Annotated in this window: 214 protein-coding genes and 3 tRNA genes (1 of these 217 only partly in view); 98 read left to right on the top strand and 119 right to left on the bottom strand. The window is 57.0% G+C overall.

The features are described from left to right. Positions 1-58, bottom strand: partial view of a porin gene (locus tag IEX96_RS03770; protein WP_150004309.1) — the 5' end (the start) only. Its footprint begins 851 nt before the window's first position; only the first 58 of its 909 coding nucleotides appear in the window; it begins with the start codon at positions 56-58; the stop codon falls past the left edge of the window. Positions 59-409: 351 nt separating this feature from the next. Here IEX96_RS03770 and IEX96_RS03775 point away from each other — a divergent pair, with 351 nt between their 5' ends. The 6 genes from IEX96_RS03775 to IEX96_RS03800 all read left to right on the top strand — a co-directional run bounded on the left by IEX96_RS03775 (position 410) and on the right by IEX96_RS03800 (position 7622). Beyond that, entirely contained in the window at positions 410-841 is a 432-nt protein-coding gene (locus IEX96_RS03775; protein ID WP_150002574.1) for a DUF3576 domain-containing protein, read from the top strand. Between the two features lie 166 nt (positions 842-1007). Further along, positions 1008-3569, top strand: a complete 2562-nt coding sequence (gene leuS / locus IEX96_RS03780; protein ID WP_150004310.1) for a leucine--tRNA ligase — start codon at positions 1008-1010, stop codon at positions 3567-3569. A 3-nt stretch (positions 3570-3572) separates the two neighbouring features. Next, positions 3573-4124 (top strand): LPS assembly lipoprotein LptE, encoded by a 552-nt coding sequence (lptE, locus tag IEX96_RS03785; RefSeq protein WP_150004311.1) that lies wholly within the window; start codon positions 3573-3575, stop codon positions 4122-4124. 11 nt (positions 4125-4135) lie between these two features. Continuing rightward, positions 4136-5164 carry a DNA polymerase III subunit delta gene (gene holA / locus IEX96_RS03790; protein ID WP_188873495.1) on the top strand — a complete coding sequence of 343 codons (1029 nt, stop codon included), beginning with the start codon at positions 4136-4138 and terminating at the stop codon, positions 5162-5164. Positions 5165-5307: 143 nt separating this feature from the next. After that, positions 5308-7068 (top strand): OPT family oligopeptide transporter, encoded by a 1761-nt coding sequence (locus IEX96_RS03795; protein WP_229773509.1) that lies wholly within the window; start codon positions 5308-5310, stop codon positions 7066-7068. An 11-nt stretch (positions 7069-7079) separates the two neighbouring features. Further along, positions 7080-7622 carry a hypothetical protein gene (locus tag IEX96_RS03800; RefSeq protein ID WP_188873496.1) on the top strand — a complete coding sequence of 181 codons (543 nt, stop codon included), beginning with the start codon at positions 7080-7082 and terminating at the stop codon, positions 7620-7622. A gap of 31 nt (positions 7623-7653) precedes the next feature. On the opposite strand, the gene IEX96_RS03805 is transcribed toward IEX96_RS03800, so the two are convergent. Further along, positions 7654-8724 carry a ferritin-like domain-containing protein gene (locus tag IEX96_RS03805; protein ID WP_150004315.1) on the bottom strand — a complete coding sequence of 357 codons (1071 nt, stop codon included), beginning with the start codon at positions 8722-8724 and terminating at the stop codon, positions 7654-7656. A gap of 129 nt (positions 8725-8853) precedes the next feature. Then, the gene (locus tag IEX96_RS03810; RefSeq protein ID WP_150004316.1) at positions 8854-10005 is read right to left on the bottom strand and encodes a DUF2336 domain-containing protein; all 1152 of its coding nucleotides are present in this window, start codon (positions 10003-10005) and stop codon (positions 8854-8856) included. A gap of 251 nt (positions 10006-10256) precedes the next feature. Here IEX96_RS03810 and IEX96_RS03815 point away from each other — a divergent pair, with 251 nt between their 5' ends. Next, the gene (locus tag IEX96_RS03815; RefSeq protein WP_150004317.1) at positions 10257-10787 is read left to right on the top strand and encodes a GNAT family N-acetyltransferase; all 531 of its coding nucleotides are present in this window, start codon (positions 10257-10259) and stop codon (positions 10785-10787) included. On the opposite strand, the gene truA is transcribed toward IEX96_RS03815, so the two are convergent. The 5 genes from truA to IEX96_RS03840 form a co-directional block, all read right to left on the bottom strand. Further along, complete coding sequence (gene truA / locus IEX96_RS03820) at positions 10742-11518, bottom strand: tRNA pseudouridine(38-40) synthase TruA (RefSeq protein ID WP_188873497.1); 777 nt, start codon at positions 11516-11518, stop codon at positions 10742-10744. The genes IEX96_RS03815 and truA overlap by 46 nt on opposite strands. 5 nt (positions 11519-11523) lie before the next feature. Then, complete coding sequence (gene fmt, locus IEX96_RS03825) at positions 11524-12471, bottom strand: methionyl-tRNA formyltransferase (protein WP_150004318.1); 948 nt, start codon at positions 12469-12471, stop codon at positions 11524-11526. Between the two features lie 39 nt (positions 12472-12510). Next, positions 12511-13029: a peptide deformylase gene (def, locus tag IEX96_RS03830; RefSeq protein WP_150004319.1), complete on the bottom strand. Its 519-nt coding sequence runs from the start codon at positions 13027-13029 to the stop codon at positions 12511-12513. A 104-nt stretch (positions 13030-13133) separates the two neighbouring features. Further along, positions 13134-13547, bottom strand: coding sequence for an MAPEG family protein (locus IEX96_RS03835; protein WP_150004320.1), 414 nt, complete (start codon positions 13545-13547; stop codon positions 13134-13136). 101 nt (positions 13548-13648) lie between these two features. Further along, a complete protein-coding gene (locus IEX96_RS03840) occupies positions 13649-14500 on the bottom strand; it encodes a sterol desaturase family protein (protein ID WP_150004321.1) in 852 nt (283 codons plus the stop codon). Positions 14501-14595: 95 nt separating this feature from the next. Between IEX96_RS03840 and IEX96_RS03845 the strand changes: the two genes are divergently transcribed. Then, entirely contained in the window at positions 14596-15366 is a 771-nt protein-coding gene (locus IEX96_RS03845; RefSeq protein ID WP_229773510.1) for an ABC transporter ATP-binding protein, read from the top strand. Continuing rightward, positions 15366-16859, top strand: coding sequence for an ABC transporter permease/substrate-binding protein (locus IEX96_RS03850; protein ID WP_150004322.1), 1494 nt, complete (start codon positions 15366-15368; stop codon positions 16857-16859). Before IEX96_RS03845 ends, IEX96_RS03850 begins: the two co-directional genes overlap by 1 nt. A gap of 51 nt (positions 16860-16910) precedes the next feature. Here the strand turns inward: IEX96_RS03850 and IEX96_RS03855 are convergent, their stop codons facing one another. Then, on the bottom strand, positions 16911-17699 hold the full coding sequence (locus IEX96_RS03855; protein ID WP_188873498.1) for an SDR family NAD(P)-dependent oxidoreductase: 789 nt from the start codon (positions 17697-17699) through the stop codon (positions 16911-16913). A 179-nt stretch (positions 17700-17878) separates the two neighbouring features. Between IEX96_RS03855 and IEX96_RS03860 the strand changes: the two genes are divergently transcribed. From IEX96_RS03860 to IEX96_RS03895, 8 genes are all read left to right on the top strand, one after another. Then, positions 17879-19531, top strand: a complete 1653-nt coding sequence (locus IEX96_RS03860) for an acyl-CoA dehydrogenase family protein (RefSeq protein ID WP_188873499.1) — start codon at positions 17879-17881, stop codon at positions 19529-19531. A gap of 49 nt (positions 19532-19580) precedes the next feature. Continuing rightward, the gene (locus IEX96_RS03865) at positions 19581-20036 is read left to right on the top strand and encodes a 23S rRNA (pseudouridine(1915)-N(3))-methyltransferase RlmH (protein WP_150004324.1); all 456 of its coding nucleotides are present in this window, start codon (positions 19581-19583) and stop codon (positions 20034-20036) included. Between the two features lie 28 nt (positions 20037-20064). Beyond that, entirely contained in the window at positions 20065-21357 is a 1293-nt protein-coding gene (locus IEX96_RS03870) for a murein hydrolase activator EnvC family protein (protein ID WP_188873500.1), read from the top strand. Between the two features lie 2 nt (positions 21358-21359). After that, the gene (locus IEX96_RS03875; RefSeq protein ID WP_150004514.1) at positions 21360-22787 is read left to right on the top strand and encodes a S41 family peptidase; all 1428 of its coding nucleotides are present in this window, start codon (positions 21360-21362) and stop codon (positions 22785-22787) included. A gap of 44 nt (positions 22788-22831) precedes the next feature. Then, complete coding sequence (locus IEX96_RS03880; RefSeq protein WP_188873501.1) at positions 22832-24007, top strand: divergent polysaccharide deacetylase family protein; 1176 nt, start codon at positions 22832-22834, stop codon at positions 24005-24007. Positions 24008-24030: 23 nt separating this feature from the next. Continuing rightward, positions 24031-24501 carry an RNA pyrophosphohydrolase gene (locus IEX96_RS03885; RefSeq protein WP_150004327.1) on the top strand — a complete coding sequence of 157 codons (471 nt, stop codon included), beginning with the start codon at positions 24031-24033 and terminating at the stop codon, positions 24499-24501. A 74-nt stretch (positions 24502-24575) separates the two neighbouring features. Further along, positions 24576-25484 (top strand): alpha/beta fold hydrolase, encoded by a 909-nt coding sequence (locus IEX96_RS03890; protein ID WP_150004328.1) that lies wholly within the window; start codon positions 24576-24578, stop codon positions 25482-25484. A 19-nt stretch (positions 25485-25503) separates the two neighbouring features. After that, positions 25504-27477, top strand: a complete 1974-nt coding sequence (locus IEX96_RS03895; RefSeq protein WP_150004329.1) for an N-acyl-D-amino-acid deacylase family protein — start codon at positions 25504-25506, stop codon at positions 27475-27477. Here IEX96_RS03895 and gcvA read toward each other — a convergent pair. The 10 genes from gcvA to tsaD all read right to left on the bottom strand — a co-directional run bounded on the left by gcvA (position 27425) and on the right by tsaD (position 36146). Further along, complete coding sequence (gene gcvA, locus IEX96_RS03900; RefSeq protein ID WP_150004330.1) at positions 27425-28381, bottom strand: transcriptional regulator GcvA; 957 nt, start codon at positions 28379-28381, stop codon at positions 27425-27427. The two genes, IEX96_RS03895 and gcvA, sit on opposite strands and share 53 nt — an antisense overlap. A 62-nt stretch (positions 28382-28443) precedes the next feature. Beyond that, a complete protein-coding gene (locus tag IEX96_RS03905) occupies positions 28444-29178 on the bottom strand; it encodes a phosphoadenylyl-sulfate reductase (protein ID WP_150004331.1) in 735 nt (244 codons plus the stop codon). Next, a complete protein-coding gene (locus IEX96_RS03910) occupies positions 29175-29696 on the bottom strand; it encodes a DUF934 domain-containing protein (protein ID WP_188873502.1) in 522 nt (173 codons plus the stop codon). Before IEX96_RS03910 ends, IEX96_RS03905 begins: the two co-directional genes overlap by 4 nt. Beyond that, on the bottom strand, positions 29683-31338 hold the full coding sequence (locus IEX96_RS03915; protein ID WP_150004333.1) for a nitrite/sulfite reductase: 1656 nt from the start codon (positions 31336-31338) through the stop codon (positions 29683-29685). Before IEX96_RS03915 ends, IEX96_RS03910 begins: the two co-directional genes overlap by 14 nt. Before the next feature lie 12 nt (positions 31339-31350). After that, positions 31351-31680 carry a DUF2849 domain-containing protein gene (locus IEX96_RS03920; protein ID WP_150004334.1) on the bottom strand — a complete coding sequence of 110 codons (330 nt, stop codon included), beginning with the start codon at positions 31678-31680 and terminating at the stop codon, positions 31351-31353. 12 nt (positions 31681-31692) lie between these two features. Beyond that, complete coding sequence (gene cysG / locus IEX96_RS03925) at positions 31693-33147, bottom strand: siroheme synthase CysG (protein WP_188873503.1); 1455 nt, start codon at positions 33145-33147, stop codon at positions 31693-31695. Positions 33148-33288: 141 nt separating this feature from the next. Then, positions 33289-33690 carry an EVE domain-containing protein gene (locus tag IEX96_RS03930; RefSeq protein ID WP_150004338.1) on the bottom strand — a complete coding sequence of 134 codons (402 nt, stop codon included), beginning with the start codon at positions 33688-33690 and terminating at the stop codon, positions 33289-33291. 3 nt (positions 33691-33693) lie between these two features. After that, positions 33694-33990, bottom strand: coding sequence for a YciI family protein (locus IEX96_RS03935; protein ID WP_150004339.1), 297 nt, complete (start codon positions 33988-33990; stop codon positions 33694-33696). Between the two features lie 3 nt (positions 33991-33993). Next, positions 33994-35031 carry an NAD(P)H-dependent glycerol-3-phosphate dehydrogenase gene (locus IEX96_RS03940; RefSeq protein ID WP_229773511.1) on the bottom strand — a complete coding sequence of 346 codons (1038 nt, stop codon included), beginning with the start codon at positions 35029-35031 and terminating at the stop codon, positions 33994-33996. A gap of 26 nt (positions 35032-35057) precedes the next feature. Beyond that, positions 35058-36146: a tRNA (adenosine(37)-N6)-threonylcarbamoyltransferase complex transferase subunit TsaD gene (gene tsaD, locus IEX96_RS03945; RefSeq protein ID WP_150004340.1), complete on the bottom strand. Its 1089-nt coding sequence runs from the start codon at positions 36144-36146 to the stop codon at positions 35058-35060. Positions 36147-36197: 51 nt separating this feature from the next. Here tsaD and hemC point away from each other — a divergent pair, with 51 nt between their 5' ends. The 6 genes from hemC to IEX96_RS03975 all read left to right on the top strand — a co-directional run bounded on the left by hemC (position 36198) and on the right by IEX96_RS03975 (position 41769). Further along, positions 36198-37142: a hydroxymethylbilane synthase gene (hemC, locus tag IEX96_RS03950; RefSeq protein ID WP_150004341.1), complete on the top strand. Its 945-nt coding sequence runs from the start codon at positions 36198-36200 to the stop codon at positions 37140-37142. After that, the gene (locus tag IEX96_RS03955; protein ID WP_150004342.1) at positions 37139-37864 is read left to right on the top strand and encodes a uroporphyrinogen-III synthase; all 726 of its coding nucleotides are present in this window, start codon (positions 37139-37141) and stop codon (positions 37862-37864) included. The genes hemC and IEX96_RS03955 overlap by 4 nt, the downstream gene beginning before the upstream one ends. Before the next feature lie 18 nt (positions 37865-37882). Then, on the top strand, positions 37883-39211 hold the full coding sequence (locus tag IEX96_RS03960) for a hypothetical protein (RefSeq protein ID WP_188873504.1): 1329 nt from the start codon (positions 37883-37885) through the stop codon (positions 39209-39211). Continuing rightward, the gene (locus tag IEX96_RS03965) at positions 39208-40602 is read left to right on the top strand and encodes a heme biosynthesis protein HemY (protein ID WP_150004344.1); all 1395 of its coding nucleotides are present in this window, start codon (positions 39208-39210) and stop codon (positions 40600-40602) included. Before IEX96_RS03960 ends, IEX96_RS03965 begins: the two co-directional genes overlap by 4 nt. A 142-nt stretch (positions 40603-40744) precedes the next feature. Beyond that, a tRNA-Thr gene (locus tag IEX96_RS03970) sits at positions 40745-40820 on the top strand. 163 nt (positions 40821-40983) lie between these two features. Continuing rightward, complete coding sequence (locus tag IEX96_RS03975; RefSeq protein WP_188873505.1) at positions 40984-41769, top strand: ABC transporter substrate-binding protein; 786 nt, start codon at positions 40984-40986, stop codon at positions 41767-41769. Between the two features lie 39 nt (positions 41770-41808). Here the strand turns inward: IEX96_RS03975 and IEX96_RS03980 are convergent, their stop codons facing one another. Continuing rightward, the gene (locus IEX96_RS03980) at positions 41809-41961 is read right to left on the bottom strand and encodes a DUF1674 domain-containing protein (protein ID WP_229773512.1); all 153 of its coding nucleotides are present in this window, start codon (positions 41959-41961) and stop codon (positions 41809-41811) included. Between the two features lie 151 nt (positions 41962-42112). Here IEX96_RS03980 and htpX point away from each other — a divergent pair, with 151 nt between their 5' ends. The 5 genes from htpX (at position 42113) to purH (ending at position 48606) form a co-directional block, all read left to right on the top strand. After that, positions 42113-43084, top strand: a complete 972-nt coding sequence (gene htpX / locus IEX96_RS03985) for a zinc metalloprotease HtpX (protein WP_150004347.1) — start codon at positions 42113-42115, stop codon at positions 43082-43084. A 90-nt stretch (positions 43085-43174) separates the two neighbouring features. After that, positions 43175-44476 carry an RsmB/NOP family class I SAM-dependent RNA methyltransferase gene (locus IEX96_RS03990; RefSeq protein ID WP_150004348.1) on the top strand — a complete coding sequence of 434 codons (1302 nt, stop codon included), beginning with the start codon at positions 43175-43177 and terminating at the stop codon, positions 44474-44476. Between the two features lie 54 nt (positions 44477-44530). Beyond that, on the top strand, positions 44531-45196 hold the full coding sequence (rpe, locus tag IEX96_RS03995) for a ribulose-phosphate 3-epimerase (protein WP_150004349.1): 666 nt from the start codon (positions 44531-44533) through the stop codon (positions 45194-45196). 12 nt (positions 45197-45208) lie between these two features. Beyond that, positions 45209-47020: a heparinase II/III family protein gene (locus IEX96_RS04000; RefSeq protein ID WP_150004350.1), complete on the top strand. Its 1812-nt coding sequence runs from the start codon at positions 45209-45211 to the stop codon at positions 47018-47020. After that, the gene (gene purH, locus IEX96_RS04005; RefSeq protein ID WP_150004351.1) at positions 47017-48606 is read left to right on the top strand and encodes a bifunctional phosphoribosylaminoimidazolecarboxamide formyltransferase/IMP cyclohydrolase; all 1590 of its coding nucleotides are present in this window, start codon (positions 47017-47019) and stop codon (positions 48604-48606) included. Before IEX96_RS04000 ends, purH begins: the two co-directional genes overlap by 4 nt. Before the next feature lie 28 nt (positions 48607-48634). On the opposite strand, the gene IEX96_RS04010 is transcribed toward purH, so the two are convergent. Beyond that, on the bottom strand, positions 48635-48973 hold the full coding sequence (locus tag IEX96_RS04010) for a DUF1491 family protein (protein WP_150004352.1): 339 nt from the start codon (positions 48971-48973) through the stop codon (positions 48635-48637). Here IEX96_RS04010 and IEX96_RS04015 point away from each other — a divergent pair. After that, on the top strand, positions 48961-50469 hold the full coding sequence (locus tag IEX96_RS04015) for a cryptochrome/photolyase family protein (protein ID WP_229773513.1): 1509 nt from the start codon (positions 48961-48963) through the stop codon (positions 50467-50469). The two genes, IEX96_RS04010 and IEX96_RS04015, sit on opposite strands and share 13 nt — an antisense overlap. A 73-nt stretch (positions 50470-50542) precedes the next feature. After that, positions 50543-51793 carry an SAM-dependent methyltransferase gene (locus IEX96_RS04020; protein WP_229773514.1) on the top strand — a complete coding sequence of 417 codons (1251 nt, stop codon included), beginning with the start codon at positions 50543-50545 and terminating at the stop codon, positions 51791-51793. Positions 51794-51842: 49 nt separating this feature from the next. Here the strand turns inward: IEX96_RS04020 and IEX96_RS04025 are convergent, their stop codons facing one another. Next, positions 51843-52628 (bottom strand): alpha/beta hydrolase, encoded by a 786-nt coding sequence (locus tag IEX96_RS04025; RefSeq protein ID WP_150004353.1) that lies wholly within the window; start codon positions 52626-52628, stop codon positions 51843-51845. On the opposite strand from IEX96_RS04025, the gene IEX96_RS04030 reads away from it, so the two are divergent. From IEX96_RS04030 to IEX96_RS04060, 7 genes are all read left to right on the top strand, one after another. Then, positions 52629-53828 (top strand): glycosyltransferase, encoded by a 1200-nt coding sequence (locus IEX96_RS04030; protein ID WP_188873507.1) that lies wholly within the window; start codon positions 52629-52631, stop codon positions 53826-53828. 189 nt (positions 53829-54017) lie between these two features. After that, positions 54018-55934: a threonine--tRNA ligase gene (gene thrS / locus IEX96_RS04035; protein ID WP_150004517.1), complete on the top strand. Its 1917-nt coding sequence runs from the start codon at positions 54018-54020 to the stop codon at positions 55932-55934. Positions 55935-56069: 135 nt separating this feature from the next. Beyond that, positions 56070-56609, top strand: coding sequence for a translation initiation factor IF-3 (gene infC / locus IEX96_RS04040; protein WP_150004355.1), 540 nt, complete (start codon positions 56070-56072; stop codon positions 56607-56609). A gap of 101 nt (positions 56610-56710) precedes the next feature. Continuing rightward, positions 56711-57499: a tetratricopeptide repeat protein gene (locus IEX96_RS04045; protein ID WP_150004356.1), complete on the top strand. Its 789-nt coding sequence runs from the start codon at positions 56711-56713 to the stop codon at positions 57497-57499. Between the two features lie 341 nt (positions 57500-57840). After that, positions 57841-58086, top strand: coding sequence for a DUF6460 domain-containing protein (locus tag IEX96_RS04050; RefSeq protein ID WP_150004357.1), 246 nt, complete (start codon positions 57841-57843; stop codon positions 58084-58086). A gap of 417 nt (positions 58087-58503) precedes the next feature. Continuing rightward, on the top strand, positions 58504-58875 hold the full coding sequence (locus tag IEX96_RS04055; RefSeq protein ID WP_150004358.1) for a hypothetical protein: 372 nt from the start codon (positions 58504-58506) through the stop codon (positions 58873-58875). Between the two features lie 144 nt (positions 58876-59019). Next, entirely contained in the window at positions 59020-59679 is a 660-nt protein-coding gene (locus IEX96_RS04060; protein ID WP_229773518.1) for an OmpW/AlkL family protein, read from the top strand. A 62-nt stretch (positions 59680-59741) separates the two neighbouring features. On the opposite strand, the gene wrbA is transcribed toward IEX96_RS04060, so the two are convergent. The 5 genes from wrbA to bioF all read right to left on the bottom strand — a co-directional run bounded on the left by wrbA (position 59742) and on the right by bioF (position 64013). After that, positions 59742-60344, bottom strand: coding sequence for an NAD(P)H:quinone oxidoreductase (wrbA, locus tag IEX96_RS04065; RefSeq protein ID WP_188873508.1), 603 nt, complete (start codon positions 60342-60344; stop codon positions 59742-59744). A 108-nt stretch (positions 60345-60452) separates the two neighbouring features. After that, positions 60453-61727, bottom strand: coding sequence for an adenosylmethionine--8-amino-7-oxononanoate transaminase (locus IEX96_RS04070; protein ID WP_150004359.1), 1275 nt, complete (start codon positions 61725-61727; stop codon positions 60453-60455). A gap of 85 nt (positions 61728-61812) precedes the next feature. Next, positions 61813-62037, bottom strand: coding sequence for a hypothetical protein (locus IEX96_RS04075; protein ID WP_150004360.1), 225 nt, complete (start codon positions 62035-62037; stop codon positions 61813-61815). A 144-nt stretch (positions 62038-62181) separates the two neighbouring features. Next, on the bottom strand, positions 62182-62859 hold the full coding sequence (bioD, locus tag IEX96_RS04080) for a dethiobiotin synthase (RefSeq protein WP_188873509.1): 678 nt from the start codon (positions 62857-62859) through the stop codon (positions 62182-62184). Continuing rightward, positions 62856-64013 carry an 8-amino-7-oxononanoate synthase gene (gene bioF, locus IEX96_RS04085; protein WP_150004519.1) on the bottom strand — a complete coding sequence of 386 codons (1158 nt, stop codon included), beginning with the start codon at positions 64011-64013 and terminating at the stop codon, positions 62856-62858. The genes bioD and bioF overlap by 4 nt, the downstream gene beginning before the upstream one ends. A 165-nt stretch (positions 64014-64178) precedes the next feature. On the opposite strand from bioF, the gene bioB reads away from it, so the two are divergent. Further along, positions 64179-65189 (top strand): biotin synthase BioB, encoded by a 1011-nt coding sequence (gene bioB / locus IEX96_RS04090; RefSeq protein WP_150004363.1) that lies wholly within the window; start codon positions 64179-64181, stop codon positions 65187-65189. A gap of 13 nt (positions 65190-65202) precedes the next feature. Here bioB and IEX96_RS04095 read toward each other — a convergent pair whose 3' ends face one another. The 4 genes from IEX96_RS04095 to IEX96_RS04110 all read right to left on the bottom strand — a co-directional run bounded on the left by IEX96_RS04095 (position 65203) and on the right by IEX96_RS04110 (position 67699). Next, a complete protein-coding gene (locus tag IEX96_RS04095) occupies positions 65203-65391 on the bottom strand; it encodes a helix-turn-helix transcriptional regulator (RefSeq protein ID WP_150004364.1) in 189 nt (62 codons plus the stop codon). Next, a complete protein-coding gene (locus tag IEX96_RS04100; protein ID WP_150004365.1) occupies positions 65388-65774 on the bottom strand; it encodes a hypothetical protein in 387 nt (128 codons plus the stop codon). The genes IEX96_RS04095 and IEX96_RS04100 overlap by 4 nt, the downstream gene beginning before the upstream one ends. Further along, entirely contained in the window at positions 65771-66646 is an 876-nt protein-coding gene (locus IEX96_RS04105; RefSeq protein WP_188873510.1) for an alpha/beta fold hydrolase, read from the bottom strand. Before IEX96_RS04105 ends, IEX96_RS04100 begins: the two co-directional genes overlap by 4 nt. A 66-nt stretch (positions 66647-66712) precedes the next feature. Beyond that, positions 66713-67699, bottom strand: coding sequence for a tyrosine recombinase XerC (locus IEX96_RS04110; protein WP_308424555.1), 987 nt, complete (start codon positions 67697-67699; stop codon positions 66713-66715). A 75-nt stretch (positions 67700-67774) separates the two neighbouring features. Between IEX96_RS04110 and IEX96_RS04115 the strand changes: the two genes are divergently transcribed. After that, positions 67775-68293, top strand: a complete 519-nt coding sequence (locus tag IEX96_RS04115) for a PAS domain-containing protein (RefSeq protein ID WP_229773543.1) — start codon at positions 67775-67777, stop codon at positions 68291-68293. Between the two features lie 102 nt (positions 68294-68395). Here IEX96_RS04115 and fsa read toward each other — a convergent pair whose 3' ends face one another. Further along, entirely contained in the window at positions 68396-69049 is a 654-nt protein-coding gene (gene fsa / locus IEX96_RS04120) for a fructose-6-phosphate aldolase (protein WP_150000056.1), read from the bottom strand. A gap of 125 nt (positions 69050-69174) precedes the next feature. Between fsa and IEX96_RS04125 the strand changes: the two genes are divergently transcribed. Continuing rightward, positions 69175-71385, top strand: a complete 2211-nt coding sequence (locus IEX96_RS04125) for a primosomal protein N' (protein ID WP_150004368.1) — start codon at positions 69175-69177, stop codon at positions 71383-71385. Positions 71386-71391: 6 nt separating this feature from the next. Here the strand turns inward: IEX96_RS04125 and ggt are convergent, their stop codons facing one another. Then, complete coding sequence (gene ggt, locus IEX96_RS04130; RefSeq protein ID WP_188873511.1) at positions 71392-73173, bottom strand: gamma-glutamyltransferase; 1782 nt, start codon at positions 73171-73173, stop codon at positions 71392-71394. Positions 73174-73333: 160 nt separating this feature from the next. Between ggt and IEX96_RS04135 the strand changes: the two genes are divergently transcribed. Further along, positions 73334-74236 (top strand): P1 family peptidase, encoded by a 903-nt coding sequence (locus tag IEX96_RS04135; protein WP_188873512.1) that lies wholly within the window; start codon positions 73334-73336, stop codon positions 74234-74236. Between the two features lie 20 nt (positions 74237-74256). On the opposite strand, the gene IEX96_RS04140 is transcribed toward IEX96_RS04135, so the two are convergent. The 5 genes from IEX96_RS04140 to IEX96_RS04160 form a co-directional block, all read right to left on the bottom strand. Continuing rightward, positions 74257-74484 carry a DUF1150 family protein gene (locus IEX96_RS04140; protein ID WP_150004372.1) on the bottom strand — a complete coding sequence of 76 codons (228 nt, stop codon included), beginning with the start codon at positions 74482-74484 and terminating at the stop codon, positions 74257-74259. A gap of 1 nt (position 74485) precedes the next feature. After that, positions 74486-74965: an Hsp20 family protein gene (locus IEX96_RS04145; RefSeq protein ID WP_150004373.1), complete on the bottom strand. Its 480-nt coding sequence runs from the start codon at positions 74963-74965 to the stop codon at positions 74486-74488. A 179-nt stretch (positions 74966-75144) separates the two neighbouring features. Then, positions 75145-76503, bottom strand: a complete 1359-nt coding sequence (locus IEX96_RS04150; protein ID WP_188873513.1) for an SPOR domain-containing protein — start codon at positions 76501-76503, stop codon at positions 75145-75147. Positions 76504-76547: 44 nt separating this feature from the next. Then, entirely contained in the window at positions 76548-77021 is a 474-nt protein-coding gene (locus IEX96_RS04155; protein ID WP_150004376.1) for a hypothetical protein, read from the bottom strand. 88 nt (positions 77022-77109) lie between these two features. Then, the gene (locus IEX96_RS04160) at positions 77110-77841 is read right to left on the bottom strand and encodes an AAA family ATPase (protein ID WP_150004377.1); all 732 of its coding nucleotides are present in this window, start codon (positions 77839-77841) and stop codon (positions 77110-77112) included. Between the two features lie 280 nt (positions 77842-78121). Here IEX96_RS04160 and IEX96_RS04165 point away from each other — a divergent pair, with 280 nt between their 5' ends. From IEX96_RS04165 to IEX96_RS04195, 7 genes are all read left to right on the top strand, one after another. Then, positions 78122-79270: an SPOR domain-containing protein gene (locus IEX96_RS04165; protein ID WP_150004378.1), complete on the top strand. Its 1149-nt coding sequence runs from the start codon at positions 78122-78124 to the stop codon at positions 79268-79270. Between the two features lie 48 nt (positions 79271-79318). Next, the gene (locus IEX96_RS04170) at positions 79319-80293 is read left to right on the top strand and encodes an HpcH/HpaI aldolase/citrate lyase family protein (protein ID WP_188873514.1); all 975 of its coding nucleotides are present in this window, start codon (positions 79319-79321) and stop codon (positions 80291-80293) included. Between the two features lie 148 nt (positions 80294-80441). Beyond that, positions 80442-81392 (top strand): acetyl-CoA carboxylase carboxyltransferase subunit alpha, encoded by a 951-nt coding sequence (locus IEX96_RS04175; RefSeq protein WP_150004379.1) that lies wholly within the window; start codon positions 80442-80444, stop codon positions 81390-81392. 466 nt (positions 81393-81858) lie between these two features. Next, on the top strand, positions 81859-83748 hold the full coding sequence (locus IEX96_RS04180) for a ribonucleoside-diphosphate reductase subunit alpha (protein ID WP_150004380.1): 1890 nt from the start codon (positions 81859-81861) through the stop codon (positions 83746-83748). After that, the gene (locus IEX96_RS04185; protein ID WP_150004381.1) at positions 83723-85000 is read left to right on the top strand and encodes a serine hydrolase domain-containing protein; all 1278 of its coding nucleotides are present in this window, start codon (positions 83723-83725) and stop codon (positions 84998-85000) included. Before IEX96_RS04180 ends, IEX96_RS04185 begins: the two co-directional genes overlap by 26 nt. Before the next feature lie 32 nt (positions 85001-85032). Continuing rightward, a complete protein-coding gene (locus tag IEX96_RS04190) occupies positions 85033-87888 on the top strand; it encodes a phosphoenolpyruvate carboxylase (protein WP_188873515.1) in 2856 nt (951 codons plus the stop codon). A 14-nt stretch (positions 87889-87902) separates the two neighbouring features. Beyond that, on the top strand, positions 87903-88859 hold the full coding sequence (locus tag IEX96_RS04195) for a ribonucleotide-diphosphate reductase subunit beta (protein WP_150004384.1): 957 nt from the start codon (positions 87903-87905) through the stop codon (positions 88857-88859). A 51-nt stretch (positions 88860-88910) separates the two neighbouring features. Here the strand turns inward: IEX96_RS04195 and IEX96_RS04200 are convergent, their stop codons facing one another. The 5 genes from IEX96_RS04200 to IEX96_RS04220 form a co-directional block, all read right to left on the bottom strand. Continuing rightward, on the bottom strand, positions 88911-89456 hold the full coding sequence (locus tag IEX96_RS04200; RefSeq protein ID WP_188873516.1) for a periplasmic heavy metal sensor: 546 nt from the start codon (positions 89454-89456) through the stop codon (positions 88911-88913). Then, positions 89453-89929, bottom strand: a complete 477-nt coding sequence (locus IEX96_RS04205) for a hypothetical protein (protein WP_150004386.1) — start codon at positions 89927-89929, stop codon at positions 89453-89455. Before IEX96_RS04205 ends, IEX96_RS04200 begins: the two co-directional genes overlap by 4 nt. Position 89930: 1 nt before the next feature. Continuing rightward, entirely contained in the window at positions 89931-90521 is a 591-nt protein-coding gene (locus tag IEX96_RS04210) for an RNA polymerase sigma factor (protein ID WP_150004387.1), read from the bottom strand. A gap of 165 nt (positions 90522-90686) precedes the next feature. Beyond that, entirely contained in the window at positions 90687-91706 is a 1020-nt protein-coding gene (locus tag IEX96_RS04215; protein WP_150004388.1) for a 2-oxoacid:ferredoxin oxidoreductase subunit beta, read from the bottom strand. A gap of 5 nt (positions 91707-91711) precedes the next feature. After that, on the bottom strand, positions 91712-93598 hold the full coding sequence (locus tag IEX96_RS04220; protein ID WP_150002739.1) for a 2-oxoacid:acceptor oxidoreductase subunit alpha: 1887 nt from the start codon (positions 93596-93598) through the stop codon (positions 91712-91714). A gap of 553 nt (positions 93599-94151) precedes the next feature. Between IEX96_RS04220 and IEX96_RS04225 the strand changes: the two genes are divergently transcribed. The 3 genes from IEX96_RS04225 (at position 94152) to galE (ending at position 97598) form a co-directional block, all read left to right on the top strand. Beyond that, entirely contained in the window at positions 94152-95513 is a 1362-nt protein-coding gene (locus tag IEX96_RS04225; protein WP_188873517.1) for an MATE family efflux transporter, read from the top strand. Continuing rightward, positions 95510-96514, top strand: coding sequence for an alpha/beta hydrolase (locus IEX96_RS04230; RefSeq protein WP_150004390.1), 1005 nt, complete (start codon positions 95510-95512; stop codon positions 96512-96514). Before IEX96_RS04225 ends, IEX96_RS04230 begins: the two co-directional genes overlap by 4 nt. A 79-nt stretch (positions 96515-96593) precedes the next feature. Further along, complete coding sequence (gene galE / locus IEX96_RS04235) at positions 96594-97598, top strand: UDP-glucose 4-epimerase GalE (RefSeq protein WP_150004391.1); 1005 nt, start codon at positions 96594-96596, stop codon at positions 97596-97598. Between the two features lie 22 nt (positions 97599-97620). On the opposite strand, the gene IEX96_RS04240 is transcribed toward galE, so the two are convergent. Beyond that, the gene (locus IEX96_RS04240; protein ID WP_188873518.1) at positions 97621-100680 is read right to left on the bottom strand and encodes a hybrid sensor histidine kinase/response regulator; all 3060 of its coding nucleotides are present in this window, start codon (positions 100678-100680) and stop codon (positions 97621-97623) included. A gap of 333 nt (positions 100681-101013) precedes the next feature. Here IEX96_RS04240 and bamJ point away from each other — a divergent pair, with 333 nt between their 5' ends. Next, positions 101014-101628, top strand: coding sequence for a BamJ family beta-barrel-assembly machinery protein (bamJ, locus tag IEX96_RS04245; RefSeq protein WP_150004394.1), 615 nt, complete (start codon positions 101014-101016; stop codon positions 101626-101628). 93 nt (positions 101629-101721) lie between these two features. Here bamJ and IEX96_RS04250 read toward each other — a convergent pair whose 3' ends face one another. Both IEX96_RS04250 and IEX96_RS04255 read right to left on the bottom strand, forming a co-directional pair. Continuing rightward, a complete protein-coding gene (locus IEX96_RS04250) occupies positions 101722-102369 on the bottom strand; it encodes a CoA transferase subunit B (RefSeq protein ID WP_150004395.1) in 648 nt (215 codons plus the stop codon). Between the two features lie 22 nt (positions 102370-102391). Then, positions 102392-103096, bottom strand: coding sequence for a CoA transferase subunit A (locus IEX96_RS04255; RefSeq protein WP_150004396.1), 705 nt, complete (start codon positions 103094-103096; stop codon positions 102392-102394). Between the two features lie 132 nt (positions 103097-103228). Between IEX96_RS04255 and IEX96_RS04260 the strand changes: the two genes are divergently transcribed. The 5 genes from IEX96_RS04260 (at position 103229) to IEX96_RS04280 (ending at position 107453) form a co-directional block, all read left to right on the top strand. Beyond that, a complete protein-coding gene (locus tag IEX96_RS04260) occupies positions 103229-103762 on the top strand; it encodes an RNA methyltransferase (protein WP_150004397.1) in 534 nt (177 codons plus the stop codon). Between the two features lie 109 nt (positions 103763-103871). Next, complete coding sequence (locus IEX96_RS04265) at positions 103872-104411, top strand: invasion associated locus B family protein (RefSeq protein WP_150004398.1); 540 nt, start codon at positions 103872-103874, stop codon at positions 104409-104411. Positions 104412-104488: 77 nt separating this feature from the next. Beyond that, entirely contained in the window at positions 104489-105703 is a 1215-nt protein-coding gene (gene rlmN / locus IEX96_RS04270; protein ID WP_229773522.1) for a dual-specificity RNA methyltransferase RlmN, read from the top strand. Positions 105704-105722: 19 nt separating this feature from the next. Then, entirely contained in the window at positions 105723-106163 is a 441-nt protein-coding gene (locus IEX96_RS04275; RefSeq protein WP_150004521.1) for a VOC family protein, read from the top strand. 78 nt (positions 106164-106241) lie between these two features. After that, complete coding sequence (locus IEX96_RS04280; protein ID WP_188873519.1) at positions 106242-107453, top strand: argininosuccinate synthase; 1212 nt, start codon at positions 106242-106244, stop codon at positions 107451-107453. A 37-nt stretch (positions 107454-107490) separates the two neighbouring features. Here IEX96_RS04280 and IEX96_RS04285 read toward each other — a convergent pair whose 3' ends face one another. The 5 genes from IEX96_RS04285 to IEX96_RS04305 form a co-directional block, all read right to left on the bottom strand. Next, positions 107491-108186 (bottom strand): outer membrane protein, encoded by a 696-nt coding sequence (locus IEX96_RS04285; RefSeq protein ID WP_150004399.1) that lies wholly within the window; start codon positions 108184-108186, stop codon positions 107491-107493. Positions 108187-108303: 117 nt separating this feature from the next. Continuing rightward, the gene (locus IEX96_RS04290) at positions 108304-108927 is read right to left on the bottom strand and encodes a MarC family protein (RefSeq protein WP_150004400.1); all 624 of its coding nucleotides are present in this window, start codon (positions 108925-108927) and stop codon (positions 108304-108306) included. An 89-nt stretch (positions 108928-109016) separates the two neighbouring features. Beyond that, positions 109017-109916 (bottom strand): bifunctional methylenetetrahydrofolate dehydrogenase/methenyltetrahydrofolate cyclohydrolase FolD, encoded by a 900-nt coding sequence (folD, locus tag IEX96_RS04295; protein WP_150004401.1) that lies wholly within the window; start codon positions 109914-109916, stop codon positions 109017-109019. A 28-nt stretch (positions 109917-109944) separates the two neighbouring features. Continuing rightward, positions 109945-110301, bottom strand: coding sequence for a DUF167 family protein (locus tag IEX96_RS04300; RefSeq protein ID WP_150004402.1), 357 nt, complete (start codon positions 110299-110301; stop codon positions 109945-109947). Continuing rightward, positions 110267-110563: a YggT family protein gene (locus tag IEX96_RS04305; RefSeq protein WP_150004403.1), complete on the bottom strand. Its 297-nt coding sequence runs from the start codon at positions 110561-110563 to the stop codon at positions 110267-110269. Before IEX96_RS04305 ends, IEX96_RS04300 begins: the two co-directional genes overlap by 35 nt. A gap of 227 nt (positions 110564-110790) precedes the next feature. Here IEX96_RS04305 and IEX96_RS04310 point away from each other — a divergent pair, with 227 nt between their 5' ends. Together IEX96_RS04310 and IEX96_RS04315 are read left to right on the top strand one after the other, a co-directional pair. Beyond that, a complete protein-coding gene (locus IEX96_RS04310) occupies positions 110791-113613 on the top strand; it encodes an NHL repeat-containing protein (protein WP_150004404.1) in 2823 nt (940 codons plus the stop codon). A 93-nt stretch (positions 113614-113706) separates the two neighbouring features. Continuing rightward, positions 113707-114123 carry a hypothetical protein gene (locus tag IEX96_RS04315; RefSeq protein WP_150004405.1) on the top strand — a complete coding sequence of 139 codons (417 nt, stop codon included), beginning with the start codon at positions 113707-113709 and terminating at the stop codon, positions 114121-114123. Positions 114124-114126: 3 nt separating this feature from the next. On the opposite strand, the gene IEX96_RS04320 is transcribed toward IEX96_RS04315, so the two are convergent. Continuing rightward, complete coding sequence (locus tag IEX96_RS04320; protein WP_188873520.1) at positions 114127-115536, bottom strand: TAXI family TRAP transporter solute-binding subunit; 1410 nt, start codon at positions 115534-115536, stop codon at positions 114127-114129. A gap of 170 nt (positions 115537-115706) precedes the next feature. Between IEX96_RS04320 and dcd the strand changes: the two genes are divergently transcribed. The 12 genes from dcd to IEX96_RS04380 all read left to right on the top strand — a co-directional run bounded on the left by dcd (position 115707) and on the right by IEX96_RS04380 (position 123990). Beyond that, entirely contained in the window at positions 115707-116261 is a 555-nt protein-coding gene (dcd, locus tag IEX96_RS04325; protein ID WP_150000094.1) for a dCTP deaminase, read from the top strand. A 116-nt stretch (positions 116262-116377) separates the two neighbouring features. After that, entirely contained in the window at positions 116378-117664 is a 1287-nt protein-coding gene (gene murA / locus IEX96_RS04330; protein ID WP_150004408.1) for a UDP-N-acetylglucosamine 1-carboxyvinyltransferase, read from the top strand. Positions 117665-117695: 31 nt separating this feature from the next. Next, the gene (locus IEX96_RS04335) at positions 117696-118145 is read left to right on the top strand and encodes a DUF2948 family protein (protein ID WP_150004409.1); all 450 of its coding nucleotides are present in this window, start codon (positions 117696-117698) and stop codon (positions 118143-118145) included. 75 nt (positions 118146-118220) lie between these two features. Next, positions 118221-118934 carry an ATP phosphoribosyltransferase gene (hisG, locus tag IEX96_RS04340; RefSeq protein WP_150004410.1) on the top strand — a complete coding sequence of 238 codons (714 nt, stop codon included), beginning with the start codon at positions 118221-118223 and terminating at the stop codon, positions 118932-118934. Next, the gene (gene hisD, locus IEX96_RS04345; protein ID WP_150004411.1) at positions 118924-120255 is read left to right on the top strand and encodes a histidinol dehydrogenase; all 1332 of its coding nucleotides are present in this window, start codon (positions 118924-118926) and stop codon (positions 120253-120255) included. The genes hisG and hisD overlap by 11 nt, the downstream gene beginning before the upstream one ends. Further along, the gene (locus IEX96_RS04350; protein ID WP_150004412.1) at positions 120252-120752 is read left to right on the top strand and encodes a UPF0262 family protein; all 501 of its coding nucleotides are present in this window, start codon (positions 120252-120254) and stop codon (positions 120750-120752) included. The genes hisD and IEX96_RS04350 overlap by 4 nt, the downstream gene beginning before the upstream one ends. Positions 120753-120755: 3 nt before the next feature. Next, entirely contained in the window at positions 120756-121232 is a 477-nt protein-coding gene (locus IEX96_RS04355; protein ID WP_150004413.1) for an arsenate reductase/protein-tyrosine-phosphatase family protein, read from the top strand. Between the two features lie 104 nt (positions 121233-121336). Further along, positions 121337-121555 carry a translation initiation factor IF-1 gene (infA, locus tag IEX96_RS04360; RefSeq protein WP_150000100.1) on the top strand — a complete coding sequence of 73 codons (219 nt, stop codon included), beginning with the start codon at positions 121337-121339 and terminating at the stop codon, positions 121553-121555. A gap of 67 nt (positions 121556-121622) precedes the next feature. Then, positions 121623-122213 (top strand): Maf family protein, encoded by a 591-nt coding sequence (locus IEX96_RS04365; protein WP_229773524.1) that lies wholly within the window; start codon positions 121623-121625, stop codon positions 122211-122213. Beyond that, a complete protein-coding gene (locus IEX96_RS04370; RefSeq protein WP_188873522.1) occupies positions 122206-123609 on the top strand; it encodes a ribonuclease E/G in 1404 nt (467 codons plus the stop codon). Before IEX96_RS04365 ends, IEX96_RS04370 begins: the two co-directional genes overlap by 8 nt. Before the next feature lie 23 nt (positions 123610-123632). Beyond that, a complete protein-coding gene (locus IEX96_RS04375) occupies positions 123633-123830 on the top strand; it encodes a DNA gyrase inhibitor YacG (RefSeq protein WP_150004415.1) in 198 nt (65 codons plus the stop codon). A gap of 84 nt (positions 123831-123914) precedes the next feature. After that, positions 123915-123990: transfer RNA gene (locus tag IEX96_RS04380), tRNA-Phe, on the top strand. Positions 123991-124048: 58 nt separating this feature from the next. Here IEX96_RS04380 and IEX96_RS04385 read toward each other — a convergent pair. Then, positions 124049-124822 (bottom strand): glucose 1-dehydrogenase, encoded by a 774-nt coding sequence (locus tag IEX96_RS04385; RefSeq protein WP_150004416.1) that lies wholly within the window; start codon positions 124820-124822, stop codon positions 124049-124051. Positions 124823-125075: 253 nt separating this feature from the next. Between IEX96_RS04385 and IEX96_RS04390 the strand changes: the two genes are divergently transcribed. Then, positions 125076-127970 carry a TonB-dependent receptor plug domain-containing protein gene (locus IEX96_RS04390; protein ID WP_150004417.1) on the top strand — a complete coding sequence of 965 codons (2895 nt, stop codon included), beginning with the start codon at positions 125076-125078 and terminating at the stop codon, positions 127968-127970. A gap of 78 nt (positions 127971-128048) precedes the next feature. After that, positions 128049-131354: a TonB-dependent receptor domain-containing protein gene (locus IEX96_RS04395; protein ID WP_150004418.1), complete on the top strand. Its 3306-nt coding sequence runs from the start codon at positions 128049-128051 to the stop codon at positions 131352-131354. A gap of 164 nt (positions 131355-131518) precedes the next feature. Here IEX96_RS04395 and trxA read toward each other — a convergent pair whose 3' ends face one another. The 24 genes from trxA to ccmA form a co-directional block, all read right to left on the bottom strand. Continuing rightward, positions 131519-131839 (bottom strand): thioredoxin, encoded by a 321-nt coding sequence (gene trxA, locus IEX96_RS04400; RefSeq protein ID WP_150000108.1) that lies wholly within the window; start codon positions 131837-131839, stop codon positions 131519-131521. Positions 131840-131976: 137 nt separating this feature from the next. Next, complete coding sequence (addA, locus tag IEX96_RS04405; protein WP_150004419.1) at positions 131977-135426, bottom strand: double-strand break repair helicase AddA; 3450 nt, start codon at positions 135424-135426, stop codon at positions 131977-131979. After that, positions 135423-138449: a double-strand break repair protein AddB gene (gene addB, locus IEX96_RS04410; protein WP_150004420.1), complete on the bottom strand. Its 3027-nt coding sequence runs from the start codon at positions 138447-138449 to the stop codon at positions 135423-135425. Before addB ends, addA begins: the two co-directional genes overlap by 4 nt. A gap of 9 nt (positions 138450-138458) precedes the next feature. After that, on the bottom strand, positions 138459-139229 hold the full coding sequence (locus tag IEX96_RS04415) for a nucleotidyltransferase family protein (protein WP_229773525.1): 771 nt from the start codon (positions 139227-139229) through the stop codon (positions 138459-138461). Further along, positions 139222-140289 (bottom strand): aminoglycoside phosphotransferase family protein, encoded by a 1068-nt coding sequence (locus IEX96_RS04420; protein ID WP_150004421.1) that lies wholly within the window; start codon positions 140287-140289, stop codon positions 139222-139224. Before IEX96_RS04420 ends, IEX96_RS04415 begins: the two co-directional genes overlap by 8 nt. Next, positions 140286-140771 carry a tRNA (adenosine(37)-N6)-threonylcarbamoyltransferase complex ATPase subunit type 1 TsaE gene (tsaE, locus tag IEX96_RS04425; protein ID WP_150004422.1) on the bottom strand — a complete coding sequence of 162 codons (486 nt, stop codon included), beginning with the start codon at positions 140769-140771 and terminating at the stop codon, positions 140286-140288. Before tsaE ends, IEX96_RS04420 begins: the two co-directional genes overlap by 4 nt. Positions 140772-140792: 21 nt before the next feature. Beyond that, complete coding sequence (locus IEX96_RS04430) at positions 140793-143234, bottom strand: PAS domain-containing sensor histidine kinase (RefSeq protein ID WP_150004423.1); 2442 nt, start codon at positions 143232-143234, stop codon at positions 140793-140795. Between the two features lie 130 nt (positions 143235-143364). Next, positions 143365-144660, bottom strand: coding sequence for an adenosylhomocysteinase (gene ahcY, locus IEX96_RS04435; RefSeq protein ID WP_150004424.1), 1296 nt, complete (start codon positions 144658-144660; stop codon positions 143365-143367). Positions 144661-144802: 142 nt separating this feature from the next. Beyond that, positions 144803-145096, bottom strand: a complete 294-nt coding sequence (locus IEX96_RS04440) for an HPr family phosphocarrier protein (RefSeq protein WP_188873523.1) — start codon at positions 145094-145096, stop codon at positions 144803-144805. Continuing rightward, complete coding sequence (locus tag IEX96_RS04445; RefSeq protein ID WP_150000117.1) at positions 145093-145521, bottom strand: PTS sugar transporter subunit IIA; 429 nt, start codon at positions 145519-145521, stop codon at positions 145093-145095. Before IEX96_RS04445 ends, IEX96_RS04440 begins: the two co-directional genes overlap by 4 nt. 21 nt (positions 145522-145542) lie before the next feature. Next, a complete protein-coding gene (gene rapZ, locus IEX96_RS04450) occupies positions 145543-146448 on the bottom strand; it encodes an RNase adapter RapZ (RefSeq protein WP_150004425.1) in 906 nt (301 codons plus the stop codon). Further along, entirely contained in the window at positions 146429-146878 is a 450-nt protein-coding gene (locus IEX96_RS04455; protein ID WP_150004426.1) for an HPr kinase/phosphorylase, read from the bottom strand. Before IEX96_RS04455 ends, rapZ begins: the two co-directional genes overlap by 20 nt. Before the next feature lie 77 nt (positions 146879-146955). Beyond that, a complete protein-coding gene (locus IEX96_RS04460; protein ID WP_229773526.1) occupies positions 146956-148758 on the bottom strand; it encodes a sensor histidine kinase in 1803 nt (600 codons plus the stop codon). Between the two features lie 29 nt (positions 148759-148787). Then, positions 148788-149504, bottom strand: coding sequence for a response regulator transcription factor (locus IEX96_RS04465; RefSeq protein ID WP_150004429.1), 717 nt, complete (start codon positions 149502-149504; stop codon positions 148788-148790). A 162-nt stretch (positions 149505-149666) separates the two neighbouring features. After that, the gene (locus IEX96_RS04470) at positions 149667-149948 is read right to left on the bottom strand and encodes a hypothetical protein (protein WP_150004430.1); all 282 of its coding nucleotides are present in this window, start codon (positions 149946-149948) and stop codon (positions 149667-149669) included. A gap of 103 nt (positions 149949-150051) precedes the next feature. Next, positions 150052-151197: a c-type cytochrome biogenesis protein CcmI gene (gene ccmI / locus IEX96_RS04475; protein WP_150004431.1), complete on the bottom strand. Its 1146-nt coding sequence runs from the start codon at positions 151195-151197 to the stop codon at positions 150052-150054. Continuing rightward, positions 151194-151709, bottom strand: coding sequence for a cytochrome c-type biogenesis protein (locus IEX96_RS04480; protein WP_229773527.1), 516 nt, complete (start codon positions 151707-151709; stop codon positions 151194-151196). Before IEX96_RS04480 ends, ccmI begins: the two co-directional genes overlap by 4 nt. Further along, on the bottom strand, positions 151706-152233 hold the full coding sequence (locus tag IEX96_RS04485) for a DsbE family thiol:disulfide interchange protein (RefSeq protein WP_150004432.1): 528 nt from the start codon (positions 152231-152233) through the stop codon (positions 151706-151708). Before IEX96_RS04485 ends, IEX96_RS04480 begins: the two co-directional genes overlap by 4 nt. Before the next feature lie 16 nt (positions 152234-152249). Then, positions 152250-154244 (bottom strand): heme lyase CcmF/NrfE family subunit, encoded by a 1995-nt coding sequence (locus IEX96_RS04490; protein WP_150004433.1) that lies wholly within the window; start codon positions 154242-154244, stop codon positions 152250-152252. Next, positions 154241-154726 (bottom strand): cytochrome c maturation protein CcmE, encoded by a 486-nt coding sequence (gene ccmE / locus IEX96_RS04495; RefSeq protein WP_150004434.1) that lies wholly within the window; start codon positions 154724-154726, stop codon positions 154241-154243. The genes IEX96_RS04490 and ccmE overlap by 4 nt, the downstream gene beginning before the upstream one ends. Then, on the bottom strand, positions 154723-154926 hold the full coding sequence (gene ccmD / locus IEX96_RS04500; RefSeq protein ID WP_150004435.1) for a heme exporter protein CcmD: 204 nt from the start codon (positions 154924-154926) through the stop codon (positions 154723-154725). Before ccmD ends, ccmE begins: the two co-directional genes overlap by 4 nt. Then, on the bottom strand, positions 154923-155672 hold the full coding sequence (locus tag IEX96_RS04505) for a heme ABC transporter permease (RefSeq protein ID WP_150004436.1): 750 nt from the start codon (positions 155670-155672) through the stop codon (positions 154923-154925). Before IEX96_RS04505 ends, ccmD begins: the two co-directional genes overlap by 4 nt. 165 nt (positions 155673-155837) lie before the next feature. Next, a complete protein-coding gene (ccmB, locus tag IEX96_RS04510) occupies positions 155838-156506 on the bottom strand; it encodes a heme exporter protein CcmB (protein WP_150004437.1) in 669 nt (222 codons plus the stop codon). Between the two features lie 6 nt (positions 156507-156512). Then, the gene (ccmA, locus tag IEX96_RS04515) at positions 156513-157220 is read right to left on the bottom strand and encodes a heme ABC exporter ATP-binding protein CcmA (protein WP_229773528.1); all 708 of its coding nucleotides are present in this window, start codon (positions 157218-157220) and stop codon (positions 156513-156515) included. Between the two features lie 644 nt (positions 157221-157864). On the opposite strand from ccmA, the gene acnA reads away from it, so the two are divergent. Both acnA and IEX96_RS04525 read left to right on the top strand, forming a co-directional pair. Beyond that, positions 157865-160558 carry an aconitate hydratase AcnA gene (acnA, locus tag IEX96_RS04520; RefSeq protein WP_188873524.1) on the top strand — a complete coding sequence of 898 codons (2694 nt, stop codon included), beginning with the start codon at positions 157865-157867 and terminating at the stop codon, positions 160556-160558. 131 nt (positions 160559-160689) lie between these two features. Next, on the top strand, positions 160690-161829 hold the full coding sequence (locus IEX96_RS04525) for a DUF481 domain-containing protein (protein WP_150004438.1): 1140 nt from the start codon (positions 160690-160692) through the stop codon (positions 161827-161829). Between the two features lie 43 nt (positions 161830-161872). Here IEX96_RS04525 and IEX96_RS04530 read toward each other — a convergent pair whose 3' ends face one another. From IEX96_RS04530 to rpmH, 10 genes are all read right to left on the bottom strand, one after another. Further along, positions 161873-165001, bottom strand: coding sequence for an efflux RND transporter permease subunit (locus IEX96_RS04530; RefSeq protein ID WP_188873525.1), 3129 nt, complete (start codon positions 164999-165001; stop codon positions 161873-161875). A gap of 26 nt (positions 165002-165027) precedes the next feature. Continuing rightward, positions 165028-166227: an efflux RND transporter periplasmic adaptor subunit gene (locus tag IEX96_RS04535; protein ID WP_229773529.1), complete on the bottom strand. Its 1200-nt coding sequence runs from the start codon at positions 166225-166227 to the stop codon at positions 165028-165030. A 112-nt stretch (positions 166228-166339) separates the two neighbouring features. Next, the gene (locus tag IEX96_RS04540) at positions 166340-167074 is read right to left on the bottom strand and encodes a ZIP family metal transporter (RefSeq protein ID WP_150004439.1); all 735 of its coding nucleotides are present in this window, start codon (positions 167072-167074) and stop codon (positions 166340-166342) included. 202 nt (positions 167075-167276) lie between these two features. Then, on the bottom strand, positions 167277-168005 hold the full coding sequence (locus IEX96_RS04545; RefSeq protein WP_150004440.1) for a DUF1223 domain-containing protein: 729 nt from the start codon (positions 168003-168005) through the stop codon (positions 167277-167279). Positions 168006-168071: 66 nt separating this feature from the next. Further along, entirely contained in the window at positions 168072-168998 is a 927-nt protein-coding gene (gene argB, locus IEX96_RS04550; protein ID WP_188873526.1) for an acetylglutamate kinase, read from the bottom strand. Positions 168999-169117: 119 nt separating this feature from the next. Next, positions 169118-169798, bottom strand: a complete 681-nt coding sequence (gene yihA / locus IEX96_RS04555) for a ribosome biogenesis GTP-binding protein YihA/YsxC (RefSeq protein ID WP_188873527.1) — start codon at positions 169796-169798, stop codon at positions 169118-169120. After that, positions 169795-171528, bottom strand: coding sequence for a membrane protein insertase YidC (gene yidC, locus IEX96_RS04560; RefSeq protein WP_150004441.1), 1734 nt, complete (start codon positions 171526-171528; stop codon positions 169795-169797). Before yidC ends, yihA begins: the two co-directional genes overlap by 4 nt. After that, positions 171525-171818, bottom strand: a complete 294-nt coding sequence (yidD, locus tag IEX96_RS04565; RefSeq protein ID WP_150004442.1) for a membrane protein insertion efficiency factor YidD — start codon at positions 171816-171818, stop codon at positions 171525-171527. The genes yidC and yidD overlap by 4 nt, the downstream gene beginning before the upstream one ends. Further along, complete coding sequence (gene rnpA, locus IEX96_RS04570; protein ID WP_308424556.1) at positions 171815-172357, bottom strand: ribonuclease P protein component; 543 nt, start codon at positions 172355-172357, stop codon at positions 171815-171817. The genes yidD and rnpA overlap by 4 nt, the downstream gene beginning before the upstream one ends. A 105-nt stretch (positions 172358-172462) precedes the next feature. Next, positions 172463-172597 (bottom strand): 50S ribosomal protein L34, encoded by a 135-nt coding sequence (gene rpmH / locus IEX96_RS04575; protein WP_150000139.1) that lies wholly within the window; start codon positions 172595-172597, stop codon positions 172463-172465. Positions 172598-172987: 390 nt separating this feature from the next. On the opposite strand from rpmH, the gene IEX96_RS04580 reads away from it, so the two are divergent. The 3 genes from IEX96_RS04580 to IEX96_RS04590 all read left to right on the top strand — a co-directional run bounded on the left by IEX96_RS04580 (position 172988) and on the right by IEX96_RS04590 (position 176699). Next, the gene (locus IEX96_RS04580) at positions 172988-173761 is read left to right on the top strand and encodes a TVP38/TMEM64 family protein (RefSeq protein ID WP_150004443.1); all 774 of its coding nucleotides are present in this window, start codon (positions 172988-172990) and stop codon (positions 173759-173761) included. 70 nt (positions 173762-173831) lie between these two features. After that, positions 173832-175259, top strand: coding sequence for a dihydrolipoyl dehydrogenase family protein (locus IEX96_RS04585; RefSeq protein WP_150004444.1), 1428 nt, complete (start codon positions 173832-173834; stop codon positions 175257-175259). Between the two features lie 24 nt (positions 175260-175283). Beyond that, on the top strand, positions 175284-176699 hold the full coding sequence (locus IEX96_RS04590; RefSeq protein ID WP_188873528.1) for a sensor histidine kinase: 1416 nt from the start codon (positions 175284-175286) through the stop codon (positions 176697-176699). Between the two features lie 57 nt (positions 176700-176756). On the opposite strand, the gene IEX96_RS04595 is transcribed toward IEX96_RS04590, so the two are convergent. Then, positions 176757-177974 carry a potassium/proton antiporter gene (locus IEX96_RS04595; RefSeq protein WP_229773530.1) on the bottom strand — a complete coding sequence of 406 codons (1218 nt, stop codon included), beginning with the start codon at positions 177972-177974 and terminating at the stop codon, positions 176757-176759. Positions 177975-178101: 127 nt separating this feature from the next. On the opposite strand from IEX96_RS04595, the gene IEX96_RS04600 reads away from it, so the two are divergent. Further along, complete coding sequence (locus IEX96_RS04600; RefSeq protein WP_150004447.1) at positions 178102-179379, top strand: M24 family metallopeptidase; 1278 nt, start codon at positions 178102-178104, stop codon at positions 179377-179379. A gap of 21 nt (positions 179380-179400) precedes the next feature. Here IEX96_RS04600 and pyrF read toward each other — a convergent pair whose 3' ends face one another. From pyrF to aroA, 6 genes are all read right to left on the bottom strand, one after another. Then, positions 179401-180123 carry an orotidine-5'-phosphate decarboxylase gene (gene pyrF / locus IEX96_RS04605; protein WP_188873529.1) on the bottom strand — a complete coding sequence of 241 codons (723 nt, stop codon included), beginning with the start codon at positions 180121-180123 and terminating at the stop codon, positions 179401-179403. Between the two features lie 50 nt (positions 180124-180173). Continuing rightward, positions 180174-180542, bottom strand: coding sequence for a lipopolysaccharide assembly protein LapA domain-containing protein (locus IEX96_RS04610; RefSeq protein ID WP_150004448.1), 369 nt, complete (start codon positions 180540-180542; stop codon positions 180174-180176). Positions 180543-180593: 51 nt separating this feature from the next. Next, a complete protein-coding gene (ihfB, locus tag IEX96_RS04615) occupies positions 180594-180884 on the bottom strand; it encodes an integration host factor subunit beta (protein WP_188873530.1) in 291 nt (96 codons plus the stop codon). Positions 180885-181107: 223 nt separating this feature from the next. Next, on the bottom strand, positions 181108-182811 hold the full coding sequence (rpsA, locus tag IEX96_RS04620) for a 30S ribosomal protein S1 (protein ID WP_188873531.1): 1704 nt from the start codon (positions 182809-182811) through the stop codon (positions 181108-181110). Between the two features lie 197 nt (positions 182812-183008). Then, the gene (gene cmk, locus IEX96_RS04625) at positions 183009-183647 is read right to left on the bottom strand and encodes a (d)CMP kinase (RefSeq protein ID WP_150004449.1); all 639 of its coding nucleotides are present in this window, start codon (positions 183645-183647) and stop codon (positions 183009-183011) included. Continuing rightward, complete coding sequence (gene aroA, locus IEX96_RS04630) at positions 183644-185032, bottom strand: 3-phosphoshikimate 1-carboxyvinyltransferase (protein WP_188873532.1); 1389 nt, start codon at positions 185030-185032, stop codon at positions 183644-183646. The genes cmk and aroA overlap by 4 nt, the downstream gene beginning before the upstream one ends. A gap of 141 nt (positions 185033-185173) precedes the next feature. Here aroA and IEX96_RS04635 point away from each other — a divergent pair, with 141 nt between their 5' ends. The 4 genes from IEX96_RS04635 (at position 185174) to IEX96_RS04650 (ending at position 188044) form a co-directional block, all read left to right on the top strand. Further along, a complete protein-coding gene (locus IEX96_RS04635; protein WP_150004450.1) occupies positions 185174-185506 on the top strand; it encodes an FYDLN acid domain-containing protein in 333 nt (110 codons plus the stop codon). Between the two features lie 190 nt (positions 185507-185696). Next, a tRNA-Ala gene (locus IEX96_RS04640) sits at positions 185697-185772 on the top strand. Positions 185773-186343: 571 nt separating this feature from the next. After that, positions 186344-186886: a hypothetical protein gene (locus IEX96_RS04645; protein WP_150004451.1), complete on the top strand. Its 543-nt coding sequence runs from the start codon at positions 186344-186346 to the stop codon at positions 186884-186886. A gap of 438 nt (positions 186887-187324) precedes the next feature. Continuing rightward, positions 187325-188044, top strand: coding sequence for a helix-turn-helix transcriptional regulator (locus tag IEX96_RS04650; RefSeq protein WP_188873533.1), 720 nt, complete (start codon positions 187325-187327; stop codon positions 188042-188044). A 15-nt stretch (positions 188045-188059) separates the two neighbouring features. On the opposite strand, the gene IEX96_RS04655 is transcribed toward IEX96_RS04650, so the two are convergent. The 3 genes from IEX96_RS04655 to IEX96_RS04665 are packed head-to-tail and all read right to left on the bottom strand — an operon-like array spanning position 188060 to position 191520. Continuing rightward, positions 188060-188995 carry a site-specific tyrosine recombinase XerD gene (locus tag IEX96_RS04655; protein WP_150004453.1) on the bottom strand — a complete coding sequence of 312 codons (936 nt, stop codon included), beginning with the start codon at positions 188993-188995 and terminating at the stop codon, positions 188060-188062. Between the two features lie 31 nt (positions 188996-189026). After that, the gene (locus tag IEX96_RS04660) at positions 189027-191399 is read right to left on the bottom strand and encodes a hypothetical protein (RefSeq protein WP_188873534.1); all 2373 of its coding nucleotides are present in this window, start codon (positions 191397-191399) and stop codon (positions 189027-189029) included. Further along, a complete protein-coding gene (locus IEX96_RS04665) occupies positions 191380-191520 on the bottom strand; it encodes a hypothetical protein (RefSeq protein WP_210431481.1) in 141 nt (46 codons plus the stop codon). Before IEX96_RS04665 ends, IEX96_RS04660 begins: the two co-directional genes overlap by 20 nt. Positions 191521-191774: 254 nt before the next feature. On the opposite strand from IEX96_RS04665, the gene IEX96_RS04670 reads away from it, so the two are divergent. From IEX96_RS04670 to IEX96_RS04705, 8 genes are all read left to right on the top strand, one after another. Then, positions 191775-192320 (top strand): shikimate kinase, encoded by a 546-nt coding sequence (locus tag IEX96_RS04670; protein WP_150004526.1) that lies wholly within the window; start codon positions 191775-191777, stop codon positions 192318-192320. After that, on the top strand, positions 192317-193444 hold the full coding sequence (gene aroB, locus IEX96_RS04675) for a 3-dehydroquinate synthase (RefSeq protein ID WP_229773532.1): 1128 nt from the start codon (positions 192317-192319) through the stop codon (positions 193442-193444). The genes IEX96_RS04670 and aroB overlap by 4 nt, the downstream gene beginning before the upstream one ends. Before the next feature lie 42 nt (positions 193445-193486). Next, positions 193487-194770 (top strand): HlyC/CorC family transporter, encoded by a 1284-nt coding sequence (locus IEX96_RS04680; protein WP_188873536.1) that lies wholly within the window; start codon positions 193487-193489, stop codon positions 194768-194770. Between the two features lie 57 nt (positions 194771-194827). Beyond that, positions 194828-197986, top strand: coding sequence for a helicase-related protein (locus tag IEX96_RS04685; protein WP_150004456.1), 3159 nt, complete (start codon positions 194828-194830; stop codon positions 197984-197986). Further along, the gene (locus IEX96_RS04690; protein ID WP_188873537.1) at positions 197986-198402 is read left to right on the top strand and encodes an RNA-binding S4 domain-containing protein; all 417 of its coding nucleotides are present in this window, start codon (positions 197986-197988) and stop codon (positions 198400-198402) included. The genes IEX96_RS04685 and IEX96_RS04690 overlap by 1 nt, the downstream gene beginning before the upstream one ends. A 35-nt stretch (positions 198403-198437) precedes the next feature. Further along, positions 198438-198911, top strand: a complete 474-nt coding sequence (locus tag IEX96_RS04695) for a tellurite resistance TerB family protein (protein ID WP_150004457.1) — start codon at positions 198438-198440, stop codon at positions 198909-198911. 118 nt (positions 198912-199029) lie between these two features. After that, positions 199030-199368 (top strand): ferredoxin FdxA, encoded by a 339-nt coding sequence (gene fdxA / locus IEX96_RS04700; protein WP_188873538.1) that lies wholly within the window; start codon positions 199030-199032, stop codon positions 199366-199368. A 402-nt stretch (positions 199369-199770) separates the two neighbouring features. Beyond that, entirely contained in the window at positions 199771-200277 is a 507-nt protein-coding gene (locus IEX96_RS04705) for a CarD family transcriptional regulator (RefSeq protein WP_188873539.1), read from the top strand. Positions 200278-200347: 70 nt separating this feature from the next. Here IEX96_RS04705 and IEX96_RS04710 read toward each other — a convergent pair whose 3' ends face one another. Genes IEX96_RS04710 through IEX96_RS04720 form a run of 3 tightly spaced genes read right to left on the bottom strand, consistent with a single transcriptional unit; the run spans position 200348 to position 202964 of the window. Continuing rightward, positions 200348-201139 (bottom strand): thermonuclease family protein, encoded by a 792-nt coding sequence (locus IEX96_RS04710; RefSeq protein WP_188873540.1) that lies wholly within the window; start codon positions 201137-201139, stop codon positions 200348-200350. A 44-nt stretch (positions 201140-201183) separates the two neighbouring features. After that, on the bottom strand, positions 201184-202104 hold the full coding sequence (locus IEX96_RS04715; protein WP_150004460.1) for an alpha/beta fold hydrolase: 921 nt from the start codon (positions 202102-202104) through the stop codon (positions 201184-201186). Next, positions 202104-202964 carry a universal stress protein gene (locus tag IEX96_RS04720; protein ID WP_150004461.1) on the bottom strand — a complete coding sequence of 287 codons (861 nt, stop codon included), beginning with the start codon at positions 202962-202964 and terminating at the stop codon, positions 202104-202106. Before IEX96_RS04720 ends, IEX96_RS04715 begins: the two co-directional genes overlap by 1 nt. A gap of 123 nt (positions 202965-203087) precedes the next feature. Between IEX96_RS04720 and IEX96_RS04725 the strand changes: the two genes are divergently transcribed. The 4 genes from IEX96_RS04725 to IEX96_RS04740 all read left to right on the top strand — a co-directional run bounded on the left by IEX96_RS04725 (position 203088) and on the right by IEX96_RS04740 (position 206078). Next, positions 203088-203435: a PepSY domain-containing protein gene (locus IEX96_RS04725; RefSeq protein ID WP_188873541.1), complete on the top strand. Its 348-nt coding sequence runs from the start codon at positions 203088-203090 to the stop codon at positions 203433-203435. After that, positions 203435-204112: a response regulator transcription factor gene (locus IEX96_RS04730; protein WP_150004463.1), complete on the top strand. Its 678-nt coding sequence runs from the start codon at positions 203435-203437 to the stop codon at positions 204110-204112. Before IEX96_RS04725 ends, IEX96_RS04730 begins: the two co-directional genes overlap by 1 nt. 12 nt (positions 204113-204124) lie before the next feature. Continuing rightward, entirely contained in the window at positions 204125-205480 is a 1356-nt protein-coding gene (locus tag IEX96_RS04735; protein WP_150004464.1) for a sensor histidine kinase, read from the top strand. A 115-nt stretch (positions 205481-205595) separates the two neighbouring features. Further along, positions 205596-206078, top strand: coding sequence for an RT0821/Lpp0805 family surface protein (locus IEX96_RS04740; protein WP_150004528.1), 483 nt, complete (start codon positions 205596-205598; stop codon positions 206076-206078). Between the two features lie 12 nt (positions 206079-206090). Here IEX96_RS04740 and IEX96_RS04745 read toward each other — a convergent pair whose 3' ends face one another. Together IEX96_RS04745 and IEX96_RS04750 are read right to left on the bottom strand one after the other, a co-directional pair. Continuing rightward, positions 206091-206270 carry a hypothetical protein gene (locus IEX96_RS04745; RefSeq protein ID WP_150004465.1) on the bottom strand — a complete coding sequence of 60 codons (180 nt, stop codon included), beginning with the start codon at positions 206268-206270 and terminating at the stop codon, positions 206091-206093. A 130-nt stretch (positions 206271-206400) separates the two neighbouring features. Beyond that, on the bottom strand, positions 206401-208740 hold the full coding sequence (locus IEX96_RS04750) for a S8 family peptidase (RefSeq protein ID WP_150004466.1): 2340 nt from the start codon (positions 208738-208740) through the stop codon (positions 206401-206403). 139 nt (positions 208741-208879) lie between these two features. Between IEX96_RS04750 and IEX96_RS04755 the strand changes: the two genes are divergently transcribed. Further along, positions 208880-209806, top strand: a complete 927-nt coding sequence (locus IEX96_RS04755) for a carbon-nitrogen hydrolase family protein (RefSeq protein WP_150004467.1) — start codon at positions 208880-208882, stop codon at positions 209804-209806. On the opposite strand, the gene IEX96_RS04760 is transcribed toward IEX96_RS04755, so the two are convergent. After that, positions 209781-210677: a methyltransferase domain-containing protein gene (locus IEX96_RS04760; RefSeq protein WP_150004468.1), complete on the bottom strand. Its 897-nt coding sequence runs from the start codon at positions 210675-210677 to the stop codon at positions 209781-209783. The genes IEX96_RS04755 and IEX96_RS04760 overlap by 26 nt on opposite strands. Positions 210678-210841: 164 nt before the next feature. On the opposite strand from IEX96_RS04760, the gene IEX96_RS04765 reads away from it, so the two are divergent. Beyond that, positions 210842-211897: an esterase-like activity of phytase family protein gene (locus IEX96_RS04765; RefSeq protein WP_188873542.1), complete on the top strand. Its 1056-nt coding sequence runs from the start codon at positions 210842-210844 to the stop codon at positions 211895-211897. Between the two features lie 142 nt (positions 211898-212039). On the opposite strand, the gene IEX96_RS04770 is transcribed toward IEX96_RS04765, so the two are convergent. The 9 genes from IEX96_RS04770 to IEX96_RS04810 form a co-directional block, all read right to left on the bottom strand. Beyond that, positions 212040-212801: a DUF4167 domain-containing protein gene (locus tag IEX96_RS04770; protein WP_150004470.1), complete on the bottom strand. Its 762-nt coding sequence runs from the start codon at positions 212799-212801 to the stop codon at positions 212040-212042. Between the two features lie 208 nt (positions 212802-213009). Then, complete coding sequence (prmC, locus tag IEX96_RS04775) at positions 213010-213873, bottom strand: peptide chain release factor N(5)-glutamine methyltransferase (RefSeq protein WP_188873543.1); 864 nt, start codon at positions 213871-213873, stop codon at positions 213010-213012. Between the two features lie 88 nt (positions 213874-213961). Continuing rightward, positions 213962-215041, bottom strand: coding sequence for a peptide chain release factor 1 (prfA, locus tag IEX96_RS04780; RefSeq protein ID WP_150004472.1), 1080 nt, complete (start codon positions 215039-215041; stop codon positions 213962-213964). Between the two features lie 53 nt (positions 215042-215094). Beyond that, positions 215095-216339 carry a histidine--tRNA ligase gene (gene hisS, locus IEX96_RS04785; protein ID WP_150004473.1) on the bottom strand — a complete coding sequence of 415 codons (1245 nt, stop codon included), beginning with the start codon at positions 216337-216339 and terminating at the stop codon, positions 215095-215097. 59 nt (positions 216340-216398) lie between these two features. Next, complete coding sequence (gene ispG, locus IEX96_RS04790; RefSeq protein ID WP_150004474.1) at positions 216399-217544, bottom strand: flavodoxin-dependent (E)-4-hydroxy-3-methylbut-2-enyl-diphosphate synthase; 1146 nt, start codon at positions 217542-217544, stop codon at positions 216399-216401. A gap of 183 nt (positions 217545-217727) precedes the next feature. Beyond that, positions 217728-218756: a helix-turn-helix domain-containing protein gene (locus tag IEX96_RS04795; RefSeq protein WP_188873544.1), complete on the bottom strand. Its 1029-nt coding sequence runs from the start codon at positions 218754-218756 to the stop codon at positions 217728-217730. Positions 218757-219027: 271 nt separating this feature from the next. After that, the gene (gene ptsP, locus IEX96_RS04800; protein WP_229773535.1) at positions 219028-221283 is read right to left on the bottom strand and encodes a phosphoenolpyruvate--protein phosphotransferase; all 2256 of its coding nucleotides are present in this window, start codon (positions 221281-221283) and stop codon (positions 219028-219030) included. A gap of 74 nt (positions 221284-221357) precedes the next feature. After that, positions 221358-222413 (bottom strand): NAD(P)H-dependent flavin oxidoreductase, encoded by a 1056-nt coding sequence (locus tag IEX96_RS04805; RefSeq protein WP_188873564.1) that lies wholly within the window; start codon positions 222411-222413, stop codon positions 221358-221360. Positions 222414-222451: 38 nt separating this feature from the next. Continuing rightward, positions 222452-223687, bottom strand: coding sequence for an aspartate kinase (locus IEX96_RS04810; RefSeq protein ID WP_150004477.1), 1236 nt, complete (start codon positions 223685-223687; stop codon positions 222452-222454). Positions 223688-223826: 139 nt separating this feature from the next. Here IEX96_RS04810 and ubiG point away from each other — a divergent pair, with 139 nt between their 5' ends. Further along, positions 223827-224585 carry a bifunctional 2-polyprenyl-6-hydroxyphenol methylase/3-demethylubiquinol 3-O-methyltransferase UbiG gene (gene ubiG, locus IEX96_RS04815; RefSeq protein WP_188873545.1) on the top strand — a complete coding sequence of 253 codons (759 nt, stop codon included), beginning with the start codon at positions 223827-223829 and terminating at the stop codon, positions 224583-224585. Between the two features lie 12 nt (positions 224586-224597). Here the strand turns inward: ubiG and IEX96_RS04820 are convergent, their stop codons facing one another. The 7 genes from IEX96_RS04820 to IEX96_RS04850 all read right to left on the bottom strand — a co-directional run bounded on the left by IEX96_RS04820 (position 224598) and on the right by IEX96_RS04850 (position 230644). Continuing rightward, on the bottom strand, positions 224598-225125 hold the full coding sequence (locus IEX96_RS04820; RefSeq protein WP_188873546.1) for a DUF1178 family protein: 528 nt from the start codon (positions 225123-225125) through the stop codon (positions 224598-224600). Between the two features lie 113 nt (positions 225126-225238). Beyond that, complete coding sequence (locus IEX96_RS04825) at positions 225239-226090, bottom strand: carbon-nitrogen hydrolase family protein (RefSeq protein WP_150004478.1); 852 nt, start codon at positions 226088-226090, stop codon at positions 225239-225241. A 2-nt stretch (positions 226091-226092) separates the two neighbouring features. After that, positions 226093-226350, bottom strand: a complete 258-nt coding sequence (grxC, locus tag IEX96_RS04830; protein WP_150004479.1) for a glutaredoxin 3 — start codon at positions 226348-226350, stop codon at positions 226093-226095. 33 nt (positions 226351-226383) lie between these two features. Continuing rightward, on the bottom strand, positions 226384-227127 hold the full coding sequence (locus IEX96_RS04835) for a ComF family protein (RefSeq protein ID WP_150004480.1): 744 nt from the start codon (positions 227125-227127) through the stop codon (positions 226384-226386). 2 nt (positions 227128-227129) lie between these two features. Beyond that, complete coding sequence (cobT, locus tag IEX96_RS04840; RefSeq protein WP_150004481.1) at positions 227130-229010, bottom strand: cobaltochelatase subunit CobT; 1881 nt, start codon at positions 229008-229010, stop codon at positions 227130-227132. 17 nt (positions 229011-229027) lie between these two features. Beyond that, complete coding sequence (cobS, locus tag IEX96_RS04845) at positions 229028-230020, bottom strand: cobaltochelatase subunit CobS (protein ID WP_229773537.1); 993 nt, start codon at positions 230018-230020, stop codon at positions 229028-229030. Positions 230021-230062: 42 nt separating this feature from the next. Continuing rightward, complete coding sequence (locus tag IEX96_RS04850; protein ID WP_188873547.1) at positions 230063-230644, bottom strand: J domain-containing protein; 582 nt, start codon at positions 230642-230644, stop codon at positions 230063-230065. Positions 230645-230686 lie beyond the last annotated feature (42 nt).

The raw sequence follows: 230686 nt of genomic DNA on the forward strand, positions 1-230686 counted from the left end.
CTGTGAATGCAAGACAAAGGGCCGTTGCCGCCAATCCTTTCAAAAACGTTTTCTGCACGGGTCTGTTGCTCTTGGGCTGTTATTGTCTACGCTGTTGGTTACGAATGGAAGGGATGCCCGGAAAATTGATGGTCTGAGATCCCCCCTTGAATGCACATACACATAGTAAGTACCCGATCAGATTACCATTCCCTTATCAAGGAATCCAGTCGGCTTGCGCATTTCCTTTCAACCTGTTGCCTATCTGCACTTGGGCCAAGAGGAAAGCGTCGGGAAGGGGGATATCCGCCATAATCTGGACGGTTCTTCATGTCTCGCCTCTGGTCAAGCGCCGATAAGCTGGGTATATAGCCGAGTTCGGTGGTCTTCCGGCGATGATGGCCGGAGCAATAGAGCGAAAAGGATCTTCATGACATTCACACGTCTTGTGGCGGTAATTGGCCTTGTCGTTTCGGCGCTTAGCCTATCTGCTTGCGGGTCCGGCGATAAGGATCGCGTGCGTATCGAACCCACGGAATCGGGGGTGAACGGTTATTTATGGCGCGCTTCTCTGGATACGCTGTCCTTCATGCCGATGATTGATGTGGACGCTCGTGCCGGAGCCTTGATCAGTGATTGGTATGTGCATCCCGATACCCCGGATGAGCGGATGAAGGTGTCGGTGTTTATTTTGGGCAGCCAATTGCGCGCCGATACGCTGAAAGTGACCGTGGTCCGTCAACTTCGCAATTCTACGGGGATTTGGACCAACCAGCCTTTGCGGGCAGGAACGGAACTGAAGATAGAAGATGCCATTCTGGCGCGTGCCCGGCAGCTTCGTATCGATTCACTGGATCAGTGACCCTTCAACCAAAGATCCCTTAGGCAGACCGAGCCGTTGCCCGCCCTTGTTCGAGGTCGGGCCGATGCAAAGGATGAGAGATCAGGCTGGCCGCCAGAGTCGCCATTAGGTCCATCTCTAAGCCAGTCTTCAGGCCAAGTCTTCAGGTTAGTATTCAGGAACCATCATGTCGCGTTACAATCCCCGGGCAACCGAAATGAAATGGCAGCGTCAATGGGACGAGGCCAGCATTTTCCGTGCAGAAAATACGAGCACAAAGCCGAAATATTATGTGCTTGAGATGTTCCCCTATCCTTCGGGGCGCATCCATATGGGGCATGTGCGCAATTATACCATCGGTGATGTGCTGACCCGCTTTTACATGGCGCGCGGTTTCAATGTGCTGCACCCCATGGGCTGGGACGCCTTCGGCATGCCGGCGGAAAATGCCGCCATGGAAAAAGGCACGCATCCCGCCGACTGGACCTATGACAATATCGCTGCCATGCGCACCCAGCTAAAGCAGGTGGGGCTGGCCATTGACTGGTCGCGCGAGATTGCCACATGCGACCCTGACTATTATGGCCATGAACAGGCGCTGTTCCTTGATTTTCTGGAAGCGGGCCTTGTTTACCGCCGGGAATCCTGGGTGAATTGGGACCCGGTGGACAATACGGTTCTGGCCAATGAGCAAGTGATCGACGGCTGTGGCTGGCGTTCCGGTGCGCCGGTGGAACGGCGGAAATTGTCGCAATGGTTTTTGAAGATCACCGAATTTGCCGATGATTTGCTCGATGGTTTGAAATTGCTGGAACGCTGGCCGGAAAAAGTGCGGCTGATGCAGGAAAACTGGATCGGGCGCTCCGAAGGCTTGCGCTTTACCTTCCTCATTACCGGCCGTGATGAGGGGATCGAGGTCTATACCACCCGCCCCGATACGATTTTCGGGGCCAGCTTCTGTGCCATTGCCGCCGACCATCCTTTGGCGGCCCGTTTGGCAACAGACAATGCCGAACTGACCGCGTTCATCGCGGAGTGCCGCCGCATGGGCACCTCGCAAGAGGCGCTGGAAAAGGCGGAGAAAAAAGGCTTCAATACCGGTCTTACGGTTCGTCATCCTTTTGATGACACACTGGAATTGCCGGTCTATGTGGCCAATTTCGTTTTGATGGATTACGGCACCGGGGCGGTGTTTGGCTGTCCGGCCCATGATCAGAGGGATCTGGATTTCGCGCGCAAATATAATCTGCGGGTGCAGCCTGTTGTGGTGCCGCAAGATGTGCCGGTGGCGGATTTTTCCGTTGAAGAGGAAGCCTATGTGGGGCCGGGCCGTTTGGCACATTCGGATTTTCTCGATGGCTTGAGCGTGGAAGAGGCCAAAACCCGGGTGATCGACCGGGCCGAGGCCGAGGGCTGGGGAAAACGCTCCGTCACCTTCCGCCTGCGCGATTGGGGTGTTTCCCGCCAGCGCTATTGGGGAACACCGATCCCCATCGTTCATTGTGAGTCCTGTGGCACGGTGCCGGTCCCGCGTGAGCACTTGCCGCTGACATTGCCCGAGGATATTTCCTTCGATAAGCCGGGCAATCCTTTGGATCATCATCCAGACTGGAAGCACACATCCTGCCCGTCATGCAAAAAACCGGCGCTGCGTGAAACCGATACGCTGGATACCTTTGTGGACAGCAGCTGGTATTTCATTCGCTTTACCGCCCCCGATAGCAGCCAGCCCATCGATATGGATGCGGCCAATTATTGGTTGCCGGTGGATCAATATACCGGCGGGGTGGAGCACGCGATCCTGCATCTTCTTTATGCGCGTTTTTTCACGCGGGCTTTGCAGCATTGCGGGCATGTGTCCTTGAAAGAGCCGTTCGACGGGCTGTTCACCCAAGGCATGGTCAATCACATGACCTACCGCGATGAAGACGGCAAATGGGTCTTTCCAAGCCTTGTGCGTGAACGGGACAACGGGGCCCTGATGCGATCGGATACCGGCGCTGCGGTGGAAGCGGGCCGTGTCGAGAAAATGAGCAAATCCAAGCGCAATGTGGTCGATCCCGATGATATCATCGATCAATATGGGGCCGATACGGCCCGCTGGTTTGTGCTGTCCGACAGTCCGCCGGAACGGGATCTGGTGTGGACGGAAACCGGCATTGAAGGGGCATGGCGCTTTACGCAGCGCTTGTGGCGGCTGGTTTCGGGCGCGCAGGGGTCGCTGGTGGCACCGGGGACCGCGATTGCCGATCCCGTGTCTGAAGACAGCCTTGCCCTGCGCCGGGTGGTGCACAAGGCCATTGCCGGGGTTACCGCAGATATCGAAGGCTTGCATTTGAACCGGGCGGTTGCGCGGCTTTATGAGCTGGCCAATGCCATTGGCGGATGCGATGTGCCCCAAATCAATCCGGCAGTATACCGCGAGGCATTGGAAAGTCTGGTGCGGCTGGTGTCACCGATGATGCCGCATCTGGCGGAAGAGCTGTGGCAGAGCTTGGGCCATAAAACCCTGCTTGCCGGTGCGGATTGGCCGCAGGCCGATGCCGCAATGCTTGTGGATGATACGGTAACCATGGGCGTGCAGGTGGGCGGTAAATTGCGCGATACCATTGTTGTGGCAAAAGATGCCCCGCGTGAGGATGTGGAAGCGGTGGCCCTTGCATCGGATAAGGTGATGCGGGCCATTGATGGCAAAACCGTGCGTAAAGTGGTGGTTGTTCCCAACCGTATCGTCAATATCGTGGTATAAATCATGCACTGTCCCCCGCTTTTGACCCGTTCTTGTGCCCGGATCACGCTGCTATTGGCCTTTTTGTTGGCTGGCTGCGGGTTTCAGCCGATTTATGGCACAAATGGACCGGCAGCCGGAACCGGTGCGGGGGCCGCGTTCGAGGATTTGACCGAGGCTTTTGCCAGCATCGAAGTGGCCCCCATGCGTGATCGGGTGGGGCAAAATTTGCGCAATAATCTGGTCAGCTCCCTAACGCCGCGCGGGGAAGCGGGCACCCCGCGCTACAGCCTGCAAATGGAATTGAAAGAGCGCTTTGAAGGTTATGCCTTTCGCGAAGACCGGGCGATCACCCGCCAGCGGTTGCAATTGGATGCCCATATGGTGCTGGTGGATCTGGAAAGCGGCGAGATTGCGCTGTCCGATGACCTCAGCGCGTGGATGGCCTATGATGTGGTGCAATCGGATTTCGCCAATCTATCGGCGGAGCGCGATGCCCGCGATCGGGCGGCGGCGCAGATTGTCGATAAAGTGGTGGCGCGTTTGGCCCGTTATTTCAGGCGTGATGCACCTTAGGGAACGGCGCAATGGTCAAGGCCAATAGGGGACAAAGTCTTGAGGCGACCCGGGCACTTCCCGCACATTATCGGGCTGTTTTGTTATATGGCCCCGATGAAGGGCTGATCCGTGAACGCACAGAAGCCATTGGCAAGCAGGTGGTGGCCGATCTCACCGATCCGTTCCGGGTGGTGCGTCTGGGGGGCGATCAGTTAAAGGCCACACCATCCTTGTTGGCCGATGAACTGGCGGCCTTTTCCATGACGGGGGGGCGCAGGCTGGTGCGGCTGGACGGGGCCAGCGACAGCATGGCTCCGTCGATTGCGGAGGCTCTGACCGCCGGTGGCGATAGCCTTTTATTGGTGACGGCGGATGGGTTGGGCGCCGGATCGAAGCTGCGAAAGATGTTCGAGGCCGAAAAGCATCTCTTGGCCATCGCCTGTTATGCCGATGAGGGCCGCGACCTTCTGGATCTTGTGCACCGCACCTTGGAAGAGGCCAATATAAGACCGGCGCCTGATGCGGTGACATGGCTTGCCAGCCATTTGGGCAGCGACCGTATGATCACCCGAAACGAGCTGGACAAGCTGATCTTGTATAAAGGGGCTGATGAAGATCGCACGCTCGGCCTTGCGGATGTGCGGGCCTGTGTTGGCGATGGGGCGGCCATGACCCTGTCGCAGATTGCTGAAGCGGTCACCGGCGGCGAGGTTGGTCGTCTCGATCGCCTGATCGAGAAGGCTTATATCACCGGAGAAAACCCCATCGCCATTTTACGCGTGTTGCAAAGCCGCCTGACGCGTTTGCATCTGGTGCGCGGCCATATGGCGCAAGGGCTGGATGCAGCGCAGGCGACATCCAAATTGGCTCCACCGGTGTTTTTCAAGGAACGTGACGGGTTTTTGCGCGATGTCCGGCGTTGGCCTGAAAATCGTTTGAAAGCGGCTTTGGATCTGGCTTTGGAAACCGAGCTCATGTGTAAAAGCACGGGACAACCGGCGCAAACCCTGACGGCGCGGTTGTGCCTGCGATTGGCGGCTTCGGTGCAAGGTCGATAACCCCTTTGGGTTGTTATTATAAGAAACTTTCTAATTTTATTGATCATAAGATGTGGGCTATGTGCGGCAAGACCACAGATTGGCGCGCTTTTTCTTGCACAGCCTTCACGCGGACGCCATGATCCCCGCTAAGCACGAAATAAGTGCAGATTGCAAAAGCGCTGGGGAAAATTGCTGTGGCATCATCGCATCAGGTAGAGGCGCGTCCGGTTGGCCGGGCGTATCCCGAATTAAGTTGGCACGCCGTTATCGTTGGCTGGTTTTTGGGTGTTATTATCGCGGCATCCATTGGCTATGCGTCTTTGAAGCTGGGCTTTTCCATTGAAGGCTCGGAACTGGCGGCCATTTTGGGTTTTGGTATTTTGCGCGGCCTTTTGGGGCGGCGGTCCATTGTTGAAAACAATGTCACCCAAACGGTGGCCAGTGCGGTGAACGGTGCGTCCTCGGGGATGATGTTCTCTGTTCCGGCGATTTTCATTCTGGGGCAGGGCAGCGAATTCGATCCGGTTTTGCTGACATTCGGCTGTATAGCCGGGGCGTTTCTCGGCATTGCCTTCATCATTCCGCTCAGAAAGCAGATGATCGATTTCGAGCGTCTCACCTATCCCGGCGGGGTGGCGGTGGCGACCATCCTGAAAGCCCCCGGGGCGGGCATCAGGAAAGCGGTTCTGCTGTTGGCGGCGGCGGCCGTTGCGGCCATCTTGCACGGTATTTCTCTTGGGACCGGTGTTGACCATTTCGATCTGGGCGCGTTGATCGGGATGCCCGGCTATATGAGCGGCGTTTGGTATTTGTCGTTGCTGACATTGGGGGTTGGCTTCATTTCCGGGCGTGGCGGTGTGGCGTTCATCATTGGTGGTCTGGTGGTCTATTGGGTCATTGCACCCATGCTGGATCTGACCGATGCTTTCCCCATTGCCGCCGATGGCGCGCGGATCACCGATCCCGAAGCCTTGCGGGTTATGCTGTTCCGTCCTGTGGGCATCGGCATGTTGATTGGCGGCGCCATTGCAGGGGTGTTTTTTGCCTTTCCGCTGATCGCCTCTGCGGTGCGGTCCATGCAGGATGCGGCGAAATCCAAAGCGGGCATTAGCGCCGATGAAATGCCCATCAAGCTTTTATATTATGCCATTGCCGGCGCCACGGTGCTTTTGGTGTTCATGGCCATCACATCGGTAGAAACCGTGGGCATTGGCCGCGGCCTTGTGATGGGGGTTTTGGGCACATTATGGATCTGGATGGCGGGGATCATTCTATCGGAAGCCATTGGACGCACCAATTGGTCGCCGCTTTCAGGCATGACGCTGATCGCCGTTACTTTGTTGATCATTGTAGTTGCGGATCTGGAACGGGGCGACGCCATCGTTGCCGCCATCATGGTGGGGGCGGCCACCTGTGTGGCCATGAGCCAGGCCACGGATCTGATGCTGGATATGAAAACCGGTTATCTGGTGGGTGCCACGCCGCGGATGCAGCAATTGGGTCAGTTCATGGGCGCATGGCTGGGGCCGATTGTGGTGATGGCGCTTATTTTCGTCCTGCATGAAGCCTATGGCATGGGCTCGGCGGAATTACCCGCGCCGCAAGCCACCGCTTTGGCGTCTACGGTGGATGGTATTCTGGGCGGTGATGTGCCGGTGCATAAATATATCGCCGGAGCCCTGATGGGCGCGTTGTTGACCGCCACCCAAGGTGGGCTGGGTATCACGGTGGGTCTGGGCTTTTATCTGCCCTTCGCCATCGTTCTCACCTATGGGGTGGGCACATTGCTGCGGGAAATCACCGATCGTCGCAAAGGCAAAACATGGTCTGAAGAGGTGGGAATCCCCATTGCTGCGGGCTTTATTGTCGGCGAAGCGCTGGTGGGTGTCGGCTTTGCCGCTTATATGATTCTTGGCGCGTGAGGGGACAAACCATGACCATTGATCGCATTGCTCTTCTTATAATCGCCGCCTCATTTTTAACGGGCACCTATCTGGCTTCGCTTGACGAGGTGCTGGTGAAGTGGGTTTTCTTTGTGCCGGTTTTGCTGGTGGGGGCGCTGGGTGTTGTGTTGCTGCGCCGTTCCCGCAAGGCGCAGGCCAGCGCCAGTCATGTGTTGCACGGTAATCGCGATACACTCATTTCCAGTTTGAATGCCATTGTTTCCAGCCTGCAAGACTTTGATGCCATTAAGGAAACATTGCCCACTGATCAATTGCGCCACGAGGTGGACCAGCGGTTCCGCGGCCATCTTCTGGCCTTTGTGGAGGCGCGGGAAAGCCTGTCGCATCTTTACGGGTTGAGCTTTTATGCCCAAATAATGTCGAGCTTTGCTGCCGGTGAGCGTTATCTGAACCGTGTCTGGTCGGCCTCTACCGATGGCTATGGCGAAGAAGCCTGTGCCTATATCAGCCGGGCTTTGACCCAGTTTCGGGAGGCACAGGACGTTTTGGCCAAGGTAACAAAAGCCGCCTAGGCGATATAATCATAGCGATCCGTGTTGCCATTTATTCTCCGGCGGCGCGGATCGTTGTGTTCACATGTTTGCGGCGGGCATCCAGTTCAGCGGCAATGTCCTCGTCGCGTTTTTGCAGCGCGTCGATATCCACATCGGCAAAAGACAGCACGCCCATGTCACGATAGGCGGTCTGTACCTTTTCGCTCCACAAGCCGATATCTTTCACAATGGGCACGATGCGGCTGAATAGAAAGCTGCGGAATTGTTGCATGGTGCCGCTTTCTTGCAGATGCTTCACACATTCTTCCACCGGCAGGTCCATGGTTTCCCAAACCTCGCGGGCTTCAAAGCGGTCGCGCATCAAATAACAGGCTTCGATCAGGAAGTCTTCGCGTTCGCTGCGTTCGGCTGCGCTCAGTTGCGGATAATAATCGCGCAAGGCCAGCCGCCCGAAGGCCACATGGCGGGCTTCATCTTCCATCACATAGGCATTCACCTGCTGGGCCAACGGATTTTGCGCCTGATCGCGCACCATGGCAAAAGCCGCCAGTGCCAGCCCCTCGATCACCACCTGCATGCCCAGATAGGTCATATCCCAGCGGTCATCTTCCAGCACTTGATCCAGCAAGGATTGCAAAGGCTTGCTCATGGGCCATGCAATGCCGAATTTGTGCATCAGGTTTTTATAAGCCTCCACATGGCGGGCTTCATCCATCACCTGTGTTGCCGCATAGAATTTGCTGTCCAGATCGGGGACGCTTTGCACAATTTTGGCCGCGCATAAAAGCGCCCCTTGTTCACCATGCAGGAATTGCGAATTGGTCCAGGCCTGATGGTTTCGGCGGACGTCGATCTGGCGGGCCGGACTTAATTTCAAAAAGCAGGGCGCATCATTGATGGGCAAGACTTGCGGGGGTAGCTGTTGCGGATTTTCCGGGTCCAGTTCCAGACTCCAGTCGATCCGCTCTACCGCATTCCATTGCTTGCGCTTGCCTTTTTCATACAGGCCCAAAAGAGATTGCCGGCCATCATCGAACCGCCAATCAAAGCGCGAGGCAAAGCGGTTCATCACATCATGATGGTCGGGAGTGTCGATGGGATATAGATCCTTGAGGCTCATGGTTTGGCCTTTCTACAGCAAAAGAAACCGGAACAAGCAACAGATCAAATGGCATCAAGGGGGTAGGATACCATGCGCAGTATAAGGCCGAACCAAGCGGTTCTGGTAGCCCGTTGGATGGGCGGCAGATCAATCGGGGAGGCGTAAAAGCTGGGCAATCACCGTTTCCGGCGATCCGGGGGCGATGGTGCGAAAGTTTCCGACGATACGGCTTATGATAACGCCTTGATATTGTTGTGTATCAAGGGGCGCGCCTTCCATGCTTTGCCTTAAGGTGGGAACAGCAAGCACGATCACCTGTTCCAGCATGGCGGAAAAACCACATCGGTCCAGAAATTTGTTCAAGGCATGGGGGCCGCGATGATAAAGCTGCAACCGTGCGGGAATAAGGCCAATTTCTGCCCGCACCGCACAGGCCGCTTCCAACAGATCCCGGTCCCCTAAAATTACCGCGCGCAAGACAAGGCTGTCACGCAGATGACCTTTTAAATTTATGCGCTGCAAAATGGTCAGAAGGGTTTTTTCCGGCAGGGCATCAAGCCGTCCCAGAACCGCTTCATCGCGGGCGCGCATCACAAGATTTTCCAGAAAAGGAGGGGGCAGGTCGATCTGCTTTTTGATGAAGGTTTCCAGACCGATGCTGGCATGTAGAATGATATCGATCGCAAGATTGGGGGGCAGGTCGTGGCGTTTGGCAATGGCAGAAAGAACCTTGGCGCTTTGGCCGAACCGGTTGGCGGCCCGCTGGACATCATCGGGATGAAGCGCCGCCCCTTCATTTTGCAGCACCTGATCCACCACCGGCTCTGTACCCTGTGAAATCAGCATATGGGTCACGGCTTGAGTAAGGGCCGGGCGCTTGGCGATGGCCATTTGCTTGCGATCATCATGCAGCATGATAACGGCGATCAGATCCTCATCGGTTAGCGCCAGTGCACTCATCAGGATGGGTTCGGCAACCGAAGTCACATCTTGTGCCAGTTTTCGGGCCAACGAAGCGGGCAACACCGGCGTATTGGCAAGGCAATGTGCCAAAGCCCGACGCACAGACAGGCTGGTATCATGGGCAAAGCGGTGCAACACATCGATGGCCGCTTTCCGTTCAGCTGCATTAAGACCATTTTGCGCATATATCTGGGCGACAAATTCCGCCAGACTGCGCCGGGCGCGGGCATCGGGCCGGTGGCCGGTATCGAGAATGTTCAGGATGGCATGGGGAGCTGCCCGGCCTTTGTCGGCCTTTTTCGCCTTTGATGGCGTATGTGATCGCTGCTCCGTCATGCGCCCGACCCCTCGTTGCGCTTTTGGATAGTCCTTCAAAAACAATACACAGATAAAAACAGAGAGATAGCGTTATTCTTGTTTTTTGTTAGCGAAAGAGACCAAATGAATAAAAATGTTACAGGCGATATTATAGAAAGCAAAATCCGGCATGAAAGAAGAAATTTTGTCGTGTCTTTGGCAAGTGAATAGAAATATTTAAAAACAAATTTACCATGTTTGATCTGAAGTCTTTTTGAAACGAGGCCCCTATGTTTGACAGAAACCTTGAAACCGGGCGTTTGATCCTGCGCCTTCATCAGCTTGAAGATTTTGAGGATGTATATGCCTTGTGGGCCGATGATCGGGTGGTGCGCCATATTGGGCCGCCTGCTTCACAAGAAGAATGTTGGGGCCGGTTATTGCGCTATAGCGGGCATTGGGCGTTGCTGGGTTTTGGCTTTTGGGCGGTGATTGAAAAACGCACCGGACGTTTTGTGGGGGAGGTGGGGTTTATGGATTTCAAGCGCCAGATCGATCCGCCTTTGGGGGATGTGCCGGAAATGGGATGGGCCTTGATCCCTGAAGCGCAGGGGCAGGGCTATGCCAGCGAGGCGGTGGCGGCGGCGCAAAAGTGGGCGGATGCGCATTTCAGGTCAAGGCGGGCGGTGTGCCTTATCCATCCGGACAATCGCGCGTCTTTGCGGGTTGCTGAAAAGGCGGGGTTCAAGAATCCGGTGGAGCGTTGTTACCGTGATCAGCCGACAGTGGTTTTATCGCGAGGCATGGATGGTGTGTCATAGCGCACGCGGCTCAGATACAATCCGTCGGGTGGGGCATTGAAGCCCAAAGCGCGGCGATCTCTGGCCAAAAGGGCCTCTTGCACCTGTTGCGGGGCCCATTTCCCCGCCCCTACCAGTTCCAATGTGCCCACCATAGAGCGCACCTGATGATGCAGAAAAGACCGGGCCGCCACATGCACGATAATTTCCTCGCCCTGCCGCTCCACCATCAAAAGATCCAGCGTTTTCACCGGTGATTTCGCCTGACAGGCCACATGGCGGAAGGTGGTGAAATCATGGCGTCCCACCAGATATTGGGCCGCTTCATGCATGGCCTGTGCATCCAAGGGCCGCGCCACATGCCAGGCAAGGCCCTTGTCAAAGCTCAAAGGGGCCCGGCGGTTGATGATGCGATAGCGGTAAGCGCGTCCGGTGGCGGAAAAGCGCGCATGAAAGCTGTTTTCCACCGCTTCCACCTTCAGGGCGGAAATGGGGTGCGGTTTCAGATGATGGTTCAGCGCGCCCTGTACTTGATGGGCCGCCATGGGCTTTTCGATTTCCACATGGGCCACTTGTTCGGTGGCATGGACACCGGCATCAGTGCGCCCGGCCCCTTGAACCAGAACCTCTTCATTGGTGAAGGCGGCGATGGCTTCGGTAAGGGCCTGTTGAACGCTGGGGCCGTTTTTTTGCATCTGCCAGCCCACATAGGGCCGGCCATCATATTCGATGGTGATCTTGAACCGTTGCATCACAGTCACGCGCTTTTATGGGGCGTAAGAAGCTGGCCGGCTATTACGGGAAAGCCGCGCAAAAATGTGTCCCGATCCATGGCGGCGCGTCCGGGCCGTTGTATCTGTTCAAGGCGCAAGGCATTGTTACCGCAGGCAATGGTCAACTGATCGTCCAGAACCGTTCCGGGTATGGCGTTTGGGTTTTCTTGCGGGATAAGGCGCGCCGCCAAAAGCTTCACCCGTTCGCCCTTGATCCATGTATAGGCCCCGGGAAAGGGATAAAGCCCCCGCACCTTGCGCGCCAGAATGGCGGCATCTTGCGCCCAATCGATTTCGGCTTCGGCCTTGTCGATTTTATGGGCATAGCTGATGCCGGTTTCCGGCTGGGCGGTGGCATTGATCGTGCCCAGCGCCACTTTTTCGAGCACTTCCACCATCATCGGGCCACCCATAGACGCCAGCCGGTCATGCAAACTCAAGGTGGTGTCGTCATCATTGATGGGGGTGCGTTTCATCAAAAGCACCGGTCCTGTGTCCAGCCCTTCATCCATTTGCATGATGCTGATGCCGGTTTCCGTATCGCCGGCCATGATGGCCCGGTGAATGGGGGCTGCTCCGCGCCAGCGCGGTAAAAGCGACGCATGCACATTGAAACAGCCCAGCCGCGGCGCATCGAGAATATCTTTGGACAGGATTTGGCCATAGGCCACCACCACTGCCGCATCCAGATCGAGGGCACGAAATTGCTCAATTTGGACGGGTTTTTTCAGCCGCTTGGGGGTGAAGACCGGCAGACCGGCGTCTTCGGCATATGCATGGACGGGGCTTTTGCGCAGGCTATGGCCGCGTCCGGCAGGGCGGGGTGGCTGGCTATAAACGGCCCGCACATCATGGCCAGCCTCAAGCAAGGCGGCCAATGTGGGCACCGCAAAATCCGGCGTGCCAAGAAAGGCGAGTTTTAAACCGGTCATGGATGCCTCTTTTTAAAATGGGGCGCGTTTTGGCTCGCCTTATACCATTTCCGTATCGCGGTTGGCCTTGGCCACTTTGCGGATGATCATATCGCGCTTCAGTTTTGACAGATAATCGATGAACAACACGCCATTCAGATGGTCGATTTCATGTTGCAAACAGGTGGCCAGCAGGCCATCGGCATCGATGCTGTCTTCCTTGCCGTCACGGTTGATGAAGGTCACCTTGCACGCGGCGGGGCGTTCCACTTCGGCATAATGTTCGGGGACGGACAGACACCCTTCATTATAGATATTGCGCTCATCGGACGTCCAAACCACCTTCGGATTGATCAGGACATGCGGACTGCGCACCGTGTCATCATCGGAAATATCAGCCACCAGCAATTGCCGGGGAAGACCAATCTGAATCGCTGCCAAGCCAATGCCCGGTGCGTCATACATGGTTTCCAGCATATCTTCGATCAGTTTATCGAGATCGCTGTCCACATGCTCCACCGGTGCGCTTTTCTCGCGCAATATGGGATCAAGGCAGGTTACAATCGGGCGTAAAGACATGGCTATCCGGATTCACTAAGGGGTTTGGCCAGATACCTAGGGGGGCGAAGGCCACACGTCAAGAAAACGTCGTTCTTTTCGGTCGTGCGCCCTCGCCTTTGATCTTATAGGTGCAACAAAATCAGCACCCACATGGCCACCACAATCAGCACCCCGATCAGGAATACCGAAAAGCGGGCCTGCACCTTGTTTCCGCCGAGATGGATGGCGCTGTGCAAAAGCCGTGAAGCCACAAACCCCCAGGCCAGTATCATCATCGCGGTGCTTACCGATTGGGTGAGATAGGCAATGATGCAGGTGAGGTAGAAAAGCGGCGGCACTTCCAGAAGATTGTGGAAATGCCGGCCCATTGCTGCCAGCTTGTCGGGCTCTTCCCCGCCACGATATAGCCGATAAAAGGATAAGGGAACCTGCCCCTTTTTCACGGCCCCCAAACGCGAAAGGCCAACCATAAGCAGAATGGCCAAAGTCCATAAGACAAGAACGGCAACAGGATAGAAAATGGCAGAATTGATCATTGAAATAAGCCCCCGATAGATGGAAAGAGCGGCGTGATGCACCAAAGCATTTCACGAGCGCCAACAGCATAAGCCAAATGTGCCATGCACCGATAGGCGCTTTATGAGTGTTGGCGTTCGTGCGCTGGCGGGGCGCCTTTTTCATTGTCCGGGCTGTTGCTCAAAAAGGGTGTCCATAAAAGCGTTTTAAGGCCAAGCTGGTCTTGGGATCGCCATTGGGGAAGGCCGATCTGCATATTCTTCAGCCCTTTATCGGGGCGCGCTTTATAGGTGCCAAAGGCATAATCCCACCAAGGCAGGTTGAAGCCGTAATTTCTGTCATGGTCGCGGCGCAGAGTGGAATGGTGCACCAGATGAAAGTCTGGCGTTACCAGAATCCGGCGCACCATGCGGTCAAGCCTTTCGGGAAGGCGCAGATTGCCATGATTGAACATGGCGGTGGCATTCAACAGGATCTCGAACACAATTACCGCAACCACATCGGCCCCCAATGCCGTCACCACCCCCACCTTGATCAGCATGGACAGCACAAATTCAAAAGGGTGGAAGCGAATACCCGAAGTGGCATCCAACATCAGATCGGAATGGTGCATGCGGTGAATACGCCACAAAAGGGGGATACGGTGAAAGGCTACATGCTGGGCATAGATGGCCAGATCCAACAGCAAAATGGCGGCCACCAGCTCTACCCACCGGGGCAAATCCACAAGATTGAACAAGCCTATATCGGCATCGGCAGCGCGCAAGGCCGCTTCTACGGCGATCAGCGGGACAATCATCCGAATGGCCAGACTGCCCAGCACCACCATGCCCAGATTGAGCGGCCAGCGTTTGAGGCGATTGGCCCCTTTCCGGCGTGGCGCAATAATCTCGGCCAAGGCCACGATCAGGAAAATAGAGACAAAGGCGGTGGCCCGCACGGCCATTTCATGATTGAGAAGAAAGTCTTGCATAGGCGGACTATAGGGCGTTGTTTTGGATAAATCATCCAGGACGTGTTGCCGCGGTAGGACTGGCAGATTTTTATGGCGCGGGTTAGGCTTCGGGCATGAGCGCCACAACCCATATGCCTTTGTTGTTTTCCTTGCACGGCGTTGGCCAGATTTATGGCGCGCATCGTGCTTTGGGGCCGCTGGATCTAGAAATTCGGGCAGGCGAGCAGCTGGCGCTGATCGGGCCATCGGGCTGCGGCAAATCCACGTTGATCCGCTTATTGGCGGGGCTTGTCACCCCCAGTGAAGGAACGATCCGCTTTCACGGCAAGGCGCTTTCTGATCTGGATATGGGGCCCTATCGCCAGAATTTGGGATATGTCATTCAAAATGGCGGTCTGTTCCCGCATCTGACCGCTGCCCGGAATGTAACGCTGATGGCCCGGCAATTGGGCTGGTCAAAGGCGCGCATCCAAGATCGTCTCGTTGAATTGGCAAGGCTGGTTCATCTGGGGGAGGATCGTCTGGCGCAATATCCCGCAGATTTATCGGGTGGCCAGCGCCAGCGGGTCAGCCTGATGCGGGCTTTGATGCTGGAACCGGAAGTTTTGCTGCTGGACGAGCCATTGGGGGCGCTTGACCCGATGATTCGCTATCAATTGCAGACGGATCTGCGCGATATTTTCCAAACGCTGGGTCTGACGGTGATTTTGGTCACCCATGATCTGGCAGAGGCCGCCTTTTTATCAAAACGCATTGTTTTATTGCGTGAGGGGCAGTTGGTTCAGGATGGCGGTTTCAAGGATTTGGTCGATCACCCTGCCGATCCCTTTGTCAGTGCGTTTGTAAAAGCGCAAAGGGGCGTGCTGGCCGGGGGGGCCTTGTGATGATGGCCCGTTTGATGATTGCCTGCGCATGGCTTTTTTTGACGGCGGCGGCCGCCCCCCCGAAGACAGATGATCGCGCGGTGGTGATTGCGTCCAAAGCCTTCACGGAATCGGTGATTGTGTCCGAACTTGCACGCCTTTCCTTGCGGGAAGCCGGCCAACAGGTGGTGCACCGGCAGGCTTTGGGGGGCACCCGCATTGTGTTTGGGGCATTGAAGCGCGGCGAAATCGATGCCTACCCCGATTATACGGGCACGCTGCGTTTTGAAATTTATGCGGCGGCAAAGGCGACAGACCCGGCCGCTTTGGAGCGCTTGTTGGCGCAAAACGGCATCGCCATGACAAACCCCTTGGGGTTTAACAATAGCTATGGTTTGGCGATGCAGGCGGATGTGGCCAAAGCCAAAAACATCACACGGATTTCCGATCTGGTGGGACGCATGGATTTGCGCTTTGGCCTGTCCAATGAATTTCTTGATCGCGGCGACGGTTGGCCTGCCTTGAAAGCCGCTTATGGCTTGGCGCAAAAGGCTGATGGCTTGCAGCACGATCTGTCTTATCGCGGCCTTGCGGATGGGCGTCTGGAGGTGATCGATGTGTATACCACCGACGCGGAAATCGCTTTTTATGACCTAAAAGTGCTTGAAGATGATCGCGGTTTCTTTCCCGCCTATGAAGCGGTGTTTTTATACCGGGCGGATCTGGCACAGAGCCATCCGCAAGCGGTGGAGGCCCTTCAGTCTTTGGCGGGGCGGATTTTGGCGCAGCATATGCGGCAGATGAACAAAAGGGTGAAAATAGACCGCCAACCGGAAACCGCCGTGGCCGCCGATTTTTTGAGCAAGGAAACCGGCCAGACAGTGGTGGGAGAGGGGAATGCAGGGCTTTTGGGGCGCATTTGGCAGCGCAGTGTGGAGCATATGCGCTTGGTGGCCCTGTCTTTGACCATGGCGCTGGTTTTGGCGGTGCCTTTGGCCATTGTCGCTTTTCGCAAGCCGCATCTGGGGGGAGCGATATTGGGCTTTGTGGGTATTTTGCAAACGGTGCCCGCCTTGGCCCTATTTGTGTTCATGATCCCGCTTTTGGGGATCGGCGCCGCCCCCACCATTGCGGCGCTGTTTTTATATTCGCTGTTGCCCATTGTGCGAAACGGCCATGCAGGGCTTGCGGGTATCCCCGCCGATTTGCAGGAATCGGCGCAGGCCTTGGGCTTGCCGCCGATGGCGCGGCTGTGGCGCATCGAATTGCCTTTGGCGCTGCCCACTTTGCTTGCAGGCATCAAAACGGCGGCAGTGATCAATGTGGGCGCGGCAACCCTTGGGGCGTTGATCGGCGCGGGCGGTTATGGGCAACCAATTCTTACCGGCATAAGGCTGGATGATATGGGGCTTATTTTGGAAGGGGCTGTGCCGGCGGCTTTGCTGGCACTTTTGGTCACCGGGCTGTTTGATTTGGTAGAACGCTGGCTGACACCGCGCGGATTGCGGCTTTAAGATCGCACTTTACCATATTGGATTGTCGCCATTTTTTGCCATTCATCTCGATCAGATCGCTGTGGTGGCTCCATCCACATGCAGATTGGTGCCATTGATATAGGCGGCTTCTAAACTCAATAAAAACAGCACGGCAGCGGCCACATCATGGGGCTTTCCGGGGCCGGCGGGTGGAAATCCCCCGGCATATTTGCTGGTATCCGATCCGATATCGCGCAAGGCTCTGGCTAGCATCGGTGTGTCCACAGGCCCCGGCGACACCGCATTGATGCGCAGGCCGAAGGTGGCATAATCCCGCGCTGCCGATTGGGTGAGCCCGACCACCGCGTGCTTGCTGGCTCCATAAGCGGCAATCCACGGGGCGCCGCGGGTTCCCAAAATCGAAGCGATATTGACGATGGCGCGATTCCTGTCTGGATCTCCATTTTCCAGCATGGCCGGGATTTCATGGCGCATTGCGTAAAAAATACCATCGGCATTGGTGGCCATCACATTGCGCCAATGATCGGGGTCGATATCGGCCAAGCGCTGCGGCGGGTGGCTGATGCCGGCGCAATTTACCGCCATATCAAGGCCGCCAAGGCTTTGAAGGCAGCTGGCAACAAGCTGGCGCATCTGGTCATCCGCCCGCACATCGGCAGCCACAAACCGGGCTTTGTGGCCTTGGGCGCAGAGGGTGTGCTCCAACTGCTCACCGCATCCATCGGGCAATCCGCAAAACATCACCTGCGCCCCTTCGGCCGCAAGGGCGCGGACCACATCGGCACCAATGCCCGAACTGCCGCCGGTCACTAAAACGGATGTGTCTTGAAATCGCTGCGGGCGTGCTGTGTTGGTCATGGGGTCCTTGCCTGTCGCCGATTTGCGCCCTTTCGGGGTGAAGAGAAGGGCCGTGCATAACGCTGCCATCTTCGGCAGGCAAGGCACAGATCATCGTGCTTTATCGCTTCTGTGCTCTTTTTTCGTATAGTGGGCGTTGTATGCTGTAAGGCCGTTCTTGATCCGTGTGAGACTGTCCCATGCCCCATTATCGTCCGATGACCGATCTCGCCACCCATGATGTGACCAATCAGCCGCCGCCGCTGGTTGATTATAATCTGTTTTCAACAGACAAGGCTCTGGTGGATGCAGTACGGCGGGAGGGCAATGAAGAGGCGGTGCAAAAAGCCTCTGCCTATGGGGCCGTTTTGGGGACACCTGAGATTTTGCAAGCCGGTGACGATGCCAATCGTTATCCGCCGGAATTCATGCCCTTTGATCGCTATGGTCAGCGAATCGATGAGGTGCGCTTTCATCCCAGCTATCATCAATTGATGGCCCTTGGCATGGCCCATGGTCAGCAAAGTGTGGCCTGGACAACCCCGTCGGCGGGTCATGTGACCCATGCGGTGCTGGAGTTTTTATTGCATCAGGTGGATGCCGGTGTGTGCTGCCCCCTGAGCATGACCTATGCCGTTGTGCCTGCCTTGCGCCACAATCCGCAATTGGCCGCTTTGTGGGAACCGAAATTATTATCCGGCCACTATGATCCGGCTTTTGTGCCGGTGGAGCGCAAAACCGGCGCCACCATGGGTATGGCCATGACGGAAAAGCAAGGTGGCTCTGATGTGCGGGCCAATAGCACCAGAGCCGAGCTCATTGATGGCAAGGATGGGTGCTATGAACTGGTGGGCCATAAATGGTTCTGTTCCGCCCCCATGTCTGATGCGTTTTTGACGCTGGCTTATGCGCCAAAGGGGCTGACCTGCTTTTTTGTGCCGCGTTGGACCCCCGATGGAGCGCGCAACCGCCTATTCATTCAACGCCTGAAAGACAAGCTGGGCAACAAGGCCAATGCGTCGGCGGAAATCGAATATCAGGGGGCTTGGGCGCAACGGGTGGGCGAAGAGGGGCAGGGTATCCGCACCATTATCGAGATGGTGCATCATACAAGGCTCGATACCACAGTGGGGGCGGCGTCTTTGATGCGCCGTGCTTTGGTTGAAGCGCTGCATCATGCAACGCACCGTCGGGTGTTTCAAAAGTCGCTGATCCACCAGCCTTTGATGCAGAATGTGCTGGCCGATCTGGCCATCGAATCGCAGGCCGCCACCTTGTTGGCCATGCGTCTTGCCCGTGCTTTTGACGAAAGTGCAAGTGATCCAGACGCCGGAGCCTTCGCCCGTTTGGCGGTGGCGGTGGGGAAATACTGGCTTAATAAGCGGGTGTCGCCGCTGATTTTTGAAGCCATGGAAGTGCATGGCGGTGTGGGCTATGTGGAAGAAACGCCCATGCCGCGTTTGTATCGGGAAGCGCCGTTGAATTCCATTTGGGAAGGGTCGGGCAATGTGATTGCCTTGGATGCGCTGCGAACCGCTGTGAAGACGCCCGATTCGCTGGCAGTTCTGATGGATGAACTGGGCCGCGCGCGGGGCGGTGACAAGCGCTTTGATGCGGCTTTGGATCGGTTGGGGAACCGTTTGGCCAAGGGCATGCCCGAAGAATCCCAAGCCCGGCGTTTGGTGGAAGATATGGCGGTGCTCTTGGAAGGGTCTTTGATGGTGCAATTCGCACCATCGGCGGCTGCTGACGGGTTTTGTGCCAGCCGTTTGGGCGGTGATTGGGGCCAGAGCTTTGGCACTTTACCGGGTGGTCTTGATATGGCGGCGATTATCGACCATGCCCATGCTTGAAGAAAAAGCGCTATCGCGTGACCATGCGACAGAGATTTGAGGCAACAAGATGGATGTGAGTATTGTCGCGGTGGGCAAAGCGGGACGACGGCCAGAAGCCGCGCTGGCACAGGGCTATCTGGATCGTTTGTCCTTTCCTGCGCGCATTATCGAAGTGGAAGAGCGTCGCCCTTTAAGCGGCGGGGAACGTAAAAAACGCGAGGGGGAAAAGGTGCTGGCTGCCTTGCCGGCCAATGCGTTTGTAATTGTTCTGGATGAACATGGAAAACAACCGACCAGCATGGCATTGTCGCAAAAATTGCAAGACTGGTTTGGCTTTGGCCGTCCATTGGCCTTTGTGATCGGCGGTGCCGATGGACATGGGGCGGCGGTTTTGGCTCGTGCCGATGCCACGCTGTCCTTGTCAAATCTGACATGGCCCCACATGCTTGTGCGGGTGATGCTGGCGGAACAGATCTACCGCGCGATGTCCATATTTGTGGGGCATCCTTATCATCGGGAATGACCGCACTATGCGCCTTCAAGGGACTGATATGACCATGGCAAAGGCGACCGGACCCATTTTTTGGCTGCGTCTTTTGGGGCTATGGTTTTTGGGGGTGTGGTTTTTGGCGGCGGCCTCGGTGCAGGCGCAGGTTGCGGACCCCGATAGAGCCCGCGACCAGTTGCAAGCCATCGAGCAAGAACTGGCGGATCGGGCGCAGCATCAACGGGATCTGGCCGAACAAGCGCAAAAGGCAGGCCGCGAAACCGAAGCGCTTACCCGGCGGATCATGGCCGCCACCGCCGATGTGCAGGGCCTGGAAGAACGGGTGACGGCGCTTCTTATGAAGATCGAGAGTTTGGGCGACATATTGGTCGAACAGGAACAAAATCTGGACCGGCGACGCGGTCAGATGGCCCATACATTGGCGGCCCTGCAACGTCTGTCGCGCCGGCCCACGGATTTGGCTTTATTGCGTCCCGGAGAGGCGGACGACACCATCAAAAGCGCTATTTTGCTGCGTGAACTGGCTCCGCAGCTTGAACGTCAGGCGCGGGAAATCGGTGAGCAGGTGGCGCGAATTCTGGCCTTGCGGGAAGATTTGATTGCCGAGCGCGAGGCGCTTGAGCAAGAGCATCAGGCTTTGGATGACAGCCGTCGGGAGCTGGAGGTTTTACGCCAAAGCCGGGAGGCAGACCGGAAGCGCTTTTTGCATGAAGCCGATGAAGAATCCCGTGTCGTTCAAAGTCTGGCCAAAAAGGCGCGGACTTTGGAAGATTTGCTTTTCGCCATTGAAGCCGAACAGGAAAAACGCCGGGTTGCGGCGGCCGAGGCGGCCAAACGCCTTGATCAGGCCCCGAAGCGCACCGAGTCTGCGCCACCATTCGCCAAACCGCTCAGCACCGCTCGGGGCAGCCTGCCGCTTCCGGCGCGCGGGCGGCTTTTGCGGGCATTCGGCGCGTTGAATGGTGGCCTACATGAAAAGGGAATCACCATAGAAACCCTTGCAGATGCGCAGGTGGTGGCCCCATATGATGGACGGGTTGTGTATTCTGGGCCGTTCCGTGGCTATGGCAAGCTCTTGATCATTGCCCATGGCGAAGAGTACCATACATTGCTGGCCGGCATGGATCGTGTTTATGCGTCTGTGGGTCAGTGGGTGCTGGCGGGGGAACCTGTCGGGGCAATGGCGGGAGATACTGAAGCGGCTCAGATCGCTGCGATCTCATCGGAGCACGCGCCAAAGCGTCACGCACCAGAGCTCTATGTGGAATTGCGCAAGGGGGGTGAACCTGTGGATCCCTTGCCGTGGTTGGCGGCGGGATTAGGAAAGGTAAGTTGAGAATGCGAGGATATCTTTTAGGCGCGGGCGTGGCGGTTATGGCCTTTGTGGGCAGCGCTACATCATATGCTGAAGGCAATAATGCTGAAACGTACCGGCAGCTCAATCTTCTGATGGAAGTATTCGAGCGGGTGCGGGCTGAATATGTGGAAGAAGTGGAGGACAAAGAGGTTCTCGAAGCGGCCATCAATGGCATGTTGGCCTCGCTTGATCCGCATTCCAGCTATATGGGCCCCGATAGTTTCCGTGCCATGCAGGTGCAAACACGTGGGGAATATGGCGGGCTGGGGCTGGAAGTGACTCAGGAAAACGGCGTTGTCAAAGTGGTTTCCCCCATCGATGACACACCGGCCTCGCGGGCGGGCCTCAAAAGCGGCGATTATATCACCCAGATTGATGGCAAGCCGGTTCTGGGCCTGACCCTCAATGATGCTGTCGAGATGATGCGCGGCCCTGTGGGAGCCCCTTTGACCATCACGGTGGTGCGCCCTATGGAAGGCGAAGATGACGAGATTTTCGATGTGGATCTGGTGCGCGACAATATCACCGTTGCCGCCGTATCGCATCGCATAGAGCGCGATAATGTCGGTTATGTGCGGGTCCGCACGTTCAATGACCAGACCACGCGCGGCGTTAAGGAAGCGGTACGCGATATCGAAGAACAGCTTGGCGAGTCCATGGTTGGTCTTGTTCTGGATCTGCGCAGCAATCCCGGCGGGCTTCTTGATCAGGCCATTGCCGTTTCCGATGCGTTTTTGGAAAAAGGCGAGGTGGTGTCTACCCGAGGTCGCCATGCCCGCGATACCAAGCGCTGGCATGCAACGCCGGGTGATTTGATCAATGGCAAGCCGGTGGTGGTTCTGGTGGATGCCGGATCGGCCTCGGCTTCGGAAATTGTGGCTGGTGCGTTGCAAGATCATCGCCGTGCCACCATTCTGGGCGATGATACCTTTGGCAAGGGAACGGTGCAGACCATCATTCCTTTGGGGGCTGAAAGTGCCCTGCGCCTGACCACGGCCCGTTATTATACCCCGTCTGGCCGGTCTATTCAGGAACGTGGCATCGAGCCGGATATCGAAGTGCATCAGCCGCGCGTTTTGCCCAATGGGCGGGTGTTGAAGCCGCGTCGGGAAAAAGATCTGATTGGTCATTTGCGTAATGAGCAGCTGGTTGACGAGGCGGAAAGCGATGTGAAGAAGGATGAAATCGCTGCCGTTATCGATCCGGATGCTGATGCTGCCAAGGATCAGGCCGCACCGGAACCACAACAGGATGCAAAGGCCACAGCCGACGCTGCGGACAGTGCCGATGCAGAAGCGGAGACGGAAGAAGACCCCGGTGATTACCAGCTTAATTATGCGCTGGATCTGTTGCAGGGCATCCGCACGGTTGAAACCCAGCAACAAGCTGCAGCGGATATCGAAAATTAAGTGGCGGGGCCGTGGGGTTTCAAAAGCTGTTCATGACTGGATTGATGAAGAGGCTCGGCGGTGCCGGGCCTCTTCTTGTGCTGTGGCTGACAACGCTTTTAGGGTTGGCCGGGCTGGGTATTTGGCTACATTTCAGCTATCAGCCGTTAAAGGCTGAGGGGCCGGACCATCATATGGTGGAGGATCGCCCCGCTGTTGCCCAAGCCGAAACGGGGCAGGATAAAGCGCCATCCCAAACCGATATGGCAGATGCCCCGCAAACCGCTGTTTCAGCTGATCCCTCTCCGGCGCAAACACAGCAATCTGCAAATAAGGCCTCGTCATTCCAGCCTTCCTTGGCTGAAAAGGGCGGCGTGGCCTTTTCCGATATGGCCCCGAATCCGGCGGCGCCGGTGATTTCCCTAGGACCGGTGCCAGATCCGGCCTTGGTGGAAACCACCGAAGACGGCACCTTGCCAGTGGTGGGGGCCGATGGTCGCAAGCCATGGCAAGCCTATGCGCGGCCCTATTTGCCCAAAGCCAATGAGCCGGTCATTGCGTTGGTGATCGAAGGCATTGGTTTGTCACAAGCCGCCACCGCGCGCGCCATCAATGATCTTCCCGCCGATATCACCCTTGCGATTTCGCCTTATGGCCGCAATCCGCAGGCCAGCGTTGCGGCGGCAAGGGAGGCGGGCCATGAAGTGTTGCTGATGGTGCCGATGGAACCGATGGCCTATCCGCGTAATGATCCCGGTCCCGATAGTTTGCTGGTGTCTTTGCAGCCTGCGGAAAATCTGGCGCGTTTGCATCGGGTGATGAGCCGGATGCAAGGCTATGCGGGGCTGACCAATCATATGGGATCGCGCTTTACGGCCAGCCGTGATGCCTTGGAACCGGTGTTGAAGGATATTGCCCGCCGCGGCTTGATGATTGTGGATTCACGCTCTTCGGCGCGGTCGGTGGTGGGCGCCGTTTCGCAAGAGCTGGGCTTGGCTTATGCGGTGAATGATCGCTATATCGACAATCAGGCATCCGAGGCCGAAATTGACCGCTATCTGGCAGATCTGGAATTGATTGCCAGGCAACGGGGTGTCGCTGTGGGATTCGGGCGGCCTTATCCCATCACGGTGGCGCGCATCCGCCATTGGGCTGATGGCCTGGCTTTACGCGGCATTGCCCTGGCCCCTGTCAGCCTTGTGGCGGCAAGACAATCCGCTCCGGATTCTGCCGCACCCTGAATTGGATTGTGAGATTGGGCCCCATGACAGACAAAATCGACCTCCCTTATCGTCCATGCGTGGGCCTGATGATGCTGAATGCACAAGGATTGGTGTTTACCGGTCGCCGCATCGATACGGAAGCCAAGGCATGGCAAATGCCCCAAGGGGGCATTGATCCCGGCGAAGATCCGCAAAGTGCCGCCCTGCGTGAACTGAAAGAAGAAACCGGCACAAATAATGTCCATATTCTGGCGCAGACGTCCAAACCGGTGCTTTATGATCTGCCGCCAGAGCTTTTGGGCAAGGTATGGGGCGGGCGCTATCGCGGCCAGAGCATGATCTGGTTTGCCTTGCGGTTCCTGGGTCAGGATGCCGAGATCGACATCACCGGACCACATCAGGAATTCAGCACATGGCGGTGGTCACCGCCTGCCGAACTGCCCGATCATATCGTGCCCTTCAAGCGGCCGGTTTATGAAAAGGTGCTCCGGGAATTTTCCCATTTGCTGTGATGGTCAACAACTCGTGATGATGCTTGGCTGATTTGGCAGGCTGTGCGCTTTTTTACTTGGGCTATACTGAAGCCATGTCAGACAGCTGCACATCTTTTACGGCATGGCGCAAAGCCGGGCACTCTTACAGGCTTTTGGGCCGGCAGATCTTTTGTGTCGATAGCGCCAGCGAAGACCCTGATGCGCTGCAAAAGCCGGTGATCCTTTTGGTGCACGGCTTTCCCACATCGGGCTGGGATTTTCACAAGATCTGGCCGCTTTTGACCCCGCACTACCGGTTGATTGTTCCGGATATGCTAGGCTTTGGCTTTTCCGATAAACCGCGCAAACACCGCTATAGCATTCCAGAACAGGCGGATTTGCTGGAGGCTTTGGCGGCCCAGTTGCACCTGCCGTCCTGTCATATTCTTGCCCATGATTATGGTGACACGGTGGCGCAGGAACTGATGGCCCGGGACAATCAGCGCGCCGAACAGGAGCGGTTTTTCCTGTCTTTGTGCCTGCTGAACGGGGGGCTGTTTCCCGAAACCCATCGGGCCAGATTGATCCAGAAGCTGCTGGCCAGCCCCTTTGGCCCGTTGCTGAACCGGCTGACCAAAAAGCGTCGCTTTGACAAAAGCTTCTCTGCGGTATTCGGGGCGAATACCAAGCCTGATGCCGCCGAACTGGAAGGTTATTGGCAGGTGATTTCAGCCAATGGCGGCCAGCATGTGTTCAGTTCCCTTATTGGTTATATGGCGGAACGGCGGGTAAACAGAGAGGCTTGGGTGGGGGCTTTGGTGAACAGCCATTGTCCGGTGCAAGTGATCAATGGTTCGGCGGACCCGGTGTCGGGCGCGCATATGGTGGCGCGGTATCGGCAGGTGGTGCGGGCCGATGATGATATCGTCGAGCTACCCCATATCGGGCATTATCCGCAGGTGGAGGCTCCCGATCAAGTGGCGGCGCACTATATGCGGTTTCTTCAGGCTTTAAGCGGATAAAACAAGGAATGTCAGGGCCATGACAGCATCCAGGCCGGAATTCGATCTGATCATTCGTGGCGCGATGCTGTTCGATGGCGGGGGCGGCGTACCGTATCATGCGGATATGGCCATAAGCAATGGCCGGGTGGCACGGATTGCCGATAAAGGCGCGTTGGACGGCGCATTGGCTGCTACGGTGATCGATGGATCGGGCCATTGGTTGATGCCGGGCTTGCTGGATATCCACACCCATTTCGATCTGGAAGCGGAAATCGCTCCGGCTTTGCCGGAAGCGGTGCGGCACGGGTCCACAACGGTGGTGGTGGCCAATTGCTCATTGGGGCTGGCATTTGGCAATCAGCGTACCAAGGATCAAGATCCTGTCGTTGATTGCTTTGCGCGGGTGGAAAATATCCCCAAGCATATTTTGCGTGCCGTGGCGGATAAAGCCGTTTGGCAAGACAGCGGAGCCTATCTCGCCCATCTGGAGCATTTGCCTCTTGGCCCCAATCTGGTGCCGCTTTTGCCCCATTCCATGCTGCGGATCGAGGTGATGGGTCTGTCAGACAGCATCCACCGCGATCCGACGGATGCGGAAATCGCCCGCATGGAAGCGCTTTTGGAAAAAGCCATGGAAGAAGGCTATGCGGGTTTTTCAACCGATGCGCTGCCCTTTCACTATCTGGCCAATCGCCCCAATGAACGAAGCCGTATCCCTGCCCAATATGGCCGCTTTGAAGAATTGAAGCGATTAACGAATATTGTGCGCCGCCATGACAGGCTGTGGCAGGCAACCCCGCCCAAAGACAGCCCCTTGCAGGTGTTTCGCACCTTCGCTTTAAGCAGTGGGCGGCTTTATGGGAAGCCTTTGAAGCTTACAGCGGTGGCCGCCATCGATATTGCCACCAATAAAAGCATTGTAAAACTGGGGCGGTTTTTATCGCGGTTCTTGAATTCAAAGCTTATGGCGGGCCAGTTCCGTTTTCAGGCGCTGGCGGCTCCGTTCAGGGTATGGGCGGAGGGGCCGTTAACCCCGCTGGCAGAAGAAATTCCCAGCTTGCGCAGGCTTAATGAACCGGATCTGGAAGACAGGAAAGCGCGTTTGGCGATCCTGCGCGATCCGCAATGGCGCAAGCAATTCAAGGCCATGTGGTTTCATGGAAAGACCGGTTGGTCTTTGGCGCGATTGAAGCGGCTTTTGCAGCGGGAAGATTATGCCATCAGCCGCGATCTTGCGGATATGGTGGTGGATCGCTGTCCGGTGCCGGATTGGGCGGGAGAAAGTCTGGCCGAAATTTATGACCGGCTGATGGGCGGCAAGGCCGGGCGCTCCGGAAAAGAACAGCAGGCGTTCGATCGCCTTGCTCCTTTGGTTGCGGATGAAGCGGATTTCCTCATCGCCTTGTTCGAGCATTTTGATACGGATCTTTATTGGTCGATGATAAGCGCCAACCGCGACCCCAAAATCGTGCGCGATCTGGTGATGGACCCAAAGATATTGCCGGGCTTCAACGATTCCGGTGCGCATCTGACCAATATGGCCTTTTATGATGGCAATCTCAGAGCATTGCAGATCGCCCAGAAAGAAGGTGTTGAGGCCGTTGCTTATATGGTGCGGCGGCTAACCAAAGATCCGGCGGATTTTTTCGGTGTGGATGCCGGGTCTTTGGAGGTCGGGGCGCGGGCTGATCTGGTGCTGATCGATCCCGATGCCTTGGCGGCTTATGATAGCGCCGCGCAAACATATCTGATTGATCGCGCCGAATTTGGCCATCACCAATTGGTCAACCGGTCCGATGGGGTGGTGCCTTTGGTGGCAATCAATGGCCGGATTGCCTGGCAAAAGGACCGGTTCGCGCCAGAGCTTGGCCAGGATACCGGCTTTGGCCAGCCTTTACGCGCCAAAAGCCATGCCCAAGGCTCGCAAGGCCGGGCAGGGGGTGGCAGCCGAATAAGGCCTATATTTCCCACGCCCAGCTTTGCCCGGCTTCTTCGCGCAGCCATGCCATGAAGCTGGACACTTTTGTCAGGTTCTTTTTCTGTTCGGGGCAAACCATATAATAGGCAAAATCCACTGGATGCGACTGCCGGAAGGGCCGCACCAGCCGCCCTTGTTTCAGGTCGCTTTCCGCCAAAGTCCGCTTGGCCAAAGCCACACCGCGTCCGGCGATGGCGGCTTCGATGGCAAGGGCCGTCTGGTTGAAATGCAAAGCGCGTTGGCCTTCTCCCACTTTCACGCCCGCGGCTTTTAACCACATGGGCCAGGTGGGATTACTTTCATCATCTAAAGAACTGTCGTCATGGATCAGTGTGACATGCCCCATATCGCAAGGTGTTTGCACGGGGGTGTCGCCTTCGAGCAAAGCGGGCGAGCACACAGGAAACACCTCTTCGCGCATCAGTTCTTCCACGAACAGGCCGGGATAATGTCCCGCGCCATAGCGAATGGCCAAATCCGTATCTTCGCGGCTGAAATCGGTCAATTCATTGGTGGCGGCGATTTTCACCACCACATTTGCATTGTCCTCATAATAGCGCTGCAGGCGCGGGATCAGCCATTTGGCGGCAAAGGATGGCGATAGCGACAAGGACAGCACATTGTCGTCGGCAGGGCTTTGCAATACCGAGCAGGCATCTTCAATCAGATCAAAGCCCTGGCGCAAAGCCTCCAGCGATTCTTGTGCGCGTTCGGTCAGAATCAGGGCACGGCTGGTCCGCCGGAACAGCTGGATGCCCAAATAATCTTCCAGCGTGCGGATTTGCTGGCTTACCGCTGCGGGTGTGACCGACAGTTCATCGGCCGCTTTTTTGAACGACAGGTGCCGGGCCGCCGCTTCAAAGGCTCGCAAGGCATTCAGGGGAAGTTGCGAGCGTTTGAGGCGACGAATGGCGGGTTGGGAAGGGTCATCAGCCATAGTTATTCATATATCCAGATATCGGTTGACGGCCCGACAAGAATCGGGCCTTGCCGCCGGACTTACAGGCTGGCCTGCTTTCGGGCGTTCGACAAGGATAAATGGATACCACATTCGGTCTTGTCCAGTCCGCTCCACCGTCCGGACCGAATATCGCCGCCCGGAGCCACGCGCTGGGTGCAGGGCATGCAGCCGATAGAGAGATAGCCGTCCGCTTCCAAAGGATGCTTTGGTAGGTCGTACTGGTCGAAATAGCGTTCTATATCGGCGCGGGACCAATCGGCCAGCGGACTGATCTTGATGCGTTTGTCGGCGGCTTCGATCCGCGTCAGATGCGTGCGCGCCCCGCCATGAAACTGTTTGCGGCCGGAAATCCATGCGCCATAGCCCTTGAGGGCGCGTTCCAAAGGCTCCACCTTGCGCCAATAGCAGCAGGCATCAGGGTTTTGCGCAAACAACAGGCCCTTGGGGTCTTTTCCCGATAAAGCGTTGGGGTCGGGTGATATGGTTTGAAGATTGGTCAGGCCCAGCCTTGCAACAAGCTGATCACGGTATCGCTTGGTTTCGCCAAACAATTTTCCGGTATCCACAAACAGCACAGGGATATGACGGTCGATTTCAGACAGCATATGCAGCAACACCGCCGATTCCGCCCCAAAAGACGATACCAGCGCAATGCGGCCGGGAAACACTTCATGGACCATGGCGGTTAAAAGCTGTTGCGCATCGGCACGACCATAGCGGTCGGACAAAACAGCGGCCCACGGCCCGGAAAGATCGGGGTCCAGATAGCTCATGAGGCCAGCCTTTTACGTGTCCGCCCGTGGCGGAGTTCCAAAATCGTCGGGCGGGCATCCAGCGTATCTTGATACCACAGCGAATAGAGCTTCAGACGCTTGATAAAATGATCCACCGCCAGTGGGTCGCTTAGTTCCACTGACGTGACGCCGGAGCGTAAAAGGAATTCCGCATGGTCGGCGATCAGATGGCCGGTGGCGCGGATTTCACCGCCAAAGCCCTGTTCGTCACGCAGCCGGTGCGCAAGGGAAAAGCCGCGTCCATCGCTGAATTTTTCGAACCGGATGGCGATGAGCGCAACCTTGTCGAGCCAAGGCGCAAGATCGGCGGCTTTTGCTTGGCCGGGCACCAAAAGCCCCACCGGATAATTGTGGGCAAGCAGCGTCTCGCTTTCTGCTGTGAGCCGCTCAAGGCTCACCAGAACCGCCCCTTCTTCGGGCATTGGCGCATCATCGTCCATCTGGCGGTAGGGTTTGAGATGCGCACCCGTTAGTTTGCGAAGATCAAGCCGTTCCATAAAGCGCCTCCTTGAAGGGAGCCGGTCCCAACCGGCGATAGGTTTCGAGAAATGTTTCGTCGGTTTTGCGTTGGCCCAGATAGGTATCCACCACCGTATCCACCGCATCGACGATCCCGGCCTCGTCAAAGCCCCGACCGGTGATCTGGCCGATGGAGGCATCTTCCGCGCCCGATCCGCCAAGGGTGAGCTGGTACATTTCCTCACCTTTGCGATCGACGCCCAAAATGCCGATATGACCAGCATGATGATGGCCGCAGGCATTGATGCAGCCGGAAATCTTGATCTTCAGTTCGCCGATCAGGTCTTCCCGGCCCTTGGCGGCAAAGCGTTTGGAGATTTCCTGGGCAATGGGGATGGAGCGGGCATTGGCCAACACGCAATAATCAAGGCCGGGGCAGGCGATGATGTCGCTGGCGCGGTCCAGATTGGCGGTGGCAAGCCCGGCTTTGTCTAGCGCCTGCCAGACCGTATAAAGATCGCGTTTTCTCACATGGGGCAGCACCAGATTCTGGGCATGGGTGGCGCGGATTTCATCATGGCCGACCGTTTGCGCCAGATCTGCCACCAGATCCATCTGGTCCGCAGAGATATCGCCGGGAATACCGCCATAGGGCTTGAGCGAGATATTGGCGATGGCATAGCCCGGTTGTTTATGGGGAACCACATTCACGGCCACCCAATGGGCAAAGGCGTCATCGGTTTTCAGCGCTTGCTCATAATCCGCATCCTGGTCGGGCAATTGGTCGAATGTGGGCGTGATAAATTGCGAGCGGATACGGGCCAGTTCCACCGTCGGAAGATCGTCGGCTGTGGGCAAAAGCCGTGCAAATTCCTGTTCCACCATTTCGGAAAAGGCTTCCTTTCCAAGCTCATGGACCAGAATTTTAATGCGCGCCTTAAATGCGTTGTCGCGCCGCCCCAGCTCGTTATAGCTGCGCAGCACCGCTTCCAGATAGGTGAGGATCTGTGCCTCGGGCACAAAGTCGCGCAGGATGGGGCCAACGAAAGGCGTGCGCCCCATGCCGCCGCCCACCACCACCGAAAAGCCCCGGCCTTGCTGGGGATCGTTTTTCAATTGCAGGCCGATATCGTGGAATTTCACGGCGGCGCGGTCGGTTGCGCTGGCATTTACGGCGATCTTGAATTTTCGCGGCAGGAAGGAAAATTCCGGATGCAATGTTGACCACTGACGAATCAACTCTGCATAGGGGCGCGGATCAGCCAGTTCTTCCGCCGCGGCCCCGGCATAGGGATCGGCGGTGACATTGCGGATCAGATTGCCCGAGGTTTGGATGGCGTGCATATCCACAGCGGCCAATTCTTCCAGAATATCGGGCATATCCCGCAAAGCCGGCCAATTATACTGGATATTCTGGCGCGTGGTGAAATGGCCATAGCCTTTGTCATAGGTCCGGGCGATATGGGCCAGCTTGTGCATTTGGCGGCTGTCCAGTGATCCATAAGGCACGGCCACCCGCAGCATATAGGCATGAAGCTGCAGATAGACGCCATTCATCTGGCGGATCAGCTTGAATTCTTCCTCGCTTAAATGGCCGGACAGGCGACGTTCTACGGCATCGCGGAAATCGTTGATCCGTTGGCGCACGATGGTCTGGTCATAATCGTCATAGCGGTACATAGGGTCTTATCCTTAATCGGCGCGGGCCGTTGCTGCCTGATAGCCAAGATCGCGGCGGACGGTTGGCCCAAGGGCGCGGATATATTCACGGTTGCGGGTGGGCCATGGGCGGCCATCTTCACGCAATGTGGCGGCGGCCAGATGCACCAGTTCCACTTCGGCGCGGGCATTGGAAGCCTTGGCCATTTCAAGCAGATGCAGGCTGTCTTCGGCGCTGGTGCTTAAAGCGGCCTGTGCGGGGTCCGTGCTCCATGTGCCGTCACGGGTCAGGAAAACGGCCTGTCCGGTCCAGAGCGCATTGGCGGAGATCAGTTGCGATGCGGCGGGTTTGAGGTCTGCCATCGGGCTGGTCCTTTAGCTGACAAGAGAAAAAGCTGGGGAAAAGATTGGGGCTTCGCCAAGTCCCGGCGACAGGGCGTTTTGCGGCCAGTCTTTGGCGAGCAGGGCTACCGTGCCAATCACGATAAGGGCGGGGCTTTTGACCTGATTGCGGGCCACCAATCCGGCCAGATCGCCCAGATGGCCATAGAGGCGGCGTTCTTCAGGACGGGTGCCATTTTCAATGATGGCCAACGGCAAATCGGGGGACACGCCATCGGCGATCAAGGCATCTGAAATGTCCTGGGCGGTGTTGATGCCCATATAGACCGCCACCGTGCGGTCGGGGCCGGCAAGGGCACGCCAATCCAATGTGGAGCCGGCCCGTACATGGCCGGTAACCAGCGTTACGGCGGAGGCATGATCGCGGTGGGTCAGGGGAATTTCCGAGGTGGCGGCGCAGCCTGAAAGCGCAGTGATGCCGGGGATCAGATCGACGGCGATCTTATGCTTTCTAAGGGCATTGATTTCTTCGCCGGCGCGGCCAAACACCATGGGATCGCCGCTTTTGAGACGCACCACCCGACGTCCGGCGCGGACATGGCGCACCATCAGATCATGGATGGCCTCTTGGCCGCGTCCATGATCCCCCTGGCGCTTGCCCACATAATGAAAATCTGCGTCACGGCGGGCGAGATCCAGAATGGCAGGGCTGACCAGTGCGTCATATAAAATCACATCCGCCTGTTGCAGGGCCCGTTGTGCCTTCAGGGTCAGCAGTTCCGGATCGCCGGGGCCTGCCCCCACAAGCTGCACAAGGCCATCGGTGGTTCCTTGCTTGTCTGCTGTGCGCGCGTCTTGGGCCAGCTTTTCCAGATGGTGGGTGAAGCTGTCATCATCCAGCCCCACAAGGCTTTGTGGATTGGTTGTGTCGAACAGGCGATCCCAAAACCGCCGTCGGGCGCTTTGGCCGGGCAAAAGATCGGCCAGCCGACCGCGAAATGCCCCGGCACGGGCCACCAAGGTGCCAATGCCCTGGGGCAAGAGTTGCTCGATCATGGCGCGCAGGCGGCGGCCGAATACGGGGGCCGCTCCGCCGGTTCCAATGGCCACCACCAACGGGGACCGGTCCACAATGGCGGGGGTGGTAAAGTCGCACAGATCGGGGCGATCAACGATATTCACCGGCACATTGGCCGCACGGGCAAGGGCGGCGATCCGCCGGTCATCGGCTTCCACGCCCGTTGCGCCATATACGAGGGCGGTGTGCGCAAGGTCGGCCGATTGCAGCGGACGGCCCAGAATGGTCAAGGCGGGAAGGCCGGAAAAGTCCTGACGGGCGGCCTTGACCGCGTTTTCATCGGCCACCAACCATAAAATGGCGGCAGGAGTTTTCAAAAGCAGCCGTAGCTTGGCGCGTGCGGCATCGCTGTCGCCCACCAGAATGACGCGACGCCCATGCAGTTTGAAAAAGATCGGTAAACTATCCATCGCCACAGCCTTCAAAACCTATAAGGCCAGCCAATAAAGGGGGCCTTTCAAGGTTCAGAGCTATGAAGTTTGCCGCAAGCTATCAAACGATGAATTCTTGTTGGGGAGGGTAGAAAAATTGTCGGCTTCAGGCGAAAATGCTTAAAGTCCGGCCATTTTCAGCAATTTTTGTGCGAGATCATCAGGCACAGGCATCACCGAAAGGCGTGGTTGGCGCACCAAAGCCAGCGATTCAAATGCGGGGTCGGCCTTGATGGCGCTCAATGGCACAGGTTGCGGCATGGATTGCACGCTGGTCACATCCACAAGGCCGGATTTCGCATCCTCGGGATCGGGATAAAAGCTGCGGCTGATGGCCACCAGCCCGACAATGGCGCGCTCTTTTCCTGAATGATAGAAAAAGGCCCGGTCGCCCGGCGCCATTTTGCACATATTGCCCAAGGCCTGGGCGTTGCGCACCCCATCCCAGCGGGTTTCGTGGGCGGCCAGTTGATCTGTCCAGCTCCAGCTTCCCGGTTCGCTTTTCAACAGCCAGTAAGCCATGGCTTAGTCTTCCAATCGCGCCCAGCGCCCGGTGACGGCAAGAAAGGGTTTGATCTCGACGGACTGGAACAGCCCGGCTTGGGCATAAGGGTCGTTTTGCGCGAACAAACGTGCCGCTGTTTCCGAGGCGGCGTCGATGACGATCATCGAGCCAAGGGGGGTGTCTTTGTCGTCGCGCAAGGGGCCAGCCAGCTTCAGGCGGTCGCCTGCGCCCTTGAGATAATCCAGATGGGCGGCGCGGGTGGCTTTGCGTATGGCGCTGCCGCCATCCTTGTCGGTGGCCAGAATAACAAAAAGCATGGTTTAAATCCCTTCATGCCGGAATGGTCGGTTGAGCAGATGCTTCAAGACGTCTCCTACATCGGCGTCCGAGTGCAGCAAGGTGGCCACAGCCTCGACGATGGGCATATCCACGCCGGCTTCAAGCGCCAGTTTTTGCACCACAGCCGCACTGGCTGCCCCTTCGGCAACCCCGCGCCGTTCAGCCAGAATATCGGTCATCTTGCGGCCTTCGCCCAGCGCCTTTCCCAAGGACATATTGCGTGATTGTTCCGAAGAGCAGGTAAGGATGAGATCCCCCACCCCCGACAGGCCGGTCATGGTTTCGCGCAAGGCCCCAAGGGCCAGCCCGAAGCGGGTCATTTCCGCCAAGCCCCGGGTGATAAGGGCGGCGCGGGCATTTTCACCCAAAGCCAGCCCCGCCACCATGCCGCAGGCGATGGCCAGCACATTTTTCACCGCGCCACCGATCTGCGCCCCGATGACATCGGGGGAATAATAGGGCCGGAAAGTGGGTGCGCCAATGGCATCGGCAAGGGCGGCGCCCAAGGCTTCATCATGGCAGGCCAAGGTAACGGCGGCAGGCAGGTCGCGGGCCACCTCGCCGGCGAAATTGGGGCCGGAAAGCACAGCCACCGGGTTTTTCGGCAAGACATCGTCCAAAACCTGGCTCATCAATGCGCCGGTTTCCTGCTCGATGCCCTTGGCGCAAATGATCAGGGGAATATGCACATCCAGATGGGGCCGTAAGGCCAAGGCGATTTGCCGCATGGTTTGTGCCGGAGAAACCAGAAGCAAGGCATCGCAACCGCCAAGATCGGCGATATTGGTGCTGGCCTTTAAACGCGGCTCAAGCGCGATATCGGGCAAATATAAGTGATTGGCGTGATTGTGGTTGATATCGGCCACCACCGCTTCATTGCGTGCCCAAAGCAGGGTTTTTTGTCCTTTACGCGCACTGACGCAACCAAGCGCGGTGCCCCATGCGCCGCCGCCCAAAATGCCGATAGAACGAAATGTTTTCTTGTTTTCCATATGCAGACGGTGGCCGAATCTACCCATAATCGCAAGAGCCTATAAGGATTTGCTCAGGCTTTGGCGCCCTTTTGTCCATGGCCGTAAAGGGGTGGGGCGGTTTCATCCAATGGCCAGCGGGGGCGGGCCGGACTGTCCAGCGGATCACTTTGACCAATCTGGAAGCGCTCCATCCCTGCCCAGGCGATCATCGCACCATTATCGGTGCATAGCCATAAAGGCGGTGCGTAAAAGGCAAGGCCATGATCTTGTGCAAGGCTGGTGAGTCGCTGTCTGAGCGTCTCATTGGCGGCCACTCCGCCCGCCACCACCAAAGCCGGGGCTTCGGGGGCATAATCCCCCAGATAGTGAGCGATGGCATGCTTTGTGCGGTTGATAAGGCAATCGCCGATGGCGGCTTGGGTGCTGGCCGCCAGATCGCAAAGATCACGATCATGCACCCCGCCCTGTTCCGATTCCAAGGCTTCCGCCGCCCGACGCACAGCGGTTTTAAGCCCAGAGAAGCTGAAATTGCAGCCCGGCTTGTTGGTAAGGGGCCGGGGCAGGGAAAAGCGCTTGGGATCGCCGGATCGGGCCGCCAATTCGATGGCCGGCCCACCGGGATAGCCAAGGCCCAGCAATTTTGCCGTTTTATCGAAAGCCTCGCCGGCGGCATCGTCGATGGTGGAGCCAAGCCGGTGATAGCGGCCCACGCCTTTGACCACCAAAAGCTGGCAATGCCCGCCCGAAACCAGCAACAACAGATAGGGAAAGGCTATATCCGCGGTGAGGCGCGGGGATAAGGCATGGCCTTCCAGATGATTGACGGCAATGAACGGTTTTCCTGCCCCCAGCGCCATGGCTTTGGCGGTGACAACACCCACCATCACGCCGCCGATCAGCCCCGGCCCTGCGGTGGCGGCAATGGCATCCACATCACAAAGCTGCATATCCGCTTGGGATAATGCCTGGCGGATCAGATGATCCAGATGATCCACATGGGCGCGGGCGGCGATTTCCGGCACCACGCCCCCATAAACCGCATGGGCGTCCACCTGGCTCCATAAGGCATGGGCCAAAACACGTTTATCGGCGCTGACGATCGCCGCCGCCGTTTCATCGCAGCTGGTTTCAATGCCCAGAATAACGGGATGTTGTGCCATATCATTTGCTCATGCTTGACCGAAAGCGGGGATACACGTACCAGATATTCGATGCAACACAGCCTTAAAATTGGAACCCGCGGCAGTCCTTTGGCCCTTTGGCAGGCGCATATGGTGCGTGATGCGCTGTTGGCGGCACATTCACATTTGTCCCCCCGGTCTATCGAGATTGTTACGGTGAAAACCACCGGCGATAAGATTCTCGACCGACCTTTGGCAGAGATTGGCGGAAAAGGCCTGTTTACCAAGGAATTGGAAGACGGGCTTTATAGTGGTGCTTTGGATTGCGCCGTACATTCCACCAAAGACATGCCCACCCATCTGCCCGATGGATTGGCCATTGATTGTTTTATAAAGCGCGAAGACCCCCGCGATGCCTTGATTGCCGCCAATGGCGGGTGCCTTATGGATTTGCCGCAAGGGGCGGTGGTGGGATCGGCCTCTTTGCGCCGACAGGCCCAGCTTTTGGCACTGCGCCCGGATCTCAAGGTGATCAGCTTTCGCGGCAATGTGGGCACGCGGTTAAAAAAGCTGGCTGCCGGGGCTGCGGATGCCACCTTGCTGGCTTATGCCGGAATGAAGCGTCTGGGTGTGGCAGAAAAGGCCACGGATATTTTGTCTACGGACCAGATGTTGCCTGCTCCGGCGCAAGGGGCCGTGTGTGTGGAGTGCCGCGCTGACGATCCTCGCATAGCCGATTTATTGGCACCTTTGAATGATGCACCAACGGCGCAGGCGGTGACAGCAGAGCGCGCCTTTTTGGCCGCCCTTGAAGGCAATTGCCGCACTCCCATCGCCGCTTTGGCGACGATCAGCGGCTCGCGCCTGACCCTAGTTGGTAAAGTCTTGTCGCTGGATGGTGCCGCCTGCTTTGAGGAGCGCCGTGAAGGGACGGTTTTGGAAGCCGCAGCCATTGGCCATGCCGCAGGGATGACGGTGCGCCAAAAGGCCGGAGAGGATTTTTTGAAGGCCATTGCCTTGGAGCAGATGGGGTGACGATCTTGCTGACCCGCCCAAAGCCGGATTGTAACCGGCTTTTGGAGCGTTTGCGGCATAACGGCCATCGGGTGATATGTTCGCCGGTGCTGGATATCCAGATATTGGAGGTGGATTTTAACGGACTGCAGGATATGCAGGCGCTTTTGTTCACCAGCCGCAATGCTGTGCGGGCCGTTGCTCGCCGCCTTTCCCATTGGCATGGTCCGGTGTTTACCGTGGGGGACGGCACAGCAAAGGCCGCCCGAAAGGCGGGGTTTGATCAGGTGCTATCCGCCGATGGCGATGCGGCCGATCTGGCGCGGTTGGTGGCTGCTCAGTGCTCTCCCCGTGATGGGCCCTTGCTGTATCTGGCGGGGGAAACGCGCGGCGCGGTGCTGGAACAAATGCTGCAAGATGCGGGTTTTTCGCTGCTTTCGCGTGATGTTTATCGAGCCAAACCGGCGGATGCGCTGTCCCATGATGCGGTTCAGGCATTTGCAAGGGGCGACATTGATCTGGTGTTGTTATATTCTCCACGCAGTGCCCGTGTTTTTCGGGATTTGCTGCGTAGAGAGCTGGAAGACCGGGTCTTGGAAAAGGTGGATGCAGCTTGCCTGAGCCCCAATGTTGCACAGGCGGCAGGGGAGGGGTGGCGGCGCAAAATTGTCGCTAATAATCCCGATGAACCGGCGCTTCTGGCAGCGCTTGAGGCGGCTTATGGCGGTGGGTTTGATAGGTGAAACAAGGATGGGCGCGGCATGACGGAGCGGCATGATGGTGAAGATCCGCCGGTGATCGAAGGCGAATTTCATGAAGATACGCCCCATTCTGCGGATAAAAGCGGTCAGGGGCCGCGTTCGTCGGGCCGTCGGGTTGTGGCTTTTTTGCCATGGTTTTTGCTGTTATTGCTGTTGAGCTTTATCGGTGGGCTGTTTGCCACGCCCTATGTGGAGCGGCAGATGGTGGCGTGGGGGATGATGGAGCCGCGCCCCGCCAACAGCACGGCCCGAATGGCACAGGATGAAACGGCGCGCGCCCAGCTTGCGGATCTGAGCCGCGCCCAGCAAGATCTGATGGGCCGCTTGAAAATTGTAGAAGTGGCCGCCCGGCAGCTTGGCGAAGAAAGCACCGCCACCCTATCGCGGCTGGATCGCCTTGGAGACGATTTGGCGGATATGAGCGCCCGTTTGGATGTGGCGCAGGTGATGCCGGATGCTGCACAAGGCGGGGCGGAGGAAGGCGGATCTGCCGGCGCGGCGACCGGGATCGTTCAGGAAATGGCGGCTTTACGGGACCGGATGGCGGCCTTGGAAGCGGCGATGTCGCAAAATCAGGACGGGGCAGGCACCGCGCCTTTGGGTCAGTTCAATGCGATCAATGATGCGCTGGCTGCAGCCCGCACCGAACGGCGCGGCCTTGATCAAAGGCTGGAGGGTTTAACCTCTCGCATGGCCAGTCTGGAAGCGGTGGATCGCGGCGCCACCATGATGACGCCGGGGCTGGCGGGAAGCCTTTTGGCCATCGGGCGGCGTGTGGATACCGGCCAGCCTTATGCGGGGCCTTTGGCGGATCTCAGGGCGGCGCTGGTGGATAAGCCGCCGCTGATGCGGTTGGGGGCGGCCCAGCCTTTGGCGATCCTGGCCCCCTATGCGGCCAAAGGTTTGCCGGGCATGAACCGCTTGACCAAAGACTTTGCGGCCCTTGCCGGTGATGTGCAACGGGCCTTGCCCTCCGGCGCTTTGGGCCAGACGCAGGACAAGGCCGGGGAGCCGGGTGTTTTGACTTGGCTAAAAAATCTGGTGGTGGTGCGCCCTGCCGATCCCAAGGGTGGCTCCGATGGAGCGGCACAGCTGTCGCAGATGGAAGCGCTTTTGGAAGCAGGGGATCTTGAAGAGGCTGTGACCCTGGCTGAGGCGCTGCCCGATGCCGCCCGCGCGGTTCTCGTCGGTTGGTTGGGTGCGGCCCATGAGCAGTTGGAGGCCAAAGCAGCCTTTCATCAGCTTTTGACCCTGCTTGGCTCTGCCCGGGCTGAGGATCGGCTCGATCAGGCCCCTGATGCACCACAAGAGAGCCGTCCCACGCCATGATCCGCCTTTTGATATATGTGTTGTTGATCGTGGCAGCGGCCTTTGGCGCGGCGTGGTTTGCCGATAATCCCGGCACGGTGCGTATGGAGTGGCTGGGCTATCGGGCCGAAACGTCGATGACGGTGTTGGGGTTTTTGCTGGCCTTGCTGGTTTTCACCGGCATGGCGGTGCAAAAACTCATCACCCTGATCGCCCGTGATCTGCCATTTTCGGCAGAGAAACGGCGCAAGCGGCGTCTGGAAAAAGGCTATGTCGCCCTTAATCAAGCGATGGTCGCGCTGTCGGCGGGAGATAAAAAGCTGGCGCAGCGCTTGACCAACAAGGCTGTGCAGCTATTGCCTTCGCAACCCTTGACCCATGTGATGGCCGCAGAAGCCGCCAAACTTGCCGATAATCCAGCGCAGATACGGGCCCATTATGAAGCGCTGGCCGAAAGCAAAGAGGCGGCCTTTTTAGGCTTGCGCGGTTTGGTGGGCGAGGCCCGTGCCAGCGGGGAAACGACGAAAGCCCGCGCTTTGGCGGCGCAGGCTTTGGCTTTGCGGCCCAAAAGCACATGGGCTTTGAAAACGGTGTTTGATTTTGCCGTTGCGTCTGCTGATTGGGGGGATGCGCTGGCCGTGCTGGAAAAGGCGGAACGGGCCGGGGTGTTTGAAAAGCCGCTGGCCAAGCGCCATCGTGGGGCCTTGCTTTATTGTCAGGCGGTGGAAGCGGATCTGGCGGGGGACGAGCCTTCGGCGCGGCGCTTGTCGATGGAATCGGTGGATGTGCGTCCCGATCTGGCTCCGGCTGTGGCCTTGGCAGCAAAGCTGTTGCAAGCGGCAGGGCAAGCCATGAAAGCGGAAAAACGCATTCTGTCCGGCTGGGCGGCGGGGCCGCATCCTTTGCTGTTGAAGGCATGGTTTGCCCTTGCTGCCGACGAACCCGCCCATATGCGGCTCAAGCGTGTGGAAACATTATGTGCCAAAAATCCGGCTCATTTGGAAAGCCATCTGGCCTTGGCCGATGCGGCCATGGCGGCGCAGCGCTTTGATCTGGCGCGCGAGGCTTTGGCGCAGGCCGAAGAAAGCGGCGACCGGCGGGTTTTGACGGCGCGGGCCGACCTGTCGGCGCATCAAGGGGATCAGGACAAGGCCCAAGCCTTGGCAGAACACGCACAGCAGGGCGGTGTGCGGGCCTGTTGGCGCTGTGGATCTTGCGGGCATGGCCAGGATCGTTGGGCGCCGATTTGCCCGTCCTGTAACCATTTTGACAGTTTTTCATGGAGCAGCCTGCGTGCTGGCGATGTGGCGCATTTGGCCCCGCCGGAATCGGCCATCGGACTGTTGGGCAGCCAGCCAGATCAAGGCCTTGAGCAGGATCGTGACCCAAGCAAAGGGCGCAAAGGCATATAGGGCTGGCACCATTTCAAGCCGCTCTTTCGGGGCGATGATGTAAAGACCTGTTCTTAGCTCTTGCGGGATTGCTTTTGGATCATTATGTTGCGCCGCGCATTGCACCGATGAAAGCCGGTGTCAGTGCGTTCGCTTTTGTCGGGCCGCAATAGCTCAGGTGGTAGAGCACATCATTCGTAATGATGGGGTCGGGGGTTCGAGTCCCTCTTGCGGCACCATTTTCCGGCAATCGTTTTTGAACACAGCGTGCAACGGGACTGTTTTAAGGCCGCTTTGACCTTATCATATAGAAACTGTGCAGGCTGAACGCCCAATGCGGGACCGATCAATTTCATGGCCAGTGATATGAAAACCCTTGTGGATGCGCGAGGACGAATACTTATGCCGCATGAGGGCGAGGCGCGGATCGTGTCTTTGTCTCCGGCTTTGACAGAGCTTGTGTTTGCCCTTGATCTGGGAGCGCATCTGGTGGGCCGGACAGGGCGATGCGCCAAATCCGTAGAGGGGCTTGCGGCGGTGTCTTGTGTGGGGGATCTGCACAGCATTGATTATGAGCGTCTGCAATCGCTGAACCCCACCCATGTGCTGATGGATTTCGGCAATACGCCAAAGGCGGTGGTGGATGCGCTGGATGCCTTGGAGCTTCCCTTGCTGAGCGTTGAAATGACCGACCCGCAGCAGAATTTCGATCTTTATTCGCTGTTTGGCGCGGTTTTTTCCGTACCAACGGCAGCAGATACCTTGTCGCGGCGTTTTGAAGCAGCTCTGGCCCGTGTCACCATGGCCATGCGCAACAAAACCCGGCAGCGGGTTCTGTATCTGGCGCAGAAAGACCCGTATCAGACGGTGGCGAAATCCAGCTATGGTGCGGCCTTGCTCGATCTGGCGCAGCTGGAACTGATAGGTGCGCCCAAGACGACCAGCGAGTTGGAAGATGGCGGTGCGCTTGCGATGACCGAGTCGTTGTTATTGAGCGTGAATAAAATTCTGTTCAATGGATCATCGGCAAAATTCAAACGGGCCGATATCAAGGCCTTTGCCGAAGAATTCGATGTTCCGCGCAGCAAGCTGGTCCGGCTGGACAATGATCCGAATATGCAATTTGGCGTGCGGGCTATCGATTCTATGGATCGCTTGATCGCTTTGCGGGAAAAGACCGACGCCTGATCGTCTGGCCGCGCCGCCATCCTTTAAAATCACTGCTACTTAAAAGTCGCTGGCAATGCCATTTTTTTCCCAATCGCCAAAGCGGGTGGGTTCCGGCCCTTTGCGGCCGCCCAGTTCTTTTGCATTTTGTGGGGTGGTGGGCTGATCGGCTTTTGAGGCTGGGGCGGTGGCTGTGGGTTTCGGGTCCGACATGGGCAGTCTCCGGCTTTGGGGCATCTTTGATTTGCTGTTTTATATAGGGCCGCCCGGTCGATTCGTCCATTGACCATATATGGGAAGCCACCCACATAAGGGGCGACCATGATCGGGGCCATCATGCGGTAACAGGCCAACGGGATTAGCGATGAATTATCTCAAAACGACACTGCTTCTTGCGGCGATGACCGGGCTTTTTCTGGCCATCGGGTTTTTGCTGGGTGGAACCGGCGGCATGGTGATTGCGTTCTTGGTGGCCATCGCCATGAACGGCTTTGCTTATTGGAAATCCGATAAACTGGTGCTGCGTATGCAAGGTGCGCGTCCGGTCAATGAAGCGCAGGCCCCGCAGCTTTACCGCATTGTTTCTCGTTTGGCGGCACGGGCGCAATTGCCCATGCCAAAGGTTTATCTGGTGGATCAGGCGCAACCCAATGCCTTTGCCACCGGGCGCAATCCGCAAAATGCCGCTGTGGCTGCCACCACCGGGCTGTTGCGGTTGCTTGATGAAGATGAAATCGAAGGCGTGATGGCGCATGAACTGGCGCATGTGAAAAACCGCGATACGTTGATCATGACCATGACAGCGGTGGTGGCAGGGGCCATTTCCATGCTGGCCAATTTCGCGCTGTTCTTTGGCGGAAACCGGAACAATCCTTTGGGTATTTTTGGCGCGATTCTGATCATGATTTTCGCGCCTATGGCAGCGATGCTGGTGCAAATGGCCATCAGCCGTACCCGTGAATATGCCGCCGATCGCGGCGGGGCCGAAATCAGTGGCAAGCCTTTGGCTTTGGCCAGTGCGCTCGATAAATTGCAAAATGGGGCGCGGCGTTGCCGCAATGATATAGCCGAGGCCAATCCGGCGCAGGCTCATATGTTTATTGTCAATCCATTGTCCGGCGAGAAGATGGATAGCCTGTTTTCTACCCATCCGGCGACACAAAACCGGATTGCCGCTTTGCGTGCTTTGGCCGGGTCCGGTGGGGGGGATGTTGATAGAGGCCCGTCCCCCCATCGGCAGGACCAGCCTTGGGCCAACCAGCGGCCTCGCCGGAGCACGGGGTCTGTGTCGGGCAGTGTGCCAAGGGCCGGACGGCGCGATCATTGGCGTCCATGACGGTATTTTTCGCTGGATTGTGATGTTTTTGTGCTTTCGGCCAAGAGCATGGCTTCCCTTGCCGCGCGCTTTGCATCATAGTCCGCCGCCATGACAGATAGCCTTGCCCCGCGCCGTTTCGCGCTTGCCATTCTCGACCATGTATTGAACCGCCATCAGACATTGGATGGAGCGGTGGATCAGGCATTGAAGACATGGCCCATGATTGGACTGGACCGCTCTTTTGCGCGGGTCATTGCCACCAAAGCCCTGCGTAATTTGGGGTTTATCGACCATGTTCTGGCGGATTTCCTGACACAGGGCGTGCCCGATAAATGCCGGTATGCGGATTTGGTCTTGCGCGGCGGTCTGGCGCAGATCTTGTTCATGGATGTGCCCGACCATGCGGCGGTGGATAGCTCTGTCCGGTTGATCGCGGGTGCCAAACATCGTGCGGACCGGGGCATGAAGCCGGTGGTCAATGCGGTGTTGCGCCGTGCGGTGCGTGAACGGGACAGCCTTTTGGCGCAGCTTGATGCAAATCCGGGCCTTGCTTTGCCGCGCTGGTTGGCAGATCGCTGGCAAAAGGCCTATGGCGCGGAAACGCTTTCGGATATGGCGCGGGTGATTATTGCCGATCCGCCGCTGGATTTGAGCCTGCGGGACCCCCATGAGCAAGAGGCGTTGGCCAAGGCGCTCAAGGGCGTGTGTTTGCCCACAGGATCGGTGCGTTTGACAAAATTGTCGGATGTGACGGCGCTTGAGGGGTTTGATGAAGGACGCCTTTGGGTGCAAGATGCTGCGGCCAGCTTACCGGCGCGTCTTTTGCCCGAGGGGGATGCCATTGATTTCTGTGCGGCACCGGGCGGTAAAAGCCTGCAACTGGCGGCCCAAGGGCGGCATGTGATTGCGCTTGACCGGTCGGCCCGGCGGCTGGCCCGCCTGCGCGAAAATCTCATACGGACGGGGCTGGATGCCGAAATTGTGGTGTCCGATGCGCTGAACTGGACCCCAAAACAGGCCCCCAAACGGGTGTTGCTGGATGCGCCCTGCTCGGCCACGGGCACTTTGCGCCGCCACCCCGATACCGGCTGGTTAAAAAGCCCCGTTGATGTGGAAAAGCTGGCGGATTTGCAAAGCAAGCTGCTGGATCATGTGGCGGGCATCATGGCCGATGACGGGGTGATGGTCTATTGCGTGTGTTCTTTGGAACCCGAAGAAGGTGAAGATCAGGTCCGCGCCTTTTTGCAGCGCCGCCCGGATTTTGAACGGATGGCGATCACGCCCGATGAACTTCCCGGCCTTGATATGGCCCTGAACAAAGACGGTGATGTGCGTACCTTGCCAAGCCATTGGGCGGATCAAGGCGGACTGGATGGATTTTTTATCGCCCGTTTTCGCAAGATTGCCTGATTTGCGATGCCATGGCCGTTGAGCAAAGTTTAAGAAACTGCTAACGAGCAGAGCATGACACAGCCTTTACGCATTGCCCCGTCCATTCTTTCCGCCGATTTCGCACATCTCGGTCAAGAAGTGCGCGCCATTGATGATGCCGGTGCGGATTATATCCATATCGATGTGATGGATGGGCATTTCGTCCCCAATATCACCATTGGGCCGGCAGTGGTGAAGGCGCTGCGCCCGCACACGAAAAAACCGTTTGATGTGCATCTGATGATCGCCCCGGTGGATCCTTATCTGAAAGCCTTTGCCGAGGCCGGGGCCGATATCCTGACCGTGCATCCCGAAGCCGGCCCCCATCTGCATCGCAGCCTGCAAAGCATCAAGGCTTTGGGCAAACGTGCCGGTGTTTCGCTTAATCCGGCAACGCCCATCAGCGCCATAGAGCATGTGATGGATCTGGTGGATCTTGTGCTGGTGATGACGGTCAATCCCGGTTTTGGCGGGCAATCTTTTCTCGAGAGCCAATTGGGCAAGATCGCACAGCTGCGCAAGATGATCGACGCCACGGGCCGTCCCATCGATCTGGAAGTGGATGGTGGCATAACCGCCGAAACGGCCCCCCTTGCCCGTTCTGCGGGGGCGAATGTGCTGGTGGCAGGCACCGCAAGCTTCAAAGATGGTGCAGCCGCTTATGCCACCAATATTGCAGCCTTGAGGGGCAAGGAATAAGGCGCGCATTTGATGAACAATCCCGCCGCAATCAAGATTAAACCGGCGGACCCGGTGCATCAGGAGCAACGCTTGCTGACACGGCCGATGGCGGACAGCCTTGTGGATCGCCTGAAAGCCGGTCTTGGTCAGCGCCTAAGGGGTTGGGCTTATGGCACCCTTCTTTATGAATGGCGCTTGAAGGGGCGGCATCCCTTGAAATTGCTGGGCAGCCCCGATGATCCCTGGCCGGGTAATCCGCAGGCGGGGGACGCGCTGTTGGCCGGCCATATGGTGATGGGCGATGACAGGCTGGAGGTGGATGACCCTGCCTTTTGGTCCAAGGTGGCGCAAAAACCTGCCTTGCGGCGCTATGCCTTCGGCTTTCACTGGTTACGCGATCTGGCACATATGGTGGATCAAAAACGCGCGCGGACAATTGCAGAACGTCTGATGCGCGGCTGGCTGGCGCGGTATCACCGCTATCATTTCGAGGCGTGGACGCCGGTGGAAACGGCCCAGCGCCTTGGCTTTTGGCTGTTGCACGCGCCCTTGATCCTTTCAAGCGACGATCTGGTTTATCGCAGTGCGGTGTTGAATGCCATGGCCCGTCAGGCCCGCCATCTGGCGCGGGTGGCCGGGGATTCGCCATCCGGCGCGCCTTTGGTGGATGTGGCGGGTGGCCTTATTCTATGCGGGCTGTATCTGCCCCACGGGATGGGCTTGCGGGTGAAAGGGGAAGCCCTGTTGCGTCGGGCGCTGGCGGCTTTCGTTTTGGCCGATGGCGGGGTGATGACCCGTTGCCCCGATGATTTATTGGCGGTGATGAAAAGCCTTATCATTGTGCGCGATGCGTATATGAGCCAGCAAGAAGAGCCATTATTGGATATCCAACATGCTTTGGATCGCATGGCACCGTTTTTGCGAGCTTTGCGCCATGAAGATGGCCGTTTGGCGCATATCAATGGCGGCGGGGCGGAGCCTTTAGGGCTTGTGAGCCGTATTCTGGACCGTTCCGGTACAACGGGACAGGCGCTGGATTATGCCCCCTATAGCGGCCTGATGCGCATGAAAGCGCGGGGGCTTCTGGTATTGTTCGATGCCATGCCGCCCGCACCTTCTGGCCGGGATATGCGCGGGCATGCGGGTGCGTTGTCTTTTGAATTGGCGGATGGCGGGGCCCGCATTGTCACCAATATCGGACCGGTGCCGGAAGGGGCAAAAATTTTGGCGCCGGATATGGCGGCTTTGGTGCGGACGACGGCGGCCCATTCCACATTGGTGGCGGACAACCGCAATTCCACGGAGTTGCGCGATGGCGTGCTGGGCGATGGGGTGAACAGCATTGAAATCAGCCGCAGCCAAAGCGCCGATGGCCTGTCCATCTCGGCGCGTCATGATGGATATCGCCGCCGCTTGAAGCTGGATCACCGCCGCAGCCTGACCATGAGCGCACGCGGCGACAAGCTGGAGGGCTGCGATGAATTGCTGCCCCAAGGCCGTATCCCAAGGGGAGGGATCGACTTTGATCTGCGCTTTCATCTTCATCCCCGGATTACCGCTTCGGTGACGCAAGGTGGTTCGGCAGTGTTGTTGCGTTTGTCCGATCGGCATGGCTGGCTGTTCCGCCTTGAAGGTGGCAGTGCCGAATTGGAAGACAGCCTCTATATGCAGGAAGCGATACCGCTTCAAAGCCAGCAGATTGTTATCAAGGGCACGGTGCGGCGCGATGAAGCGTGCAAGATTTTGTGGCAATTTGAACGCTTGGGGGCCGCAAAGTCCCAGCCGCAATCATCAGACAATGCCAATGTTCCGGAACCGACAAGAGAAGAACCCGTACCATGAACGATATCATCCATATTCGCCGCGCACTTATTTCTGTATCGGATAAAACCCGGCTGGTGGACCTGGGGCAGGCCTTGGCGGCGCATGGGGTATCGATCCTGTCCACGGGCGGATCGGCAAAGGCGCTGGAGGCTGCGGGCATCAGCGTTACGGAAGTGGCGGATTATACCGGCTTTCCTGAAATGCTGGATGGTCGGGTGAAAACGCTGCATCCTTTGGTGCATGGCGGTTTATTGGGTGTGCGCGATGATGAAAGCCACCGGGCTGCCATGGAAGATCATGGCATCGATCCCATCGATCTGGTGGTGATCAATCTTTATCCCTTTGAAAACACAGTCGCCAAAAATGCACCTTTCGCAGAATGCATCGAGAATATTGATATTGGCGGTCCGGCCATGATTCGTTCTGCGGCGAAAAACCATGCGTTTGTCACGGTGGTCACCGATGTCAGCGATTATGATGCGCTGCTTGACGAATTGTCTGAACAGGAAGGCGGCACCACTTTGGGATTGCGTCGGCGATTGGCGGCGCGGGCCTATGCGCGCACGGCGGCTTATGATGGCGCGATTTCAAGCTGGTTTTCCCGGCAATTGGATGATCCGTTTCCGGCCCGAAAAACCTTGTCCGCCCGCCGCGATGCGGTGTTGCGCTATGGCGAAAACCCGCATCAAAAGGCCGCCCTTTATAAAGATCCTTTGCAGCCGCGAATCGGCGTGACCACAGCACAGCAGCTTCAGGGGAAGGCGCTTAGCTATAACAATATCAACGACACCGATGCGGCCTTTGAATTGGTGGCGGAACTGGATCGGGATCAGCCGGCGGTGGCCATTATCAAACATGCCAATCCTTGCGGCGTGGCCTATGGCGAAACGCTTTGTGATGCTTATGAAAAAGCACTGGCTTGTGATGCGGTGAGCGCCTTTGGCGGTATTGTGGCGCTGAACCGTTCATTGGATGGCGAAACGGCCCGAAACATTGCCAAAATCTTTACCGAAGTGGTGATTGCCCCCGACGCGGATGAAGAGGCCCGTGCGATCATGGCCGCCAAAAAGAATTTGCGGTTGCTGATCACCAACGGCCTGCCCGATCCCGCCCAAACACTGATGACATGGCGGCAGGTGGCGGGGGGCTTTTTGCTGCAAGACCGGGATACTGGCCATATCACCGCCGATGATTTGAAGATCGTCAGCAAGCGCGCCCCCAGCGATGCGGAAATCCGCGATATGTTGTTTGCCTTCACCGTGGCCAAGCATGTGAAATCCAATGCCATTGTATATGCGCGTCATGGCATGACGGTGGGCATTGGCGCCGGTCAAATGAACCGCCGCGATTCCAGCCGTATTGCCGCCTTGCGCGCCGGAGAAGCGGCACAAGCCGCCGGTGAAGCGCAGTCCTTTGCTTTCGGGTCGGTGGTGGCATCCGATGCCTTTTTCCCCTTTGCCGACGGGCTGCTGGCCGCCGCAGATGCAGGGGCCACGGCGGTGATCCAGCCCGGCGGTTCCATGCGGGATGAAGAGGTGATCGCGGCTGCGGACAAGGCCGGATTGGCCATGGTGTTCACCGGCATGCGCCATTTTCGGCATTAAGCAATCCGGCGCTTCGGTTATCCAACATTCAAAGGATCGGCTCGTCCAGTTGATGGCGGCCATGGGGGTCTTCGATCTCCAGCACCCAAAGATCGCGGTCGCGGGCAAGGCGCTTTTCGATCATCTCCTCAACATGGCGGTCGTCCACCGGCTGTGGTCCGGTGCTTCTCATCCATGCCCGCCCGCCATCCATGGCCATGGTCGGCTCCAAAAGCTGTGACCCACGGTCAAAACCGTTGATTTTCAACAAGATGCCGCCTGCATCCACGTCTCCGCGATGGCGTAATAACGCCTCCAGATCCAAAGTCTGACAGCGGCGGATATGGGCTTTGATCCAAAGCTCCGATTTCAATCGTGGAGAAAACATGCGGCGGTCCGATGGTGGGGCATAAGCTGTTTCGTGATATGAAAGGCATTATGGCTTCGGTTCAACCCATCATTTTATGGTTCCGGCAAGATTTGCGTCTGTCGGATCATGTGGCGCTGATGACAGCGGTGCATGAAAAAGTCCCGATTCTGCCGGTTTTCATTCTGGATGATCGGCTGGAGGTCAAAGGCTCCTGGGCGATGGGGGCGGCCAGCCGCTGGTGGCTGCATCATAGTCTCAAGACATTGGATCACAGCCTGCGCCGCTTGGGCAGCCGTCTTGTTCTCCGCAAGGGCTGCGCCAAGACTATTCTTATAGAGCTGTGCAATTCTTTTGGGGCGCAAGCGGTTTTTGCCAGCCGCATGATCGAACCAGAGGCGCAAAAGCGTGATAGATGCGTGGCGGATGCGCTGGCTGTGCCAATGCGTTTGTTTGAGGGGGCCTGTCTTTATCCTCCGGGGGAGATCCGCACCCGACAAGGCGGGATCTATCAGGTGTTTACGCCTTTCTGGAAGGCCATATTGGCGCGACCCGATCCGCCCGCGCCGCTGGCATCGCCCGACCATCTATTGGCCCCGAAGGTCTGGCCAGACAGTGCGGCTCTGGATGATCTGGCCCTTTTGCCGCGCCATGATTGGGCTTCGGGGCTGGATGCGCATTGGGATGTGGGGGAAGAGGCCGCCCATAACCGCTTGGCGGTGTTTTTGGAAGACGACATTCCGGCCTATATCCAGGCACGGGATCGACCGGATCGGGCGGGAACATCCGGTTTGTCCCCGCATGTGCATTTTGGCGAGATCAGCCCCCGGCAGTTATGGCACCGGGCACAGGCGGCGTGCTTCAGGGTGGATGCGGCGAAAGAGGGCGCGCAGGCCTTTTTGCGTCAGGTGGCATGGCGTGACTTTGCCTATCATCTTTTGGCTCATATCCCCAGCCTGCCCGAAAGCCCCATGCGCCCTGCTTTTGCGACATTTCCTTGGGAAAAGAACGAGACAGGGTTGCGGGCTTGGCAGCGCGGTCAAACCGGCTATCCCATTGTGGATGCGGGGATGCGGCAATTATGGCAAACCGGAACAATGCATAATCGGGTGCGGATGATCGTGGCCAGCTTTCTAGTGAAAGACCTCATGATACATTGGTCTGAGGGCGCTCGGTGGTTCTGGGACACTTTGGTGGATGCGGATTTGGCCAATAACAGCATGGGCTGGCAGTGGGTGGCAGGCTGTGGCCCCGATGCCGCGCCGTTTTTTCGCATTTTCAACCCCGTCAGCCAAGGCCAGACCCATGATCCGCAAGCCGCGTATATCCGCCAATATGTGCCGGAAATAGCCGCGCTTCCGACGCGTTATATTTACCAGCCATGGACCGCACCGGCCTCTGTTCTGGACAAAGCCGGGATAATATTGGGGACGCATTATCCTTTTCCCATTGTTGATCACCAAAAGGCGCGTCAGCGGGCTTTGCAGGGATATAAGGAGATGAAAAAAACCGTGTGATCAAGGTGCTTTGAGAAGTGTCGGACTACGCGTAAGCTCATGTCTTTCGGGGGTATGTTGCTGGGGAGCGATGATGGAAGATCATGGAAAACGGGCCTTACAGGTCATGCAAGCCGGGATGTCGCCTGTGGATTGGCTGATGGCGCGGTTGGGCGGCTCCAGGGCGCTGTTTGCCTTGGCCAATGGGCGGTTGAAAAGTGGCTCGGCCTTGCTGCGTTTGCCCGATGGCAACCAGCATTATTTCAAGGGCACTCAGGATGGGCCCCATGCGGAATTCGATGTAAAGCGCTGGCGGGCTTTGGGCCGTATGGCCCGCGGCGGGGCGCTTGGTTTTGCCCGCTCTTATATGGATGGTGATTGGGACACGCCGGATCTGGCGCAGGTCTGCGCATTGGGCTCGGCCAACCGGCACAGTATGGCGCAGGGGTTGCGCGGTTCAGCCTTGATGCGCGGGGTGGATCGGTTGCGCCATGTCTTGCGGGCCAATACCAAAGGGCAGGCGCGAAAGAATATCGCGTTCCATTATGATCTGGGCAACGGCTTTTATAGCCCGTGGCTGGATGAGACCATGACTTATTCGTCTGCTTTATTCGCCCCCGGGGATCAAGGGCTGGAAACGGCCCAATTGCGGAAATATCGCAGGCTTCTGGATGTTTTGCAGGTCAAACCCGGTGATCATATTCTGGAAATCGGTTCGGGCTGGGGTGGCTTTGCCGAAGTGGCCGCCGCCGAACGGGGGTGCCGCGTTACCGGCCTTACCCTAAGCCGCGAACAGCTGGACTATGCCAGCGGGCGTATGGCGCGGCAGGGGCTTTCCGATAAAGTGCAATTCGCCTTGCGCGATTACCGCGATGAAACCGGCAGCTATGATCATGTGGTGTCCATCGAAATGTTCGAAGCGGTGGGGGAAGCCTATTGGCCGGTCTATTTCGACACATTGCGGCGGGTGCTAAAGCCCGGTGGCCGGGCCGGGCTGCAGATCATCACCATTGATGAAGGGTTGTTCCCCGCTTATCGGAAAAGCGCCGATTTCATCCAGACATATATCTTCCCCGGCGGCATGTTGCCCACCATCGCCGCTTTGCAAAAACACACAGCGAAAGCCGGGCTTGGCTGGTGCGATATGCGCAGCTTTGCCGATAGCTATGCACAAACCCTGTCCCTATGGCGCACGCGCTTTAATGCCGCGTTTGAAGCAGGGGCCTTGCCGCATGGCTTTGACGATGTGTTTCGCAGGCTATGGAATTTCTATCTGGCCTATTGTGAAGGGGGATTTCGCGGCGGCAGCATCGATGTGGTGCAGCTTGCTTTGGTGCGAGATTAGAGCCCGGAGAGCCGGACTCCAAAAGGTTTTGACTGGATAAGAGCCATGCTTACCGGCTTGCCAGATCGTCCACGGCGTGCATCAGGCGCGCCAGATCGTCTGGTGTGCTGAGCCGATGATCGCCGGATTTGGAAAGGCACAGATTGAGATCGTCGCTTTGTAGCATGTCCATCAGGGTCAAGGCGTGGCCCATGGGCACATCTTCATCCTTGCATCCTTGCAAGATCCGCACCGGGGCGGTGACGGGAATGGGCTTGTCCAGCAGCAGATGGTTGCGACCATCCTCGATCAAGGCGCGGGTGATGATATAGGGGTCGTCGGAATAGTCGCTGGGTTGTTCGTAAAACCCTGTGTCCATGATCTGTTGTTTGACAGCATCGGAAAATCCGTTCCACATCAGCTTTTCGGTAAAATCCGGTGCGGGGGCGATCAGGACCAGCCCATGCAGGCGCTCGGGACGGGCCAATGCCACCAGCAAAGCCAGCCAACCCCCCATAGAGCTGCCCACCAGAATTTGCGGCCCATCGGTCAGTTGATCGATCACGGCCAGACTGTCTTTTAGCCATGCGCCGATGGTGCCATCGACAAACCGGCCCGAAGAGGCCCCATGCCCCATATAATCGAATCGTACGAAAGATCGGTCGGCTTTTGCGCAATGAGCCTCCAAAGCCAGAGCCTTGGTGCCGGTCATATCGGATTTGAATCCGCCGAGAAACACCACGCCGGGGCCTTGTCCCTTGCTTTGCGCATAGGCAAGCTGGACGCCATGGGATGTGTCGAGTATGGATGGCGCTGTCACAGATCCTCCTTCATCAGTTATAAACGGGACGTGCATATGTCCGAATATTCGTCGTCACGCGACCTTATCATTCGGCCATTGTCGAAGGAACTGGCGGATGCCTCGGTCTTGCAGGTGATCGATAATCTTGAGCCCCATGGCCTCGCCCGTTCGGCGGTGGATGTGGCCAAGGCTTTGGTGGCGCGCGGGGCGACATCGCTGATTGTTTCGTCGGGCGGTGCTTTGGTGCCGGAAGCGCGAATCGCCGGGGCCGATCATATCAATCTGATGCCGCCGGCGCCCAATCCTTTGAAAATGCGGCTGATGCAACGCCAAATCGCGCGGCTGATCCAAAAGCATAAGGTGGATATCGTCCATGTGCGCAGCGCCGGCTTTGCATGGCCGGCGCTGCGGGCGGCCAAAGCGGCCGGCTGTGCCAGCATCAGCACGGTCAGTGATGTATCGGCAGAAACGGGCGGCTTTTTTACGCGGCGATATGAGCGGGCGTTTACCGGTGCCGATCATATCATCGCCATTTCCGATTTTATTGCCGAAAAGGTGCGGACCTTGCGCGCCGTTCCCACAGAGCGGTTATCGGTGATTCATCGCGGCATCGATCTGGCGCGCTTTAATCCGGCGGCGATCAAAGCCCAAAGGTTGATCGCTTTGGCCCGGCGATATGCCTTGCCCGATGACCGCGCCATTATTTTGGCGGCGGGCAGCATCACGGCGCGCAATGGCTTTGACCATCTGATCGAGGCCATTGCCAAGATGGACCGCGACGATGTGTTTTGCCTGATTCTTGGCGACGAGGCAGGCGATCCGCAGGCGGGCCGGGCCCTGGAGTCGCTGATCGAGGCGCGCGGACTGGGCGGCAAGGTGCGGCTGGGCGGTCACTGCGATGATATGCCCGCCGCCTATATGCTGGCGGATGTGGTGGCGGCCCCAACCATTGAACCGGAAGCCTTCGGGCGGGTTTGTGTGGAGGCGCAGGCCATGGGGCGTCCGGTGGTGGCTTGTCGCCATGGCGGGGCGCGGGAAACCGTGCTGGATGGGGAAACCGGTTGGCTGGTGCCGCCCGGCGATGATGCGGCTTTGGCTCAGGCCCTTATGCAGGCGGTTCAGCTTGATGCGGCCGCTCGGCGCACCATAGCCATGAAAACGCGTAGCCGTATTGTCACCAGCTTTGGGCGGGAACGCATGTGCGAGCAGGTGTTGGCCCGTTATAGCCTTTTGCTTGCGCCGCACGTGGATTGAACGCCGCGAACGCCTTGCGCAGGCGGGTGAACTGGCATACATAAGCGTGCCATATGAAAGCGTGCGAAAAACTGTGCCTGTGCGTAGGCATTGACCGATAGAAAGTGTGATCGAAGCCTGTGTCGGCTTTGATGAACCGGAATGAGAGTGATGGACGAACATGCCGCGATGCCAGAAGGGGCCGATCAGATGTCTGTGACGCTGACCCTGCCCGATAACAGCCAACGCCATTTCGATGGCCCTGTGACCGGTGCGGATCTGGCCGCCGATATTGGCCCCGGGCTTGCCAAAGCGGCTATGGCCGTGCGGGTGGATGGGCAATTGCGTGATCTGGATGTGCCGATCACGACAGATGCCCATGTGGCCTTGATAACGGCGCGGGATGAAGAAGAGGCGTTGGAGCTGATAAGGCACGATACGGCCCATGTGCTGGCCGAAGCGGTGCAGGAATTGTTCCCCGATACGCAAGTGACCATCGGCCCCGTCATCAAGGACGGGTTCTTTTATGATTTCGCCCGCGACAAGCCTTTTACCACCGAAGAGCTGGAGGTGATCGAGGCGCGGATGCATGAAATCGTTGCCCGCAACGAGCCGATTCGCCGTGAAGTGTGGGATCGGGATCAGGCCATTGCCCATTTCCGCTCTATCGGTGAAAAATATAAAGCGGAAATCATCGAGGATCTGCCGCAAGGCGAAGACGTCTCGGTCTATCGTCATGGGGATAATTGGCTGGATCTGTGCCGGGGTCCGCATTTGCCTTCATCGGGCCGCATTGGCAGCGCGTTCAAGCTGATGAAAGTGGCCGGAGCCTATTGGCGCGGCGATCATCGCAATGAAATGCTGACCCGCATTTACGGCACCGCCTGGCGCGATAAAAAAGAACTGAAAGCCTATCTCCACCGGTTGGAGGAAGCGGAAAAGCGCGATCATCGCCGCTTGGGCAAGGACATGCAGCTTTTTCACTTTCAAGAAGAAGCCGCGGGCATGGCCTTTTGGCACCCCAAGGGCTGGGCGGTCTATCGTGCTTTGGAAGATTATATTCGGCGCAAGCTGGACAAGGCGGGCTATAAGGAAATCAAGACCCCGCAGATCGTTGACCGGTCTTTGTGGGAAAAGTCCGGCCATTGGGACAAATTCGCCGAGCATATGTATGCGCTGACCTCGGAAGATCGCGATTTGGCGGTGAAGCCGATGAACTGCCCGTGCCATGTGCAGGTGTTCAACCAGCATTTGCACAGCTACCGCGATCTGCCGCTGCGCCTGTCGGAATTTGGCTCTTGCCATCGTTATGAACCATCGGGGGCGATGCACGGCCTGATGCGGGTGCGGGCCTTCACCCAGGATGATGCCCATATTTTCTGCACCGAAGACCAGATCCGCTCGGAAAGCGAGGCATTTTCCGCTTTGCTGTTCGAGGTTTATAAAGATCTCGGCTTTGAACAGGTGCGGGTGAAATTTTCCGATCGGCCCGATGTGCGGGCGGGTGATGATGCCACTTGGGATCGGGCGGAAGCGGCGTTGAAAGATGCCACACAAGCCATGGGCCTTGATGTGGAGTTGAACCCCGGGGAAGGCGCCTTTTACGGCCCGAAGCTGGAGTTTGTGCTGACCGATGCCATTGGCCGCGATTGGCAATGCGGCACCTTGCAGGTGGATTTCGTCCTGCCTGAGCGTTTGGATGCGTCTTATGTGGGTGAAGATGGCAACCGGCATCGTCCGGTGATGCTGCATCGCGCCATTTTTGGTTCGTTCGAGCGGTTTATCGGCATTCTGATCGAACATTATGCCGGGCGCTTCCCGCTGTGGCTGGCTCCGGTGCAGGTGGTGGTGGCCACCATTACGTCTGATGCCGATGCCTATGCGCAGCAAGTGCTCGAACGCTTGAAAGCGGCCGGGTTGCGCGCTGAGCTTGATGTGCGGAATGAAAAAATTAATTATAAGGTGCGGGAGCACAGTGTGGCGAAAGTGCCGGTGCTTTTGGTGGTCGGCAAGCGCGAGGCCGAAGAGCAAAAGCTGTCGGTGCGCCGGTTGGGATCGCAAGATCAAACCACCGAAACGCTGGATGATGCGATTGCTTCACTGGTTGAGCAAGCACGCATGCCTTGAATGGCAATCGCGTATGCGACTGTCATGCGCTGGCCACTCGCCAAATGAGGGCTGGCGTATTATAGTCGTTTGAACGAAGAATTTGTGATGATTGGGCATGAGGCCCATCGCTTAAAGCTGTGAGGAGGAAAGCTCATACGTAAAGGTCGTCTTGTCGGTCCGCCGCCGAAACCAACAGGCCCGCGGATCAACGAACGTATCAAGGTGCCGCAAGTGCGCCTGATCGGACCCGATGGAGACAATCATGGTGTTGTCGATATCGACACTGCCTTGCAGGTTGCCCGGCAGGTAGGGCTGGATCTCGTCGAGATTTCGCCCAATGCCGACCCGCCTGTGTGCAAGGTTCTGGATTTCGGAAAATATAAATACGAAGCCCAGAAAAAGGCGAATGCCGCCAAAAAGAAACAAAAGACCCAGGACATCAAAGAAATCAAGATGCGTCCGGGGATTGATATTCATGACTATCAGACAAAAATGAAAGCCATGAACAAGTTTCTGGATGCTGGCGACAAGGTAAAGGTCACCCTGAGATTCCGCGGCCGCGAAATGGCACATCAGGATTTGGGAATGGACGTTTTGAAGCGCGTTCAGGCTGATATTGCGGAGATTGCAAAGGTTGAAGCACATCCCCGAATGGAAGGCCGCCAAATGACGATGGTGGTTGCTCCCAAATAACGGTACGACGGAAGACGGGTTTGCAAGCGGACTTTATTGTGAAAAGGCCGTTTTCCGTGCTGTGCCACCTTCGCATCGCGTGCCGCCTATGGATTTTTGGGTTGGCCCTGATTCTCGGATTGGCTGAAGGGCCGATCGGGGCCACGCCCGGTTTTGCGCAAGCGCCAAATAGTCTGGCGCAATCGGCTTTTGATGAAGGCCGGTGGCGTGATGCTGTGCGCCTGGGCGCCATGCCCCAAGATCCGCTTGGGATGGCCATCGCTGCTCAGGCCGAGTTGGTGTCTTATGCCCATAGCGTTGATCCGGCCGCCCAAAGCGCGGCTGTTGATCGGGCCGTTTTGCTGGCGGATGCGGCAAAGATCCTTGCTCCTCACGATCCTTTTGTGTTGCTGCAAGGGGCGGCGGCTTATGGCTTTCGGGCACAGATCAACCGGAGCAGAAGAGATGCCCATATGGCCCGTCAATTGATCGACGCGGCCTTATGGCAGGCGCCGGACAATGCTTATGCGCAGGCCGCTCTCGGGTTTTGGCACGGACGCACTGTGCTTGGGGCCGGATCATTTGCGGCCCGGATGGTCTTTGACGCCCGGCGGTCATCGGCCATAGAGGCCTTTGAAAAGGCTTTGGCGCTGGACCCGGACAATCTGGTCATCCGGTCCGGCTATGCCCAGCTTTTGGTGCGCTTTGGAAAAAACGCGCATCGCTCAGCGGCTCTTGGCCATCTTCGGTGGGTGGTGGCGGCCTCTGCGCACACGGCGCTGGAGCGACATATGCAAGAAAATGCGCGGCTTTTGCTGGCGGCGCAAGACGCCGGTGCGGACCCGAAAGCATTGAAGCAGTTGGCCGATGACTTGGCGCCTTTTTCAAATTCGTCTGCAAAGAAGCCGTGAAGGGGCTTGAAGCTATGGCCGATCTGGCATGGGGAACCAGACCGGCCATTTTGCACGCTTCATGTTGGTGACCGCTTTGGGAGCAAAGGAAAAAGCTTCGGGGGTCAGGAAGAAGCCTTCGCCTTTTGCAACCTTTGGACGGTCATTCCTACTATTACAAGGTTCATGCCAGTTCAGGATTCGCAGAAAACTGCGGTTCTTGCGTTTTAGATGTGTTTCAATTTGCATATCCGAACGATTTCGCAATGCAATTAGCAAAAATGGCGCGGCGCTGCGGGGTGTTTGCTGTCTGCTTTTTGTGCGCTATAGCTCGCTATCCGTCACGCTGAAGGATTGACCGAATGAAATCCATCTCCTTGTCCCAGATTATCGGCCTGATCATCGCCAGCCTTCTGGTGGGCTTTGTTTTAAAAGCCATTGATATGTCGCCTATGGATTTTTGGAAGGCTTTATGGGAGCGCGTTTCGGAATTGGCTTTATGGGCATGGAACGGGCTGGACGGCTTGGCACTTTATGTTCTGATGGGCGCGGCCATCGTTATTCCCATTTATGTGTTGATGCGGGTGATGAAAAAAGGGCGCAGCTAAAGGCTGCCCGGCCTGATGGGGCTTTGAGAAAACAAGGCGCCCGGATACGGATACTTTCTTGATGCTTTACCCATAAAGAAAAGACCGATCCGGGATGGGGTCCGGATCGGTCAGTATGGTGCACGCTTCGTACATGTTGCTCTGGACCTTATCAGACCTACCTGGGGGTCGAGGTCTGGTGGGTCTGACAAGACCATAACGCAACAGATATGTCCAATAAAGCAAATGCCGTGCCAGTTTTGAAAATGGGAGTTTTGCTCGGATTTTTAGTCATTTCTTTGAAATTGTTTTCATAATTCTTATATTTCTTCGCAAAATGCGCCGCAAAATGCAAAAATATGGCCTTATAAAATTTTAAGACCTTTGTGCAATTCTCTTCCCATGGTCATCCTGTGCCGCATATTTCTGCTAAGCCTTTTGCTTTGGGCTCTGAACCCCGTTTCTGCCGGAGCGGAGGATGTAAAGGCTGCGGATATCGCGCCCATTTATATACAGTTCGCCCCCATTTCCGTGCCTTTGATGCAAGGCGGCTATGTGCAGGGCAGTTTTCATATTCGTGTGGAACTGGCGGTCACATCGGAAAAAAACAAAGAGGCCGTTGACCGCATGATGCCGCGCCTTGAAAGCGCGTATCTGATGTCCTTGGTGGATTTGTCGCGCTATGTCATCCGGGCGGATGAACCGGCGGATCTGGTCAGCATTGGCGCGGCTCTTCAACAAAGCACCAATGATATTTTAGGTCCGGAAAAAGCACGGGTCCTGATCTCGGAAGCCGCCGTCCGGCGCTGAGTACGCGCTTTCAGGCGCGCTCTTTTCTTCATGTAGTTTGGCAATATTTGTCGATTGTTGACGCATTCTTGATTTAAATCAACTTTCTGTGAGCGCTGTGGTTCTAAAGGAGGGGCGTCTTCTACGGCGTGAAAGGAAAGCCCCATGAAAAAGACCAGTCGCACAATCGACCGCATCCTTCCCGCAGCATGTGTTGCCATGAGCGTGCTCGCGCCGGTTCATGCATTGGCGCAGGACAGCTTTGTCTCCGCCGGTGATTTTATCGTGCGTGGCCGCGTCATTGTAGTAGAGCCGGACGAAGGGTCCACCATCACCCCTATCGGTGGCAAGGTGGGCATTGATACGGCGGTGATGCCGGAAGTGGATTTCAGTTATTTCATCACCGACAATATTGCGGTGGAATTGATTGCAGCGGTCTCTCCCCATAATCCGAAAGCCACAGGAACCGCTTTGGGGGATATGAAGATTGGCGACCTGCTGTTGCTGCCCCCCACCTTGACCTTGCAATATCATTTGCCGGTCAGCAAAAATCTCAAACCCTATGTGGGGGCGGGCGTGAACTACACCATGTTCATTCGTGAAAAAGCGGATGGCGGCATCGTGACCGACCTGAATGCCAAGGATAGCTTTGGCATCGCCTTGCAAGCCGGGGCGGATTACCGGATCAAAGGGCCGTGGATGCTCAATGTTGATATGAAAAAATTGTTTCTGGATACCAAGGTAACGGTCAATGGCGGGGCTGTGACGGCCGATGTGGATATCGATCCCTGGATCTTCGGCGTTGGCGTTGGCTATAAATTCTAGGACTGCCTGCGATAAAACGGGCCGCAAAGCCGATTGATTTCGGAGTCGCGGCCCGTTTTCAGTTAGCCATGAAGTTTCGTGGCGATTTTGGCCACATGCGCCCCTTGGCCGCGGGCAATGGCCAGTTCGGTTTTTGTCGGGGTGCGGGAGCCATCGGCACCGGCAATGGTGGCGGCACCATAAGGCGACCCACCACGCACTTCATCCAAAGTGGTCAGTTCCGGGATCGTGGCATAGGGTGCGCCCACCAGCACCATGCCATGATGGGCAAGGGTGAGCCATGTGCTGATGATGGTGGTTTCATTGCCGCCACCGGTTCCGGTAGAGGTGAAGACGCTACCCACCTTGCCGGCCAGAGCGCCTTTTACCCACAATCCACCGGTTTGATCGAAGAATGTGCGCATCTGGCCTGCCATATTGCCAAAGCGGGTCGGCGTGCCGATGACAATGGCATCATAATCGCCCAGTTCCGCGGGATTGGCCTCCGGGATAGCCTGATTCAGCTTGGCGCCGGCTTTTTCTGCCACTTCTGGAGGCATGGTTTCCGGAACGCGTTTGATGGTGACATCAACGCCGTCAACACTGCGCGCCCCTTCGGCAATGGCGTGGGCCATGGTTTCGATATGGCCGTACATGCTGTAATATAAGACAAGAATTCTGGTCATTGTGGTTGCTCGCTCATTTGGGTGTCTGCCATGGAGAATAAGCGTTTTTACCGTCGAAACCAGACAGGTCTTTGACTACAAACTGTTTCTTTTATGGAAACGACAGCCCTATAGGCTGCGGACCACATCACAAACACCCTGCATCAATTGGTCGAGGGATTTTGGGTCGATGGTCAGCGCCGGGGTCAGATAAATCACCGATCCCAAAGGACGCACCCATAGCCCGCGCGCCAGAAACGCATCCCGCAAGCGCGGAATATCGGGGGCCTGCTCCAGCTCCACCACGCCAATCGCCCCCAAGACCCGCACATCCGCGCAAGCTGCAGCAGAGCGGCATGGCTCCAGCCCGGCTGTCATTTGCTGTGCAATGGCGCGGGCTTGGCCCAGCCTGTCTTCGCGTTCAAACAAATCAAGCGATGCATTGGCGGCAGCGCAGCCCAAAGCATGGGCCATATAGGTGGGACCATGCATCAGGGCATGATCGGGGTCGTCGCTATGGAAAGCTTCGTAAATGGGGCGGCGGGCAATGGCCGCCGACAAAGGCAAGGTGCCGCCGGTAAGGGCTTTGGAAAGGGTGATGATATCGGGCACCAGATCCGCTTTCTGGCAGGCAAACATATGGCCGGTGCGGCCAAAGCCGGTGAAAATCTCGTCAAGAATCAATAAGATGCCGTGTTTCTTTGCAAGGCGGGACAGAGCGCGCAGCGTTTCGGCGCTATGAAAACGCATCCCGCCCGCCCCTTGCACCAGGGGTTCGACGATGATGGCCGCAAGGTCGCTTTTATGCTGCGCCAAAAGGCGGTCCAGCGCCGCCAGTTTGTCGGGGTTTTCGGGCAACTCGCCCATGATATGTTGGGCCAGAATACCGCGGAAATGCCGGTGCATCCCTTCATCGGGATCGCAAATGGCCATGGTGCCAAGGGTATCGCCATGATAGCCGTGGCGGAAAAACAAAAAGCGGTGCCGTCGCTGGCCTTGATTGATCCAGTATTGCGCCGCCATTTTCATGGCCACTTCCACCGCCACAGAGCCGGATTCCGCAAAGAACACCCGATCCAGATCGCCGGGCAGATGGTGGGCCAATCGTTGCGCCAATATGGCCGCCGGTTCGTGCATCAAGCCGCCGAACATCACATGGGGCATGCGTTCAAGCTGGTTTTTGATGGCAGCCAGAATATGGGGATGGTTATAGCCGTGGGCGGCGGTCCACCAACTGGCGATGCCATCGACCAGACAGCGCCCGTCGCTTAAATGGATCGAGGTTTTTTCCGTATGGGAAACAGCAAGCGGCGGCTGTGCGGTTTTCATTTGGGTATAGGGAAACCACAAATGGCGCACACCGGGATCATACCAGATGGGAGCGTCGGTCAAGGGAGATGTCATGGGCGGCCCTTTTTGAAGATGGACCGCAGCCATACCATAGCGCCGGGGGTCTGGTGAAACCCGATCTTGGGGCAGTACTGTCCTGCTAATGAATAGAAACGCCCTGAGGCACAGGAGAGCTTTTCACGCGTGCCAAAATATGTTCGTGAATGTTCAGCCACATATCAAAGCCATTGGCATCGTCCAGCGCCCGCATTTTTTTAAGCGCTTCATCAGCATAATAAAGGGCACGATCGCCAAAATTGCGCAACAAGGTATCGGCGGCGATTTCGAAATAAGGGGTGGGATCGAAGGTGGGGGTGACTGGCATGATATGCTCCGGCAAAATACAGTACCAAAGCTTCAGCAAATGCTGGGCCAGTTTTAGAAACTTTATAACCTATTGATATTGCTATATTTATTTATATAATGCAAAAATTGCAGCGGAAAGAAGGCAGGCTTTGCCGGTTCCCTTTCAAGACTTGCCGGGCAGATTAAGCCCGGCCAATAGATCCGGCGCATTTTGATAAGGATGGGGGCCATGAAGGCGCGGCAGGGTCAAAACCGGGCAAGGCACCAAGGCCTGTAATGCGGCCTGCGTTTTTAAAAGCGGCACCGGTTCGTCCAATGATTGGCTGATAATCACGGCATGGCTGTAAAGGCCACGTGCGTGCAGGGCTTCGATGGTGGCAAGGCTGTGGCTGATGGTGCCCAAATAGCTGCCGACCACCAGAATATAGGGGCAGGCCAGATCGGCCATCCAATCGGCCACCAAATAGCGGCCATGAAGGGGAACGAAGGCCCCGCCCACGCCTTCGATCAAGGTGGGACCGGGGGCGTCGATCTGTGTGCGGCAAAAGGCGTTCAGGGCCGGAAGGTCAATGTGGCGGCCTTCCTTGGCGGCGGCCATGGGGGGCGCAAGGGGGGCTTGGTAGCGCCATGGCGAAATTTTATCGGCCTGATCGGGCGGCAGCCCTTGGGCGCCTAGCAAGATGGCGGTATCGCTGTCTTTGTCCGCAGGATCATAGCCGGAAATAATCGGTTTCAGCGCGGTCACCTTTTGACCCGCATGGCGCAATTGATGGGCAAGGGTGGCTGTGACCACGGTTTTGCCAATGCCGGTGCCAGTACCGGTGATAAACAATCCTGTCATGGGGAAAGGCCAAGATTCTTGATGCTTTGGCAAAGCCGGTCCACATCTTTTTCCTGATGGGTGGCGGAAAAGGAAAAGCGCAGTCGCGCGGTGTTTTCAGGCACAGTGGGTGGACGGATGGCCACCACCAGAAAACCGGCCTGCTGCAATTTTTCCTGCGCGTCCATGGCCTTTTGCGGGCTGCCGATGATCAGCGGCACCACAGCGCTTTGCGGTGCGGGCAATCCAAGCGTTTGGCAAAAGCGTCGGGCAAGGGCCAGCGGTCGGGCGCAGCGCTCCGGTTCCATGCTGATGATTTCGAGAGAGGCGTGGGCGGCGGCAAGGGCCGAGGGCGGCAGGCCGGTGGTATAGACCAGACTGCGGGCACGGTTGCGCAACAGGTCTACCACTGCATGGGAGCCAGCCACATAGCCGCCATAAGACCCAAGCGCCTTTGATAAGGTGCCCATCATCAGATCGGGCTGTACCCCTTGGGAAAAGGCGGTGCCATGTCCGTTTCCCAACACCCCCAAACCATGGGCATCATCCACCATCAACCAGGCATCATGGGTTTTGGCAAGGCTGTGGATGTCCTTCAGCGGTGCCTGATCACCGTCCATGGAAAATACCCCGTCTGTGAGGATCAAGGCATGGCGATGGGCATGGCGGTGACGGGCCAGCAAATGGCCCAGATGCGCCATATCATTATGGGCAAAGCACTGGATTTGGGCGCGGGAAAGCTGCGCTCCGGCAAAAAGGCAGGCATGGGCCAGTTCATCGATGAAGATCACATCCTGAGGGCCGGCGAACACCGGAATGGTGCCGATATTGGCCAGATAACCCGATCCGAACACCAGAGCCGCTTCGCAGGATTTGAAGGCGGCAAGACGGCTTTCAAAGGCATCATAAAGCGGATGATTGCCGCTTACCAAGCGCGAGGCACCGGCACTGGCCCCATAGGTTTCCACAGCCTTTGTGGCGGTGCGGATAACGGATGGATGGGTGGAAAGACCCAGATAATCATTGTCGGAAAAGGATAAAAGCGCCGCGCCATCGCGGTTGGCCGCCATGCCTGAACGGCGCTCGGTGGGATATAAGCGGCGATGCAGATCGGCCTTTTGCAAAGCGATCAGCTTTTCTTGCGCCATGTTATCAATGCTGCTGGGCTGGTTCATATAAGGGCGATAGCTTGCGCGCGGGGCGCGGTCAATCAAATGACAGGAAAGCGCCGGATTTTGCCGCCATGGCCAGCGAAACACCACAAGTCTTGACTTCAAGGGATTGGGCGGGCAAGCGTTCTTCACCTATTAGTTCTGGGCCTTTTAACGATGGGAATTGTCATGGCCAGCCTTCTCGACCGACCGTCCGCTCTTGATCAAGCCGTTCTGCCCGATGGACCCGATTTTGCGGTGCGCTTTGATTGGTCACGGGAAGAGATCATGGCGTTGTTTGCCCTGCCTTTCAACGATCTGGTGTTTCGGGCGGCGCAAACCCATCGCACATATCATGATCCCAACAAGGTTCAGTTGTCGCAGCTTTTATCCATCAAAACCGGCGGCTGTGCCGAAGATTGCGCTTATTGTCCCCAATCGGCAAAATTTGCTGAAGAAACAGGGGTCAAGGCGGATAAGCTCATGGATGTTGAACGGGTCCTGAGCGATGCCAAAGCCGCAAAAGAGGGCGGTGCCTCCCGCTATTGCATGGGGGCGGCCTGGACTCGATTGAAAGACCGTGACCTTCCCGCCATCGAAGAGATTGTGCGTGAAGTGAAGGGGCTGGGGCTTGAAACCTGCATGACACTGGGGATGCTGGAACGCCATCAAGCAGAGCGTTTGCGGGCGGCGGGGCTGGATTATTACAACCATAATATAGATACCTCGCCGGAATATTATGGCGAAATCATCACCACCCGCACCTTTGATGAACGTCTGGAAACCCTTGGTTATGTGCGGGATGCCGGGATGAATATGTGCTGTGGTGGCATCGTGGGTCTGGGGGAAGATGTCTCTGACCGTGCCGGAATGCTGGAGGTGCTGGCCCGGATGACCCCGCATCCTGAATCGGTACCGATCAATATGCTGGTTCAAGTAAAAGGCACCGCCCTTGAAGGCACCAAGCCGCTTGATCCCTTGGAGTTTGTCCGAACGATCGCTGTGGCGCGTATTTTGATGCCGAAATCGGCGGTGCGTTTGTCGGCAGGCCGTGAAACCATGAGTGACGAATGTCAGGCTTTGGCCTTTTTGGCAGGGGCCAATTCGATCTTTTATGGCGAAAAGCTTTTGACCACCGACAATCCGGCCAATAACCGCGATAAAGCATTGTTCGACCGTTTGGGGCTTCAGCCTGCTTGACCAGGGCAGGGGCTCAGGGCTCGAATATGTCTTCGATCCGCAGCCCGAATGTCCCGGCAATCTTGAAGGCCAGTGGCAAAGACGGGTCGTATTTGCCTTTTTCGATGGCGATCACCGTTTGCCGGGAAACGTCCAGCTTTTCCGCCAAGATGGCTTGGCTCCAGCCCTTGGCGGCGCGTAAATCTTTCAAGTGATTGTTCATCGATAGCGTCCGGATACAAAGATCCGCGCCAGCGCATAAACGCCGAACAGGGCGGGCATGATCCAGATGGCGGGCAGGCGCGGCATATCCGGGATGCCTTCGATAAAGCCCCAGGCAAAGCTGCCGCATCCCACCACCAAAACGGAAATCAAAAGCGCTTCAAAGGCCAGCTTGCGTTGAAACTCATCCCAGCTTTTGGCAAAGCTCAGAATCGCGCGCACCACCAATAATGCGGGAATCATCGGCACCAAGGCCAAAGCAACCAGCGCCAGACGGGGTATTTCAATGTTATTGGCCATCCAATTGGCGCCAAAAACGGCAAGGGTATAAAGCACGAATCCGATGGTGATCCGGCGCTTGTAAAGGCTGAGAGGGGTGCTCATTGGTGGCTCTCCAGAACTGTGACGAGGGCATCGGTTATAGCTTGGGGTTGATCAATGGGGATGAAGTGAAAGCTGTTGTCCACCATGCGGATATGCACGTCTTCAAGGGCTTTGTACTGATCTTCATAGAGAGATCTCAAGGCATCCCGATCAAGCGGCATAGCCTTGTCATAGGCCGCCAGAACCTGTGTGGGGGTTGTGATGCCAGCCAAATCAGCACGCCAATCACTGCCCAAGGCTTCTGCTGTAGCGGCGGCCACGGTGGCACGGTCTGAAGCCATCGACCATGCCATAAGCTTTGGGTGAAAAGCAGCGGTTTTGCTCATGATCGGCACAGTGGCCTGTTGTTGTGCTCTGAACATGTCATCGGACATCCCTATAAGCTGAACCTTTATCATCTGGCTTTGCGCTTTTGCCTGATTGATGCTGATATTCGGGGTATAAAGGGCACTGAGGAAGGGCAGGCTATCCACGACCACAAGCCCGTCAATACGGGATGGGGCCGCTAATGCTACTTTGAGAATCATTTGTCCACCAATGGAGTGGCCGACTAGAATGACGTTTTCCAGCGCATTGTCTTCCAGATAGGCGGTGATGGCCTGAGTGGATCGCTGGATCACCGCGCCATCAAGGGATGCCGGGGGTTTTCCCGCAAAGCCGGGTATCGTGGCAATATGCAAAGATATTTCATCGGGCAGGGTGTCTATGACATCGTTCCATACTGCGCCATCGCTCATCAGTCCGGGAATGAAAAGCACAGGACGTCCTGTTGGATCGCCTTGGGTTTCCCAATATACAGCCGGTTGGGCTATGGCAAGGGAGCTGCTGGCGAGAAAAAGTACGACCGTAAAAATTGTGATGAGACGTGACATGGGGCTTCTCCAGAAATGTAAAGTACCCTTTACTTAATCCGGAGGCTGCGACATGTCAAGCGAGCTTTACTTTTTGCCGGATCTCTTTGCCCCGGTGGCGCGGGGGTGGGCGTTTTGGAAGGTTTTCATCAACAAGGCAGAGTCCACATCCGCATAAAGCTGGGTGCTTGACAGGGAGGCATGCCCCAACAGTTCCTGAATGGTGCGCAAATCGCCGCCCGCCCCCAAGAGATGGGTGGCAAAGCTGTGGCGCAAAGCATGGGGCGTGGCGCTTTCGGGTAGGCCCAAAGCAATGCGTGCCTGCCGCATGGCCGCTTGCACCGCCCGTGGTCCCAGCCGTCCCCCGCGCACCCCTAAAAACAGCGGCGCGTCGCCTTTGGGGCTGTAAGGGCACAGGGCCAGATATTGGTTGATGGCAGTGCGCACGATGGGCAAAAGCGGCACCAGCCGTTCCTTGTTGCGCTTGCCTATAACCCGCAGCATATCGCCGCTGTTCAAATCTTTGGCGGCAAGCGACAAGGCTTCGGAAATGCGTAAACCGCCACCATAAAGCAGCATCAGAACGGCCATATCGCGCGCCGCCACCCATCCTTCGGGGGCAGTATCGCCGATGCTGTCGATCACTTGGCGGGCATTGTCTTCGCTCAAGGGCCGGGGCAGGGAGCGGGGTTGTTTGGGGGTGCGTACCGCCGCCAAGGCTTCGCATCTTATGCCTTTATGGCGATCGAGAAAGCGGAAGAAAGACCGCACCGCCGATAAAGCCCGCGCCAAGGATCGGGGGCCCAGGCCATCTTTTCGACGCTTTGAAAGAAAGGCGCGGAAATCGGAAACATGTAAGCTGGAAAGGTCGGCCGGATTATTCATCTTTCCTTTGTATTCATTTAAAAACTTAAGAAAATGCACAACATCATAAAGATAGGACGAAACCGTATGCGCGGATGCACGCTTTTCAGAAGAAATATAACGCCGCCAATCTTGTAAAATATCTATCACCGATGGATCAAGAAAAGCGTTAATGGTTAATTCATCTGTAAGTCTATCTTGCTTATGCACTCTTTACCTGCGATTATTTGAATATTCGGGCATATTTAAAGAGTTCAAAATTTGGATCAGGACACCAAATCTTCTGTGGTCGAGGTTATCTCCGGGCCGTCTTTTTCACAAGGCAGGCCATCCCGGCAAGCGCTGGACAGCTTTTCCGCGCATTTCCGCAATGGATGTAGTCGGCAGCTTTTTCACTATTGGCTCAGTAAATGCGATGCCCAAAACATCCCTTGCCGGCCTGATATCCAGCCGGTCCAGATGAAAAGCCTGCTCTCCAAACTCACTTTGTGGGATTATGTGCCGGAAAAAGAAACCGCGCGCCTGCGTCTTGTGGGGACGGAGCTGGATCATATGTTGCCGGTAAAACCACAGGGCCGGTTGCTTGCGGATGTGGTCCCCGAAGACTGGATGGCGGTGATGCGGACGCAAAGACATGCGTTCTACAAAAAGCGCTGTCCGGTTTATTTCATCCTGTCATTGGCCCCTTTTGGCCGCGCCCATGTGCAGTATGAACTTCTGTGCTTGCCTTTGCGCAAGATTGGGCCGGAGACGGCCATGGGCATTGGCTTGCTTGATCGGCTGGCCTTGCAAAAAGCCGCCTGATCCCGTCGGCTTGATTATGCTTTCACCAGAATCGAAACGGCCCAAGCGGGAAGTGCTCCTGTCTTGGGCCGTTCATGCTTGTTTTAAAAGGCTTTTTGCGCCTTATAAAATGCTTTGGCCGGTGGTTTCCCAATCCTTCAAAAAGCCTGCAAGACCTTTATCTGTGAGCGGGTGATTGGCCAGCTTGCGAATCACATCGGCGGGCATGGTGGCCACATCGGCGCCAATGCGTGCCGATTCCAGAACATGGACAGGATGGCGGATCGAAGCGACGAGAATTTCCGTATCGAAGCCATAATTGTCATAGATGACGCGGATATCTTCGATGAGATCCATGCCATCAAAGCCCACATCATCATGCCGCCCGACGAAGGGAGAGATGAAGCTGGCTCCGGCTTTGGCGGCAAGCAAAGCCTGATTGGCGGAAAAACACAGGGTGACATTGACCATCACGCCGTCATTCCTGAGCGCCTTGCAGGTTTTGAGGCCATCCATGGTCAAGGGCACCTTGACGGCGATATTGTCGGCGATGGCGGCCAGTTTGCGGCCTTCTTTCAGCATCGTTTCGAAATCGAGAGCAACGGTTTCGGCGGATACCGGGCCATCGACAATGGCGGCAATTTCCGCCACCACTTCGAGAAAATCGCGGCCGGATTTCTTGATCAGCGACGGGTTGGTGGTCACACCATCCAAAAGGCCGCTTTCATTCAACTCGCGGATATCCTTGACATCGGCAGTATCGACAAAGAACTTCATGATGACTGTGCCTTACGCTATGGGGGATGGGCTTGTGCTATCGCGTTGGTTCGGGAAATGCAAGAAAAGGCGGTGATGGCGTTGGCTTTGATGCGCTGGCCCGCTAGTCTTGATCTGTGAAGAATATGCCCCCTCAAACAGTATGCCACACATCCGCACTGCACCGTGTCAAGGTGTTGTTGCCCATGCCTTTTGATGCGCCTTTTGATTATGCGGCAGCGGATCCGAAACCTGCACCGGGGACCATTGTTCGGGTGCCCTTGGGAAAGCATCTGCGGGTGGCTGTGCTGTGGGACGATGATGAAAAGCCGGTAGCAGGAAAAAAGCCGGTGGCCGATAAGCGCCTGAAGCCTGTGGACAGCGTTTTGGATGCGCCGCCCATGTCCGGCAAGATGCGGCACTTCATTGCATGGGTGGCGCATTATACACTGTCGCCTTTGGGGGCGGTGTTGCGCATGGCGCTGCCGGCGCAGGTGGTGGATGCGGCGGCCCCCACCCAAACGGTTTGTGTTCTGGCGGGCGATCCGCCTGCAAAGCTGACCAAGGCGCGGCGCAAGGTTCTGGATGCGGCGCAGCGTCTTGGCCCCAGCACTGTTGCATCCTTGGCCAAAGCCGCAGATGTGAGCGATGGTGTGGTGCGCGGTCTGGTGAAATCCAAAACCCTGAGCACCCGCGAGATAAGCCGCGACAAGCCCTATGATCAGCCGGACCCGGACCGCCAAGGGCCGGATTTACGCGAGGAACAGCAAATCGCAGCGACACAGCTGCGCGCTGCGGTTCTGAAGGCCGCCTTTGCGCCCATTTTGTTAGAAGGGGTGACCGGTTCGGGCAAAACCGAGGTTTATTTTGAAGCGGTGGCCCAAGCCTTGCGCCATGAAGGCGGGCAAGTGCTGGTGATGCTGCCAGAAATTGCCCTGACCAGTCAATGGCTGGACCGGTTCGAGGCGCGATTCGGAGCACGGCCGGTGGAGTGGCATTCCGATTTGAGCCCGGCCGAACGCCGCCGTGCATGGCATGGGGTGGCGTCTGGCTCGGCGCGTATTGTTGTGGGGGCTCGCTCGGCCTTGTTTTTGCCTTTCCGTGATTTGCGGTTGCTGGTGGTGGATGAAGAACATGACCCCAGCTTCAAGCAAGAAGAGGGCGTGTTATATAATGCCCGCGATATGGCGGTGGTCCGCGCCCGGTTCGAGGCCTGCCCCATTGTTTTAAGCACCGCCACTCCGGCGCTGGAGACACTTCTCAATGCGCGGGACGGGCGCTATGGGCATCTGGTTCTGGCCGCGCGGCATGGAGCCGCACAATTGCCCACCATCAGCGCCATCGATTTACGCAGTACCCCGCCTGAAACGGGGGATTGGCTGGCCCCGCCTTTGGCCGAGGCCATCTCCCAGACACTGGCTGAAGGGGAACAGGTGTTGCTGTTCCTCAATCGTCGGGGATATGCACCGCTCACTTTGTGTCGCACCTGCGGCGTGCGGCTGGAATGTCCGCATTGCACCGCATGGTTGGTGGAGCACCGCTATAAGCGGCAGGTGCAGTGCCATCATTGCGGCTTTTCCATGCCTGCAGACCCCGATTGTGCGTCTTGCGGGGGTACGGACTCCATGGTGGCGTGCGGTCCGGGGGTGGAACGGGTGGCCGAAGAAGTGATGCGCCGTTGGCCACAGGCGCGTCTGGATGTCATGACCTCCGACACCATTACAAGCCCTGCAAAAACCCGCGAACTGGTGGCCCGTATCGAGGCGGGGGCGGCGGATATCATTGTCGGCACCCAGATCATCACCAAGGGCTATCATTTTCCCAAGCTGACCTTGGTGGGGGTGGTGGATGCGGATCTGGGCCTGCGGGGCGGTGATTTGCGTGCCGGAGAACGCTGCTGGCAGCAAATGGTGCAGGTGGCAGGGCGGGCCGGTCGGGCCGAGCGCGCCGGCCATGTGTTTCTACAGACCTATGATCCCAGCCATCCGGTGACTCGCGCCTTGATCGAAGGCGACCGCGAAGCGTTTTTAACCCGTGAGATCGAGGAGCGGGAACGGGCCGGAATGCCGCCTTTCGGGCGGTTGGCAGGGGTGATTTTGTCCGGCCCGGATCTGGACGCTGTTTCGGCGGCGGGCAAGGCTTTGGCACGGGCCGCGCCCATGCAGCCGGGGATTTCCGTCTATGGCCCTGCCCCTGCGCCTTTGGCCCGTTTACGCGGCCAGCATCGCCATCGCCTGCTGATCCAAACAGCGCGCAAGCAGCCCATCCAGACCATCGTCCAGACTTGGATCAGCCAGGTAAAGCTGCCCTCTTCGGTGCGGCTGCGCATCGATGTGGACCCTTATAGCTTCCTGTGAGACAGGCTAGTCCCCCAAGGGAACACCTTCACGGCGCGGATCGGCCCCGCCTTGATAGGTGCGGCCTTTTCCATCGGCGTCATAATGAACGGTGAAACCATGCAGCCCGGAATTTAGCGTGCGGGCGCGCACTTGGTGGCCAAGGGCGCTCAGGGCTTCTGTTTGCGATGTGATGGGCGTATCGCGCTCGATCTCCAACACACCATTGCGGCCAACCAGATTGGGGGCGGAAATGGCGTCCTGGATCGACATGCCCCAATCCAGAACCCCCAGCACGGTTTTTGTCACATAGCTGATGATGCGGCTACCGCCCGGCGATCCGATGGCCATACGCACCCGGTCTTGATCGTCGAACACAATGGTGGGGGTCATGGAGCTGCGCGGCTTTTTGCCCGGCTCTACCCGATTGGCCACCTTCACGCCCTCCAGCTCTGGTGTGAAGGAAAAATCGGTTAGCTGGTTGTTGAGAATAAACCCATTGCTCATCAAGAAGCTGCCAAAAGCAATCTGCACGGTGGTGGTAAACGATACCACATTGCCATCATCATCCACCGCAACCATATGGCTGGTGGATGGAATATCCGGCCCCATATTGGGAGCGAAAACAGCGCCATGATCGCGCGGCGGATCACCGGCTTTGGCTTCTCCCATCGATTCCCCGGGATCAATCAAGGCCCGGCGTTTGGCCAGATAGCCGCGATCGATCAGCCCCTTCACCGGAACCGGCACGAAGGCCGGATCGGCAGAAAAGACATCCCGATCCGCATAAGCAAGCTGGCTGGCTTCCGCATAAAGATGGATGGCGTCTGTGGACCAAGGGGCAAGTGACGGCAGATCAAAGCCTTCCAAAATGCCCAATATGGCCAGCATGGTGGTGCCGCCCGAAGATGGCGGGCCCATGGAGCACACTTTGTTGGAACGATAAAGCGCACAAACCGGCTCCCGTTTGACCACCTTATAAGCGGCGAGATCTTCAAGGGTCAGCGCACCGGAGGCAAAGGGATTGTTGGCGACCACATCCACCATATCCTTGGCAATATCGCCTTCATAAAAGGCGGAAACACCTTGTTGGGCGATCTGGCGCAGGGCTTTTCCATAAGCTGGATTTTTAAGCACATGGCCTTGCGGCTTGGCCTGTAAATCCTCGGTGAAGAAATACGGTCCGGCGGCTCCCAGATCCTCAAGGCCCAGATTCATTTTACGATAAAGGGCGGCGCGGCTATCCAGCAGATAAAACAGGCGCGGTGAAATGGCGAAGCCGTTTTCCGCCAGTTCGATGGCCGGTTCGAACAATGTAGCCCAAGGCAGCTTGCCATGGTCTTCATGGGCCTTGGCCAACATGGCCATTACCCCCGGCACGCCCACCGCACGGCCCCCAAGGGCGGCATCCAAAAAGTCCAAGGGGTTGCCATTTTCATCCAGAAACAACGAGTCGTCCACACCCATGGGAGCGGTTTCGCGGCCATCATAGGCCAGCAATTCCTGAGTATCCTGATCGAAATGCAGCAAGAACCCGCCGCCGCCAATGCCGGAAGATTGCGGCTCCACTAGGCTGAGCACCGCCTGCATGGCAATGGCGGCATCCACGGCACTGCCCCCGGCACGCAGCATGCGAAGGCCGGCGCGGCTGGCATGGGGGTTGGCGGCCACGGCCATATGCTTTTTGGCCTCGACCGGTGCGTTTTCCGGCATGTGGGCCTGCGCGGATTGCAGTGGGGCCGCTGTTCCCGCCACCAGAAAACCAAGAGAAACGGCAATGGATTGCATGATGCGGGCGGGGCGAAGCATGGGCACTGTCCTTTTTCTTCAAACGAAGCTGCACACTATACTGACTGGCGTCTTTATGAAAAGGCCGGAAAACAAGGGCAAGGCGCTGGGCCGATAAGGCCGGTGCGGAGCCAACCGGTTTGGCATTGCCGTTGGACAGAACACACAGTACCGTCCGGCCATGACCGATGAAGCCCTTTATCCCACAGAAAACGACCGAATCACCGATATTGACGGAATTCTGGTCGGCAACAGCCATGATGCCGCTGTGCGCTCTGGCACAACGGTGATTTTGCCCGATCAACCCGTAATGATGGGGGTTGATGTGCGCGGCGGGGCGCCCGGCACCCGCGATACCGATGCTCTGGACCCCACCTGTCTGGTGAACGGCTTTCATGGCTTGGTGCTATCCGGCGGCTCGGTGTTCGGGCTGGGGGCCGTGGATGGGGTTGTGTCCTGGTTGTCGGAACGGGGGCGCGGCTTGTCTTTGGGCGCATGTATCGTGCCGGTGGTGCCCGGAGCGATTCTGTTCGATCTGGCCAATGGCGGCGACAAAAACTGGGGGGCGCTGCCACCTTATCGGGCTTTGGGGATCAAAGCCTGTGAAGCGGCCTCCCGCACAATAGAAGAAGGGGCCATGGGCGCGGGATTCGGCGCCTTGGCAGGGGATCGCCGGGGCGGCCTTGGCACGGCGGCCTTGCGCTCTGCCAGCGGTTTTCATGTGGGGGCTTTGGTGGCGGTCAATTCCTATGGTCCGCCGATGGACGATCAGTTTGACCGTATTCCCTTGCCCAAGGAAGGGTTGGTGGGGGCGAATACCACCATTGCCGCCATCGCAACGGATCTGGCGTTGGACAAGGCCGGATGCAGGCGGCTGGCGATCATGGCGCAAGATGGGTTGGCGCGCAGCTTGCGACCCATTCATACGCCCTATGATGGGGATACGGTCTTTGCGTTATCCACCGGGGCGATTTCGCCGCCCGAGCCGTTTTCCCGCAGCCTGCTTGTGGCTGGTGCCATGGCCGCGGATGCCTTGGCGCGGGCGGTGGGCAAAGCCCTGGCGGCAGCAGGGCAGGCAGAATAACACCGCGTCATGCCGGCTTCTCAGTGCACGGAAACCGGCGACAGTTCATTGGAACGCGCCGCCAGAACCGCTTCTGAAAAGCTGGGAAGATTGGCCAGCTTTGTGCCATCGGCGGCATGAACGGAAAAGGTCTTTTGGCCATTTTTATCCATCACCGGGCGGATATACACCAAATCCGGCGCACCCAGTTCGGCGAATTCTTCGTCGCTGAAACGGTCGTCTTTTAGAAGGATGGTGCGATGAGCCATGTCATTCTCCTTCTTGTGAAACCGTAGAGGATGCTCCGTCCGTTTTATGATGAACGGTGCGGCGACGGGTTGGTTCGGGTTTAATCTCGATGGTTTTGACAATCCGTTCCGGCTCTGGCCTGATCAGATCGATATTGAGCAAGCCATTATCAATGGAGGCTCCGGAAACATCCATCCCCTGGGCCAATACGAATTTTCGCTGGAATTGGCGCGCGGCGATGCCGCGATGCAAAAATGTCCGAGTGTCTTCATCGGCTTGGCGACCGCGAATCACAAGCTGATTGTTTTCCACAGTAACGTCGAGATCCTCTGGCGCGAACCCGGCCACGGCCAAGGTGATGCGCAAGGTGCGATCATCCAGATGCTCGATATTATAGGGGGGATAGCCACCATTGCCGCTTTTGGCAGCCATATCCAACATATGTTCGATATGGTCGAAACCCAAAAGCAGGGGGCTATTGAAAACCGATAAACGCGACATTCCTCATCCTCCTTGCGAAGCGATCAGACGCAACCGACCCCTGAAGGGCATCGTTGGCGCTTTTTACAAAGGCAAAGCCTCCCCGAATGGGCGGGGCTTTGTTATCGGTTTAAATGTGGGGGGTTTGCGCGGTTCGATCAAGAGGCGCGTTTATACGGGCCTCTGACCGGTACCGGTTTTCACGAGTCGCTCTCGTCTTCTTTATGGGCTGCAGGCAGGCGGCCTTCCACCGGCTCGGGTGGCCGGATCCAGCATGGCGCACCCGCGGCTTTCAGATCCGCGCAAACCTCGCGGGCTTGTTGCAGATCGCGTAAGGGGCCCGCATTCAGGCGATAGAAGAACCCACCCGGTGGTGCTTTGCGCTCGCCAAAATCCACTTCCGAACGGCGCGGCTCTAACGGTTCCAGAATAATACGGTATTTATCCCAGTAATATTTTTGTCCGCGAATCAATTGGTCTTTGGTGCGATATGCGGCCACCTGTACCGACCAGCCTTCCGGCTCGATCAGCGGTGGCAGACCGACAGGTTCCGGCTCCGGCTCGGGCTCGGGCTCGGGAATGGGTTCTGGCTCCGGCTCAGGTTCCGGTTCCGGCTCTGTCACCAACCGCTTGGCAGCGGCTTTTTTGTCGTCGGTTTCATCAAAGACCAGAATGCCTTCATCGGACAAGGTGCGTTCCGGTGCCTGTGCGCCCAGAATCAGCACTTTCACCCGTTCCGAAGGGGGCAGGGCGGCCAATTCCCGGAAGAACATAAGCGTTTCGGATGCCGACTGGTTGTCCAGATCCACACGGGCCATTTCACCGGCTTTTTCCAGATCGCCTGCAAGCACATAGGCCAGAACCAGATTTTGCCGGTGCTGGGCTTGGGCTTTTGGATCGGCCACCACCTGTTTCAACAGATCGATAGCGGCCTGATGGTCCCCATAAAGTGCATGGCTAAGGGCCAGATTGCTGCGCATATTCACATCATCGCCCCCTTGACGCACGGCAAGGGCATGGGCGGCAAGGGCATCGCTGTGGCGGCCAAGGGCATCCAGCGCCACCGCGCGACCGGACTGGGCCTGCGCCCCGCCACCAAAACGAAGGGCGGCATCAAAATTGTCCAAAGCCATTTGCGGGCGGCCAAAGGCCAGATTCACTTCGCCCAGTCCCAATTGGACCGCTGCCGATGAGCTGTTTTTTCCCGCCGCAAGCAAAAGGGTTTCTTCGGCTTTTGCATATTGTCCTACAGCCGCAAAAGACCGCGCCAGTGCTGCCAGCACATCGGCTTTTTCCTGACCGCCTTCAGACCAGGCTTGCCGGTAAAGCGGAATGGCTGCGGCATGTTGTCCGGCATCGGCCAAGCGCTGTGCCACGGCAAAAAGCGGGGCGTTTGGCCCATCGATGTTCGTGTTGACCCGGGCTTGGCGCTCAACCGGTTGAGAGGTGCAAGCCGATAAGGCGGCAAGGCACAAAACCAAAGCCGATCCGCGCAAGGCAGTGCGTGCGATGCGGGGAAAAGCTGCTTTTCGGGCGATGGGCTGATGGATCACTGTCACCTGATTTTGCCTGACCGTTGTCTTTGCCTGTTGTCCTGTCGCTTTCAGGATTGATGTGCCGATGTTTGAGCCTGCTGAGCCAGTGAGCGATTCAGACAAGGGCAGCCGGAAAGCGGTTCCGTATAGTTTCCTAAAAGGTCATCCAATGCCTGCATGAGCAAGTCCTGCGCGGATTTATTTGTATGCGCGGCCATGAGCTTGAGGCGAAGATGTCTTTCCTTATCAAGACGGAGCGTAAGAGCGATTCGTTTCTTATCCGTTACTTTATCGCCTTGTTCCGTCTTTCTTTGTTGTCTTTTTGGGCTTTGTGTCCCCGATAGGGCCTTTACCGGGGAAGAAGGGGCCGGAGAAGCAGAGGCAGGGGAAGCAGGTGTCGAGGACATAGGGGCCTGTGCACGGCCAATCCCGTCAAAAGATGAGCTGTCCGCAGCCAAACTGAGACGCTGACGCTGAAGCGCTGGCGTGGCATCGCCTTTGCTGGCCAGCAGGTTTGCGGTCAATCTTGCTGCTGTTTTCATCACCGGGGGTCCTTTTACAACACTAGTTACAACGCTTTATGCGACGGGGTTGGGGGCTGATACAAGATAGGAAGCAAGGGCGTGTTTATCAGGCGATCGGGGTGCCTATATGGTCGCTTTTGCGCCCGAAACTGCGCGATGCGGTGCCATTGGCCAACGGGCGTGTGCTGGTGCGACCATTGAAGATGGTGCGGCGGTGGCAGCGCTCCAGCCGATCATGCAAATATGTCCAAAGGGTTTCCACTTCGCGTGCGGACTTGCTTTGGGCATTCACTTCCATCACTGTGCGGCCATCGATCATCGAGGCGGCAAAATCCGTACGCTGATGCATGGTAACGGGGGCAACGGTGCCATGCTGTGAAAGGGCAACAGCCGCATCGGCGGTGATTCGCGCCCGTGGGGTGGCGGCATTGACAACGAACACCAAAGGCTTGCCTGCCCGGTCCACCAGATCCACCGTGGCCCCTGCGGCACGCAGGTCATGGGGCGATGGGCGGGTGGGAATCACCACCATATCGCACACGGCTACCACGCTTTGGATGGCCATGGTGATGGCGGGCGGGGTGTCGATCACCGCCAGCTTGAAGCCTTGACTCCGCAGATCGTCCAGATCGCTGATCAATCGGGAGATAGAGGTGCGGGCAAAGGCCGGGGCAGGATCGGCCCGTTCATTCCACCAATCGGATAGAGAGCCTTGCGGGTCCGTATCCACCAAAACCACAGGACCGGCCCCGGCACGTTGTGCGGCCACGGCCACATGCCCGCTCAGGGTCGTTTTTCCCGAACCACCTTTTTGAGATGCAAAAGCCATCACACGCATGAGCCAAACCCTTCATCAAATGCCTGAAGTTCAGACCGGTTCCCCGGCCTTTTCATTTCAAATAAAATAAGATAAGCCGTTTAAAGAAGCGTAAAGCGATAGAATAAAGATAAATAAAAACCGATATAATCGGATAAAAATTTCCGAATATTTTTATAACAATATAATTATTGCGGCTGATGTCATGCAGGGACGTGATGTTTGGGAGATAGACCCATCGTCCGCTTTTCGCTAAGCATGCGAGAGGTTTCATCTCTGTTTATAAAGAAGGCCCCAATCCGTGACGAGGACGCCGACTGTGCAAGTGATCGATGCGATTTTAACGACAGGCCAGAGGATGCTGTTAAGGCTGGCCATTCTTGGTATGGCTTTTTGCTCTCAGGTGATTTTGACCGAGGCTGTTTTGGCGCAAGAGGCGGGGACATCCTCTGCTTCATCTCAGGATATTTCTGCTTTGGATATTGGCCGCAGCCTTTATTTCAAAGGGGATTATCAAGGCGCTTATGCGGCATGGCAGCCCTTGGTGGAAGCGGGGGATGCCCGGGCACTTTATAATATGTCGACGCTTTATCGACGGGGTTTGGGCGTGGACGCCGATGCAGAGCGGGCCTTGGCGCTTTTGACGGCCTCGGCAGAAAAAGGCTTTGTGGAGGCGCAATATTTGTTGGCCAGCCAGCAATTCGAAGCCGATATAACAGACGATGCGGCCCGTCAGGCAGCGGTGCGCTGGTGGCTGGCGGCGGCGCGGCAAGGGCATGCCTTGTCGCAATATCGCTTGGGATTGCTCTATTGGAATGGCGATGCGGTGGCCCGGGATCTGGTGCGCGGCCATGCCTGGATGCGCTTGGCTGCAGACCAAGAGATGGAAGAAGCCCAAAAAGCAGTGGCCACCATGGACCGCTATATTGATGCGGATCAACGCAGCCAATCGGATCGTCTGGCGGGTCGTCTTGTGGATAGGGAGGCCGTGGCTAAACGGCAGGCACCCGCTGCGGAATCGGCCTCTGCTGCGGTTGCGACTCCTGCTCCCACGCCCACGCCTGAAGAAAAACCGGCAATGAAAAAGCCGGTTATAGAAAAGCCTGTGGAAGATGTGGCGGCCAAAAAAGAATCGCCAAAAAAAGCCCAGAAAGACATACAAACACCTCCGGCGATGACAGAGGCGGACTTTGCCCAAAGCTGGCGTTTGCAGCTGGTGGCTTTGCGGCAAGAAGCGGATGTGGAGGCGCAATGGCGGCGCATGTTGGCAGATGCTCCCGATCTTCTGGGGGGCTTGGAGCACCGGATCGTTGCGGTAACCATTGCAGATCGGGGCACATTTTATCGTTTGCAAGCCGGGCCTTTTGCTTCGCGGGGGGATGCGGATACCCGCTGTCGGGCGTTGAAAGCGGCGGGTTTGGCCTGTTTTATCTTGTCGCCGGGGCGCTGATACGGAACCATTAAACATCCCACAGACCATATCCAGAAAGGACGGCCGATGAGCTTTACCGACATCAAGGACGCGACGGCGCGGATCAACCGCTCGGAACTTGCGGTGCCCGGATCGAATCGTCGTTTTTTGGAAAAGGCGGCCCAGGCCAAGGCCGATGTGGTGTTTCTCGATTTGGAAGACTCCGTCTCGCCAGAGTTGAAAGACGAAGCCCGTAAAAATGTCATTGAAGCGCTCAATGATCTGGATTGGGGCGAGAAGACCGTCTCTGTGCGCCTGAATGGCCTTGATACCGCCTGGACCTACCGCGATGTGGTGGATGTTTTGGAACAAACCGGAGAGCGGCTGGATTTGATGATGCTGCCCAAGGTTGGCGTGGCGGCGGATGTTTATGCGCTGGATGTTCTGGTGTCGCAGGTGGAACGGGCGAAGGGCCGCAAAAAGCGTATCGGCTTTGAACTGATTATCGAGTCGGCTTTGGGGCTTGCCAATGCCAATGCCATCGCCGGGGCCAGCCCGCGCAATGAAAGCCTGCATTTTGGTGTTGCGGATTTCGCCGCTTCGGTGAAGGCGGATACCACCCAGATCGGCGGGCCCAATCCGCGCTATGCCGTTCTGACCGATCCTTTGGATGATGCGGGCCGTCGGGAGGTGCATTGGGGCGATATGTGGCATTATCCGGTGTGGCAGATGGTGGTGGCGGCGCGGGCCCATGGCTTGCGGCCCATTGATGGCCCGTTCGGTGATTTTTCCGACGAGGCGGGCTTTCGGGCTCATGCGGGCCGCGCCATGGTGCTGGGCTGCGAAGGCAAATGGGCCATTCATCCCAGTCAGGTGGCCTTGGCCAATGAGGTGTTCAGCCCCTCTGATGCCGAGGTGGCGAAGGCCCGGAAAATTCTGAAAGCGATGGAAGAGGCGCGGGCGCAGGGGCAGGGGGCTGTGGCGCTGGATGGCAAGCTGATTGATCTGGCATCCATTCGTCAGGCCGAAGCGATGGTGAAAAAAGCAGAGAAAATCGGCTGAAGCCATGCGACGATCGCAAAAATTTGGCGACATGTGTAGACGGCTTTGGCGCCTGTCATGTTATCCTGTGGCGTAAAACTGTCGGCTAGCGCTTGACTTGCCGGGCGGCCTTGCCCACTTTGCCCGACATATAAATGTGGATGGACGCATGATTACGTTTCTCGATTTCGAAAAGCCCATTGCCGAGCTAGAGGGCAAAATACGCGACCTGCGCAAATTGTCCGGTGGCGATAGCAGTATGGATCTCAGCGATGAGGTGGACCGGCTGCAATCCAAGCGCGACCGCTTGTTGGGCGAGGCTTATGCCGGTTTGTCACCTTGGCAGAAAACACAAGTGGCGCGCCATCCCGAACGCCCGCATTTTTCCGATATTGTCGCCCATCTGTTTACCGATTTCACCCCCTTGGCCGGTGATCGCAGCTTTGGCGAAGATCAGGCTTTGATGGGCGGATTGGCCCGTTTCAATGGCCGTTCCGTTCTGGTGATGGGGAATGAAAAGGGAACCGATACGCCCTCGCGCATCAAGCATAATTTCGGCATGTCGCGGCCTGAAGGGTACCGCAAGGCGGTGCGGTTGATGGATCTGGCGGATCGCTTCGGATTGCCGGTGCTGACCTTTGTGGATACGCCCGGCGCCTATCCCGGCATCGGGGCCGAAGAGCGTGGCCAATCGGAAGCCATTGCCAAATCCACCGAGCGCTGTTTGCGTTTGGGGGTGCCGGTGGTGGCAACCATCGTGGGCGAAGGCGGCTCGGGCGGCGCTGTGGCGCTGGCGGCGGGGAATCGGGTGCTGATGTTTGAACATGCCATCTATTCGGTGATTTCACCCGAAGGCTGTGCGTCCATCCTGTGGCGCACCTCCGACAAGGCGAAAGATGCGGCAACGGCGCTTAAAATCACCGCCCAGGATCTGGTGAAGCTGGGTGTGGCCGATGGCATTATCCCGGAACCTTTGGGCGGCGCCCATCGTGAGCCGAAGCGTGCTCTTGATGCGCTGGGAGAGGCGGTGCAAGACGCCCTTTCGGAGATGGATGGGATCCCGGCGGACCGCTTGCGGCAATTGCGTCGGGAACGCTTTTTGGCCATTGGAAGGCTTTAGGCCGATCTCGCGGCAATTCGGCTGGTGCCTAGTCTTTGACGGGGCATGCTTTGCACGGCATTTGGCCGCGCTGAAGGATTGCCCGATCATCTCTATGGTGAATGTTTAGGCTGCTCCTGAAAGTCCGGAGCCGTGCTTTCCAGATATTGTGTTGGCGAAGACACGACTCGCAAAAGCACGGGCTTTGTCAAGCCTGTATCCGCCAAGGACATACTATATATAGTTATCGTGTGAATTTTTTCATCAGCATGTTGACCCATGATCGCCAATTCCATAGAATTGACCCGTGTCGTCAGGGGCGCTCTTGGGGCGGGATTATCCTATGAGATAGGGGCAAACGGTTTGAACAAAAACATGAATTTTGTTCTGTTCGACATTTGTTCTTGTATGGCGCACACTAAAAAGCTCTCGTCCTTTGTCTTGGCACGGGGATGTGGGGTGGTCGGGTAAACAGGCTAGATTGAGGATGGACAAGGTGTTTGAGGTCACCCATTTCGAACACCGCGCGGCGGTTTCGGTCGATCGCGCGCGTGATGGCTTGCTGACGGAATTCGGTAAAGCCACTTTGGAAGACCGGTATTTGATGCCCGGAGAATCCTATCAGGATCTGTTTGCCCGCGTTGCCAGTTATTATGGTGATGATGAAGGCCACAGCCAGCGTCTTTACGACTATATCTCCAAGCTGTGGTTCATGCCTGCAACGCCGGTGCTGTCCAATGGCGGCACCCATCGCGGCCTGCCCATTTCCTGCTTCTTGAACGAGGCGGAAGATAGCTTGGGCTCTATCGTTTCGCTTTGGCAGGAAAATGTCTGGTTGGCTTCCAAGGGGGGCGGCATTGGCAGCTATTGGGGCAATTTGCGCTCGATCGGTGAAACCGTGGGCGGTGTGGGCAAGACCAGCGGTATCATCCCCTTTGTGCGGGTGATGGATTCCCTTACGCTGGCCATCAGCCAAGGGTCTTTGCGACGTGGATCGGCGGCGGTGTATTTGCCGGTGAGCCATCCGGAAATCGAGGAATTCATAGAATTGCGCCGCCCCACCGGTGGCGATCCCAACCGCAAGGCGTTGAATTTGCACCATGGGGTGCAGATCCCCGATGCCTTTATGCGGGCTGTGGAATCCGATGAGCAATGGGCGTTGACCAGCCCCCGCGATGGCCATGTGGTGCGCACCGTTTCGGCCCGGTCTTTGTGGATCAGGCTGTTGACCGCCCGCATTGAAACCGGCGAGCCTTATTTGGTATTTTCCGATACGGTCAACCGCGCCATTCCCGAGCATCACAAGCTGGCGGGGCTAACGGTCAAGACCTCTAATTTGTGTTCCGAAATCACCTTGCCCACCGGCCGTGATCATCTGGGTGAAATGCGCACCGCCGTGTGCTGTTTGTCATCGCTCAATCTGGAACGGTTTTTCGAGTGGCGCAACGAGCCGCAGTTCATTCCCGATGTGATGCGGTTCCTTGATAATGTTTTGCAAGATTATATCGACAAGACCGAAGGCGTGGACGGTCATGCCCATGCCCGATATGCAGCCATGCGCGAGCGTTCTGTGGGGCTTGGCGTGATGGGCTTCCATTCCTTTTTGCAAAGCCAGATGGTTCCTTTTGAATCGGTGCTGGCGAAAAGCTGGAACTTCAAGATTTTCAACCATATCAAGGACGGTGTGGATGCCGCCTCTGCCGCTTTGGCAAAAGAGCGCGGACCGTGTCCCGATGCTGCCGATTATGGCATCATGGAACGCTTCTCCAACAAGACCGCCATCGCGCCCACGGCGTCCATTTCCACACTTTGCGGGGGCGCGTCGCCGGGGATCGAGCCAATTGCCGGAAATTCCTATGTCCATAAAACCTTATCGGGCAGTTTTAATGTCAGAAACCGGCATTTAACGGCGCTTTTGGAAGAAAAAGGAAAGAACACCGAAGAAATATGGTCGTCCATTACCACCCATGAAGGGTCGGTGCGGCATCTGGATTTCCTGACCGATGATGAAAAAGCGGTGTTTAAAACCGCCTTTGAGCTGGATCAGCGTTGGGTGGTGGATCTGGCGGCGGACCGGGCTTCGCTGGTGGATCAGGCGCAATCGGTGAATGTGTTTATCCCCGCCGATATCCATAAGCGCGATCTGCATCAAATCCATTTCAGCGCGTGGAAGAAGGGCCTGAAAAGCCTGTATTATTGCCGCTCCAAATCGATCCAGCGTGCCGAAGTGGTATCGGGAAAACTTGCGCCTATGGCTAAAGGTGCCAGTGAAACGCCACCCTCGCCGGATGGTATCGAGATTCCCATGATCGCTGGCGATCATGGCGGGGATGCCGCGCCGGTGAAAGATTATGAAGAATGTCTGTCTTGCCAATAAACGGATGAGTATCTGCGTGGGACGGGGCGGACTGAAAGGGCTTCTGGCCGGGGCAGTGCTGTTGTTTGCGTCCCTGCTGGATGCGCAGGCACAAATGCGGCTGCCACCGGAGCCGCGCCTGGCTCCGGATAAAACTCTGGAGATTTTTTCAGACAAGCTGGACCGGGCGGTGAAAACCGGTGATTTTGTCGGTCTTGCTGTGGCGGTGGTCAAAGATGGCGAGATTGCCTTGCTGCGCACTTATGGCAAGCGTGCTGTCAATGCCCCCGACCCCATCACCCCCAGCACCCGTTTTCGCATTGCCTCTTTGTCCAAGGGCTTTGCCGCAGGCCTTGCGGCCCAACTGGCAGACAAGCACCAACTTGATCTGGAGACTCCGGTCAAGCCCTATGCGCCGGGCTTCAGGCTGGCCCGTTCCGATGAAGCGGAAAAAGTGACCATCGCGCATATCTTGTCGCATCGCACCGGCTTGCCGCCTTATGCTTATGATAATTTACTCGAGGCAAATGTCCCTGTTCCCACCATTTTCGACCGGCTGTCGCGGGTGAAAATGATTTGTCCGGTGGGCCGCTGTTATAGCTATCAGAATGTGGCCTATAGCCTGATCGAACCGGTGGTGGCCAGCATCAGCGGCGAACCCTTTGAACGGGCTGTGGCCAATCATTTGTTCAAGCCTTTGGGCATGAAGGCTTCTTATGGGATGTCGGCGTTCCAGAGCGATGATAATTGGGCGCGACCGCATGTGCGCGGCCGGTCCGGCTGGCGTGTCGCGCCGCCGGATGAGATGTATTATCATGTGCCGTCGGCGGGTGGGGTGAATGCCTCGATCGAAGATATGGCCCGTTGGTTGCAAGCGCAGATGGGGGCCATGCCCGATGTGTTGTCGCCCAATGCGCTGGCTTTGATGCAAACGCCCCGCGTGCGCACACGGGCCGAATTGCGTCGGGTGCGTTGGCTCAAGAATCGGGTGACCGATGCCCATTATGCCTTGGGCTGGCGAATCTATGAGTATGCCGGGCGGTCCATTGTGATGCATAATGGTGGTTTGCAAGGCTATCGGGCGCAGATCGCTTTTCTTCCGGAAAAGGGGTTGGGTGTGGTGGCTTTGTGGAATTCCATGAGCAGCCGGGGCTGGGCGATGATGCCCACCTTGTTCGATGCCTATTTCCGGCTGGAAGATGAAGATTGGCTGCGATTGGATTGTACGCAGGATCAGCGCGGCGCGCGTCGGGTTTCCTGTGCCTCACATTAAGCCTGTGGATCACATCAAGGATAAGACAGTTTATGGCCTCCGCCGATATATCAAGCGCTCCGTGTCCTGCGGACTCTGAACTGGAAGACCGCCTTCTGGCGCGGCTGGAGGAGTTGCGTTTGCGCCGGGCGGAAGATCCCGGCTTCAATCCCATCTGGCGGCTGGCCTGCGATCTTTCGGCGCGCATGGAAACAGGGACATTGTCTCGCGGGGATTTGTGCCGCCTGTGTTCGCATTTACTGGATCGTTCTTTGGAAGATCGCGCCGGATGGATGCGGTCCATGCTGGAACCTTTGTCCGGTGAAGACAATGAGGCGCGATTACGCGCTTTGCTGGACGCCGATGCCGAAGAGTCCGATTTCGAACAATTTGCGGCCCGGTGGGAGCATCCGGCTGTGGGCTGTGTGTTTACAGCTCATCCCACTTTTTTATTATCGGGCGGCGAAACGGCCCGTTTGATCGAAGGGGTGACCGGACAGGCTTGCGAGCCGGAGGATGATCCACAAGCGGGTGGCATCACGCTGGGGGATGAGCATCATAAGGTTCTGGATGCGATCCGCAATGCCCGTAAGGCCCATGGCACCATCTGTCGTTTGGTCTTTGATGCGGCCCGCCGCCATTTTCCGGATGATTGGACGCAGTTGCGTCCAATGCCATTCGATCTGGCGAGCTGGGTTGGCTATGATATGGATGGCCGCACCGATATTGGCTGGGCCGATTGCGTGCGCCTGCGCCTTTTGGAAAAAGACCGGCAACTTGGCTGGTATCTTGAGGATTTGGCGGCTGTGGACCGTCAGGACGCGCCGGTTGCGCTTTTAAAAGTTCTTGATGAAATTGCCGGACAGCTCGAGGCAGCGCGGGCCCATACGGAAAAAGCCCGCAGCTTGTTCGATGGTCCGCTTGAAACCACTGATGGATTGGCCGAGGCGGCAAATTGGTTGACCGATCCCGGTCATGGCCGATTGATTGCCCTAAAGCCGGTGAGTGCGCGCTTGCGCCGCCTTGTTGCGGACCATCCCGATGCGGCTTGTGCTGTGGATCTAGCGCTGCTTGCAATGCGGATGGATAACTTTGGGCTGGGCGCGGGGCGGGTTCATTTCCGCATGAATGCCACGCAATTGCACAATGCCGTGCGGCGCAGGCTCGATCGAGATGAAGCGGTGGATCTGGCCAGCCGATCCGCTCTTATCCGCCTGAACGAACTCTATGAGGAAGAAGCGCCATTGGCGGTGAATTTCGCCGCCCTTGCCATGGAAACCACCACGGCGGTACGGCAGTTTCTGACCATTGCGCAGTTCGTTAAACATATTGATGCGGACTCGGATATCCGGCTGTTGATCGCTGAATGTGAACGCCCCTCTACCGTGTTGGCGGCTATTTATCTGGCGCGTCTGTTCGGGGTGGACGAGCATGTGGATGTATCGCCTTTGTTCGAAACGCCCCCCGCCCTTGAAGGTGGCGAGCGTTTTCTCGATGTTCTGTTCAGCCAGCCAGCCTATCGCAAAGCGGTGAAAATGCGTGGCCGGATAAGTATCCAGACCGGCTTTTCCGATGCCGGGCGGTTTATTGGCCAGATCCCTGCATCCCTATCCATCGAGCGGCTTCAGGCCAATATGGCGCGGCTAGTGGAAATCCATGGGCTGGGCGATCTGGAATGTCTGATTTTCAATACCCATGGTGAATCCATGGGGCGCGGGGCGCATCCCGGGTCCATGCGGGCGCGGCTGGATCATGTCTTGTCCCCCTGGGCGCGTAAATGTTTTGCCGATCGGGGGTTGAAGCTGCGCCATGAAACCAGCTTTCAGGGGGGCGACGGATATTTGTGGTTTGCCACCCCCGGTCTGGCTCTTGCCCTGTTTTCCCGTATTCTGGAGCACCGTGCAGGCTTGCCTGCGCGTATGGAGCGCACCGATCAGGATCGTTTTTACGAATCGCCCGATATCACGCTGGATTTTTTCCGGCAGGTGATGCGCTTTCAGGAATCGCTGATGGGGTCGGGGGCGTATCACCGTACCTTGTCGGCCTTTGGCCTGTCTTTGCTCAAGTCCACCGGGTCCCGAAAGGCGCGGCGGCAATTTGAAGTCGGGTCGGGGGAACGTTCGGATCTATCGAAAGTGCGCGCGATTCCCCATAATGCGGTGCTGCAGCAGCTTGGCTATCCGGTGAATGTGCTGGGCGGCATCGGGCAGGCCACCCGTAAAAGTCTGGAACCCTTTACCGATTGGCGACAAGACAGCCCGCGCTTTGGCGATCTGATGGATATGGTGGTTGCCAGCCGGACCCGCGCCAGCCTGCGCACCATGATTGCCTATGGGGCTTTGTTTGATGGCGGTTATTGGGCCTCGCGCCCCCATGGCAAGGATCAAAAACATCTGACCGAGCCGTGCCTTTATCTGGCGGATCAATTGGAACATGATGATCGCTATGGTGAAACGCTGGAGCTGGCCACGCGGTTGCGCATCGATGAATTGCTGTTGCATCGCTTGCTTGGGGAAACCGGCGAGGACATTCAGGTTTTAGAAGCGGGCGAGCGCGATTTTCTGGCCTTGTTGCACGCGGTGCGTATTGCGCTGATCCAGCATCTTTTCTTGCAGGCGGCGCGTATTCCGCGCTTTTCCTCGCGCAATGATATCAGCCGTGAAGATATTATGGAATTGGTGTTCGAGCTGCGCATTCCCGAAGCGTTGGCCTCTTTGCGGGAAGCCTATCCCGATGCGGCCCCCAGTGCGGATGATTATAATCTTGCGGAATCTTCGGATTATCCCGATGAAACGGCGGCCAATTATTCTGGAATCAATCAGCGTTTGATTGATCCGATGCAGACCCTTTATGACTGCCTGTTGACCATTTCGGTGGCTGTTGCCAATGCCTTCCATGCTCATGGCTAAGAAGAAAGTATCGCATGTCTCTTGTTGAAGAACGCCTTGCCTATAAACCGTTCCGCTATCCTTGGGCCTATCAGGCCTGGTTGACGCAACAGCGCATCCACTGGCTGCCCGAAGAAGTTCCTTTGGCAGAAGATGTGAAGGATTGGCGGCATCGCCTGTCCGAAAGCGAACGCAATTTGCTGACCCAGATTTTCCGGTTTTTCACCCAATCGGATATCGAGGTGAACAATTGCTATATGAAGCATTATGCCCAGATCTTCAAACCCACCGAAGTGCAGATGATGCTGGCGGCGTTTTCCAATATGGAAACGGTGCATATCGCAGCTTACAGCCATTTGCTCGATACCATCGGCATGCCCGAAGAAGAATATTCGGCCTTCCTTCATTATAAGGAAATGAAGGACAAATATGATTATATGAAGCGCTTCAACACCGATAGCCCGCGTGATGTGGCCTTGACGCTGGCCGTGTTCGGGGCCTTTACCGAAGGGCTTCAGTTGTTTGCCAGCTTTGCCATGCTGCTGAACTTCCCGCGCTTCAATAAAATGAAGGGGATGGGTCAGATCATCAGCTGGTCGGTGCGCGATGAAAGCCTGCATTGCGATAGCGTGATCAAGCTGTTCCGGACGTGGGTATCGGAAAATCCCGAGCTTTGGACCGCCGATTTCCGTAAGGAATTGACCGATATTTGCCATACCATCGTCACCCATGAAGAAGCCTTTGTGGATCTGGCCTTTGCGCTGGGCCCGGTGGAAGGGCTAACGGCAGACGATGTGAAACGCTATATCCGCTATATTGCCGACCGCCGCCTGATGCAGCTTGGTCTGGACCCGGTGTTTCATGTGGATGATAATCCGTTGCCGTGGCTCGACATCATGCTGAACGCTGTGGAGCACACCAATTTCTTTGAAAACCGTTCGACGGAATATTCCAAAGCGGCCACGCGCGGGGCATGGGAAGAGGCGTTCTAGAGACGGACTTCCCTCCAGAACCGGGGGAAAGCATTGCGGGAGAGCGGGGCTTTAGTCGCGCTCTTGGTCCCTTTTGTCTTGCTGCTTATGGCCAAGGGCTTTGTCTTCCTTGCGGTCGCCGCTTTTCCGGGCCAAGGCACGGGCCATTTCCGCCCGTTCATGCGGGGTCATGCGGCTGGCGGACCGGACGATAATGCCCTGCAAGGGACGTTGAAGATCCGATAGGGCCGTATTGAGCCGTTCGAAGGCGTCGGACAGGGCGGGTTCATCCAGCTGGGGAGCCGCCAAAAGCGTGCGGATTTCCCGCCGGATTTGATGAAGATCGTCGATTTGTGTATGCAGATTCCGCTTTGTCTGGCGCAATTCTTCGCGCAAAGGCTTGCGGGCTTCATCCGACAAGGCGGCGTTCAATGCCCGCAATTCAAGGCGCAGGCTATAACGATCGCCCCGGTTGTCTTTTGTTTCCTGATGGTCTTGGCGGTCAGGGCCGAACAGGGCATGGCCTGCAAACACACTGCCAAAAAACACATTGGCCGCCAAAGACAGGGCCAAAAACACCATCAGAACGATGTTCCATTTGGGCAGGCCGGTGGTCATTCTTCGCTATCCTCATAAAATGCAATATCACTGCCCATCAGATAGGGGGTGAGATCCACAGTTTCCGGCGTTCCCACCCAATTGGATGCGCCAAACCACAAGCCCATAATCATGGCCACAACAAAGGCGGTGGAAGGCGCATAGATCGCCATACGGGGACGGTTCTTGAACGCTGTTTGCCAGCCAGCGGGCTGTGCGGCAAAGCCCCCATAGCGGCCGTCTTGCAAGATGTCGGTCCGGGTCTTTCGGGGGATGGCCATCAGGCTTTGCAAAAAATCGGGGGATGCCGGGGCGCAAGGCGTTTCGCTATCCAGAAAATGATCCAGTGTTTGGGCCTTTGCCACCACATCCAGCGTTTCATTCTGTGCAAGAAAGGCAGCCGCATCGGCGCGCTCGGCCGATGGCCAGCGGCGCATATCCGCCCCATAGGCGGAGACGATCTGTTCAAACCGTTCTTGTGTCATCTGGCTCATCTCAATGACGCCCCTTCATAAAGTGGCTGCGTAAAGCGCGCCGCCCCCGAACCAGTATAGATTCCAGCGCCTTGATGCTTATCTTCATGATCTCGGCAGCCTCCTGATTACTCAATTCGTCGAAATAACACAGACTCAAGGCAAGCCTTTGTCGCTCGGGAAGTGTTTTTAAAGCCGCCCGAACGGCATCCCCATGCTGCCGCTTCTCCATGATCTCGTCGGCAGACGCGCTGTCATCGGCGGTATCCCAGTCTTCGGCCAAAGCCAAAGGACGCGGTTTACGCAACCGATCCAGACAGCCATTGGTCACCACACGGTAAAACCATGTGGTAAAACGCGCCGCTTTCGGGTCGAACTGGCTTGCTTTTAGCCATAAGCGGCTGAAGGCGTCCTGAAGCGCATCTTGGGCCTCGTCGCGATTGCCCAACATCCGTTGAGCCAAGCCCAAAAACCGATCTGCATGGCGGGTCACAAGCTGAGAAAAAGCCTGTTCATCACCAGCAGCGATCCGCGCCATCAACACTTCGTCGGACGCCTCCACTTGAATTGCCGCATCCTCGCCGGCCGTGCCTGTCGGTATATTTCGTGTCAAGCCAGCCTCTTTAGGGGTGATACGCAAAAGCCTGTCGAAACCCTGCGCCAAAACGGCACCGATTTCACGGTTTTTTATGATCGCGGGCGAAATGGCACAAAAACACCGCGATACGGAACGGTATCACGGTGTTTGATATGGGTGGAGAAAAAGCATCCTAGGCGCTTATTCTACGGTCCATGTATAGCCCCGACGCAGATAGGCGTTGATATCGGGCGCGCCATGTTCGGCCTTTACCGCTTCCATTTGCGCCGTCATGTCGCGCTCATAGCTGGAAGATGGTGCGCAATAAATCACGCCGATCACCATGGGGAAGTCGGGCGGGCTTAGGGTTGCCAGCAAATGCGCCAAGGTGCTGTTGGTTTCATCATGCACCAGAATATCGCTTTCGCTGATGCCGTCTTCGCCAATGGTCGCAACTTTGAGCTTGAAGGTTTTCTGATCGAAAACCAGACCCTTGTCGCGGTTTTTGCCGAAAATCATCGGCTCGCCGTGGCGCACATTCAATGTGCGGTCGGCCAGCACCGATTTTTCGGTGAAATCATTGAACACGCCGTCATTATAAACGATGCAGTTCTGGAAGATTTCCACAAAGCTTGCGCCTTTATGGGCATGTGCGCGTTTGAAAATCTCTGGCATGTGCTTTTGCGCCGTATCGATGGTGCGGGCCACAAAACGCGCACCGGACCCAAGGGCGAATGCGGCCGGGTCCAAAGGCCGGTCCAACGACCCATAAGGTGTGGAAGGCGAGCGGGTGCCAGCCCGTGATGTGGGGGAATACTGGCCTTTGGTGAGGCCGTAAATCTCGTTGTTGAACAACAGGATATTGAGATCCACATTACGGCGCAATGTGTGCATCAGATGGTTGCCACCAATGGATAGGCCATCGCCATCGCCGGTGATCAGCCACACATCCAGATCGGGATTGGCAAGCTTTACCCCCGTGGCCACGGCGGGCGCCCGGCCATGGATGGTATGGAAACCATAAGTGGCCATATAATAAGGAAAGCGCGACGAGCAGCCGATACCGGAAACAAACACGGTATTGGCCGGTGTGGCCCCCAATTCGGGCAGGGTGCGTTGCATGCATTTCAAGATGGCATAGTCACCGCAACCGGGGCACCAACGCACTTCTTGATCGGAAGCAAAGTCTTTGGCGGTCAAATGTCCAACAGGCTTGTTCATGTGATTTACTCCGCCGCTTTGGAGATTGCGGTATTGAGCTCTTCATGGATCACATCGAGCAATTCGCGGATCTTGAAGGGCTGGCCGGAAACTTTGGTGACAGAGCGCGCATCGAGCAAGAAGCGATCGCGCAGCACGGTGATCAATTGCCCCATATTCATTTCCGCGACAATCACGCGGTCATAGCGGGCCAAAAGCGCCCCCAGATTGGCCGGGAAGGGATGAATGTGGCGAATATGGATATGGCTTACATCCAAACCTTCGGCACGGGCGCGGCGCACCGCCTGATCGATGGGCCCAAAGGTGGAGCCCCAGCCCACAACTGCCAGTTTTCCGGAGTCTGTGCCATAGGCCACCGACTGTTCGGGTATATCCTGTGCGATGCGGTTGATCTTGTCGGCGCGCAGATCGCTCATCCGCTGATGATTGGCGGGATCATAGGAAATATGGCCGGTTTCGGTGGACTTTTCGATGCCGCCGATCCGATGTTCCAGCCCCGGTGTGCCCGGCACCGCCCAAGGGCGCGCCAGAGTTTCCGGGTCGCGGGAATAGGCATTGAACGGGCCATCTTCATCGGGCCGGTCTTTTTGCTTAACCGCAATGGATGGGAAATCGGCCATATCCGGCAATTTCCACGGTTCGGCGGCATTGGCGATATAGCCATCGGTTAGCAGCATCACCGGGGTCATATATTTCAGCGCCAAACGGGTGGCTTCAATGGCCACTTCAAAGCAATCGCCCGGCGTTGAAGAGGCGATCACCGGCAGGGGTGCATCGCCATTGCGGCCATAAACCGCCTGATAAAGATCGGATTGTTCGGTTTTTGTCGGCAAACCGGTAGATGGGCCGCCGCGCTGGGAATTGACTACCAGCAAGGGCAGTTCGGTGGAAATTGCCAATCCCAAGGCTTCGGACTTCAAGGCAATGCCCGGCCCCGAACTGGACGTAACCCCCAAAGATCCGGCAAAAGATGCGCCAATGGCCGAACAGATGGCGGCGATTTCATCTTCCGCTTGAAAGGTCATGACGCCAAATTCTTTCATGCGCGACAATTCGTGCAGCAAAGGCGAGGCGGGGGTGATGGGATAAGAGCCGAACATGATGGGCAGCTCGGCCAGTTGGCCTGCAGCGGCAATGCCCCAGGCAAGCGACTGACTGCCGGTGACGGTGCGATATTCGCCCGGTTGCGCCTGTGCCCGGTCTACCCGGTACCGCTTGAAAGACGCCCCAAGCTCGGAGGTGTCGCCAAAGGCATGGCCGGCATTCAAAGCGGCGATATTGGCATCACGGATATTGGGAACTTTGGCAAATTTGGTTTCCAGCCATTTGATCACCGCAGCGCGGGGGCGGCTGAACATCCAGAGCATCAGTCCCAGCGTCCACATGTTTTTGCAGCGCAGGGCTTCTTTGTTGGACAGGCCGAAGTCCTTGACCGATTCGAGTGTCAGTTTGGAAATGTCGAACTTCAAAACCCGATAAGGGTCGAGCAAGGGCGTTTCCAAAGGATTGGTGTCGAACCCGGCTTTTTGCAGATTACGGGTGGAAAAGGCTCCGGTGTCGATCACCACCATGCCGCCTTCGCGCACCGTTTCCAAATTCACTTTCAGCGCCGCAGGGTTCATCGCCACCAGCACATCGGGATCGTCTCCGGCGGTGAGCACGGTATCGGAGCCGAAATTGATCTGGAAGGCGGACACACCGAATGTGGTGCCCGCAGGGGCGCGGATTTCGGCGGGGAAATCCGGAAAGGTCGAAAGATCGTTCCCGGCGAGCGCCGTAGACGTGGTGAATTGGCTTCCGGTGAGTTGCATGCCGTCGCCGGAATCACCGGCAAACCGCACGACCACGCTATCGAGCGCCTCAAGGCGGTCGGTGCTATTGAATGTGTCCATGATCTGTTCGTCGTCCTTCATATCCGGCAAGGCATGTTACAGCCTGTACCGTTCACCGCAGTCCCGGTTCTGGGCGGGCCTGTCCTATCGGTCTGGAAAGTGGACCTGTCACATCCGACCTTTCCCCTCTTTGTCGATGAGCCATGCCCGAAAAAGGGTGGCTCCTCTCCCTGCACTTAAGACAGCCAGCGCCATTGCACAAGCAATCGCCCCTTATGTTTTAGGCAAGCCAAACTTGTTCACCACGCCCTATATCAAGGCGTATAGGCTTGTCTGCAGGTCTTCTCTGCTGAATACCCCTCTGGCACCCACTGTGGCAAGAGGCATTGAAGCTGCATTATAGAACGCAAGATCGGGCCGATATGTGGCAATCTGGCGCGGGATAGGGGGCTTTGTGGCCTTATGGCAAAATCCTTGCCTGCCCGATCAGGCGATTTATGATTCGCATGGACAGAGTGCGACTGCGTAAAAAGCGGTCGTTTTCAAAGGGCATAACAGGATCAGCCCCCCTTTTTGGCAAGGCGATTCGGTTTTTAAAGGGATGGGTATTGTTGTGTCTGCTTCTTTGACGGCCCGTGATCCCCATCCCAACAGGCGTATCTGGCGCATTGCCGCACCGGCCATCGCGGCCAATATTTCCGGACCTTTGGTGGGGGTCGTGGATACATGGGCGCTGGGGCACCTGCCTGATCCGGCCTATCTTGCGGCCATCGCGGTCGGGGCGTTCATCTTCCATTTTGTGTATTGGAGCTTTGGCTTTTTGCGCATGGGCACAACCGGCCTTGTGGCGCAGGCCCACGGGGCGGGGGATGAGGCGCGGCTGTTACGCATTGTTTTGCGCTCGGTGGTTTTGGGGCTGGGCTTTGCGGGGGCTGTGCTTGTGCTGCAAACGCCTATCCTTCATGGGCTGTTCGCACTTTTGAACCCGGAGGCTATGGAAGCCGAGCTTGCCTTGCGCTATTGCCTGATCCGCATCTGGGCGGCTCCGGCGATTTTGCTTCGGGTGACGGTGATTGGCTATCTGGTGGGGATACAGCGCACAAGGCTGGCTTTGCTGATCGAGCTGATGCTCAATCTGGGTAATGCAGCCCTTACGGTTTATTTGGTGAATGTGCTTGGCTTCGGCATGGAAGGGGCGGCTGTTGCCAGCCTTGCAGCGGAAGTGGTGGCGGCAGCTTTGGCGGTGTTTGTGGCCATGCGCTTGCTTGGCGGCCCGGCCCTTCTTTTGGCGGCGAAAGACCGCGCTTTCTGGCATCTATCGGCCTTTGCCAAGCTGATGTCGGTAAACGGTTTTATCTTTATGCGCACCCTGTTTTTGCTGCTGGCTTTTGCGCTTTTGTGGCGCAATAGCGCCGCCTTGGGCAGCACTGTCTTGTCCACCAATCAGGTTCTGATCCAGTTTTTGATGCTGACATCCTTTGGGTTGGATGGCATCGCCTATGCCGCGGAAGCGCTGGTCGGGATGGCGGTGGGCCGCCATGATCAGGCGGCTTTACGCCAGATGGTGCGCCTGACCACTTTATGGGCTTTGGCCTTGGCGGTGCTTTATAGTGTGATTTTCTGGATCGCGGGGGAGGCAATCATCCGCAGCTTTACGGATATTGCCCAGATCCGTGCCTTGGCCATGGGCTTTCTGCATTGGTTGATTGTGATGCCGGTAATTGCGGTGTGGAGCTATCAGTTTGACGGTATTTTTATCGGTGCTACCAAAACCGCGGCCATGATGTGGACCATGATCCTTGCCTTTGCGGTTTATGCTGTGGCCTTGTTGGTGTTGGTGCCACGCTTTGGCAATCATGGATTATGGGGCGCTATGATGATTTTCCTTGCCCTGCGCGGTCTTGGCCTTGCGCTCTGTTATCCATGGCTGGTGCGCAACCGGATTGGTGAAGCACCAGGAAAGATAGGACCATGACGATGAGGAAGGGTAAAAACCATCAAGACGACGATCCGTGGGGTCTTTATGGCATGATGGATCGGTTGGGACTTGGGGACTCTCCCTCCGGTGATATGGCGGATGGCTCTACGGATTGGACAGGCAAGCTGGGCCTGTCGGGTCTTACCGTGCGGGCCTTGCGTTCATTGGGGCGTGGGGCGGCCGGTTTGCTGGAAGCGGAAAATATACCCGTTGCCGAAACCCGTATGTTGTCGGTGCCCGATGGCAACCGTTCGATTCCGGTGCGCCTTTATCGCGGACTTGGGGCCACGGCCGATGCGCCTTTGGTGGTCTATTTTCATGGGGGCGGCTTTGTGGCCGGGTCCATCGATACCCATGATGGTCTGACCCGGCGGCTGGCCAATGCGGGGAAAGCGGTGGTGCTGTCGGTGGACTATCGCTTGGCCCCCGAACATCCGTGGCCCGCCGCATTGGAAGATGCCATGGCGGTGGCGTTAAGGGCGCGGCATCGGGCCAGGGCCCATGGCGCAAATCCCGAGCGCCTGATTTTGGCGGGGGATAGCGCAGGGGGTACCATTGCTGCCGTATTGGCGCGCTTGTTGGCGGAAACGGGCAAATCGCCTGCGGGGCAGATGTTGTTTTATCCGGCGACGGATCTTACCCGCGCCCGGTTGTTCCGTGAGATGCGCGGCGGCCTTGGGGCTTTGGAACGGCGCGGCATCGATGCGTTTCGCCAGATGGTTGTTGGGGCGGATGGGGATTTGTCGGACCCTAATTTCTCGCCTCTTTTCGCTCCGGATTTTTCGATCTTGCCGCCCAGCTATATTCTGGCTGCGGGCCGCGACCCTTTGAAAGAAGAAGTGGATGATTACCGCGACCGCCTAAAAGCTGCTGGCGTGCCGGTGCATTATAAATGCTGGCCCAAACAACCGCATGGCTTTTTGGGCTTTGGCCGGGTGATGAAAGATGTGGTCCCGGCCCTTGATCATGCGGGCCAGTGGATGGCAGGGATTTGCTAATCCCAGATACTGCTCTTATTGCCTCTCTTGTGCCCCGGCGTCATGATGGGGGCTGTGGGGTTTGTATAGAGGGTATGTGATGGCATCACCGATTTTGGTTACCGGCGGCGCGGGCTATATTGGCAGCCACGCGGTTCTGGCTTTGCGCGATGCGGGCCACGATCTTGTGGTTTTGGATAATTTGTCCAATGGCGTGCGGGAAGCGGTGCCCGACGGGGTGCCTTTGGTGGTGGCGGATATTGCCGACGGGGAAGCCGTTTCGGCCCTTCTGGAAAAATATGCCATCCGCGATATCTTGCATTTTGCAGGCTATGTCCGGGTGGAAGAATCGGTGGCCGATCCATTGAAATATTACGGCAATAACACGGCGGCCAGCCGGGCGCTTTTGGAGACGGCCATCAAGGCAGGCATCGAACGCTTTGTGTTTTCTTCCACAGCGGCCACCTATGGTGTGCCCGATGTGATGGCGGTCAGCGAAGAGACCCCGACGCAGCCTATCAATCCCTATGGCTGGTCGAAATTGATGACCGAGCAGATGTTGCAAGATGCGGTGGCGGCCTATCCCGGCTTCAAAGTAGCGATCCTGCGCTATTTCAATGTGGCGGGGGCCGATCCACAGGCCCGCACCGGCCAGCGCACCAAAAATGCCACCCATCTGATCAAGGTCGCCAGTGAACTTGCCACCGGAAAGCGCTCCCGGATGCAGGTGTTCGGCACGGATTATGATACGCCCGATGGCACCTGTGTGCGGGATTATATCCATGTGTCGGATCTGGCGCAGGCCCATGTGGATGTGCTGGATTGGCTGGCACGCCCTGAAAATGGGCCACTTGGCCTGTTTAATTGCGGCTATGGGCGCGGCTATTCGGTGCGCGAGGTTCTGGCCGCCATGGAAAAGGCCTCTGGACGCAGGCTGCAGGTGGATGATGCGCCGCGCCGTCCCGGCGATCCGCCCGCGCTTATTTCCGATGCTAGCCGGTTACGCGAACAGGTGGGCTGGGCCCCGAAATGGGATCAGCTTGATACCATCATCGGCACCGCCTTCCAGTGGGAAAAATCCCTTGAGGCCAACCAGCCGGATTGATGCGGATCAGCCTTTGGCCCCGCTATGGATGGCTGGTTTCTATCTGTGCGGCGCGATAGGCCTGTAATTGGGGCAAGGCGCTGTCCATTTCTTTTTGCAGCAGCGCAATGGCCTTGGTGATGGCAGACATGTCACGGGTTTGGCTTAAATGTTCCAAAGCGGCGGCCTCGGCGGACAGGCGATTGGCCCCGAAGGTGGACGCCGCACTTTTCAGGGCATGGGCGTTGATTTGAAGGCTGTCATAGTCCGATTGTTTGGCAGCTTCGGCAATGGCGCTTCGTCTTTGGCCCGCTTCATCGACAAATGTATTGATCAAATGCTGCAATAGATCTGATCCGACTTCGGTCCCCATACGGTCCAGGGCTGCCTGATCCAGCGCTTCCACGATCGTTTCTTCTCCGGGCGATTGTTGAGGGAGGGCGGGGAGATGCCGTCCCCGGATCAAGGCTTCCGCCGTGGCAATAAGGGTTTCGCGGTCGATGGGTTTTGGCAGGAAGGCATCAAAGCCCAATGCCTGAAACTGTGATTTGGCTTCTGCGCCAGCCTGTGCCGTCAGGGCGATGACCGGCAAAGTGCGATGGCCGAGCTTGCGTAATGTTTCTGTGGTTTCGATGCCATCCATGCCGGGCATGGAAATATCCATCAGCACCAGATCGACCATGCCCGCGTCAAGCTGTTTCAAGGCATCGGGGCCGCTATCCGCTTCCAGAACCAAAGCGCCTGCACGCCGCAGGATTTCGCTGGTGACAAGGCGATTGGCGGCGCTGTCATCCACCACCATGATTTTGGTTTGTGCCAGATCGGACGAACTGGGCTTGCCGATGAAATCGCTGTCGGCTTTATCCTGTTCAGAGGGGGCAGCGCTGTTTTCCTGCGTCACCAGAAACGGCAGGTCGCACCAGAAACGGCTGCCTTTCCCCGGCGTGCTTTCAAAATCGACACTCCCGCCCATCAATTCCACCAGCCCTTTGACAATGGCAAGGCCAAGGCCCGATCCGCCATGGCGGCGGGAATTGGCAGGGTCTGCCTGGCTGAATTTGGAGAAGATCTTTTCACCGAAAGCGGGAGAGATGCCAATGCCGCTATCGCTGACTTCAAACCGCAAGATGCAAAAGCCCTCATCACCGGCCAACCGTTTTACCAGCACATGCACATGGCCTTGGGGGGTGAATTTCATGGCATTGCTGATCAGGTTCAACAGCATTTGCCGCAAGCGCGATTTGTCGCCGCTGATCAAGGCCGGAATTTCCCCTTCGCTTGAACATCCAAAGGTCAGACCTTTTGCTTGCGCTTGGGCGGCAAAAATATCGCAACATGTATCAATCAGGCTCGCCGGGGAAAAACTTGTGGGAGATATGGCCAGCTTGCCCGCTTCGATGCGGGAGTAATCCAGAAGATCATCAAGCAAAACCCGCAAAGCCTGGCTGGCATCCCGTGCCGTTGCCGCCAGTCTTTCCTGATTGGGGTCGAGCCCGTCTTCCAGCAAAAGATCAAGCGCCCCCAGAACCCCGTTCATTGGCGTGCGAATTTCGTGGCTGATGGTGGCGAGAAAATCCGATTTGGCGCGAGAAGCCGCCTGGGCTTCATCGCGGGCATCGCGCAAGCGGCGTTCGGCTTCAAGACGGGTGGAAATGTCGCGCACAAAGCCGGTAAACAGGCGCCCGCGTTCGGTGTGCACTTCTACCAAACTCAATTCCGCGGGGAAGCGGGTTCCATCGCGCCTTTGTGCCGTAATTTCCGTGCGCCGCCCGACATAGGGTCTTTTCCCCCCTGCCAGCGCTTCCGTTACGCCCTTTGCGAAAAGGGGTTTGGCGTGGTCGGGGATCACGGTGTCCAGAACGGATCGTCCAATGACCTCGCTTGGGCTCCAGCCGAAGATGGTTGCGGCGGCATCGTTGAAATCGATAACCGTTCCGGTTTCATCGACGGTGATCACCCCGTCCAGTGCCGCCTGTACGATGCCCGCTTTGGCCGCTTCGGAATCGCGCAACTGTCTTTCGCGCTGTTTGATGGCAGAGATATCCGTATGTGTAACCACCGAATGGCCGGTGGGCGTGCGCACTTCTTGCACCAGGAACCACCGGTCACCGATACTGGTTTCAAGGGTCGATCCGGGCTGGGTATGCAGCTCCATGCGGTGCTTATACCAAGCGCTGTCTTCTTCTTTGCCTGCCGCGATGCCCCGTGTCTGGGCGCCCACCTTGATCAAATGCGAAAAGGTAATGCCCACTTTCAATGGCCCGGCCAATGGCGAGATATTTTCGGCAAAGCTGCGATTCCAGATCACCAGCCGGTCATTCTCGTCGAACATGGCAAAGGTATCATGCCCGGCTTTCAAGGCGGCGGAGAGGATTTCGCTGTTTTCTTGCAGCCGCGTCAAAAGATTGGTGCGGGAGATCTGTAATTCCAAAAGATTTGCCAAAGTGCGCCCGAAGCTGGTCCCCAGAATGAGGATGGTGGCCAGAAAAACGATCAGCATCAGGCCCATGCCGGTATATTGCACGGAATTTTGCGCAAAGATCATTACGATCAAAGGTACCAAGGAGGGCAGGCACAAGGCGTAAAAAGACGGCGGATAATAGCCGGAAACCACCAGCGCGCCGACGCTGATGCCGCCAAGGGCGAAGGACATCAAAACCTGTTGTTGCAGGCTGCTGTCCGAGAAGAAAAGAACCGGCAACAGTCCCCATATGGTGCCAACCAGAAGGCCGCTGACGATATGGATGATCTGGCCAATTCTTATATCGGGTTTGGTGGCGCAATACCACCAGCAGGCAAGAGAACGGATCAAGGCTGCCGCCGTCAAGCCAAGAGCCCAATAGCCAAAATTCTCGATCGGGTTATATTGGGCGAACACGCCATAAAGAATCAGCGCCAGAACCACATGGATAAGGCTGCCCCAGCGCAGCCCCTTGGCAGCCATGCCAATTTTTTCTTCCAGAATGCTGTAATGTGCGTCTTCATCCAGCCGGTCAGGCAAAATGGATAAAGGCAGATCCGTGCGCATGCCGCCGGAGGTGTCTGTCAAAGGGTCATGCGGGGCAGCATCGCTGGTTTGGTGCAGGCGGTCGGAATGCGACATGATGGTCTTGTTTCTCAACGGCCACACGCCCCTCCTCGCAAGAGTGTCTGGTAGTTTTACATCGCCGTTTGATTTGAGCCCCCAACCCAATATCACCGGCCCGGTCCACAAAAATCCGTGCGGCCATGCTGCCGCCCAGATTCTGTTTTTATCATTGTGCGTACAGTACGGACGAGATGGCGTATATGCAATGTCTTTTGCCCCTTTGCTTGCAAGTGGCCCCAATGGCATGGCATCCCCATAATTGTCTGTATATTAAGGATATGACGTGTTTTGGCTGTGCCTGTTCGGGTGCGCTATTTTGTCGTCCTAATCACTGAAAGAGGATCATAGATGACCAGTTCCCCATGGAGACGCCTGGCAACCGGAGTGTTGGTGCTTGGTGCTTTGACTTTGTCCGCCTGTGGCAGTGGCGAAGATGAGAGCGATGCTTCGGCACCGGCCACCGAAGAAGCGGCAACAGCAGAGAGCAGCACGGCCGAAGACCAAGGCCAGATGGCTGAAACCACGGCTCCCACCGATGCCGAGACTGTGGCGGCCCGGATGGCTGAATGGCGCAAGAGCCAGATGGCCTATCTGTCGGACTATGCCTCTTCCGGCGGCGATATCAAGCGCAGCCCGAGCGGTGTGCTTTATACGGTTCTTTCCAAAGGCGATGGCATCAGCCCTGAAACCGGGGATGTGGTGACGGTGCATTATGAAGGCCGCCTGACCGATGGCACGGTGTTTGACAGCTCTTATGAGCGTGGCCAGCCCGCGACATTTCCTAGCGACCGGCTGATCCCGGGCTGGGTGGAAATCCTGCCTATGATGTCCGTTGGCGATGAATGGGAAATCGTTATCCCGTCGGAGCTTGCTTATGGCCCCCGTGGTGCCGGTGGCAGCATTCCGCCCAATTCTACCCTGATTTTCAAGCTGGAACTGCTGGATGTGGCCGATAAAGGCTAATGGCGGCTGACAAGACCGGTCTTTAATACAAAATCGCCCCGGTTGGATTGAACCGGCCGGGGCGGTTTATGGGTTTATCTGGGCCGGCCTTCCTTAGGCAGCCAGTGTGTCGGCAAGGCTAAAGTCGCATTCGGTTTTCTGGCGCACTTCGTCAATGGTCACGTCAGAGGCCAGTTCCACAAGCTGCAACCCGCTGTCTGTAATGTCGAATACCCCCAGATTGGTGATGATGCGATCAACGCAGCCAACACCGGTCAAAGGCAGATCGCATTGTTTGAGGATCTTGGGGCTGCCGTCTTTTGCCGTGTGGTCCATGATCACCACCACTCTTTTAACGCCGGCCACAAGATCCATGGCCCCGCCCATGCCTTTCACCATTTTGCCCGGAATCATCCAGTTGGCCAGATCGCCTTTTTGCGATACCTGCATGGCGCCAAGGATCGACAGATCGATATGCCCGCCCCGGATCATGGCAAAGCTGGTGGCGCTGTCGAAATAGCTGGTGCGGCGCAATTCGGTGATGGTTTGCTTGCCGGCATTGATCAGATCGGCATCCTCTTCCCCCTCATAAGGAAAAGGCCCCATACCCAGCATGCCGTTTTCCGATTGAAGCGTTACGTCATAGCCTTCGGGAATGAAATTCGCCACCAGAGTGGGAATACCGATCCCGAGATTGACGTAAAAGCCGTCTTCAAGTTCCTTAGCCGCACGTTCAGCCATTTGTTCGCGTGTCCAGGCCATAAATTGCCTCCTTATGAATGACTCAGGCCGCACGGGTGCGGGTGGTGCGTTGTTCGATGCGTTTTTCGAACGTGCCTTTGACGATGCGCTGTACGAAAATCCCCGGCGTGTGATTGGCATCGCCATCGATATCGCCCAGCGGCACGATCTCTTCCACATCGGCAACGGTCGTGCGCCCTGCCATCGCCATCATGGGATTGAAATTGCGCGCCGTTTTGCGAAACACCAGATTGCCCTGCTCATCGGCTTTCCATGCCTTGATGATGGACAGATCGGCGGTGAGGCCGGTTTCCAGAATATAGGTTTCGCCGTTGAAATCCTTGTGTTCCTTGCCTTCGGCCACCAGCGTTCCCACACCGGTTTTGGTATAAAAGCCGGGAATGCCTGCGCCACCGGCGCGGATGCGTTCCGCCAAAGTGCCTTGCGGGTTGAATTCAAGCTCCAGCTCTTTGTTCAGATACTGGCGTTCGAATTCTTTGTTTTCCCCCACATAGGAGCTGATCATTTTCTTGATCTGGCGGGTTTCCAGTAAGATGCCCAATCCGAACTCGTCGATGCCGCAATTGTTGGAAATGATGGTCAGATCTTTGGTGCCATGCTCACGGATGGCAAGAATCAGATTTTCCGGAATGCCGCACAGGCCAAAACCGCCCGCCATAATGGTCATACCATCAAATAGCAGCCCATCCATTGCCTCTGCAGCGCTTTGATATAGCTTGCTGGCCATTGGCGTTCCTTTCCCTTTGAATGAATCCCTTGTTTTATGCTCTATGCTGCGTTGCACAGAACGTCAAGGCGCGATGCCGTGATAAGAGGGGGCGGCATCCCGGGCCAGAAAAGATTGGATAAAAGCAAAGCGATGCGCGGGTATTTTGCAATCGGAATTGAACGGGCTTCAAAAGCCGGAAATATGGGGAATCTGATCCGCACGGCGCATGGCTTTGGCGCGTCTTTTGTGTTTTCCATTTCGCCACGGTTGGAAGCCGGCGAAGTGGGCCATGACAGCCATGCGGATACGGCCCGGTCTGCCAAAACGCTGCCCTATTTTGAATATCACAGCCTTGAAAAACTGGCCCTGCCAAAGGACTGTCGCCTTGTGGGGGTGGAACTGACCGATGATTCCATCGATCTGCCGTCTTTTCATCACCCACTTAATGCGGCTTATATTTTGGGGGGCGAGCGCATGAGCTTGCCTCAAAATACGCTTGATCGCTGTGATTATGTGGTCAAGATCCCGACACGATTTTCGCTCAATGTGGCAACGGCCGGGGCGATTGTTATGTATGATCGGCTGATGACATTGGGCCGGTTTGCGCCACGTCCCGTGCAATCGGGCGGGCCTGTGGAGCGTGCTCCGGTCCATGTGCATGGTAGCCCGAAGATCAAATCCTGAGGGCTTGAGGAGATGTGTGTCGGCCCCTATGTGGTAAAAGCCCGGATCTTATGTGATAGACGGGATGACGATGGCCAAATCAGGCCGCACGGTTTTGGAGAGAGCGCCCATGTTGAAGACGAACCCGATGTCCTTTCTGGCCATAAGCCTTAGTGTTTTTTTGCTGGCGATTCCCAAAGCGGCGTTTGCGCAGGATAAAATCGACCTGATTGGCGGGTTCAATGATTGGGATGCCTTTACCTTGAAGAAGCCCAATGGCGAGCAGATGTGCTATATGGTGTCGGTGCCGAAATCGTGGAAAGCCAATAAGGATGGTGTGCGGCGTGGCGATATTTATATCACCATCACCCACCGCCCGCAGGCCGATGTGCGCGATCAGGTGAATGTGGTGGTGGGTTATCCGTTTAAATCCGGTGTGGAAGCAAAAGCGGTGGTGGACGGAAAATCGCGTTTTAGCCTGTTCACACAAGGGGATGGGGCGTGGCTTTATACCTCGAAAGACGATGCGAAAATGGTGACGGCCATGCGTCGGGGCAACAGCTTGATCGTTGAAGGTGAATCGTCACGGGGGACCAAAACCACCGACCGCTATTCGCTGTCGGGCTTTACCGCTGCCCATAATGCCATTGGCCGGGCGTGCAGCCGCTAGGGTTTTTGTGCGCAAGGCTCGCATTTGCCGTTCAAAAGCAGTATAGCACGGCCCTTGAAGCCAAAGAGATAGATGACATGACCCAGACCGCTCCCGATAGCGCGCATAGTGGTGCGCCGATGGCCAGCCCCGGACCCGTGGTGCCGGTGGTTTCTCCCCGTGCGGCAAACACCGATCCGCGCCGCGATATTCTTGGTCTGTCGCGCGATGAACTGCGCGCTGCCCTGATCGAGATCGGCGTGCCAGAACGGCAGGCCAATATGCGGGCCAAGCAGATCTGGAATTGGGTCTATCACCGTGGGGTGACGGATTTCGATGCCATGATCAATGTGGCGAAAGAGGTGCGGGCGTGTTTGGGCGAGGCCTTTCGCATTTCCCGTCCGGAGATTGTTGACGCACAATATTCCAACGACGGGACGCGCAAATATCTGCTGCGCTTTGATGATGGTTCGGAAGCGGAAGCGGTTTATATCCCCGATGAAGATCGCGGCACTTTGTGTATCTCTTCCCAAGTGGGATGCACGCTGAATTGCCGGTTTTGCCATACCGGCACCATGCGTCTGGTGCGCAATCTGACACCGGGCGAGATCGTTGCGCAGATGATGGTGGCCCGTGATGATCTGGGTGAATGGCCTGCCAGCACAGACAATCGCCGCGTCACCAATATCGTGATGATGGGCATGGGCGAGCCGCTTTATAATTTCGACAATGTCAAAAAAGCCTTGCAGATCGTGATGGACAAGGAAGGCATCCAGATGTCGCGCCGCCGCATCACGCTTTCAACGGCGGGTGTGGTGCCGATGATGCTGCGTTGCGGCGAAGAAATCGGCGTCAATTTGGCGGTGTCTTTGCATGCGGTTAACAATGAAACCCGTGACGAGATCGTGCCTCTCAACAAAAAATATCGTCTTGAGCAATTGATGGAAGCGTGTGCCGCCTATCCCGGCACCCATAATGCGCGGCGCATTACCTTTGAATATATCATGCTCAAGGATATCAACGATTCCGATGCCGATGCGCGGGAACTGGTGCGGCTGCTGACCCGTTACAAGCTGCCTGCCAAGGTGAATCTCATTCCCTTTAATCCGTGGCCCGGCAGCCCTTATGAATGTTCCGATTGGGATCGCGTCGAGCGGTTTTCCGATCTGGTGTTCAAAGCGGGCATTTCCGCCCCCATTCGCACGCCGCGCGGCCGCGACATCATGGCCGCCTGCGGTCAGTTGAAATCAGCCAGCGAGAAAAAGCGCAAAAGCGAGATTTTGCGCGAACAGGCCGCTGCCACACAGGATTGACCGGAGAAGGCCCATGGCGATGGAATATCTTCATACAATGGTGCGTGTTACGGATCTGGACGCGTCACTGGATTTTTATTGTGCCAAGCTGGGGCTGGTGGAAGTAAAGCGTGTGGACCATGAAAAGGGCCGTTTTACGCTGGTCTTTCTGGCAGCGCCGGGCAATGTGGATGAAGCCAAAGAGCGCCATGCGCCTTTGTTGGAACTGACCTATAATTGGGACCCCGATTCCTATGAGGGCGGGCGGAATTTCGGCCATCTGGCCTATCGTGTGGATGATATCTATGCGACCTGCCAGCGCCTGATGGATTCGGGTGTGACCATCAACCGTCCGCCGCGTGATGGGCATATGGCCTTTGTGCGCTCGCCAGACGGGATTTCTATCGAATTATTGCAACATGGTGAACCATTGGCCCCGAAAGAACCATGGGCTTCTATGGAAAACACCGGGGTCTGGTAGGCAAAGCCCCTTTTCATGGGCGCAGGGATGGCCTAGGACAACAGTTCATTGGTCCATTCTGCTGTAAGGGTTTTTGTTATGTCCGCATCCGCGCCCAAAAAAGTTGTCCTCGCCTATTCCGGTGGTCTTGATACATCCGTCATTCTGAAATGGCTGGAGGCGACCTATGGCTGCGAGGTGGTGACATTTACCGCCGATCTGGGCCAGGGGGCCGAGCTTGAAGAGGCCCGCGCCAAGGCGGAAATGCTGGGCATCAAGGACATTTATATCGAAGATCTGCGCGAGGAATTCGTGCGCGATTATGTGTTCCCGATGATGCGCGCCAATGCGCTTTATGAAGGGCTTTATCTTTTGGGCACCTCCATTGCCCGCCCCCTGATTGCCAAGCGCCAGATTGAAATCGCCCGCGAAACCGGCGCCGATGCCGTGTGTCATGGGGCCACCGGCAAGGGCAATGATCAGGTACGCTTTGAGCTTTCCTATTATGCGCTGGAGCCCGATATCAAGGTGATCGCGCCGTGGCGGGAATGGGATCTCAATTCCCGGACCAAGCTGATCGAATTTGCCGAACAGCATCAAATTCCGGTGGCCAAAGACAAGCGCGGCGAAGCCCCTTTTTCGGTGGATGCCAATTTGCTGCACACCTCAAGCGAGGGCAAGGCGCTGGAAGATCCGGCGGTGGAAGCGGAAGAATTTGTCTATTCCCGCACCGGCTCGCCTGAAGCCGCTCCCGATACCCCGCAAATCATTGAAATCGGTTTTGAACGGGGGGATGCAGTGTCTTTGGATGGCAAGGCTTTGTCCCCTGCCGAGCTGTTGACCGCCTTGAATGAGTTGGGCCGTATCCACGGTATCGGGCGGCTGGATCTGGTGGAAAACCGTTTTGTGGGCATGAAATCGCGCGGCATTTATGAAACGCCGGGCGGCACCATTTTGCTGGCGGGCCATCGCGGGATCGAGCAGATCACGCTGGATCGCGGCGCGGCCCATCTGAAAGACGAGCTGATGCCGCGCTATGCGGAGTTGATCTATAATGGTCTGTGGTTCACCCCTGAACGGGAGATGCTGCAAGCGGCCATCGATCACAGCCAGCGCCATGTGGAAGGCACCGTGCGTCTGAAACTGTATAAGGGGGCAGTGCATATTGTGGGCCGCAGCTCTCCCAAATCGCTCTACAGCTTAGAGCATGTGACCTTCGAGGAAGATGCGGTCTATGACCAGCGCGATGCGGAGGGCTTTATCAAGCTCAATGCCCTGCGCCTGCGCCTTCTGGCCCGTAGAGGGGCCTGAACGGCCAAAGCCACGATCAGAAAATCCGGGATGTACTTCAGAATTTGAAGCGCACCCCGGCATTGAGATGCCAGGCATCGAATTCCGAGCGGAAACGTCCGGTGGCATTGCCATTTTCTGTCACTGTCAGCCAATCGGGGCGGCCCGTGGAATAAAAGCGTCCATCCACCGTAAAGTCGAACCGTTCGGTGATGGGGATGGCCATGCCGACAATCGCTTGCCACGCAAATTCTGTGTCGGTGGGGCCGCCAAATTCGGTGCGGCCACCGGTGCCATTGGTGAAATAGACATCGGATTCCACACCGGCCAATCCTGCGCCCAAGCCCACATAAGGCACAAAGCGGCGGGAAATGTCGGTGAAATCATAATAAACGACGGCCATGCCCGCCATAGAGCTGTTGTCGCCGGTAAACAAAGCACCGGGCTGGCTGGTGATGAAACCACTATCAATGCTGTTTTCCCGATAGGATAATTCCGCTTCCACCCGCACATTGCCGAAGCCGAAATTGTCGAAACGGTAGCCTACGGCACCACCCACCACAAAGCCGGGATCGAAATCCATACGCGCCGCTTCAAAGGTGCTGTTGTCGGTCCGCAGGCTGGATTGGTCGCGTTGCAGGCTCAGGCCGCCAAAGGCGGTAAGATAGATATCTCCTGCTTGGGCGCTGGGCGACAAAGCAGTGGCGCAAAGAGCGGCGGCAGATAAGAAGGCAAGGGCGGGGATGCGGGACATAAGGCGGGCTCCATTGCTCGATATACTCGATAAACGAGCCTAAGCCGTTGCTGTTCCAACCGTAAGACAATATAGGCGCACAATTGCTTGATGGCCGGGTGAAGGCGGCGCGGTCCTTTATGCGAGAAAGAAATTGCGGATGCCGTCCATAATGAATTGGGAGGCAAAGGCCGCCAGAATGATCCCTAGAACCCGCGAGATAATGGTGGAGACTGTATTGCCCATCACCGCCATCAATTTACTGGCCGCCAAAAAAGCGAACAGGGTGAGCAGCAAGGTTGCGCCGATGGCGGCCAGAATGGTGCCTTGGGCCAAATAATTGCCTTCATGGCTGGCCATCAACAAAATGATCGACGCAATGGCCCCCGGCCCAGCCAGAAGCGGGATGGCGATGGGGAAAACGGAAATATCTTCCAGATGTTCCTGATGGCTGCGTTCGGCGGAATTCTCGCGGCGTTCCGTGCGTTTTTCAAACACCATTTCAAGGGCGATCAAGAACAGCATCACCCCGCCCGCCACCTTCAACGCATCCAGCGTAATTCCCAAAGCGGATAGGAACGGTTCGCCCACAGCCGCGAAGAACAGCAAAATCGCAACGGCAATCAATGTGCCCTTGATGGCCATCAGGCGCTTATGCCGAGCATTGGCGCCCTCGGTCAGGCTGGCAAAGACAGGGGCAATGCCAACGGGGTCGATAACCACGAAGAAGGTGACAAAGGCGCTGATGAAAATCTCAAGCATAAAGACCCCGGATCGGTGTTGCGATGATACAGGCCCTTAACGCATTTTGCGACCAAGGCAAACCCCAAGGATAGGGGGCTTTGTTCTGGTCATCGCGCATCAAGGTCTGATGGGTCGAGGCCGTGGATGCGGCAGGTGGCGGTCAGGGTGTTGGCCAGCAAGCAGGCAATGGTCATGGGGCCAACGCCGCCCGGTACGGGGGTGATGGCTCCGGCATGCTTTTGGGCCGATGCAAGATCCACATCGCCCACCAGCCGGGATTTGCCTTCGCCTTTTTCAGGGGCCGGGATGCGGTTGATGCCCACATCGATCACCGTGGCGCCGGGTTTGATCCAGTCGCCTTTGATCATGCGCGGGCGGCCCACAGCGGCGACCAGAATATCGGCCTTGCGGCAGATATCGGGCAAATCGCGGCTGCGGGAATGGGCAATGGTGACGGTGCAATTGGCCGCCAGCAGCAAATGGGCCAGGGGTTTTCCCACAATGTTCGAGCGCCCCACCACCACAGCGTCAAGGCCGGAAAGATCGCCCAAATGATCGTGCAGCATCATCATGCAACCAAGGGGGGTACAAGGCACCAGACCCTTGCCGCCGGTGGCAAGCAATCCTGCATTGATCACATGAAAACCGTCCACATCCTTTTTGGGGTCAATGGCGGCAAGCACATGGGCGCTATTGATTTGGTCTGGCAAGGGAAGCTGCACCAGAATGCCGTGCACATTTGGATCGGCATTGAGCCGGGCCACAAGATCCAGCACCTGCGCTTCATCGGTATTTTGGGGCAAGCGGTGCTCGAAGGACTGCATGCCCACCTCGATCGTTTGCCTGCCTTTGTTGCGCACATAAACCTCGCTGGCCGGATCGTTTCCCACCAGCACCACCGCCAGCCCCGGTGTGATCCCGTGACCGCGGTTAAGCTGCGCCACTTGACCCGCAATGGTCCGGCGTAAATTTGCGGCGAATGTCTTACCGTCGATAAGCTGTGCCATTGATCTGCGCTTTCGCGTTAGGGGAGGATCAAATACCAAGGCTCATACGTGTCATGGCCCGTGAAAGTTGGTCGATTAAATGATCCGGGTCGCCATCTATATGCAGGGTTTTCAGCCGCGCGGTGTCGCCGGATTGAATATGGATGGTGCTTTTGGGCAGGCTGAATTCTTTTGCCAGCAAGGCGATCAATGCTTTGTTGGCCTTACCTTTTTCCGGTGCCACCGTCACGCAGACCCGCAGGCGCGCGGCCCCATCGCTATCAAGCTCAACCCGGTCAAGCATATTGGATGCTGCCTTGGGTGTCAGCTTGACCGAAAAGCGCACCCCGTCGGGGCGCCGGTCAAAGATTTCAATAGCCGTAAAGCAAGGGGACGATGCTGTCATTGAAGAAAATCTGTATGGCCTGCACAAGCAAGAGCAGGATCAGGGGGGAAATATCAATGCCGCCCAAATCAGGAACGATCCGGCGGATCGGCCGCAGGGCAGGTTCGGTTACGCGATAGAGAAACTCCATCAGCGAGGCAACGAACTGGTTTCTTGTGTTGATGACATTGAAGGCCACCAGCCAGCTGGTAATCACCCAGACAATCAGAATGAGTTTAAAGATGCCGATGGCCGAATTAACAAGGAAGACAAGTGCGCTCATTGATCGTCGCTTTCGACAAATTCCATTTTAATGCCGTCCAGATGTAGCCGTCACCGGCAAGGCGCGCAACCATGCGCGTGTGAAATATGCGCCATAGGCCGGATGCGGCTATGGCCTTGGGGGTGGTCGGGATGTAAACCATCGGCACAATATGAAAGTGTAAACCAAGTCTTAAGGATAGACGGATTATGCTTCATGGTTGATCGGATTTATCAGGGCGACAGGACATGGCGTTCTTTTCCATAGGCAGCGGACAATCGGCATTTTTGCCTCAGATCACGCCTATTGATCTGTCCGTTCTGGCGTTTCAGCCACCATTGACCGCTGCCCAATTGCAGGGCCAAAGCAGCGATCCTGCGGTGATCCCGCCCTGGCAGCTTTCCCAGGAAAGCGAATCACTGGACCGTCGCCTTAATGAGGTGCGCAGGCTGACCAGCTTCATCGATGAACAGGCTCCCGGTGTTGATTCGGTGGGCGTGGGCGTTGATGAGCGGGCGTCTTTTGTGATCTTCGATGCCCTTAAAAAGCTGGAAACGTTGGCGGAAGTCGCGGCCGACGAGAACACATCTGCCGCCAATCTTGCCCGCTTGAACGAACAATTTCAGGCCGGATTGGCAGAAATCACCGATTATATCGGGTCTGCCGATACGGACAAACTCACCTTGCTGGCGGGGCAACGCACGTCCAGCACCACATCACCCATTGAAATCGGCACGGACCAGCAAACCTTTACCGGCCAGGCGGTGGCTTTGGGCAGCCGCGATGATCCCATCGAAAGCCTTGTGGGTGACGAGAAATTCACCGTCGTCATCAAGCGTTTTGACGAATCGTTCAATATCGACGTCGATTTGGCCGACATCGAGGGGCCATTGTCGATCAATGTGGTGGTGGATCATATCAACACGCAAATTACCGCCGTGCCCGCCACCGATAGCAGTGGCGACCCGATTTTGCGGGCCAATGGCGATCCGATTCCGAAATTCACTACCCGTTTCGGTATCAAGACCGATGATAATTTCGATCATGCCATCGAAGTGCGCACCTCTTTGTTCGAGGAAGTGCGTCTGGTTCCTGCTGTATCGGAGCCAAGCCTGTTTGTGACCACCAATCGCACGGCCTTGCGTGGTGATGATCCGGAACAATCGCGGATAACACGGTTCGATGATGTGGCGGGAGCCATTGTTGAAGCGACCCGCACCGAAATTGTCGGCATCGATAGCCGTGCTACCCGGATTGCGGAATTGACCCCGCCCGAAGATGAAGACGATGTGGCCGGCCCCGTTGCGGCGGCCACCACCACAGCGGCGGTGGCGGTGGATAGCGAAGGGTTTATTTACACGCTGGGGACCTCTTCGGGCGATTTTGGCAATCAGCAGAATTTGGCGGCCGACGGTGAGGATGTGTTTCTCACCAAGATCGATACATTGGGCAATGTGGTCTTCTCCCGCCTTTTGGGCAGCGCCACCAATGCCGAAGCCTTTTCACTGGCGGTGGATAGCCAGGATAATGTGATCATCGCAGGCAGCACCACAGACAATCTGGGGGACAATACCCGGATTTCGGGCACCGATAGTTTTGTCACCAAATTCAGTGCGCGTGGCGACCGGATTTTCACCTATCAGCTGGATACCGTTGCCCAAGACAAGCCCGCCGCCATCGCGATCGATGCGGATGACAATATCATTCTCACCGGCTTTAGTGACGGGGCGATCAATGCGGCAACGCCATCGAATGGTGGCCGTGATGTGATGCTGCTCAAGATTGACGGGGATTCGGGGCAGCGGGTTGATGAAACCTTGATCGGATCAGCCACAACCGAGCGTGGCGAGGCGGTGGCCATCGCGGAAGACGGCAATATTTTGCTGGCCTCTATCGACAATGGCCGCGCCGTTTTGCGCAAGGTGGATGTGAACGATTTTTCCAATATCTTGTTTGAACAGGATCTGGGGCAGATCAACAATAGCGGGGCCATTAGCGGTTTACGGGTATCGGGCAGCAATATTTTTCTGGCAGGCAGCACGTCAAATTCCGGCTTTACCGGCACAGCGGCGAGCATTGCCAAAGACTTTGCCGGCGATACGGACGGTTTCGTTTTGAAACTTACGGACAGCGGTTCTTCTGCCGATGCGGATTTCATCAGCTTTGTGGGCACGGAAGCGTTTGACAGGATCAACGATATTGCCGTGGGGGCAAGTTCGGTATTCGTCGTGGGCAGCACCCGCGGGGCGTTGGAGGCTGGTGGCCGTGAAGGCCCGACAGATGCGTTTATCACGCGCATTGATATGGCCACCGGAGCCATCGAACAGGTGCAGCAATTCGGCCTGCTTTTGACCAATAATGAAGCCACGGGCATTGCCTTTACCAATACCGGCCCTTCGGTGCTGGATGCGCTTGGGCTGCCCGCGGGCACCGTAGACCGGATTGAAACGCGCAGTGTCGATAGCCAAACCACCGCAAAGGCGGGGGACTATTTCGATATTTCGATCGACGGAGGCAGGAAGCGCCGCATCACCTTGAACGAGGGCGATACATTTTCCGATATCGCCCGGCGCATCAATCGCTTGTCGTTTCGGGGCGATGTTTCTGCCGATGGCAGCAATGGAAAGCTGGTGATTCGCGCCAATGGCTCTGCTTCGGTGGATCTGATCGCAGGAGAGGGCAGCAGCGATCTTCTGGGGAAATTGGGGTTAAAATCCCAACGGCTTTTGGGAACTGATGCGCTGTTCAATCTCGATGATGATGACGACCGGAATTCTTCCAGCACCGAATCCGATCTGGGTGGAGTGTTTGCCTTCAAACTGGATGGGCCATTGGGGCTTCAAGATCGGCAAACAGCCGCTTTCACCCTGACGCAAATACAAGAGGCCATCAACACGTCCCAACGCGCCTTTCGCTCTTTGTCTCCCAGTATTCTTGATACTTTGGGGGATCAATTGGGCGGCAGCGCCAGTGGCGTTGTCCCGACCCGTTTGCAAAGCCAACTCGCCAATTATTCGGCGGCGCTTTCGCGGTTGCAATCGGGCAGCGGGAGCGGCGGCTTTTTCATTTGATCCAATCCACAAAGAATGGGCGCCGTGGTTCATCTTCGGTTCAACCTTAAGCGCGCTTATTGGATATTTGGCAGGAGGTGGAGACTGCGTCCGATGATCGACCGATTCCCTATTTTGTTTGTCCTTTGCTGCGCTCTTGGTGTTTTCGCACAAGCCGCAATGGCACAGGATATCCCAAGCAGTGATCGTCAAAGCGGGGCGTCAGACGATCCGTTCGATGCGGAAGAAAGTGTGGGGAATTGTGTCAGCACCCGTCAGATAAGCGCCATCCATATTCTGGATGATCGCAAGATTTTGCTGGAGATGAGCGAGGGCGCGGACATCGTGATGCATTTGAAATATCAATGCCCACAACTGAAATTCCATGATTATTTCAGCTATGAACCAACGCTGGGGCAATTATGTGCCGAGTTGGATCAGATCACCACCCGCGCCGGGTTTCACTGCGATATCGGCGGTTTTTCAAAAGCCACGCTGGAATTGGAAAGCGGGCAGCCTTCCACCCCCTGAGATTTATGACTTTGTAGCGTCAGCCGCTTCGGGATCCTGTGTATGCGGCTTTTCCTTCTTCGGCTCTCCAAGAGAATCGCGCAGCATCTGGATATGGAATTTCAGCGCATAAAGCTCGCCCGCATGGGTGGGGGGCACGGAGAGTGTGCCCAGACCTTTTTCAATGGCATCCAATTCGGCCAAAGCCTTGTCCTTGTGGATGTCTTGGTGGGCGGCGCGTTTTTCAATGGCCCGCAAGGCTTTATAGGGGCGGCTGATGCGGGCCTTTATGCGCCAGGAATAAAGCGGCGGCACAATGCGCAATAAGGGGATCAACAAGGTAAGCAAAGGCAGGGCCATCACCAGCCAGCGATCCAGCATCGTCGCCGCCCAGAAGGGCAGGATCCGTTGCAGGAAAGATGGCCCACGGCGGTGAAACCGCGCCGCTTCATCATTCAAGGGCAAGGACAGCATATAAGGCGAGGGAAATTGTCCGGCGGTTTCAAACAATCCTGCCTGATCATGAATCGTATTTGCCACCATCAAAAGCCTGTCGACCAAGGCCGGATGTAAATCCCGACGCGCCACCAATTGGGCGGTGGTGCCGATCAACCGGGTGTTTTGTGCCGGAATATTGCGTGCCAGATCCACGGCTCCTTCGGGCAGGTCCAGCGCTCGTACATAGCCAAATTTTCGGGCATAGGCCGCAGCACGGGGCAGGCTGAAAAGGGTCACACCATCTTGGTGCAACATGTCATCAATATCCTGACTTTGCGCCCCGCCAACGGTGAACACGGCATCCACCTGGCCTAAAATCAACGCTGTTACCGCCTCATTGCCGCTTAAATGGCTCAGGGCGGTATCGGGGACCGGCAAGCCATTCAGGCGATATAGCTCCGCAGCCAAAGCCCGGCTTCCCGATCCCGCAGCCCCAATGGCGACGGTCAGGGCTTCCAGATCCCGCACATCCTGAATTTTCACATCATTGCGCAAGAACAGCCACGCCGGTTCAAAATAAAGGCTGGCCAGCGCTTCAAGGGGTTTGGGGGCATCAATGGGCGGGGCCACACCGGCTTGCACGAAGGCGATGGTGGCGTCATCAGGGTCGCTTGTTGCCAATCGCTCCAGATTGTCTTGCGATCCTGCGGTTTCCACGATCGTTACCGCGATATCGCTTTTGGCCAACGCCTCCCGATAGCGTGCAGCCATCAGGGAATAGGTGCCGCCTTTTGAACCGGCGAGGATGGTCAGATGCTTGGGCGGGGCTGGTTCAACGAATTGGAACGCCGCGTAAAAGGCGATAACGAGCAAGAGTATCGAGGGCAGCCCGATGCCCAGCCCTTCCGACAACCAGGAGGGCAAGGCGGCCAAGCGCCGCGCCAAAGGGCCCGTCTGGTCGTTTTGCGGTTCTTGCGTTTCCGGGTTCTGTTTCACGCCTGCTCCTGGTATCGCCCTGTTAGATGCGGAGGAGTTTGGCCTGTGAATAAGGATTTGTCATGGCCCTGTTTTAAGAGGTTGTACGGCAGCATAGGCTTGTCGCCGTGCTTTTGCTGGCTTAAAAGCGGCCTTTATAAAGATTGAAAACCATATGGGAGCCCGCGCTGATGTCCATCATGTCCGACCGCTGGATTCGTGAGAAAAGCGTTTCTGAGGCCATGATCGAGCCGTTTGAAGATCGTCAGCGCCGTGAGGGGACGATTTCTTATGGCCTGAGCTCCTATGGCTATGATGCGCGGGTATCCAACGAGTTCAAAATTTTCACCAATGTGGATAATGCCTTGGTGGACCCCAAGGATTTCTCGCCCCACAGCTTTGTGGATCGCACCACCGATGTGTGCATCATTCCCCCCAATTCCTTTGCGCTGGCCCGCACGGTGGAATATTTCCGCATCCCCAAGGATGTTTTGGTGATCTGCCTTGGCAAATCCACCTATGCGCGCTGCGGCATCATCGTCAATGTGACCCCTTTGGAGCCGGGCTGGGAAGGCCATGTAACGCTGGAATTTTCCAATACCACACCGCTGCCCGCCAAGGTTTATGCCAATGAAGGGGCGTGCCAATTCCTGTTTTTGCAAGGCAACGAGCCGTGCGAGGTGACCTATGCGGATCGGTTGGGGAAATATCAGGGCCAGCGCGGCGTGACTTTGCCCAAGCTTTGAAAGCGGCCTTTCTCTCACCTTTTTCTGGCCATGCCTGTGCCCATCTAAGGCGATATACAAAGGGCATCGGGCGTGGCATTCGCTGCGTCTCCCTATGAAAGGATACTATCGCCCTTATGGATAAACTCATAGTGCGTGGCGGCCAGAAGCTGTCGGGAACGGTTCAGATTTCAGGCGCGAAAAATGCGGCGCTGCCCTTGATGGCGGCCAGCCTTTTAACCGATGCGCGCCTGCGCTTGTCCAATCTTCCCCGGCTGGCGGATCTGGCCACCATGGGCGATCTTTTGAACCATCATGGTGCCTCCGTGACCATCGAAGGGGCGATGGGCAATGGCCGCCCCTATGGGCGGATTTTGGCGCTGGAAGCCCCGCATATCACCGATACCACCGCCCCTTATGATATTGTGCGCAAGATGCGCGCCTCGATTCTGGTTCTGGGGCCGATTCTTGCCCGCGAAGGGCTGGCCCGGGTGTCCTTGCCCGGCGGGTGCGCCATTGGCACCCGTCCCATTGATCTGCATTTGGACGGGCTAAAGGCGCTGGGTGCCGAAATTGAATTGAATGAAGGCTATGTGGCTGCCCGCGCTCCGCGCGGTGGTTTGCGCGGTGGCCGTGTGGCTTTCTCCAAAATATCGGTGGGAGCGACGGAAAATCTGATGATGGCGGCCTGTTTGGCCAATGGCGAAACCGTGCTGGAAAATGCCGCTTGCGAGCCGGAAATTGTCGATCTGGGAAAGTGCTTGAAGGCCATGGGGGCGACCATCGAAGGCTTGGGCACTCCGCGCATCCGGATCATGGGGCAAGCCAGCCTTTCAGGGGCCACTCATCGCTGCATGGCGGACCGGATTGAAGCCGGGTCTTATGCGGTGGCGGCGGCCATTACCGGTGGCCGTGTGACCTTGGCAGGGGCCGAGCCCGCGTCCATGCAGGCCTTGTGCGATATTTTGAAGGAAGCCGGTGTTGATATTGCCGAGAGCGATGCGGGTTTGAGTGTTTCGCGGGAAGGGCCGCTGCGCCCTGTGGCATGCACCACCCATCCTTATCCGGGTTTCCCCACCGATATGCAGGCCCAGTTGATGGCGTTGATGACCTTGGCCGAAGGCGAATCGGTCATTACCGAAGCGATCTTTGAAAACCGCTTCATGCATGTGCAGGAATTGGCGCGAATGGGGGCCGATATTTCGGTGTCTGGCTCTACCGCCCGGATTCGCGGTGTGGGATCGCTGACAGGTGCGCCGGTGATGGCAACGGATTTGCGGGCCAGCATGGGATTGGCTTTGGCAGGTTTGGCGGCCCGTGGTGTAACGGAAGTGCACCGGCTTTATCATCTGGATCGCGGTTATGAGCGGCTGGAAGAAAAACTTTTGGGGCTTGGTGCCGATGTGGCACGTGTTGCCGCTTGAGATTTTTCGTTCTTTTGCCCAAAGTTGCCTTATGACAGAAAAACTCAAACTTATTGCCCGTAGCGCAGATGATCTTTCGGTTATTTCCGCAGTTTTGCAAGATAGCGTTTTGCGGATCGACGATATGGCGTGGCTGCCTGAAGCGCACCGCTTTGCGGTGGTGGCCAACCGGTTCCGCTGGGAAAAAGTTGCCAAAGATGCCCCGCGGCGCAAGGCGCGCGGCGAAAGGGTGCGTGCCGGGCTGCATTTTGACGGGATCTTGCGGGCGCAGTTCCGCAATCTTTCCCTTGGCGACAAACAAAAAGTGGTGGAATTGCTGGCCATCAATACCAAGATGGGCGAAGACGGCGCCGCCACTATAGAGCTTGTTTTCGCAGGGGGTGGCACGATTCGGTTGGAGGCGGAATGTATCGAAGTGGTGCTGCAAGATCTGTCCAATGCATGGGCCGCCCTTCGCACCCCATCCCATGCGGTGGATTGACCCCGTTTTTTGGCTGGCCATGGACCTTTTGTGCGGTGCAAGGTAAAAAGCCGCACCCTTTGATGGAGAGCGCCCATGGTATCTGTACCGCCCGCACAATCTGAATTGATTTCGGCTGATCAACCACAGTCCGATCTGGTTTTGGCTTTGCCCAAGGGGCGAATTCTGCAAGAGGCCATGCCATTGGTGCGGGCTGCGGGGATCGAGCCGGAAGCCGCTTTTGATGATCCGGGCAGCCGCAAACTGCAATTCGATACAAATATACCCGGCTTGCGAATCATCCGTGTGCGGGCCTTTGATGTGGCCACCTTTGTTGCTTTTGGTGCGGCGCATTTGGGGATTGCCGGCAATGATGTGTTGATGGAATTCGATTATCCCGAAATTTATGCGCCGCTTGATCTGAAGATCGGCCATTGCCGCTTGTCGCTGGCCGAGCCGGAAGATCTGGCCCGCGAGGATGATCCTCAGAGCTGGTCCCATGTGCGGGTGGCGACCAAATATCCAAATCTTACCGGCCGGTATTTCGCAGCTCGTGGTGTGCAGGCGGAATGTGTGAAGCTGAACGGGGCGATGGAATTGGCCCCGGCCCTTGGCTTGTGCCCGCGGATTGTTGATTTGGTGTCCACCGGCTCTACCTTGCGCGCCAATGGCCTGCGCGAAGTGGCGGTGCTGACGCAGATCACCTCGCGGCTGATTGTGAACAGGGCAGCCTTTAAAACCTATCCCGATCAGGTGGGCGGCTGGGTCGAACGGTTCCAGACTGCCTTGGGGGCCGCCGATGCCGCGTAAACTCCTTAGGGCGGACCCTGATTTCGATCAGCAGTTTGAAGCGCTTTTGAACCAGAAGCGCGATGAAGCACATTCGGTCCGTGATGTGGTGGATGGCATCCTGAGCGATGTGGCGCGGCGCGGAGATGCGGCGGTGCTGGAGTATACGGCCCGGTTTGATCGGCTGGATATTTCGGCGGACGATCTGCGTATTGATGCGGCCGAAATTGCACAGGCGCGGGCCAAATGCGACAGGGAAACATTGGACGCGCTGGCGCTGGCGGCCAAGCGGATCAAGGCGTTCCATGCCCATCAAAAACCGCAAGACCACAGCTATATAGATGAAGCGGGGGTCAGATTGGGCGTGCGCTGGTCTGCCATTGATGCGGCGGGGCTTTATGTGCCGGGCGGCATGGCCAGCTATCCATCCTCTGTTTTGATGAATGCCCTGCCGGCGAAAGTGGCGGGCGTTGAGCGCCTTGTGATGGTGGTTCCAACACCGGACGGGGTGATCAATCCTTTGGTTCTGGCCGCGGCGGATCTGGCCGGTGTGGATGAACTTTATCGCATTGGTGGTGCACAGGCGGTGGCGGCTTTGGCTTATGGGACCGAAAGTCTGGCGCCGGTGGATAAGATTGTCGGGCCGGGCAATGCCTATGTGGCGGAAGCGAAAAGGCAGGTCTTTGGCCGGGTGGGCATCGATACCATTGCCGGACCATCGGAAATTCTGGTGGTGGCCGATGGCGATAATGATCCGGCCTGGATCGCCGCTGATCTGTTGAGCCAGGCAGAACATGATGCGGTGGCGCAGTCGATCCTGATTACGGACGATGCCGCTTTCGCCAGTGCTGTGGCCGATGAAATCGAGCAGCAATTGATGTCTTTGGATCGTCGGGATATCGCCTCGGCAAGTTGGCGCGATTATGGGGCGATGATTGTGCTGGATGATCTTATGCAGGCCCCCGCCCTTGTGGACCGGTTGGCACCGGAGCATCTGGAACTGGCGGTGGCGGACCCCGATGCTTTGTTTGCCCGTATTCGCCATGCAGGTGCCGTGTTTTTAGGGCGGTATACACCGGAAGCGGTTGGGGATTATGTGGCGGGCCCCAACCATGTTTTGCCCACATCCCGTGCGGCCCGTTTTTCAAGCGGATTATCGGTGCTTGATTTCATGAAGCGCACCACGTTCATTGGCTGTGACGGTGATAGTTTGGCGCGTATTGGCCCCGCGGCGGTTCGCCTTGCCCGCGCGGAAGGATTGGGGGCTCACGCACAGTCGGTTTCCATCCGCCTTGACCAAGGGGCAGACGGCGAAAACAGCCGCAAGCAGGATAATCAATGACTGAAAAAAAGGGCGAAACATCCCGTCGTCTGATCGACGTGACTCTTGATGAATCCACCATTGTGCGCTGGAGCAATGATGTGGACCATGAACGACGAGTGGCCATTTTTGATCTGCTGGAGCACAATCTTTTCGATCCGGTGATCGCACTGCCCGACGATTATGAAGGGCCGTTCCGGTTGCATTTGCGGGTGGAAGAAGGGCGGTTATTGTTTGAACTGTCCGATGAAGCGGGAAATTTCCTCGAGTCGTTTCGTCTGCCACTCACCCCGTTCCGTCGGATCATCCGGGATTATTTCACCGTTTGCGATTCGTATTTCCAGGCCATCAAAACCGCCAGTACATCGCAAATTGAAGCCATCGATATGGGGCGGCGCGGCTTGCACAATGATGGCTCGGCCCTCTTGATGGAGCGTTTGCACGATAAGGTACGGGTGGATCAAAATACGGCCCGACGCCTTTTTACGCTGATTTGCGTTTTGCATATTCGAGGATAGGGCATGGTTTCATCCCCGCCCAATGCCGATGCCATACAGCGCGATTCCCCGCGCAGCGTTTTGTTTTTATGCAATCGCAATGCGGTGCGATCCCCCATGGCGCAGGCCTTGCTTTATCGTCATTCCCGGCACCGGATTGCGGTGTCTTCGGCGGGGCTGGAAGCGGGGTTTCTGGACCCGTTTTCTGTGGCCGTGATGGATGAGGTCGGCATTGATTTATCGGATCATGAACCGCAGAGCCTGGCGAGTTTACCAGACATTGCGGTGGATCTGGTTGTTTCGCTGACCCCGGAAGCCCATCATCGGGCAATGGAGATGACGCGGGACGGCACCTGTCTGGCGGAATATTGGCCCACGGTCGATCCCACCCTTGTGGAAGGCAATCGTGATCAGCGTCTGGATGCTTATCGGGGCTTGCGTGATGGCCTGATAACGCGCATCGAAACACGGTTTAAAGAGGCTGCACCGGGGCATCTTTAAGCACTTTCATCGCCCATAAAGCGTGTGACGCTTGCATTTCGTCGCCGTCTCACTCATTTATGGCGCAAATTCCTTGTCTCAGATGAAAAGAAATTCGAACAAACATGGCGAAAGAAGAAATTTTGGAAATGCGCGGCACGGTAACGGAATTGCTTCCGAACGCCATGTTCCGCGTGACGCTTGAAAATGGGCATGAAGTGCTTGGACATACGGCCGGAAAAATGCGCAAAAACCGCATTCGTGTTCTTGCCGGTGATGAGGTGTTGGTGGAACTGACGCCTTATGATTTGACCAAAGGCCGAATCACCTATCGCTTTAAATAAGGCTGACGGTGTGGCTTCTTGCCCCCATAGGTCGTCTGCGCTGCCCCGAAATGGCCATGGGGCGCGTTTGATTCTTGCGTCGGCGTCGCCGCGTCGTGTGGCGCTTCTCGATCAGATCGGTGTGCATCCCGATGCGGTGGTTCCTGCCGATATCGATGAGCAGGCGCACAAAGCCGAACAACCGCGCCCTTATGCGCGGCGGATGGCCTTTGAAAAGGCCCGGCATGTGGCCAAGGACCATCCGGATTGCTTTATCCTTGCTGCTGATACAGTGGTGTCGGTGGGGCGGCGTATTTTACCCAAAGCGCTGGACCGTCAAACGGCCGATGATTGTCTGGCAATCTTGTCGGGACGGCGGCACCGGGTAACCTGCGGTGTGGCCCTTGTTTGCCCTGATGGCCGGTGTCTGGAACGCCAGGTGGATACCGTGGTGATCTTCAAACGGCTGTCGGCGGACGAACGCCGTGCCTATCTGGACAGTGGTGACTGGCATGGCAAGGCGGGCGGCTATGCCCTTCAGGGCTATGCTGCGGCCTTTGTACGCCGGATATCCGGCTCCTATAGCACGGTGGTGGGTCTGCCATTGTTTGATGTGTCGCAGATGCTTCAAGGGCAGGGCTATCCGCTGCTTAAAGGATGGGCTTGTTCGGATGGCTGATTTGCTCATTGAAAACAGCGTTTCGGAATGTCGTGTTGCGCTGGTCGATGAGCAAAAACCGTATGAGCTGTCTTTGATGCGCGGTGTTGCGCATTGGGTGGAAAGCATCAATATGGCCCGGGTGACCCGGTTGGCCCCGGAATTTGACGGCGCCTTTCTTGATCTGGGGGGCGGCGTTGAAGGGTTCTTGACCCGCCGACATGCCCCCAGAGAGCGCGGTGCGCCGGTTCCTGCTCGCCTGGATGGCGGGATACATGAAGGCCAGAGCGTACCGGTTCAGCTTATGGTGCCGCCGTCTGAGCAGGGCAAAAGCTGGACGGTGTCAGCCGACCTTCACCGCAAGGGCCGTTATATCACGCTGATCCCGTCGCAAGCGGGGCTGTCCTTCGATGATGAAGGGGCAGACAAGCGCGCGCAAGCACGGTTGAGCGAAGCCCTGTCGCCGATTTTGAAGGATAGTGGTGTGCGGGTTCATACACCGGCTTTTCTGGTGGATGATGATGTGGTGCTGTCGGAAGCTTCAAGGCTTCTAGGCCAGTTGCGGGCAATCAGGGCGGCAGGCAGCGGGGTGCGCACCCTTTTGCCCGGCCCGGATCATTTATGGCGCAGTTTGCGCGATGCGCCGGTGGGGTTGGGGGCGATCCGTTGCTCGGACCGGGCAACCTTGGCCAAAGCCACGTCTCTTACAAATATTTGGCCCGATCTGACGCCCTTGTTGCTGTGCGATATGGGGGGTGGGGCGCTGTTTGAGCGCTATGGCGTTGAAGATGCGTTGGACGAGATCGTCAAAGGCGAGATTGCTTTGCCGTCTGGCGGGCGCATCAGCTTTGAAGATACCCGTGCTGCAATGGTGATTGATGTGGATGCGGGGGCTGCCCGCACCGGCCGTTCAGTGGCGCGGGTGGCGCATATGGTCAATCTGGAGGCCGCTACGGCCATAGCCCTGCTGTTGCGCCGTGCCAATATCGGCGGGCTGGTGCTGGTGGATTTCATCGATATGGCCAAGCATGATGACCGCGAGGCGGTGCTTTCAGCGCTTGATGCCGGTTTCAAGGCAGATCCCGCGCCCATCCGCCGGTCGAAGATCAATCATCACGGGGTGCTATCCATTACCCGAAAGCGGACGGGGCTTTCCGTGCGCGATCAGATGGTGGCAAAATCCGTTTCCTTGCCAAAGCTGGAAAACAGCCTGCATGATTTGCTGCGGCGCGCCGAACGGACGGCTGTTATGGACCAACGGCCCGGGACACTGCATCTGGCCGCCGCGCCGGCGTTGGCGGAGAAACTACGGGCGGGGGAGTGGCTGGCATTGCTGGCCCGACGCACCGCCCGGTCCGTAGATTTAAAAGACCGTGCCGATCTGGCCCCCGATGACGGGCAATGCTGGATTGGCTAAATGATAATCAAGGAGCCGCGCTCATGAGCGGAAAATCCCCGGCCGGTAAAAAACCGCGCTGCCCCATGTGCAAAAAACCTGTCGTAGAGGCCTATCGGCCGTTTTGCTCCGATAGGTGCAGCAAACTGGATTTGGCCCGCTGGTTTGGAGAGGCCTATGTTTTGCCGGGCGAAAGGCCGTTTGATGGTGCAGATCTGGATGAAGAAAAGAATTCTTTCTAGAGCCTCTGGACAGGGTCCAATTGATTGCTTATAAGCAGCCCCCACAAGCGTGGCGCACGCCATGTTTGGGCTGTTAAAGCCAGTGCCCAGGTAGCTCAGTTGGTAGAGCATGCGACTGAAAATCGCAGTGTCGGTGGTTCGATTCCGCCCCTGGGCACCACTTCATTTCCCATCCCGTTTTCACATGTTTTTGGACAGGCGCGGCGCGGATATTGCGCTTATTGGGCGCTTAATCCTCCATCGATGGCCAGTTCTGCGCCATTGACGAATTTCGCTTCATCGCTGGCCAGATATAACACGGCATAGGCCACATCATTGGGGTCGCCCAAACGCTTCATGGGATTTTGCCTTGCCAGCTTCTCCACCAGAATATCGCGCGGCATGCCGGGCACAACGTCATCAAGAATGGCGGTGTCGATAAAGGCCGGATGCACCGAGTTGCAGCGAATCGGATATTTGTTATGCGCACAATGCAGGGCCACCGATTTGCTGAAGTGCCGCACCGCTGCTTTTGCCGAGCAATAAGCGGCCAGATTGCCATCGGCGATCAGCCCCGCAACCGAGCTGATATTGACGATGGCCGCGCTTTTGCTGTTCTTCAATGCGGCCATGGCGGCGCGGCAACCAAAGAAAACACTATCCAGATCCACAGCGTGCATTTGCCGCCAGTCTTCGGTGCTGGTGTTTTCCACGGATCCCATATTGCCGATCCCGGCATTGTTCACGAGAATGTCAAGTCCGCCAAAATGGGCGCAGCTTTGTGCAATCACGTCTGTCCACTGCGCTTCATCGGTGACATCATGGTGAAGAGCCAAGGCATTGGGGCCAATTTCTTGGGCCACTATTCTGACGCTTTCCTCATTGATATCCGTGCAAATGACTTTGGCCCCCTGTTGGGCGAAGATCAGTGCAATTGCGCGGCCCAGACCGGCTCCGGCCCCGGTAATCAAGGCCGTTTTACCTAGCAATCGTCCGCTTGTCTGGTCGGTCATGATGGCAATCCTCACTTGAAAAAAGAGCCCCGATTCAGGACGATCCTGAGCCAAGGATATAGGAAAATCTGTCCGACTTGCCTGTTTTGGCAGGTGTTGCAAACGAACAACTACCGCCAATCCCTTGCGTAGAGCCACTTGACGGACTTCGCTCAGTCAATCAATCTCGCACCAGAATATCAAAAAATTCCGATCATCGTGCATTGTTCATAATGCCCGATGATGAGGTAGCGTACCATTTGTGGGAGGTATCATGATCGACGCAAAAAGCCTGTTAAAGGCGACCAGTGCACTTGCGACATCCGCATGTCTGCTAACGGCATGGAATATGTCCGCGCAGGCGCAGCAGCAGGACGAGAGTGTCAACGAAGTTGAAGAGATCGTTGTTACCGGCAGTTATATTCGCCGGTCATCGCAAACCAGCCAGGCATCCCCGATTTCGGTTATCGGCAGTGACGATATCGACCAGATCGGTGCCACAAGCTTGGCCGGCATCACCCAGACACTGACGATCAATACCGGGTCGCAGAACAATCCCGATGCCTTTACCCAGAATATTTCCACCGGCACCAGCAATATCAATTTGCGTGGTCTCGGTGTGGCCTCGACCCTTGTTTTGCTGAATGGTCGCCGGCAGGTGGTCAGTGGGGCCACGACCGATGATGGTGTGAGCTTTGTCGATACGTCTTCGCTCATCCCGATGATCGCGCTCGAGCGCATGGAAATCCTGAAGGATGGTGCGGCGACCCTTTATGGTTCCGATGCCGTGGCGGGCGTTGTGAACTTCATCACCCGCGATCGCTTTGAAGGATTTGAAATTCGCGCCGAATATCAAGGCGTTCAGGATGAAGGCAGCCAGAGAGATCTGAAAGTGGAAGCCATGGGCGGCGTTCAGTTTGATCGCGGCTATGCCGTTGCCGCCATCAGCTATCTGGACCGCTCGCCGCTGACCACTCAGGAAAGACGCCTCAGCCCCTTTGGTGGCCCGGATGTCAGCTCTATCGGCCAGCCGGGGACATTCATTCTGACAGCACCGCCGCCTGATCCGCTGGCCGGAGCCATTTTCAATGGTCTTGTGGGTGCGGGCCAAACCCCGGCCTTTGCTGATCCGGGTTGCGCTGCCAATCCCAATTCCATTGCGCCTGATGCGGTGCCTGCTTTTGGCATTCCCGCCGGAGTTGTTGGTTTTTGCCAATTGGATTTCGGTGATTTCTTCAATCTGGTTCCGGATGAAAACCGTCTGCAAGGCTTTGCCAAGGTCGGGTATTCCATCACCGATGATCTTGAATTTTTCACGGAAATTTCTTTTGCCCGCAATCGGGCAACGCGCAGCAATACGCCAACCTTCCCAAATCTGACGCCACAATTGATTCCGGGCTTTTTCGGGTCTTTTGCGCCGGGCACCTTCGGTGATCCGAACAATCCGCGCAGCACGCCGCCCAATCCGTTCAACCCCTTTGGTGTTGATGCCATTGCATTGGTGCGTCCGCTTGGTCAGGGCGAGCCTGCCGACAGTACCCATGATTCCGATACCTACCGCGTTGCGGCAGGTCTGACTTGGGATATCGACGACACATGGCGTCTGGATACAGATGTGGTGGCCGCGCAAAATGATTTCACATTGTCGGCACAAGATACGCTGGCCAGTGAATTCTTCTTTGCCTTGAATGGTCTTGGCGGGGAAAATTGCGATCAGCTCACCGGTACGCCGGGTGTTGGTAACTGCCAGTTCTTCAATCCCTTCGCATCATCCTTCACCGCGCCCGAAGGGGCCACGGTGATCAATCCCACCACCGGGCTTCCGGTTCCTGTCGCCAATAGCGACGAGATTTTCGATTTCGTTCTCGGACGTAATCTTCTGGATATGGATTCCGATCTGCTGGTGGTGGATACGGTGCTTTCCGGCGATCTTGGTGATACGCTGCGCTTGCCGGGCGGTCCCATCGGCGTGGCCATCGGTGGCCAGTTCCGCCATGAAGAATTTGGCATGAATGCCGACAGCAATTCCAATAATGGTAACTTCCTGTTTGTTTCCGGTGCCGGCACACGCGTCGCCGACTGGGACAGCCAACGGGATGTCTATGCGGCCTTTGCTGAAATCAGCTTGCCGGTAACCAACTGGTTGGAAGTCAGTTCTTCGGTGCGTTATGAAGATATCGAAGATGCCGGTGATACGGTGGACCCGAAAGTGGGTGTGCTGGTCACGCCAAGTTCCGATCTCAGCCTGCGCGGCACATATTCCACATCCTTCAGGTCGCCATCTTTGTTCCAGCAAAATACCAAAGGGATTGTGGCGCTGGCACAGCTCAATGATCCTTTGGTGGGCAATACGGCGTTTTTGGCCGAATTCACCACCGGCAATGCCGATCTGAAGCCGGAAACCTCGCGGCAGTTCAATCTGGGCGGCACATGGGAGCCATCGGCAATCGAAGGTCTGACCATTGATCTCGATTATTGGAATTTCAAATTCCGTGATGCCATCGTCAAAGAAAATGCCCAGGCCCTGCTGGACAATGCAGCGGCGCAGGGGCTCCCGGCATTGTTGAATCCGGAGCGTTTCGTGCGTCCTTTGGGGGCCGCCTTGCCTTTGCTGTCTCAGGTCAACACACAGTTCGTGAATGCGCCGAGCATTGAAACCGATGGTTTGGATTTCAAGGCACGCTATCGCATGGATACGGATGTGGGCACCTTCTCGCCATTCTTTGAAGGGACCTATATCTTCAATTACGATGTGACCGACCCCACCCTTGGCATCACCATCAATGCCGTTGGCAGCCGCAACTTCCGCAATGTGGGTGATCCCACGCCGCGCTTGCGCTTCAATGCAGGTATCAACTACCTGAATGGCCCGCATAATTTCTACCTCGTTGGTCGTTATATCGATGATTATGATGATGACCAGATCAGCCCCACCGGCGACGGTGTGGAAGAAAATGGCCGGGTGGAAAGCCAATTCACCGTGGATATGCAATATGGGGTGCAATTGGGTGATCTTGTCGATTTCGCCGAAAATATCAGCGTGACGGCCGGGGTCATCAATCTCACTGGCCAAAAACCGCCGCTGGTCAATACCAATGGTGGCTTTGATAGCCGCGTACATGATCCGCGTGGCCGGGTGATGTATGTGCGTCTTTTGACCAAATTCTAAAATATCAGGAGCCAGCCAATTGGCTGGCTCCTTGCTATCCAAAAGAACAAACAGAAATCGCAACCCGCCGGGGGGATTATGAAAACCATATCCGCGTTGAAATTTGGAACGGCCCTAGCTTCATTGTCTTTCGCTGCGCTTCATGCCGTGCCGGTTATGGCGCAACAGGGCAGCGGCTCTGACACCGGTCTTGAAGAAATTACGGTAACGGGGAGTTATATCCGCACCCCCCGGCAAAAAGACCGCCCGTCGCCGATTTCGGTAATCGGTCAAGATCAGTTGCGAGATATTGGCGCGGCGGATATTGCCGATCTGACCAATACGCTGACCATCAATAATGGCGCCCAGAACAATCCCGATGCCTTTACCCAGAATCTGACCACCGGCACGGAAAATATCAATCTGCGCGGCCTTGGGCTTGCCTCCACATTGGTGTTGTTGAATGGCAAGCGGCAGGTGAATTCCGCCGCACCTTCCGATGATGGTATTCTGTTCGTCGATACCGCCTCGTTGATCCCCATGATCGCCCTTGAACGCACGGAAATTTTCAAGGATGGCGCTGCCGCCATTTACGGGTCCGATGCGGTGGCCGGTGTGGTCAACTTCATCACCCGTGATGATTTTGAAGGCTTGGAACTGAAAGCGGAATGGCAGGGCAATACCAATAGCAGCCAGAATGATTTCAAGATTGAAGGCCTGTGGGGCGGCGGCAATGATCGCACCCATCTTACCGTTGCCGCCAGCTATCTGGATCGTTCGCAGCTGACCACCCGCGAGCGGGATCTGCGCCCCGAAGCCTTTACCGGTCCCAATGGCCTGAGCGTTTCAACTCTCACCAGCACGCCGGGCAATTTCATTCCGCTGACAGCCCCGCGGTCCGATCTTAATCCTGCTCTCGCGCCGCTGACCAATATTTTCAATGCGGGCTTCGATAATGCGGTGCCCTTGTTCAATTTTGAAGGCATTGGCCCGGTTGCCGGAACGCCGGTGATTGCCAATCCATTTGGCGATGGCTTTTTGGTGGGCAGCTTCGGCGGTTTCCAGTTCCAATCGCCTGATATTGCCGATCCCAACAATCCGGCGTCTTTCCTGTCGGGGGCTGATGGTATTCAGGATGCCTTTACAGGAACGGTTTTGCCGCAGCTTCTGGCCGTTTCTCCCGGCCTGATTGATCCCAGCCTTGCCAATTTCAATATTGCCGGACTTGCGCCGGATCAGCAGGCCGCGCTGCAATCGGCATTTGGCCAGTTGAACGCCGCTACCGATGCCGCAGGTTTCGGGACACTTTTGGTGCCGGATCCTAATTGCGCTGCAGCCGCAGCCATCGACAGCGATGTGGTGCCCGCATTTTCCAGCGTTACCGATCCTTTGACCGGGCAATCGGTGGATGTGGGGGCCTGCCAATATGATTTCGGCAAGTTCTTCAATCTGGTTCCCCGCGAAAGCCGCTTGCAAGGCTATGCCAGCCTTAACCATGAATTCAACGAAAAGGCTGAATTCTATGGGGAATTTGCGTTCTCGCGCAATCGGGCGCAGCGGGAAACATCCAATTTCCCCATAACCTCGCCGATCGCTTTATTGCCGAACAATCCGTTTAATCCTTTTACCGGCTCGGCGTCCTTGTTTATTGGCCGCAGCCCAGGTGTTGGACAAACCACCGGTGATTTCTTTACCGATAGCCCCAATCCGAATAATTTCCGCCATGACACCTATCGCGTTGTGGGCGGTGTGAAGGGCGATATTACCGACAAATGGTATTATGATGTCAGCTATACCCGCGCGGTGAATGATTATCGCCTGACCAGTTCCGATGGCTTGGCTTTACAAACCAATTTGGCGCTCAATGGTTTGGCGGGGCAGGGCTGTAATCCGGCGGCCGATACGCCGGGCACTGGCAATTGCTTCTTCTTCAATCCTTTCGGTTCCGGTGCTTTGGCCGATGAAGACCAGCAGGTTCCGGTGACCGATCTGACCGGCAATGTGTTGCTGGATGAGGCGGGCAATCCGGTTCTGGTGCCTGTTTTGAACAGCGCCGATGTGATTGATTTCATCACCGGTGACATCACCCTTGATGGCAAAAGTGATCTGACCGTGGTGGATGCGGTGGTGGCGGGCAGCCTGTTTGATTTGCCAGCCGGACCTATCGGCGTTGCCTTTGGCTTCCAATATCGTCAAGACGGGCTGACCCACGATCTGGATGACGATACCAATAAGGGCAATTTCCTGTTCGTAAGCGCCGGCATCAATGATTTCACGGCCAGCCGCGATGTGTTTGCGTTCTTCTCGGAAGTGAATATTCCGCTGCATGACATGCTCGAATTGTCGGCAGCGGTGCGCTATGAAGATTATGGTGGAGCCATTGGGGATACTCTTGATCCGCGTGTTGCCATGCTGTTCACCCCAACGGATTGGCTGTCTGTACGTGGGTCTTATTCCACGTCTTTCCGCGCCCCGTCGGTGTTCCAGCAATTCGGCAACCAGACCTCTTTGAACTCGGTCATTGATCCGCGCGATCCTACGGCCCAGCCTTTCATCGCCATCAACACACGCGGCAATGAAGATTTGAGCCCCGAAGAATCGACCAATTTCAATATTGGCTTCACCGCAACGCCGGTGGCCGGTCTGGAATTGAATTTCGATTATTGGAATTTCGATTTCGACGACATCATCGTCCGCGAGCAACCGGAAGAAATTGCGCGCCGGGCATTGATTGCATCGGATCCCAATTTCGATCCGTCGTTGATTGCCAATGGCAGTGTGACGCTTGGGCCGACCGGTGGTCTGACCTTCATCAGCTCGCAGTTCATCAATGCGGTGGGGATCAAGACCGATGGCTTTGATGCGTCGGCGCAATATTCCTATGATATGTCCTTTGGTACGCTGCGCGCCGGCATCGAAGGGACCTATATCAACAGCTATAAAGCGCCTGTGGGCACCGGCAATGATGTGATCGATGTGGCGGGCTTCCGCAATTCGCAGAACTTTGCCTCCCCCATTCCGGAATTGCGCTTCAATGCCAATGTGGGCTTCTCCACCGGCGGGCATAATCTGGTGGCCTTTGTCCGCTATACGGATAGCTTCAAGGATGACCAGAATTGCGGTGGCGGCGATCTGCCGAGCGATTTCGTCGGGTCCGACCCCGTTAGCCTGACCTGTCCGGGTGGCCTGGATTTTGCCAAGGTGGCAAGCCATACAACGGTTGATCTGCAATATAGCTTTAGCTTTGGTCCGCATGGTCCGATGGAAGGAGCCAGCTTCTCGGTGGGTGCCATCAATCTGTTCGACAATGCACCGCCCTTCGTGAACACCGATGGCGGCTTTGAAAGCCGGACCCATGATCCACGCGGTCGTATGGCTTATGTGCGTTTGATCTCGCGCTTCTGATCGCGCTTTTTAGCCGACAAAAAGAAAAGGGATGGCTTTGGCCGTCCCTTTTTTATTGCCTTTTGTGATCGGTGCGGCTGCTTCGCCCATAAAAAACGCCCGGCCATATGGAACCGGGCGTTTCAGATATAAGCGCGGCGGTTAAGCCGCCATGCGCATAAGGCTTAAAGCAGGGCGTCGTCGATCCAGCTTGCGATCTGTTGCTTGGGCAGGGCACCGACTTTGGTCGCCTGCGCTTCGCCATTGCGGAACAGGATCATGGTGGGGATGCCGCGCACGCCGAAACGGGTGGGGGCCTCGGGATTTTCATCGATATTGATCTTGGCGATGATCACATCATCACGCTCGCCGGAAATTTCTTCCAAGGAAGGACCGATCATTTTGCACGGGCCGCACCATTCGGCCCAGAAATCCACCAGGACAGGTTTGTCGGATTTCAACACATCAGCTTCAAAGCTTGCATCGGTAATTTTCTTCGTGGCCATCATGGACTCCGTAAAACGCGAAATTGAGTAAGCACTAAGGGTGAACAGGAAGATCCGTCGCGGCGCGGTCTTTCATGCCGTCTTCAGCGTCAAGGTAAGAACGCCGATGGGTTCGGTCAAGCCGTCCCCCTGCAAATTCAATCGGGCTTCACCAAACTGTGTGTCTCCAGTATGGATTCGGGCAGCGTCATCAGATGCGGAACATCCGTCCATAACAGCGCACAATAGATGGATTTGTCCGGATAAATGCGCTGAAGGGCTGCTTTATAAAGGCCCATTTGTCGCAGATAGACGGGGCTGACATTGGCGACATTTTTTGGTGGGGGCCGGTTGGTTTTGTAATCCACCAGAAATACCGCGTCTTCGGTGATGGCCAAGCGATCGATTTGTCCGGAAATCGCCAAATCACCCACAAGCCCCGCCAAGGGGACTTCGGCGGCACTGTCCGGCCCAAATAACGGGTGGAAATCGGGATGGGACAAAATCGCCTCCACCTCGTGCCACCAGCGGTCGACCATCTCTGGCGCAAGGCCGTGAGCGGGTTTGGATAAAAACCGTTTTGCCGCGGCCTCTCGTTGATCGGAGGGAAGATCGGGCAACAGCTCCAAAAGCCGGTGGATCAGCAAGCCACGTTGATAAAGGCCGCTTGGCCCGGCAGAGAGCGGGCTGGAACTGGCTGGCTCATCGCCATCAGGGCGCGATGGGGCAAGGGGCCGTGCCGGTGTCGGTTCCACTGGTGGCGGGCTGTGCAGCCAGCTTGGACAATCCACATGGTCTGGCCGCGGCGAAGGGCTTTGCATAAGGGCGACGGTGCGGCGCTGGTCTTGTTCATAGCGTAAAAGCTGGCGATCGGGGCCGTCCTCAATAGAGAGAAGGTCGGGCAGCCGCTCCATCCCTGCCTTGATCATGTCGTACCAGCTTGTGCTATTGGCGGCGTTGCGCGATTCCCAGCCTGCCACATAAAGCCGGTCTTCGGCGCGGGTGAGCGCCACATATAAAAGCCGCCGATATTCCTCATCAGCCTTGCTGGCCAATTCTTCCCGCGCTGCTTTGACAGGCCCGACCTCCAAAGCGGAACTATTGCCGCGCCAGATCAGCAAAGGCAGATCAGGACGCGCAGTGACGCCAGCCGGGGCGATTTTCAGCAAAGACGCATCGTTTCTGGGGAGTCGGCAGCAATCGGGCAGATATACGATGGGCGCTTGCAGACCTTTTGCCCCATGCACGGTCATGATTCGCACTTCATCGCGGCCCTTTTGTTCCGGATCGCGTTTGATTTCCGCCCCGCCCCGTTCGATCCATTGCAAAAAGCGCTGTAATGAGGGTGGATGATGCTTTTCAAAATCCTGCGCCAAACGCAGCAATTCATCCAGAGGGTCCACCACCTCATAGCCCATTCGGCCGATCAACGCCTCGCGGGCGCGGCCCAAGCCTGCCAGATGGGAGAAAAATTCAAAAGGCGGGATGGTATCGGCATTTTTGCGGATGGCGTCGATCACGGCGCGGGCCTGGGCGAAGGCGGGATGGCTTGGTGATTGTTCTACCAGTGCCGCCCATAGGGTTTTTCGTCCACGATCATGCGCCAGTTTGAACAGATCACTTTCCGACATGTCCACCAACGGGCCTTTCAAAACGGTGGCCAAGGTCAGATCGTCTTCCGGCAACAGGGCCATGCGCGCACAGGCCAACAGGTCTTGCACGGCGATCTGGTCGGTGATGGTCAAACGGTCCGATCCGGCAACGGCCACATCAAGTTGCTTTAATTTTTTCACCAGATATTCAACGAACGCCGTGCGCCTTTGCACCAGCACCAGAATATCGCCGGGGCGGATGGCGCGGGCGCGGGCGGGGAGCTGTTCCTTTCGGTCCAGCATCTGGCGGATATGGGTGGCGATGCGCACCGCAAGCCGGGCTTCGGCATCGTCATCCGGTTCTTGCTGGAAAGGCACGTCCCACGCATCAAGCTCTTTTTCGCGCGGTGGCTTTGGTTCGATGGGCCATAGCTCGACCAAACCGGCATCGCCTTTGCGGCTGGCCTGATGCCGGATCGCCCCATGATCAAGGCGCAATCCGGCCGCCGTTTCAGGTTCGTCAAATACCCCGTCCACAAGAGCCAGAACCGCTTCCACCGATCGGAAAGACAGGTCCAGAGGCACCGTATGGAAGGGGCGTTTCGCCTTGGTCGCTTTGTCGCGCACCCGGTCGCGGGCCTTGATAAATTCGCGCGGATCGGCCCGTTGGAATCCATAAATGGATTGCTTCACGTCGCCCACGGCAAATATCGTGCGGTTGGGCGTGCGGGCGCTATCGCCTGCATAAAAATCCGAGGTGAGCGCCTCGATCACCGACCATTGTTCAGGATTGGTATCTTGCGCCTCGTCCACCAGAACATGGGTGATGCCCGCATCCAGCTTATATAAAATCCACGGGGCAATGCCCTCTTGTTGCAGCAAGCGTTCGGTGCTGAGGATCAGATCATCATAATCCAGCACAGCTTCGCGGGCCTTTTCCGCGTCATAGATTTTGAGAACTGCCGCACCGATGCGCAAGGCGGCATCGGTAAAGCGCGCCACTTGTAATAGCTTGACCTGTTTGCGGATTTCAAGAATTCGGGCGCCTTCTTCATGGATAAAATCCGCCACGTCCGGCCATTCGGTTTGCACAGCCTTTACCGGATAGCGGCTGGTTTTGCGGATGTCTTCTTTCTTTGTCAGAAAGACGGCGCAATAGCTGTCCCACAAGGCGATGCGGTCGCAGGGTCGGGCTTTCAACAGGGTTTCAAGGTCCGGCAGACGGTCTTTCTCGGTCTTGCCGCCCTTTTCCCGCACAAGGCGGATAAAGTGCCGGAGATTGGCCAAAGGCAAGGCGTCGTCTTCAAGGGCCGACCGGATCAGCGCGTCTTGGTCGTCATAGCCTTCCACACCCAAGGCTTGCCGGACCGCCACCAACAGCCCGTCCAGACCATAAGTGCCAATCAGATCGCGCAGCAGGCGGCGTTCCACCATCAAACTGTTCATCAATGAATCGAAATCCTGCTCGTTCACCTCATTGGCGAGGACGGACAGGGCAGCATTGAGCTGTTTGGCCAAGGGTTGGCGGGCTTGGGCAATAACCTGATCGCGGGCAAGGGCCAAAAGCTCGCGGGCGCGGCTGTCTTCCATCACCTCGAATTGTGGGGACAATCCGGCTTCCAAAGGGAAACGCGCCAAAAGAGCCTGACAAAAGGCGTGGATGGTTTGAATACGCAGGCCTTCGCTCAGATCCAGCACATGGGCAAACAGCCGCCGCGCGGTTTCACGCATGGGCGCGTCGGCTTTTTCGCCACAGCTTCGATAAATGGCGGCATCCAGCTTTATGTCGGACAGATGGGTCCATTCCCCCAAAGTCTGGCGCAGGCGATTGGCCATTTCTGCCGCCGCTGCCTTGGTGAAGGTCAGGCACAAAAGCTGTTCGGGCGGCACCCCGTGCAACAACAGGCGTAACATGCGTGCTGTCAGCACATGGGTTTTTCCGGTGCCAGCCGACGCCGCCACCCACACATTGGCTTGGGGGTGGCTGGCGCGTTCTTGCTCGGTTGTCAGGCTCATGGCGTGTCCCCTTTATCCGAGGCGGGGTCGGCTGAAGGGTCAGATAAAGGATCTGGGGCATCGGCGGCCAGATCAGGCAATTGAGTCCATTCCGCCACCCGTGCCAGATGGTCATATTCGCCATAACCCGCAAAGGCCGGGCGGGGATTGGAAAGATAGGGCGTATCGGCACGGCTAAAACGGTCCAGCAGGTGGAAAAAGCCGGCGCGGGCATCATCAATCCGTGCTTCCACTGGCTTTACAGGCTGAATGTTCACCGGTTCGCGTGTGCCGCGCAATTGCCAGAAGCTCAAAGCGCTGACGGGTGTGGGGGCAATTCCTTCAAAGGCACCTTCCTGGGCCATCCAGCCTTCCAGCGGCAATTGTGGGGCAAAGCCCGCTTCGATTTGCTTTTTCTGGGGCGGTGAGCCGGTTTTATAATCAATGATCTCAAGCGCCCCGGTGTCTTGGTGGCGGTCGATGCGGTCGGCGCGGGCGATCAGGGTAAAAGGCTGGTGTGTGTTCAGTTCCAAGGCCCCTTTTCTTTCGGTGGCCAGCGTTTCACAAGCGGCTTGGCGGCCACGCTCGATCTCGATAAAGCGGTGGCCAACCGATAAGAATCGCGGCCACCAGAAAGCCCAGATGGCAGGGCGCGTCAAAGCGGCGCCAAATGCCGCGCGGCCACAGTCCTCCATAAGTGCTTTGGCGGTTTCATCACTGGATGTGCGGTCCCAAAGGCGCAAAAATTGATCCAGCGCATCATGGAAGATGGTGCCTTTTTCCAAGGCATCTGGTTCGGCCTCCAAAGGATCGAGCGCCTGAAGTTTCAGGATATGGCGGGCATATAGCGCATAAGGATCGCGCACCCACAATTCCACTTGTGTGACGGACAAGGCCTTTGGGCGCGCCTCAAGCGGCGGGGTGGGGCGTGGTGGATCGGTGGGTGTGATCTTGTGGGGGCGATCCAATTCACGATAAAGGCTGCGAAAGCGCAGATTGGCCCCTGATAATGTGGGGGCCAGAACCTGAAGCCGCGATAGCCATCGGCTGGGGACGGTGGGGGTGCCGTCTACTTTGCTGGCGCGGGTCAGGATGACATGGGGAGCGGTGGCGGCCTGCATGAAATCATGGGCCGATTGGCCAAGGCGGCGATCTTCATCGGGAAGGCCGAAATCGGCACGCATTTTCCGGCTTAGCCACGGATCATGGGCGGGGGCTGCGGGCCATGTGCCTTCGTTTAGCCCGCCCAACACCATCAAATCCGCATGGTGCAGGCGGGCTTCAATAGGCCCCAAAATCGCAAGGCGTGGATGGCTGCCATAGCGGGGCCGCACCATTTGCCCTTCCAATAGGGCATCGAAAAATGCCGGATATTGATCGGCGGGGATGGAGTGCAGCAAGGGGGTGGCCGCAAGGGCATCGGCAAGGGCCGTGGCCAAATGTTCACCGCTTTCAAGACGCCACAACCGGTCGGCACCGCTTTTGTCATGGCTTTGGGCGATGGCCTGCGCCACATCCAGATGGCAGGTCATCAGCGCCGTTACATCTGCTTCCGGTTGATGCAGGGCGGTTTCCAAAGGCTTCAGGAGATTGAAAAAGTCCGCCAGCATTGTCTGGTCGTCTTCTTCCATTGCGGCGGTGCGGATGCTGTCTATCAAAGCATCAAGGCTGGCTTCGGGGCGGGCCCCCCGCACGGCATAGCCCTCGCGGCCGCCATGTCGGTCCAGCCTGCGGGCCAAGGCGCGAAAAACGGCCCGGTCATGGCCAGCGGCAGCCAAAGGGTGCTTCATCAGCGCCAAAAGCGAAATGGGGCCGGGATCGGCGGCCGCAGCCACAACCAGTCGCAAGAACGTTCCCACGGCGCTGCGGTCTATGGGGTCCCCTGCGGAATCGTCGATTTGCAGGCCCCAGCGGGCCAATTCCGCGCGCACCTGACGGGCCAACCGGCGGTCCGGCGTGATCAGGGCCGCGCGTTTCCCCGGCGTTTCCAAGGCTTCGCGTAACAGCAAAGCGATGACTCCGGCTTCTTCGCCCTGGCTGTCGCAATCAATACGTGTGAGGCCCTTGAGCGCCTTTTCGAGATCGGGCTTGAAGCTATTCCAGCGCACCACGCGGTCGGCGGGCAGCAAAGCGGTGCGCAACAGATCCACCCGTTCGGCATATTTTTGCGATTGGGCCTGATCCGTCTCCGCCAGCGGCCAGTGGGCCACCTCGTGACGGGACATCCCCATATGCTGCAAAAGCTGCTTCATGAGATATTGCGGATGGCCGGGGTCCAGTGCCTCCCAATCGTCATCCGCTATCATGGGATCGAAACCGGGCAGAATTACCGTGCCATTGGGCAGGCGGGCAATAGCGGCCAGCAAATCGGCCGTGGCGGGGATCGAGCCGGTGGTGCCCGCCGCGATTATTTCCCCTTTGGGCGGGTTGGTGCGCCATTGAGCTGTCAAGGCATCCAGCAGCCGGTTGCGGCGTAAGGAAGGATCGATCTTGCCAAGGCTGGCCAAGAGTTTGGGCCATTGTTCGGTGATGACCTCTAAAAAGGTCAGGGTATGTTGCCAATGGGCGGCCAGTTCTTCGGGGGCCAGATCCTGAAGCTGCGCAAAATCCAGCCGTTCTGTGTGCACACTGTCGATCAGGCGGGCCAGATCGCGCGCCAGCTTCAAGGCACCGGCCAAGGAGGAGGGGCGGCCTTGGCCTTGGGGAATACCAAGGGTCAGCCGCGCCAGTAAAAACAGCCGTTCGGTTTCCAGAATGGCCGGTGGCAGGTCCAGACTGTCGGACGCCAGCCCGGTGATGTCGAGGCTGTCTTCTTCCACATCGCCCACCGGCATCATGCGCGGCAATAATAAAGGCACCCCGGAATTTGCCCGCAAAAACGCCTCCCGCAAGGCGCGGGCGCTGCGCCGGTTGGGCAGTAAAATGCGGATATGGCTCAAGGCCAAGGGATTGTCGCGATGCCGGTGTAGCAAAGACCGCGCCAGTGCATCGGCAAAGGACAAGCCGGGCGATATGGTGAAAACGGTTGGGGCGCTGCGTGTCATGGGGGGATGTTAATCGAGCAGAGTGCGTTCGACCAGACGCACCGCATCGGGCGATCCCACATGCGCCCATGCACCTTCATGCACCAGCCCGAACAGCCGCTCTTTTTCGGCGGATTGCGCCCAAGGTTTGCGGAGGGAAAAGACAGGATCGGAAACGGTTTCGATCACCGCAGGGTCAAGGATCTGCACACCGGCATAAACATAGGGCGTGATGGTGCGTTCGGCACGGAATGACAGCCGCCCCAACGGGTCCATCTCGAAATCGCCACGGCCATGATAGGCAAGGGCATTGCGGGAATGAACGATAAGCAGCAAGGCGTCCATTTCTTGTGGCGTCCAGCGGCTGGCCAGATGCGCCAGAGTATCTACCAAACCATCGCACCAAAAAGCATCGCAATTGAGCACGAAAAACGGATCATCTCCCAAAAGCGGTGCGGCTTTCATAAGCGCCCCGCCGGTATCCAGCAATTGGTCCCGCTCGTCGGAAATCCGGATATCCAGCGATGTATCGTGTTTGGACAGCCATTCTTGCAGCCGGTCCGCATGGGCGTGCACATTCACCACCAGACGCTCAACTCCGGCGCGTTCCAGATGCTTGATGGTATAATCGATCAGCGGGCGATGGTTCAGCTCTACCAATGCTTTGGGGCGGTCTTCCGTAAGTGGCATCATGCGCGTGCCAAGACCCGCCGCCAACAGCATGGCGGTTTTGGGAACGGGCGCATCAAAGCGCGCGCGCATTTTCAAGGGAATGGTTTTTGAAACAGCGTCTTTAGCCATTGGGTCGGGTCCTTGAGCGGGTGGGTTTGGGGATCGTTCGATCGAGCCATGCTTCTAGCGCGTCACAATCATGGGCGGCAAGATTGCGCTCCAGCAATCCCCACATGCGCGGCAGAAACGCCAGATAGCGGTCCTTGCCATCGCGTTTTGAAAGCCGGGTGAAGATACCGATGATCTTGGCGGCCCGTTGTGCCCCCAGAATGGCATAATCCCGATGGAATGCGGTTTCATCCAGGGGAGTGCCCCGAAGGCGTTGCCCGGCCAGATAGCGGGCGATCATGGCGGCTTCCAAAGGCGGCGAAACATCGCGGCGGGCATCTTGTAACAAAGACACCAGATCATAGGCCCGGTGGCCATGTACGGCATCTTGAAAATCCAGAAGCCCCACTTTGGCCAATCCGTTTCTGTGGGGCAGCCACATCAGATTATCCGCATGATAATCGCGCAAGACCAGCACCGGATTTCGGGAATCGAGACGGCAAAACAAAATGTCCCAAAGCGCTTGCCAATCGCTGACAGCCTTTTGCACATCCGGCAGATCAGGGAGAAAAGCGGGCAGATACCAATCGGTCAGCAACGTGACTTCACGCATCAAAAGCGCTGCATCATAAGGCGGCATGCTATGGTCTGGCACCTGATCCGCCACTTGATCCGCTACTTGATCCACCACTGGCAGACGGGCGGCAACAGGACGGTTATGCAAATCCACCAGCAGATCGACGGCGGCTTCATAAAGCGGTGTTTCCAGATCGGCGCGGGCCTGGATTACTTGGTTGAAACTTTGATCGCCCAGATCTTCCAGAAGCAAAAAGCCGTCATTTACGACGCAGGACAGGGCGGCGGGGGCCGAGTAGCCAAAGCGCCGTAACTGGCCCAGAATTGCCAGAAAGGGCCGCACATCTTCTTGGGGTGGCGGGGCATCCATCAAAATGGCACAGCGATCGCCGCGCACCAGCCGCTCATAGCGGCGGAAAGAGGCATCGCCGGGGATAGGGTGGCGGCTGGCATCGCCCCATCCGGCCCGGTCCAGAAATGTCAATAACGCCTGTTCGCGGCTCATGGGCGGCTGTCCTTGAAGCAGGGGGCGATCCGGTCGATCCAGTCTTTCGGGCCCTGCGCTGTGACAATGCGTGTGCCGTCGGGGGTGATCGCAAGATGGAGGTCCAAAGCGCCATGAACAAGCGCCGCATCGGCGCGGTCGGGCCATTCCATTATGATAATGGACTCGTCCACTTCATCTTCGATGCCCAGTTCCAGCAAATCGTCGGGGGATTCCAGCCGGTATAAATCCACATGCCAGATGGGCGGGGCGGCTTCACGGTCATAGACTTGCACAAGGGTAAAGCTGGGGCTGGGAACCGCCAGTTCCGGGTCGCCCATCTGGTCGCGGATGATGGCGCGGGCAAGCGTGGTTTTGCCAGCCCCCAGATCGCCGCTAAGGGTAATCATATCGCCTGTTTTTAGATGAACAGACAAGCGCTGACCCAATTGGCAAAGGCTGTGTTCCGTTGGACAGGAAAAACTGGGAAAAGCATCGGTCATGGTGTTTTTCTGGACCTTGCGTCAGCGCGCTTTGTCGGGGATGGTCGTTTGATGGCGCGGCAAAAGGCAAGTGACGGTGGTGCCTTCATTGGGGGCGGATACCAGATCCACCGTTCCGCGATGCAGTTCAATGAAGCTTTGTACCAAAGACAAGCCCAGCCCCACGCCTTTGCGGTTATGAACGTCCGATCCGGTGCTGAATTTCTTGAACACGGTGGCCTGATCTTCCGAACTGATGCCCATGCCGGTATCGCTGACCACCAGCTCTATATCCGTGTTGCCATGGGGGCGTGCCAGAACGCGGACATGACCGCCTTTGGGGGTGAATTTGATGGAATTGCCCACCAGATTGAACATCGCCTGCGTCAGCCGCCTTGGGTCGCCTTCGATGGTGCCGCAAGAGTCTTCCACGGTACATTCCAGAATGACGCCGGCCTTGCGGGCTTGTTCGCGGCTGATGGCGACGCTGTGTTCCACCAGATCGCGCACATCCATATTCTTGATATTGAGGCTCATCTCCCCGGCCTCGATCACCGCCAGATCGAGAATATCGTCGATCAGGTCGCGCAATTCCGCGGCGGCGCTGAGCACATAGCTGAGATAAGTCTTCTGTTTGTCGACCAGCGGGCCGTAAATCTCGGTCATCAGCATTTCCGAAAAGCCGATGATGGAATTGAGCGGTGTGCGCAATTCATAAGACATATTGGCAACGAATTCCGATTTCAGGCGGTCGGCGGTTTCCAAAGCCTCATTGCGGTCCCGAAGGGCATGTTCCATGTGAACGCTGTCGGTCACATCAATATGGGTGGAAAGTGTGCGGCCATCGGGCAGGGGAACAATGGCATAATCGATCACCCGCCCATCAGGCCGGTGCCAGCGCCCCGAATGGGCGCGTTGTTCGCTCATTTGCCCCAAGAGGCGTTCGCGCATGGCGGGCCAATCGCTGCCCTGATAAAGCACATCGCGGGTAAGATCGAGAATATCGCCAAAATGCGGTTCGCTGATTAAAATGTCCGCATCCAGCGACCAGATATCGGCATAGGTGGGGTTGAACAGCTTCAAGCGGCCATCGCTGCCAAACACCGCCACCGCTTCGTGCAGATTGTTCAGGGTTTCGCGCTGTACGGCGATCAAGGCATTATAGCTGCTTTCAAGGGCCAGCTTGTCGGTCACATCTTCAAACAACAGCAACAGCCCGCCCAAGGGATGCGGTTGGCCCACCATGCGCAAGGTGCTGCCATCGGGCAGATGCCAGAGCTCTTCCACCGAATCGGGATTGTGATGCAGGTCCAGTTGTTCTGTGCGCCACGCCCGGAAATCCGCCTGTTCGGGCAAGCGGCGTTTTTCACGCATGGCTTCCAAAAGGCTGGCATGGTCGGGGCGGTCCATCAGCCAATCGTCAGACAAGCGGAACAGGCGGGAAAAGGCGCTGTTGAAAAACTGTAGTTTTTGATCCGCATCGAAGATGGCCACGGGGCTGGACAGGCTGTTCAGCGTTTCTGCATGTCCATCGATCACACGGGCCAATTCGGCGCGCTTTTCTTCGGCTTCCGTTACATCCACCGCATAGCCTGCGATCAGGCCGCCAACGGGTTTGTCGGTGAGTGATAAAGCCCGCCGTTCGCCACTGATCACCGCAAAATGGCGTTCATGGACGATTTCATCCGCATCCCGCGCCCGTGCAGCACTGTCCCGCGATGAACCGGTGAGCGCATTATTGACGATCTCCGTTTGTGTCGAGATCACCTCTTGCGCCGATGTTTTCTCGACGGCGCGCACATAGGCCTGATTGACCAGAACCAGATCGAGATCCTTGCCCCGCAACCAGATGGGAAAGGGCGCAGCATCGATCACGGCGCGCAGTCTTTGTCTTTCGATCGTATCTGCTTTGAGCGCGGTTTCGCGGGCCTTGGCCTGTGTCAGATGCTCGGTTTCGTCTTCCAGCCAAAACAGCAACCGGTCCAAGCGGTCCGGGTCCACATAATCCAGAGCACGCGACAGCTTTAACGCATGGCCATCGCGGGTGGTCAGCATAACCGGTCGGGATGTTTGGGCCGGGATGTTGAGTTGCGCTTCAAGCGCGGTCATGGCTTCGGGGGTCAATCCGCCCATGCCATCATCGGGGCAGAGATCTTCCAGACGGGTGCAGATATCGGCCAGCCCCAAAAGCGCTTGGGCATTACCGCCTGCCTTGCAGCTTCCCACGCGATCGAACAGCAAATAGCCCACGGGTGCTGATTTAAAGATTGCCGCAGAAAAATTATTGGCGCGTTCGGCGATCTGTCGGGCGCTGGCGGCATGGCCGCGCTGACGCATGGCCCAAACGGCCAGAACCATCCAGAACAGGGCGGCAAGAAACAAAATTGTAAGGGGAAGAATGTCTTCAGGGAAAAGCGCAGTGGATTGATCCAATGCGATGCCGGATTCGCTTGCTGCAACAAGCACCGATATGTGCGGCATCATGGGCTTCCATTCCTTCGGACAGGCGCGTGGTTAAAATACGCTTACAAAATCCAACCATCGGACTGGAGCATAAACAAGCCGGACGCCCGGATACAAGGATCGGTGCAGGCGTCCGGCACAAGTTTTCTGTTTAGTAGCGATAATGGTCGGATTTGAACGGCCCGTTTTGGCTCACACCCAGATAAGCAGCCTGATCTTCGCTGAGTGTGGTTAGCGAGACATTCAGCTTTTCCAGATGCAAAGCGGCGACTTTTTCATCCAGATGCTTGGGCAGCACATAGACTTTCTTTTCATATGTGCCGTTGTCGTTCCAAAGGTCCATTTGCGCCAGAACCTGATTGGTGAAAGAGGCGCTCATGACGAAGCTGGGATGGCCGGTGGCGCAGCCCAGATTCACCAAACGGCCTTCCGCCAGCAAAATGATGGACTTGCCATCGGGGAAGGTGACTTCGTCCACCTGCGGCTTGATATTTGTCCATTTCATATTGCGCAAACCAGCCACCTGGATTTCATTATCGAAATGGCCAATATTGCACACAATGGCGCGGTGCTTCATGGCACGCATATGCTCAAGGGTGATGATATCCTTGTTGCCGGTGGCCGTGACAAAGATATCGCCAAGCGGCGCTGCCTGTTCCATGGTGCGCACTTCATAGCCTTCCATCGCGGCTTGCAAGGCGCAGATCGGGTCGATTTCGGTCACCACAACGCGGGCGCCCTGGCTTCTTAGCGCTTCGGCAGAGCCTTTGCCCACATCTCCAAAGCCTGCGACCACGCAGGTCTTTCCTGCCAGCATGATGTCCGTGGCGCGTTTGATGCCATCGGTCAGGCTTTCGCGGCACCCATACATATTGTCGAATTTCGATTTGGTGACGCTGTCATTCACATTGATGGCGGGGGCCAAAAGCGTTCCGGCTTTCTGCATATCGTAAAGGCGCAAAACGCCGGTGGTGGTTTCTTCGGAAATGCCACGCACATCGGCCATCAGCTCGGGATAATCCTTGTGCATCATGGTCGTCAGATCGCCGCCATCGTCCAAAATCATATTGGGGCGCCAGCCGTCTTTGCCTTCAATGGTCTGGCGGATGCACCATTCATATTCTTCTTCGGTTTCGCCTTTCCAGGCAAAAACCGGAACGCCGGTGGCGGCAATGGCTGCGGCGGCCTGATCCTGAGTGGAAAAAATATTGCATGAAGACCAGCGGACCTCGGCCCCCAAAGCGGTCAGGGTTTCGATCAGGACGGCGGTCTGGATGGTCATATGCAGGCAGCCGACAATGCGGGCCCCTTTGAGGGGTTTTTGGTCACCATATTCGGCGCGCAAAGCCATCAAGCCCGGCATTTCGGTTTCCGCGAGAGAAATTTCCTTACGGCCCCAATCGGCGAGGGACATGTCTTTGACTTTGAAGTCGGGTGCAGCGCTCATGAAGAACTCCTGTTTATTTGCCGGATGGGACCGGAATGGCTTTGGGGGCTTATAGCAATGCCTGCCGCACAGGCACAAGATAAAGAAATCTTTATATCCTGTGCGGTCGCGCCAAAACAGACAAGAGCAATGAAACCGGCTGTCAGTCGGCTTCTTGAAAGCGGTCGGCAATCAGCTCGGACAGGGCTTTTAAGGCTTCATGGGCTTGATCGCCGCTGGCGCGCAAAAGCACATGATCACCGCGTGCGGCGGCCAGAAGCATCAGCCCCATGATCGATGTGCCGCACACGGAAATTCCGTCTTTTTCTACGGAGATGGTGGCGTTGAAATTTTCCGCCGTCTTGACGAATTTCGCCGAAGCCCGGGCGTGCAACCCCCGGCTGTTCACCAGTTCGACTCGTTTTTCAATGGATGGGGAGTCTGATATTTGGGTCATGAAGATTTCGTATTGTCCTCATCGGCATCGCCCGCCAGCACCCGGCTGGCAACATTGATATAGCGTCGCCCTGCTTCTTGTGCCGCGGCCACCACTTCATGCAGCGATCCGTTGGCCCGCACGCTTGCCAGCTTGATCAGCATGGGAAGGTTTATGCCGGCGATCACCTCGACACTGCCTTGCCCCAAAAGCGAAATAGCCAGATTGGACGGCGTGCCGCCAAACATATCGGTGAGCAGGATCACCCCGTCACCGCTATCCACTTCTTCAGCCGCTCCGGCAATTTCGGCGCGGCGTTCCTCCATATCGTCATCGGGGCCGATGGCGATGGCGCGCACCTGCTCTTGCCGCCCCACCACATGTTCCATGGCAGCAACGAATTCCTCCGCAAGGCGACCATGTGTTACCAGCACCAGGCCGATCATCGTCTATTCTCCCTGATATGTTTATTCTTTTGGATGCCCATAGGTTGCGTCCCTGTGAATGATGTTGGCCCGATAGCCTTTTTCTTCCAAGATTTTTTCTAAAGTTTCCGCAACAAAAACCGATCTGTGCCGCCCGCCGGTGCACCCACAGGCAATGGTCAGATAGCTTTTCCCTTCCTGATGGTAGAGCGGCAGCAAAAACAGCACCAGATCCGATATGCGTTTGAAGAAAGGGTCGAAATTGGCATCGGCGGCCACATAATCGGCCACGGCCTTTTCCCGTCCTGTCAGGTTCTTCAAATCGGGATCGTAATTGGGATTGCGCAAAAACCGCACATCGAACATCAGATCCGCATCGCGCGGCACGCCCCGTGCAAAACCGAAAGACATCACATTGATCGACAGCCCGGAAGATTCATGCAGCGCATAGCGCATCCCCAGCCGCCGTTTCAGGTCATGAATGGTTTGGCCGCTGGTATCATAGATAAAATCGGCGCTGGCTTTCAGGGGAGCCATGATTTCCCGTTCACGGGTAATTCCGTCTTGTACCGGCCGGTCCATGGCCAAAGGGTGTCGGCGGCGCGTTTCGGAATATCGCTGGTTCAATCCCTCGTCAGAGCAATCGAAATACAGCACCGTCACGTCATAATCTGGCCGGGCTTGCAAGGCGTTCACCTGACGCAGGAATTCAGGGGCGCTGAAGGCGCGGGTGCGGCTGTCCACACCCACGGCAATGGGGCGCGTTTCTTCGGGATGTTCTGAATCCAGCCCGGTTTTCAAAAGCCGGTTCAGCAAAGACAGCGGCAAATTGTCCACCGCTTCATAGCCGAAATCTTCCAGAATTTTGAGAGCGGTGCTTTTCCCCGCCCCGTTCATTCCGGTCACGATAATGATTTTTTGCCGATCGTCAGAGGCAGGTCGTGGCATCGGGCATATCCGGTTGGTGAAGGCTTTGGGTAAAGGCCATGCGCACTTTTGCGCTGGCCGAAGGTTCAAAGGCTGTCAAGGCGATGCGGGGCAAAACAACCCCCTCGACGGTTTCGGTTTGTGGTTTGGGTAGGCGCTCGATGGCGTCAGGTGGAAGCAGGTCCACGATCAATCTTATCCGTGCGCTGGGCAGATAATCAAGCCGAACCAATCCAATGCCACGCACCTCTAAAAGGCCCCGTAATTGTTCGGGTGGGTGCGCCATCAAAAGGCCGTCGCGAGGGGCCAAGGCGACATAATCATCGGCCACCAGCAAAGCCCCCCCGTCGATAAGACGGAGAGCGAGGTCTGATTTGCCGCTTCCCGAAGGGCCGCGCAGTAAAACGGCCCCTCTTTCAAGCGCAACACAACTGGCATGCACAAGAGTCATGAGGGGAACGGTTGGCGAAGTCGGCCCATAGGTCAACAGGCAATCGACCTGTCCCGTCTTTTCTTTGAAATATTTTGTTACCCGCGGGGAAGATAGACCTGAAAGCGTGCCCCCAGAACAGGTTGGTTTTGCGTGGCGGCGGCCTGCTCCGGCGTGGGATCTGGAGCCGGATTTGCCTTTTGCGCTTTGGCGTTCGCCTTTGCCTTGCTTTTGCCTTTTGAGCGGGCTTTGGCGCGGCCTTTGGGCGCATCTTCTTTTTCATCGGCCAGCGGCGGAAAGCGGTTTTCGGCGGTGATGGCGCCGTGATGGGCTTCCACGATCTGTTTCGAGATCGACAGCCCAAGACCGGAATGGGTGCCAAAATCTTCGCTGGCGGGCCGTTCGGAATAAAAGCGCTCGAAGATCCGTTCGGCGGCCCCTTGTGGCAGTCCGGGGCCTTCGTCATCCACCACCAGCACGATCATATGGTCTTGGCGGTTCAGGGCGACGGTGACGGTGCCTCCTTCGGGGCTGAAGGAAATGGCATTTTCCAAAAGATTCGCCACCACCTGCCCGAGTCGGCTTTCCAGGCCGCGTACCATCATGGTGCCCGGTTCTGGCTCATGGAAATGGATTTTGGGCACATGATGGTCTTCACGGGTGCGGTTGGCATCCACCAGCATTGCCACCAGAACGCCCATATCCACCGGCTCCATACGCGCGCGGGTCAGTTCCGCATCCAGTCGTGACGCATCGGAAATATCGGAAATCAGCCGATCCAGCCGCCCCACATCTTCTTGAATGATCGCCAAAAGCCGTTCGCGGATATCGGGTTTATTGGTGCGACCAAGGGATTCCACGGCAGAGCGCAAAGAGGACAAAGGATTTTTCAATTCATGGGAGACATCGGCGGCAAAGGCTTCAATGGCATCGATCTGATGATAAAGCGCTTGCGTCATATCCGATAAAGACAGCGATAAATCACCGATTTCATCATTGCGATTGAGCTTGGGCAAAGTGGATTCCCGGCCAATGCCGTGACGCACCTTTTCCGCTGCCAGCGCCAGACGACGAATGGGCCGGGCGATGGTGGAGGCGAGAAAAATCGACAGCAGCAATGTGGCCGCCAAAGCCGCCCCCGAAACTTTCAAGATCATGATCTGTTCGGACCGCACGATCTGTTCGATGTCGCGCGAATTGTCGGTGACCATCAAAGCCCCCAACACCCTGCGGAAGCGCTGGACCGGGAATGCTGCGGAAAGCAAGAGCGTGCCATCGTCCAAAGACCGGATGCGGGTGCCGGATTCGCCAGTCAACGCGGAAAGCACTTCGATATAATCACTGGCCTGTTGGGTGGGTGATTCGCGATAGGCCGGAAAAATTGGCCGGTCCGAGATTTGATCCAAAAGGCCGTTGACCGTATCCAGAAGCCGATCGCCAAAAGGCTTTTTAAGGCCCAAAGGCGGTAAGGGTTCAGCCATCACGGCGCGGCTGGAGGCCAGAAACCGGCTATCCACCATCAGATCGCCTTCAATGGTGAACAGGCGCGCACGGGTAACCGATGGCCCCACAAGGCGAGAGATGATGAGCCGCGCTTCCGGTGCATGGATATCGCTGGCTTCGGGGCCTGCGGTGGCGGATTCGCCGATGGCCCCCGCCAGAATTTCCGCCTGCACCAAAAGCTGGTCCAGCCGACGGTCCACCAGATTTTGTCGAAATTCCGTCAGATAGAAAATACCGCCGACAATGATCATCAAGGCGATCAGATTAACCGCCATGATTCGCAAAACGATAGGCGAAACAGGGCCGCGCAAGCGCAGCCGCCGGGATGGCCGCGCGGGTGAGTCAGGATTTGTCTTCCCGTGCTTGCCCGATTTTTGCGCTGTGCTTTGTTTGGCCATAAGGCTGTTACTGGCTGTCGGCGCTGATATCAGGCTTCGCGGTAACGATATCCAACGCCATAAAGTGTCTCGATCGCTTTGAATTCATCATCGACCATACGGAATTTTTTGCGCAGCCTTTTGATATGGCTGTCGATGGTGCGATCATCCACATAGACATCATCCGTATAGGCGGCGTCCATCAGTTGATCACGGCTTTTCACATGGCCGGGGCGCTGTGCCAAAGTTTCCAGAATCATGAATTCGGTCACGGTCAATGTGACATCCCGACCATCCCATGTCACCGAATGGCGCAAAGGATCGAGCACCAGCTTGCCCCGTACCATGGTCTTGTCTTCTTCACCCGGTGCGGGCGGGGCGCCATGGGTGCGCGTTTTCATCGCTTCGGCGCGGCGCAGAACGGCGCGGATGCGTTCGATCAACAAGCGTTGCGAAAAGGGTTTGCCCACATAGTCATCGGCCCCCATTTTCAGGCCCAGCAATTCATCGATCTCGTCGTCTTTCGAGGTCAGGAAGATCACCGGCATATCGGTCACTTCCCGCAAGCGCCGCAGCAATTCCATGCCATCCATACGCGGCATTTTGATATCGAGAACCGCAAGATCGGCAGGCTTTTCGCTGAGCGCAGACAGAGCCTTATCGCCATCGGGATAGGTGCGCACCATAAAGCCTTCCGCTTCCAGTGCCACAGAGACCGAGGTGAGAATATTGCGATCATCATCGACCAGCGCGATTGTCGAGGTCATGGCAGGCTCCTGTTTAGGCCGCGTGTATTTTGTGTTGTGATCCAATGGGATCATCGTCTTAAGCGCGCTAACAGCGTATTGCGACAAAAGCGTGGCGTCCAGCACGCAATGGGCACAAGACTGGGCGTTGAAAAGCGATTGAAAAGAGAAAAGACGGTCTGGTTATACGCGAATATCGATGATTTGCCCCAATCTTTGAAAGGCCGGTCCTTCTGAAGGACGTCCCACCGCTTCCCGCCCGAATTGCGCCAAGGTTTGCGACAGATCTTGCCGGGCCTGATCAATTTCCAAATCTGTCGAGGCATTGTCTGCCCGCCCCGTTTCCGATGTCGGTTCCTCCGGATTGCGGCGGGTAAAATTGTCTGTCCGCGCCGGTTGCGGGTCCGGGCGGGCGGCTTTGGTTAACGGGGCCAAAAGCGCAGACAAAGGGGTAGGGCTTGCCACGATAGTCTCCTGTTATCCAACGCTTTGGCGGTGATCGAAGTCCATGCATATTGGCCTTCTCAGACCTGCAAAGGCACGGCTCTCCGGTCAGCGCTTGGCGCTGTTATCTCGACAGAGTATTCAGGTGACGGTCGATTTCTTCGAGGCGATCCGGCGGTGCAACGCTGCGCGCCCGGTCCAGCGCGTTCCTCGCGCTCTCCTCATCTCCCAGAACCATATACGCTTTGGCCAGTTGAAGCCAACCCTCAAAATCATCGGGCCGGGCTTCCAATTTGGCGGCAAGCCGGTCCACCATGCCGGTGATCATGGCAGTGCGCTCGTCTTCAGACATTTGGGATGCTGCATCAATACTGGCGGCATCAAGGGCGGGAAGCCCGCTTTGTTCGCCCTGTCTTGCAAGGGACTGGCGCTGTTCAAGCGCCGCTTCCAGCCGGGCTACACGGGCGCTTAAATCGGCCCGCCAAGGGGCGTCGTCGGGGCTGTTTGCCAAAAGATCGCTCCAGCGCGTGAGGGCTTCACGGGGGCGATCATTTTGCAACAATCCCAAGCCCACATAATAATGGGCGGTGGCATTCTGGGGATCGCGGTTCAGCGCCCGCGCAAAGGCCAGATCGGCGGCGGGCGTGATGCGGCCTTCGGCAACCGAAATCAACGCTTCGCCAAGCCGGGCCTGAAGCTCGGCATCATCGGGGGCAAGCCGGACAGCCTGCCTATAGGCGCGGACAGCGCGTTGTGGCTGATCGGCGCGAAAGGCTGTGCGCCCCAACAAGACCCACCCGTCCAGACGGTCAGGCTGATCTTTCAAACGCGCTTCCAATTGATCGAGCAGAGCAGCGATATCGGGTCCGCCATCGGCGGTGGCGGACTGGGCGATGGCGGTTGCCGATGGAGCCGGGGCGCTTTTGGTGCCCGGCGCACCCAGATGCCGGTATAGCGGATAAGACAGGGCCAAAAGAATGGCCACCCCCATCAAAATGGCAAAGGGATGGGAAGCACTTTGCCGGGTGCTCTCGCTATATTTTGGGCTGTCCAGCGCCAAGATCCGCCGTTCAATCTCGATCCGGGCTGCGCGGGCTTCTTCGGCACCGATCAAGGCGCGGTTCTGATCTGCTTCCAGTTCTGATAATTGCTGGCGATAAATGGCCAGATCACCGGCTTTCCGGTCTCCTGATCGTGGAGTACGGAACAGGGCAAAGGCGGTAAGAGCCAAGGCGAAGGCCGCCATGCCGAGGAAAATAATCAGGGTCAAGGCTGGCCTCCTTCTTGATCCAGCAGGGCAGCCAGTCGGGTCTTTTCTTCCTCGCTCAAGGGACGAGGCTCTATGGATGTTTTGCGGCGGACACCTTTTGCCCTGATCCATAAGCCGGTCAATGTGGCCAATAACAGGAATGGTGGGAACACCCATAGGGCTAGGGTGCGCAGATTGAACGGCGGCTTGAGCAAGACCCAGTCCCCATAACGCGCCACCAGAAAGGCTTCCACCTGATCGCGGTCTTTGCCCAAAGCCACCTGTTGGCGCACCAGCACGCGCAAATCGCGGGCCAGATCCGCATTGGAATCTTCAATGGACTGGTTCTGGCAGACAAGGCAGCGGATGCCCGCCATGATTTCCCGGGCCCGGGCTTCTTTTTGCGGATCGGCAAGGGGGGCATCGTCCACCGCCACCGCTTGGGCGGTAAACGGCAGGACAAAAAGCAGCACGGCCATCAGGCGCACACTTTGGGCAAAGCCGAAGCGCATATTGTGCCAGCCGCGGATCATTGTGCGCTTGCCTTTTCGATCACGGCGCGCAGCTCTGCGCGGTTTTGCGGTAAAACCGGCCCGATCTGTTTGTATAAAATGCGGCCATCTCCGGAAATCACATAGCTTTCCGGCACCCCGTAAACGCCAAAATCAATGCCTACACGGCCATCCCGGTCTGCACCGATCTGTTTATAGGGATTGCCCAATTCTCCCAAAAACGCGAGGGCGTCTTCCGGGTCGTCTTTATAATTCAGGCCAAAGATCGTCAGACCTTCGCGGGCCAGATCCATCAAAAAGGGATGCTCGATGCGGCATGGCGCGCACCATGAGGCAAAGACATTCACCAGCACCACATCGCCCGATGCCAGATCGGTATTGGAAAGGCCCGTGCCTTTGTCCCACAAGGGCGGCAGATCAAAGGAAGGCACCGGCTGGTCGATCAAGGCAGAGGGAATGTCGCGCGGCTTCAGGCTCAGGCCCACAGCGAGTGCGGCTGCAAGGGCGGCAAAGACGATCAGCGGCACCCAAACAATGGGACGCATGGGCGGCACTCCTTTCCTATTCAGCGGGGTCCATAAGCGGTTTTTGGGGAAGGCTTTTGGCCTTGCGCTTTGGGGCTCCCACCCGCAAGCGCCGGTCGCTCAAAGAAAAGGCCCCGCCCAGTACCATCAGGCACACACCCAGCCAGATCCACGAAATCAACGGTTTGAAATAAAGCCGCGCCGACCATCGGCCATCCCCGTCGGGATCACCCACCACCGCATAAAGATCGCCCCCGATCAGCGGATAAATGGCCGCTTCGGTGGTTTCCATGGGCGGAGAAGAGAAGCTGCGCTGCTCTGGATAGAGATCGGTAAGAAATGCGCCATTCTTTTGCACGGAAAACTGGCCGCGAACGGCGGTGTAATTGGGGCCGGCCACCGGCTCTACGCCTTGAAAGGTCATGTCATAGGCGCCAACGGCTACCGTATCGCCGGGGGCCAGAAGAACCAGTTTTTCAACCGTCCAGCTTTCCGATGCGGTGATCCCGAATACCAAGAAACCAAGGCCAAGATGGGCCAGCCACATGCCCCAAACGCCGCGCGGCAGGCCGAAAAGGCGGCGCAGGGCCTTTGCGAAGGGTGTCCGGCCTATTTGTGCTTTTTGCGCCATATCCACCGCAATGGCTCCCAAAAGCCATCCCGCCAGACCAAAGCCCGCAAAGGCCATCACCGGCCCCGCGCCCCAGATTATCCAAGCCAGCAAGACCGCAATAAATGCCGTTGTGATGGCTGGCCATAAAAGCTTCGCCGCGCGGCTTAGATTGCCGCGTTTCCATGCAAGTAAAGGCCCAAAGCCAAGGGCAACCAGCAAGAGCGACATCAATGGCACGAAGCTGATTTCAAAAAAGGGCGGGCCTACAGAAACTTTGGCCCCGGTCAGCGTATCGAGAAACAGCGGATAAAGCGTGCCCACAAACACCACCGCCGCGGCAATGGACAACAGCACATTATTGAGCACCAAAGCCCCTTCGCGGCTGATGGGGGCAAAGAGTCCGCCCGGCTCCAAGGCTTGGGCGCGCCATGCATAAAGTGCCAGCGAGCCGCCAATGGAGACGCCCAGCAAGATCAGAATGAACACGCCCCGTTCGGGATCAACGGCAAAGGCATGGACCGAGGTCAAAACGCCGGAGCGCACAAGGAAGGTGCCAAGCAGGCTCATGGAAAAGCTGAGAATGGCCAAAAGAACGGTCCAGCGCTTTAAAGCATCGCGTTTTTCCATCACAATGGCGGAATGTAAAAGCGCCGTTGCCGCAAGCCACGGCATGAAGCTGGCATTTTCCACGGGGTCCCAAAACCACCAGCCACCCCAACCCAGTTCGTAATAGGCCCACCATGATCCCAAGGCAATGCCGGCTGACAGGGCCATCCATGCCAGCAAAACCCAGGGCCGCACCCAACGCGCCCAAACCGGCCCCAAGCGCCCTTCAATGAGTGCCGCCACAGCAAAGGAAAAGGCCACCGACAGGCCCACATAGCCCAAATATAAAAGCGGCGGGTGAAAGGCCAGACCGGGATCTTGTAGCAAAGGATTGAGGCCGCGCCCTTCCAAGGGGGCAGGCAGCAACCGTTCAAACGGATTGGAGGTGAACAGCATGAACAGCAAAAATGCCACGGCGATCATCGCCTGCACCGCGAGCACCCGTGCCCGAAAGCTTGGGGGAAGGGCGCGGCCAAACAGCGCTACAAGGCTGCCAAACAGCGTCAGGATCAGCACCCACAAAACCAGCGAGCCTTCGTGATTGCCCCACACGCCGGAAATTTTATAAAGCACAGGCTTCAGGCTATGGGAATTTTCCGCCACATTCAGTACGGAAAAATCCGATATCAGATAAGCGTGCATCAAGGCGGCGAAGGCGATGGCGACAAACAAGAATTGGCCCAGCATCAAAGGCCCGGAAAGCGCTATCAGGCGGCCATTGGTGCGGGCCGCCCCATAAAGTGGCACAGTGGCGGCAATCACGCCCAAAAGCAGCGCCAAGATTAGTGCAAAATGGCCAATTTCAGGGATCATGGCGTTTTTCCCGAAGGGGTGGCGCCATCGGGATGTCCGCGTTCCTTGATGGCGTCATAGACCTCTTTTGGCATATAGGTTTCATCATGCTTGGCCAACACCCGGTCGGCAATGAACAGCCCGTTTTCATCCAAACGGCCATCGGCAATGATGCCCTGACCTTCGCGGAACAGATCCGGTAAAATGCCCGTATAGTGAACCATCAGGGCGTTTTCACCATCGCTGACGGAAAAACGCACGCTCATCCCGTCGGGCAGCCTTACCAGCGACTCTGTTTCTACCAGCCCCCCCAGACGGAAGGCCCGCCCCGGCTCAGGGGCTTCATCGGCCACATCGCTGGGGAGCCGGAAATATAAAAGCTGCTCGTCCAGTGCGCGAAAAATCAGAAAAGCCGCCAGCGCCAATGTCAGCAAAGCCAGCACCGTCAACCAAAAGCGTCGGCGCTTGCGAGTCCAGGCTTTTTGTCCGCGCAGGGCTGTCATGGCTGTACCTTAGAAGATGTGCCAAGGGTGGCGCCGGGGCGGCGACGCGGTTGGGCGGCCTTTAAGGCATCGGCCCGATGGCTGCGTGTTTTCTGTGTCCGCCAGCTCACAATGCCAAGCCCCAAAAGCACGATCAAAACAAGGCCATAGCAAGCCCAGATATAGGCTCCATAGCCGCCCATGGAGAGAAAATCATTCATGGCTGCTCTTCTTTCGGAGAGGCGGATCGGGGGGCTTCCCCGGCATAGCGCAACGCATTGAGACGGATCGCGGCCAATTCACCCTTTATCCGCCACAAAAACACCGTGAAGAAATAGAACTGGAAGGCGGCCAGCATCACATAAAGCGGTGGCCTCATGCTGGGGTCGATGCTTGGCCCATCGGCGCGAAACAGGCTGGCGGGCTGGTGCAAGGTGGTCCACCAGTCCACGGAAAATTTGATGATAGGGATGTTGATCACCCCCACAAGAGCCAGAATAGCCGCAGCCCGGGCGGCTTTCGAGCGATCCTCGAAGGCTCCCCAAATGGCCATATAGCCAAGATAAAGGAAAAACAGCACCAGCACCGAGGTCAGCCGTGCATCCCACACCCACCATGCGCCCCACATGGGCTTGCCCCATAAAGATCCGGTGACCAGCGCAAGGCCGGTAAAGGCAAGGCCGATGGGGGCCGCTGCTTTGCCGGCCACATCCGCTAAAGGGTGTCGCCATACAAGGGTGGAAAACCCAGCAGCAGCGACAATCATATAGCAAAACAGGGCCATATAGGCGCTGGGCACATGGATATACATGATGCGCACCGTGTCGCCTTGTTGATAATCGGCAGGGGAGGCCACAAGCGCCAGATACAACCCCACGGCCAAAAGCCCCACGGTCAAAGGCAGGGTGAGAGGCAGGATTTTATCTGCCAGCCGGATAAAACGGGCCGGATTCGCAAACCAGTGCATGATCTGTGCTCTACCCTTCCAAATGGCCGCCCGCAACAAAATGCGGCAGGGTGCGGCATGATGGCTCTGTTTTTCCTATCGTGCCAATATAGGCTCTTCTGTGCATGCTGCCAGCGTCATTCCAAAGCCGGATGCAAAGCGTGGTCTTCATTCCAGCGCCAAGTTTCACTCAAGTGCGAGGCGCAAGGCACCGCCGGCTGCCAGCGGGCCCAAAACCGCAAAGATCAGGCTCAGGCTCCCCAGAAAGGACATATTGGCCGATACCGATCCAAGGCCGGAAACAGCCTCTACCGCCCCCACGCCGAAGATCAATGTGGGGATATAAAGCGGCAGCACCAGAAGCGCAATCAAAGCCCCGCCGCGCCGCACCGCCACAGCAAGGGCAGCGGCGGCGGCCCCGATCAGGCTAAGAGCCGGGGTGCCGACTAAAAGGGCAATCAAAACCACGCGCATGCTGGCTCCATCCAAATGCAGCATCAGCCCGAAGAGCGGCGATAAAATCACCAAAGGCAGCAACATGGACAGCCAATGGGCCAGCGCTTTTGCCAGCGCCACCAAAGATAAAGGCAATGGGCCCAATGTTAGCGAGTCCAGCGAGCCATCCTCGAAATCCGCTTGAAACATCCGGTCCAGCGATAGCAGCGCTGCCAAAAGCGCAGCGATCCACAAAACCCCGCCAGCGATGCGCGCCAGTATTTCAGCATCCGGTCCCACACCAAAGGGAAACAGGCTGATGGTGATGGCGTAAAAGGCGATCACCAATCCCGCTGCGCCGCCCTGTGCATAGCCAAGGCGCATATCGCGCAGGATCAACGAGAAGAAAGCAGCCAGCATGACCGGTCAGTCCTCGAAAGCCAAAAGGGGATCATGGGCCATATGCTGTGCCTCTGGTTGGAAATCGCGCAGATCAAGGTTTGCCCCGTCCACGCCAAGGGGGGTGTGGGTGGCGATCACCGCCATGCCGCCGTTTTGCACATGGGTCTGGATCAGGCCCGTCAATCGATGTTGATTGTCGCTATCCAGCGCCACAGTGGGTTCATCCAGCAGCCATAAGGGGCGCGGAGCCACCAATAGCCGCGCCAAAGACACTCGTCTTTGTTGTCCGGCGGATAAGGCCCCGACCGGCAGATGCGCCAGAGCTTCAAGGTCCAGAGCTTCAAGGCTTGCCTCCAGCCGGTCCTCTGCGCCGCCCAGATAACGCGCCCAAAAGCGCAGATTGTCGGTTACGGAAAAGGCCGCTTTCATGCCGGAGCTGTGGCCCACATAATGCACCTGTTCCGATAATCCGGCCCCGGATGGGGGAACGGCCATGCCGCACCAGAAAAGCTGGCCTGCTTCTGGACGCGACAATCCGGCCAAAAGGCGCAACAGGCTGGTTTTGCCGCTGCCATTGGGACCGCGCAAGATCAGGATCCGGCCATGCTCAAGGGAAAAGTCCAGCCCGGCAAATAAGAAGCGCTGCCCGCGTCGGCAGGCCAATGCCTGTGCGTTCAGAGTGGTGCGCGCCTTCGGTGACGACGTGGGGTGTTTGGTTGGATGAAACATCATGGCCGCACCATAAGCGAAGGATCGGCGTGCGCCTATAGTCCTTAGCGCTGAACGGCTGATTTGGCCGAAAGAGGGGGGCGGACCTAGAAGCTGCGCACGGCGATTACGACCAGTCCCGCCACCATGGCGCTATAGGCGATAAACCACAGATAGGCAATCAAACGACCTAAGGGCGTTAATGTGGTACGATGAAACATGAAAACCTCCTATATGGCATATTTTCAAGGTTCTGATGACCAAAGGACGGCCCGCAATATAAAGGGCAGTCAGCCAGTGGATTGTGGCCGGTTTTGGACCATTCCAAATCCATTACATGGCTTTATCTGGTGTTTGGGATGCTCACATTCACTGCACAGTTGATTGTGAGCCATGTGAAACCTTTTGGAGGGGACCAAAGAAGGAGATTTGTTTTGAATCTGTGGTTTTTGGGCGAAATACAGGCTATTTTGCCCCTTGCGCTTCTCTGAAAATGGCAGAAATTGGTGCTAAGAGAACACAATGCGCGTGAGTGCCATGCGATAACCCTTGAGGCGCGCCCGGATTTTTTGCATTAACACAGATAAATTCAGTATCGGCAAATTCAGCCCGTGATGCGCTTTACGCTCTAAAAGGCGCGTTCGTCCTTTCAAATATCAGGAGGCACCATGTCCACCGTTGGTCGCGATACCATGTCTACCCGCGATACGCTCACCGCTAATGGCAAGGAATACACATTCTTTTCCTTGAAGAAGGCGGCGGAAAAAATTGGCGATGTGTCGCGCCTGCCATTTTCCTTGAAGGTGCTTTTGGAAAATATGCTGCGCTGTGAAGACGGCAAAACCGTCACCACCGATGATGTGAAAGCGGTGGCCGACTGGTTGAAAGACCGCCGTTCGGATCGGGAAATCGCCTATCGTCCGGCCCGCGTTTTGATGCAGGATTTCACCGGCGTTCCGGCGGTGGTGGATCTGGCGGCCATGCGCGGCGCCATGAAAGCCTTGGGTGGTGATCCGCAAAAGATCAATCCGCTGGCTCCTGTTGATCTGGTGATCGACCATTCGGTGATGGTGGATGTGTTTGGCACCGATGATGCCTTCAAGCGCAATGTGGATATGGAAATGAAGCGCAATAAGGAACGGTACGAGTTCCTGCGCTGGGGCCAGCAGGCTTTTGATAATTTCCGCGCCGTCCCGCCGGGAACCGGCATTTGCCATCAGGTGAATTTAGAATATTTGGGCAAAACCGTCTGGACCAATGAAATCGACGGCACGCTTTATGCTTATCCCGATACGGTGGTGGGCACCGATAGCCACACCACCATGATCAATGCTCTGGCGGTTCTGGGCTGGGGCGTGGGCGGCATCGAAGCCGAAGCGGCCATGCTGGGCCAGCCCATTTCCATGCTGATCCCCGAAGTGATCGGTTTTAAAATCACTGGCCGTCTGCCCGAAGGGGCCACCGCCACCGATCTGGTGCTGACGGTGACACAAATGCTGCGCAAAAAAGGCGTGGTGGGCAAATTCGTTGAATTTTATGGCGATGGTCTGACCCATATGCCGGTGGCCGATAAAGCCACTATTTCCAATATGGCCCCTGAATATGGCGCCACTTGCGGCTTCTTCCCCATCGACCAAAGTACTTTGGATTATCTGGATTTCACCGGGCGCGGCGATGACACCGTGGCGCTGGTGGAAGCCTATGCCAAGGCGCAGGGGATGTGGCATGATGAACAGTCGCCTGATCCCGAATTTACCGACATGCTGGAACTGGACCTTTCCACGGTGGTTCCCTCCATCGCCGGTCCCAAGCGCCCGCAAGACCGCGTGTTGCTTACCGAAGCCGCACCGGCTTTCGGCAATGAACTGAACGACACCTTCAAAAAGGGTGATGAAGCCGACAAGCGTGTTGCCGTTGAAGGGGAAGATTTCGATATTGGCCACGGCGATGTGGTGATTGCCGCCATTACAAGCTGCACCAATACCTCGAACCCTTCAGTGATGCTGGCCGCAGGGTTGGTGGCGCGCAATGCGCTGGCCAAAGGCTTGAAGGTGAAGCCCTGGGTCAAAACCTCTTTGGCCCCCGGTAGCCAAGTGGTTACCGACTATCTGGAAAAAGCTGGCTTGCAAGATGATCTGGATGCCTTGGGCTTCAATCTTGTGGGCTATGGCTGCACCACCTGTATCGGCAATTCCGGCCCGCTGCCGCCTGCCATTTCCAAGGCTGTCAATGCCGCTGATCTGGTGGCCTGCTCGGTCCTTTCGGGCAACCGCAATTTTGAAGGGCGCGTCAATCCCGATGTGAAGGCGAATTATCTGGCCTCGCCGCCTTTGGTGGTGGCCTATGCCATTGCCGGATCGATGAAAGTGGATCTGATGAACGATCCCTTGGGCACAGATAAAGATGGCCAGCCTGTCTATTTCAAAGACATTTGGCCCAGCACCAAAGAAGTGGAAGAGGTGGTGCGCTCTGCTGTCACCCCGGCCCAGTTCAAGGAACGCTATGCCAATGTGTTCGCCGGCGATGAACAATGGCAGGCCATCAAGGTCACGAAGGGGCTGACCTATGAATGGAACAATGACAGCACCTATGTGCAAAATCCGCCCTATTTCGACGGCATGACAGCCACGCCTGATGCCATCACAGATATCAAGGGCGCACGGATGTTGGCGCTTTTGGGCGATTCGGTCACCACCGATCATATTTCTCCTGCAGGGTCCATCAAGGCTGATAGCCCGGCCGGGAAATATCTGACCGAGCATGGTGTGGACCGGACCGAATTCAATTCATATGGGTCGCGGCGCGGCAATCATGAAGTGATGATGCGCGGCACCTTCGCCAATATTCGCCTGCGCAATCTGATGGCGCCGGGCACTGAAGGCGGTGTGACGGTGCACTATCCATCCGGTGAACAAATGCCCATCTATGATGCGGCCATGGCCTATGTTGAAAATGATACGCCATTGGTTGTTGTGGCGGGCAAGGAATATGGCACCGGCTCCAGCCGCGATTGGGCGGCCAAGGGCACACGCTTGTTGGGTGTGCGTGCGGTGATCGTTGAATCCTTTGAGCGCATCCATCGCTCCAATCTGGTGGGCATGGGCGTGCTGCCTTTGCAGTTCAAGGATGGCCTGACCGCAGAAAAGCTGGGCCTCAAAGGCACCGAGCAGTTTGACATTACCGGCATCGAAGGGGGTATCAAACCGCGTCAGGATGTGGCTTGCACCATCCATTATGCAGATGGCAGCACTAAGGATGTGACCTTGTTGTGCCGCATCGATACGGTGGATGAAGTGGGGTATTTCGAAAATGGCGGCATCTTGCATTATGTGTTGCGCCGTTTGGCCAGCAAGGCCGCCTGACCGGATTTGATTTCCAGATTTTGAAAGGGCGCCTTTCGGGGCGCCCTTTTTTAATGACAGATTGCTCACAGAACCGGCTTCGCCTATGGTGCGCGGAACGTTTTGTTTGACAACTTTCAAGCGGGTTATTCATGTCGCGCGCCTCTCTTTTTGCTCTTCTCTCCACGCTTCCCTTGCTTATTTCCAATCCAGCGGTGGCCGACCGGGTGCATCTTGCCGATGGCAGCCTGATCGAGGGAACGTTGGTGGAAGCGGCAGGGGGGCGCTTGCGCTTTGAAACCACTTTTGCCGGGGTGATCGAGATTGATCTGGAGGCGCTTGCAGGGCTTGAAAGCGATCATATTGTCATTGTGTCTTTGGCAAGTGGCGACCGGCTGGTGGGCCGTTTGGCGTTTGACAAGCAGCAGGGCCAAGGCCTTTCCAGTGCCAGTTTGGGGCGCTTGTCCATCCGGTTCGATGATGTTGCCGCCCTGTGGCTTGAAGGTGCACAAAGTCCGGAAGAGCTTGCTTTGCAAGAGATTGAAGAGGCGCAGGCGCGTCAGATCGCCGAGCTGGAAGAACAGCACAGCCAGGAAGTGGCGCAATTGGAAACGGCGCTTGTTACTCCTGAAAAAGCCTGGAGCGGGCGCACACAGCTTGGTCTATCCGGGGCGCGGGGCAATACGGACCGCGTGGCGTTGAACGGCAAGGCCTCAACCCGGCGCGAAACCGATTTTGACCGTCTCGACCTGTCTCTTGGCTGGCGCTTTGCTCGGGAAAACGGAAAAGAAACGGAAAATGAGGTGATCGGCGAAACCCGGTTGGAACGCGATTTCTCCGAGAGCTGGTTTGCCTTTGGCGGATTGGTGCTGGAACAGGATGAATTCGAGGATCTGGATCTGCGTAGCGTTCTTACCGCCGGGACCGGGGTGTTTTTCATTCAGGAAGAAAAGCAGCAGCTAAAAGCCCGCTTCGGTATCGGTTATCAGGTGGAAGCCTTCCAGAATGCACCCAATGAGGAAGAAGCGATTTTGTCTTTGGGCTATGAATATCGCATCCAGCTCAATGGCCGTTTGTTGTTTACCCATGATCTGATTTATCTGCCCAGCTTCAATGATCCGGTGGATGATTTCCGCGTTGAAAGCAATGCGGCGCTGGATATTCCGGTAACCGAAAGCAAGGCGTGGAGCGTTCGTATCGGGGTGCGCAATCAATATGACAATACGCCGGTATCCGGGAATGAAAAGCTGGATACCTTCTATACGCTGAGTCTTGGCTATAATTTCCAGTAAGGGCAGGCCATCGCGGAGGAAATTCCCCGCGATGGCTTATCGGTTATTCGGCGGGGTTGGTGGCGCCTTTGTGGGCCTGACCCAGCTTGGCCTGCTTGTCGCCGGTCCATAGGCCTTTCATGAAGCGCTTCATATCCTCGCCCAAGCCATAAAGAGCCGGGACCAGGAACAATGTCACGAAGGTGGCCAGCAACACCCCGAAGGCAAGGGCAACCACGGTGGGTTTCAAGAACTGCGCCTGTGTGGAGCGTTCCAGCATCATGGGAACCAGCCCGATAAAGGTGGTGACAGAGGTGAGCAGGATAGGCCGGAAACGGGCCACCCCTGCTTCCACGAGGGCATCAAAGGCCCCCACCCCTTTTTCACGCAGGCGTCCGATATAATCCACCAGCACCAGATTGTCGTTCACCACAACTCCGGCGGCTGCGGCCAGCCCGAAATAAGAGAACAGGGCCATGGGCATGCCTAGCAAAAGATGCCCCAAAACCGCACCCATGAAGCCGAAGGGGATGGCCGTCATCACCAAAAGTGGCAGGAAGTACGACCGGAAAGCCACGGCGATCAGGGCGTACATCACGAACAGGGCGATCCCTTCAAGAGCCAGAATTTCGGCCATGAACTTCGCCTGACCTTCTGCTTGGCCGATTTCGCCGCGGCTGACGCCGGGGAACCGCTTTTCCCATTGCGGATAGAAATTGGTGCGCAGATCTTCATAGATTTGTTCGCGGACTTCGTTGGACAATTCGGCGCTGATGACTGCCGAGCGCTGCCGCTCGCGCCGGTCAATGCGCTTGAGGCCCGGTTTGTAGCTGATATCGGCCACCGTGAACAAAGGCACCTCACGGCCATCATTGGTGCGTAGCCTGAAATCCGAGAGGCTGTCGAGAGAGCGACGGGTGTTTGAGGGATAGCGCACGAACACTTTTACATCATTGCCATCGCGGGGCAGTCTTTGCACCTCTTCGCCATAATAGGCCTGGCGCACCTGACGGGTCACATCGGCCAGCGTAAACCCAAGCTCACGGGCGCCGGGTTTCAGCTCGAACTGCAGCTCTTCCATGGCCGTTTGCAATGAGTCGCGGATATTGAACACCTCATCATAGGTGCCAAGCTGCGCTTTCAGGTCATCCACCGCGGCCCGCAACATATCCAGATCCGGATGATTGATGGCAAGCTCAATCTCTGGCTGGCTTTGGTTGAGCGTATAGCCCACTTCCAGATTTTCCGCGTCGGGGATCTCGCCGATCAATATGCGCAGCCGGTCGGCTGCCTCTTTTGCCGACATGTCGCGCATTTCTGCAGGGGCAAGGCGCACCAATGCAAGCACCGAATCGGCACGGGCGCGGGTGTACCAGTTTTCAACCAGCTGGCTTTCGCCATCCGATGCGGCATTTACCTCGGCTTCCAGTTCTTTTTCTGCCTGCTGAAGCTGCGCCAGAATTTCCAGCGCCCGATCATAAGGTGTGCCCTCGGGCAGGGTCACATTGACCGAGATTTGCTCGGATTCCACCTCTGGCATGAAGCTGAATTTCAGCCAGGACGAACTGGCAATGCCCAATGAAATGATAAAGCCTGCCAGAAAGATGCTGGCTGTCAGGCCGCGCCGCCGCACCGCCGCCGCCAGCCAGCGCCGATAGGTGACCTGGGCAAAGCGGGTGATGGAACTGGCGATACGTTTCTGGAAGGTGCCAAAGCGCCCCAGTTTCTCACGCGGTTTCATATGGCTCAGATGGGCCGGCAGGATGAACAGTGCTTCGATCAGCGAAAAGCTTAAAGCGGCGATGACGATGATCGAGATATGGCGGGTGAACTCCACATCTATCCCGGACAGAAACAGCCAGGGGGCAAACACGATCATCGTTGTGGCCACCGCATAAATCACCGGTTTTGCCACCAATTGCGTGCCCAATATGGCCGCATCCAGACCGCCGCCGGTACTTTCGGCCTCTTCATGGATGTTTTCCCCGACAACGATGGCATCATCCACCACCACGCCGATCACCAACAGGAAAGCGAATAGCGATAGGAAATTCAGCGACACATCATTGCTGGGAAGGAAGATGAAAGCCCCGGCATAGGCGGTGGCGATGCCCACCGTCACCCACAGGGCCACCTTGGGCCGCAGCGAGATGATCAACACCAGAAACACCAGAATCAGGCCATAAAAGGCGGATTTGGAGATGGTTTCCATGCGGTCGTAATAGGCTTTGGATTCATCGGCATAAAGCGTAAGGGAAATGCCCTCGGGCATCCGCTCGCGGGCTTCTTCCAGATAGCCCAGAACCGATTTGGAGGTTTTGACCACATTCATTTCTTCCGCGGTCATCACCTGCACAAGAATGGCATGCTGGCCGTTAAGACTGGCCTGAATGTCCACATCTTCAAAGCCGTCGATCACCAAAGCCACATCACCGACGCGGATGGTGCCGCCACCGGGGACCTGACGGATGATGATATTTTCAAAGTCCGTGCGGCTATCGGCCAGATTGCGTACCCTCAATTGCACATCGCCGGTGCTGGTGCGCACAGATCCTGCAGAGCGGTTGATGGAACTGCCCCGAATGGCCGTAGCCACTTCATCAAAAGTAAGGCCGTAGCGGCGCATGGCCTGCTCCGACAATTCAATGGAGACTTCCTCATTGCGTGCCCCGAACAGCTCGACGATAGACACGCCGGGCAGAAGCGCCATTTCATCGCGGACCTTTTCAGCCGTGCGCTTCAAAAGACGTTCATCCACATCCCCACTAACGCCCACCCTGATCAGCTCGTTCCGGGTGAGAATCTCCCGGACACGCGGCGGTTCTATATCGCTGGGAAGGGTTGAAATGCCGTCGATTCGCAGCTTCACGTCATTGATAAAGCGGTCCATATCGACGCTGCGATCCGCCTCGATATAAACAAGGGCAACGCTTTCAGAAGCAATGGAGCGCACCCGGTCTATATTATCCAGATCCGATAATGATTCCTCGATGCGCAAAATGATTTGTTCTTCCACCTCTTGCGGGGCGGCACCGGGCCAGGCCACGGTCACTTCCACCCAATTGACGCGGAGAGTTGGCCAGACTTCGCGTTCCATATTGAAGAACGACATAGCCCCGGCAAGCATAATGCCGAACATTAGCAAATTGGCAGCAACGGTGTTTTTGGCCCACCAGGCGATCATGCGGTTCATGGCTTTTCCCCTTTATCCCCTGATGTTCAATTCACAGCTTCGGCGACTTTGGGTGCCTCTGCACGGCTTTCCAGCGTTTCCACTGCCATGCCTTCCTGTGCATTGCGCACAGGCGATGTGACAACCTTTTCACCGACCGAAACACCGCTGGCCAATATCACCCGGTCTTCATTAGCCGACACCACGTCCACCGTGCGGATGGTCAGGGTGTTGTCATCGCGGACCACATAAACCTGATCCTTGCCGCGCAAGGCAGCGCGGGGGATGATTAAGGCATTTTGCAGGGTGCGTCCTTCGATCTCGCCGGTGACAAACAATCCCACAGGCAAAGGTGTTCCATTGGAGCCGCCGGCGCCATAAGGATCGCGAACCTGTGCAATGGCATGCAAAAGGCGGGTGTCTTGATCAATGGCCGCATCGGTTCGCACAATGCGCCCTTCCCAGCGATGGGCACGTCCGGCAAGCTGGGATTTAAGGGCGACCTTTGGCGCGGTTTGATAATCGGAGGCCGCATAGGCAACGGGCACATTCAACTCGGTGAATTCTTCGTCGGTCAGCGGCAAGCGCACTTCCACGACTTCGGTGGAGAAAACCCTGCCCAAGCGGGTGCCGACGCTGACATATTGCCCGACACCGGCGCTTTTTTCCCGAACGCGGCCACTGAAGGGAACCGAAATGCGGGTGCGGGCCAGATCCAGCTTGGCTCGATCGAGCTGGGCTTTGGCCGATGCCAGATTGGCGCGGGCCTGCGCCACATGGGGGACTTTCAGGGCGAGGGCTGTGGGCTTGTCGGTAATTTCATCCCAGTCCCATTGTTTGCGGGCCACAGCTGCACGGGCTTCTTCCTGTGCCAGAACCAGTTCGGCATCGGCAACGCGGGCCTCGGCCTGAGTGACGGCGAACTCGTAATCTTCCGATTCGATCTGGATCAGCGTTTCATTGGCTTTGAAGATACCACCGCCTGCAAAGGCCGGGGCCACATGCACGATGCGACCACTCACCTGTGGGATCAGATCAATTTCGGTTTGCGATTCGACCGTCCCTTGCGTTCGGACCAGCAAGGTTGCGGGTTCTTGCCGAACCGTGGTTACCGCCAATGTGACGGGTCGGAGCACCGGGGCTTCGGTTTTTTCCGGCTTGGGCTGTGTCGCTTGTAAAATGATGAACCCGGCAATGCCGAGGCCAAGTACGAAAATTGGCGTCATCACAATGAGAAACTTTCTCATGCGTGGTCTCCTCGCTGTGGCACCCCGATTTTTCTTTAAGATCGGTTGGTGCGGGGAATTCCCCGTTATGGCTGTCCCCCTATGTATCTCTTAGATATATATCGAATGTCAATTAGCTATGATGAAAAAGTTGCATCAGAACCATGATCGACAAGCCTCCGAAAAAGGCGAAGGCGCTGCCCCGGCGGTTGGTGTGTTCCACATGGGGCACCAGATGCGAGGCCCCCACATAAAGGAGCGCGCCGCCGGTGACGGCCAGAATACTGCCCAAGGGCACCCCGGATAATTGCGAGATGAAGGGGAGGCTTATGGCTGTGCCCAAGGGGGTGGTGGCTGCGGCTGCGATAAAGGCGGTGATCATGGCGCGGTGCGGTGAAAATCCCCCGCGTAACAGCAGGACAAAGGCGATGATGCCTTCGGAAAATTCATGCAAAACCAGGCCAAAGACGGCGGTCACACCGGTAAATACATCCACGGAAAAAGCCGCGGAATAGCTTAGGCCATCGCTAAACGAATGAAGGGCAATCCCAAGAATCGGAATCAGCGCCATGGCCCGTTTGTCCATATGGCTGGTGCTGTTTTTGTGCGCGGAAAGAAGCCCCAGACAATACATGAGCACATAGCCCGCAAGAACCAGCAGGGGGGCCATTTGCCCGACCATGGACAAGGCTTTGGGGATGATCTGAAGAATGGCGGCGCCGATCAGAAACCCTGCGGCAAAGGCTGCGAACAGCACGCTGTTTTTATTGCCCCAGGCTTCATAATGGCGAATGACCAAAAGCCCGCCAAGATTGACAAGGGCGGCAAGCATGCTGAAAGCCAGCGCAAAAGAAGAGCTATCCATCATCGGGCACGCCCAAACAGTATGTTATATTATATCATTGATAAAGGCTGTAGCAATCCAGCGCAGAAATTTCCAGTCTCCAATTCCGACCAAGAGATATTCTTCGCTCTGTGCGACTCGCCAAAGAGCGTTTCAGGGCCAGAACTTTCCGGATGACCGCAAGAAAAGCCCATCAGAATTGCAAAACCGGGGGCTTGGGGAGAGGTCAGCTATTGGATGTGGAGAGAGCAATGCGAGCCGCGCCGATGATTGGGCCGTTTTCACTGTCTGCATGGAGCAAAATTGCCAGATGGTCGGCGCCGGATTGGGCGGCATCGGCTACATGCACTTCAAAGGTCTTGCCTTCGCCGGCCCAAAGGCCAAGTTTTTCCGTGTGCCTGACCAGATTATCATAAACCAGTGTCTTGCCACGATTCTCGCCTTCGGGAATGGAGACGGAGGCGTGGGCGCTATAGAACACCGCGGTTACATGCACATTTTCGACACCGGCCAATTGTTGGGGGAGGGCAATGATGCAGGTCTCGTCTTTTTGGCGGATAGACAGATCAAGATCGGCGCGGGGCAGATCACGGGCACGTGCAATATGATGCACCACATCCTTGCGCCGCGACCCTACGGTTTGGAAGCGTCCGTCGATGATCATTTGCGGCGTATAAACACCGGGCTCGCCCATTTGCTCATTATAGGCGCGTTGATAATGCGTAAAATCGGCTTGGGCAAAGCTGTCGGCCCATCCCAGATAATCCCAGTAATTGACCGGCCAACTGAGGGCGAGAATCTCTTTTTCCCCGGCCAGTTCCGAAAGAAACTCATGGGCGGGCGGGCAATTGGGGCAGCTTTGGCTTGAAAACAGTTCAACAACTGTCAGGCGTTCTTCGGCATGAACCGGAAGAGCGAAAAGCAAAAGCGCTGATATAATAACTCGTTTGAACATATCCGTACTATAAGGACGGATATTTGTAACGTTCCAATCACCAACGCGCGATCATGAGAGAAAGTCTCACGGGGTGCGCCTGTCCCTTTTTTCCGGCGCCCGGATCAAGCTGCCAACACCACTTTCGGTGAACACTTCCAGCAAAGGCGCATGGGGGACACGGCCATTCATGATAACGGAGGCCGCCACACCGTTTTCTACAGCCGACAGACAGGTTTCAACTTTGGGAATCATGCCGCCATGGATCACGCCCGTGGCGATCATCTCGCGCGCGGCATCATGGGATACTTCGGCAAGATGGCGTTTGTCGCCATCCAATATGCCCTCCACATCGGTCAGCAGTAAAAACCGCTCGGCGTTCAGGGCTTCGGCCACGGCACCGGCCATGGTGTCGGCATTGATATTGAAGGTTTCGCCATTTTCACCCAAGCCGATGGGCGCGATCACGGGAATGAGCCCGGCAGCAATGAAGCGGGTGAGAACACTGCCATCAACCGTTTCCGGCTCGCCCACAAATCCAAGATCAAGCACGTCTTCGATATGGCTGTCGGGACGGCGTTTGGTGCGGCGCACGGCCCGCGCCTTCACAAAACCGCCATCCTTGCCGGACAGACCCACCGCCATGCCCCCGGCGCGGCTGATGGAGGCGACAAGGCCCTTGTTGATGGAGCCGGACAGCACCATTTCCACCACGCCCACCGTATCGGCATCGGTGACGCGCAAGCCGTCGATAAAATTGCTTTTGATTTTCAGCCGTTCCAGCATGGCTCCGATCTGTGGACCGCCCCCATGCACCACGACGATATTGATGCCCACCTGTTTGAGCAAAACCATGTCTTCTGCAAAGCTGCGCTGGATGGCTTCATCGCCCATGGCATGGCCGCCATATTTGACAACGAAGGTCTTGCCTGCATAGCGGCGCATATAGGGGAGCGCCTCCGAAAGAATGGCGGCTTTCTCGTGGAGCTTTTTCTGAAACTGGGTGTCGTCCATGCGGCGCTCTCGGATAGAAGAAATGAAGGATGTCCAGCCAAGTCTGCCAGCCAGATCCACTGGCCGATCGGGACGGCTGAGCCGACCCTAGAATATTTTTCTGCCAATCGAAACCGGGATCAGGCCTTGGGAGTGGCAAAAGCGGCAAGTTCGGCGCGCAGGCCTTCGATGCCGATGCCTTTTTCCGATGAGGTGGCGTGAACGCGGGGATGACAGGCCACAAAGCGGCGGGCCTCTTGCGTTACCTCTTTATGGATGCGGGCTTGCGCCGGTGTTTTCAGCTTGTCCAATTTGGTCAGGACGATCTGATAGGACACGGCCGCATCATCAAGCATTTTCATGATTTCGCGGTCATTGTCTTTCAGCCCGTGACGCGAATCCACCAGCACCATCACCCTTTGCAAGGGCTGCCGACCGCGCAGATAGTCGCGGATGGTGCCTGTCCATGCCTGAACCTTGGACCGCGATACCTTGGCATAGCCATAGCCGGGCAGATCCACCAGAATGAAGGACGCGGCCTCATCGCCCAACTGGAAGAAATTGAGCTCTTGCGTCCGCCCCGGCGTGTTGGAGGTGCGGGCCAGGGTGTTGCGTCCTGTCAGGGCATTGATCAATGAGGATTTCCCCACATTGGATCGCCCGGCAAAGGCCACTTCCGGCAGCCCCGGCGGGGGCAGATGGTCCATGGTCGGCACCCCGCGTAAAAAGGCACACGGACCGGCGAACAACAATCTGCCCTGCTCGATGGCATCGCTGCTTATATCCGGCAAGGGCGGATGTTCTGGGGATTCCGTACTCATGTGCTTGTTGGGGCCACACCGTGGCGGCGCATGATCATCCATTGCTGGGCCGCCGACAACACGGTGTTCCATGTCCAGTAGATCACCAGACCTGCAGGGAACGAGGCCATGATGAACACAAACACAAACGGCATGGCCATCATCACCTTTTGCTGCATGGGATCACCCGCCGAAGGGTTGAGCCGCATCTGGAAGAACATGGCCACGCCCATCAGCAAGGGCCATATGCCCACCGCCAAAAAGCTGGGCGGGTCCCAAGGGATCAGGCCGAACAGATTGCTCAGCAGCATGGGATCGGCCACCGACAGATCCTGTACCCAGAAAAAGCCGGGCTGATGGCGCATTTCAATGGTGATGAACAGCACTTTATAAAGCGCAAAGAACACCGGAATCTGCGCGACCATAGGAAGACAGCCGGACAGCGGATTGATCTTTTCTTTTTTATACAGCTCCATCATTTCCTGTTGCAGCCGTGGCTTATCGTCCTTGTAGCGCGTTTGCAGCGCCTTCATCTTGGGCTGCACCGCTTTCATTTTGCTCATGGACACATAAGACTTGCTGGCCAGCGGGAAGAACAGGGCCTTGACGATCACGGTCAGCACCAGAATCGAGATGCCGAAATTGCCGAACAGACCGTACAGGAAGTCCAGCAGATAAAAGATCGGTTTGGTCAGGAAGATGAACCAGCCCCAATCAATGGCGCGATCAAACAGCTGGATCTCATAGGCGTCTTCATAGCGCTCAATCACGTCCACTTCTTTGGCGCCGGCGAACAAGCGCACCGTGACGCTTTTGGTGCCCATGGCCGGGATCACCACTTCTTCTTCCAGATAATCCGCCTGATAGCGCACCGTGCCGCCGGTTCCTTGTACGAAGCGGCCTTTGAAGGGCACGGTTTGTTCAGGAATGATGGCGGTCATCCAGTATTTATCGGTCAAGCCCAGCCAGCCGCCCACGCTGTCATAAAGCGAGGGGCCGTCTTCCTTGAGATCTTTATATTCGATCTCGCGCAGGCTGCCGTCCAACACGCCCAAGGGGCCTTCATGGATCACAAAATACTTTGAAATATTGGGCTCGCCGCGGCGGCTGATCAGGCCATAAGGGGCCATGATGGCCGGGCTGTCCGTGGGATTGCGCACCGATTGGATGATGGTGAACATGAAATTCTTGTCCACCGCAATCTGCCGTTCAAACACCAGCCCTTGCGCGTTGGTCCACCGCAAAGTCACCGGATGGTCGGGGGACAGCATGGCGTCGTCCGTTTCCCACTGTGTTGTGGGGCCGGGAACATCAAGACCCAGTTCCGGCCGGGCCGTCCAGCCGAAAGAGGCATAATAGGCATTGGTGCTTTTCGATGGATTGAGCAGCACGATCGGCTCGCCATCCTTGCCCACTTCGGTGGTGTAATCTTTCAGCGTCAGATCATCGATAAAGCCGCCGGTGAGTGCGATAGACCCTTTGAGCCGCGGCGTTTCCAGATAAATCCTGCGGCCTGCCTGCAACGCCTGATCGCGGTCAAGACCCGTTCTTGCAGAGGACGGGGCTGCCAAGGCCGCATCGCCCATGCTTTGGGGCGCGGCGGCATGATCTTCAGGAGAGACTGATGTGGTTGGCTGCGCGGCATCAATCTGGGCGCTTTCCCTTTGCGGCTTGGCATAGAAAAAATCGAAGGCCAAAAGCACCAAAAGGGTCAGCCCCATGGCGGCAAGCAGGTTTTTCTGTTCGTTCATATACTCTTCACCGGCGTTTTGGACCATTTATCCGTCCGGTCAGGCCGGGATGGTTTATCAAAATGGTCATGGTCGGGCACAGGGTCATATCCAAAACCACCAAAGGGGTGGCAGCGGCCAATGCGCCTTATAGCCATCCAGCCCCCTCGCCGTCCACCATGACGACGCACGGCTTCGATGGCATAAGCGGAGCAGGTGGGCTGATAGCGGCATGACGGACCCAAAAGGGGCGACAGCACGAGCTGATAGGCTCGTACAAAGAAAATGAGACAATGACCCAAAAGGCTCATGGGGCTCTCCTGCGGGACACGCGATCCAAGGCCCGCCGTAGATCGGCCTCAAGGGCTTTATAAGGCCGCTTGACCGTTTGCGATCGGGCAATCAGCACATAATCCATCCCGGCCTCCGCTTCCACCGGGAATATGTGTGCGACCAGCGCCCGTAACCGGCGTTTGGCACGGTTGCGGGCAACGGCATTGCCGACCTTTTTGCTGGCGGTGATGCCAAATCCCGTCGCGGGAGCAGCAGGCGATGGCATGTTGCCTGAGGGTTTGCCTATGGTATTGGGTGGGTTTTTCGGGCTGTGACGATGGGCGGCTTGCAAAACCAGACCGGGTTGAGCCGCCTTTATACCGCTTCGTGCGACCCGCAGATAATCACGGCGCTGCTTCAGGCCGATGATCTGTTTTTTTGGGAGCAAGGCCGGATTTTGAGGGGGCGATGGCGCCGTTTTGGCCGAATCGCTGCCAGTTTTTGGCGACATCTGTGGCTCCAACGACAAAACCGACCGCATGGAAGAGCGATCGGTATGGTCATTTTTATCGGTCATGAGCCAGCCACTTCCATAAGATCAGGCCAAGCATTTGGCTGCAAAGCCGGCAGCCCGTATCGTGCACTGATCGGCGCCGGATCGACGCTGAATGCGGCAACCGAATTAGGCAGAAAGGCGCTTACGACCTTTGGAGCGACGGGCGCGCAGCACATTGCGGCCACCGACAGTGGCCATACGAGCGCGAAAACCGTGGCGGCGCTTGCGCACAATCTTGCTTGGCTGATAAGTCCGTTTCACGTTCTTTCTCCGTATATTGCGCAGCGATGGTAACGAGCGTCGCTCACAGCCATCACTGTCGCACAGCCCTTGTGCCATGCGACGAAAATCCAAGGCGCGCTTGATAACCGGGCTTGGCGCTTTGAGTCAACTGAATTTCCTGCCCAATGACCCGTTTTGCCGTATTCACCGGCAATTCACGGAATGTATCCGCGAAATCACAGCCTTGTGTAAATGCTGGCAAGATCTTGCCATGACCCCATCTTCTAGGTCAACAAGGCAGCGAAATATCTGCAATGGCTGTAAATTGGACAGGATTTGCAGATAGATTTTGCGCGGTTAACGGACGGTCAACCGCCTTGTGTAGACTTTTATAGACTTTAATCAATCGTGCGACGTGAAGGAACGAGAATGCCGAACTCACTCAATTCGACACAGGACAACAAGAAAGCCAAGGGCTTTTCGGTCCGTCGGATTTTGCCGATTGTCATTTTGGCCGCCGTGATTGCTGCCGTTTATGCCTCGGGCGTTGGGGATTATGTGTCCTTTGCAGCACTCAGCGAAAATCTTGACATGCTGCAGTCTTTCGTCGCCGAGAATACAGTGGTCGCCTTGCTGGTGTTGGTGCTGTTTTATGCTGTTGGTACGGCGGTGTCGCTTCCGGCAATGGGCATTGTAAGCATTGCATCAGGAGTGATCTTCGGCCTATGGCTGGGTTTTTTCGGTGTGCTGATGGGCGCAACCCTTGGGGCAACGGCGATCTTCCTTATTGTGCGTACATCGCTGGGCGATGCCTTGCGGACAAAGGTGGGGCCTTGGCTCGGCAAGTTTGAAAGCGGCTTCCAAAAAGATGCCTTCAATTATCTTCTGGCCCTGCGTTTGGTGCCGGTATTCCCTTTCTGGGTACTGAATATTGCTCCGGCTTTGCTGGGTGTTCGTCTGAAATCCTATGTGGCGGCAACGGCCTTGGGTATCATTCCGGGGACATTTGTTTTCGTGTGGGTTGGAAAGGGTGCTGCGGAAACCATTCGCCTTGGCAATAAGGTGGATGCGACAGAATTGTTGTTCCAGCCCCATGTGATCGGCCCGCTTGTGGGGCTTGCCCTGCTGTCCTTGATCCCTGTGATCTTGCGCAAGGTCCGGGGTGGACGGTCGGTCGGAACGCCAATCAACGGCGAATCTTGATCCCTTAAACGCAACTCCTCCATTTTCTCTTGCTTTGAATTCCGTTAGCAATATCGGAAAAGGAACTGTCATGACCAAAAATATCGATACCGACATTCTTGTGATCGGCGCCGGATCGGGCGGATTGTCCGTTGCTGCGGGGGCTGCGCAGATGGGAGCCCGCGTGGTTCTTGTTGAAAAAGGCAAGATGGGCGGGGATTGCTTGAATTATGGCTGTGTCCCTTCAAAGGCTCTGCTGGCGGCCGGGAAAGCAGCCCATCATGCCGCCCATGCATCGGCCATGGGTACAACGGTTTCCGGCATATCGGTAGATTTCAAACAGGTCCATGATCATGTGCATCAGGTGATCGCCGGTATCGCGCCCCATGATTCGGTGGAACGGTTTGAAGGTCTGGGTGTGACCGTGATCAAGGGTCATGCACGTTTTAAAGGCCCCCGCGAGGTGGAGGCGGATGGCCATGTCATTCGCGCCAAACGCATTGTGGTGGCCACTGGCTCTTCGGCGCGGATTGTCCCCATCCCCGGTCTGGACGGCGTGCCATATCTCACCAATGAAACGGTGTTTGATCTGACCGAACGGCCAGAGCATTTGGTGATCATCGGCGCGGGCCCCATCGGCCTTGAAATGGCGCAGGCCTTCCGGCGTCTGGGGTCAAAGGTAACCGTGCTGGAGCGGTTCACCCCGCTCCCCAAGGATGACCCCGAACTTGCGGCCATCGTGCTTGATAGCTTGAGGGATGAAGGCGTCGATCTCCGCTCGGATATCGAGGTGAAATCCGTTGCCTATGCGGCTGAAACCGGCCTTGTGGTGCAGGTGGAAAAGGATGGCGTCGCCAGCGAAATCAAGGGCACACATTTGTTGCTGGCCGCAGGGCGCGCGCCCAATGTGGCCGGTCTGGACCTGGAAAAAGCCGGGATTGCCTATAGCGAAAGGGGCATTTCCACCGATGCGCGGTTGCGCACGTCTAATAAGCGCGTTTTTGCCATTGGCGATGTGCGCGGCGGCCTGCAATTCACCCATGTGGCGGGATATGAAGCGGGGATTGTGATCCGCAATATCTTGTTCCGCTTACCGGCCAAGGCCGATTATTCGGCGGTGCCGTGGGTCACCTATACTGATCCGGAATTGGCCCATGTGGGGCTGGATGAAGCACAGGCGCGGGAAAAATTTGGCGATAAGATCAAGGTGCTCAGCATCGATTACAAAGAGAGTGACCGGGCCCGTGCGGAAGGGGCGACCAAGGGCCGGGTGAAGCTGATTGTGAAATCGGGACGGCCCATCGGGGCGACGATTGTGGGCGCGCAGGCCGGAGAATTGATCCAGCTTTGGGCGTTGGCTATCTCGCAAAAGATGAAGGTTTCTGCCCTTGCAGGGTATATCGCGCCTTATCCTTCCCTTGGTGAATTGAATAAAAGGGTGGCAGGCTCTTATTTTACAGATACATTGTTCAGCGAACGTACAAAAAAGATTGTCAGATTCATCCTCATGCTGGGGTAATCGGCGGGTGGTATGGAAACAGGGGTGGAAACATTGCGAAGCAGCTTGTCGTCGCGCTTGCTGCTTTTGACCATTTGCTTTGTGATGGTGGTCGAGGTGTTCGTTTATGTGCCCTCGATTGCACAATTCCGCCGCAGTTTTCTAGAGCAGCGCATCACAGCGGCGCAGATTGCCGCTCTGTCCCTTGTTGAAGCCCCCGACCACGCCATCAGTAAAGATCTGGAATTTGCCCTGTTGCGCACGGCCGGGGTGAAGGCGGTGTCCTTGCAGCTTGGTGATCGCCGTCAATTGATGATGGAAGGCGATGCGCCAGCCCGCATCGATGCCCGCTATGATCTGCGGAAACCCTCGATCCCCAATATGATCGGCGATGCTTTTGTCACTTTGGCGCGCGGTGGCAAAGGCATGATCATGGTGAGTGGCGAGCCACTTCATCGGTTGGGTGAGGAAGAAATTTCCATCATTTTAGATGAAAGCGCTTTGTTTGATGCGATGGCACTATATTCGCGCAATGTGATGGTGTTGTCGGTGATCATTTCTGTCTTTACTGCAGGATTGGTGTTTTTAGCGCTGCATTTTCTGATGGTTCGGCCCATGCGGCGGATCACCCGGTCCATGGTTGCCTTTCGCCAGCGCCCCGATGATCCGGAACGCGCCATTGTGCCCAGCGACCGCCATGATGAACTGGGGGTGGCCGAGCGGGAATTGGCGCGGATGCAAGAAGAGCTGCGGCTGGCCCTTAACCAGCGCAAGCGGCTGGCCCATGTGGGGGCGGCAGTGAGCAAAGTGAACCATGATTTGCGCAATATTCTGGCCACGGCGCAATTATCGTCCGACCGTTTGATGATGATCGACGATCCCAAGGTGCGCGATATGTCGAGCCGGATGATTTCCGCCATCGACCGGGCCATCGTGCTGTGTGAACGCACCTTGAAATATGGCCGCGCCGATGAGCCGCCGCCAAAGAAACGGGCGTTTAATCTCCATGATCTTCTGGAGGATGTGCGGGCCTCGGTGGGGCTTGATCTTCAGGAAGAAAATGCCTCCGATGGCAGCCCCAAGGTCCATCTGGATAATGCGGTACAAAAAGATTTCGCGCTCTTTGCGGACCCCGACCATATGTTCCGCGTTTTGATGAATCTTGTACGCAATGCGGCCAATATTCTGGAGCGCACGGGCGGACGGGTGGCGGTCACGGCGGAAGAAAAAGGCGAATGTCATTTCGTGCGGGTCTCGGATACCGGTCCGGGTCTGTCCAAGAAGGCCCGCGAGAACCTGTTCGTGCCGTTTAAAGGCTCAACGGGGGCTCGGGGTACCGGCTTGGGTCTTGCCATCGTGGCGGAGCTTGTGGAAGCCAATGGCGGACGGGTGGTGCTGGAGCATAGTGATGACAGCGGCACCACCTTTGTGATCGAACTACCCTGTGGAGCATCGACCTGAGATCCAGACATCAGCCCAGACATCAGGCCCAGACATCAGCTCAGGCATCAGGCCTTGCTAGCTTTGCTCCTGATTTTCCGGATTGGCCTTTTCAGACGGGGAAAGCCCCAGCCAGCGCGCCGCCGGAGCCACGGTCCAGCCTTGCAGCACAAGCGAGGCAACAACGATCACGAAAACGATATTGAAAAATTCCACCGTCACCGGACCGGCCGTAATCACAGGGAAAATGGCCAGATAAATCGGTACGGCACCGCGCAGGCCCACCCATCCCAGAAACAGTTGTTCCGAAGTGCGAAAGCGCAATGGTCCAGTGCACAGGGCTACGGCCAATGGGCGGGCGACGAACATCAAAACGGCGGCAATGACCAGCGCTTCGATCCAGGTGGCGGTCAGTGCGCTGGGCTTTACCAATAACCCAAGCATCAAGAACAGCCCGATCTGGCTTAGCCATTGCAGACCTTCATTGAAATGCAGGATGCGGTTGATCGAGCCATTCATTCGGCCCGCCACCACCAGCCCGCACAGATAAATGGCCAAAAAGCCGCTGCCGCCCATAAGCGACGTTGCGGCATAGATAAAAAGTGCCGCCGCCAGCGCCAGCGGGGGCGCAATGCCATCGGGCAGGTGAAGGCGGCTCAACAGAGCGGCAAGGCCCCAGCCCCCGGCAAGACCAGCGACCAAGCCGATGCCAAGCTGCATCACCAGAAGCGGTGCAAAATCGATCAATTCTGCCGGCGAAAGGCTGGCTCCCGAATTGACCAGAATGGTCAGCGCCAAGGTGAGGAAGATAGCCATCGGGTCATTGAGGCCGGATTCCAGAACCAGAGTGTTTTTCAGCCGCTGGGGAAGCTTGGCGCGGGAATGCTGGATCAGCAAAAAGGTTGCCGCCGCATCGGTGGAGGCCACCACAGCACCGAGCAAAAGGCCCTGTTCCAAGGGAACGCCCAAAATCCAATGGGCCGGAATACCCGTAATTAAAGCTGTCAGCACCACGCCTATGGTGGCCAGCAAAATGGCGGGTAGCTTTGCGCCGCGTAACGCCCGAAAATCCGTTTCCAGCCCACCGGCAAAGAGAATAATGGCCAGCGCCAAGCCGCCAAGAGAATGGACCACCTGAAAATCATCGAAGTTGATTCGTCCCGGCCCATCTTCTCCCGCCAACATGCCGACACCAAGAACCAACAGCAGAATCGGCGCCCCAAGCCGATGAGATAAAGGGATAAGCAAGAATGCTAAAAAGACCAGAAGGGCGGAAAGTAGAACGAGTTGGTCCATAAAAAATGCGATCCGTTAAAGCTAGGGATTTTGTTTTGTCAAAAAGGCACTGTAGCATGGGATGAGCGTGATCCGGTTACCATAGGTGGCATATTTGGACGCGGCTGCAAGATGGGAGCATTGAACGATGGGTCTTAATAAGCGCGATTTTATCAAAAGCGCAATTTTGGCGATGGCGGCAGGTGGTCTTACCGGGGTGCCAAAGCGCCGCGTTCATGCTGCTGAGTCGGATGCCTTTTCCAATTTACCCAATCTAGCAGAAAATGCGGTGCCGATCACGGTGGCAGAACGCCGCAAGCGCATTGAAAAAGCACAATCTTTGATGCGGGATGCCGGTTTGTCGGCGCTGGTGTTGGAACCGGGGTCCAGCCTTGTGTATTTCACCGGCCTTTCTTTGTGGCGTTCAGAGCGGTTTCATGGCGCGGTGATTCCCGCATCGGGCGAGATTGCCTATGTCAGCCCGGCCTTTGAAGAACCGGCCCTGCATGAGAAATTGCAGCTGGGCGATGATGTGCGGGTGTGGGAAGAGCATGAAGACCCTTTCCGGCTTGTGGCGCAAATTCTTGCCGATCGGGGGGTGAAGAAAGGCGCCGTGGGGATGGAAGCGTCCGTACGACATTTTGTGGTTGATGGTATTGCCAAACAGGTACCGCATCTGGGCATTGCGTCGGCTCAGGCGGTGGTCACGGGCTGCCGGGCCATTAAATCACCGGCGGAAATTGCCCTGATGCAGATCGCCACCGATATCACCATTGCCGCTTATCGCCATACCGTACCGCGCCTTGAAGCGGGGATGCAGCCCGCAGATTTTCGCGCCATGATGGATGGGGCCACCCGCGCCCTTGGCGGCAGGCCTGTGTTTTCCATGGCCCTGTTTGGTCCGGCCAGCGCGTTTCCCCATGGGTCCAACGCACCGCAGATCTTAAAAGAAGGCGATACGGTCTTGATGGATTGCGGTTGTGCGGTGGAAGGCTATCAGTCTGATATTTCCCGCACCGTGGTCTATGGGACACCGTCTGCCCGGCAGCGCGACGTGTGGGCCATTGAACGCGCCGCGCAGATGGCAGTATTTGAAGCTGCACAGCCCGGTGTAAGCTGTGGGGATGTGGATAAGGCGGCACGTGCCTTATTGGAAAGCCATGGTTTCGGGCCGGGTTATCAGGTGCCGGGCCTGCCCCATCGCACCGGCCACGGCATTGGCATGGATGGCCATGAAAGCCCCAATTTTGTGAAAGATGAAGCAACAAAAATTGTGCCGGGCATGTGCTTTTCCAACGAGCCGGGGATTTATATTTATGGGGAATTCGGCGTGCGGCTGGAAGATTGCCTGTGGATCGCCGAGGATGGCCCGCGCTGGTTCAGCACACCATCCGCTTCGCTCGACGATCCTTTGGGGTTGGGCTAGCGGCAGTGCCCAAGGCTTGGCTTAAAAAGGCTCGCTGATCGCATCGATGATGGATTGGGCGGCTCCCACCGGGTCGTCCGATTGGGTGATGGGTCGGCCCACAACGATCACAGTGGCGCCGGTTTCCACGGCCTCTTTGGGGGTCATGACCCGCTTTTGATCGCCAGCATCCGTGCCGCGTGGGCGGATGCCCGGCACCACCAGCTTGAAATCCTGACCGGCCACAGAGCGGGTGGTGGAAATTTCATGGGGGGCGCAAACCACGCCATCCAGCCCGGCCTTTTCCGCCAACCGCGCCAGCCGTGCCACCACTTTATGGGTGCTGCCTTCGATGCCCAGCACGTCCAGATCCCCCGCATCAAGGCTGGTCAGCACCGTCACCGCCACGAGCCACGGCATTTTGACACCCAGCTTGCTGGCCGTATCGGCTGCGCTATCGGCGGCGGCGCGCATCATCGCCAGCCCTCCGCCGGCATGAACGGTCAGAATCGCCGGATTGAGCTGCATGATCGAGCGCATGGCCCCGGCCACCGTATTGGGTATGTCGTGGAATTTGAGATCAATGAACAAGGGCACATCGCGCTTGCTGATTTCTTCGACACCTTTGGGTCCGTGGGCGCAGAAGAATTCCAGACCCAGCTTGAAGCCGCCGACCGTGTCTTTCAGCGCATCGACCAAAGCGGTGGCTTTATCCATATCGCCGGTATCGAGCGCACAAAATAGCGGATTTTTAAATCGCTGCATAAGATGGTTCGCCGCACTGGCGTCCTTGCTATGGGGAGAAGGGGGGATTGTTACGGATTTGTTTGTGGCCGTGATCCGTGCCGTGGCGCTTGCGCATTGTCAATGGCCACCAGTTTTTTTGCCGCTTGTTCTTCGGCTTTTTGAGCCTGCAGCTCGGACAACGCCAATTCGGCGCGCCGGGCACGTTTTTCCGATTGTCTTTGAGCAAGGCTGGCGCGAACGCTTTTGGGAAATGCCAAAATGGCCGCCAGCAAGGCGCCGAGAAAAATCCCTGCGAGAAACACCGCAAATAGGGGCAACTGCAAAACCAGAGTGCTTCCGGGAATATCGAGAAGAACGGTTTCGCGATTGGCAACGGACAGAATAATGAGGCCCAAAGCCAGAATAAGGGCGGGAATCAGCACAAAGAGACGACGCATCAGTTGGTCGCCCTGTTCGCCATTCTGTTCGTCGCCCTATCCACAGCTTTGTTAGCGGCCATGCTGGTCATTGAGCTGCTCACGCAGGTCTTTGCCCGTCTTGAAATAGGGCACATGTTTTTCTTCCACGGCCACCGCTTCGCCGGTGCGGGGATTGCGTCCGGTCCGGGCCGGGCGGGTTTTGACCGAAAATGCACCAAAGCCACGCAGTTCAACGCGGTCACCCCGGCACATGGCAGCGGTAATTTCTTCAAAGACGGTGCCAACAATGCGTTCCACATCACGGTGCAACAAATGCGGATTGGCTTCGGAAAGCAGTGTGATGAGTTCCGATTTGATCATGTGGAAACGATCCTTTCATCGATCCAGACAGTGATTAGCGACCCCAAGCTGTGAAAAGCCTATGGGAGGGGTGCCCACGCCGTCAAGCCGCGCTGATATAGCTGATCGGCTAGGCATGCGGTCAATTGCGGGGCGTTGGCGTAAGAATGGCCGCCCCGCTAGGAAAACGAGGCGGCCTTTTTTATCATCCATGATCAAATGCACATGGATTTTGCCGATGAACTTAGGAGTCGGTCTTGTCTTCTTTGGCCTTTTTCAAGGCTGCGCCAAGAATATCGCCAAGGCTGGCCCCTGAGTCGGTGGTGCCATATTCGGCCACAGCGGCTTTTTCTTCGGCCACTTCCAATGCCTTGATCGACAAGGACACGCGCCGTTGACCACGGTCCACATTGGTGACAAGCGCATCGACCTTATCGCCAACAGCGAATCGGTCAGGGCGTTGGTCGCCACGGTCGCGGGCCAGATCGGAGCGACGAATGAAGGCGGTGTAGCCATCGGCGATGGATACTTCGATGCCACCATCGTTCACTTCGGTAACCGTGCAGGTGACGATTTCGCCTTTTTTCTTGGCGGCAACATCGGCGAACGGATCGCCTTCAAGCTGCTTCATGCCAAGGCTGATGCGCTCTTTTTCCACGTCCACATCCAGCACTTTGGCTTTCACATGGTCGCCTTTGGAGAATTTCGCAATGGCTTCTTCGCCTGCGGTATCCCAGCCGATGTCGGACATATGAACCATGCCATCCACATCGAATTCCAAACCGACGAACAGACCGAATTCGGTGATGTTCTTGATTTCGCCTTCGACTTCGGAATCCGGCGGGAATTTTTCAGCAAAGGCTTCCCACGGATTTTCAAGGCACTGTTTCAGGCCAAGAGAGATGCGGCGCTTGTCGGGATCGACTTCCAGCACCATCACTTCGACTTCCTGGCTGGTGGAGACGATCTTGCCCGGATGGACGTTCTTCTTCACCCAGGACATTTCGGAGACATGGACAAGCCCTTCAACGCCCGCTTCCAGCTCAACGAATGCACCATAATCGGTGATGTTGGTGACCGTGCCGTTGAATTTGGCGCCAACCGGATATTTCGCTTCAATGCCTTCCCAAGGATCGGCTTCAAGCTGCTTCATGCCAAGGCTGATGCGCTGGCTGTCTTGATTGACGCGGATGATCTGGACCTTCACCGTCTCGCCAATGGTGACAACATCGGACGGATGATTGACGCGCTTCCATGCCATATCGGTGACATGCAACAGGCCATCAATGCCGCCCAGATCAACGAAGGCACCATATTCGGTGACATTCTTGACCACGCCATCCACCACATCGCCTTCTTTCAGGCGATCCAGCAGCTCGGCGCGTTGTTCGGCGCGGGTTTCTTCCAGAACGGCGCGGCGGGACACAACGATATTGCCACGGCGACGGTCCATTTTCAGGATCTGGAAAGGCTGGGGAATGTTCATCAAAGGCGTGACATCGCGCACGGGGCGGATGTCCACCTGGCTGCCCGGCAAGAAGGCCACGGCGCCATTGAGGTCCACAGTGAAGCCACCTTTGACGCGCCCGAAAATGACACCCTTTACATGGGATTCTTTTTCGTAAGCGGTTTCCAGATGGTTCCAGGATTCTTCGCGGCGGGCTTTATCGCGGCTGAGAACGGCTTCGCCATTGGCGTTTTCAACGCGATCGACGAAGACTTCCACATTATCGCCAACGGAAAGTTCAACAGGGGCGCCGGGGACAGAGAATTCACGCAAAGGCACGCGGCCTTCGGCTTTCAATCCTACATCGATGACCGCGAGGTCGTTTTCAATGGCCGTTACGGTGCCTTTGACGACTTGACCTTCGAACTGCGAGTCTTCCGACATCGTTTCGTTCAAAAGGGCCTCGAAGTCCTCCATGGAGGGCATTTGCATATCTGTCATGGGTGTTAATCGTACCGATATTAAGGGAGCTTTTCATGCCAGCCGGTTGGTTCCGGCGGTCTTCTTCCGGGGCTCCTTGACAGACGACCATCGCCTGTCTTCTCCTCATCCCGGAAGCCAATGGTCTCATCATAAAGGCACAAATCGATCCTCAAGAGGCTCGGTTGTGGCATTTTTCAGATGGTGCCTTGGCTCGTTTAAGAGCGCTGCCATTGATCAACGATTTGGCAGGCGCGCTCGAATGCGCTTTCTATATCCAATTCGGTGGTATCTAGCAAGACCGCGTCTTGCGCCGGTTTCAATGGCGCTGTGGCGCGTTGGCTGTCGCGCCGGTCCCGTTCCAGAAGATCCGCTAATACCGTTTCATAATCGGTGGCCACGCCTTTCGCTTGCAATTCATGCAAACGGCGTCTTGCGCGCACAGGATCGCTGGCGCTGACATAGAGCTTAACATGAGCATCAGGGCATACCACAGTGCCGATATCGCGCCCATCCAGCACCGCACCGGCCTTGCCCGAAGGGGGCTGATGGGCGAAATCGCGCTGAAAGGCCAGCAAATTGGCCCGCACCACAGGGTTGGCAGCAATGATCGAGGCCATATGTCCCACCTGTTCGCTGCGCAATTCGGGATCGTTTAACAGATCTGAATCAAGGGTTTTGGCCGCATGGGCGGCGCGGTCAGCATCTTCCGGGCCGTGACCTGCCCGCTTCAGGCTAAGCCCGACGGCACGATAGAGCGCACCGGTATCCAGATAGGCCAGATCAAATTTTTCCGCCAGTTTCCGCCCCAATGTGCCTTTTCCCGATGCTGCCGGGCCATCCATTGCAATAATCATAAAAGGGTGATCTCCGTGCCCAATGCGTTCATCAACGGCATGAAATCGGGAAAGCTGGTGGTGATGGGGGCGGCATCATCGATGGAGACCGGCCGATCGCTGGCACAGCCCAGAACCAGTGCCGACATGGCAATGCGGTGATCCAGATGGGTGGTGATTGTTGCCCCGCCCAAAGGAGGACTGCCGGTTCCATGAACGATCAGGCCATCGGGCACTTCTTCCACGGCCACACCGCATGCCGATAAGGCAGCGGCCATGGCGGCGATTCGGTCGCTTTCCTTGACACGCAGTTCTTCCAGTCCCGTGAAGCGGCTGCTGCCCTGTGCGCAGGCGGCGGCCACGAACAAGACCGGGAATTCGTCGATCATCAGGGGGGCAATGGCCGGATCAAGGGTCACGGCCTTCAAGCGTTCCGGCCCTGTCATCACCAGATCGGCCACGGGCTCGCCGCCTTCTTCGCGGCGGTTCTCGATGGTCACCGGGGCGCCCATCTGTTCCAGTGCCGTCAAGATCCCCGCCCGCAAGGGGTTGATCCCCACGCCTTTCAGCCGGATTTGGGAACCTGGCCGGATGGCCGCGGCCACCAAAGGAAAGGCCGCAGAGGAAATATCCCCCGGCACGGAAATATCCACGGGAGACAGCTCCGCTTCGCCGGTTATGCGGATGATGCGGCCTGTCTCGCCGGTGCCGCTTTCTTCCACTGTGATCTGGGCGCCCATGGCTTTCAGCATCCGTTCGCTATGGTCGCGGGTGGCTTTTGGCTCGCGCACGACACTGGTGCCCGGCGTGTTGAGCGCCGCCAGCAAAATCGCCGATTTTACCTGCGCCGAAGCAACCGGAAGGGTGTAATCAATGGGCATGGGGCTGTCGCTGCCGGTGATCAATAAGGGCAATCGCCCGTCACCGCGCGACTCGATAACAGCCCCCATTTGCGACAGGGGCGCAATCACCCGGTTCATGGGGCGTTTGCGCAAAGACCCGTCGCCGGTGAAAAAACAGCGGATCGGCTGAGAAGCGACCAGCCCCATCAACAAGCGGGTGGAGGTGCCGGAATTGCCCATATCCAAGATGTTGTCCGGTGTTTGAAGCGCCCCGACACCCACGCCGTCAACCACCCATTGGCCGGGGGATTCGCGCCTTATGCCAACACCCATAGCCGATAAAGCCGCCGCCGTCGCATGGACATCTTCGCCTTCCAAAAGCCCCGTAATATGGGTGCGCCCCACCGCTAAAGCGCCCAGCATCAAAGCGCGATGGGAAATGGATTTATCGCCGGGTAGGGAGCATTGTCCCTTGAGATGCGCCACGCATTTGGACTGCGCTCCTCCGGCCTTGCTGGACTTTTGGCCGGATATGGGGCCTATGGATGTTTCATGTGCCGACATTTTTTTGTTGACTTTCCTGCCGCTTCTTTCGATTTGACGCGGTAGGTTTTGACAGAAGCGACGGACCGTGGCAATGGATGCCGTTCGATAAAGAGCGGTGGGCATCGTGCCTTAAGGAATGGCGACCGAAGGAGTAGTTTCGTGGCGAAGCCCGAATGGGGAACCAAGCGTACCTGTCCCAAATGTGGTACGCGCTTTTACGATCTTCAAAAAGACGATCCCGTCGTCTGCATTGATTGCGGTACGGAATGGGCTCCCGAGCCTATTTTGAAATCCCGTCAGCCCGTAGCAGCGGAAGTTGCGAAAAAGGTGGTGACACCGAAAGCGGATGACGATGAGGATGATCTCGGTCTTGATGATGATGACGATGACGATATCAAAATCGATGATGACGATGATGTGACCGTCGATACGGATGATGACGATGATGATGTCTCTGCCGTCGTTATCGCTCCGGTGAAGGACGACGACTGAGGCCGGACTTCGAGATTTCGCGGGAAAATATCCGGGTTTTGAATATTTTTTCAATATTGGGTATTTTCTCGCTTGATCGCTTTCGATCCAGCCACTAATGTCCGCGCCGCGTCCGACAGTTGGCTCCCAAGCCACAGCGCGTCGGAAAAGCAATGATCGGCAGTTCGCTGCCTATCATGACAATGATCAAGGGGCCGTAGCTCAGTTGGGAGAGCGCTACAATGGCATTGTAGAGGTCAGGGGTTCGATTCCCCTCGGCTCCACCATTCTTTCAGAATGACGATCACCTCGGTTTGATAAATAGCTTGGGGCTCCACCATTCTTCCAGAATGACGATCACCTCGGTTTGATAAATTCCCCGGGGCTTCACCATTCCCTAGCGGGAAAGGCATTTTGGAAAAGACCGTTTCAGGTCAATCCGCTTCCCCCTCGCGTCATTTTTGTTTGGTCCCGCTCCGCTCGACCCGAAGCTGTCATGATTGTCGGTGTTGGGGTCGATGCTCACATGGACCGTGCTCAAGGCTGCGGGTTTGGTGATATCCCGCTTCCCCGCTCGTCATTCCCGGACTTGATCCGGGAATCCAGTTCTTCCTTTACCACACCTTGCGACAGGCTATGCCGGACTCCCGGATCAAGTCCGGGGATGAGGGATTTGGATGGTTATGGCGCCTAATCGGGCTGCGCGGATTCAACTGTTCTCCACAAAGCGTTATGGAATTTCAGTCTGTCTGTCGTCACCTCCCTGTGACTCTTTGTGTGCTATTCAGCTCTGGTTCAGATGGGTTTGCACATTATATCCAGAATGATGCCCGAAAAGCGGACTTTGGAGAACGGACCATGCGAAAGTTTCTAGGAGCCCTGGCAATTGGATCAATGGCCCTGAGCGGATTGTCAGTGATCGCGGCCAGCCCTGCTGAAGCCGGTCCACGCAATTACAGCTATGGGGGCGGCCATTATGGCGGCTCTTATGGAAGCTATCGTGGTGGGCGTCATTATAATCGCGGCCGCAGTTATCGGGGCGGCCATCGCGGCGGGCATGGGGCGGCCAATGTGCTCTTGGGCGTTGGGGCCGGTCTGTTGCTTTATAGTGCCATTGATAGCGCCAATAACAGGTCGCGCGCCCCGGCTTATGGCGGCGGCTATTATGCGCCGCAACGGGTTTATGGTGTGGCCCAGCCCCCGCAATATGCCGAGCGCCCCGGGCCGATCCCTGCGCGTGCGGCTCAGGAACAGACGGCATCCGATTGTCTGCAAACCCGTGAATATCAAACCACCATCACCATTGGCGGTGAAGAAAAAGACGCATATGGCACCGCTTGCTTGCAGCCCGATGGTGATTGGAAAATGGGATCGCCGACCCTTGTTCCCGATTATGAATAAGCGCCCGATCCTTGCTTTGACCCGCATTTGATCGTCAAAAAGCCAAAGATCCGCAGAAAAGCAGGGACTTTGGCTCTTTTGATATAAAAAAGCGTTGGGTTTGCAACACACTGAAAAGAAAAGTTAAGTTGAGATTTTTGCGTATTCTGTGAAGAGCTTTACGTTACGTAAACTTGCGCAAAAGAGAGTGAAGTGCGCAACAACACTTCGAAGGCACCTTGGCGTTGCTCCTTGATTGCCCTATCTTATAGGCAATTATAAAGAGGCAAAGTGCTATTTTTCTTTATGAGAAATCATGGCCTTTGACCCGTTCTGTTCTTTGGGACCAATGCTGTTCTTCAAGATCAGTGGTCGTCTTTGGGGTGAGTGATGTTAGCCGAACCAACACAACGGTTTTTGAGTGATTTGCCCGGAGCCCGAAATCTTCAGGAAGCCTCGATGCTTCTGGGAGATTACAGCCAGTCCTTGCCTGTTCCGCGTGCGGCTTTTGATAATGATCTGGCCAATCCGTCCCATGTGGCGGGGCAAAAGCGCGAACCCATTGGCGTTGAACTGGGCTGGCCTTCGGATTTTGTGCGACGCTGGTTTAGTTCTGGCCTGATGCTGGCCTGTCCCCTTGTGGTGCCGTGCCGCAAGATGCGGCGGCCTTTTTCCTGGGGGCTGGATGAAGACAATCTTGGGCTGGAAGGCGATACATTGCCAAAGCCGTTTACCGCTTTGGGGCAGCAAACCCTTAGCCTGTTGCGTCAGGTGGGTGTTCGGTCGGGCATCACCGTGCCGGTGCATCAGCCCGGCGGCCGGACGGGTTTTGTCACCTGGGTCAGCAATGAGCCTTTGAAGACCGTGCGCGACTGGGCGGACCGTCATGCGGGCGAGCTGTTTTTGGTGGGCCACGCCTTTTTGGAACATGTGGATATGATGGTCGCGGAAGGCGCATCGGATATGGCGGACGCCTGTTCCCTGACCGAGCGTGAGCGGGAATGTCTGACATGGGTGGCTTGCGGCAAAACCGATAGTGAAATCGGCATAATCATTGACCGCTCGCCAGAGACGGCGCGTTTCCATGTGCGCAATGCCATCGCCAAGCTGGATGCCAGTTCCCGCAGCCATGCCGTGGCCAAAGCCATGCGCAAGGGTTGGCTGGGCCAGATCGAATAAGGCCCGGTCGCTTTCCTATTTCAAGGTCTGGGCTTTCGCCAGCGGATGCTTTTCGCTGACCAGTTTGCGCAGCCGTTCTTCCAGTACATGGGTATAGATTTGGGTGGTGGAAATATCGGCATGTCCCAACATTTTCTGCACGACCCGCAAATCGGCCCCATGGGCCAGCAAATGGGTGGCAAAGGCATGGCGCAGCTTGTGGGCCGAAAGCTTTTCCGGAACAATCCCCGCTTCAATAGCCAGATCCTTGAGCAATTGCTGCACCCGCATACGGCTGAGATGGCCTTGCGCACCGCGTGATGGAAACAGCCAGCGGCTTTGGCGATATTCCGGTTTGTCGCGCTTTAAAGTCTCAAGATAACCGGTCAGGGCGTACCGCGCCTGCTCTCCCAAGGGCACCATGCGTTCCACCCCTCCCTTGCCTTTCACAAACAAAAAGGGGCGATCGGGGGAAAAAGCATGGCGGGGCAGGCTCAACAATTCGGATATGCGCATTCCGGTGGCATAAAGCGTTTCGATCAGGGCCAGAAGCCGTGCATTTCCCACGGTATTTTTGGCCTCATACCGTTTTTGGGCCACATCCAGAAGCTGTGTGACGTCTTCCTCGCTCAATATGGAAGGTAAATGTTCCGCCTTGCGGGGGCTGTCTATATTGGCGGTGGGATTATCCGGTTTTAGCCCCTCGCGGAACAAAAACAGGAAATACTGGCGCAGTGACGATAAACGGCGGCTGGCGGTGTTGGCCGATAGATTTGACCGGAACAGATCGTCCAGATAGGCGCGGATATCTTCAGTGCTGGCTGTGGCGGATTGGCAGCCGCAGCGCTGGAAAAAGTCCATCAGATCCCGTTCATAGGCCAGCAAGGTATTCTGTGCCACGCCGCGTTCCGACGACAGGGCTTCCAAAAACTGCTCTAAAAGATAGCGGTCTTCTCCCTTGGCGCGGGCCATGTGGTTGCTGTCCTAAAAACCGGTTTTGCTTTTAAAAGCCCTGCTCGATCAGGGCCTCCATCGCCAATCTGCGGCTATCTTGTTCCAACCCTGCTTCACGCAGCCCCACCAAAAGAGTGGACAGCACAGGGGTCGATACAAAGGCCGGGCCATCTTCCCCCAAAGCCACAAGCGTTGTGAGAACCGTTTCCCCGGTGCGGTGGCTGGTGATGGCCTGGATCAATTGCCGCCATAAGGTGGCTGGCGGTATGGGGCCATGGCGCAAAGGGGCTGTCAGCGCGCGTTGCTGCAGATCAAAAGGCACCGGCTTTCCCAAGCCTTCAAAAACGGTGAACAACAAATCGGTGCGGCTCAATTGCTCATGCTCTGTGCGGCCCGGATGGGTGGACATCCACAAATCCAGCATATCTGGCTCTATCGACACTGTTCCGGTTTCATCGATCACAGCCATCAAGGGCCATAAGGCAAGCATGGCGCGGCGGGCATCCAGATTGCCTTGATCCGCCGCCAGCCGTGCCGCTTCATACCATGCCAAGGCATCTTCCACATGGCCATTCAGCAGATGAATACGCCCGGCACTATCGGCATAGCCGGCCAAGGCCATGCTGGCGGTGATGGCCTCCAATGGGTCTGCCAAGGCACCGGCCATGGCGGTAACCAGTCCACGGCTGCGGCCCCTTTCAAGGGCAATTTCGATCCACCGGATACGCTCATGCGGGCTTTGGGATTTTGCCGCCAACTGCCACAGAAGGGCATCCAGCTTTATGCCGCCAAGAAGCGCCTCATTGGTTGGAACCGGCGTTGCCTCGTCTGGCACCTCTTGTTGTCCGGCGGGATCGCTTTCCGATTCGGCTGTCCGGTCTTGCTCGGCTTCCAAAGATGCAAAGACGGCAGCCCGTTGCGCATCGGTGAAAGAGAGTGAGGCAAAAATTTCGGCAAGTTGTGCGCCATTCATCAGGCCTTTTTGCGCGGCTTTCCGGGCCAAAGCCAAACGGTCGTCAGTGGATAGCGTGGGCGATTGCGACAAGGCGACCAGCAAAATGTCCGGTGCAGACCGGATCAATGTGCCGGGCAAAGGGGTGGCGGTTAATTGGCTGGCGGCAAACAGTTCTGGCGTCAGTTCTGTTGCGCTGGAAAGGTCAAGGGCATCAGTGGGGGCGGTGCGGCCTTCGATTTGATCCAGCAAGGCTTCCACCAGCGCGGAAAACGCCGGACTGGCTTCATTGGCATCATCCAAAAGGGTCAGCTTGAATCGGGCGGTGCCGCGATTGCCTTCAAACGCTTCACAAAGAGCCGTGACCCGCAGCCACAAAGCCGCGCCCGATTGGGCAATGGCTTGCTGGGCGATCTGGCAGGCGGTTTCATAATCACCGATGGCCAAGGCCGTATGGGTGCGCATGCGGTCCAGATCGGGAGTCTCCAGATCTGCGGGAAGGCGTTCGGAAAGGGCCAGAAAATCATCGACAGCACCGGCGGCATAAAGCCGTTCCAGCCGGGCCATCAGCAGATCGGGGCCTTGGGCTTGCGCTTCATCCATGCCCTGATCGCGGTTTTCATCCGGTGGCGCTGTCAAAGTTTCCGCTGTGATGGAAAGCGGATTCGCGGCTTCGGGGTCTGCTTGGGATGCGGCATCCGGAAAGGCGTTAAAGCCGGGTTCGTCAAGGACTTGGGCTTGTGAAGATATGTCCGCTTCGGGGGATGCAAGGGCAATAGGCTTTGAAGGCAGGCTGGCAGGGGACAGCAAAAGCCGCCGCATCAAAGAGCGCATCACTGTGGACGAGGCTTGTGCCGGCAGGGCCGGGATCAGGCGTTCAAGGGTTTCACGCTGGCTGCCTTGCCACATGGTGATGGGAAAGGGTTGTACCGACCGATCGGTCCAAATGCCGATGGCGGCCGGGTCCAATTGGGATAAAGCATCTACGGTGATGTCGGGATCAAGGGATTCGCCTGATGCGGAGGTGCCGAGATCCGCGTCGCCACCGGGTTGGGCGGCTCCATTGGCCAGCACTGTGTCCGGCGATTCTTGCGGCTCGTCCAGCGAAGGGATCGCAATTGATTGCTTGGGCACATAAGGCCCGATCAGGATTGATGTGGGGGCGCGGTCCGCATCTTCCAAGGGAGAATTTTGCAGATCATCTTGTGCATCATTTTGTGCATCACTGCCCTGCGGGCCAAGATAAAAACGCCGCTTTTCCGTAGTGGTGTCAGCGGGATCGCGGGAGGGTTGGGCGCTGTTGTCTTGCAAGACCCCAAGGGGATCATTGGCCGGGGCAGGGGTGCTTTGGGCCATCGCCTTTTGGGATACGGCAAGGCCCAGCCCAAATGCTGCGCAAAGGCCCCAGCACAGGGCTGTTCCGGATAACAGGGCGCGCCGGCCCTTCCGGCTAGTTGGTAATAAGGTCATCCGGCAACTCCTGCTCCACCCGCTCTTGGGGCGCGGGAATGTCCCATGTATAAAGCCACACCGTTCCGGCAAGCACAGCCAGCACAGCCAAAAGGACGATAATCAACCAGACGCGTTTCATGATGGGCATAACCTCATTCTTACCGAGCCCGGTTATAGGCGGTGGGGGCCGACCCTGTCTAGGCTGCTCCCCTTTTGTCGGCCTGTGTGAAAAATACAGACACAGCAGATAAATGGCTGCCATATCCATGTTGAAACTAAAAAACGACCATGACCAGTCTAGGGCCTGCATGCGGTTGCTTTATGGCAGCGCATTTTTGTGCTGTAAGACAGGGCATGACCGATCTTGAAAAATATAAAGGGCATCCCGCCCATATGAATCCGGAAAATCCCGATAGGCCGATTGTGCTGATTGGCCTGATGGGCGTTGGAAAATCCACCATTGGCAGGCGGTTGGCTCTTCGCTTGGGCCTTGGCTTTGTGGATGCCGATGAAGAAATCGAACGGGCGGCGGGGCGCACGGTTTCGGAAATTTTTGAAAGTTTTGGCGAAGCGGCTTTCCGCGATGGCGAACGAAAAGTCATCGCCCGGCTGATTGAAGGGCCGGCGCAGGTCATTGCAACGGGCGGCGGGGCGTTTATCAATGCCGAAACCCGGCGATTGATTTTAGAGCGCAGCATTTCTATCTGGCTGGATGCGGATATTGATGTGCTGGTGGAACGCACAGCGCGGCGGGATACCCGGCCTTTGTTGAAAAGCGGCGATCCGCGCAGCATTCTGGTTCGGCTGTGGCAAGAGCGTAGCCCCCAATATGCCAAGGCGGATCTGCATATCAAAAGCTCTGACGGCCCCCATGAACAGGTTGTGGATCAGATTGTTAAGGCCCTTCAGGGGCATATTCGGGAAAGCAGCAACAGGTGACAGAACAACAACAGGCGCAAAAAATCACGCAGGTTCCGGTGTCTTTGGGGGCGCGCGGCTATCAGATCATGATTGGCGAGGGATTGCTGGCCGATCCCATGCCTTATCTTGCCGATATATTGCCCCGACCCAAATTGGCGCTGGTCAGCGATGATGTGGTGGCGGCGCGATATGGCCCGGCACTGATGGCGGCTTTGGCCGATGGCGGCGTGGATGTGGATCTGCATGTGATTCCGGCGGGGGAAGGGTCCAAATGCTTTGCCGAACTGGAACGCCTGTGCGCCGCGCTTTTGGATTTCGGCATTGAACGCAGCGATCTGGTGATGGCCTTGGGCGGCGGCGTGGTGGGCGATCTTACCGGCTTTGCTGCCTCTGTTTTGCGCCGCGGCGTGGGGGTGGTGCAGCTTCCTACAACCCTTTTATCGCAAGTGGATAGCTCGGTGGGCGGCAAGACCGGCATCAATATGGCGCAAGGGAAAAATCTGGTGGGAGCCTTTCACCAGCCGCGTCGGGTGCTGATCGATCTTGCCACCCTTGATAGCCTGCCAGAGCGTGAGCGTAAGGCGGGCTATGCGGAAGTGGTGAAATACGGCCTGATCGACCGGCCAGACTTTTTCACATGGCTGGAGCGCAATGAGGCCGCTGTTTTGAAAGGTGATAAACAGGCGCAGGCTTATGCGGTGGCGGAAAGCTGCCGTGCCAAGGCGGCCATCGTTGTTGCCGATGAACGCGAATCGGGGGCGCGGGCGCTTTTGAATTTGGGCCACAGCTTTGGCCATGCCATTGAAGCCTTTGCGGGTTATGATGGCCGCGTCTTGCATGGCGAAGCGGTGGCGATCGGCTGCCAGATGGCACTGGATCTTTCGGTGGTGCTGGATCTGTGCTCCCAAGCGGATGCAGACCGGTTGCGCCAGCATCTTGCGGAGACGGGCTTGCCCCATCGCTGCACGGATCTGTGCACCGGGTTAAGCGCCGACCGGATGATGGATTTGATGGCGCAGGACAAAAAAGTGTCGGCCGGGGTGCTGACGTTCGTTTTAAGCCGGGGCATCGGCCGGGCCTTTTTAAGCCGCGATGTGCCGCCCGATGTTTTGCGCGGTTTTTTGACCGCCAATCTTATATAAGTCGGCTATTGGTGCCTCGACCTGTTTGAACGGAGCTGTTTTATGCTGATCGCGCACATATCGAGCCTTGCTTTCATTTTTGTATTGCTGTGCTTGTCGGCCTTTTTCTCTGGCTCGGAAACGGCGCTGACAGCGGCAAGCCGTGCCCGCATCCACCGTTTGGCGCGGGATGGCGATGGGCGGGCCAAGCGGGTTGAAAAGCTGATCGAAGACAAAGAGCGGCTGATCGGCGCGATTTTGCTGGGCAATAATCTGGTGAATATTCTTGCCAGTGCGCTGGCGACCAGCGTGTTCATTTCCTTGGTGGGCGAAAGCGGGGTGGTCTATGCCACCTTGATCATGACCGCTTTGGTGCTGATTTTCTCCGAAGTGCTGCCCAAATCCTATGCCATTTCCAATCCCGACGGCATGGCGCTTGCCGTTGGCCGGGTGATCGGCCTTGTGGTGCTGCTGTTTTCGCCGGTGGTGAATCTGGTGCGCCATATCGTGCGGGGCACCTTGAATATGTTTGGTGTGGATCTGGAAAGCAATGAAGCGGTGCTGTCGGCCCGGGATGAAATTCGCGGGGTTATCGATCTGGGGGCCAGCGAAGGCGGTATCCGTAAATCCCACCGCGATATGCTGGATTCGATCCTCGATCTGGATGACATCACAGTGGAAGATGTGATGATCCACCGCAAGAATATGGCCCTGATCGATCTGGCCAAGCCGGTTCAGGAAATTGTTGACGAGGTGATCGAAAGTCCTTTTACCCGCCTGCCCATCTATGAAGACGACGCGGAAAATATCGTCGGGGTTTTGCATGCCAAAGACGTTTTGCGGGCGATGAAGGCGACAAGCGATCCGGCAGAAATCGATATTCATGCCATTATGACCGATGCGTGGTTCGTGCCCGAAACCACCACATTGCGTGAACAGATGAATGCGTTTTTATCGCGCCGGGCGCATTTCGCCATGGTGGTGGATGAATATGGGGCGATTCAGGGGCTGGTTACTCTGGAAGATATTCTGGAAGAAATCGTTGGCGATATCACCGACGAATTCGACCATGCCAATCATGGGGTGAAAAAGCTGACCGATGGCTGGATACAGGTGGATGGCACCATGACCATCCGCGATCTTAATCGCCGGTTTGACTGGTCTTTGCCCGATTCCGATGCCTCCACATTGGCCGGGCTGGTGATTTACGAATCGGAGATCATTCCCATTGTCGGGCAACGCTTTCAATTCCACGGCTTTGATTTTGAAATCATCGGCCGGCGACGCAATCAGCTGACGCAGATCAAGGTCCGGCCCGTTGCGGCGGATGCTGTGTCCGGCGATTGACCGCAGCCGTGGCCAAAGGCCTCTCCCCCTTAAACGCGCACTATAACAGGATACAGGATGCAGCGAGCGCAAGGCGACGGCGGGCGGGTGATCGCCGTTCTTGGCCCCACCAATACCGGCAAGACCCATTATGCGGTCGAACGGATGCTCGGCCATGCGTCGGGGATGATCGGCTTTCCCCTGCGGCTGTTGGCGCGCGAGATTTATGACCGGGTGGTGGCGGCCAAGGGGGCGGCGCGGGTTGCTTTGCTGACCGGTGAGGAAAAAATTGTTCCGCCGCGGCCTTCCTATTGGATTTGCACTGTCGAATCGATGCCCATGAGCCAAAGGGTGGATTTTCTGGCAGTGGATGAAATCCAGTTGGCCGCCGATGCCCAGCGCGGGCATGTGTTCACCGATCGGCTGCTTTATGCGCGGGGGGTGGAAGAAACCGTGTTCATGGGGGCTGCCACCATGCAGCCTTTGATCAGCCGGTTATTGCCTGATGCCACCCTTGTGACGCGGCAGCGTTTGTCGCAATTGCGTTATGTGCAGCCGCAAAAGCTGCACCGCCTGCCGCGCCGCGCGGCGCTTGTGGCGTTTTCCGCCGAGAATGTTTACGGGCTGGCCGAGCTTGTGCGCCGCAATCGTGGCGGCACCGCGGTGGTGATGGGCGCCTTGTCGCCCCGCACCCGCAATGCGCAGGTGGCGCTCTATCAAAACGGGGATGTGGATTATCTGGTGGCCACCGATGCCATTGGCATGGGGTTGAATATGGATATCGACCATGTGGCCTTTTCTGCCACCCATAAATTCGATGGGGAAAGGGTGCGGGCCCTTTCTGCACCGGAAGTGGCGCAAATTGCCGGGCGGGCCGGGCGGCATATGAATGACGGCAGCTTTTCTACGCTGGCGGGGGCCGATGGGGCATCTTTGGACCCGCAGCTTATCGCACAGGTGGAGGATCATGATTTCCGCCCGCTCAAGGCGTTGATCTGGCGCAATTCCCGACTTGATTACCGCTCGGCAGCCAAACTGGTCGCTTCTTTGGAGTCGCCATCGGCCCGGCCCGATCTGGTGCGGGCGCGCGAAGCACTGGATTTGCAGGCTTTAAAAGCTTTGGCAAAAAATTCCGATGTGTCGGCCATCGCCACCACACCGGCGGCGGTGCAACGATTGTGGGAGGTGTGCCAGATCCCCGATTTTCGCCGTGTATCGGCAAGTGAACATCTGTCCTTGCTTCAACGCATCTACCGCGATTTGATGGGGCGTCACGGTGTTGTGCCCCATGATTGGATGGCCAAACAGGTCAGCCGACTTGACAATGTACAAGGCGACATTGATACCTTGGCGGCCCGGATCGCCAATATCCGAACATGGACCTATGTCGCCAACCGGCGAAACTGGTTATCGGATGCAGCGCACTGGGCGCATGTGACGCGGGGTATTGAGGACAAATTGTCCGATGCCTTGCATGATAGATTGACGCAGCGGTTCGTAGACAGACGGACATCCGTTCTGATGCGCGAATTACGCCAGCGAGGCGAGTTGTCGGTGAGCATAGACGAAACCAACGAAATCATTGTCGAAGGGCATGCCATTGGCACGCTCGATGGCTTCACGTTCCGCGCCGATCCATCTGCGGTGGGCGAGGAATTCAAAACCCTTGAGCAGGCTGCGGATATCGCCTTGAAGGCGGAAATCACGCGGCGCGCCAAGATTTTTTGCAATATTGGCTATAAAACGCTGCAGCTGGATGTTTCCGAAGGGATGCACCGGCCAAAGCTGGTTTGGCAGAAATCTGTCATTGCGCGCCTTGAAAAAGGCGATTCGCCTTATGAACCGCGCGTAAAGCTGGTAGAGGGCACGCTTTTAACCGATGCCTTGGCAGAAAATGTGCGCCAGAGCTGTGCCACCTGGTTGTCGGAACGCATTGCCGACAAGCTGGAACCGCTTTTGAAGCTGAAAGCGGAAATCGAGAAACAGGTGCCGGCGAAAGCAAGCGAGCCTCAAAAAGCACCGGAAAGTGCAGAGGGCGCACCGGAAGGCGCGGCCGACTCGGCCTCGGCCCCCGATGCCGGAGAGAGTGCAGCGGACGCGAAAGCGCCTGCGGCTCCGGTTGTTCCGGCTGCGGATGCGCCTTTGGCGGGTTTGGCACGCGGTGTGGCATTTCAGATTCTGGAACGCTTTGGCGTTCTGCCACGCGGGCAGGTATCGGAAGAATTGCGCAAAATCGATCAGGATGCGCGTAAGGGCCTGCGGCGGTTCCATATCCGTATCGGTGCCACCGCCCTTTATATTCCGCTGATCTTAAAGCCCCATGCGGTGGAATTGCGCTTGCTGGCTTGGGCTTTGTGGAATGGCATTTCCGATTTGCCGCCAATGCCGACGCCCGGTTTGGTGTGGATTCAAACCGATCCCAAAGCGCCGCGCGAATTTTACGAGATTGCCGGCTTCCGGTTGATCGGCGGGCACGAAGCGGTGCGGCTGGATATGCTGGAACGCTTGGCGGATACGGCCCGGCCTTTGGGGCAGAATGGCGCGAAATTTACCGTCACTCCGGAAATCATGGGCCTTGTGGGCTGTTCGGGGGAAAGTTTCATTCGCTCGATGCGGGCTGTGGGCTATGCGCATGAAATTGTGAAAGTGCCAGCCCCTGTTGAAGAAGCTCCTGTTCAAGAAGCCTCTGTTCAAGACGCATCTACGCAAGAGACGCCCGTTCAAGATACTGCGGATGCCGCTTCGGACGTGGCTGCGGAAACAGCGCCAGAAACAGTGCCCGAAACAGCGCCAGTAACAGCCGCAGAAGCGACTCCGGATGCGACAGCTAAAGCCGCTCCAGACGCAGCCGCTGACGCAACATCGGAAGCCGGGCCCGTCTCCGAGCCGGAAATGGTGGATGAGGTGCGCTTCTTCTGGTCGCCCCGTCAACCGCGCCCCGCTTCCCGAAACCGGAATCGCTCTCATGCGGCCAATCATGCGGATCAACGCAAGGGAGCCGGACCCAAGGGGAAAAATGCGCACCGTGCCAAAACCGAGGATAACCGCCCGGAGGGTGGGCGTTCTCATGGCAATAAGTCCGGTGGGAAAGGCCGCGCCGCTGGCCATCGGCAAGGGGATGGACGTGGATATAAATCCCACGCCCCTGCGGATCGCAAACCCCGCGATGAAATCAATGAAGACAGCCCCTTTGCGCAGTTGAAAGCCCTTAAAGATGCGTTGGAGAAGCGTGGCTGATGTCGAAGGACAGCCCCACAAAAGACGGGGCTGAAACAGCGCGTATGCGGCTGGATAAATGGTTGTGGGCTGCGCGGTTCTATAAAACCCGCAGCCTTGCCACCCGTGAAGTGAAAACGGGCCGCCTGCGCATAAATGGCACCCATGTGAAAAAGCCCAGCGCGGCTGTTGTGGTGGGGGATGTTCTGACCTTTGCCAAGGCAGAGCGCGTGTTTGTGGTGCGGGTTTTGGCGTTATCCGACCAGCGCGGGCCTGCAATCGTGGCGCAGGGACTATATGAAGATCTGTCCCCCGCACCGGATAGTGCAAAAACGGCGCAGGAAAAAAACCGCCATGCTCGAAGAGAGGCCGGAAGCGGGCGTCCCACCAAAGCGGATCGTCGGGCCCTTGATCGCTTCCTGAGCCAGAAAGAATAGTCGGTGGCGGGACCAGAAACAGTCAGGAGATTTCTATGTTGACGCGTATTCGTGCTTTTTTTGATCGTGTGGGAGGGGAGGACGCCGCCAAAGCCGCCCATGAGGATCGCCATGTGGCCGCCGCTGCCCTGCTTTTGGAGGCAGCCAGTCTGGATGGAGTTCTGGGAGAGGAAGAAGAAGCTGCCATCCGGAAGGTTCTTGATGACCGGTTCGATTTTTCCCAAGACGACATTGAAAGCCTGATCGCTGAAGCCCGTGGCCATAGTGATGGCTCCGTACAATTGCTTGGCTTTACCGCCAAGATCAAAGACGCCTGCTCCTATGAAGAGCGGGTGGAGATGATCGAAATGCTTTGGGAAGTGGCCTATGCAGACGGGGTCTTGCATGATTATGAAGCCAATCTTCTGCGCCGGGTTGGCGGGTTGCTATATGTGAGCGATCGGGACCGGGGGGATGCGCGCAAAAGAGTTGTTGCCCGATTGGGCCTTACCGAGGGTGGGGAAGACTGACCGCCCCATAGATTTAACCGGTTTTCCCTTGAAAAGTGGTTGTCTTGGGGAAAAATCTTGGGCATAACGCCTTCGAATCAACGCGGCGACCAAGCCGCTTCGCGCCGAGAGGAATTTCATGACCTACGTCGTCACAGAAGCCTGCATCAAGTGCAAGTACACCGATTGCGTTGAGGTCTGCCCGGTTGATTGCTTTTATGAAGGCGAGAATATGCTCGTCATCAATCCCAATGAATGCATCGATTGTGGCGTGTGCGAGCCTGAATGCCCGGCGGAAGCCATTTTGCCCGATACGGAAGACGGCCTTGAAAAATGGCTGGAAGTGAATGCCGATTATTCGGAAAAATGGCCCAATATTACGGAAAAGAAAGATCCGCCTGCGGATGCCGATGCGTTCAAGGATCAAGAAGGCAAATTCGATACGTTCTTCTCTGCGGAGCCGGGCAACGGCGATTGAGTGTCGTCCTTGAATAAAGGACGGTGTCTTTCCCGTATTTTTGATCATCCGATCAAGGGATGTGCCCTGTCATAGCGCTGTGACACTCTGCCGCAGTGCCGTCTGCAATGCCCCTTTTTTGGGTTGGTTCAACCTGAAAATGGGCGCTATGTGGGCCTTTGCGCGCTTCGCATATGCGAAATGCCTGTCATTTAATTGTCAGTTGTGTTACAGTTTTGTCCGTTGATTGATTTTTATTGTCATCAAGCCAGCGGATCTGGACAGCAGCGAGGCACACCACCCGCACATCCCGTATCGCAATAAGCATATAATCCATCTGGGCCACCGGATACCGGATGGATATGTGCCGGGTTATCGCTTGCTGAACATCCGCCCAACAGCAAAGGGGCTGCAAGACCTGCCATGGCAAAAAACAAAAACATGCTTGATTTCAGCACGGGTGATTATGTGGTTTATCCAAAACATGGCGTTGGTCGTGTGACGGAAATCGAAGCCCAAGAGATCGCGGGCACATCTCTCGAACTCTATGTTGTTCGTTTCGAAAAAGAGCGCATGACCTTGCGCGTTCCCACCAACAAAGCTGAAACGGTCGGGATGAGACGGCTTTCCAATACGGCAACCATTCAAGAAGCCTTCACCACATTGAAGGGCAAGGCGCGTATCAAGCGCACCATGTGGAGCCGTCGGGCGCAGGAATATGAAGCTAAGATCAATTCCGGCGATATTGTTTCCATTGCTGAAGTTGTGCGCGATTTGCATCGTGGTGCCGATCAGCCGGAACAATCCTATTCCGAACGCCAGATCTATGAAGCGGCGCTTGGCCGTTTGGCGCGTGAACTTGCTGCCGTTGAGGAAATCGACGAGCAGTCTGCCCTGACACGCCTCGAGAATGTTTTGATCGCGGCCTGATCCGCTTTTGCAAGCATCTTGAATTGAGAATCCCCTGCAGTGCTTCGGCGCCGGGGGATTTTTTATACCTTTAAGGGGCCGGATCGGACTGTCGGGTTGGCGATGCGGGGAGAACCCGAATTTGCGCCGGCGCGAGCGGGGTCACCAACGGACCATTGAGATCTTCTAAAACGCCGCGCACTTCCACGGTTTTATGGGCCCACCATGAAGGGTCGCGCTGCCCTTTGGGGAGGGTCCGCCTTATGGGCCATAAAAGCCGGATGGTGAAATCTGTGCGCCAATCGTCCCCGAAATTGAGATAAACGGTGCCATCCACCTTGGTTGCAGAGCGGATGGGGCCTGTGACAATGGCAAATTCCCCTGCTTTTTGCGCCATCACCGCTTCATCGCCTGCCGCATAAAGCGCATTTCGGGCCGAAGCCCAAAAGCCGATATTCTGGGCGCGGGCCGTGGCTTCGGCAGCATAAAGTGCATCATTCAGCATTGGGATATCATCGAGGGGAAAGGCGCGGGCCAGCCCTTGTTGCAGCAGCATGGCATTGATCCAGAGCCCTTTTCCATCCTTTGTTGCCGCCACCAGATGCGCACGGATACGGCCATAGCGATCGGGGGTTTGATCCATGGGATAGATCTGAAGCCTATGGTCAAGATGGCGCTCGATCCGTTGTTTCGCCATGCGCGCCAATCCGTCTTCAGTGATATCGCCGCCTTCATGGCTACGTCGAAGCGGCCATAGCCCCGCCAATACAAAATGCCGGCCATCTTTGGCAACCAAGACCAGCCCGTCTTCTATGCGGGCCAACTGCATATCCAAGGCCGGACCAAGGGGGTCGAGAGGGGTGATCTCTTGTGCGTTTGCCATATGGGAAAGCGCCATCCATCCCAACAACGCGCTTAGAAACCGGATCATTGTGAGGATATGGAATGGGAAGAGAGGCCAGCCTGAAACGCATCAAATGCCGCCAGCACGGCCTTTGGGGCCTCTATTTGCGGATAATGGCCTATGCCATCCAGTCGCACCACATGGGGGGCGATGGTGGCCGGGGAGGTTTGAGCGGGATGGGCAATCTGGGCGAATCGTTCGGCCATGGCTGTGCCGGAAACCGGATCAAGCGGCCCATAAACAAAACGCAAAGGAATGGGGGATTTGGCAAAGGCCATGGTCCAGCGATCCTGAAATTTTTGCCGTTCTCCTAAATACTGGATGATGTCGTGCATCACCCGCTTGCCGCCATTATAGGTGATCAAATGCCAGAAATCGTCCAACGCGCTTTTGTCGGGTTGCGTATTGGGGCCGAATATCTTGGCAAATGCCCAGCCAAAGCTCCGTCGGGTCATAAGATGCTGACTGATGCGGCCAAAGGGCGACCGCAACAGGCGTTGGGTGAATACCGGGGTGATGCGATCATAGAAAATCCCGCCATTGAGCATGAACACAGAGGCCAGATCCAGGGCATGGGACGGCTCATGCAGGCGGGCCAGCAGTTCTTGTGCAACGCTATCGCCAAAATCATGGGCCAGAATATGCGGACGGGCCACCCCAAGATCAGCCAGCAATCCTTCCACTAGATCCGCTTGATCGAAGAGCGAATAGCCATAAGGTTTGGGCTTGGCGGAAAATCCGTAGCCGATCATATCCGGGGCGATCACATCAAAACGGGCGGTGAGATCCTCCCATAAGGGGGCAAAATCCCAACTGGCGGTTGGAAAGCCGTGCAGGATCAGCAAAGGATCGCCTTTGCCCGCCCGTCGATAAAAAATCTTATGGCCTTTATGGGCGTAATAAGCGCCCGCATGATGCCAATCACGTAAAAGAGGTGTGGGCATCAGTGGCTCATGAACACTGGGATCTTTGCGTGATGAATGGCGTGGCGCGTGACCCCGCCAATAATCATTTCACGCCAGCGGCTATGGGAAAAGGCTCCCATCACCAACAGATCCGCGCCCAGAGTTTCCGCCGTGTCCCGGATGGTTTCGCCAACGCTTTTGTCGTCACTTTCACGGTGCAGAATGTCCGCGCTTATGCCTTGGCGGGCCAGATACAGGTTCAAGCCTTCCAAAGAAGGCCGGTCGGGATGTTCCTCTCCTACCGTTAACAGGAAAATGCGCTCGGCCCGGTGCAAGAAGGGCAGGGCTGCGGCGACGGTGCGGGCACATTCGGCCCGGCCATTCCAGGCCACAAGGATGGTGCTGCCGATGGTTTCGCTGGGATTGGGCGGGGCCAGCAATAAAGGCCGTCCCGAACGAAACAGCACTTCGTTCAACAGATCGGCGCTATCTTCACTATTGGGATCGATCGGTTGCGGCACCACGGTCAGATCGGCCAGGCGTGCGGCCCGTCCTACACGGTCGGCGATAAAGCCCGTCGATTCTTCCCATGCAACGGTGGCTGTTTTTTCTGGACCCAATCCATCGCCTAACGGAATATCCTGTTTTTTGCGGGTTTCTTCAAAAACGGCATAGGTGCGGGCGGCACGGGCTTTGCCTTCCCGGTCTGACGCATCCACAAGGTCTTGAATGGCATCGGCGGTCAGGCCTTCTCCCATGAAGGGAATGGCGGCACGCGGATCGGGCCGGATGAAAAGGCAGGTCAGATGGGCGGAAAAAGTTCTTACAAGTGAAAACGCAACTTTTAAAACACTGTCCTGCCCTTTTGGGTCGGTCATGGGTACAAGAAGAGTGCGCATGATTATTTTCCCTGATTCCTAGTGGCTTGCATGCCAAGCATAGCGCGGACAGGGCTCTATGGGGAATGGTTCATATGGTGTTCACGGGAAACCGCATATTTATCGGGGGAAGGGATCAAACCCATGCGAGGTTTTAACGTCATTGCGGGCTTTTTTGTGATGGGTGTTCTGGGCACTGCGGTTTTATCGTCGCCGGTGTTTGCCGGATCGCAGCACCGGCCTGTTCTGGCGCAGTCGGAGCAAGATAGCGCCCGCGAGGAAATGCTTGAAGGCAAGATCAAAAGCTATTCCGAAATCGTCCGCAGCGCCCAAAGGGCCGTGCCGGGGCGTGTGGTGGGGCAGGATCTGCAACGGGCCGGACGGGATCGCTGGGTGTACCGGATCAAGATCTTGCAAGACGGGGGCAAGGTGGCTTCGGTTACGGTGGATGCCCATACGGGGCGGGTTTTGTCGGTGAAAGGAAAGCGCTGATGCGGGTCTTGATTGCAGAAGATGATGTGGATCTGGCCGCCCAGATGGTGGCGTCCTTAAAGGATTCGGGCTATGCGGTGGACCATGCAAGCGACGGCGAGGATGCACATTTTCTAGGCGATACAGAGCCTTATGATGCGGTGGTGCTGGATCTGGGCTTGCCGGTGATGGATGGCATTTCGGTTTTGCGGAAATGGCGCGAAGACGGGCGTTCCATGCCGGTGCTTATTCTGACCGCCCGCGACAGTTGGAGCGAAAAGGTCGCCGGATTGGATGCGGGGGCCGATGATTATGTCACCAAGCCATTTGAACTGGCAGAGGTCTTGGCACGGTTGCGGGCGCTTATTCGCCGGGCGGCGGGCCATGCCAGCTCGGAGCTGGTATGTGGCCCTGTTACCCTTGATACCCGGAATGCGCGGGTGTGGGTTTCGGGCGAGCCGGTGCGGCTGACGGCGTTGGAATTCAAGCTGTTTTCCTATTTGATGCACCATCAGGGCGAGGTGGTGTCGCGGACCGAGCTGACAGAGCATATTTACGATCAGGATTTTGATCGGGATTCCAACACCATCGAGGTGTTCGTAAACCGGATTCGCAAAAAACTGGGGATCGATCTGATTCACACCGTACGGGGGCTTGGCTATCGCCTTGATCCCGAAGACGGGGCAGATAAGCGCTGAAAGGGACCATTGGTGGGGCGTTTGACACGATCCCTGACAGTTCGGCTGCTCTTGAGTGCCAGCCTTTGGCTTGCGGGGGCATTGGCCCTTGGCGGCTTTATTCTGGCGGGAGCCTTTCGTGATTATGTGGTGGCGGATTTCGATCATCGTTTGAGCCTGGCCCTTGAACATATGATCGGCGTAAGCGAGGTGGAAGACGGGCTTTTGCGCTTCACCCGCCCCATGGCGGACCAACGCTATTCCGATCCTTATTCCGGGCTTTACTGGCAGGTTTCCACCGAAGATATGCCGCATTTCCGGTCCCGTTCCTTATGGGATCAGGCCCTTGATCCGCAATGGGAAGAACCGGCTTTTTCCCAAAGGGTATATGAAACCCAAGGGCCGTCCGGGCAGGTTTTGCGGATCATGGTGCGCGATGTGGTGCTGCCTGATGACGAGGCGGTTTATCGTTATATGGTGGCGGGCGATACTCAACAGATCCGGACGGATATCGACAGATTCGATATGCTGATCTTGCGGTCCCTCGGCTTTTTGGGGCTGGGCCTGTTGTTGGCGGTTGTGGCGCAGGTATGGATTGGTTTGCGGCCCTTGAAAGCGGTGCGTACAGGCTTGTCGCGCATCCGGTCCGGTCGGGCCCAAAGGCTGGAGGGCCGGTTCCCGTCTGAAATCCAGCCCCTTGTGGAAGAAATGAATGCGCTTATCGCCCAGAATGAACGGGTGGTGGAGCGGGCGCGCACGCATGTGGGCAATTTGGCCCATGCGCTGAAAACGCCGTTATCGGTGCTGACCAATGAAGCAAAAACGCAAGACGGGCGGTTGGCGGATGTGGCCCGTGCCCAAGCAGCTAATATGCGCCAGCATATAGACCAGCATTTGAAGCGGGCGCGGGCCGCGGGTGGTGGCGGTGTGGGCGCGGCAATGGCACTGGATGAACCGGTGGCGGAACTGGTGCGCGCCATGCAGAAAATTTATGCAAGCCGGGCATTGACCATCAAGGCAGAACTGCCGCCGGGCCTTGCGTGCCGTGTGGACCGTCAGGATTTATCCGAAATGGTGGGCAATCTATTGGACAATGCCTGCAAATGGGCCGCCACCACCGTTATCGTGAAGGCCGAGCGCTTGAAAAACACGGCCCGCCCGATGCTGGAGATTAGCGTGGAAGATGACGGGCCGGGGATCACCGATGGGGAAGCGGAAGCGGTGTTTGAACGTGGAAACCGTTTGGACGAGGCCGTGCCGGGCAGCGGTTTGGGGCTTGGGATCGTGCGCGATATTGCGGATATGAGCGGCGGTCATGTGCGCTTGAGCCGCTCCCAGATGCTGGGGGGCGTGCGGGCCGGGCTTGTTCTTCCTGCTGTAGAAACCTAAATGATGACCATCCTTGGGTGGTTCATTCGCAGTTCACGCTTTTTGGGATAGGATAACAGATATTGTGCGAAACCGGTTGGAGGCGAATATGACCGTGGACAGGATCAAGCTCAGCATGTCACGCTTGCTCAAAACGACGGGGGCAGCCCTGCTTTTTGCCGGCCTTGCGGCATGTAGCAATCAAGGGAATGGCGAAAAGGAATTTTGGGGCACGGTTGTTGGCGGCATTGCTGGCGGTCTGATTGGCTCCGAAATCGGTGGCCGTGGTGATAGCGGCAAGGTGGGCGCGGCCTTGGGGGCTGTGGCCGGTGCGGCCATTGGCAATCAGGTGGGCAAGGATCTGGACCGGGCCGACCGCATTGCCATAGCGCAGGCGCAACAACAGGCCTTTGAAACGGCGCCATCCGGTACCCGTACCGAATGGTATAATCCCGATAGTGGTAACCGCGGCTGGGTAGAGCCAAAGCCCGCTTATCAGGGAGAGGATGAGCGTTATTGCCGGGAATATACCCAGACCATCTATGTGGGTGGTGAAGCGCAAACCGGTTATGGCACGGCGTGTCGACAGCCCGATGGCGACTGGAAAATCATCCAGTAATTTTGTCAGAGTTTAACGGGATTTCGGGGCTGCCATACAGGCGGCCTCGTTTTTGTTCATGCTGAAGCTGCCATCGGCTTTGCGATAATGAATGGCCTGGATCACCATGCGGTCTGCCGCCCACAGCCGGTAGCGCTGGCAGCCATCTTCATCCACAGCTTCGATGGGAACGGCATAAACCCCGTTCCCCATGGGCTGGGCCCCTTGTGGCAGATTGGCCGGTGCGGCGCTGTCTGATTGCCGGACCTGTTGGGGTGGGGCCACGCAAGCGGATATGAGCAAGGATGAAGCAAGAAGCCCGCCCCATGCCCATGATCTGGCTTTAAAAACGCGAGCGCAAGCGCACAAGCAAGGATGTAATGGTGCCGCCATCGGCCACATGCCCCGCTTCAAATTGTTGCACAAGGCTGGTTTCGATGTGCGTATGGGCGTTGAGCATAAGGCCATAAGACATCTCCAGATCAATTTCGCGCCCACTGGGCGAAAGGGACAGAGTCCGGTCCTCGAACAGGAAAATATCGGCATCGAAGTCGCGGTCAACCGGAACCCGCAAGCTTGCCGATCCGCCACTGACCCGCAAGGGCTGAATCACTGCAAATCCCATCCGGTCACGGGCGGTCAATATATCGCGTCCGCGCAGGCCAAAAGCGAAACTTTCCGTGCGAAGCCGTCCGATCCCGGAAACCAGCGAGGAGGTGGCCCCCGACAGGCTGGTGGTGCCGGTGAGATAGCGGCCAAAGCCTTCAATGCCCGATCCAAAGGGGATCACCGCATCCAGAGCCACAAAAGTGCTGCGGGCGCCTTCACCCAAGGCAAAGGCCCCGCTGGTGCGGGTGCCGAGAAAGGCTCCATCTTCCGTTTGATTGCCGGCTTGGAAGCGCAAGCGCGTGGCTCCCAGTTCAATGCCCAGCTGAGCAATGGCGGTGCGGGTATCAAGGCTTGTGCGGTCAGGCGCAAAGGCTTGCCGTGTGTCGCCTTCTTCATGGGCGCGGGCCAATGCCACATCCAACGTCACATGGCGCGACAGACGCCGGTCGATGGCCAGCGTTTCGGTTTTATCGGAAAAGGCAAAAAATGGCGTGTCGATCCGCGCCGACAAGGCAAAATCATCTGCCGGGTCCGGGGCGTCGCCACGATTGAGCAAGCGGGCCGGGGAAAAGCCATAGGCCAAGGCGGCGCTGCTTTTTTCGTCGATACGGCCCGATAGATAAGCGATGGGCCGGGGCGTGTTTTCTATGGCCGCGGCGTGCGAACTGAGATTGGCGCGCGCTTCGGCGAACTGATCGTCATAGGCGGAAAAGGAAAAGCGGGTGTCCGCTCCCAAAGCCACATCGCGTCCGGCGATCTGGCGGGGCCGATTGACAAGAGATTGCAACGCCAAAGCCGCCGGGGCGCGGTCGATGGTTTTGGCACCGTCAATGCGGAAACTACGGCGGAATTTGTCGATCATCAAAATGCCGTCCAGCGCTTTTGAAGCGGCAAAGGCATCGCCAAAAGCGGCAGAACTGGCAATGCCGGTATCATCGGCGGCTTGCGTGCGTTTTGCCTCCGGATCTGTGGGGACAGATGTGGTGCCAACGGGCTGGATGGCGGCGGCCAGATCCAGCAGGCCAAAGCCGAATTCCGCATCAACGCCGGGTGCGCCCAGATCGCGGGCTGTTTCACGTAGAATTTGGCCGATCTCCAACCCGGAAAGATTGGGAAACATTTGTGCCAGAAGGGCTGCAGCACCAGAAACATGGGGGGCCGCAAAAGACGTGCCGGATGCCCGCGCAAGGCATGTGCCGGGGCCGGGGTCGCATTGATCTTGCGGGAAGGGAGCCAAAATGCCGTCACCGGGGGCGACAAGGAAGACATCGGCCAATTGCCCGGCGCGATTGGAAAAATCTGCCAGTTGGTCCGATGAATCGGTGGCTCCCACCACCAGCACATGTTCGCGGGCAAAGGGATCGTCGGCGAGGAAGGCAAAACCCGAAGGGTCCACTTCGCCATCATTTCCCGCCGATATGATGATCAGAACATCTTGGGCTGCCGCTTCGCGCACCGCTTGCAAAATATCGGGGCCAAATCCCTCGCCGCCCAAAGAAATATTGATCACACGTGCGCCATTTCGGGCTGCATGGCGGATGCCTGCCGCTATGTCGTCATCGAAAAAACTGCAATCGTCTTCAGAGTCGCATGAACCGGGATCATCGGCGCGCACCGCCAGAATGGTCGATTCAAAAGCCACGCCCATGGTGCCCACATCATTACGTTCGGCAGCAATAATGCCCGCAACCAATGTGCCGTGCCCGTCCGGATCATCCACTGTCCGGTTGTCGCGATTGGCGACGATATCGATGCTATCGGCTGAGATATTGTTGATCAGTTCGGGATGTTCCAGATCAATGCCCGTATCGATGGTACCGACAATGATACCCGCACCGGTGCCGCCTGCGTCAAATGCAGCGATGGCGTTGATATTGGAAAGGCCATCGGACCGCCGGAATTCCTGTGTGTTGAAATTTTCTGGCGGCGGAGGGGGCGGCGGAGCCGGTGGTGGTGGCGGAGGGGCCACAGGAGGGCGCGTTGTGGATGAGCCACCGCCGCAGGCGGACAGTGCCACACACAATCCGGCCAGAATAAAGCGCGCTTTCAGCCGTCCCTTGTTTTTTTCCATCATCCGTGGCCCGATATTTTATTCTATTGTCGGTTAGTATGGTGAAGAAATCTTAGCAGAGCGTTTCTATTTCCAACATGCTTTAAAATGAAATGCGGTTATGGCCAAGATATCAGGCCGTGCAAGAAAAGGATCAGGCTGGATGGTGCAACAGGATACAAGCCTATTGGCCGCGGTGGTGCAAGCGGGCTCTTGTGGCTTTGAGACAGGGAAAAGCCTTGAGAAATTGGCGGATCTGACCGCGGATGCGGCAAGGCAAAAAGCGTCTCTCGTGGTTTTTCCCGAAGCCTTTATTGGCAGTTATCCCAAGGGCATTGATTTTGGTGCACGGCTTGGCTCGCGGTCGATGGAAGGGCGCGACCAGTTCCAGCGATATTTTGACGCCGCCATCTCCATCCCCGGCCCGCAGATGGAGCATCTGGCAAGCATCGCGGTGGATCACGGCATTTATCTGGTGGTGGGGGTGATCGAACGGGATGGCGGCACGCTTTATTGCACGGCCTTGATCATCGGGCCGGATGGCACGCTTTTGGCAAAGCATAGAAAGCTTATGCCCACAGCCCTTGAACGGTTGGTTTGGGGCTTTGGCGATGGCAGTACAATGGATGTGGTTGAAACGCCTTTGGGGCAGATCGGCACGGCCATTTGCTGGGAAAATTATATGCCGCTTTATCGCAGCCATCTTTATGCCCAAGGGGTGACGCTTTATTGCGCGCCAACGGTGGATGACAGGGAGGAGTGGCAGGCCAGCATGCGCCATATCGCCTTGGAAGGCCGCTGCTTTGTGTTATCTGCGTGCCAATATTTGGAACGGTCCGATCTGCCTGCGGATTTGGATTGCCGGGAGGGAAATGACCCTGAGACACCCCTCATAAAGGGCGGGTCCGTTATCATTTCGCCGCTGGGGACATGCCTTTCGGGGCCGGTTTATGGGAAAGAAACGGTTTTGGTGGCCGAACTGGACCGTCGCGATCTTGCACGGGGCAAATTCGATCTGGATGTGGCGGGCCATTATGGCCGCCCCGATGTGTTTCGGCTTTCTGTCAATCGGGGCGACGGCTTCCCTTGACCTGCATTTCCTTCGTTCCCAAGGCATCGGCCAGCCGCGCTTTGGCGCTGCCCGGTTGCTTGGGGCGGGGCTGATTGGGGCCGGGCGCCCAGCCGGTGAGAAACAGCACCTGAAAATGCGCGAGGATACGGCCTTCCGCATTGCTGTGTCTGTCGCAATAAAGGCGGCAGGCTTCCAGCAACACATCACGCCGCCACATGGTTTTTTGCCGGTCATGCACCGCATTGGTTTCACCCATGGCGCGCAGATCGCGCATCAGGGCCAAAGGGTCTGCATAGCTGACGGGGATGGTTTCCGCATCGGCCACCGGCATGGCAAATCCGGCCCGTTGCAACAGCCCCCCCAGATCGCGGACCTCTGCCATGGGGGATAGGCGCGGCCGTACCCCGCCACAGATCGCCAATTCCGCATCCAGCAAGGCACGGCGCAAATCCGATAAGGTTTCACCGCCCAGCATTGCTGCCAGAAAAAACCCATCGGGCTTTAAGGCGCGGTTGATCTGGATCAGCGTGCCGGGCAGGTCGTTTACCCAGTGAAGCGACAGATTGCTGAGAAGCAGCGACAGGCTGTTTTCGGCGATGGGCAGGACTTCTTCATCGCAGGCCACCGCCGGGCCGGGCATGGCTTGGGCGCGGTTGGCGGCCAGATCAGCATAAAAGGCATGTTCCGCGGGCAAGGGGTGCTCTGCCGCATCCCAGCCCAAGGCAAAGGCGGTGTCGAAGCTTCGGTTGATATCGTCCAACCGTTCCAAAAGACGCGCGGCCACTTCCTGGTGCAAAAACCCGGCTTGTGGCATGTTCTGTGCCGCCCGGGCGCGGCGCATCTTTACAAGAGAGCGGTTGAAGGGGCTGAGTGACTTGTTCTCGTTCATGGCTGCTTGCATAAGACAGTGTTGATCCGCATACCAGCCTTGATTGCCGTTTCTTGTTGTTGGCGGCTTAAAGCGTTTGTGGCTTTGAAAGAAACCATCCATTTTGCCGTGCTTTTGGTCGCTATATGCCGGCTTTGGAAATGATGAGGCAGAGGAAAATCAAGATGATGCAAAAAACAGTCTCTGGCCTGCTGGTTTTGGGGATCGGCCTGATGGGCCTTGCTTGGAATGGCGGGGCGCAAGACATAGCGCTAGCCATGTCGCCAGATAAGGGCCATGAGCTGACCATAACCGCCAAGCGCATTGCCATGCATAGTCCTGCCCAACCGGATGCCGCAGCGAAATTGGGAGCATTGGAATTCGTTACGGCTCTGGAACTAACTAGTAAAGATAAAGATTTTGGCGGATTGTCTTCCATAGAGATCAAGGAAGACGGGTCGGCTTTTCTGGCATTGACGGATCGGGGGCATTGGCTCTGGGCGCAGCTTGATCTGGAGCAAGGGCGTCCGGTGTCGGTTGCGGCGGCGCGCATGGCACAGATGCTGAACGCTGATGGCAAGCCCTTGAAGGCAGGATGGCGTGATTCGGAATCTTTGACGCTGGCGGATGGCCGTGCATTGGTGGGCCTTGAAAGCAATGACCGGATATTGGCCTTTGATCTTGTAGGGGGCAAAAATGCGGAGTTGTTTTCAAATCCGGCTCCTTTATTCGCGGCGCATGGCAAGGATATGGATGTACCGGCAGAGATGCTGAAGCACCCGCGCAATGGCGGCTTGGAAGCGATGGTGCATATGGCGTCAGGCGATCTGCTGGCCTTTTCGGAACATGGACGCACATCGGGTGGCTTGTTGAAGCTGTGGCTTTATAAAGACGGGGTGGCGCAGTCTTTGTTTTTTGATGCGCCGGGGGATTTTGTCCCCACCGATGCGGCACAGATGCCCGATGGCGATATTCTTGTGCTGATGCGGCGCTTTACGCCGCTCACGGGTGTTGCGGCCCTGCTTGTCCGCTTTTCTGCAGAGGATATTGTGCCCGGCGCAACCCTTGTGGGCGAGGAATTGGCGCGCCTTGTCCCGCCGCTTACGGTGGACAATATGGAAGGTTTGGCCGTGCGGAAAAATCCCGAAGGCGGGGATCTTGTCTATATGATATCGGACGATAATTTCTCCCCGCTGCAACGCACGATCTTGCTTGTTTATGCCTTGAAAGAACAGCCTTGATAACAGGCTATTACGGGCAACAAGCCGGCTCTCCTTTCCCGGATCAAATCGGGAAGGGTTGGTGTATGAGCGTGCGGCAGGGGCATTTTATCTTATGCAGATAGGGCCATAAAAAACGGGGACATCATGTCCCCGTTTTTTATCAGTCTGTTGTGGCCGTTGCCGTTGCCGTTGGCTCTGCGGTATCTTCCACCACTTTGCGGCGTCGGCGCGGTTTGGGCTTTTCAACTAGTTCCGCAGTGCCGTCTGCGGAATGGCCGGCGGCCACATTCTTGTCTTGTGCCCCATTGTCTTGAGGTGCGCTGGCAGTGTCTGTAGCGGCGACCCGGCGGCGCGGCGCACGGCGCAATCTGGTGGGCGCTTTCGCACTGTCTTCAACGGCGGTTTCGGGGCCGGTTTCTTTTACAGCAGGTGCCAGCACAGTTTCTTGTGCAGCATCGGGGGCCGCTGTTGGCTCGGATGTCACTGTCTGCTGGCTTGCAGAAGCTGGTTCCGCCGTTTGCTGGGAGGCTTTATTGCCTTGTGCAGCCTCTTCGGCACGTTGGCTCCGTGACCGATGGGCACGACGCGGCTGAGGTTGAGACTGTTGTTGCGGCTGGACGCGGGGCGTCTCTTCTGCCGTATCGTCTTCATCCTCGTCATAGTCATCATCCGCAACCGTGCTGACGCCATAGCGTTCATTCACCACGCGCTGATAATGATCGGCATGTTGATAATAATATTCCGCCAGAACACGGTCGCCGGATTGCATGGCATCGCGTGCCATCAATTTGTATTTTTCCAGCGCCTGCTTCGGATTGCCCCTTGCCCTGTTATCACCACGGTTTCCGCCGCCGCCGCTATTGTTCTTGCTGCGTTTCGGGCCACGACCGCGCGGCCTGCGCGGGCTTTGAGGTTTATTCATAGAAAAGCTACCAATATTTGCTGTTTCCGGTCACGGCACCCCACCCCGCAGAAAAGCTTTCCAGCCATACTGCTGCTTATTCAGCACAAATTTTTATCTTTGGGGGACCCGGTGGCAGCGTAAGACCGCCTCACACCGTGCCTTGTTGGAGTGACACTAAACGGTCCGAAGGCACTTTCCAAGTTATTTTGGCATTTTTCCGTCTCTTTTATGAACGGAGGGCCTTACGGAATAGAACCACCCGATCATGCCCGGCCAAATCTTTATGGATGGATGGGGGCTGCCCAAAGGCCGTTTGTAAAAGCGTCCCGACCATAGGGGCCTGTCCGGCACCCAGTTCAAAGGCCAGCAATCCATCCGCCGACAAAAAGGGCGGGATTTGTTCGATGATGGCGCGGTAGGCATCCAGTCCATCCGGCCCACCATCCAAAGCCCCCATGGGTTCATAGCAGCGCACATCAGGCATCAACTGCGCCAGATCATCATGGGAGATATAGGGGGGATTGCTTAGAACCACGTCAAAAGGTGCGGCCTTCGGGTCCAAAGCGGCGGTCCATTCACTCTGTTTGAAGGATGCGCGGTTTTCCAGATCAAGGCGTTTTGCATTGGTTTTGGCCATTGAAAGCGCATCTTCACTGATATCCAGCCCCACACCGGTGGCCTTGGGAAGCACGGCCAAAAGGCTTAACAGCAAGCAGCCACTGCCGGTGCCCAGATCCAGCACGCGCAAGGGGGCTTCGTGATCGGCTATGGCCGCCAGCACGGCTTCAACCAGCGTTTCGCTATCGGGGCGGGGGATCAGCGTTGCCGGGCTTAATTGAAAATCAAGGCCGCAAAACTCCCGGTTGCCCACAAGATAGGCCACCGGTTCAAAATTGGCACGCCGGTCTATCAACTGGCAATAAAGGCGCCATGGTTCATTTGGCACATGATGATCGCGTTTAAGCAAAAGGGCCATGCGGTCAAGGTCCAGGCAATGGCCCAACAGCACCTGTGCATCCAGCAAAGGGCTGGCCACATTTGCTGCGGCCAAGCATTTGCGTCCGTGCTGTATTGCTTCATAAATCAGCATATTCTGCCTATTTTCGGCTTTTCACCGTTCCATGCTGTCCGGTGATGACGCGTTCTTTGCCGGTGTCATCCATGTGTGTGCCACAGGCTCAAAAGGCGCTTTCCATAGCCAATAACCGCTCGGCCTGATCTTCGGCCATCAGGGCATCGATCACTTCGCTCAATCCTGCCCCGGCCATGATCTGGTCCAGCTTGTGCAGGCTCAGATTGATGCGGTGGTCGGTGACCCGGCCTTGCGGGAAATTATAGGTGCGGATGCGTTCGGAGCGATCCCCCGATCCCACTTGCAGCTTTCGCGCATCGGCCCGTTCGCGGGCAACCTTTTCCCGCTCATGCTCATAAAGACGGGCGCGGAGCACTTTCATGGCCTTTTCGCGGTTCTTGTGCTGGGATTTTTCATCTTGTTGGCTTACCACCACGCCGGTGGGGAGATGGGTGATGCGTACGGCGCTGTCGGTGGTGTTGACCGATTGCCCGCCCGGACCCGAGGCGCGAAACACATCGATGCGTATATCCTTGTCGTCGATTTTAATATCAACGTCCGTTGGTTCGGGCAGTACGGCCACCGTTGCTGCCGAGGTGTGAATACGGCCACCGGATTCGGTGACCGGCACCCGTTGGACCCGGTGCACGCCGGATTCAAATTTCAGATGCGCAAATACCCCTTTGCCGGCAATGGTGGCGATCACTTCCTTGAAACCGCCGGTGTCCGAACTGCTGGCCGAAATCATCTCCATGCGCCAGCCCATATGATCGGCATAGCGCTGATACATGCGGTATAAATCCCCCGCGAACAGGGCCGCTTCCTCGCCACCGGTTCCGGCACGGATTTCAAGAATGGCGGGCAGATCATCGGCGCTGTCTTTGGGCAGCAAAAGCAGTTGCAGCTCTTTTTCCAAAGACGCAAGGCGCCCCTTCACCGCCTTTAATTCTTCGGCAGCCAAGGCCCGCATGTCCGGATCGTCGCCTTCCAGCATTTCCAGAAGATCGGTTTTTTCCTGTTCTGCTTCTTCCATCCGGCGGGCACAGGCCACCACCGGTTCCAAATCGGAAAATTCTTTGGATATCCGCGCAAAATCCGATGTGTGGAGATCGGCGGGATTGTTCATCTGATGTTGCAGTTCGGCGTGGCGATCAAATAAAGCCACAAGTTTTTCACGGTGGATCATGGACGTTCCAAAGGGCTGTTTGGGAATAGGATGCGCGCCTTTGTTCCTGTCCGCTAATGCCCCGATTGAAAATGGGCGACCAAAGCATCCAGGGCCACTTCGGTTTGTTCGCCGCTATCCAGATCGCGCACTGTGGCGATGGATTTCGCCAGTTCATCCTCGCCCAAAAGCACCGCAAAGCGGGCCTGGCCTTTGGAGGCACGGTTGAGGCGCTTTTTCATATTGCCTTTATAATCCATCAGCGTACGGATTCCTGCGGCGCGTAAATCCCGCACCAAAGGCAGGGCGCGCATCTGTGCTTCTTCACCCATGGGAATCATGGTAACAGCGCGCGGCACGTCGGGGGTGTTTTCAAGCATCATGGCCAATCGCTCGATCCCGGCTGCCCAGCCAACGCCCGGTGTTGACGGGCCGCCCATCAGTTCTATCAGACCATCATAGCGCCCGCCGCCCAGCACCGTGCCTTGCGATCCCAAGGCCTGGGTGATGAATTCAAAGGCGGTGTGGGAATAATAATCCAGCCCCCGCACCAGCCGTTCATCATGGGTGTAAGGGATGTCCAAAGCGGCCACGCCTTCGCACACGGCGCCGAAAAAATCTTTGGAAAGATCATTGAGATAGTCGGAAATGCGCGGCGCATCGCCCAATAAGGCGCGATCGCCGGGATCTTTGGAATCCAGAATACGCATGGGATTTTTATGAAGGCGCGTGCGGCTGTCGTCCGACAGTTTGGCTTCATGGTCCGAGAAATAATCGACCAATGCCGTGCGGTATGCGGCGCGGCTTTCGCTATCGCCTAAGCTGTTGAGATGCAGCGTGATCTCATCGGAAATGCCCAGATCGCACAAAAGCTGCCAAGCCAGCGCCAACAGCTCGATGTCGGCAGCGGGTTCGGCGGCCCCGATAATCTCGGCGTCCAGTTGGTGGAACTGGCGATAGCGGCCTTTTTGCGGACGCTCATAGCGGAACATCGGGCCATGGGCGTACAGCTTCATCACCCCATATTGCGCCAAACCGCCCGACATCCATGCCCGCGCAATACCAGCGGTATATTCGGGCCGCAAGGTGAGCATCTCGCCTGAACGATCGGCGAAGCTATACATTTCCTTGGTCACCACATCGGACGTTTCCCCCAATGTGCGTTTGAACACATCGGTGAATTCAAAAATCGGCGTGCTGATTTCTTCAAAGCCATAAGCCAGCGCTATTTTTTGATAAACCTTCACCACATGGGAAAAGCGTCGGGCATCGGGGCCGAAAATATCGCGGGTGCCGCGAACGGGCTGTAATTTGCTCATAATACCATATCGATCCGGGTCAGCGGTGCAGACTGGTTTTCAGGCGCTGCACATAGATGTTATTCTGCGGCTTCGGTGGGAGAGTCTTTCTTGGCGTCTTGTGCCGCCTTGGCCGCTTCGATCTCCGCAGCTTTTTGCTCTACCAGCCCCACAATGTGGTCAACCATCCTGTCATCGGCCACATGATGATCGGTCACGCCAGACAGATAAACCATGTGCTTGCCATTGCCGCCGCCGGTCAGGCCGATGTCGGTTTCGCGGGCTTCGCCGGGGCCATTGACCACGCAGCCAATGATCGACAAGGACAAAGGCGTGGCGATATGGGAAAGGCGCTGTTCTAAAATCTCGACGGTTTTGATCACCTGAAAGCCCTGCCGCGCGCAAGATGGGCAAGATACGATACGCACACCGCGATGGCGCAAGCCCAAGGATTTGAGGATGGAAAAGCCCACCTTCACTTCTTCTTCCGGCTGGGCCGACAAAGAGACGCGGATGGTGTCGCCAATGCCCGACCATAGCAACATGCCAAGGCCTACCGATGATTTCACGGTGCCGTCGCGCAAACCACCGGCTTCGGTGATGCCCAGATGCAGCGGATAATCGCAAGCCTCTGCCAATCCCTGATAGGCGGCAACGGCCAAAAACACGTCCGATGCCTTGCACGAAATCTTGGTGTTGAAAAAATCGTTGTCTTCCAAAATCCGGATATGGTCGAGAGCGCTTTCCACCATGGCATCGGGGCATGGCTCGCCATATTTTTCCAACAGATCTTTTTCCAGACTGCCCGCATTGACGCCGATGCGAATGGCGCATCCATTGTCTTTTGCGGCGCGCACCACATCCCGGACCCGATCGCTGGAGCCGATATTTCCGGGATTGATCCGCAGGCAGGCCGCCCCCGCATCCGCCGCTTCCAAAGCCCGTTTATAATGGAAATGGATGTCGGCAACGATGGGCACATTGGCTTCACGCACGATGGTCTTAAGGGCCGCCGTCGATTCTTTGTCGGGGCAAGAAACCCGCACAATATCCACGCCCGCCTCTTCGGCGCGGCGGATCTGGTCCAGCGTGCCCGACACATCATGGGTCAGCGTGTTGGTCATGGTCTGAACCGTGATCGGCGCATCCCCACCGATGGGCACATCCCCCACCATGATCTGACGGCTGACACGACGGTGAATGTCTCGGTACGGGCGGACGCTCATGGAAATCCTCTTTTCGCTTGAAAGCGTTTATTGCTTGCTGAAGCAATGACTGGGGCGCTTTGCAGGAGCCTGTCGGTTTTGACCAGACCTAAAGCATAAAGAAACCCTGCTGCAAAGATCCAAGGTCATGCGGCAGGGTGAAAATGGTCTAACTTGGCCTTGAACGCAAGGCCGTCTGGCGTTTTAACGCATGGCCAGCTTTTCACGCTTTTTCAAACGGTCGGGATTGAGCGATATATCGCGCACCACATCGCCAGATTTTCCAAGAGGTTTGATCTCTTTTCCATCAACCAGAATACGCAACGCCCCGGCATTGCTGGTCATCAGCCGCAGGCCCGTTGCACCGGACGGCGGTGTCCAGCGTTCTCCGCGACGTAAAACGCCGTTCCACACTTCGCGGTCCATGGCATCAACAATATACAGCCACGCATCGCCCATGGCCTGTAAAACCAAGCGAGACTCTGTCTGTGCCACCGAGTCTGTATGCGCTGCTTTTTCCAAAGTCGCGTTCATAGAGGCATTGCCGGCTTGTGTTTTGGTGCTTTCAGGCTCGCTTTGGGGGCGGGAGGCGGTGTCAAAACCGCTCGTAGCCGTGGTTATGAATTTCGGGTCGGGCGTTTTATCAAGGGAGCGGGGCAAAGCGGCCATCAAGGCTGTGCGTGCAGACGGGTTGCTCCGCTGTGATGAGGATGGGGCCGTTTCACGAACCATGGCGGGCTGGCTTTTTGGTGCCTGATCTGCGGGTAGGGCATCGCTGATCGATCCCGTTTGCTGTGCCCCAAGGGCAGCGAGATGCGCCGGAACCGGCTCTACGGCTGATTCAGCGAAAGAGGGTGTGCCGAAATCGGCAATCCAGCCGAAATAAATGGCGAGCATGGCGCAGGCCCCGGAAACCAGAACCACCCGGCCGGGGATGCGCGATTCCGCCACGGGTTCGGGAAAGTTCAATCCGGCTTTTTCGCAGTCTTCGCCCATTTCACAGCGAAATTCCCGTGCCAGCGCACAACCATCCAGGCCCAAAAGCGTTGCATATGACCGCACGAAGCCTGCACTGAATGCAGGCGGCGGCAAATCTTCGTAAGTGCCCGCTTCAAGGGCCTCGAGATAACGGCTTTTGATTTTAAGCTCGGTTGCGATGTCGTTGAGGGCGCGGCCTTTTTGTAGTCGAGCCTCTTTCAACAGAACAGAAACAGAGAGCGTGGCATCCGTCATTTTCTTCTTCCCGGCTCATCTTGAGCATTCGGCTTTTTGCCGTTTTTTGTCGCAGACAACAAAGCGGGTGAAAGCGCCTGGCCGTCAGCTTTTAAACCCACCGTTCCCCCAAGTCTAAAAATGCCAGACATGGCATTTGGTAGATTGCGGCGGGTCCCCTTCTAATCTTTAAGATAGCGTAGCATATAGGACACAGGTCAATGAAAGATTAAACGATAGAGTCGTTTTTCTGTAAAAATCTGACGCTTTTGAAAGATGCGGGCACGTATTATTATAATTCTATAAGGTGGTCGCGGGCATAATCTCGCAATTTTACACGTAAAGAGTGATCTTCTAAGTCGATCATATCCAAAATGTAATCTTCCAACTGTTTCACGTTCAACGAACGAATCATTCGGCGTACCGGCCCCACTGTCATGGGGGAAATGGACAAACGCCTCAAGCCAAGGCCGATCAGTGCCATGGCTTCCAAGGGCCGCCCGGCCATTTCACCGCATAATGTAACCGGCACGCCAGCGCGATCACAGGCTTTGACCACCATCCGGATGAAGCTCAAGGCCGGTGGCGACAACAGGTCGTAGCGGTCTGTCAAACGGGGATTGGACCGGTCGCTGGCAAAAAAGAACTGCATCAGATCATTGGTTCCGATGGAGACGAAATCCACCAGCTTCAACAGCGGGTCCAATTGCCATGCCAAGGATGGCACCTCCAACATGGTCCCGATTTCCAGCTTGGCGGGTCTTTCTATGTCCAGCCGCTCGAAGCGGGCAAATTCTTTCAAGGCGATATTGCGGGCGGCTTTGAACTCCGACATATCGGCGATCATCGGGAACATGATCGATAGGGTGCGCCCCGCCGCTGCCGCCATCAAGGCCCGCAACTGATAGCGCAGCAGCACCGGACGCTCCAAAGCGATGCGGATGGCGCGCCAGCCCATGGCCGGATTTTCTTCATCTTCGCGGGGGAGAAACGGCACCGCTTTATCGCCGCCAATATCCAGCGTGCGAAACACCACCGGACGACCCTGCGCCACATCCAGAACGTTTTTATAAAATTCCTGCTGGGCTTCCAGCCGGGGCAGGGTGGCGCTGACCATGAACTGGAATTCCGTGCGGAACAGCCCCACGCCATCCGCGCCCAAGGCATCCAGATGAGCCATATCCGCTTGCAGTCCCGCATTGATGAACAATTGGATGCGCACCCCGTCGCGGGTGATGGATGGCAAGTTCCGTTCGGCGCGGAACTGGGCCGCCTGTTCATGCTGGAAGGCAATGCTTTCGCTATAGGTTTCGCAAATCTCGTCGCTGGGGCGCACCAGAACCTGCGCCCCATCGCCATCAAGAATCAGCCGATCCCCCGCTTGCACATGGTCGGAAATATCGCGGCAGCGGCCGATCAAAGGAATCCCCATGGCCCGCGCCAAAATGGCCACATGGCTGGTGGAACTGCCTTCTTCCAAAATGATCCCGGCCAGATTTGTGCGGTCATAATCCAGCAGTTCCGCCGGCCCCATGGTGCGGGCAAGAATGATCGACGGCTCATGCAGATCCTGCCCATCCATGCGTCCGGCAAGGGTGCGCAGCAAACGATTGGTCAGATCATCCAGATCAGACAGGCGTTCGCGCAGATAGGGATCCGTGCTGGAGGCCATCCGGCGGCGATTTTGCTGTTGCACCCGCTCCACAGCCGCTTCTGCCGTCAGGCCCGCATCAACGGATTCAAAAATCCGTTTCTGCCAGCCCCGGTCATAGGCAAACATCTTGAAGGTTTCGAGAATTTCCCGATGTTCGCCCGCTGTGCCGATTTCCGGTGAGGCAATCATGCGGTCGATCTGTTGGCGCATGGTTTCAAAGGCATCAATCAGACGGGCCTTTTCCACCTCCACATCTTCGGCCACAAAATGGGTGACTTCAACGCGGCCTTCATGGAAAACAGCGCTCCCCATGGCGATGCCATCGGCCATTTTCTGACCTTGGATGGTGAGCGGCAGACCGGATTGGTTCAAGCCATTGGCAATTTCAGCGGGGTCTACCAATTCGCCCGATCCCACCAATTCGGCCAAAACCATGGCGACCGTGAGCAGCGCTTCTTCTTCTTCGGCGGAATATTCACGGGGTTTGACATTCTGGACAACCAAAACGCCGGTGACTTTGGTGTGACGAACGATCGGCACCCCAAGGAAGGAATGATAGTTTTCCTCCCCCGTTTCCGGCCGATAGGCATAGCGCGGATGGGTGGAGGCTTCCTGCACATTAAGCGGTAAAACCCGCTGCGCCACTAGCCCCACCAGCCCTTCGCCAAAGCGCAGACGGGTGCGGTGGACCGCTTCTTTCTTCAGGCCTTCGGTGGCAAACAGTTCAAGGATTTCACCGGCGCGAACAAGATAGACGGAGCAGACCTCGGCCACCATGTTCTGGGCGATGACCGTTGTCAGCTTGTCGAGCCGTTCTTGTGCGCTGCCCGGTCCGGCCATGACCTGATGCAAGCGGCGCAGCAATAGCCTTGGGCGACTGGCCAAATCAGTCACATCCGGTCCATTTCTGTAACATATGTGGTTCCGTTCCCATCACAAAGCCCTGTTCCTTGAAGGCCTTTTCCGTTTCAGCGTGCTGCGTCCATCTCGTCGCATCCGTCCGGTGCCATCCTTTCAAGATAACATGTGGCCTGACGAAGCAATTGGGCAAGAATTTCGGACACCGGCTCTTCTGTTTTGACAAGGCCCACACTTTGCCCGGCCATGACCGATCCATGCTCCACATCGCCCTCGACAACGGCGCGTCGCAATGCGCCGGCCCAGAATTTCTCGATTTCCAATTGTGCGTCTTTGATCTCCAGTTCGCCGCGATCAACGCGGGCGATCATCTCGCGCTGCGCCTCCATGAAGCGTTTTGCCCCTTCGTTTTTCAAAGCCCGCACCGGGATCACCGGAAAACGCGCATCCAGTTGCACCGATGTTATGGCATCGCGGGCCGAGGCACGCAAAAATGCCTTTTTGAACTTTGGATGGGCGGTGGATTCCGTTGCACAGACAAAGCGGGTGCCAAGCTGCACGCCAGAGGCCCCCATTTCCAGATAAGCCCCCAGCGCTTCCCCACGCCCGATGCCGCCGGCGATAAAGACCGGCACATCACGGATTTCGGGCAGAATTTCTTGCGCTAGAATGCTGGTGGATACGGGGCCAATATGGCCACCGGCTTCCGAGCCTTCCACCACCAAAGCATCGACGCCGGAGCGCACCAGTTTTTTCCCCAAAGAGGCGGTCGGAGCAAAGCAGATGGATTTTATACCAGCGTCTTTCAAGGCGCTGATGGCCCATCCCGGCGGCAATCCACCCGCCAAAACCACATGGCTCATCTTTTCCTCGATGCAGACATCCACCAGTTCTTTCAACTGATGATGCATGGTGATGAGATTGACCCCGAAGGGCTTGTCGGTCAGGGCTTTGGTGGCACGGATTTCTTGCAACAAAAGTTCGGGGCTCATGGCGCCGCAAGCAATCACGCCAAAGCCGCCGGCATTGGAAATGGCCGATACCAGGGTGCGTTCGGACAACCATGTCATGGCACCACCCATGATGGCGCACTCCACCCCCAAAAAGGCATTTCCCCGCGCCATCAATGCGTGCAGGCGCTCGGCCCCGCTTTGGGTCTGGGGCATTGTGATATCCGGTTCTTGCGGCGTCATCATTGCGTCTTTCATGCGGCGCTACCTTGATCCGCATCCAGCCCATAGGCTGTGTGCAATGCCCGCAAGGCAAGCTCGGTATATTCGGAATCGATCAAGGCGCTGACCTTGATTTCCGATGTGGAAATCGCCCGGATATTGATCCCTTTATCCGCCAGAGTGCGGAACATGGTATTGGCCACACCGGCATGGCTGCGCATTCCAATTCCCACCACTGACAATTTCACCACATCGGCATTGGTATCGATGGAACGATAACCGATGCGCTCGCGATTGGCCTCCAGAACGTCTTTGGCGCGGGCCAGATCGGCAACGGGAACGGAAAAAGTGACTTCCGCTTCGTTATTATGGGGGGCCTGACTTTGGACGATCATATCAACGATGATATCGGCTTCTGCCAGCGGGCTGAACAGATCGGCCACAGTGCCGGGGCGGTCGGGCAAGCCATAGACGGTGACAACCGAATCGGACCGGGAATAGGCAAGGCCTGTGACAAGTTCTTTTTCCACAATTTCATCCTCATTCACGACGAGCGTGCCGGGTACGTCATCAAAGCTGGAGAGCACCTGCACGCGCACTCCGTGGGTCATGGCCATGGCCACCGAGCGGGTTTGCAAGACCTTTGCGCCCAATGAAGCCATTTCCAGCATTTCTTCATAGGTAACGCGGCCAAGCTTGCGCGCCCGGGATACAATGCGTGGATCTGTCGTATAAACGCCGTCCACATCCGTATAGATATCGCACCGGTCCGCCCCCATGGCTGCGGCCAAAGCCACAGCCGATGTATCAGAGCCACCGCGCCCAAGGGTGGTGATGCGGTTATCGGACCCAATGCCCTGAAAACCGGCCACCACAGCCACCTGACCTTCGCCCATGCGGCGAACCATGTCCGAAGTGTCGATAGACTCGATCCGTGCCGCCCCATGTACATCACTGGTTTTGACCGGAATTTGCCAGCCCAGCCACGACCGGGCCTGTATGCCCATGCTTTGTAGCACGATCGACATCAAACCGACGGTGATTTGCTCACCGGCGGCGACCACCGTATCATATTCTCGTGCATCATGAAGCGCAGAGGCTTCCTGACACCAGTTAACCAATTGATTGGTGGTTCCCGACATGGCCGAAACAACCACAGCCACTTCGTGGCCTTCATCAACGGCTCGTTTCACAAAGGCAGCCGACGCCCGGATGCGATCGATATCGGCAACCGAGGTGCCACCGAACTTCTTGACAATACGCGCCATAGAATGGTCCTTGCAACTGACCGACAGATTACGAAACGCGAGGCAAGTGCCGCATCCGTCCTAGATGGAAGTGGCGTATTCATAAGGGTAACGACGTTCTCTCGCAAGAAGTCCGAAACATTAAGCAAGGTCGTGCGCCATGACTGCTCCTTATAAACCACTCTCGAAAAGCGCCACCATTGATGCCGACGAGGCCTATCGTTTTGCACAGACCGCCGAACATTGGTGGGATGCGAATGGCCCTTTCCGGCCTTTGCACAAGCTCAATCCTGCCCGTCTTGATTTTATCCGTACCGCGATCATGCGGCACAAAAAAACCGATGGCGCATCATTGCGACCCTTCAAAGACCTTAATATGGTGGATTTGGGATGCGGGGGCGGTCTTATTTGCGAGCCATTAAGCCGCTTGGGGGGTAATCTGACCGGACTGGATGTGTCCGACGAAACCGTTTCTATCGCTCGGGAACATGCCAAGGCCATGGGGCTGCCCATTCAGTATCGGCAGGCCACAGCCGAACAACTGGCGGAAGAAGACAATCAATTCGATGTGGTTCTGGCGCTGGAAGTGATCGAGCATGTGGCCGATCCGGCATTGTTTCTGGCGGCGGCCCGCCGTCTTGTCAAAGATGATGGCTTGCTGATCTTTTCTACATTGAACCGCACCGCAAAATCTTTTGCGCTGGGGATCATGGCGGCGGAATATGTGCTGGGCTGGGTGCCGCGCGGCACCCATGACTGGAAAAAGTTCGTCACCCCCATAGAATTTACGCAAGCCTTGGAAAGTGCAGGCTTTTATGTGGGGAAAATTTCCGGATTGTCTTACGATGTTTTGGGGGATTGCTGGCATTTGTCGCACGATACCAGCGTCAATTATATCGGCGCAGCAACCCCGGTTTAAAGACGTGGCCTATCAGGCATCGGGCTTGTCGCGCACGCCGGACAGGGGCAGCACGTCGATGCCTTCATCGATCAGGTCTTCGGTTTCTTCAAGGCTTGCTTCGCCGTAAATTCCGCGCAGTTCCGCTTCGCCATAATGGATGCGGCGGGCTTCCTCGGCGAATTGGTCGCCCACATAATCGCAGGTGGTTTCCACATGTTTGCGGATGCGGCCCATGGTGCGATCAAGGCTGGCGCGCACATGTTCGGGCAGATCCCCCGCCTTGAACACCGACCGTTCTTCGTCGTCAAAGGCCATGGCCGGGGCATGTATCCGGGCGCTAAGACCTCTGGATGCGGGGCTTGCATTATTTTGGGCCGGATCGTCTTTTGCGCCGCTTTTGCTGAGATGGGGCGCGGAAAAGGCTTTGCTAAGGGATGTGGAGCCGCAATCGGGACATGCCAGAATCCCGCTTTCCAACTGACTGGAGAAATCATCATGGCTTCGAAACCAGCCTTCAAAACCATGTCCGTATGAACATTTCAGATCAAAAACAATCATGTCGCTTTTCCTGCGGCCCGCCTTGTTATGTCCCGGCCTCATTTTCTTGGGCCAATTTCTTTAGGCCCAATTCCTTTAGGCCTTGATGAGAAAAATGGCAAGCAAGGGGCCGGTTATGCGTGTTTTATGCTGATGGTCCTGTCATGGCGCAAGGCGGGAATTTTCGACCGGGCCTGTGCCACATCCTCCAGATCAATGCGGGCAACGCTCACACCCACATCCGTTGCCCCATCTACCAATATGTCGCCCCAAGGGCTAACCAATAAAGAATGGCCAAAGGTTTCGCGGCCATCTTCATGGCGACCAGTTTGCGCCGGAGCGGCTACAAAACTGCCGGTTTCAATGGCCCGAGCACGCAGCAAGACATGCCAGTGCGCCTTGCCCGTTGTGCGGGTAAAGGCGGCGGGAACGGTCAATATCTCTGCTCCTTCTTGCGCCAAGGCCCGGTAAAGAGCGGCAAAGCGCACATCATAACAGATGCTCAGGCCCAAACGCGCCACCCCACTATCGGCGACGATGGCGCGATCTCCGCTTTGATAGCTGGCGGATTCGCAATAGCCTTCACCATGTCCCAAACTAACATCAAACAGATGAATTTTATCATAACGGGCCAGGATCGCCCCATCGGGCCCGATCAGGAAAGACCGGTTGGCCAGCTTTGGCACTTCGCCTTCGGTTTCTTCCAGGGGCAGTCGGATAGGCAATGAACCGATCAACAAGGTAATGCCCAGATCATGCGCCAAAGCCTGAAACTGTGGCAGGGCCGGATCGTCTTGTTCCAGACAGGCTGTTTTGAGCGCCCGGTCACGATCCCGGTCGATATAGGATGTCATTTCCGGCGTCAGGATAAGCTGCGCCCCCTCTGACGCCGCCTTGCGCACCAGATCGCTGGTGATCGCCACATTGTGCGCCACATCCAGCGAAGAGGTCAGTTGCACAAGACCGAGCGTCAGGGGACGGGACATGTTTATGCGCCTAAAAGGGCATCCAGCTTGCCAGAACGATCCAGCGCCACCAGATCATCGCAGCCGCCCACATGCTTGCCATCGATGAAAATCTGGGGAACGGTGGAGGCCCCGCCAGAGCGGGAGATCATTTCGGCGCGCTTTTCCGCTTTCGAGCCGATATCAATCTCGCTGAAAGACTGCTGTTTGCGCTTTAAAAGGCCTTTTGCCCGAACACAATAAGGGCACCAAGCTTTGGTATAAATGTCGATCTTGGCCATGGAAACTCCGCTTTTTGGCAATTCTTGATCTTGCTATATCGGGCCTTGGCCTGGCGTTACAACCCGCGCAAGGGTGAGAACCGAGATAGAACTGGCTCCGGCCTTTCGCAAGACCCCCGTACAGGCGGTGACCGTTGCGCCGGTTGTCAAAACATCATCCACCAGCAAGATATGCGTGTTTCTGAGCACATGTGTCGCCTGTGCTTTGGGCCGTATCCGGAAGGCCCCGCGCACATTGCGGGTGCGTTCGGCCCGGTTCAGGCCGCCCTGACTGGGGGTGCGGCGGGTGCGTTCAAGCAGGAACGGGGTCCATGATGTGCCCGATATTTGCGCAAGTGCCCGCGCCAGCACAGCCGATTGATTGAAGCGCCGCGACAAGAGGCGGGTCCGGTGCAAAGGCACCGGCACGATCAGATCCGCCTGCGCCAAAAGGTCGCGCCCTGCCTGTGCCATCAACCCCGCCAGTGGTTTTGCCAGTTCCAGCCGGTCCGCGCGTTTGAAACCCAAAATCAGGGCGCGGCTGGCATCATCATAAACAAGAGCGCTGATGCCGCGGTCATAAGCCGGTGGATGGGCAAGGCAAGCACCGCACATATGATGTCCGTCAAGGCCAATTTCGAATGGATAGCCGCAGCGCATACAAGATGGTGCGGTGATAAAGTGCAGGCCGCTCCAGCATGGGCCGCACAAGGCCCCTTGCCGGTCCACCAATGTTCCGCAGGCATAGCAGCGGGGCGGAAGCAGGCTATCCAGTGCCACCCCCAGCCAGCGCTTCATGTCTAGAGAACCCGCACAGGACCGTCATTGCGCCATTTGCGCCGGTGTTCCGCAAATAATGCGGCCAGCTGATCTGTCATCGCGCCGCCCAGCTGTTCCGCATCCACAATGGTCACCGCGCGGCGATAATAGCGCGTCACATCATGGCCGATGCCGATGGCCAGCAATTCCACATCCGAACGGGTTTCGATCCAGCCGATCACTTGGCGCAAATGCTGTTCCAGATATGTGCCGGAGTTCACCGATAATGTGCTGTCATCCACCGGTGCGCCATCGGAAATTACCATCAGGATGCGGCGTTCTTCGGGGCGCGCAATCAGGCGGGAATGGGCCCATAACAGCGCTTCGCCGTCGATATTTTCTTTCAATAGTCCTTCGCGCATCATCAGGCCCAGATTGCGCCGCGCCCGCCGCCACGGCGAATCCGCTGTTTTATAAACGATATGGCGCAGATCATTCAGCCGTCCGGGATTGGCGGGCTTGCCCTGGTTAAGCCATTTTTCGCGGCATTGGCCGCCTTTCCATGCACGGGTGGTAAAGCCCAGAATTTCCGTTTTCACCCCGCAACGCTCTAATGTGCGGGCTAAAATATCGGCAGAAATGGCTGCGATGGAAATGGGGCGACCGCGCATGGACCCGGAATTGTCCAGCAGCAAGGTCACCACCGTATCGCGGAATTCGCTGTCGGTTTCTGCCTTGAAAGACAAGGGCTGCATGGGGTTGGTCACAACTCGGCTCAACCGACCCGAATCGAGAATGCCTTCTTCCAGATCGAAATCCCAAGACCGGTTCTGTTGCGCCATCAAACGCCGCTGCAACCGGTTGGCCAATTTCGTTACGGCTCCGGAAAGATGCACCATTTGTTGGTCAAGATAGGCGCGCAGGCGGTCCAGTTCTTCATTTTCACAGAGATCTTCCGCCCGCACCACTTCATCGAATTCCTGAGTAAAGGCGCGGTAGAAAGGGGAATTGGGAAGGTCGGACAAGGGCTGGTTGGGCTGCCACGGCATGGCGCCTTCCATGCTTTCGTCGCTATCATCGTTCTGGGAGAGGTCTTCACCTTCCACTTCAACGCTGTCGCCACCTTCAGCATCGGCCTGTTGCTGGTCGTCTTCCGCGGCCTCTGGCGTGTCTGCGGCCCCATCGCCGTCGTCGCCTTCGCCTTCTCCTTCGGCATCCTCATCGGACTGTCCGTCTTTGTCCGGCTCTTGCTCGTCCTCGGCGTCTTCGGGTTTTTCCGACTCTTCGGGATCATCGGCCAGATCAAGGTCGGCAAGCAGCCCGCGCATTTGACGCACAAAGGCGGCCTGATCCGGCATGGCAGCGCGCAAGCCGTCCAGCCGTTCACCGGCCCGGCTTTCCACCCAGTCGCGCATCAGATCAAGGGCAGCCCCCGCACTGGCGGGAGAGGGGTCGCCGGTCATGCGCTCGCGTGCCAGCAGCCCGACCACATCAGACAAGGCCACCTCACCGGCTTCGGTGATACGGTGCAATCCGCGGGTGCGGCATTGGGCTTCCAATGCGTGGGCCAGATTGTTTTTTACGCCGGCCATGCGGTTCGCGCCGATCGATTCCACCCGCGCTTGTTCCATGGCATCATAAACCGAACGGGCCACCTCGCCTGCAGGGGCATTTTTGGCATGAAGGCGCGGATCATGGTGGGCCAGGCGCATGGCGAACCCATCGGCCTGACCGCGCAAATCGGCCACTTCTTCGGGCGGCAAGGACCGGGATGGCGCTTTTAGATGGAGATCATTGCCTGTCAGCCCCGGACGGTCGTGACTAAAATTCACCTCCAGGTCCGGCTTGTCTCCAAGCGCACGGGTGGCGCCCGCCAAAACGTGCTTGAAGGTTTCCGATGCGGATCTGTCAGGGTTTGTCATAGCGGATGCGACAATCTTTAGCTGGCCCGCGCAATGCGCGATGCGGCTTCAGGAAGGTCGGTACCAAAGCAGCGTTGGTAATATTCCGCCACCAAAGCCCGCTCTGCCTCGTCGCATTTATTCAGGAAGCTGACCCGGAAGGCGAAGGCAACATCTTTGAAAATTTCGGCATTTTGCGCCCATGTGAGCACCGTACGCGGGCTCATCACCGTGGAAATATCGCCAGCGATAAAGCCGGCACGGGTGAGATCGGCCACCGCCACCATTTGGCTGACGATCTTGTTGCCTTCCTCATTTTGGTAGCCTGGCACCTTGGCCAGTACGATTTCCGTTTCCGTATCATGGGGCAGGTAATTCAAGGTCACCACCACATTCCAGCGGTCCATCTGGCCCTGATTGATTTGCTGGGTGCCGTGATAAAGCCCGGTGGTATCGCCCAGACCCACCGTATTGGCGGTGGCGAACAGGCGAAAGGCGGGATGCGGGCGGATGACGCGATTCTGGTCAAGCAAGGTCAGTCGGCCTTCCACTTCCAGCACCCGCTGGATCACGAACATCACATCGGGGCGGCCTGCATCATATTCATCAAACACCAAAGCGGTGGCCGATTGCAGCGCCCAAGGCAGCAGCCCTTCGCGGAATTCCGTTATCTGTTTGCCATCGCGCAGTACGATGGCGTCCTTGCCCACAAGATCGATTCGGCTGATATGGCTATCGAGATTGATGCGCACGCACGGCCAGTTCAGCCGTGCGGCCACCTGTTCGATATGGGTGGATTTCCCTGTGCCGTGGTAGCCTTGGATCATCACCCGCCGGTTAAAGGCAAAGCCCGCCACGATGGCCGCGGTGGTTTCCGGATCGAAGACATAGGTGGGATCGATATCCGGCACATGCTCGGTGCGCTCTGAAAAGGCGGGTACTTCCATATCCAGATCGATGCCAAACGCATCGCGGGCCGAAATTGTGCTGTCGGGCAGGCTTGTATGGGCGGGTTTTTCAGAAACGGTCACGACAGGTCTTTCCAATCTGGTTGAATACGCAACAAAGGGCGATCAATCTGCTAATGTTTTTTCGCGCGTCAGATGCTTATAAGCAAGGATAACGGCACTGAGCGATGCTTCATAGCGGCGATCTCCGCCATGTCTGTCTGGATGAAAGCGCCGGACAAGACGTTTGTAACAGGTCTTTATGTCTTGCTTTGTTGCACTGGCGTCAAGCCCAAGCACCTTGAGGGCCGCCAGATCTTTCGCGCTGAGCCTTTGCCCGTCGGGGCGGCGGCGGGCACCATCGGTGTCGTTTGTGCCAAAGCCGGGCGTGTGGGCAAAGATCCCGTGCAGGTCCATCAGATCCTCATCACCGCGCAGCCCCGATGGACGGCTGCCCATGGGCCATGTTTCGCGCTCCCACATAGGGGCGGCCATCCGCAAGCGGTCCACCGCATCCGCGCCCATATCGGCGGTATAATCCCAATTGGCATTCCAGGCCCGGACATGATCGAGGCAAAACCAGTGCCAGCCGGGTCGGCGATCCCGTCGCGGCGCCCGGAAGCCACCGGTTTCAGTGCAATCGGGATGATCGCACGTCCGTTCGGTGCCATCGTCAACCCAGCCGTGGAAACGTTCTGACTTTCGCATAAAGTCAATATCGGTTATCGCCAGACATGGAACAAGCACAAC

Source organism: Iodidimonas muriae, from assembly GCF_014647255.1.
In the GTDB taxonomy this organism is placed as follows: Bacteria; Pseudomonadota; Alphaproteobacteria; order Sphingomonadales; family Rhodothalassiaceae; genus Iodidimonas; species Iodidimonas muriae.

Bases quoted from the DNA above. Each gene is read 5' to 3' on its own strand.
- IEX96_RS03775 (WP_150002574.1), top strand. From the start codon at position 410: ATGACATTCACACGTCTTGTGGCGGTAATTGGCCTTGTCGTTTCGGCG.
- leuS (WP_150004310.1), top strand. From the start codon at position 1,008: ATGTCGCGTTACAATCCCCGGGCAACCGAAATGAAATGGCAGCGTCAA.
- lptE (WP_150004311.1), top strand. From the start codon at position 3,573: ATGCACTGTCCCCCGCTTTTGACCCGTTCTTGTGCCCGGATCACGCTG.
- holA (WP_188873495.1), top strand. From the start codon at position 4,136: ATGGTCAAGGCCAATAGGGGACAAAGTCTTGAGGCGACCCGGGCACTT.
- IEX96_RS03800 (WP_188873496.1), top strand. From the start codon at position 7,080: ATGACCATTGATCGCATTGCTCTTCTTATAATCGCCGCCTCATTTTTA.
- IEX96_RS03805 (WP_150004315.1), bottom strand. From the start codon at position 8,724: ATGAGCCTCAAGGATCTATATCCCATCGACACTCCCGACCATCATGAT.
- IEX96_RS03810 (WP_150004316.1), bottom strand. From the start codon at position 10,005: ATGACGGAGCAGCGATCACATACGCCATCAAAGGCGAAAAAGGCCGAC.
- IEX96_RS03815 (WP_150004317.1), top strand. From the start codon at position 10,257: ATGTTTGACAGAAACCTTGAAACCGGGCGTTTGATCCTGCGCCTTCAT.
- truA (WP_188873497.1), bottom strand. From the start codon at position 11,518: ATGCAACGGTTCAAGATCACCATCGAATATGATGGCCGGCCCTATGTG.
- fmt (WP_150004318.1), bottom strand. From the start codon at position 12,471: ATGACCGGTTTAAAACTCGCCTTTCTTGGCACGCCGGATTTTGCGGTG.
- def (WP_150004319.1), bottom strand. From the start codon at position 13,029: ATGTCTTTACGCCCGATTGTAACCTGCCTTGATCCCATATTGCGCGAG.
- IEX96_RS03835 (WP_150004320.1), bottom strand. From the start codon at position 13,547: ATGATCAATTCTGCCATTTTCTATCCTGTTGCCGTTCTTGTCTTATGG.
- IEX96_RS03840 (WP_150004321.1), bottom strand. From the start codon at position 14,500: ATGCAAGACTTTCTTCTCAATCATGAAATGGCCGTGCGGGCCACCGCC.
- IEX96_RS03845 (WP_229773510.1), top strand. From the start codon at position 14,596: ATGAGCGCCACAACCCATATGCCTTTGTTGTTTTCCTTGCACGGCGTT.
- IEX96_RS03850 (WP_150004322.1), top strand. From the start codon at position 15,366: ATGATGGCCCGTTTGATGATTGCCTGCGCATGGCTTTTTTTGACGGCG.
- IEX96_RS03855 (WP_188873498.1), bottom strand. From the start codon at position 17,699: ATGACCAACACAGCACGCCCGCAGCGATTTCAAGACACATCCGTTTTA.
- IEX96_RS03860 (WP_188873499.1), top strand. From the start codon at position 17,879: ATGCCCCATTATCGTCCGATGACCGATCTCGCCACCCATGATGTGACC.
- IEX96_RS03865 (WP_150004324.1), top strand. From the start codon at position 19,581: ATGGATGTGAGTATTGTCGCGGTGGGCAAAGCGGGACGACGGCCAGAA.
- IEX96_RS03870 (WP_188873500.1), top strand. From the start codon at position 20,065: ATGACCATGGCAAAGGCGACCGGACCCATTTTTTGGCTGCGTCTTTTG.
- IEX96_RS03875 (WP_150004514.1), top strand. From the start codon at position 21,360: ATGCGAGGATATCTTTTAGGCGCGGGCGTGGCGGTTATGGCCTTTGTG.
- IEX96_RS03880 (WP_188873501.1), top strand. From the start codon at position 22,832: ATGAAGAGGCTCGGCGGTGCCGGGCCTCTTCTTGTGCTGTGGCTGACA.
- IEX96_RS03885 (WP_150004327.1), top strand. From the start codon at position 24,031: ATGACAGACAAAATCGACCTCCCTTATCGTCCATGCGTGGGCCTGATG.
- IEX96_RS03890 (WP_150004328.1), top strand. From the start codon at position 24,576: ATGTCAGACAGCTGCACATCTTTTACGGCATGGCGCAAAGCCGGGCAC.
- IEX96_RS03895 (WP_150004329.1), top strand. From the start codon at position 25,504: ATGACAGCATCCAGGCCGGAATTCGATCTGATCATTCGTGGCGCGATG.
- gcvA (WP_150004330.1), bottom strand. From the start codon at position 28,381: ATGGCTGATGACCCTTCCCAACCCGCCATTCGTCGCCTCAAACGCTCG.
- IEX96_RS03905 (WP_150004331.1), bottom strand. From the start codon at position 29,178: ATGAGCTATCTGGACCCCGATCTTTCCGGGCCGTGGGCCGCTGTTTTG.
- IEX96_RS03910 (WP_188873502.1), bottom strand. From the start codon at position 29,696: ATGGAACGGCTTGATCTTCGCAAACTAACGGGTGCGCATCTCAAACCC.
- IEX96_RS03915 (WP_150004333.1), bottom strand. From the start codon at position 31,338: ATGTACCGCTATGACGATTATGACCAGACCATCGTGCGCCAACGGATC.
- IEX96_RS03920 (WP_150004334.1), bottom strand. From the start codon at position 31,680: ATGGCAGACCTCAAACCCGCCGCATCGCAACTGATCTCCGCCAATGCG.
- cysG (WP_188873503.1), bottom strand. From the start codon at position 33,147: ATGGATAGTTTACCGATCTTTTTCAAACTGCATGGGCGTCGCGTCATT.
- IEX96_RS03930 (WP_150004338.1), bottom strand. From the start codon at position 33,690: ATGGCTTACTGGCTGTTGAAAAGCGAACCGGGAAGCTGGAGCTGGACA.
- IEX96_RS03935 (WP_150004339.1), bottom strand. From the start codon at position 33,990: ATGCTTTTTGTTATTCTGGCCACCGACAAGGATGGCGGCAGCGCCATA.
- IEX96_RS03940 (WP_229773511.1), bottom strand. From the start codon at position 35,031: ATGGGTAGATTCGGCCACCGTCTGCATATGGAAAACAAGAAAACATTT.
- tsaD (WP_150004340.1), bottom strand. From the start codon at position 36,146: ATGGCACAACATCCCGTTATTCTGGGCATTGAAACCAGCTGCGATGAA.
- hemC (WP_150004341.1), top strand. From the start codon at position 36,198: ATGCAACACAGCCTTAAAATTGGAACCCGCGGCAGTCCTTTGGCCCTT.
- IEX96_RS03960 (WP_188873504.1), top strand. From the start codon at position 37,883: ATGACGGAGCGGCATGATGGTGAAGATCCGCCGGTGATCGAAGGCGAA.
- IEX96_RS03965 (WP_150004344.1), top strand. From the start codon at position 39,208: ATGATCCGCCTTTTGATATATGTGTTGTTGATCGTGGCAGCGGCCTTT.
- IEX96_RS03975 (WP_188873505.1), top strand. From the start codon at position 40,984: ATGCCGCATGAGGGCGAGGCGCGGATCGTGTCTTTGTCTCCGGCTTTG.
- IEX96_RS03980 (WP_229773512.1), bottom strand. From the start codon at position 41,961: ATGTCGGACCCGAAACCCACAGCCACCGCCCCAGCCTCAAAAGCCGAT.
- htpX (WP_150004347.1), top strand. From the start codon at position 42,113: ATGAATTATCTCAAAACGACACTGCTTCTTGCGGCGATGACCGGGCTT.
- IEX96_RS03990 (WP_150004348.1), top strand. From the start codon at position 43,175: ATGACAGATAGCCTTGCCCCGCGCCGTTTCGCGCTTGCCATTCTCGAC.
- rpe (WP_150004349.1), top strand. From the start codon at position 44,531: ATGACACAGCCTTTACGCATTGCCCCGTCCATTCTTTCCGCCGATTTC.
- IEX96_RS04000 (WP_150004350.1), top strand. From the start codon at position 45,209: ATGAACAATCCCGCCGCAATCAAGATTAAACCGGCGGACCCGGTGCAT.
- purH (WP_150004351.1), top strand. From the start codon at position 47,017: ATGAACGATATCATCCATATTCGCCGCGCACTTATTTCTGTATCGGAT.
- IEX96_RS04010 (WP_150004352.1), bottom strand. From the start codon at position 48,973: ATGTTTTCTCCACGATTGAAATCGGAGCTTTGGATCAAAGCCCATATC.
- IEX96_RS04020 (WP_229773514.1), top strand. From the start codon at position 50,543: ATGGAAGATCATGGAAAACGGGCCTTACAGGTCATGCAAGCCGGGATG.
- IEX96_RS04025 (WP_150004353.1), bottom strand. From the start codon at position 52,628: ATGCACGTCCCGTTTATAACTGATGAAGGAGGATCTGTGACAGCGCCA.
- IEX96_RS04030 (WP_188873507.1), top strand. From the start codon at position 52,629: ATGTCCGAATATTCGTCGTCACGCGACCTTATCATTCGGCCATTGTCG.
- thrS (WP_150004517.1), top strand. From the start codon at position 54,018: ATGTCTGTGACGCTGACCCTGCCCGATAACAGCCAACGCCATTTCGAT.
- IEX96_RS04050 (WP_150004357.1), top strand. From the start codon at position 57,841: ATGAAATCCATCTCCTTGTCCCAGATTATCGGCCTGATCATCGCCAGC.
- IEX96_RS04060 (WP_229773518.1), top strand. From the start codon at position 59,020: ATGAAAAAGACCAGTCGCACAATCGACCGCATCCTTCCCGCAGCATGT.
- wrbA (WP_188873508.1), bottom strand. From the start codon at position 60,344: ATGACCAGAATTCTTGTCTTATATTACAGCATGTACGGCCATATCGAA.
- IEX96_RS04070 (WP_150004359.1), bottom strand. From the start codon at position 61,727: ATGACATCTCCCTTGACCGACGCTCCCATCTGGTATGATCCCGGTGTG.
- IEX96_RS04075 (WP_150004360.1), bottom strand. From the start codon at position 62,037: ATGCCAGTCACCCCCACCTTCGATCCCACCCCTTATTTCGAAATCGCC.
- bioD (WP_188873509.1), bottom strand. From the start codon at position 62,859: ATGACAGGATTGTTTATCACCGGTACTGGCACCGGCATTGGCAAAACC.
- bioF (WP_150004519.1), bottom strand. From the start codon at position 64,013: ATGAACCAGCCCAGCAGCATTGATAACATGGCGCAAGAAAAGCTGATC.
- bioB (WP_150004363.1), top strand. From the start codon at position 64,179: ATGGCCAGCCTTCTCGACCGACCGTCCGCTCTTGATCAAGCCGTTCTG.
- IEX96_RS04095 (WP_150004364.1), bottom strand. From the start codon at position 65,391: ATGAACAATCACTTGAAAGATTTACGCGCCGCCAAGGGCTGGAGCCAA.
- IEX96_RS04100 (WP_150004365.1), bottom strand. From the start codon at position 65,774: ATGAGCACCCCTCTCAGCCTTTACAAGCGCCGGATCACCATCGGATTC.
- IEX96_RS04105 (WP_188873510.1), bottom strand. From the start codon at position 66,646: ATGTCACGTCTCATCACAATTTTTACGGTCGTACTTTTTCTCGCCAGC.
- fsa (WP_150000056.1), bottom strand. From the start codon at position 69,049: ATGAAGTTCTTTGTCGATACTGCCGATGTCAAGGATATCCGCGAGTTG.
- IEX96_RS04125 (WP_150004368.1), top strand. From the start codon at position 69,175: ATGCCCCCTCAAACAGTATGCCACACATCCGCACTGCACCGTGTCAAG.
- ggt (WP_188873511.1), bottom strand. From the start codon at position 73,173: ATGCTTCGCCCCGCCCGCATCATGCAATCCATTGCCGTTTCTCTTGGT.
- IEX96_RS04135 (WP_188873512.1), top strand. From the start codon at position 73,334: ATGACCGATGAAGCCCTTTATCCCACAGAAAACGACCGAATCACCGAT.
- IEX96_RS04140 (WP_150004372.1), bottom strand. From the start codon at position 74,484: ATGGCTCATCGCACCATCCTTCTAAAAGACGACCGTTTCAGCGACGAA.
- IEX96_RS04145 (WP_150004373.1), bottom strand. From the start codon at position 74,965: ATGTCGCGTTTATCGGTTTTCAATAGCCCCCTGCTTTTGGGTTTCGAC.
- IEX96_RS04155 (WP_150004376.1), bottom strand. From the start codon at position 77,021: ATGAAAACAGCAGCAAGATTGACCGCAAACCTGCTGGCCAGCAAAGGC.
- IEX96_RS04160 (WP_150004377.1), bottom strand. From the start codon at position 77,841: ATGCGTGTGATGGCTTTTGCATCTCAAAAAGGTGGTTCGGGAAAAACG.
- IEX96_RS04170 (WP_188873514.1), top strand. From the start codon at position 79,319: ATGAGCTTTACCGACATCAAGGACGCGACGGCGCGGATCAACCGCTCG.
- IEX96_RS04175 (WP_150004379.1), top strand. From the start codon at position 80,442: ATGATTACGTTTCTCGATTTCGAAAAGCCCATTGCCGAGCTAGAGGGC.
- IEX96_RS04180 (WP_150004380.1), top strand. From the start codon at position 81,859: ATGGACAAGGTGTTTGAGGTCACCCATTTCGAACACCGCGCGGCGGTT.
- IEX96_RS04185 (WP_150004381.1), top strand. From the start codon at position 83,723: ATGAAGAATGTCTGTCTTGCCAATAAACGGATGAGTATCTGCGTGGGA.
- IEX96_RS04190 (WP_188873515.1), top strand. From the start codon at position 85,033: ATGGCCTCCGCCGATATATCAAGCGCTCCGTGTCCTGCGGACTCTGAA.
- IEX96_RS04195 (WP_150004384.1), top strand. From the start codon at position 87,903: ATGTCTCTTGTTGAAGAACGCCTTGCCTATAAACCGTTCCGCTATCCT.
- IEX96_RS04200 (WP_188873516.1), bottom strand. From the start codon at position 89,456: ATGACCACCGGCCTGCCCAAATGGAACATCGTTCTGATGGTGTTTTTG.
- IEX96_RS04205 (WP_150004386.1), bottom strand. From the start codon at position 89,929: ATGAGCCAGATGACACAAGAACGGTTTGAACAGATCGTCTCCGCCTAT.
- IEX96_RS04215 (WP_150004388.1), bottom strand. From the start codon at position 91,706: ATGAACAAGCCTGTTGGACATTTGACCGCCAAAGACTTTGCTTCCGAT.
- IEX96_RS04220 (WP_150002739.1), bottom strand. From the start codon at position 93,598: ATGGACACATTCAATAGCACCGACCGCCTTGAGGCGCTCGATAGCGTG.
- IEX96_RS04230 (WP_150004390.1), top strand. From the start codon at position 95,510: ATGACGATGAGGAAGGGTAAAAACCATCAAGACGACGATCCGTGGGGT.
- galE (WP_150004391.1), top strand. From the start codon at position 96,594: ATGGCATCACCGATTTTGGTTACCGGCGGCGCGGGCTATATTGGCAGC.
- IEX96_RS04240 (WP_188873518.1), bottom strand. From the start codon at position 100,680: ATGTCGCATTCCGACCGCCTGCACCAAACCAGCGATGCTGCCCCGCAT.
- bamJ (WP_150004394.1), top strand. From the start codon at position 101,014: ATGACCAGTTCCCCATGGAGACGCCTGGCAACCGGAGTGTTGGTGCTT.
- IEX96_RS04250 (WP_150004395.1), bottom strand. From the start codon at position 102,369: ATGGCCTGGACACGCGAACAAATGGCTGAACGTGCGGCTAAGGAACTT.
- IEX96_RS04255 (WP_150004396.1), bottom strand. From the start codon at position 103,096: ATGGCCAGCAAGCTATATCAAAGCGCTGCAGAGGCAATGGATGGGCTG.
- IEX96_RS04260 (WP_150004397.1), top strand. From the start codon at position 103,229: ATGCGCGGGTATTTTGCAATCGGAATTGAACGGGCTTCAAAAGCCGGA.
- IEX96_RS04265 (WP_150004398.1), top strand. From the start codon at position 103,872: ATGTTGAAGACGAACCCGATGTCCTTTCTGGCCATAAGCCTTAGTGTT.
- rlmN (WP_229773522.1), top strand. From the start codon at position 104,489: ATGACCCAGACCGCTCCCGATAGCGCGCATAGTGGTGCGCCGATGGCC.
- IEX96_RS04275 (WP_150004521.1), top strand. From the start codon at position 105,723: ATGGAATATCTTCATACAATGGTGCGTGTTACGGATCTGGACGCGTCA.
- IEX96_RS04280 (WP_188873519.1), top strand. From the start codon at position 106,242: ATGTCCGCATCCGCGCCCAAAAAAGTTGTCCTCGCCTATTCCGGTGGT.
- IEX96_RS04285 (WP_150004399.1), bottom strand. From the start codon at position 108,186: ATGTCCCGCATCCCCGCCCTTGCCTTCTTATCTGCCGCCGCTCTTTGC.
- IEX96_RS04290 (WP_150004400.1), bottom strand. From the start codon at position 108,927: ATGCTTGAGATTTTCATCAGCGCCTTTGTCACCTTCTTCGTGGTTATC.
- folD (WP_150004401.1), bottom strand. From the start codon at position 109,916: ATGGCACAGCTTATCGACGGTAAGACATTCGCCGCAAATTTACGCCGG.
- IEX96_RS04300 (WP_150004402.1), bottom strand. From the start codon at position 110,301: ATGACAGCATCGTCCCCTTGCTTTACGGCTATTGAAATCTTTGACCGG.
- IEX96_RS04305 (WP_150004403.1), bottom strand. From the start codon at position 110,563: ATGAGCGCACTTGTCTTCCTTGTTAATTCGGCCATCGGCATCTTTAAA.
- IEX96_RS04310 (WP_150004404.1), top strand. From the start codon at position 110,791: ATGGCGTTCTTTTCCATAGGCAGCGGACAATCGGCATTTTTGCCTCAG.
- IEX96_RS04315 (WP_150004405.1), top strand. From the start codon at position 113,707: ATGATCGACCGATTCCCTATTTTGTTTGTCCTTTGCTGCGCTCTTGGT.
- dcd (WP_150000094.1), top strand. From the start codon at position 115,707: ATGTCCATCATGTCCGACCGCTGGATTCGTGAGAAAAGCGTTTCTGAG.
- murA (WP_150004408.1), top strand. From the start codon at position 116,378: ATGGATAAACTCATAGTGCGTGGCGGCCAGAAGCTGTCGGGAACGGTT.
- IEX96_RS04335 (WP_150004409.1), top strand. From the start codon at position 117,696: ATGACAGAAAAACTCAAACTTATTGCCCGTAGCGCAGATGATCTTTCG.
- hisG (WP_150004410.1), top strand. From the start codon at position 118,221: ATGGTATCTGTACCGCCCGCACAATCTGAATTGATTTCGGCTGATCAA.
- hisD (WP_150004411.1), top strand. From the start codon at position 118,924: ATGCCGCGTAAACTCCTTAGGGCGGACCCTGATTTCGATCAGCAGTTT.
- IEX96_RS04350 (WP_150004412.1), top strand. From the start codon at position 120,252: ATGACTGAAAAAAAGGGCGAAACATCCCGTCGTCTGATCGACGTGACT.
- IEX96_RS04355 (WP_150004413.1), top strand. From the start codon at position 120,756: ATGGTTTCATCCCCGCCCAATGCCGATGCCATACAGCGCGATTCCCCG.
- infA (WP_150000100.1), top strand. From the start codon at position 121,337: ATGGCGAAAGAAGAAATTTTGGAAATGCGCGGCACGGTAACGGAATTG.
- IEX96_RS04370 (WP_188873522.1), top strand. From the start codon at position 122,206: ATGGCTGATTTGCTCATTGAAAACAGCGTTTCGGAATGTCGTGTTGCG.
- IEX96_RS04375 (WP_150004415.1), top strand. From the start codon at position 123,633: ATGAGCGGAAAATCCCCGGCCGGTAAAAAACCGCGCTGCCCCATGTGC.
- IEX96_RS04385 (WP_150004416.1), bottom strand. From the start codon at position 124,822: ATGACCGACCAGACAAGCGGACGATTGCTAGGTAAAACGGCCTTGATT.
- IEX96_RS04390 (WP_150004417.1), top strand. From the start codon at position 125,076: ATGATCGACGCAAAAAGCCTGTTAAAGGCGACCAGTGCACTTGCGACA.
- IEX96_RS04395 (WP_150004418.1), top strand. From the start codon at position 128,049: ATGAAAACCATATCCGCGTTGAAATTTGGAACGGCCCTAGCTTCATTG.
- trxA (WP_150000108.1), bottom strand. From the start codon at position 131,839: ATGGCCACGAAGAAAATTACCGATGCAAGCTTTGAAGCTGATGTGTTG.
- addA (WP_150004419.1), bottom strand. From the start codon at position 135,426: ATGAGCCTGACAACCGAGCAAGAACGCGCCAGCCACCCCCAAGCCAAT.
- addB (WP_150004420.1), bottom strand. From the start codon at position 138,449: ATGACACGCAGCGCCCCAACCGTTTTCACCATATCGCCCGGCTTGTCC.
- IEX96_RS04415 (WP_229773525.1), bottom strand. From the start codon at position 139,229: ATGGCTAAAGACGCTGTTTCAAAAACCATTCCCTTGAAAATGCGCGCG.
- IEX96_RS04420 (WP_150004421.1), bottom strand. From the start codon at position 140,289: ATGAGCCGCGAACAGGCGTTATTGACATTTCTGGACCGGGCCGGATGG.
- tsaE (WP_150004422.1), bottom strand. From the start codon at position 140,771: ATGACCGATGCTTTTCCCAGTTTTTCCTGTCCAACGGAACACAGCCTT.
- IEX96_RS04430 (WP_150004423.1), bottom strand. From the start codon at position 143,234: ATGATGCCGCACATATCGGTGCTTGTTGCAGCAAGCGAATCCGGCATC.
- ahcY (WP_150004424.1), bottom strand. From the start codon at position 144,660: ATGAGCGCTGCACCCGACTTCAAAGTCAAAGACATGTCCCTCGCCGAT.
- IEX96_RS04440 (WP_188873523.1), bottom strand. From the start codon at position 145,096: ATGACCCAAATATCAGACTCCCCATCCATTGAAAAACGAGTCGAACTG.
- IEX96_RS04445 (WP_150000117.1), bottom strand. From the start codon at position 145,521: ATGATCGGCCTGGTGCTGGTAACACATGGTCGCCTTGCGGAGGAATTC.
- rapZ (WP_150004425.1), bottom strand. From the start codon at position 146,448: ATGCCACGACCTGCCTCTGACGATCGGCAAAAAATCATTATCGTGACC.
- IEX96_RS04455 (WP_150004426.1), bottom strand. From the start codon at position 146,878: ATGACTCTTGTGCATGCCAGTTGTGTTGCGCTTGAAAGAGGGGCCGTT.
- IEX96_RS04460 (WP_229773526.1), bottom strand. From the start codon at position 148,758: ATGGCCAAACAAAGCACAGCGCAAAAATCGGGCAAGCACGGGAAGACA.
- IEX96_RS04465 (WP_150004429.1), bottom strand. From the start codon at position 149,504: ATGACCTCGACAATCGCGCTGGTCGATGATGATCGCAATATTCTCACC.
- IEX96_RS04480 (WP_229773527.1), bottom strand. From the start codon at position 151,709: ATGATCCGCGGCTGGCACAATATGCGCTTCGGCTTTGCCCAAAGTGTG.
- IEX96_RS04485 (WP_150004432.1), bottom strand. From the start codon at position 152,233: ATGCGTCCCATTGTTTGGGTGCCGCTGATCGTCTTTGCCGCCCTTGCA.
- IEX96_RS04490 (WP_150004433.1), bottom strand. From the start codon at position 154,244: ATGATCCCTGAAATTGGCCATTTTGCACTAATCTTGGCGCTGCTTTTG.
- ccmE (WP_150004434.1), bottom strand. From the start codon at position 154,726: ATGACAGCCCTGCGCGGACAAAAAGCCTGGACTCGCAAGCGCCGACGC.
- ccmD (WP_150004435.1), bottom strand. From the start codon at position 154,926: ATGAATGATTTTCTCTCCATGGGCGGCTATGGAGCCTATATCTGGGCT.
- IEX96_RS04505 (WP_150004436.1), bottom strand. From the start codon at position 155,672: ATGCACTGGTTTGCGAATCCGGCCCGTTTTATCCGGCTGGCAGATAAA.
- ccmB (WP_150004437.1), bottom strand. From the start codon at position 156,506: ATGCTGGCTGCTTTCTTCTCGTTGATCCTGCGCGATATGCGCCTTGGC.
- ccmA (WP_229773528.1), bottom strand. From the start codon at position 157,220: ATGATGTTTCATCCAACCAAACACCCCACGTCGTCACCGAAGGCGCGC.
- acnA (WP_188873524.1), top strand. From the start codon at position 157,865: ATGTCCACCGTTGGTCGCGATACCATGTCTACCCGCGATACGCTCACC.
- IEX96_RS04525 (WP_150004438.1), top strand. From the start codon at position 160,690: ATGTCGCGCGCCTCTCTTTTTGCTCTTCTCTCCACGCTTCCCTTGCTT.
- IEX96_RS04530 (WP_188873525.1), bottom strand. From the start codon at position 165,001: ATGAACCGCATGATCGCCTGGTGGGCCAAAAACACCGTTGCTGCCAAT.
- IEX96_RS04535 (WP_229773529.1), bottom strand. From the start codon at position 166,227: ATGAGAAAGTTTCTCATTGTGATGACGCCAATTTTCGTACTTGGCCTC.
- IEX96_RS04540 (WP_150004439.1), bottom strand. From the start codon at position 167,074: ATGATGGATAGCTCTTCTTTTGCGCTGGCTTTCAGCATGCTTGCCGCC.
- IEX96_RS04545 (WP_150004440.1), bottom strand. From the start codon at position 168,005: ATGTTCAAACGAGTTATTATATCAGCGCTTTTGCTTTTCGCTCTTCCG.
- argB (WP_188873526.1), bottom strand. From the start codon at position 168,998: ATGGACGACACCCAGTTTCAGAAAAAGCTCCACGAGAAAGCCGCCATT.
- yihA (WP_188873527.1), bottom strand. From the start codon at position 169,798: ATGAGTACGGAATCCCCAGAACATCCGCCCTTGCCGGATATAAGCAGC.
- yidC (WP_150004441.1), bottom strand. From the start codon at position 171,528: ATGAACGAACAGAAAAACCTGCTTGCCGCCATGGGGCTGACCCTTTTG.
- yidD (WP_150004442.1), bottom strand. From the start codon at position 171,818: ATGAGCCTTTTGGGTCATTGTCTCATTTTCTTTGTACGAGCCTATCAG.
- rnpA (WP_308424556.1), bottom strand. From the start codon at position 172,357: ATGACCGATAAAAATGACCATACCGATCGCTCTTCCATGCGGTCGGTT.
- IEX96_RS04580 (WP_150004443.1), top strand. From the start codon at position 172,988: ATGCCGAACTCACTCAATTCGACACAGGACAACAAGAAAGCCAAGGGC.
- IEX96_RS04585 (WP_150004444.1), top strand. From the start codon at position 173,832: ATGACCAAAAATATCGATACCGACATTCTTGTGATCGGCGCCGGATCG.
- IEX96_RS04595 (WP_229773530.1), bottom strand. From the start codon at position 177,974: ATGGACCAACTCGTTCTACTTTCCGCCCTTCTGGTCTTTTTAGCATTC.
- IEX96_RS04600 (WP_150004447.1), top strand. From the start codon at position 178,102: ATGGGTCTTAATAAGCGCGATTTTATCAAAAGCGCAATTTTGGCGATG.
- pyrF (WP_188873529.1), bottom strand. From the start codon at position 180,123: ATGCAGCGATTTAAAAATCCGCTATTTTGTGCGCTCGATACCGGCGAT.
- IEX96_RS04610 (WP_150004448.1), bottom strand. From the start codon at position 180,542: ATGCGTCGTCTCTTTGTGCTGATTCCCGCCCTTATTCTGGCTTTGGGC.
- ihfB (WP_188873530.1), bottom strand. From the start codon at position 180,884: ATGATCAAATCGGAACTCATCACACTGCTTTCCGAAGCCAATCCGCAT.
- rpsA (WP_188873531.1), bottom strand. From the start codon at position 182,811: ATGACAGATATGCAAATGCCCTCCATGGAGGACTTCGAGGCCCTTTTG.
- cmk (WP_150004449.1), bottom strand. From the start codon at position 183,647: ATGATTATTGCAATGGATGGCCCGGCAGCATCGGGAAAAGGCACATTG.
- aroA (WP_188873532.1), bottom strand. From the start codon at position 185,032: ATGTCGGCACATGAAACATCCATAGGCCCCATATCCGGCCAAAAGTCC.
- IEX96_RS04645 (WP_150004451.1), top strand. From the start codon at position 186,344: ATGCGAAAGTTTCTAGGAGCCCTGGCAATTGGATCAATGGCCCTGAGC.
- IEX96_RS04650 (WP_188873533.1), top strand. From the start codon at position 187,325: ATGCTTCTGGGAGATTACAGCCAGTCCTTGCCTGTTCCGCGTGCGGCT.
- IEX96_RS04655 (WP_150004453.1), bottom strand. From the start codon at position 188,995: ATGGCCCGCGCCAAGGGAGAAGACCGCTATCTTTTAGAGCAGTTTTTG.
- IEX96_RS04660 (WP_188873534.1), bottom strand. From the start codon at position 191,399: ATGACCTTATTACCAACTAGCCGGAAGGGCCGGCGCGCCCTGTTATCC.
- IEX96_RS04665 (WP_210431481.1), bottom strand. From the start codon at position 191,520: ATGAAACGCGTCTGGTTGATTATCGTCCTTTTGGCTGTGCTGGCTGTG.
- IEX96_RS04670 (WP_150004526.1), top strand. From the start codon at position 191,775: ATGAATCCGGAAAATCCCGATAGGCCGATTGTGCTGATTGGCCTGATG.
- IEX96_RS04680 (WP_188873536.1), top strand. From the start codon at position 193,487: ATGCTGATCGCGCACATATCGAGCCTTGCTTTCATTTTTGTATTGCTG.
- IEX96_RS04685 (WP_150004456.1), top strand. From the start codon at position 194,828: ATGCAGCGAGCGCAAGGCGACGGCGGGCGGGTGATCGCCGTTCTTGGC.
- IEX96_RS04690 (WP_188873537.1), top strand. From the start codon at position 197,986: ATGTCGAAGGACAGCCCCACAAAAGACGGGGCTGAAACAGCGCGTATG.
- IEX96_RS04695 (WP_150004457.1), top strand. From the start codon at position 198,438: ATGTTGACGCGTATTCGTGCTTTTTTTGATCGTGTGGGAGGGGAGGAC.
- fdxA (WP_188873538.1), top strand. From the start codon at position 199,030: ATGACCTACGTCGTCACAGAAGCCTGCATCAAGTGCAAGTACACCGAT.
- IEX96_RS04705 (WP_188873539.1), top strand. From the start codon at position 199,771: ATGGCAAAAAACAAAAACATGCTTGATTTCAGCACGGGTGATTATGTG.
- IEX96_RS04710 (WP_188873540.1), bottom strand. From the start codon at position 201,139: ATGGCAAACGCACAAGAGATCACCCCTCTCGACCCCCTTGGTCCGGCC.
- IEX96_RS04715 (WP_150004460.1), bottom strand. From the start codon at position 202,104: ATGCCCACACCTCTTTTACGTGATTGGCATCATGCGGGCGCTTATTAC.
- IEX96_RS04720 (WP_150004461.1), bottom strand. From the start codon at position 202,964: ATGCGCACTCTTCTTGTACCCATGACCGACCCAAAAGGGCAGGACAGT.
- IEX96_RS04725 (WP_188873541.1), top strand. From the start codon at position 203,088: ATGCGAGGTTTTAACGTCATTGCGGGCTTTTTTGTGATGGGTGTTCTG.
- IEX96_RS04730 (WP_150004463.1), top strand. From the start codon at position 203,435: ATGCGGGTCTTGATTGCAGAAGATGATGTGGATCTGGCCGCCCAGATG.
- IEX96_RS04740 (WP_150004528.1), top strand. From the start codon at position 205,596: ATGTCACGCTTGCTCAAAACGACGGGGGCAGCCCTGCTTTTTGCCGGC.
- IEX96_RS04745 (WP_150004465.1), bottom strand. From the start codon at position 206,270: ATGGGGAACGGGGTTTATGCCGTTCCCATCGAAGCTGTGGATGAAGAT.
- IEX96_RS04750 (WP_150004466.1), bottom strand. From the start codon at position 208,740: ATGATGGAAAAAAACAAGGGACGGCTGAAAGCGCGCTTTATTCTGGCC.
- IEX96_RS04755 (WP_150004467.1), top strand. From the start codon at position 208,880: ATGGTGCAACAGGATACAAGCCTATTGGCCGCGGTGGTGCAAGCGGGC.
- IEX96_RS04760 (WP_150004468.1), bottom strand. From the start codon at position 210,677: ATGAACGAGAACAAGTCACTCAGCCCCTTCAACCGCTCTCTTGTAAAG.
- IEX96_RS04765 (WP_188873542.1), top strand. From the start codon at position 210,842: ATGATGCAAAAAACAGTCTCTGGCCTGCTGGTTTTGGGGATCGGCCTG.
- IEX96_RS04770 (WP_150004470.1), bottom strand. From the start codon at position 212,801: ATGAATAAACCTCAAAGCCCGCGCAGGCCGCGCGGTCGTGGCCCGAAA.
- prmC (WP_188873543.1), bottom strand. From the start codon at position 213,873: ATGCTGATTTATGAAGCAATACAGCACGGACGCAAATGCTTGGCCGCA.
- prfA (WP_150004472.1), bottom strand. From the start codon at position 215,041: ATGATCCACCGTGAAAAACTTGTGGCTTTATTTGATCGCCACGCCGAA.
- hisS (WP_150004473.1), bottom strand. From the start codon at position 216,339: ATGAGCAAATTACAGCCCGTTCGCGGCACCCGCGATATTTTCGGCCCC.
- ispG (WP_150004474.1), bottom strand. From the start codon at position 217,544: ATGAGCGTCCGCCCGTACCGAGACATTCACCGTCGTGTCAGCCGTCAG.
- IEX96_RS04795 (WP_188873544.1), bottom strand. From the start codon at position 218,756: ATGACGGATGCCACGCTCTCTGTTTCTGTTCTGTTGAAAGAGGCTCGA.
- IEX96_RS04805 (WP_188873564.1), bottom strand. From the start codon at position 222,413: ATGCCCCAGACCCAAAGCGGGGCCGAGCGCCTGCACGCATTGATGGCG.
- IEX96_RS04810 (WP_150004477.1), bottom strand. From the start codon at position 223,687: ATGGCGCGTATTGTCAAGAAGTTCGGTGGCACCTCGGTTGCCGATATC.
- ubiG (WP_188873545.1), top strand. From the start codon at position 223,827: ATGACTGCTCCTTATAAACCACTCTCGAAAAGCGCCACCATTGATGCC.
- IEX96_RS04820 (WP_188873546.1), bottom strand. From the start codon at position 225,125: ATGATTGTTTTTGATCTGAAATGTTCATACGGACATGGTTTTGAAGGC.
- IEX96_RS04825 (WP_150004478.1), bottom strand. From the start codon at position 226,090: ATGTCCCGTCCCCTGACGCTCGGTCTTGTGCAACTGACCTCTTCGCTG.
- grxC (WP_150004479.1), bottom strand. From the start codon at position 226,350: ATGGCCAAGATCGACATTTATACCAAAGCTTGGTGCCCTTATTGTGTT.
- IEX96_RS04835 (WP_150004480.1), bottom strand. From the start codon at position 227,127: ATGAAGCGCTGGCTGGGGGTGGCACTGGATAGCCTGCTTCCGCCCCGC.
- cobT (WP_150004481.1), bottom strand. From the start codon at position 229,010: ATGACAAACCCTGACAGATCCGCATCGGAAACCTTCAAGCACGTTTTG.
- IEX96_RS04850 (WP_188873547.1), bottom strand. From the start codon at position 230,644: ATGCGAAAGTCAGAACGTTTCCACGGCTGGGTTGACGATGGCACCGAA.